This window comes from Yoonia sediminilitoris (assembly GCF_003058085.1).
GTDB lineage: Bacteria > Pseudomonadota > Alphaproteobacteria > Rhodobacterales > Rhodobacteraceae > Yoonia > Yoonia sediminilitoris.
This window is the reverse complement of record NZ_QBUD01000002.1, coordinates 401672-632357: the sequence shown is the minus strand read 5'-3', so window position 1 is coordinate 632357 and position 230686 is coordinate 401672. Positions and strand designations below refer to the sequence as shown.

208 protein-coding genes and 2 pseudogenes (2 of these 210 cut by a window edge) are annotated in these 230686 nt (G+C 57.9%); 106 read left to right on the top strand and 104 right to left on the bottom strand.

The window, feature by feature from the left end; translation table 11 throughout:
* From C8N45_RS07920 to C8N45_RS07900, 5 genes are all read right to left on the bottom strand, one after another.
* A protein-coding gene (locus tag C8N45_RS07920; protein ID WP_108385665.1) for a dynamin family protein crosses the window boundary here: on the bottom strand, positions 1-272 show its 5' end (the start). The gene continues 1813 nt to the left of window position 1, outside the view; 272 of the gene's 2085 nt are visible here — the first part of the coding sequence; the start codon lies at positions 270-272; its stop codon lies beyond the left edge, outside the window.
* Positions 273-432: 160 nt separating this feature from the next.
* The gene (locus tag C8N45_RS07915; protein WP_108385664.1) at positions 433-1722 is read right to left on the bottom strand and encodes a P-loop NTPase family protein; all 1290 of its coding nucleotides are present in this window, start codon (positions 1720-1722) and stop codon (positions 433-435) included.
* A complete protein-coding gene (locus C8N45_RS07910; RefSeq protein ID WP_108385779.1) occupies positions 1722-2846 on the bottom strand; it encodes a PP2C family protein-serine/threonine phosphatase in 1125 nt (374 codons plus the stop codon). The genes C8N45_RS07915 and C8N45_RS07910 overlap by 1 nt, the downstream gene beginning before the upstream one ends.
* Positions 2830-3609 (bottom strand): FHA domain-containing protein, encoded by a 780-nt coding sequence (locus tag C8N45_RS07905; RefSeq protein WP_108385663.1) that lies wholly within the window; start codon positions 3607-3609, stop codon positions 2830-2832. The genes C8N45_RS07910 and C8N45_RS07905 overlap by 17 nt, the downstream gene beginning before the upstream one ends.
* Before the next feature lie 56 nt (positions 3610-3665).
* A complete protein-coding gene (locus C8N45_RS07900; RefSeq protein ID WP_108385662.1) occupies positions 3666-6017 on the bottom strand; it encodes a serine/threonine protein kinase in 2352 nt (783 codons plus the stop codon).
* A 466-nt stretch (positions 6018-6483) separates the two neighbouring features.
* Between C8N45_RS07900 and C8N45_RS07895 the strand changes: the two genes are divergently transcribed.
* From C8N45_RS07895 to C8N45_RS07840, 13 genes are all read left to right on the top strand, one after another.
* Positions 6484-7455 (top strand): type I glyceraldehyde-3-phosphate dehydrogenase, encoded by a 972-nt coding sequence (locus C8N45_RS07895; RefSeq protein ID WP_108385661.1) that lies wholly within the window; start codon positions 6484-6486, stop codon positions 7453-7455.
* A 107-nt stretch (positions 7456-7562) separates the two neighbouring features.
* Complete coding sequence (locus tag C8N45_RS07890; RefSeq protein WP_108385660.1) at positions 7563-8489, top strand: ABC transporter ATP-binding protein; 927 nt, start codon at positions 7563-7565, stop codon at positions 8487-8489.
* Positions 8486-9247, top strand: coding sequence for an ABC transporter permease (locus C8N45_RS07885; RefSeq protein ID WP_108385659.1), 762 nt, complete (start codon positions 8486-8488; stop codon positions 9245-9247). The genes C8N45_RS07890 and C8N45_RS07885 overlap by 4 nt, the downstream gene beginning before the upstream one ends.
* 35 nt (positions 9248-9282) lie before the next feature.
* Entirely contained in the window at positions 9283-10074 is a 792-nt protein-coding gene (locus C8N45_RS07880) for a S49 family peptidase (RefSeq protein WP_108385658.1), read from the top strand.
* Complete coding sequence (locus C8N45_RS23185) at positions 10071-10238, top strand: hypothetical protein (protein ID WP_168769427.1); 168 nt, start codon at positions 10071-10073, stop codon at positions 10236-10238. The genes C8N45_RS07880 and C8N45_RS23185 overlap by 4 nt, the downstream gene beginning before the upstream one ends.
* Positions 10235-11011: an SDR family oxidoreductase gene (locus tag C8N45_RS07875; RefSeq protein WP_108385657.1), complete on the top strand. Its 777-nt coding sequence runs from the start codon at positions 10235-10237 to the stop codon at positions 11009-11011. Before C8N45_RS23185 ends, C8N45_RS07875 begins: the two co-directional genes overlap by 4 nt.
* 285 nt (positions 11012-11296) lie before the next feature.
* Positions 11297-13153, top strand: coding sequence for an excinuclease ABC subunit UvrC (uvrC, locus tag C8N45_RS07870; protein ID WP_108385656.1), 1857 nt, complete (start codon positions 11297-11299; stop codon positions 13151-13153).
* A 93-nt stretch (positions 13154-13246) separates the two neighbouring features.
* Entirely contained in the window at positions 13247-14164 is a 918-nt protein-coding gene (locus C8N45_RS07865) for a manganese-dependent inorganic pyrophosphatase (protein ID WP_108385655.1), read from the top strand.
* Positions 14165-14232: 68 nt separating this feature from the next.
* Positions 14233-15108, top strand: coding sequence for a TIGR01459 family HAD-type hydrolase (locus C8N45_RS07860; RefSeq protein ID WP_108385654.1), 876 nt, complete (start codon positions 14233-14235; stop codon positions 15106-15108).
* 90 nt (positions 15109-15198) lie between these two features.
* Positions 15199-15642, top strand: a complete 444-nt coding sequence (locus C8N45_RS07855; protein WP_108385778.1) for a MaoC family dehydratase — start codon at positions 15199-15201, stop codon at positions 15640-15642.
* Between the two features lie 35 nt (positions 15643-15677).
* Positions 15678-16616, top strand: coding sequence for a bifunctional riboflavin kinase/FAD synthetase (locus C8N45_RS07850; protein ID WP_108385653.1), 939 nt, complete (start codon positions 15678-15680; stop codon positions 16614-16616).
* Positions 16609-17073, top strand: a complete 465-nt coding sequence (locus C8N45_RS07845) for a YcgN family cysteine cluster protein (RefSeq protein WP_108385652.1) — start codon at positions 16609-16611, stop codon at positions 17071-17073. Before C8N45_RS07850 ends, C8N45_RS07845 begins: the two co-directional genes overlap by 8 nt.
* Positions 17074-18120, top strand: coding sequence for a threonine aldolase family protein (locus tag C8N45_RS07840; protein ID WP_108385651.1), 1047 nt, complete (start codon positions 17074-17076; stop codon positions 18118-18120).
* On the opposite strand, the gene C8N45_RS07835 is transcribed toward C8N45_RS07840, so the two are convergent.
* Positions 18089-18874 (bottom strand): alpha/beta fold hydrolase, encoded by a 786-nt coding sequence (locus C8N45_RS07835; protein WP_108385650.1) that lies wholly within the window; start codon positions 18872-18874, stop codon positions 18089-18091. The genes C8N45_RS07840 and C8N45_RS07835 overlap by 32 nt on opposite strands.
* Positions 18874-19473 carry a 2-hydroxychromene-2-carboxylate isomerase gene (locus C8N45_RS07830; protein ID WP_108385649.1) on the bottom strand — a complete coding sequence of 200 codons (600 nt, stop codon included), beginning with the start codon at positions 19471-19473 and terminating at the stop codon, positions 18874-18876. The genes C8N45_RS07835 and C8N45_RS07830 overlap by 1 nt, the downstream gene beginning before the upstream one ends.
* Positions 19474-19585: 112 nt before the next feature.
* On the opposite strand from C8N45_RS07830, the gene C8N45_RS07825 reads away from it, so the two are divergent.
* Positions 19586-20605 carry a ribose-phosphate pyrophosphokinase gene (locus tag C8N45_RS07825; RefSeq protein WP_108385648.1) on the top strand — a complete coding sequence of 340 codons (1020 nt, stop codon included), beginning with the start codon at positions 19586-19588 and terminating at the stop codon, positions 20603-20605.
* A 69-nt stretch (positions 20606-20674) separates the two neighbouring features.
* Here the strand turns inward: C8N45_RS07825 and C8N45_RS07820 are convergent, their stop codons facing one another.
* The 10 genes from C8N45_RS07820 to C8N45_RS07775 all read right to left on the bottom strand — a co-directional run bounded on the left by C8N45_RS07820 (position 20675) and on the right by C8N45_RS07775 (position 30079).
* Positions 20675-20968 carry a DUF1330 domain-containing protein gene (locus tag C8N45_RS07820; protein WP_168769426.1) on the bottom strand — a complete coding sequence of 98 codons (294 nt, stop codon included), beginning with the start codon at positions 20966-20968 and terminating at the stop codon, positions 20675-20677.
* Positions 20969-21132: 164 nt separating this feature from the next.
* Complete coding sequence (locus tag C8N45_RS07815) at positions 21133-21483, bottom strand: H-type lectin domain-containing protein (protein ID WP_108385646.1); 351 nt, start codon at positions 21481-21483, stop codon at positions 21133-21135.
* 120 nt (positions 21484-21603) lie between these two features.
* Complete coding sequence (locus C8N45_RS07810; protein ID WP_108385645.1) at positions 21604-22029, bottom strand: F0F1 ATP synthase subunit epsilon; 426 nt, start codon at positions 22027-22029, stop codon at positions 21604-21606.
* A gap of 24 nt (positions 22030-22053) precedes the next feature.
* Positions 22054-23478 (bottom strand): F0F1 ATP synthase subunit beta, encoded by a 1425-nt coding sequence (atpD, locus tag C8N45_RS07805; RefSeq protein WP_108385644.1) that lies wholly within the window; start codon positions 23476-23478, stop codon positions 22054-22056.
* An 18-nt stretch (positions 23479-23496) separates the two neighbouring features.
* The gene (locus C8N45_RS07800) at positions 23497-24369 is read right to left on the bottom strand and encodes a F0F1 ATP synthase subunit gamma (RefSeq protein ID WP_108385643.1); all 873 of its coding nucleotides are present in this window, start codon (positions 24367-24369) and stop codon (positions 23497-23499) included.
* Between the two features lie 21 nt (positions 24370-24390).
* Positions 24391-25929, bottom strand: coding sequence for a F0F1 ATP synthase subunit alpha (atpA, locus tag C8N45_RS07795; protein WP_108385642.1), 1539 nt, complete (start codon positions 25927-25929; stop codon positions 24391-24393).
* Positions 25929-26489, bottom strand: coding sequence for a F0F1 ATP synthase subunit delta (locus tag C8N45_RS07790; RefSeq protein WP_108385641.1), 561 nt, complete (start codon positions 26487-26489; stop codon positions 25929-25931). Before C8N45_RS07790 ends, atpA begins: the two co-directional genes overlap by 1 nt.
* Positions 26490-26799: 310 nt before the next feature.
* Positions 26800-27174: a hypothetical protein gene (locus C8N45_RS23180; RefSeq protein ID WP_168769425.1), complete on the bottom strand. Its 375-nt coding sequence runs from the start codon at positions 27172-27174 to the stop codon at positions 26800-26802.
* A gap of 465 nt (positions 27175-27639) precedes the next feature.
* Positions 27640-29772, bottom strand: a complete 2133-nt coding sequence (gene pnp, locus C8N45_RS07780; protein WP_108385777.1) for a polyribonucleotide nucleotidyltransferase — start codon at positions 29770-29772, stop codon at positions 27640-27642.
* Positions 29765-30079 (bottom strand): hypothetical protein, encoded by a 315-nt coding sequence (locus C8N45_RS07775; protein ID WP_108385639.1) that lies wholly within the window; start codon positions 30077-30079, stop codon positions 29765-29767. Before C8N45_RS07775 ends, pnp begins: the two co-directional genes overlap by 8 nt.
* A gap of 48 nt (positions 30080-30127) precedes the next feature.
* Between C8N45_RS07775 and C8N45_RS07770 the strand changes: the two genes are divergently transcribed.
* The gene (locus tag C8N45_RS07770; RefSeq protein ID WP_108385638.1) at positions 30128-30586 is read left to right on the top strand and encodes an NUDIX hydrolase; all 459 of its coding nucleotides are present in this window, start codon (positions 30128-30130) and stop codon (positions 30584-30586) included.
* 85 nt (positions 30587-30671) lie between these two features.
* Positions 30672-32156 (top strand): inorganic phosphate transporter, encoded by a 1485-nt coding sequence (locus tag C8N45_RS07765; protein WP_108385637.1) that lies wholly within the window; start codon positions 30672-30674, stop codon positions 32154-32156.
* Between the two features lie 182 nt (positions 32157-32338).
* On the opposite strand, the gene rpsO is transcribed toward C8N45_RS07765, so the two are convergent.
* Positions 32339-32608, bottom strand: a complete 270-nt coding sequence (rpsO, locus tag C8N45_RS07760) for a 30S ribosomal protein S15 (RefSeq protein WP_108385636.1) — start codon at positions 32606-32608, stop codon at positions 32339-32341.
* 517 nt (positions 32609-33125) lie between these two features.
* Here rpsO and C8N45_RS07755 point away from each other — a divergent pair.
* The 4 genes from C8N45_RS07755 (at position 33126) to C8N45_RS07740 (ending at position 37497) form a co-directional block, all read left to right on the top strand.
* Positions 33126-34268, top strand: a complete 1143-nt coding sequence (locus tag C8N45_RS07755) for an NAD(P)H-dependent glycerol-3-phosphate dehydrogenase (RefSeq protein WP_108385635.1) — start codon at positions 33126-33128, stop codon at positions 34266-34268.
* Entirely contained in the window at positions 34265-35038 is a 774-nt protein-coding gene (locus C8N45_RS07750) for an HAD-IIB family hydrolase (protein ID WP_108385634.1), read from the top strand. The genes C8N45_RS07755 and C8N45_RS07750 overlap by 4 nt, the downstream gene beginning before the upstream one ends.
* Positions 35039-35050: 12 nt before the next feature.
* Positions 35051-36544 (top strand): glucosylglycerol-phosphate synthase, encoded by a 1494-nt coding sequence (ggpS, locus tag C8N45_RS07745; RefSeq protein WP_108385633.1) that lies wholly within the window; start codon positions 35051-35053, stop codon positions 36542-36544.
* A 68-nt stretch (positions 36545-36612) separates the two neighbouring features.
* Complete coding sequence (locus tag C8N45_RS07740) at positions 36613-37497, top strand: UTP--glucose-1-phosphate uridylyltransferase (RefSeq protein WP_108385632.1); 885 nt, start codon at positions 36613-36615, stop codon at positions 37495-37497.
* Positions 37498-37539: 42 nt separating this feature from the next.
* Here the strand turns inward: C8N45_RS07740 and C8N45_RS07735 are convergent, their stop codons facing one another.
* Genes C8N45_RS07735 through C8N45_RS07720 form a run of 4 tightly spaced genes read right to left on the bottom strand, consistent with a single transcriptional unit; the run spans position 37540 to position 42566 of the window.
* The gene (locus C8N45_RS07735) at positions 37540-38103 is read right to left on the bottom strand and encodes a sarcosine oxidase subunit gamma (RefSeq protein ID WP_108385631.1); all 564 of its coding nucleotides are present in this window, start codon (positions 38101-38103) and stop codon (positions 37540-37542) included.
* Positions 38096-41032: a sarcosine oxidase subunit alpha family protein gene (locus C8N45_RS07730; protein ID WP_108385630.1), complete on the bottom strand. Its 2937-nt coding sequence runs from the start codon at positions 41030-41032 to the stop codon at positions 38096-38098. Before C8N45_RS07730 ends, C8N45_RS07735 begins: the two co-directional genes overlap by 8 nt.
* The gene (locus C8N45_RS07725) at positions 41029-41316 is read right to left on the bottom strand and encodes a sarcosine oxidase subunit delta (RefSeq protein WP_108385629.1); all 288 of its coding nucleotides are present in this window, start codon (positions 41314-41316) and stop codon (positions 41029-41031) included. The genes C8N45_RS07730 and C8N45_RS07725 overlap by 4 nt, the downstream gene beginning before the upstream one ends.
* On the bottom strand, positions 41316-42566 hold the full coding sequence (locus C8N45_RS07720) for a sarcosine oxidase subunit beta family protein (protein WP_108385628.1): 1251 nt from the start codon (positions 42564-42566) through the stop codon (positions 41316-41318). The genes C8N45_RS07725 and C8N45_RS07720 overlap by 1 nt, the downstream gene beginning before the upstream one ends.
* 375 nt (positions 42567-42941) lie before the next feature.
* Here C8N45_RS07720 and C8N45_RS07710 point away from each other — a divergent pair, with 375 nt between their 5' ends.
* From C8N45_RS07710 to C8N45_RS07700, 3 genes are read left to right on the top strand one after another with little or no spacing between them, the layout of a single operon-like run.
* Positions 42942-44768, top strand: a complete 1827-nt coding sequence (locus C8N45_RS07710) for a thiamine pyrophosphate-binding protein (protein WP_211095458.1) — start codon at positions 42942-42944, stop codon at positions 44766-44768.
* Position 44769: 1 nt separating this feature from the next.
* Positions 44770-46416, top strand: coding sequence for a flavin monoamine oxidase family protein (locus C8N45_RS07705; protein WP_108385625.1), 1647 nt, complete (start codon positions 44770-44772; stop codon positions 46414-46416).
* Positions 46413-47426, top strand: a complete 1014-nt coding sequence (locus tag C8N45_RS07700) for a 3-oxoacyl-ACP synthase III family protein (protein WP_108385624.1) — start codon at positions 46413-46415, stop codon at positions 47424-47426. Before C8N45_RS07705 ends, C8N45_RS07700 begins: the two co-directional genes overlap by 4 nt.
* Here C8N45_RS07700 and C8N45_RS07695 read toward each other — a convergent pair.
* A complete protein-coding gene (locus tag C8N45_RS07695; protein WP_168769424.1) occupies positions 47423-51340 on the bottom strand; it encodes an AAA and adenylate/guanylate cyclase domain-containing protein in 3918 nt (1305 codons plus the stop codon). The two genes, C8N45_RS07700 and C8N45_RS07695, sit on opposite strands and share 4 nt — an antisense overlap.
* Positions 51341-51530: 190 nt before the next feature.
* Here C8N45_RS07695 and C8N45_RS07690 point away from each other — a divergent pair, with 190 nt between their 5' ends.
* Positions 51531-53264, top strand: coding sequence for an AMP-binding protein (locus tag C8N45_RS07690; protein ID WP_108385622.1), 1734 nt, complete (start codon positions 51531-51533; stop codon positions 53262-53264).
* Here the strand turns inward: C8N45_RS07690 and C8N45_RS07685 are convergent.
* Entirely contained in the window at positions 53252-54457 is a 1206-nt protein-coding gene (locus tag C8N45_RS07685; protein WP_108385621.1) for a winged helix-turn-helix domain-containing protein, read from the bottom strand. The two genes, C8N45_RS07690 and C8N45_RS07685, sit on opposite strands and share 13 nt — an antisense overlap.
* Complete coding sequence (locus tag C8N45_RS07680) at positions 54454-54897, bottom strand: ion channel (protein WP_108385620.1); 444 nt, start codon at positions 54895-54897, stop codon at positions 54454-54456. Before C8N45_RS07680 ends, C8N45_RS07685 begins: the two co-directional genes overlap by 4 nt.
* A 73-nt stretch (positions 54898-54970) precedes the next feature.
* On the opposite strand from C8N45_RS07680, the gene smpB reads away from it, so the two are divergent.
* On the top strand, positions 54971-55444 hold the full coding sequence (gene smpB, locus C8N45_RS07675) for an SsrA-binding protein SmpB (protein ID WP_108385619.1): 474 nt from the start codon (positions 54971-54973) through the stop codon (positions 55442-55444).
* A gap of 238 nt (positions 55445-55682) precedes the next feature.
* The gene (locus C8N45_RS23420; protein WP_181868907.1) at positions 55683-56354 is read left to right on the top strand and encodes a hypothetical protein; all 672 of its coding nucleotides are present in this window, start codon (positions 55683-55685) and stop codon (positions 56352-56354) included.
* Between the two features lie 69 nt (positions 56355-56423).
* Here C8N45_RS23420 and C8N45_RS07665 read toward each other — a convergent pair whose 3' ends face one another.
* The 6 genes from C8N45_RS07665 to pobA form a co-directional block, all read right to left on the bottom strand.
* Entirely contained in the window at positions 56424-57422 is a 999-nt protein-coding gene (locus C8N45_RS07665; RefSeq protein ID WP_108385776.1) for a LacI family DNA-binding transcriptional regulator, read from the bottom strand.
* Positions 57423-57534: 112 nt separating this feature from the next.
* On the bottom strand, positions 57535-58371 hold the full coding sequence (locus C8N45_RS07660) for a 3-oxoadipate:acetyl-CoA acetyltransferase (protein ID WP_108385618.1): 837 nt from the start codon (positions 58369-58371) through the stop codon (positions 57535-57537).
* The gene (gene pcaG / locus C8N45_RS07655; protein WP_108385617.1) at positions 58364-58951 is read right to left on the bottom strand and encodes a protocatechuate 3,4-dioxygenase subunit alpha; all 588 of its coding nucleotides are present in this window, start codon (positions 58949-58951) and stop codon (positions 58364-58366) included. Before pcaG ends, C8N45_RS07660 begins: the two co-directional genes overlap by 8 nt.
* Entirely contained in the window at positions 58951-59679 is a 729-nt protein-coding gene (gene pcaH / locus C8N45_RS07650) for a protocatechuate 3,4-dioxygenase subunit beta (protein WP_108385616.1), read from the bottom strand. Before pcaH ends, pcaG begins: the two co-directional genes overlap by 1 nt.
* Positions 59672-60052: a 4-carboxymuconolactone decarboxylase gene (pcaC, locus tag C8N45_RS07645; protein WP_108385615.1), complete on the bottom strand. Its 381-nt coding sequence runs from the start codon at positions 60050-60052 to the stop codon at positions 59672-59674. Before pcaC ends, pcaH begins: the two co-directional genes overlap by 8 nt.
* Before the next feature lie 13 nt (positions 60053-60065).
* Positions 60066-61235, bottom strand: coding sequence for a 4-hydroxybenzoate 3-monooxygenase (gene pobA / locus C8N45_RS07640; RefSeq protein WP_108385614.1), 1170 nt, complete (start codon positions 61233-61235; stop codon positions 60066-60068).
* 91 nt (positions 61236-61326) lie between these two features.
* Between pobA and pcaQ the strand changes: the two genes are divergently transcribed.
* Positions 61327-62250 (top strand): pca operon transcription factor PcaQ, encoded by a 924-nt coding sequence (pcaQ, locus tag C8N45_RS07635; protein ID WP_245882596.1) that lies wholly within the window; start codon positions 61327-61329, stop codon positions 62248-62250.
* Positions 62251-62277: 27 nt separating this feature from the next.
* Here pcaQ and C8N45_RS07630 read toward each other — a convergent pair whose 3' ends face one another.
* From C8N45_RS07630 to C8N45_RS07620, 3 genes are all read right to left on the bottom strand, one after another.
* Positions 62278-62700 carry a globin domain-containing protein gene (locus C8N45_RS07630; RefSeq protein ID WP_108385612.1) on the bottom strand — a complete coding sequence of 141 codons (423 nt, stop codon included), beginning with the start codon at positions 62698-62700 and terminating at the stop codon, positions 62278-62280.
* A gap of 129 nt (positions 62701-62829) precedes the next feature.
* On the bottom strand, positions 62830-64281 hold the full coding sequence (gene xylB, locus C8N45_RS07625; RefSeq protein ID WP_108385611.1) for a xylulokinase: 1452 nt from the start codon (positions 64279-64281) through the stop codon (positions 62830-62832).
* A gap of 179 nt (positions 64282-64460) precedes the next feature.
* Positions 64461-65960, bottom strand: a complete 1500-nt coding sequence (locus tag C8N45_RS07620; protein WP_108385610.1) for a CoA-acylating methylmalonate-semialdehyde dehydrogenase — start codon at positions 65958-65960, stop codon at positions 64461-64463.
* A 100-nt stretch (positions 65961-66060) separates the two neighbouring features.
* Here C8N45_RS07620 and C8N45_RS07615 point away from each other — a divergent pair, with 100 nt between their 5' ends.
* The 4 genes from C8N45_RS07615 to preA all read left to right on the top strand — a co-directional run bounded on the left by C8N45_RS07615 (position 66061) and on the right by preA (position 70339).
* The gene (locus C8N45_RS07615) at positions 66061-66936 is read left to right on the top strand and encodes a LysR family transcriptional regulator (protein WP_108385609.1); all 876 of its coding nucleotides are present in this window, start codon (positions 66061-66063) and stop codon (positions 66934-66936) included.
* Positions 66937-67152: 216 nt separating this feature from the next.
* Complete coding sequence (locus tag C8N45_RS23175; RefSeq protein ID WP_168769423.1) at positions 67153-67314, top strand: hypothetical protein; 162 nt, start codon at positions 67153-67155, stop codon at positions 67312-67314.
* Positions 67315-67698: 384 nt separating this feature from the next.
* On the top strand, positions 67699-69033 hold the full coding sequence (locus C8N45_RS07610; protein WP_108385608.1) for an NAD(P)-dependent oxidoreductase: 1335 nt from the start codon (positions 67699-67701) through the stop codon (positions 69031-69033).
* A gap of 1 nt (position 69034) precedes the next feature.
* A complete protein-coding gene (preA, locus tag C8N45_RS07605; RefSeq protein WP_108385607.1) occupies positions 69035-70339 on the top strand; it encodes an NAD-dependent dihydropyrimidine dehydrogenase subunit PreA in 1305 nt (434 codons plus the stop codon).
* Positions 70340-70591: 252 nt separating this feature from the next.
* Here the strand turns inward: preA and C8N45_RS07600 are convergent, their stop codons facing one another.
* Positions 70592-71200, bottom strand: a complete 609-nt coding sequence (locus C8N45_RS07600) for a TetR family transcriptional regulator C-terminal domain-containing protein (RefSeq protein ID WP_108385606.1) — start codon at positions 71198-71200, stop codon at positions 70592-70594.
* A 169-nt stretch (positions 71201-71369) separates the two neighbouring features.
* Between C8N45_RS07600 and C8N45_RS07595 the strand changes: the two genes are divergently transcribed.
* The 6 genes from C8N45_RS07595 to C8N45_RS07570 all read left to right on the top strand — a co-directional run bounded on the left by C8N45_RS07595 (position 71370) and on the right by C8N45_RS07570 (position 77804).
* Positions 71370-72620, top strand: a complete 1251-nt coding sequence (locus C8N45_RS07595; protein ID WP_108385605.1) for a Zn-dependent hydrolase — start codon at positions 71370-71372, stop codon at positions 72618-72620.
* A 77-nt stretch (positions 72621-72697) separates the two neighbouring features.
* On the top strand, positions 72698-74152 hold the full coding sequence (hydA, locus tag C8N45_RS07590; RefSeq protein WP_108385604.1) for a dihydropyrimidinase: 1455 nt from the start codon (positions 72698-72700) through the stop codon (positions 74150-74152).
* 49 nt (positions 74153-74201) lie between these two features.
* Positions 74202-74981 carry an ABC transporter ATP-binding protein gene (locus C8N45_RS07585; RefSeq protein WP_108385775.1) on the top strand — a complete coding sequence of 260 codons (780 nt, stop codon included), beginning with the start codon at positions 74202-74204 and terminating at the stop codon, positions 74979-74981.
* 48 nt (positions 74982-75029) lie between these two features.
* A complete protein-coding gene (locus C8N45_RS07580) occupies positions 75030-75950 on the top strand; it encodes an ABC transporter permease (RefSeq protein ID WP_108385774.1) in 921 nt (306 codons plus the stop codon).
* Positions 75950-76789 carry an ABC transporter permease gene (locus tag C8N45_RS07575; protein WP_108385603.1) on the top strand — a complete coding sequence of 280 codons (840 nt, stop codon included), beginning with the start codon at positions 75950-75952 and terminating at the stop codon, positions 76787-76789. Before C8N45_RS07580 ends, C8N45_RS07575 begins: the two co-directional genes overlap by 1 nt.
* A gap of 22 nt (positions 76790-76811) precedes the next feature.
* Positions 76812-77804: an ABC transporter substrate-binding protein gene (locus tag C8N45_RS07570; protein WP_108385602.1), complete on the top strand. Its 993-nt coding sequence runs from the start codon at positions 76812-76814 to the stop codon at positions 77802-77804.
* Between the two features lie 30 nt (positions 77805-77834).
* Here C8N45_RS07570 and C8N45_RS07565 read toward each other — a convergent pair whose 3' ends face one another.
* Genes C8N45_RS07565 through C8N45_RS07535 form a run of 7 tightly spaced genes read right to left on the bottom strand, consistent with a single transcriptional unit; the run spans position 77835 to position 84520 of the window.
* Entirely contained in the window at positions 77835-78761 is a 927-nt protein-coding gene (locus C8N45_RS07565) for an RDD family protein (RefSeq protein WP_108385601.1), read from the bottom strand.
* Complete coding sequence (locus C8N45_RS07560; protein WP_108385600.1) at positions 78758-79771, bottom strand: stage II sporulation protein M; 1014 nt, start codon at positions 79769-79771, stop codon at positions 78758-78760. Before C8N45_RS07560 ends, C8N45_RS07565 begins: the two co-directional genes overlap by 4 nt.
* Positions 79768-81072: a DUF58 domain-containing protein gene (locus C8N45_RS07555; RefSeq protein ID WP_108385599.1), complete on the bottom strand. Its 1305-nt coding sequence runs from the start codon at positions 81070-81072 to the stop codon at positions 79768-79770. The genes C8N45_RS07560 and C8N45_RS07555 overlap by 4 nt, the downstream gene beginning before the upstream one ends.
* Positions 81073-81078: 6 nt before the next feature.
* Positions 81079-82035 (bottom strand): AAA family ATPase, encoded by a 957-nt coding sequence (locus tag C8N45_RS07550; protein ID WP_108385598.1) that lies wholly within the window; start codon positions 82033-82035, stop codon positions 81079-81081.
* Positions 82004-83290 carry a hypothetical protein gene (locus C8N45_RS07545; RefSeq protein WP_108385597.1) on the bottom strand — a complete coding sequence of 429 codons (1287 nt, stop codon included), beginning with the start codon at positions 83288-83290 and terminating at the stop codon, positions 82004-82006. The genes C8N45_RS07550 and C8N45_RS07545 overlap by 32 nt, the downstream gene beginning before the upstream one ends.
* A gap of 1 nt (position 83291) precedes the next feature.
* Positions 83292-84035: a hypothetical protein gene (locus C8N45_RS07540; RefSeq protein ID WP_108385596.1), complete on the bottom strand. Its 744-nt coding sequence runs from the start codon at positions 84033-84035 to the stop codon at positions 83292-83294.
* The gene (locus C8N45_RS07535; RefSeq protein ID WP_108385595.1) at positions 84035-84520 is read right to left on the bottom strand and encodes a DUF805 domain-containing protein; all 486 of its coding nucleotides are present in this window, start codon (positions 84518-84520) and stop codon (positions 84035-84037) included. The genes C8N45_RS07540 and C8N45_RS07535 overlap by 1 nt, the downstream gene beginning before the upstream one ends.
* A 237-nt stretch (positions 84521-84757) precedes the next feature.
* Here C8N45_RS07535 and C8N45_RS07530 point away from each other — a divergent pair, with 237 nt between their 5' ends.
* The 4 genes from C8N45_RS07530 to C8N45_RS07515 are packed head-to-tail and all read left to right on the top strand — an operon-like array spanning position 84758 to position 86135.
* Positions 84758-84961 carry a YgaP family membrane protein gene (locus tag C8N45_RS07530; protein WP_108385594.1) on the top strand — a complete coding sequence of 68 codons (204 nt, stop codon included), beginning with the start codon at positions 84758-84760 and terminating at the stop codon, positions 84959-84961.
* A gap of 34 nt (positions 84962-84995) precedes the next feature.
* The gene (locus tag C8N45_RS07525) at positions 84996-85343 is read left to right on the top strand and encodes a GerW family sporulation protein (protein WP_108385593.1); all 348 of its coding nucleotides are present in this window, start codon (positions 84996-84998) and stop codon (positions 85341-85343) included.
* A gap of 1 nt (position 85344) precedes the next feature.
* Positions 85345-85899, top strand: coding sequence for a DUF2953 domain-containing protein (locus C8N45_RS07520; RefSeq protein ID WP_108385592.1), 555 nt, complete (start codon positions 85345-85347; stop codon positions 85897-85899).
* Positions 85896-86135, top strand: a complete 240-nt coding sequence (locus tag C8N45_RS07515; protein WP_108385591.1) for a hypothetical protein — start codon at positions 85896-85898, stop codon at positions 86133-86135. The genes C8N45_RS07520 and C8N45_RS07515 overlap by 4 nt, the downstream gene beginning before the upstream one ends.
* On the opposite strand, the gene C8N45_RS07510 is transcribed toward C8N45_RS07515, so the two are convergent.
* The 7 genes from C8N45_RS07510 to C8N45_RS07480 form a co-directional block, all read right to left on the bottom strand.
* A complete protein-coding gene (locus tag C8N45_RS07510; protein ID WP_108385590.1) occupies positions 86132-87871 on the bottom strand; it encodes a SulP family inorganic anion transporter in 1740 nt (579 codons plus the stop codon). The genes C8N45_RS07515 and C8N45_RS07510 overlap by 4 nt on opposite strands.
* A 57-nt stretch (positions 87872-87928) precedes the next feature.
* Positions 87929-89602 carry a bifunctional protein tyrosine phosphatase family protein/NAD(P)/FAD-dependent oxidoreductase gene (locus C8N45_RS07505; RefSeq protein ID WP_108385589.1) on the bottom strand — a complete coding sequence of 558 codons (1674 nt, stop codon included), beginning with the start codon at positions 89600-89602 and terminating at the stop codon, positions 87929-87931.
* A gap of 77 nt (positions 89603-89679) precedes the next feature.
* Complete coding sequence (locus C8N45_RS07500) at positions 89680-90165, bottom strand: bacterioferritin (RefSeq protein ID WP_108385588.1); 486 nt, start codon at positions 90163-90165, stop codon at positions 89680-89682.
* A 30-nt stretch (positions 90166-90195) separates the two neighbouring features.
* Positions 90196-91077: an MBL fold metallo-hydrolase gene (locus tag C8N45_RS07495; RefSeq protein WP_108385587.1), complete on the bottom strand. Its 882-nt coding sequence runs from the start codon at positions 91075-91077 to the stop codon at positions 90196-90198.
* A 60-nt stretch (positions 91078-91137) separates the two neighbouring features.
* The gene (locus C8N45_RS07490) at positions 91138-91353 is read right to left on the bottom strand and encodes a YgaP family membrane protein (protein WP_108385586.1); all 216 of its coding nucleotides are present in this window, start codon (positions 91351-91353) and stop codon (positions 91138-91140) included.
* A 110-nt stretch (positions 91354-91463) separates the two neighbouring features.
* Positions 91464-92135, bottom strand: a complete 672-nt coding sequence (locus C8N45_RS07485; RefSeq protein ID WP_108385585.1) for a Crp/Fnr family transcriptional regulator — start codon at positions 92133-92135, stop codon at positions 91464-91466.
* Entirely contained in the window at positions 92132-92596 is a 465-nt protein-coding gene (locus tag C8N45_RS07480; RefSeq protein WP_108385584.1) for an RrF2 family transcriptional regulator, read from the bottom strand. The genes C8N45_RS07485 and C8N45_RS07480 overlap by 4 nt, the downstream gene beginning before the upstream one ends.
* Positions 92597-92767: 171 nt before the next feature.
* On the opposite strand from C8N45_RS07480, the gene C8N45_RS07475 reads away from it, so the two are divergent.
* Complete coding sequence (locus C8N45_RS07475) at positions 92768-93187, top strand: CBS domain-containing protein (RefSeq protein WP_108385583.1); 420 nt, start codon at positions 92768-92770, stop codon at positions 93185-93187.
* A 97-nt stretch (positions 93188-93284) separates the two neighbouring features.
* On the top strand, positions 93285-93560 hold the full coding sequence (locus C8N45_RS07470; protein ID WP_375342463.1) for a YMGG-like glycine zipper-containing protein: 276 nt from the start codon (positions 93285-93287) through the stop codon (positions 93558-93560).
* Positions 93561-93707: 147 nt separating this feature from the next.
* Here the strand turns inward: C8N45_RS07470 and katG are convergent, their stop codons facing one another.
* Entirely contained in the window at positions 93708-95885 is a 2178-nt protein-coding gene (katG, locus tag C8N45_RS07465) for a catalase/peroxidase HPI (protein WP_108385773.1), read from the bottom strand.
* Positions 95886-95998: 113 nt separating this feature from the next.
* Between katG and C8N45_RS07460 the strand changes: the two genes are divergently transcribed.
* Positions 95999-96922 (top strand): hydrogen peroxide-inducible genes activator, encoded by a 924-nt coding sequence (locus C8N45_RS07460; RefSeq protein WP_108385581.1) that lies wholly within the window; start codon positions 95999-96001, stop codon positions 96920-96922.
* A 453-nt stretch (positions 96923-97375) separates the two neighbouring features.
* Here C8N45_RS07460 and C8N45_RS07455 read toward each other — a convergent pair whose 3' ends face one another.
* On the bottom strand, positions 97376-97978 hold the full coding sequence (locus C8N45_RS07455; RefSeq protein WP_108385580.1) for a TetR/AcrR family transcriptional regulator: 603 nt from the start codon (positions 97976-97978) through the stop codon (positions 97376-97378).
* A gap of 126 nt (positions 97979-98104) precedes the next feature.
* On the opposite strand from C8N45_RS07455, the gene C8N45_RS07450 reads away from it, so the two are divergent.
* The 3 genes from C8N45_RS07450 to C8N45_RS07440 all read left to right on the top strand — a co-directional run bounded on the left by C8N45_RS07450 (position 98105) and on the right by C8N45_RS07440 (position 101743).
* Positions 98105-98569, top strand: coding sequence for a (2Fe-2S)-binding protein (locus C8N45_RS07450; RefSeq protein ID WP_108385579.1), 465 nt, complete (start codon positions 98105-98107; stop codon positions 98567-98569).
* Between the two features lie 3 nt (positions 98570-98572).
* On the top strand, positions 98573-100735 hold the full coding sequence (locus tag C8N45_RS07445) for a xanthine dehydrogenase family protein molybdopterin-binding subunit (RefSeq protein ID WP_108385578.1): 2163 nt from the start codon (positions 98573-98575) through the stop codon (positions 100733-100735).
* A 321-nt stretch (positions 100736-101056) separates the two neighbouring features.
* Positions 101057-101743, top strand: a complete 687-nt coding sequence (locus C8N45_RS07440) for a GntR family transcriptional regulator (protein ID WP_108385577.1) — start codon at positions 101057-101059, stop codon at positions 101741-101743.
* On the opposite strand, the gene C8N45_RS07435 is transcribed toward C8N45_RS07440, so the two are convergent.
* Positions 101735-103054, bottom strand: coding sequence for an amidohydrolase family protein (locus C8N45_RS07435; protein WP_245882595.1), 1320 nt, complete (start codon positions 103052-103054; stop codon positions 101735-101737). The genes C8N45_RS07440 and C8N45_RS07435 overlap by 9 nt on opposite strands.
* Positions 103055-103235: 181 nt before the next feature.
* Between C8N45_RS07435 and C8N45_RS07430 the strand changes: the two genes are divergently transcribed.
* From C8N45_RS07430 to C8N45_RS07325, 22 genes are all read left to right on the top strand, one after another.
* Complete coding sequence (locus C8N45_RS07430; protein WP_108385771.1) at positions 103236-104288, top strand: extracellular solute-binding protein; 1053 nt, start codon at positions 103236-103238, stop codon at positions 104286-104288.
* A 4-nt stretch (positions 104289-104292) separates the two neighbouring features.
* Complete coding sequence (locus C8N45_RS07425) at positions 104293-105387, top strand: ABC transporter ATP-binding protein (RefSeq protein WP_108385576.1); 1095 nt, start codon at positions 104293-104295, stop codon at positions 105385-105387.
* Positions 105384-106214 (top strand): ABC transporter permease, encoded by an 831-nt coding sequence (locus C8N45_RS07420; RefSeq protein ID WP_108385575.1) that lies wholly within the window; start codon positions 105384-105386, stop codon positions 106212-106214. The genes C8N45_RS07425 and C8N45_RS07420 overlap by 4 nt, the downstream gene beginning before the upstream one ends.
* A complete protein-coding gene (locus tag C8N45_RS07415) occupies positions 106211-107011 on the top strand; it encodes an ABC transporter permease (protein ID WP_108385574.1) in 801 nt (266 codons plus the stop codon). Before C8N45_RS07420 ends, C8N45_RS07415 begins: the two co-directional genes overlap by 4 nt.
* Entirely contained in the window at positions 107008-107889 is an 882-nt protein-coding gene (locus C8N45_RS07410) for a polysaccharide deacetylase family protein (protein WP_108385573.1), read from the top strand. The genes C8N45_RS07415 and C8N45_RS07410 overlap by 4 nt, the downstream gene beginning before the upstream one ends.
* Positions 107886-108086, top strand: coding sequence for a hypothetical protein (locus C8N45_RS07405; protein WP_108385572.1), 201 nt, complete (start codon positions 107886-107888; stop codon positions 108084-108086). Before C8N45_RS07410 ends, C8N45_RS07405 begins: the two co-directional genes overlap by 4 nt.
* On the top strand, positions 108083-108844 hold the full coding sequence (locus C8N45_RS07400; RefSeq protein WP_108385571.1) for an aspartate/glutamate racemase family protein: 762 nt from the start codon (positions 108083-108085) through the stop codon (positions 108842-108844). The genes C8N45_RS07405 and C8N45_RS07400 overlap by 4 nt, the downstream gene beginning before the upstream one ends.
* Positions 108834-110234, top strand: coding sequence for a dihydropyrimidinase (gene hydA / locus C8N45_RS07395; protein WP_108385570.1), 1401 nt, complete (start codon positions 108834-108836; stop codon positions 110232-110234). Before C8N45_RS07400 ends, hydA (C8N45_RS07395) begins: the two co-directional genes overlap by 11 nt.
* Positions 110231-111013, top strand: coding sequence for a maleate cis-trans isomerase family protein (locus C8N45_RS07390; RefSeq protein WP_108385569.1), 783 nt, complete (start codon positions 110231-110233; stop codon positions 111011-111013). Before hydA (C8N45_RS07395) ends, C8N45_RS07390 begins: the two co-directional genes overlap by 4 nt.
* Positions 111010-112041 (top strand): TRAP transporter substrate-binding protein, encoded by a 1032-nt coding sequence (locus C8N45_RS07385; protein WP_108385568.1) that lies wholly within the window; start codon positions 111010-111012, stop codon positions 112039-112041. The genes C8N45_RS07390 and C8N45_RS07385 overlap by 4 nt, the downstream gene beginning before the upstream one ends.
* A 57-nt stretch (positions 112042-112098) precedes the next feature.
* Complete coding sequence (locus C8N45_RS07380) at positions 112099-112668, top strand: TRAP transporter small permease subunit (RefSeq protein ID WP_108385567.1); 570 nt, start codon at positions 112099-112101, stop codon at positions 112666-112668.
* Positions 112665-113966 (top strand): TRAP transporter large permease, encoded by a 1302-nt coding sequence (locus tag C8N45_RS07375; protein ID WP_108385566.1) that lies wholly within the window; start codon positions 112665-112667, stop codon positions 113964-113966. The genes C8N45_RS07380 and C8N45_RS07375 overlap by 4 nt, the downstream gene beginning before the upstream one ends.
* The gene (locus C8N45_RS07370) at positions 113939-115321 is read left to right on the top strand and encodes an amidase (protein ID WP_245882594.1); all 1383 of its coding nucleotides are present in this window, start codon (positions 113939-113941) and stop codon (positions 115319-115321) included. The genes C8N45_RS07375 and C8N45_RS07370 overlap by 28 nt, the downstream gene beginning before the upstream one ends.
* The gene (locus C8N45_RS07365; RefSeq protein ID WP_108385564.1) at positions 115314-116252 is read left to right on the top strand and encodes an N-carbamoyl-D-amino-acid hydrolase; all 939 of its coding nucleotides are present in this window, start codon (positions 115314-115316) and stop codon (positions 116250-116252) included. Before C8N45_RS07370 ends, C8N45_RS07365 begins: the two co-directional genes overlap by 8 nt.
* 237 nt (positions 116253-116489) lie before the next feature.
* Complete coding sequence (locus C8N45_RS07360) at positions 116490-118088, top strand: ABC transporter substrate-binding protein (RefSeq protein WP_108385563.1); 1599 nt, start codon at positions 116490-116492, stop codon at positions 118086-118088.
* Positions 118089-118154: 66 nt separating this feature from the next.
* Positions 118155-119108, top strand: coding sequence for an ABC transporter permease (locus C8N45_RS07355; protein ID WP_108385562.1), 954 nt, complete (start codon positions 118155-118157; stop codon positions 119106-119108).
* A 4-nt stretch (positions 119109-119112) separates the two neighbouring features.
* Positions 119113-120000 (top strand): ABC transporter permease, encoded by an 888-nt coding sequence (locus C8N45_RS07350; RefSeq protein WP_108385561.1) that lies wholly within the window; start codon positions 119113-119115, stop codon positions 119998-120000.
* Positions 119987-121039, top strand: a complete 1053-nt coding sequence (locus C8N45_RS07345; RefSeq protein WP_108385560.1) for an ABC transporter ATP-binding protein — start codon at positions 119987-119989, stop codon at positions 121037-121039. Before C8N45_RS07350 ends, C8N45_RS07345 begins: the two co-directional genes overlap by 14 nt.
* Positions 121036-122016, top strand: a complete 981-nt coding sequence (locus C8N45_RS07340; RefSeq protein ID WP_108385559.1) for an ABC transporter ATP-binding protein — start codon at positions 121036-121038, stop codon at positions 122014-122016. Before C8N45_RS07345 ends, C8N45_RS07340 begins: the two co-directional genes overlap by 4 nt.
* Positions 122017-122019: 3 nt before the next feature.
* Positions 122020-122253 (top strand): RidA family protein, encoded by a 234-nt coding sequence (locus C8N45_RS23575; RefSeq protein ID WP_108385558.1) that lies wholly within the window; start codon positions 122020-122022, stop codon positions 122251-122253.
* Entirely contained in the window at positions 122250-122903 is a 654-nt protein-coding gene (locus C8N45_RS07330) for an aspartate/glutamate racemase family protein (RefSeq protein ID WP_245882592.1), read from the top strand. Before C8N45_RS23575 ends, C8N45_RS07330 begins: the two co-directional genes overlap by 4 nt.
* Positions 122900-123649 carry a hydratase gene (locus tag C8N45_RS07325; RefSeq protein ID WP_108385557.1) on the top strand — a complete coding sequence of 250 codons (750 nt, stop codon included), beginning with the start codon at positions 122900-122902 and terminating at the stop codon, positions 123647-123649. The genes C8N45_RS07330 and C8N45_RS07325 overlap by 4 nt, the downstream gene beginning before the upstream one ends.
* Positions 123650-123657: 8 nt before the next feature.
* On the opposite strand, the pseudogene C8N45_RS24215 reads toward C8N45_RS07325, so the two are convergent.
* The 3 genes and pseudogenes from C8N45_RS24215 to pncB form a co-directional block, all read right to left on the bottom strand.
* A pseudogene (locus tag C8N45_RS24215) lies at positions 123658-123825 on the bottom strand (transposase domain-containing protein); the annotation flags it as partial.
* Between the two features lie 320 nt (positions 123826-124145).
* The gene (gene nadE / locus C8N45_RS07320; protein WP_108385556.1) at positions 124146-125114 is read right to left on the bottom strand and encodes an NAD(+) synthase; all 969 of its coding nucleotides are present in this window, start codon (positions 125112-125114) and stop codon (positions 124146-124148) included.
* A 707-nt stretch (positions 125115-125821) separates the two neighbouring features.
* On the bottom strand, positions 125822-127114 hold the full coding sequence (gene pncB, locus C8N45_RS07310; RefSeq protein WP_108385554.1) for a nicotinate phosphoribosyltransferase: 1293 nt from the start codon (positions 127112-127114) through the stop codon (positions 125822-125824).
* Between the two features lie 142 nt (positions 127115-127256).
* On the opposite strand from pncB, the gene C8N45_RS07305 reads away from it, so the two are divergent.
* Both C8N45_RS07305 and pbpC read left to right on the top strand, forming a co-directional pair.
* Positions 127257-132602, top strand: coding sequence for an alpha-2-macroglobulin family protein (locus C8N45_RS07305; RefSeq protein WP_108385769.1), 5346 nt, complete (start codon positions 127257-127259; stop codon positions 132600-132602).
* Positions 132603-132625: 23 nt separating this feature from the next.
* Positions 132626-134590, top strand: a complete 1965-nt coding sequence (pbpC, locus tag C8N45_RS07300; protein ID WP_108385553.1) for a penicillin-binding protein 1C — start codon at positions 132626-132628, stop codon at positions 134588-134590.
* On the opposite strand, the gene C8N45_RS07295 is transcribed toward pbpC, so the two are convergent.
* From C8N45_RS07295 to C8N45_RS07280, 4 genes are all read right to left on the bottom strand, one after another.
* Positions 134591-135925 (bottom strand): polysaccharide biosynthesis/export family protein, encoded by a 1335-nt coding sequence (locus tag C8N45_RS07295; protein ID WP_245882590.1) that lies wholly within the window; start codon positions 135923-135925, stop codon positions 134591-134593. It abuts the gene before it with no gap.
* Positions 135926-136032: 107 nt separating this feature from the next.
* The gene (locus C8N45_RS07290) at positions 136033-137097 is read right to left on the bottom strand and encodes a 3-carboxy-cis,cis-muconate cycloisomerase (RefSeq protein WP_245882589.1); all 1065 of its coding nucleotides are present in this window, start codon (positions 137095-137097) and stop codon (positions 136033-136035) included.
* Positions 137098-137182: 85 nt separating this feature from the next.
* The gene (gene ppsR / locus C8N45_RS07285; protein WP_245882588.1) at positions 137183-138649 is read right to left on the bottom strand and encodes a transcriptional regulator PpsR; all 1467 of its coding nucleotides are present in this window, start codon (positions 138647-138649) and stop codon (positions 137183-137185) included.
* The gene (locus C8N45_RS07280; RefSeq protein WP_245882587.1) at positions 138646-139470 is read right to left on the bottom strand and encodes a cobalamin B12-binding domain-containing protein; all 825 of its coding nucleotides are present in this window, start codon (positions 139468-139470) and stop codon (positions 138646-138648) included. The genes ppsR and C8N45_RS07280 overlap by 4 nt, the downstream gene beginning before the upstream one ends.
* Positions 139471-139756: 286 nt before the next feature.
* On the opposite strand from C8N45_RS07280, the gene bchF reads away from it, so the two are divergent.
* The 15 genes from bchF to C8N45_RS07205 all read left to right on the top strand — a co-directional run bounded on the left by bchF (position 139757) and on the right by C8N45_RS07205 (position 155678).
* Positions 139757-140260, top strand: coding sequence for a 2-vinyl bacteriochlorophyllide hydratase (gene bchF / locus C8N45_RS07275; RefSeq protein ID WP_108385551.1), 504 nt, complete (start codon positions 139757-139759; stop codon positions 140258-140260).
* The gene (locus tag C8N45_RS07270; RefSeq protein WP_108385550.1) at positions 140257-141540 is read left to right on the top strand and encodes a ferredoxin:protochlorophyllide reductase (ATP-dependent) subunit N; all 1284 of its coding nucleotides are present in this window, start codon (positions 140257-140259) and stop codon (positions 141538-141540) included. Before bchF ends, C8N45_RS07270 begins: the two co-directional genes overlap by 4 nt.
* Complete coding sequence (gene bchB / locus C8N45_RS07265; RefSeq protein WP_108385549.1) at positions 141537-143084, top strand: ferredoxin:protochlorophyllide reductase (ATP-dependent) subunit B; 1548 nt, start codon at positions 141537-141539, stop codon at positions 143082-143084. Before C8N45_RS07270 ends, bchB begins: the two co-directional genes overlap by 4 nt.
* Positions 143074-146625 carry a magnesium chelatase subunit H gene (locus tag C8N45_RS07260; protein WP_108385548.1) on the top strand — a complete coding sequence of 1184 codons (3552 nt, stop codon included), beginning with the start codon at positions 143074-143076 and terminating at the stop codon, positions 146623-146625. Before bchB ends, C8N45_RS07260 begins: the two co-directional genes overlap by 11 nt.
* A 37-nt stretch (positions 146626-146662) precedes the next feature.
* Positions 146663-147559, top strand: coding sequence for a ferredoxin:protochlorophyllide reductase (ATP-dependent) iron-sulfur ATP-binding protein (gene bchL, locus C8N45_RS07255; protein ID WP_108385547.1), 897 nt, complete (start codon positions 146663-146665; stop codon positions 147557-147559).
* Entirely contained in the window at positions 147559-148248 is a 690-nt protein-coding gene (bchM, locus tag C8N45_RS07250) for a magnesium protoporphyrin IX methyltransferase (RefSeq protein WP_108385546.1), read from the top strand. Before bchL ends, bchM begins: the two co-directional genes overlap by 1 nt.
* 1 nt (position 148249) lies before the next feature.
* On the top strand, positions 148250-149680 hold the full coding sequence (locus C8N45_RS07245) for a PucC family protein (protein WP_108385545.1): 1431 nt from the start codon (positions 148250-148252) through the stop codon (positions 149678-149680).
* A 19-nt stretch (positions 149681-149699) separates the two neighbouring features.
* The gene (puhA, locus tag C8N45_RS07240; RefSeq protein WP_108385544.1) at positions 149700-150482 is read left to right on the top strand and encodes a photosynthetic reaction center subunit H; all 783 of its coding nucleotides are present in this window, start codon (positions 149700-149702) and stop codon (positions 150480-150482) included.
* Between the two features lie 64 nt (positions 150483-150546).
* Positions 150547-151185 carry a photosynthetic complex putative assembly protein PuhB gene (gene puhB, locus C8N45_RS07235; protein ID WP_108385543.1) on the top strand — a complete coding sequence of 213 codons (639 nt, stop codon included), beginning with the start codon at positions 150547-150549 and terminating at the stop codon, positions 151183-151185.
* Positions 151186-151190: 5 nt separating this feature from the next.
* Positions 151191-151646: a photosynthetic complex assembly protein PuhC gene (gene puhC / locus C8N45_RS07230; RefSeq protein WP_108385542.1), complete on the top strand. Its 456-nt coding sequence runs from the start codon at positions 151191-151193 to the stop codon at positions 151644-151646.
* A gap of 49 nt (positions 151647-151695) precedes the next feature.
* Positions 151696-151992, top strand: a complete 297-nt coding sequence (locus C8N45_RS07225) for an O2-dependent cyclase accessory protein (protein ID WP_181868906.1) — start codon at positions 151696-151698, stop codon at positions 151990-151992.
* Positions 151989-153107 (top strand): magnesium-protoporphyrin IX monomethyl ester (oxidative) cyclase, encoded by a 1119-nt coding sequence (gene acsF, locus C8N45_RS07220; protein WP_108385540.1) that lies wholly within the window; start codon positions 151989-151991, stop codon positions 153105-153107. The genes C8N45_RS07225 and acsF overlap by 4 nt, the downstream gene beginning before the upstream one ends.
* Positions 153107-153904 (top strand): putative photosynthetic complex assembly protein PuhE, encoded by a 798-nt coding sequence (gene puhE, locus C8N45_RS07215; RefSeq protein WP_108385539.1) that lies wholly within the window; start codon positions 153107-153109, stop codon positions 153902-153904. Before acsF ends, puhE begins: the two co-directional genes overlap by 1 nt.
* Positions 153905-153907: 3 nt before the next feature.
* On the top strand, positions 153908-155122 hold the full coding sequence (hemA, locus tag C8N45_RS07210; protein ID WP_108385538.1) for a 5-aminolevulinate synthase: 1215 nt from the start codon (positions 153908-153910) through the stop codon (positions 155120-155122).
* 112 nt (positions 155123-155234) lie between these two features.
* Positions 155235-155678 (top strand): c-type cytochrome, encoded by a 444-nt coding sequence (locus tag C8N45_RS07205; protein ID WP_108385537.1) that lies wholly within the window; start codon positions 155235-155237, stop codon positions 155676-155678.
* Positions 155679-155780: 102 nt separating this feature from the next.
* Here C8N45_RS07205 and C8N45_RS07200 read toward each other — a convergent pair whose 3' ends face one another.
* Positions 155781-156119, bottom strand: a complete 339-nt coding sequence (locus tag C8N45_RS07200; RefSeq protein WP_108385765.1) for an acyl-CoA thioesterase — start codon at positions 156117-156119, stop codon at positions 155781-155783.
* Between the two features lie 419 nt (positions 156120-156538).
* On the opposite strand from C8N45_RS07200, the gene C8N45_RS07195 reads away from it, so the two are divergent.
* On the top strand, positions 156539-157573 hold the full coding sequence (locus C8N45_RS07195) for an extracellular catalytic domain type 2 short-chain-length polyhydroxyalkanoate depolymerase (protein ID WP_108385536.1): 1035 nt from the start codon (positions 156539-156541) through the stop codon (positions 157571-157573).
* Here the strand turns inward: C8N45_RS07195 and hemN are convergent.
* Positions 157560-158909 (bottom strand): oxygen-independent coproporphyrinogen III oxidase, encoded by a 1350-nt coding sequence (gene hemN / locus C8N45_RS07190; protein WP_108385535.1) that lies wholly within the window; start codon positions 158907-158909, stop codon positions 157560-157562. The genes C8N45_RS07195 and hemN overlap by 14 nt on opposite strands.
* Positions 158910-159125: 216 nt before the next feature.
* Between hemN and bchE the strand changes: the two genes are divergently transcribed.
* Positions 159126-160778: a magnesium-protoporphyrin IX monomethyl ester anaerobic oxidative cyclase gene (gene bchE / locus C8N45_RS07185; RefSeq protein ID WP_108385534.1), complete on the top strand. Its 1653-nt coding sequence runs from the start codon at positions 159126-159128 to the stop codon at positions 160776-160778.
* A complete protein-coding gene (gene bchJ / locus C8N45_RS07180) occupies positions 160756-161361 on the top strand; it encodes a bacteriochlorophyll 4-vinyl reductase (protein ID WP_108385533.1) in 606 nt (201 codons plus the stop codon). The genes bchE and bchJ overlap by 23 nt, the downstream gene beginning before the upstream one ends.
* A 15-nt stretch (positions 161362-161376) precedes the next feature.
* On the opposite strand, the gene C8N45_RS07175 is transcribed toward bchJ, so the two are convergent.
* The 11 genes from C8N45_RS07175 to crtA all read right to left on the bottom strand — a co-directional run bounded on the left by C8N45_RS07175 (position 161377) and on the right by crtA (position 171496).
* Positions 161377-162105 (bottom strand): SGNH/GDSL hydrolase family protein, encoded by a 729-nt coding sequence (locus tag C8N45_RS07175; RefSeq protein ID WP_108385532.1) that lies wholly within the window; start codon positions 162103-162105, stop codon positions 161377-161379.
* A 155-nt stretch (positions 162106-162260) separates the two neighbouring features.
* A complete protein-coding gene (locus tag C8N45_RS07170) occupies positions 162261-163145 on the bottom strand; it encodes a polysaccharide deacetylase family protein (RefSeq protein WP_108385531.1) in 885 nt (294 codons plus the stop codon).
* Between the two features lie 3 nt (positions 163146-163148).
* Entirely contained in the window at positions 163149-163574 is a 426-nt protein-coding gene (locus C8N45_RS07165) for a nuclear transport factor 2-like protein (RefSeq protein WP_108385530.1), read from the bottom strand.
* 83 nt (positions 163575-163657) lie between these two features.
* The gene (locus C8N45_RS07160) at positions 163658-164683 is read right to left on the bottom strand and encodes an ABC transporter substrate-binding protein (RefSeq protein WP_108385529.1); all 1026 of its coding nucleotides are present in this window, start codon (positions 164681-164683) and stop codon (positions 163658-163660) included.
* Positions 164684-164721: 38 nt separating this feature from the next.
* Entirely contained in the window at positions 164722-165495 is a 774-nt protein-coding gene (locus C8N45_RS07155) for an ABC transporter permease (protein WP_108385528.1), read from the bottom strand.
* Between the two features lie 9 nt (positions 165496-165504).
* Entirely contained in the window at positions 165505-166356 is an 852-nt protein-coding gene (locus tag C8N45_RS07150) for an ABC transporter ATP-binding protein (RefSeq protein ID WP_108385527.1), read from the bottom strand.
* 136 nt (positions 166357-166492) lie between these two features.
* The gene (locus C8N45_RS07145) at positions 166493-167155 is read right to left on the bottom strand and encodes a TetR/AcrR family transcriptional regulator (RefSeq protein WP_108385526.1); all 663 of its coding nucleotides are present in this window, start codon (positions 167153-167155) and stop codon (positions 166493-166495) included.
* Between the two features lie 170 nt (positions 167156-167325).
* Positions 167326-168171, bottom strand: a complete 846-nt coding sequence (bchO, locus tag C8N45_RS07140) for an alpha/beta fold hydrolase BchO (protein WP_108385525.1) — start codon at positions 168169-168171, stop codon at positions 167326-167328.
* A gap of 4 nt (positions 168172-168175) precedes the next feature.
* Complete coding sequence (locus C8N45_RS07135) at positions 168176-169801, bottom strand: magnesium chelatase subunit D (RefSeq protein WP_108385524.1); 1626 nt, start codon at positions 169799-169801, stop codon at positions 168176-168178.
* Positions 169794-170795 (bottom strand): magnesium chelatase ATPase subunit I, encoded by a 1002-nt coding sequence (gene bchI, locus C8N45_RS07130; protein WP_108385523.1) that lies wholly within the window; start codon positions 170793-170795, stop codon positions 169794-169796. Before bchI ends, C8N45_RS07135 begins: the two co-directional genes overlap by 8 nt.
* Complete coding sequence (gene crtA, locus C8N45_RS07125; protein WP_108385764.1) at positions 170792-171496, bottom strand: spheroidene monooxygenase; 705 nt, start codon at positions 171494-171496, stop codon at positions 170792-170794. Before crtA ends, bchI begins: the two co-directional genes overlap by 4 nt.
* 140 nt (positions 171497-171636) lie before the next feature.
* Here crtA and C8N45_RS07120 point away from each other — a divergent pair, with 140 nt between their 5' ends.
* From C8N45_RS07120 to tspO, 3 genes are read left to right on the top strand one after another with little or no spacing between them, the layout of a single operon-like run.
* A complete protein-coding gene (locus C8N45_RS07120) occupies positions 171637-173166 on the top strand; it encodes a phytoene desaturase (RefSeq protein WP_108385522.1) in 1530 nt (509 codons plus the stop codon).
* Complete coding sequence (crtB, locus tag C8N45_RS07115) at positions 173163-174185, top strand: 15-cis-phytoene synthase (RefSeq protein WP_108385521.1); 1023 nt, start codon at positions 173163-173165, stop codon at positions 174183-174185. The genes C8N45_RS07120 and crtB overlap by 4 nt, the downstream gene beginning before the upstream one ends.
* 32 nt (positions 174186-174217) lie before the next feature.
* The gene (gene tspO / locus C8N45_RS07110; protein WP_108385520.1) at positions 174218-174697 is read left to right on the top strand and encodes a tryptophan-rich sensory protein TspO; all 480 of its coding nucleotides are present in this window, start codon (positions 174218-174220) and stop codon (positions 174695-174697) included.
* A 66-nt stretch (positions 174698-174763) separates the two neighbouring features.
* On the opposite strand, the gene C8N45_RS07105 is transcribed toward tspO, so the two are convergent.
* Complete coding sequence (locus tag C8N45_RS07105) at positions 174764-175624, bottom strand: GNAT family N-acetyltransferase (RefSeq protein WP_168769422.1); 861 nt, start codon at positions 175622-175624, stop codon at positions 174764-174766.
* Between the two features lie 93 nt (positions 175625-175717).
* On the opposite strand from C8N45_RS07105, the gene ade reads away from it, so the two are divergent.
* The 4 genes from ade to C8N45_RS07085 all read left to right on the top strand — a co-directional run bounded on the left by ade (position 175718) and on the right by C8N45_RS07085 (position 180377).
* Positions 175718-177511 carry an adenine deaminase gene (gene ade / locus C8N45_RS07100; RefSeq protein ID WP_108385518.1) on the top strand — a complete coding sequence of 598 codons (1794 nt, stop codon included), beginning with the start codon at positions 175718-175720 and terminating at the stop codon, positions 177509-177511.
* The gene (locus tag C8N45_RS07095) at positions 177511-178992 is read left to right on the top strand and encodes an AMP nucleosidase (RefSeq protein WP_108385517.1); all 1482 of its coding nucleotides are present in this window, start codon (positions 177511-177513) and stop codon (positions 178990-178992) included. Before ade ends, C8N45_RS07095 begins: the two co-directional genes overlap by 1 nt.
* 133 nt (positions 178993-179125) lie before the next feature.
* Positions 179126-179416 (top strand): HU family DNA-binding protein, encoded by a 291-nt coding sequence (locus C8N45_RS07090; protein WP_108385516.1) that lies wholly within the window; start codon positions 179126-179128, stop codon positions 179414-179416.
* 76 nt (positions 179417-179492) lie between these two features.
* Positions 179493-180377, top strand: a complete 885-nt coding sequence (locus C8N45_RS07085; protein WP_108385515.1) for a DMT family transporter — start codon at positions 179493-179495, stop codon at positions 180375-180377.
* Here the strand turns inward: C8N45_RS07085 and C8N45_RS07080 are convergent.
* The 18 genes from C8N45_RS07080 to C8N45_RS07000 form a co-directional block, all read right to left on the bottom strand.
* On the bottom strand, positions 180358-181482 hold the full coding sequence (locus C8N45_RS07080) for a hypothetical protein (RefSeq protein ID WP_108385514.1): 1125 nt from the start codon (positions 181480-181482) through the stop codon (positions 180358-180360). The two genes, C8N45_RS07085 and C8N45_RS07080, sit on opposite strands and share 20 nt — an antisense overlap.
* Before the next feature lie 12 nt (positions 181483-181494).
* Positions 181495-184707: a hypothetical protein gene (locus C8N45_RS07075; RefSeq protein ID WP_108385513.1), complete on the bottom strand. Its 3213-nt coding sequence runs from the start codon at positions 184705-184707 to the stop codon at positions 181495-181497.
* Positions 184704-186062, bottom strand: a complete 1359-nt coding sequence (locus tag C8N45_RS07070; protein WP_245882585.1) for an ATP-binding protein — start codon at positions 186060-186062, stop codon at positions 184704-184706. The genes C8N45_RS07075 and C8N45_RS07070 overlap by 4 nt, the downstream gene beginning before the upstream one ends.
* Positions 186055-189687 (bottom strand): contractile injection system tape measure protein, encoded by a 3633-nt coding sequence (locus C8N45_RS07065; RefSeq protein ID WP_108385511.1) that lies wholly within the window; start codon positions 189685-189687, stop codon positions 186055-186057. Before C8N45_RS07065 ends, C8N45_RS07070 begins: the two co-directional genes overlap by 8 nt.
* Positions 189684-191867 carry a hypothetical protein gene (locus C8N45_RS07060; protein ID WP_108385510.1) on the bottom strand — a complete coding sequence of 728 codons (2184 nt, stop codon included), beginning with the start codon at positions 191865-191867 and terminating at the stop codon, positions 189684-189686. The genes C8N45_RS07065 and C8N45_RS07060 overlap by 4 nt, the downstream gene beginning before the upstream one ends.
* Positions 191864-192673, bottom strand: a complete 810-nt coding sequence (locus C8N45_RS07055; RefSeq protein ID WP_108385509.1) for a contractile injection system tail -fiber like adhesin — start codon at positions 192671-192673, stop codon at positions 191864-191866. The genes C8N45_RS07060 and C8N45_RS07055 overlap by 4 nt, the downstream gene beginning before the upstream one ends.
* Entirely contained in the window at positions 192670-196569 is a 3900-nt protein-coding gene (locus C8N45_RS07050; protein WP_133175954.1) for a baseplate J/gp47 family protein, read from the bottom strand. Before C8N45_RS07050 ends, C8N45_RS07055 begins: the two co-directional genes overlap by 4 nt.
* 46 nt (positions 196570-196615) lie before the next feature.
* Positions 196616-197575, bottom strand: coding sequence for a hypothetical protein (locus C8N45_RS07045; RefSeq protein WP_108385507.1), 960 nt, complete (start codon positions 197573-197575; stop codon positions 196616-196618).
* Positions 197572-198030: a gp25 family contractile injection system sheath assembly initiator gene (locus C8N45_RS07040; RefSeq protein ID WP_108385506.1), complete on the bottom strand. Its 459-nt coding sequence runs from the start codon at positions 198028-198030 to the stop codon at positions 197572-197574. Before C8N45_RS07040 ends, C8N45_RS07045 begins: the two co-directional genes overlap by 4 nt.
* Before the next feature lie 3 nt (positions 198031-198033).
* The gene (locus C8N45_RS07035) at positions 198034-198324 is read right to left on the bottom strand and encodes a PAAR domain-containing contractile injection system baseplate protein (RefSeq protein WP_108385505.1); all 291 of its coding nucleotides are present in this window, start codon (positions 198322-198324) and stop codon (positions 198034-198036) included.
* Between the two features lie 109 nt (positions 198325-198433).
* On the bottom strand, positions 198434-200215 hold the full coding sequence (locus tag C8N45_RS07030) for a phage baseplate assembly protein V (RefSeq protein ID WP_108385504.1): 1782 nt from the start codon (positions 200213-200215) through the stop codon (positions 198434-198436).
* Between the two features lie 3 nt (positions 200216-200218).
* A complete protein-coding gene (locus C8N45_RS07025; RefSeq protein WP_108385503.1) occupies positions 200219-200905 on the bottom strand; it encodes a CIS tube protein in 687 nt (228 codons plus the stop codon).
* A gap of 3 nt (positions 200906-200908) precedes the next feature.
* On the bottom strand, positions 200909-201085 hold the full coding sequence (locus C8N45_RS23170) for a hypothetical protein (protein ID WP_168769421.1): 177 nt from the start codon (positions 201083-201085) through the stop codon (positions 200909-200911).
* Between the two features lies 1 nt (position 201086).
* A complete protein-coding gene (locus C8N45_RS07020; protein ID WP_108385502.1) occupies positions 201087-201542 on the bottom strand; it encodes a phage tail protein in 456 nt (151 codons plus the stop codon).
* 4 nt (positions 201543-201546) lie between these two features.
* Positions 201547-202005, bottom strand: coding sequence for a phage tail protein (locus C8N45_RS07015; RefSeq protein ID WP_108385501.1), 459 nt, complete (start codon positions 202003-202005; stop codon positions 201547-201549).
* Between the two features lie 15 nt (positions 202006-202020).
* The gene (locus tag C8N45_RS07010; RefSeq protein ID WP_108385500.1) at positions 202021-204243 is read right to left on the bottom strand and encodes a phage tail sheath C-terminal domain-containing protein; all 2223 of its coding nucleotides are present in this window, start codon (positions 204241-204243) and stop codon (positions 202021-202023) included.
* A 12-nt stretch (positions 204244-204255) separates the two neighbouring features.
* Complete coding sequence (locus C8N45_RS07005) at positions 204256-205002, bottom strand: hypothetical protein (protein WP_108385499.1); 747 nt, start codon at positions 205000-205002, stop codon at positions 204256-204258.
* On the bottom strand, positions 204999-205601 hold the full coding sequence (locus C8N45_RS07000) for a contractile injection system cap protein (RefSeq protein WP_258793129.1): 603 nt from the start codon (positions 205599-205601) through the stop codon (positions 204999-205001). Before C8N45_RS07000 ends, C8N45_RS07005 begins: the two co-directional genes overlap by 4 nt.
* Positions 205602-205774: 173 nt before the next feature.
* On the opposite strand from C8N45_RS07000, the gene C8N45_RS22985 reads away from it, so the two are divergent.
* The 6 genes from C8N45_RS22985 (at position 205775) to C8N45_RS06970 (ending at position 212239) form a co-directional block, all read left to right on the top strand.
* On the top strand, positions 205775-206293 hold the full coding sequence (locus tag C8N45_RS22985) for a hypothetical protein (RefSeq protein ID WP_133175953.1): 519 nt from the start codon (positions 205775-205777) through the stop codon (positions 206291-206293).
* A 410-nt stretch (positions 206294-206703) separates the two neighbouring features.
* Positions 206704-208338: a peptide ABC transporter substrate-binding protein gene (locus C8N45_RS06990; protein WP_108385496.1), complete on the top strand. Its 1635-nt coding sequence runs from the start codon at positions 206704-206706 to the stop codon at positions 208336-208338.
* A gap of 69 nt (positions 208339-208407) precedes the next feature.
* Positions 208408-209331: an oligopeptide ABC transporter permease OppB gene (oppB, locus tag C8N45_RS06985; RefSeq protein WP_108385495.1), complete on the top strand. Its 924-nt coding sequence runs from the start codon at positions 208408-208410 to the stop codon at positions 209329-209331.
* A gap of 9 nt (positions 209332-209340) precedes the next feature.
* Positions 209341-210267, top strand: coding sequence for an ABC transporter permease subunit (locus C8N45_RS06980; RefSeq protein ID WP_108385494.1), 927 nt, complete (start codon positions 209341-209343; stop codon positions 210265-210267).
* 2 nt (positions 210268-210269) lie between these two features.
* Positions 210270-211232 (top strand): oligopeptide/dipeptide ABC transporter ATP-binding protein, encoded by a 963-nt coding sequence (locus tag C8N45_RS06975; RefSeq protein ID WP_108385493.1) that lies wholly within the window; start codon positions 210270-210272, stop codon positions 211230-211232.
* Positions 211232-212239 carry an oligopeptide/dipeptide ABC transporter ATP-binding protein gene (locus C8N45_RS06970; protein ID WP_108385492.1) on the top strand — a complete coding sequence of 336 codons (1008 nt, stop codon included), beginning with the start codon at positions 211232-211234 and terminating at the stop codon, positions 212237-212239. Before C8N45_RS06975 ends, C8N45_RS06970 begins: the two co-directional genes overlap by 1 nt.
* Before the next feature lie 7 nt (positions 212240-212246).
* Here C8N45_RS06970 and C8N45_RS06965 read toward each other — a convergent pair whose 3' ends face one another.
* The 5 genes from C8N45_RS06965 to C8N45_RS06950 all read right to left on the bottom strand — a co-directional run bounded on the left by C8N45_RS06965 (position 212247) and on the right by C8N45_RS06950 (position 219631).
* Positions 212247-212474: a hypothetical protein gene (locus C8N45_RS06965; protein ID WP_108385491.1), complete on the bottom strand. Its 228-nt coding sequence runs from the start codon at positions 212472-212474 to the stop codon at positions 212247-212249.
* A complete protein-coding gene (locus tag C8N45_RS06960; protein WP_108385490.1) occupies positions 212447-212983 on the bottom strand; it encodes a hypothetical protein in 537 nt (178 codons plus the stop codon). Before C8N45_RS06960 ends, C8N45_RS06965 begins: the two co-directional genes overlap by 28 nt.
* 177 nt (positions 212984-213160) lie before the next feature.
* The gene (locus C8N45_RS23165) at positions 213161-213331 is read right to left on the bottom strand and encodes a hypothetical protein (protein WP_168769419.1); all 171 of its coding nucleotides are present in this window, start codon (positions 213329-213331) and stop codon (positions 213161-213163) included.
* Positions 213332-213605: 274 nt separating this feature from the next.
* Positions 213606-217865 carry a translocation/assembly module TamB domain-containing protein gene (locus tag C8N45_RS06955; RefSeq protein WP_108385489.1) on the bottom strand — a complete coding sequence of 1420 codons (4260 nt, stop codon included), beginning with the start codon at positions 217863-217865 and terminating at the stop codon, positions 213606-213608.
* Positions 217862-219631: an autotransporter assembly complex protein TamA gene (locus C8N45_RS06950; RefSeq protein WP_245882583.1), complete on the bottom strand. Its 1770-nt coding sequence runs from the start codon at positions 219629-219631 to the stop codon at positions 217862-217864. Before C8N45_RS06950 ends, C8N45_RS06955 begins: the two co-directional genes overlap by 4 nt.
* Positions 219632-219828: 197 nt before the next feature.
* Here C8N45_RS06950 and C8N45_RS06945 point away from each other — a divergent pair, with 197 nt between their 5' ends.
* The 3 genes and pseudogenes from C8N45_RS06945 to C8N45_RS06935 form a co-directional block, all read left to right on the top strand.
* Positions 219829-221424, top strand: coding sequence for a hypothetical protein (locus tag C8N45_RS06945; protein ID WP_245882581.1), 1596 nt, complete (start codon positions 219829-219831; stop codon positions 221422-221424).
* Positions 221421-221942 (top strand): DUF3726 domain-containing protein, encoded by a 522-nt coding sequence (locus C8N45_RS06940; RefSeq protein ID WP_133175952.1) that lies wholly within the window; start codon positions 221421-221423, stop codon positions 221940-221942. Before C8N45_RS06945 ends, C8N45_RS06940 begins: the two co-directional genes overlap by 4 nt.
* Before the next feature lie 320 nt (positions 221943-222262).
* A pseudogene (locus tag C8N45_RS06935) lies at positions 222263-222529 on the top strand (transposase); the annotation flags it as partial.
* 349 nt (positions 222530-222878) lie between these two features.
* On the opposite strand, the gene C8N45_RS06925 reads toward C8N45_RS06935, so the two are convergent.
* The 7 genes from C8N45_RS06925 to C8N45_RS06895 form a co-directional block, all read right to left on the bottom strand.
* Positions 222879-223217, bottom strand: a complete 339-nt coding sequence (locus C8N45_RS06925) for a RidA family protein (protein ID WP_108385486.1) — start codon at positions 223215-223217, stop codon at positions 222879-222881.
* A 10-nt stretch (positions 223218-223227) separates the two neighbouring features.
* Complete coding sequence (locus C8N45_RS06920; RefSeq protein WP_108385485.1) at positions 223228-224622, bottom strand: FAD/NAD(P)-dependent oxidoreductase; 1395 nt, start codon at positions 224620-224622, stop codon at positions 223228-223230.
* Positions 224619-224918, bottom strand: a complete 300-nt coding sequence (locus C8N45_RS06915) for a (2Fe-2S)-binding protein (protein WP_211095457.1) — start codon at positions 224916-224918, stop codon at positions 224619-224621. Before C8N45_RS06915 ends, C8N45_RS06920 begins: the two co-directional genes overlap by 4 nt.
* The gene (locus C8N45_RS06910) at positions 224893-225993 is read right to left on the bottom strand and encodes an NAD(P)/FAD-dependent oxidoreductase (RefSeq protein WP_108385483.1); all 1101 of its coding nucleotides are present in this window, start codon (positions 225991-225993) and stop codon (positions 224893-224895) included. Before C8N45_RS06910 ends, C8N45_RS06915 begins: the two co-directional genes overlap by 26 nt.
* A gap of 64 nt (positions 225994-226057) precedes the next feature.
* Positions 226058-227056 carry a TRAP transporter substrate-binding protein DctP gene (gene dctP, locus C8N45_RS06905; protein WP_108385482.1) on the bottom strand — a complete coding sequence of 333 codons (999 nt, stop codon included), beginning with the start codon at positions 227054-227056 and terminating at the stop codon, positions 226058-226060.
* Positions 227057-227092: 36 nt separating this feature from the next.
* The gene (locus tag C8N45_RS06900) at positions 227093-228403 is read right to left on the bottom strand and encodes a TRAP transporter large permease (protein ID WP_108385481.1); all 1311 of its coding nucleotides are present in this window, start codon (positions 228401-228403) and stop codon (positions 227093-227095) included.
* Positions 228400-228870 (bottom strand): TRAP transporter small permease, encoded by a 471-nt coding sequence (locus tag C8N45_RS06895; protein WP_108385480.1) that lies wholly within the window; start codon positions 228868-228870, stop codon positions 228400-228402. Before C8N45_RS06895 ends, C8N45_RS06900 begins: the two co-directional genes overlap by 4 nt.
* Positions 228871-228983: 113 nt before the next feature.
* Between C8N45_RS06895 and C8N45_RS06890 the strand changes: the two genes are divergently transcribed.
* Positions 228984-229913: a LysR family transcriptional regulator gene (locus tag C8N45_RS06890; RefSeq protein WP_108385762.1), complete on the top strand. Its 930-nt coding sequence runs from the start codon at positions 228984-228986 to the stop codon at positions 229911-229913.
* 655 nt (positions 229914-230568) lie between these two features.
* On the opposite strand, the gene C8N45_RS06885 is transcribed toward C8N45_RS06890, so the two are convergent.
* Positions 230569-230686, bottom strand: the 3' end of a protein-coding gene (locus tag C8N45_RS06885) for an ATP-binding cassette domain-containing protein (protein WP_211095456.1). The gene runs 650 nt beyond the window's last position; the window shows 118 of its 768 coding nt (coding positions 651-768); its start codon lies off the right edge, out of view — the gene reads right to left on this strand; it ends in the stop codon at positions 230569-230571.

Here is a 230686-nt window from a genome sequence, read left to right as displayed (position 1 = left end):
CCAATCATCGCATTGACCAGAGATGTCTTTCCCGACTTGATCTGGCCAATCATGGTTACGCTTGGTTCAAAAGTGCGTAACTGCTTGATAAGTTTTGTTGATTTCTTTTCTGCCTCTTGGCCGCCAAGCCTTACAACGTCTGCGAGCGTTGCTTCGAGATCAGCAATCTCGTCATGAAACTGGTCCAGTTTTTCCAGACCAAGTCGCATGAAAGGGTGGTGCGCTGCAGGGACTTTATAGCCATCCCCTTTTGTCAGCTCTTCCATCTTCATTGTTGTCCGTCCTCAATCGATACTATTGGCACCACCATTAACAGTTGATGGTCCTATCGCCAAATCACAGTGATTACACTGTCTTTATTGACATAATAGAAACAGAAGAGCGGGGCAAAACTGTGGCGCGACGGACAGAAAACCGCAGGCAGGTTACCGCTTATGCCGCCAGATCAGACTGTATTTCGCGCTTTAGCTGCAAAAGCAGGCTGAGCGCCTCGATCGTGGCGCTTGCGCGTTTCTCCATTTGCATCAGTTGGATCAGGTCAGCCGCGTCCATGGCAGTGTTGCGCATGTCCTGCAACAATGGATCATTTTCGTCGCCATTCTCGTTCAGGTGATCGCTGACCCACTGCACCTGATCAACGGCCTTGCCGATGATCTGCATCGGCGCATCGTCCTGCATTGTGTCAGCCAGATCGATCAGCTCAAAGCTGTTCTTGACGATGTAATCAACTGCGCCTTCATAGGCAGTACGCGTTGCAGGCTGCAACCCAGCGACCAGTGGCGCGGCCTCTTCAGCGGGCGGGGTCGCTTCAGCTTCGGGCGTTTCTTGTGCGGGGGCCTTTTGCGGTGGCCCTGCGGGGGCCGGTGCTGCTGGCGCGTTTGGCGCGTTCAACGGTGCCAGTGCATCGGCATGTTGAAGCAACAGGACATCGGCCAAATCGACGGCGCTTTGCCTGCCCGCTTCTACTTGTTTGAGTACGGCCGAGATCAGCGCAGTGCCGCCACTGTTGCGCATCAACGCCTTGTCGACGGTGCCGTCTTCTTTCCGCGCCGCAATCGCTTGTGTCCCGGAAATCGGCAGAATCTGTTTGAATTCATCGGCCACTTCATCGCGCAAAGTCGAAAGTGTTTTTTCCATCATGCCGTTGGTCCTGAGGAAGTCAGCTTTCGTCACCATCAGGAAGGAATGGTCTTTCATGATGTCGGGTATCTGTGCCCAAATAGCGCGTTCTGCCGGATTAAACCCCTGCGTGCACCATAACCCCACATCGGCCCGCCCGGCAGCCCATTGGCTGGCACGATGAACCGCGTTCGCATCATCGGGTGCGACGACCTCGAGTAACGAAATCTTTTTGAGCGCGGGCAGCGGCAATTCAAGATCAACGAACACGGGTGACAAGGCCGCAATTGCGTCCGCCTCCACTGTCGGAATCGTCATCTTTGAACCGTCTGAAAGGGTGCATGTCGCCCTTTCTTCGCTGCCATAGACCAGTTGCAATGTCGGCAGGTTAACCCCTGTCGGCAGGACCGTCTGACCGACCAGAAAATTCAGAAGCGTTGATTTGCCAGAGTTTGGCCACCCCAGCAGTGCAAGCCGGACAGGTTTCCGCAGACGTTCAAGGAGTTTTTCCGCCTTGCCCTGAACGCCAACGGGCAGCAGGTTTGACCCTACTGCCTGTTCAAGCTGTTCCTCGACGCGTGCGCCCGTGGATTGATTCGCCATTACTTGCCTCCGAAAGCGAGTTTAGCCGGTGGCGTGGACGCTTCAACCTCCCTTGACTGACCGTTGCCCTTGTCAGCTGCGGCTCTGGATGCCGCACCATGCCCATCGTGCTTTGCACCGACGGACTGGACAGGTTTCACTTCCTTGACACGCGGGGGAAACGACAGACCACTTGACAGCGTTTCCCTGGGCTTGCTGCGCGCCATCGCCTTGGCCGCAACAATGCGGTCTTCGGACGACTTGTTCCCGTCCATTTCGACAACGCGGGTGATATTTGACTGGTGCGCATCGATATGTCCGGCAGGCTTTGCACGGATCGCACGGATCACTGGCTTGTTGTGGTTCAGCTTGATGACCGAGAACGAACAGTTGTCCTGATCCGGATCGCCAAGTTGCTCAATCGCTTCAAGCAGGTAACCGCAGATTTCAGCGGATTTGCGGCGCCGGTACTTGTGCAGGATCTTCTGGATGCGTGGATCTTCAAGATACTGAAGCCCGTCGCTTGAGACCACTACAATATCGCCAACCTGCAATTCATAAGACGTGCGCGGGCAGTCAGACTTGGCCACACGGTCGCCCAGAATAACGGACGTCAGGCAGTTCCGGTCAGGGTGGTTCTTGCCTGCTTCGGGGTCCAGTAATCCCTGCTTGACCATAAAGTCAATTTGGGGAGCCATGGAGTGATCTTCGTTCAACTGCTGCAACCGACCGGCACGGTAGTGATAAAGCGGGCTGTCACCAATCGACATCCAATACATGCGGTTTTCAACCAAGACGAGCGACACAAGTGTGGCCCCCATCCCGCGCGTTTCGGGGTGTTCCGTAACGTGTTCACGCACACAATTGTTCGCGTTCACCGCCGCAGCCGTCAGATATTGCGGAATCTCATGTTCAAAGTCCGCGAAATTCGCGCTTTGGAACTTCAGTTCGCTATAGACTTCCGTGACGACAATCTTGCTGGCCACGTCACCGGCGGCATGTCCTCCCATGCCGTCAGCAAGGACCACGACACCACTGTCCATACCGAAAGGAAAATCGGTGACAATCGCGTCTTCTTGGTAGTCTCTACCGCCCTGACAAATCGCCGAAGCGACGTCAAAACGAGGTTCAGGCGATCGCCACATCTTCGTCATCCTCCCCATCTGCGCTGTCCCCGCTCCAGTTGAATTCACTGCTACAGAGGGCAACAAAACGCAGAACTGTCTCACCAATGCGCACCACATCCCCCGTTTTCAGCACCTCATTGCTGATCAAGGGTTTGTCATTCAAGCGCACAATGTTTGATTTACCGCCATGGCCCAGCATGAATTCCTGGGTTTCAGGGTCGTAAACAATCGCTGCATGGTTCGTGCGCGAAATTGAGTTGTCGCCGAAATCAAGCTGCACTGCCTGATCGTCGCCGCGTCCGATCTGGGACATGCCTGTGAACAGCGAAAAGCTTTCGCCGCGTCCCGGGCCATCGGCAACCACGATCCAGCCCACAGGAAACTTTGCTCGCTGCGCGGGTGCCGACTTGGGCGCGTCATTGAAAATATCCACGACGTCACCGTCAGACTTGTCAAAACCGATCAGGCGGGTCTTGGTCCGGCGGGCACGGGCCGGAGACCGCGCGGCACTTGCCTGCAAGTCAGCCGCAGAGGGCAGGCTGGACGAACCACTATCTTCCATGTCCCAGATATTCACGGCAGGTGCTTCAGGTGCATCAGCCTGGTTCACCTTGGAGTTCACGTTGGTCAGCATGTCAGACACATCCGGCTCCAGCGCGCTGTCGTCTTCAACGATCGACCCGATTGTATCACGGTATGATTGTTCAAGCGTTTCAGTCCGGCTTGCACGGCTAGGTGCTGCGCTTTCCTTGCCGCCGAATAGTCTACGAAGAAAATTCATGTTCACTACCTTCCGATTTTAGTTACAGACACGGCCCTTCGGGCACACCGCTTCATTCATTCTCCGCGGCCTGCATAATTAAGAAATCCGAGCCACAGATTTCCATCGCGTCCAACCTTGAATGGAAATTGTGTCGTTCCGTTCTCTAACTCACGTTCAATCAATGTGCCGATGCTACCGGGTCCGTTTATCGCCTCACCGGTGGGAATGTACTCTTCTAACACATCACCCACGAAAAGTTCGTCCCCCATTTCGGCAGGCACATCGACCAGTGTGGTCCGCCATTTATCGCCAACAGCGACGGTCTCGAAACGTGCGCCATTCAGCAGTGTCGTCTCTTGCACGACGGGCACGGCCCACTGATGTTCTTCAACCTGACTTGTTGCAGGGTCCAACGTGCCAAATGACACTTCGATCTGACTTAGTTCGCCCGGCGTAACGGTCTCGCGCAGAACCTCCGAAATCTCGGAAATCGAGGCGACGGGCGTGCCGTTGACAGCAGTGATCTCCAGCCCGGGCTTGACCCAGACCGGCGAAATCGCAGCGATGAAGCCGATCGTGTTAGAGTCGGCCCCGTTTGCGCCAAAAGGCAGGCGAACTGACCAGCTTGTCTGTACGGCGGATGGCAAGAGTTCATTGCCCGGCGTTACCGCAGAGATACCTTCAATGCCTTCCCCGGTACCCAAATCAGCGATCGCTTCCGGTGTACCCGGCAGCGCGACATTTGGCGTGGCATTATCCGTGGCGGGCCGGATAACTGTCTGGTTCGGCAGGGCCACACTTTGGGTGTCGTCAGCAGTGATGTTTCGGGGCGTCACGACCGGCTCTGGCAGAGGATTCGGGGCAACAACCTCTGGAACGGCTGACAGTTCAATTGCCTGCGGACGCGTGGCGGGGCGTAAGTCTGGCGGATCAACAATTGCGGGGCCTTCAATGATGCCCGGGCGATCATCGGGTTGCGCAGAAGCGGTTGCATCGCCATCCTCGATTATCTCTGGGCCGATGACGGGCACCTGGGCGGGCACCTGCGTCTCAGCGGCCTCAGGCTCAATCGTCTCAGCCGCCTCCGGCGCAATGATTTCCGGCGCGATAACCTCTGCTTCAGGGGTGACAGTTTCCGGCTCGACAGCTTCCGTTTGGTCAGCAGACGGCGTCGCCAACTCAGGTGCCGGCGTTGTTTCCTGAGGCGCAACAATCGCGACCTCCGCCTCCGGTGTCACCGGGGCCACAACGGTTGCGGCAGGTGTTTCAACAGGTGCAGGCGCTTGTGGTGCCTCTGTCGGGGTCGCGAACGGGGTTTGAAGTGGTACATCACCACCGTTTGTCATGAAAAATGCGCCTACGCCGATAAGCAGTGCGATTGCCGCGGCAGAGCCCAGAAAAAGTGGCGCCTTTGACTTCTTGGCGACCTGTCCACGGCTGTCTGTTGCAGCGGCGGCCGCCGTATTGACGACATTCAGGGCGGTTACATTGCCTTCGACGCCATCCATCATGTTGACCCAGTCCTGCGCGGACTTGAGCCGGTCCTTTGGCAGAACAGCGAGCGCCTTGTCGATGGCGGCCAGAAAGTCGTTTTCATACTCATCGAAACGACCCAGCAAAGGCACGTAGGGGTCGGGATCACCTGACGCGATCGCGGCAAGACGGGCCTGACTGTTTGGCGGAACATTTCTTGCGATCAGGTGGTGGAAAGACGCTGCCAGTGCATAAAGGTCACTGCTCGGGCTCTGCTCTGAGCCGGCAATGTAGAATTCCTGTGGCGAGTACCCGTCTTTCACGACACGCAGCGCAGACAAAACGCGGCTTTGCTTGGTGGCTTCCTCGCGGGCGGCGCCAAAGTCAATCAAAACCGGGTGAAAGCTTTTGTTGATCAGGATGTTATCGGGCGAGATATCGCGGTGCAGGATACCTTGATCGTGGATAAACCCAACCGCGCCCAGAACCTCTTTCAGGATTGATTTGATCTGTACCGGCGTCAGGCCGTGGTTCGGGTCCTCGATCGTGTCCAGCAGATCACGGCCTTCAACATAGTCGAGCGCCATATAGGCTGTTTCGTTATCTTCAAAAACCTGGTGAACGCCGACGATATTGGGGTGGTCAAGCTTGGCAAGGCTGCGCGCCTCTTGCACGAAGAGACGAACGATAGACTTCAGTTCGTTCTGGTGGGCTCGCGAACGGGCCTGCACAACGTACCGGCTCCGGCGGCAAAACGCGCCGGGAAAACATTCCTTGATAACGATCTTTCGATCGAGACTGTCTTTGGCGAGGTATGTGATGCCAAAGCCGCCAGCGTTGAGAAAGTTTTCGATCGTGTACTGTCCGTGCATCAATTTTGTGCCCGGCTTCAGTTCATCGACGAAGCTGTCCTTCTCGTCACCGCTGTTATCTTGTATCTGCGCCTTGCCCATCTCACATCCAGCTTTCAAAACTCGAGATCTACGGATTCTCCCGCCCATCCTCTTTAATTAGTGTCATTCAAATTGGGCCAAAAAGTGACGCCAACTTGTTGTTTAGTGGTCCTTAATCCGAGCTTTTCCGCTCTATTATGGCTCGAACTCGAAACAGTTGCAGGCAGAAAACTGCCGTTCTTCGCATCTAGCATGGCTTATTATGGTGAAACCACGTCAATACTCAGACATTGCCCGCATGATTCACCCGTACCTGTAAGAAAGATGCTTTGGTGCAAGTTCTTTGGGCGAGTTAACTATTTGTTAACCTGAATCAGGCGCGAGACTGCCGCAGCCTTTTTCGCACCTGCACTGATTCTCCAACCGAAATGCATCCTTAAATGATTTAGCCCGGCAGAAAAAGCCTGCTTGCCGCCGTGTCTGACAAAATGCATCCATCGTCCTGAAGACAACCGAGGGTGTGCAGATGAAGAAAATGTTCATCAACGGCTTTGGCCGGATCGGACGAACAATATTGCGGGCGTGGGCCGGGGGCTATGCGTCAGAATTGGATATCGTAGGAATAAATGATATCGCCGCACCCGATCTTTGCGCGCATCTGTTTGCCTATGACAGTGTCTTTGGTCCCTATCCCGGCGTTGTCACGCTGGATGGCGATGTCTTGATCGTGGATGGCAAGCGCATACCGATGCATCGCACGGCTGATGCAAGCACCCTTGATCTGACCGGGGTTGATCTGATGCTGGAATGCACTGGCAAGGCCAAGACCCGACCCTCCGCAGGAGCGGGCATGCGGGCCGGGGCGCACCGCGTTCTCATCTCTGGCCCCTGTGACGTGGCCGACCTGACCGTTGTGCTGGAAGCGAACGATCACCTGCTTGGGGATCAGGCGGTGGTGTCCAACGCATCCTGTACGACCAATGCGCTGGCTCCGGTGGTGAAGTTGCTGGATGATGCCTGGGGACTGGAAACCGGCTGGATGACGACAATCCATTGCTATACCGGCAGTCAGCCTACAATTGATGCACCACGCGACGACATGTTGCGCAGCCGGGCGGCGGGCCTGTCGATGGTGCCGACAACAACATCTGCACAAGCCCTGCTGAATCAGGTGCTGCCCGACATCGCCGGCCGGATCGAGGCTGCTGCGGTGCGCGTACCCACAGCGAGCGTGTCAGCCATCGACCTGACGGTGACTTTACGCGAAAGGGCGACGCTAAGGGATGTCCATGACCTGATCCGTGCGCAATCGGGCACGATTGGCTGGACCGACAAACCACTGGTCTCGTCCGATTTGCGGGCGCGGCCCGAAAGCCTGATTGTGTCACTGCCCGAAACGCGGGTGACGGCGGGTGGGCTGGTCCGCATTTTTGGCTGGTATGACAATGAATGGGGGTTCAGCTGCCGGATGCTTGATGTCGCACGGATGATGATCTGATTTTCGCAAAACGATCCTGCGGTCTTTCGCGGCAATTTCCAGTTAAATCCTTTTCCTTCCGGCGGCGCGGCACTAGGTTCCCGACAACTTAATGAAAGCCCCCTGCCATGCCACCAGTCGTGTCAATCAAGAACCTGAGTAAATCCTACGCTGGCGGGTTCGAAGCCCTCAAGGACGTCAACCTTGATATCGAAGAAGGCGAGATAATCGCCCTTCTTGGTCCGAATGGTGCAGGCAAGACCACGCTGATCTCGACCATTTGCGGCATCACGGTGCCGAGCTCTGGTACAATCACGGTTGGTGGCCATGATACGCAGACGGCGTTTCGGGCGGCACGCAGCCTGATTGGGCTGGTGCCTCAGGAAATCAATCTTGAGCCGTTCGAGACGGTTTTCAGTTCGGTCAGCTTTTCGCGGGGACTGTTCGGCAAACGCCGCGACGATGCGCGGATCGAAGAGGTTTTGCGCCAGCTGTCGCTACTGGACAAGAAAGATAACAAGATCATGACCCTGTCGGGGGGCATGAAGCGGCGGGTTCTTATTGCCAAGGCGCTTGCCCACGAACCACATGTACTTTTCCTTGATGAACCAACCGCAGGCGTCGACGTCGAGTTGCGCAAGGATATGTGGGAAGTCGTTGCGGGGCTGAAAGCCTCTGGCGTGACGATTATACTGACGACCCATTATATCGAAGAGGCAGAAGCCATCGCCGACCGGATTGGCGTCATCAACAAAGGTGAAATCCTGCTGGTGCAGAACAAGGCTGATCTGATGACCCAAATGGGACAGAAAAAGCTGCGGATCGAACTGGCGGACCGGCTCGATGCGATCCCCGCACCTCTTGCCGGATACGACCTTGAGCGCGCGGACGATGGGTTGCATCTGACCTACAGCTACGACACCTCGGGCGAACGCACCGGCATCACCACCCTGCTGACCGATCTGCAAAAGGCGGGTCTGCAAATGAAAGACATCCAGACAGAGCAAAGCAGTCTTGAGGACATCTTTGTCGGGCTGGTGAAGGAAACAACATGAACCTGAATGCTGTTCTGACGATCTATCTCTCTGAGATGCGGCGCTTTTTCCGCACGATTACCCAGTCGTTCGTGTCGCCGGTCTTGTCTACATCACTCTACTTTGTGGTGTTCGGGGCCGCCATCGGGTCGCGGATCGATCAGGTGGAAGGGGTCAGCTATGGCGCCTTTATCGTGCCGGGGCTAATCATGCTTTCGGTGATGACACAGGCCACGTCCAACGCCAGTTTTGGCATCTACTTTCCGAAATTTATCGGGACGATCTATGAATTGCTGTCGGCACCGATAAATTTTCTGGAAATCGTTGCAGGCTATGTGGGGGCTGCGGCCACCAAGGCATTGTTTATTGGCGTGATCATTCTGGTGACGGCCTATTTCTTTGTCGATTTAGAAATCCAGCATCCCTTTGCGATGATGGGCTTTCTGATACTGACCTGCATCAGCTTTTCCCTGCTTGGTTTCATCATTGGAATTTGGGCGGGCAACTTCGAGCAGTTGCAATTGATCCCCCTGCTGGTGATTACGCCGCTCGTCTTTCTGGGTGGGTCGTTCTATTCCATCACGATGCTGCCGCCCGCATGGCAAACGGTGACACTGTTCAACCCGGTCGTTTACCTTATCAGCGGCTTCCGCTGGTCGTTCTTTGGGACCGCAGATGTAGGGATCGGGGTTTCACTGTTGGCCATCGCGCTGTTCACGGCGGCCTGTCTGGGCTTTATCGGGTGGATATTCAAAACAGGCTGGCGCATTCGGCAATGACTTGTGCATCAATGGCCAAGGACTAGATAGGCATTATGAAATATATCCCATTCACCAAGTCATCCCCATTCGTGGCGGTCATCCGGCTACAAGGGGCGATCACCAACGGCGGGCGCGGGCTGGACAACCCCAACCTTGCCCCCGTTATCGAAAAGGCGTTCAGCAAGGGGAAACCCGCCGCTGTGGCACTTGAAATCAACTGCCCTGGCGGATCGCCCGTGCAATCGTCGCTGATTGCGGCCCGCATCCGCAGGCTGGCTGACGAAAAGAAGATCCCTGTTTTCGCCTTTGTCGAAGATGTGGCCGCATCGGGTGGGTACTGGCTGGCCTGCGCCGCGGACGAAATTTTTGTCGATGACTGTTCAATCACAGGGTCAATCGGGGTCATCAGCGCCGGATTCGGCGTGCCCGAGGGAATTGCCAAGCTGGGGATTGAACGGCGCGTGCATACGGCGGGCAAATCCAAATCCATGATGGACCCGTTCAAACCCGAAAAGCCCGCCGATGTGAAACGGCTGAAGGGCTGGCTAGAAGATATCCACGCGTCATTCATCGACTATGTGAAAGCGCGCCGTGGCACGAAACTGATCGACGATGAAAACCTGTTTTCCGGTGAAGTCTACATCGGTCAGAAGGGCATCGATGCAGGGCTTGCCGATGGTATTGGCCATCTGGGACCGATCATGAAAGAGCGGTTCGGCGACAAGGTGACATTCCGGCGGTATGGGCAGAAACGTTCCATCCTATCGCGCTTTGGGGCCCAGATTGTAGGCGACGCGATCGGCAGCATTGAAGAGCGTGCAGCCTACGCCCGGTTTGGCCTATGATTACCAAGATCATCCTGATCTTTCTGGCTTTCATGGCCGTGCTCAGCATATTCGGTAAGTTTCGCTTTCCGGGGCAGGACAGGCTGGCCGCAGCCAAATGCCCCAAATGCAACAGATACCGCATCGGCAAAGGCCCCTGCGTGTGCGAAAAGCGCCGAAAGTGAAGGCGCTTGTGACAGGTGCGGGCGCACGGCTTGGTCAGGCAATGGCGCTTTACCTCGGGGTGCGCGGCTATGACGTGGCCGTGCATTTCGCCGGGTCAAAGGCTGGTGCGGACGAAACCGTTGCCCGATTGCAGGCCATGGGGCGGCAGGCAACAGCCCTGCAAGCTGATCTGTTGAACGAAGAGGCGACAGAGGGTCTGGTGACACGGGCGGTTGACGCACTTGGCGGGCCGCTGACCTGCTTGATCAACAATGCGTCAATCTTTGAACACGACAACATCACCACGGGCACCCGCGAAAGCTGGGACAGACACATAGAATCCAACCTGCGTGCGCCCTTTGTGCTTACCCAGAGGTTCGCCGCCCAAGCGCCCGACCCGATGATTGGTGATTTCGGAGAACCTGTTGCGCAGGCGCTGGTCATTAATATGCTTGACCAGCGGGTACACAAGCTGACCCCCGAATTCATGAGCTACACAATTGCAAAGATGGGGCTTTGGGCGATGACCCGCACGACGGCGCAGGCGCTGGCACCCAAGATCAGGGTGAATGGCATCGGGCCGGGGCCGACATTGCAGGGACATGAACAATCTGACGTGCAGTTCGCAAAGCAGCGCGCCGCGACGATCCTGAAGCGTGGCGCAAACCCCGCCGATATCACGGCGGCCTTGGGATATTTTCTGGATGCGCCCGCTGTCACAGGACAAATGCTGGCCATCGACGGGGGCCAGCATCTGGCCTGGGAGACGCCAGATGTGGTTGGGGTTGAATGAATCAGGCCAAAGTTACGCACCGGGGCATGTCAAGTGTCACAAAAGCGTTGCAATTGACCTATTTTTCAAGGTGTTAACTGGATCGCAATAAAAAAACACTGCAATAACAGTGGCTTGAAAATACGCCTAAAGATTAAGCAGATCATCGAAGTGAGCCAAAAACAAAGGAAAATTCCATCTGCCAAAGATTAATCCACTGAGTTATCCACAGATTGCGTGGATGCCTTTTCTCTTGTCCCCGCGGCGCTACCATTGCAGCCAAAATAGAATCACGAAACATCCCCGATGACCCTACAGCCCAAGTCCGGTTACGACATCATCCATGATTATCTGCGCACGCTGGATAATTCTCCGGGCGTCTACCGGATGCTGGATGCGGATAGTCGGGTTTTGTATGTCGGCAAGGCCCGCAACCTCAAGGCGCGCGTCAGCAGCTACAGCCGCCCCGGACAGCACAGTCCGCGTATCACCCGGATGATCCGCGAAACCGCGTCGATGATGTTTCTGACAACGCGCACGGAAACAGAGGCGCTACTGCTGGAGCAGAACCTGATCAAGCAGTTGAAGCCGCGCTACAATGTGCTGCTGCGCGACGACAAATCCTTTCCCAATATCCTTGTGGCCAAAGATCATGCCTTTCCCCAGATCAAGAAACATCGCGGCGCCAAGAAGCAAAAGGGCAACTACTATGGGCCGTTCGCCGGTGCCGGTGCGGTCAACCGCACACTCAATCAGCTTCAGCGGGTGTTCTTGTTGCGCAATTGCTCTGACAGCGACTTTGAAACGCGCACGCGCCCCTGTCTGCAATATCAGATCAAGCGCTGTTCTGGTCCCTGTTGCGGGCTGATCTCGGCACAGGATTATGCCGCCACAGTGCGTGACGCGGAACAGTTCCTGCAAGGTCGCACCAAGGGCATTCAGGAAACACTGGCCGCGCAAATGCAGGCGGCGAGCGCGGAAATGGAGTTCGAACGCGCTGCCGCCCTGCGCGACAGGATCAAGGCGCTGACGCAAGTCCAATCGGCCCAAGGGATCAACCCGCAAAACACCGCCGAGGCGGATATCATCGCGCTTCATACCGATGGCGGGCAGGCCTGTGTGCAGGTGTTCTTTATCCGGGCCAACCAAAACTGGGGCAACCACGATTACTATCCGCGCATCAGCGGGGATGAGGACCTGTCAGAGGTGATGGAAGCTTTTGTCGGCCAGTTCTACAGCACGCGCGAACCGCCAAAGATGCTGATCCTGTCGCATGGGCTGGACAATGACGACCTGATGGCCGACGCAATGGCCGAAAAGGCAGGCCGCAAGGTCGAGATTGTAATCCCCCAACGCGGCGAAAAAGCGGAATTGGTACAAAACGCCCTGCGCAACGCCCGCGAAAGCCTTGCCCGCAAGATGTCAGAGACCGCGACGCAGGCCCGACTGCTGAAAGGCGTGGCAGAGGCGTTTGATCTGGAAAAGGTGCCGCAACGGATCGAGGTTTACGACAACTCCCACATTCAGGGTGCCCATGCGGTGGGGGCGATGGTCGTGGCTGGCCCGGACGGATTCGACAAGAATCAGTATCGCAAGTTCAACATCAAGGGCGATGATCTGACGCCCGGCGATGATTTCGGCATGATGAAAGAGGTCCTGACCCGCCGCTTCCAACGGCTGCTGAAGGAAGACCCCGAACGCAATCAAGGCACTTGGCCTGACCTGTTGCTGATTGACGGTGGTGCGGGGCAGGTCAGTGCAGTGCGCGAGATTATGGATGATCTTGGGGTCAGCGACATCCCCATGGTCGGCGTCGCCAAAGGCGAAGACCGCGATGCAGGCAAGGAAGAATTCTATCGTACCGGCAAGCCCGTCATGGCGCTACGCCATAATGACCCTGTGCTTTACTTCATTCAGCGGATGCGTGACGAGGTCCACCGCTTTGCCATTGGTACCCACAGGGCCAAACGCAGCAAGGCCATTGGTGCGACCCCACTGGATGATGTGCCCGGCGTAGGGGCTGCCCGCAAGCGCGCGCTGCTGGCGCATTTCGGCTCGGCCAAGGCCGTCGCGCGGGCCAATCTTGCGGACCTCAAGGCCGTGGACGGTGTGTCAGCCAATATGGCGCAGAAGATCTATGACTATTTTCACGAAAATGGCTGATGACTCTCCCAATGTAATCGCAGGTCATGCCGTGACATCGCGCAAACCCCTGCTATAACCCGCCCAAACCATAGCAGATGAAGGCGCTTCATTATGACGACACTCGTTTTTGGCCACAAAGCCCCCGACACAGACAGCACCGGATCGCCCCTGATTTGGGAATGGTACCTGAACCATACAGGCATTGACGCCAAGGCGGCTCTGCTGGGCACGCCCAATACCGAGGCGCTGTTTGTTCTGAAAAAATGGGACTTCAAGCAGCCGGACATCATCAAGGACGTCAAAGCCGATCAGCAATGTGTCATCGTTGATACAAACAACCCCGCTGAACTGCCCGACGGGATCAATGATGCCAAGGTGATCGCCATCATCGACCACCACAAGCTGACCGGCGGTCTGGTCACCAACGATCCGATTAATATTACGATCCGCCCCTTGGCCTGCACCGCGACGATCATGCACCAGATGATGGGCGCCAAAGCCGCCGACATGCCTGACGGGATCAAGGGCCTGATGCTATCGTGCATCCTGTCCGATACGCTGGCCTTCCGGTCGCCAACCACGACGCCAACCGACAAGGAACTGGCTGAAAAGCTGGCGATTGACCTGAAAGTCGATATTTCCGCCTATGCCGATGAAATGTTTGCCGCCAAGTCCGACATTTCAGCCTTTTCCGATGCCGAACTGCTGCGGATGGACAGCAAAGAGTATGAAGTCGGCGGTAAGAAATTCCGCGTCTCGGTGCTGGAAACCACCGCGCCAAAGATCGTGCTGGACCGCAAAGACAGCCTGATGAAGGAAATGCCGAAGGTTGCCGAAGCCGACAAGGTGGACGAGGTGCTGTTGTTCGTAGTCGATATCCTGAACGAAGAAGCAACCATGCTGGTCCCCAACGACCTGACCAAGACCGTGGCCGAGAAATCCTTTGACGCCAAGGTCACAGGCGACACGGTTGTACTGCCCGGCATCATGAGCCGCAAAAAGCAGATCATCCCGAACCTCAAGGTCTGATCTGTCCGCCCCGGAAACGATCCGGGGCGCGCACACACATCACCGCAATTCATCTGCAAGGGCGCACCATGACCCAGATTATCGAGACTTTCGCAGACATCTCGGGCCAGTATGACGCGGCCTTTGTCGATCTGTGGGGGTGCATGCATAACGGCGTCCATGCTTTGCCGGATGCGGTAGCGGCCATGCAGAAATATCGTGCCGGCGGCGGGCTTGTTGTGCTGGTCACGAATTCACCCCGTCCGTGGGACAGCGTTGCCCACCAGATCGAAGGGTTCGGCGTGCCGCAGGATGCATGGGATGCGATTGCCACCTCGGGCGATAGCGCGCGGGCGGCAATGTATCGGGGTATCGTCGGCGAAAAGATCTGGTTCATGGGGGAAAGCCCGCGTGACGATGATTTTTTCAAGCCGTTAAAGATCATCGACGACCCGGTGAATATCCAAAAGGTTCCGCTGGAACAGGCCGAAGGGATCGTCTGCTGCGGCCCGTTCGACCCGCTGGCTGATGTTGATGTGAACCGGCCCGAGTTTCTGTATGCCAAGCAAAAGGGGCTCAAATTACTTTGTGCAAACCCTGATATCGTCGTGGACCGTGGCAAGGTGCGGGAATGGTGTGCAGGTGCCTTGGCCGCGCTTTATACGGAAATGGGCGGCGAGAGCCTTTATTTCGGAAAACCGCATCCGCCGATCTATGATCTGGCCCGGCGCAGGTTGGCGGCCCTGCCGAACGCTCCTGCCGACCCGCGCATTATCGGGATAGGCGATGGCATCGGGACCGATATCCTCGGCGCTGTGCAGGAAGATATCGACGCATTGTTTATATCGGGTGGTCTGGCGGCATCTGAGACAAAAACCTTTACACGGCCCGATCCGGCGGCACTGGAGGCCTATCTTCAGTCCCATCAAATGAGCGCAACTTTCACGATAGGCCATCTGCGCTAACGGAATCACTTGATCTTTCCGCGCTCGCAAAGTAATAAAATTTCAATATCGATGTGATATTGGGATTTTTGTTACTTAATGGAGCGCGAAATGCTTGATAACGCCCCCCGCGGAACGATCTGTATCGAGGATCTTGAGATCGGCATGGTCCGGTCCGTGTCCAAGATCATCACTGATCGCGATATCGAGCTTTTTGCAGAAGTCTCTACCGACCGTAACCCCGTGCATCTTGATGATGACTATGCCCACGACACGATTTTTGGCGGCCGTATTGCCCACGGGATGCTGACGGCCGGTCTGGTGAGTGCTGTCATCGGTGAACAACTGCCCGGCCACGGCACCGTTTATCTTGGACAGAACCTGAAATTCCTTGCCCCCGTGCGCCCCGGTGATCTGGTTCTGGCAGAGGTCGAAGTGACGGAAATCGACTTTTCAAAGCGACGGGTCAAGATGGATACGCGCTGCATTGTGAACAACAAGAAGGTACTCGTGGGGGATGCAACCGTTCTGGCCCCATCCCGCAAGTTTGACTGACTTGCACCTGTCCGCAGGCCACGCTACGCAAGGCCATGCGCATAATCAGAGACACCTACTACCTTGATCCAACAGACCGCGGCGCTGCTGCGGCCATTGGCAATTTTGATGGTGTCCACATCGGCCATCAGGCGGTCATTGATATCACCCGCAAAGTGGCCCGTGATCTGGGCGTGCCCTTGGGGATCATGACGTTTGAACCCCATCCGCGCAGTTACTTTTCCAAAGATCCCAAGCCGTTCCGGTTGATGAATGCAGAGGCAAAGGCAAACCGGCTCGCCAAGCTGGGCGTCGAAAAGCTGTATGAACTGCCGTTCAACGCGGCCCTTGCTGCCCTGACGCCACGGGCGTTTGCGCAAACAATCATAGCAGACCAGCTTGGTCTTGCGCATGTGGTGGTTGGTGCGGATTTCTGTTTTGGGCAGGGCCGTGCGGGAACGACGGACGATCTGCAGGCATTTGGTACGGAAATGGGCTTTGGCGTTACCATTTCGCCGATTGTGACCAACGATGCCGGTGCAGTGTCGTCCACCGCCATTCGCCGTGCCCTGAGCGAAGGGCGCCCTCGCGATGCCGCCGCGATGCTGGACCACTGGCACCGGATCGAGGGCGAGGTTATTCGGGGCGAACAGCGCGGTCGCGACCTTGGATACCCTACTGCGAATATGTCAATTGCGGGCCTGCATCCGCCAAAATTTGGGGTCTATGCGGTCAAGGTTGATGTGCTCAATGGCCAGCACAAGGGCAGCTATGATGGTGCCGCGTCAATCGGGGTGCGTCCGATGTTCGGCGAAAACACAGCCAACTGTGAAACATTCATCTTTGATTTCAAGGGCGATCTTTACGGGGCCAACCTGTCGGTCGCTCTGGTGGACTACCTGCGCCCCGAGTTGAAGTTTGACGGGCTTGATGCGCTGATCACCCAAATGGACGCGGATTGCGCCCAAGCCCGGGAAATCCTTGCCCATGTCTGAGATTGACCGCGACGGACTGGCGGACCGCTATTGGGAAAAGAAACCGATGAGCGCGCTCAACCAGCGCGAATGGGAAGCCCTGTGCGATGGTTGCGGCAAATGCTGCCTGAACAAGCTTGAGGACGAAGATGGCGACGTGGCACTGACCCGTGTGGCCTGCCGTTTGCTGGACGATACCGTCTGCCTTTGCAGCAATTACGCGATGCGCCATGAATTTGTGCCGGAGTGCATCGTCATGACGCCGAAAACAATTCTGGATCACCTCTATTGGTTACCGCAAACCTGCGCCTACCGTTTGGTGCACGAACGCAAGCCGCTCTATGACTGGCATCCGTTGGTGTCAGGCGATCCGAATTCGGTCCATGATGCCGGGGTATCCGTGCAAGAGCGGACTGTATCCGAAATCAACGTCCACGAAGACGACTGGGATGATTACATAATCGAGGAGCCTACCTGAATGTTCTTTGCCTCTGACAACGCGGGCCCTGCCCATCCCAAAGTGATGGAAGCCTTGATTGATGCCAACAATGGCTATGCGTTGGGCTATGGCGCCGACCCCATCATGGACGAAGTGCGTGCGCAAATCCGTGACCTGTTCGAGGCCCCGAAAGCCGCGGTATATCTGGTCATCAACGGCACGTCGGCCAATTCGATTTTGTTGGGGACGATGGCGCAACCCTGGGAAACGATCTTCTGCGCCGATGTATCGCACATTGCAGAAGATGAATGTAACGCCCCTGAATTTTACAGTCAGGCCAAGCTGACACTGGTGCCGACCGAACATGCCAAAATGGCCCCCGACGCGCTGCATGCCAAGATCACGGCCGAGGAAACACGCGGCGTGCATGGGCCGCAGCGTGGCCCGGTTTCGCTGACACAGGTCACCGAAAGGGGCACGTTATATTCGCTGGACGAGATTGAAGAACTGACCGAAGTGGCGCGGGATTTCGGGCTGAAAACCCATCTGGATGGCGCCCGTTTCGCCAACGCGCTTGTGGCCCTTGATTGCACACCTGCTGAAATGTCGTGGAAAGCGGGGATTGATACGGTCAGCTTTGGCGGCACCAAGAATGGCGCGCTGGGGGTCGAGGCTTGCGTGATCTTTGACCCCGACCTTGCGTGGGAATTCGAGTTGCGGCGCAAGCGCGGCGGGCACCTGCTGTCCAAACACCGGTATCTGTCGGCGCAGATGCAGGCCTATCTGACCGACGGGCTATGGCTGGACATGGCCCGTTCTGCCAATGCGCGTTGTGATCAGCTGGCCGAGGGTTTGCGCGGCCACAACAGCGTTGAGTTGCTGTTTGAACCGCAGGCCAATATGATCTATTTCCAGATGCCCCGGTCAGAACATCAGCGGATGCTGGACAGCGGTGCGGTGTACTATGTGACAAGCGGTGATCCCGCATCAGGTGACCCGGACGAGATGCTGACAGGCCGTCTGGTGACGGATTGGGCGATGACCCCACAAGGGGTTACGCAGTTTCTGGATCTGCTGCGCGGATAATCGCGGCAACCTGATCGGTGTGGGTCATGGGCAGCATATGCCCTGCCCCTGCGACCACATGGTCAGTTGCCTGCGTGATCGACGCGCCCAGCGCATCATGTATCGCCTGAATAATCGCAGGTGATCGTGCGCCTCGGATCAGAGTGACAGGCATCTCCAGCGCGCTCAGCCGGTCAGGAGACGTAATGCCGTCTGCGTCTTGCTCTATCGCCGCAGCACCCGCCACGATCAGATGTATGCGATGGGATGATTCCGCCTGCCTGCGCGGTGACAGATCCTGCCACAGCCTGTCGCCCCAAAGATCGTTAAAAATAGCTGCCGCAGCGGTTTCGTCGGCTGACAACATCGCCGATAAAAACGGACGGAACGACAGCGTGTGGGCGCGGTGCGCAGCACACCCCTTCGCCGCCGCAAAATAGACGGGTTCAATCAGGGTCAGGCGACTGACAAGCTCTGGCCGCTCGACAGCAATCCGCAGCGCAGCAGTTGCCCCGAAGGAATGCCCGATCAGATGAACCGGACCGTTGCAAAGGGTCGCTGCAATGCGCGCGACGAGGGCTTGGTATTCACTGGTATTGTCCCAATCGCTACTACGCCCATGACCGGGAAGATCAAACAGCGTGGTCTGGTGGTCCAGCAAGTTGGCCAAAGGCAGAAACGCATCTTGCCGGACAAGCGCACCGTGCACCATGACCGCAGGTGCCCCTGCCCCCTTCCTTACAACATGGATATCATGCCCCGCGATCAGCGGCACTAAAGGGTCCCGGAAAGCGTTGCGTCCAGATCATCCAGCCTGTCTTCACCCCAGAACCGCTGATCGGTGTCCGTGATAAAGAAAGGCGCCCCGAAAACACCCGCGCTGACCGCATCCTCAAGATTGCGGGCGAAGGTATCGGCGCTGGTCATCATATCCTTGTCAGCAAGGTCGGGGTCAAATCCCGCCTGCGTCAGGCAATCGCGGATCGTGTCGTCTTGGCTGATGTCACGCTCATCAGCCCAGCAGGCTGCTCCAAACAGATGCACCAGCTTCGCAAGATCGCCACCACCTGCGTTTTGGGCGGCAATGATGGCATAGGCGGACGGGGCGGCATTCGTGGGCCAGAACATCGGCTTGGGGTTGAGCGGCAAGTTGCAGCGCTTGGCGCGCCGGACCATATCCTGCAGACGGTATTCCTGCCGGTTGGGGTGGCGGTCCTTCAGGGCTGTGCCGCCTGTGCGCGCAAACAGCGCCATAATATCAACTGGCTTATATTTGATCGTCGCGCCGTTTTTGGTTGCAATCTCTTGTGGCCTGATCCCGCATAGGTAGGTAAAAGGAGAGATTGTTGCAAAGTAGTAATCTATGTGTGGCATTTGTAGCCTCCTGAGGCGCACGAATTCTTTGCGCGACCGTAACCCTGTGCTAACCGGAGTCAACGCCACGATTCTGTTACCTTAACAGGCCTTCTGCCAAAGCATTCCTTTCATGCCCACAATGATCGAGCCAAAGCTGATTTCCGGCAACGCAAATCAGCCGCTTGCCACCGCAATTGCCCGCCGGATGTCGATGCATCGCGGGATGGAGGTGGGCCTGTGTGATGCCCGGGTCGAACGTTTCAACGATGGCGAGATTTTCGTTGAGGTGTTCGAAAATGTACGTGGTGAGGATATGTTCATCGTCCAACCCACATCAAACCCTGCCAATGACAACCTGATGGAGCTTTTGATCATCGCGGATGCGCTGCGCCGGTCGTCGGCAGCACGCATCACGGCGGTTATTCCCTATTTCGGCTATGCCCGACAGGATCGCCGCTCAAAGGCGCGCACACCGATCACAGCCAAGCTTGTGTCAAACATGATTGTCGAAGCAGGCATCGAACGCGTTCTCACCCTGGATTTGCACGCTACGCAAATTCAGGGTTTTTTCGATATTCCGGTGGACAACCTCTATGCATCGCCGATTTATGCGCTGGATGCGATGCACCACTTCCGGGGTAAACTGGATCAGGTAATGGTGGTGTCGCCTGACGTTGGTGGCGTGACGCGTGCCCGCGATCTGGCGCAACGTATCGGTGCCCCCCTGTCGATCGTGGACAAACGCCGGGGCAAGCCGGGCGAAGTGGCCGAGATGACTGTGATTGGCGACGTAAAAGACAAGGTCTGCATTATTGTCGATGACATCGTCGATACGGCTGGCACATTGTGCAAGGCGGCAGAGGTTCTGGTCGAAAATGGTGCCAAAGAAGTCCATTCCTACATCACCCACGGTGTGCTGTCGGGCCCTGCGGTCGACCGGATCAAGAAATCTGTCATGAAAAACCTTGTGATTACTGACACAATCGCCGCAACGCCGGCAGTCAAGGCGGCCAAGAACATCCGCATCGTGCCCACCGCACCCATGTTCGCCCAGGCGATCCTGAACACATGGAACGGCACCTCTGTATCCTCTCTGTTTGACCATAAAACGCTGGGCCCGATCTACGAGGGGCTCTACGCCGCAGAATAGTTTGCTTTGCGATCCGGACGTTTGTCGGACGGTGGGCTTGGGGCAGGTGAAATCTGTCTTTCGTTAAGTTCAGCCCAACTTGTCGACGAGTATGGCGTTGAGCCTGGACCCTGACCGCCGCAGGACCGCGAGCGTTTGAAAGTCGTCAGAATTCCAGAATTGCTGCGCGTGTTCTCTATCAGGGAATTGAATAACGAATGCCGCGTCCGGTAGCGGGTCTTCGCCCTCCAGGAGGGAGGGGTCGCCGCCGCGCACCAAAAACTTACCCTTGTGATCCGAAACGACTGTAGGAATTTTGGCAAAATACTCTTCCATCCAGTCCCGGCTATGAATTTGCATTTGGCCAATGACGAATGCGGTCATGCTGCAGCAGTCCTTTCTTGCGCGTTCGGGATGCGCGTTTCGATGGTCAGAGCCGATGATTGCCCATCCGGCCAAAAATATCTGGAAGCCCGGGTGCATTGTCAATGGCCGCCGTATGGCCTTCAGTTGGGGTGCAACCGTTGTTCCTGACCGCGCGATGTGCGCTAATACAGGTCCCAGCCGTCATCATTGGACAATTCACCGATGGAGGTCCACGCGACACGCACACGCGCGACTTGTGTGTCGGCCCATGTCCGGAACACAATCTCAAATCCCTGTACGGTTATGTTCTCGGCCTGAACGTCGGCCCTGATGTTGGTTTTGTTGGAAATATCCCACATGGAAATACACACCTGAACATGGGGCGGAGTCGCATAGGGTATTGAAAAGGTGACGTTTTCGCGCGACTGGCGCGGGCCCTCGCCCCGCCACATATCGCCATCATGCTCAAAGTCGGAAAACATGACCACGTCCCCGTGATCGATCCCGATTGTGCCACTGTTTAATCTGCGCATCGCCTTTGGCGGCCTCTTGAAAACAACCCCATAGGGTTTATCCCAGCTTTCTTTACAAATGACGACCCGAAACGAAAAAGGCCCCGCAAAGCGGAGCCTTTATTTAACATTTTTGCCTATTCAGTCGTCGGCTGTCAGTCCGATATGCCCACCGATGGCCACCATGTCCGACAACAGCTTGGCTGCATCATCAACAGGGCCGGGCTCGTTCTTGAAGGTTTCCTTGGCAAGACCGTGGGCAGCTTTTGCGTCCGCGACCATCTTGCTAAACACCTCTTGCGTGACCTCACCCTTTGGCAGTGCCTGTTCTGCAAGAACCGACACGCCCGTGGCGGTGATTTCGGCGAACCCGCCAGAGACGACATATTCGTCAGTCTCTGACCCATGGACCACGCGCAAGACGCCAGGGCGCAATGTTGTGATCGTGGGGGCGTGGTTTGCCATTGCAGTCATGTCGCCATCTGCACCGGGGATCTGGACTTCGGATGCCTCAACCGACGCCAGACGGCGTTCGGGTGAGACGAGATCGAATTGTAGGTTTGCCATATCGGCTTCTCCTTACGCCCAGACTTAAGCTGCGTCTGCGGCCATTTTTTCAGCTTTGGCTTTCACTTCTTCGATGCCACCGACCATATAGAAGGCACCTTCAGGGAAGTGATCATATTCGCCAGCAACAACAGCCTTGAACGATGCGATTGTGTCTTCCAGAGGGACCTGCACACCGGGGGAACCGGTAAACACTTCGGCCACGTCAAACGGCTGTGACAGGAAGCGTTCGATCTTACGCGCGCGCGAAACGGTCATTTTGTCTTCTTCTGACAGTTCGTCCATGCCCAAAATCGCGATGATATCCTGAAGCGATTTGTAACGCTGCAGCATCTGCTGCACGTCAGCAGCAACGGAATAGTGCTCTTCACCCACGATGGCGGGGTCCAGCAGACGCGATGTGGAATCGAGCGGGTCAACCGCAGGGTAAATACCCTTTTCCGAAATCGCGCGGTTCAGAACCGTAGTCGCATCCAAGTGCGCAAACGATGTCGCAGGCGCAGGGTCGGTCAAGTCATCCGCAGGTACGTAAATCGCCTGAACGGATGTAATCGAACCGTTCTTGGTCGACGTAATCCGTTCCTGCATCTGGCCCATGTCGGTAGCCAGTGTTGGCTGGTAACCCACAGCAGATGGAATACGACCCAACAGCGCGGACACCTCGGATCCCGCTTGCGTAAAGCGGAAGATGTTATCAACAAAGAACAGAACGTCAGTACCAGACTGGTCGCGGAACGCTTCGGCCATTGTCAGACCTGACAGGGCCACACGCATACGCGCACCCGGAGGCTCGTTCATCTGACCGTAGACCAGTGCCACTTTGGACTTGGTCAGGTCATCCATGTTGATAACGCCGGATTCGATGAATTCGTAGTAAAGGTCGTTCCCTTCGCGTGTCCGCTCACCAACACCAGCGAACACCGAGAAACCCGAGTGCACTTTGGCGATGTTGTTGATCAGTTCCTGAATAAGAACTGTCTTACCAACACCCGCACCGCCAAACAGACCAATTTTACCACCTTTGGCATAAGGGGCCAAAAGGTCGATAACCTTGATCCCTGTCACCAGCACTTCAGATGCGGTTGACTGGGCTTCAAATGGCGGGGCTTCGGCGTGGATGGAACGACGTTCCTGTTCACCAATGTCGCCACGCTCGTCAATTGGGGCACCAATGACGTTCATGATGCGGCCCAGTGTGGCGTCACCGACGGGCACCGTGATCGGGTTGTCTTGGTCGGTCACTTCCTGACCGCGCACCAGACCTTCGGTTGAGTCCATCGCGATGGTCCGGACAGTGTTTTCACCAAGGTGCTGGGCAACCTCAAGTGTCAACTCTTTGCCGTTGTTGTCGGTTGTCAGGGCGTTCAGAATCTCAGGCAGGTGGTCATCAAACTGCACGTCAACGACGGCGCCGATGATCTGCGTGATCTTGCCTTTTGCGTTTGCCATAGTGGTTTTCTCCGGGGTCTAGAGCGCTTCCGCGCCCGAAATAATTTCAATCAGCTCGTTGGTGATGACGGCCTGACGCGAGCGGTTGAACTCGATTGTCAGCTTGTCGATCATCTCACCGGCGTTGCGTGTCGCGTTGTCCATGGCGGACATCCGTGCGCCCTGTTCCGAGGCCGCATTTTCCAACAACGCGCTGAAAATCGCGGTGGCCACACCACGGGGGAGCAGATCAGCAAGGATTTCTTCCTCACCGGGCTCATAGTCGTAGAGCGTCGCGTCAGCATCTTCTGCCTGTTCGAATTTGGCAGGGATGATTTGCTGGGCGGTGGGGTGCTGGCTCACAACATTTTCAAAACGCGCGAAAAAGATCGTGGCGACGTCAAATTCAGTTGCATCAAAGCGGGCCAGAATATTCTTGGCAATCTCTTGCGCGTCAGCATAGCCGACACGTTTGACGTGGGTCAGATCCACATGGTCAACAAAGTAATCGCCCAGATCACGTTTGATCGCGTCACGGCCTTTCTTGCCCACAGTGACGATCTTCACCGTCTTGCCTTCAGCCAGCAAATTCTTGGCATGTGTACGGGCCAACTTGGCGATATTGCCGTTAAAGCCGCCACACAGCCCGCGTTCAGCGGTCATGACGATCAGAAGCTGCACCTGATCGCTGCCCGTACCGGACAGCAACTTTGGCGCAGAATCTGACCCGCCAACCGACGCGGCAAGCCCGGCCATCACGGCGTTGAACCGTTCTGTGTAGGGGCGCGATGCCTCGGCCGCATCTTGGGCGCGGCGCAGTTTTGCGGCCGCGACCATCTGCATGGCCTTGGTGATCTTGCGGGTCGATTTGACCGACTCGATCCTGTTTTTTAGGTCCTTAAGACTAGGCATAAGGTGCTCCTATGTCCGAGTTCAGGCGAAATCTTTGGCGAATGCGTCAATAGCGGCCTTGATCTTGTCTTCGGCCTCGCCTTTGATCTTCGGGTCTTCTTTTGTGATGAAGTCCAGAACATCAGATGCGTTTGTCCGCAGATGCTTGAGAAGACCAGCTTCGAAACGGCCAACCAGCTTGACGTCGATTTTGTCGAGGTAGCCTTTGGTGCCTGCATAGATGACGCAGACGATCTCGGCGTTGGTCAGCGGCGAATATTGTGGCTGCTTCATCAATTCGGTCAGACGCGCACCACGGTTCAGCAACTGCTGTGTCGCGGCATCAAGGTCAGAACCAAACTGCGCAAAGGCCGCCATTTCGCGGTACTGGGCCAGTTCCAGCTTAACAGGACCCGCAACGGACTTCATTGAATTCGTCTGCGCAGACGACCCAACGCGAGAAACCGACAGACCGGTGTTCACAGCGGGGCGGATGCCCTGGAAGAACAGGTCCGTTTCAAGGAAGATCTGACCATCAGTGATCGAAATCACGTTTGTCGGAATAAACGCCGAAACGTCCCCACCTTGCGTTTCAATGATTGGCAGCGCGGTCAAAGAACCGGAGCCGTTGTCTTCGTTCAGCTTACAAGAACGTTCCAGCAGGCGGGAGTGAAGATAGAAAACGTCACCAGGATAGGCTTCACGCCCTGGTGGGCGGCGCAGCAACAGTGACATCTGGCGATAAGACACGGCCTGCTTGGACAAGTCATCATAGATGATCAGCGCGTGGCGGCCATTGTCGCGGAAATGTTCAGCCATCGCAGTCGCCGCATAGGGGGCAAGGAACTGCATGGGTGCTGGGTCAGATGCGGTCGCCGCAACAACGATTGAATATTCAATCGCGCCGGACTCTTCGAGCTTTTTCACCAGCTGTGCCACGGTTGAACGCTTTTGACCAATCGCAACATAGACGCAGTAAAGCTTCTGGCTTTCATCGTCGCCGGCTGCGTCGTTGTAAGACTTCTGGTTCAGGATCGTATCCAGAGCGATGGCTGTCTTGCCTGTCTGGCGGTCGCCGATGATCAATTCGCGCTGACCACGGCCAACGGGAATCATCGAGTCGACGGACTTCAGACCGGTTGCCATTGGCTCGTGAACTGATTTGCGAGGGATAATGCCGGGCGCCTTGCTATCAGCAATCGCGCGCGTCTTGGTCTTGATCGGACCCTTGCCGTCCAGCGGGTTGCCAAGGCCGTCAACAACGCGACCAAGCAGTTCGTCACCCACAGGCACGTCAACGATCGATTTGGTGCGCTTGACGGTGTCGCCTTCTTTGATGTCCCGGTCAGAACCAAAGATAACAACACCGACGTTGTCGGCTTCAAGGTTCAGGGCCATCCCGCGAATGCCGCCAGGGAATTCGACCATTTCACCGGCCTGTACGTTATCAAGCCCATAAACGCGGGCGATCCCGTCGCCAACGCTCAGTACCCGGCCAACTTCGGCCACTTCGGCTTCTTGACCGAAGTTCTTGATCTGGTCCTTCAGGATCGCAGAGATTTCAGACGCTTGGATCGCCATTATCCGACCTCTTTCATAGTGTTCTGGAGTGCGTTGAGCTTGGAGGCGATCGACGTGTCGATCATCTTGGAGCCCACTTTGACAATAAGACCGCCGATGATGGATGCATCGACGGTTTCTTTGATGGTGATGGTTTTGCCCACTTGGGCCTTGAGTGCCTTGGACAGCTTTTCTGCCTGTGCCTTGGTCAGCGCCTTGGCAGTCGTGACTTCGGCGGTCACTTCACCACGCTCTTCCGCCAGCATGTCCTTGAGGACGGACAGAAGTTGCGGCATCACAAACAAGCGGCGCTTGGAGGCCAGAAGGGCCAGCACATTGCTTGTCGTGGCAGAAAGTCCCATTTTCCCCGCGATCGCAGTGATCGCAGCAGATTGTTCTTCCCGGCTGTAAAGTGGAGAGTTCAGCAAGGTGCGCAAGTCCGCACTTTCGGACATTGCGGTTTCCAAAGCGGCGACGTCTGATTCGAGCGCTTTGATCGACTCACCTTCTTTGGCGAGCTCAAACATAGCTGTCGCATAGCGCGACGCGATGCCTGTTGAAATACCAGCAGTTTCGGACACGTGTAGCCTTCCGATGTCTTGGGTCCAGACCCGTGACACCCCGAAAACGCGGCAACGGATGGACAAGTTGTTTGGCCCCCGTACTTTACGAGAGCGGCAAAATCCTGCGCGATGTAGCAGAGGTGCTATGGGGTCGCAAGGACTCAGCGTCAAGATTCATCCGCTTTGTCTTGGGTTCTGTGCTGCTTGGGACGGCTCTTGCGAATATGGTGCGCATTTGACGCAGTGAAAGCTGCGCATCAGGGCATTGCTGCCTGTATTTTGTGCGTGAGGTCGTTCCCGCCGCTTCATCCGTCGCAAACTGTGCGGATCAAAGGTCAATGAACTCCGCATACTCCACATCGATTGCACGGGGCTTCTTACCTGTGCGCCGCTCGAACGCCCATGCTTTCTGCGCCGCTTGATACTGAAGCTCCGCATCACGCAAGAAAGCCTCGTGCGCGATCTTTTGGGACGTCTTTAGCGGCGTGGCCTTTGCGTAAGCATCAACTGCCTGCGCGGGCGGTGTTTCTGCCACCGGCATTGTCAAACAGGCCATGACGACCGACTGAGCCGATGCATTTGTCTGCAACGGAGGACCGCGCCGCTCGCGCCCTGTGCTGTATGGTTCTGCGTGATCTTGCTTGCGGCGCCCTGATGACTGATCCGATGATCGTCTTGATCGTTGCAAACTTGCAGTTGTCATACCGACACCTTCATTTCAAAGACCCTCCCAAGTGACGCGTGTAGCGCATGATGCCCTCGAATTCCTGCGTTTTTTTAACAGTTGGTTAAGGCCGTCAGCCGACATTTTCCACAGATGTTTTGTGCGCGCAGTTGCGCCTGCGAAATGGCGACGGTTTCAGGCAGGTAACAACGGATATGGCCGCGCGGTCTGGCAAAGGCCTCTGAGTTCACGCGGGGCGATCTTTCTGCCTTTTTCGGCTGAGGTCAGGATTTGCAGCACGCGGACCGAAGCTGCCACTTGCTCAACGAAGAACATCGCCGACACGCTGCAGCCGGCGCACATGCGGCATGCCCGACTTCCCCCACGGGAGGGCATTTGTTGCGACTCCCGCCAGACGAGCGAAATCTCCTACAGAAAAAGACCCCGGCATTTCTGCCGGGGCCTTAGGTTTGTCAAAGCTCCCGGATAACTCCGGGAGGCGGCTTATTCAGCTGCTTCTTCTTTGGTGATTTCCTTGCCGGTTTCCTGATCGACCATCTTCATGGCCAGACGCACCTTGCCACGATCATCAAATCCCAGCAGCTTGACCCAGACTTCCTGACCTTCTTTGAGAACATCGGAAGGATGGTTCAAACGGCGGTTTTCGATCTGGGACACGTGGACCAGACCGTCGCGCTTGCCAAAGAAGTTCACAAAAGCGCCAAAGTCGACCAGCTTCACAACTTTGCCTTTGTAAATCACGCCCTCTTCGGGTTCGGCCACGATCGAGTGGATCATGTCATAGGCTTTCTTGATCGCCTCGGCATCGTTGGATGCCAGCTTGATCACACCGTCGTCGTTGATATCGACCTTGGCACCGGATGTTTCCACGATTTCACGGATGACCTTACCGCCTGATCCGATCACTTCACGGATCTTGTCGGTCGGGATCTGCATGGTCTCGATCTTGGGGGCGTGTACGCTGAATTCCTGCGCACCGGTCAGGGCTTTGCCCATCTCGTTCAGGATATGCAGACGGCCTGCCTTGGCCTGCTCCAGCGCCTTGGACATGATCTCTGGCGTGATGCCAGCGATCTTGATGTCCATCTGCAAGGACGTGATGCCGTTTTCGGTACCAGCCACCTTGAAGTCCATGTCGCCAAGGTGGTCTTCGTCACCCAAGATGTCAGACAGGATGGCATATTCGCCGTCGTCTTCCATCACCAGACCCATGGCCACACCGGCAACCGGCGCTTTCAAAGGCACACCAGCGTCCATCATCGACAAGGAGCCACCACAAACAGACGCCATCGAGGATGAGCCGTTTGATTCAGTGATCTCGGACACGACGCGGATGGTGTAGGGGAAGTCGGTTGCCGCAGGCAGAACCGCCTGAAGCGCGCGCCAAGCCAGTTTACCATGACCGATTTCGCGACGGCCGGGGCCGGATACGCGGCCCACTTCACCAACCGAGTAGGGTGGGAAGTTATAATGCAGCATGAAGTTCGACTTATACATGCCGGTCAGCGCGTCGATCATCTGCTCATCATCGCCGGTGCCCAATGTGGTCACAACCAGACCCTGGGTTTCGCCGCGCGTAAACAACGCCGACCCATGGGTCCGTGGCAGAATACCGGTTTCTGAAACGATGGGGCGAATGGTGTCAAGCGCACGACCATCGATCCGCTTGCCGTTCTTGACAACATCGCCGCGCAGCACGCTGGATTCCAGCTTCTTCAGCGCCGCGCCAAGGTTGCCGTCTTCCTGCTGCTCTTCGGTCAGTGATTCAATGATCTCTGCCTTGGCCGCAGCAACAGCGCTTGTGCGTTCCTGCTTGTCGGTGATCGCGTATGCGGCGCGCATCTTCTCTTCGCCAGCGGCCTTTACGGCTGCGGACAGATCGGAATAGTCGACAAGCTGGAAATCAAACGGCTCTTTGGCACATTCTTCTGCCAGATCGATGATCAGGTCGATCACCGGCTGGATGCTGTCGTGGGCAAATTTCACCGCACCCAGCATTTCATCCTCGGACAGTTCGTAGGCTTCTGATTCCACCATCATCACGGCGTCTTTGGTGCCCGCGACAACAAGGTCCAAACGCTGCTCGGGGTTCATGCGCAGGTTGTGCATGTCGTCGATTTCAGGATTCAGAATGTAGTCGCCATCGACAAAGCCCACACGGCAGGCCGCAATCGGGCCCATGAATGGCGCGCCCGAAATGGTCAGCGCGGCAGAGGCCGCAATCATCGCAACCATGTCAGGGTCATTGACCATGTCATGCGACAGGACCGTACACATCACCAGCACTTCGTTCTTGAAGCCCGGGACGAACAGGGGGCGAATGGGGCGGTCTATCAGGCGGGCTGTCAGCGTCTCTTTTTCAGTGGGACGTGCTTCGCGCTTGAAAAAGCCGCCAGGTACTTTACCGGCGGCGTAGTATTTCTCTTGGTAGTGGACGGTCAGCGGAAAGAAGTCCTGACCAGGCTTTTGGGCACGTGCGAAAGTCACGTTGGCCATGACGCTGGTTTCGCCCAGCGTTGCGATGACAGAGCCATCGGCTTGGCGGGCAACCTTGCCCGTTTCCAGTGTGAGCGTATCTTCGCCCCACTGCATTGATTTTTTCACTTCGTTAAACATCATGTTTTCCTAGTTGGGCCGCAGCCCCGTTTTTTGCGTAGGGGGCGTATTCCCCCTCATTCCGGTATCTTCTTTTGTTCAGGCGCTGGAATGCGGGCGCCGGTCTTTTCAAGATTTTCGGGCCATAGCGGGTTTTCAGCGCTTTGGGAAGGGGAAGCGGATGATCACGACGCAGCCGGGCCGTCAGCAGCTTGTTTTGGCGACGCGGCCAACCGCAGCCTCGTTTTGGCTTGCACCCGTGGCGTGCAATGCTGTTTTTCCCTGCAATCCAGCGGCGATAACCAAAAATTTGAATCTTTCCGTTCAATGACCTACATAGAGTTTCAAAAGAAGAAAAATATTGAGTGGTTTCAAAATGAACACCGTCATACGAACGGTCTGGGCCTCTGTCCTGGCCCCCTTGTTGCAGCGTCCCAAAAGGTTGCAGGTTGCCGCCCTTTGCCATCGGGGCGATGGCGACGACAAAGAATATCTGCTTGTCACAAGCCGTGACACAGGCCGCTGGATCATCCCCAAGGGTTGGCCGATCCGTGGACTCAAGTCGAACGAGGCCGCATTGCAGGAAGCCTGGGAAGAGGCGGGCGTGCGCAACAGCAAAGTGACCAAAAACCCCGTCGGCAGCTACAGTTATCAAAAACGTCAGGATACCGGTCTGGAAATTCCGGTTGAAACACTGGTCTATGCCGTCGCGGTCAAGGACCTTTCCGAGGATTTCCCCGAGGCGCATGAACGGACCCGCAAATGGGTCAAGGCAGATGCCGCCGCCGCGATGGTCAATGAGGACGAGTTGAAGTCGCTTTTCCTCAGTCAGTAGGAAATCATGCCCGGCACACATTGCCGGGTTGCTTTCGGACGGTGGTCAGGGCTAGTGGTTTTTCCCAATAGTGGGAGAGACCATCATGACAGAGCAACAGGGCGATCCACGCCACCTTGAAACCCTGGATCGGGATCTGGCGCGTTACTCGAACCTTGAACTGGCGACGAGCTATGTGTCGCGGCCGATGGTTGGTCCGGGCATTTCGCTTGTGTTTGTGGTGTTGGCTGGCATCGCTGCGATGTTGTTCTTTGGGCAAACCAGCAATTCGCTGATTGTCGTGATTGCCGCCTGTCTGGGGGCCTATATGGCGCTGAACATCGGCGCGAATGATGTTGCCAACAATATGGGGCCTGCGGTGGGGGCCAACGCGCTGACTATGGGCGGTGCGATTGCGATTGCGGTTGTGTTTGAAAGTGCAGGCGCGCTGATCGCCGGGGGTGATGTGGTGTCAACCATTGCCAAGGGCATCATCGCCCCCGAAAGCATGGGCACGGCGTCAGTCTTTATCTGGGCAATGATGGCCGCACTTCTGTCTGCGGCGCTGTGGGTCAATCTGGCCACATGGGTTGGTGCGCCGGTTTCGACTACCCATTCGGTCGTGGGGGGCGTGATGGGCGCAGGGATCGCGGCGGCTGGTTTTGCAGCCGTCGACTGGTCCACCATGGGGGCGATCGCGGCCAGCTGGGTGATTTCACCGGTTCTGGGCGGGGCAATTGCAGCCGCGTTCCTGTGGCTGATCAAGTCGCGGATCATCTATCAGGACGACAAGATCGCAGCGGCCCGCAAGTGGGTGCCTGTTCTGGTCGGGATCATGGCGGGCACATTTGCTGCCTATCTGGCGCTGAAAGGGCTTAAGAAGATCATCAAGATCGACATGCCGACAGCGCTATTGATTGGTGCAGCCATCGGCGCACTGGTCTGGGTCGCGATGATTCCGACGATCCGCAAGCAATCCGAGGGGCTTGAGAACCGCAATAGATCGCTCAAGGTGTTGTTTGGTATTCCGCTGGTCGTCTCTGCCGCACTGCTCAGCTTTGCGCATGGGGCCAATGACGTGGCCAACGCAGTGGGGCCACTGGCGGCCATCGTGCAGGCGTCGCAATCGGGCAATTTCACCGATTCCGTCAGCATCCCCTTTTGGGTCATGGTGATCGGGGCAATGGGGATTTCATTCGGGCTATTCCTGTTCGGGCCCAAGCTGATCCGCATGGTCGGTGGTCAGATCACAAAGCTGAACCCGATGCGGGCCTATTGCGTGGCACTGTCCGCCGCGATCACTGTCATTGTGGCCAGTTGGCTGGGGCTGCCTGTCAGTTCAACCCACATCGCCGTGGGCGGCGTCTTCGGCGTTGGCTTCTTTCGCGAATGGGATGCAGAGCGGCGGATCAAAAAGGCGCGGCTCGCTATGCCTGACCGGCCCAGCTACGCCCCCGAAGAACGGCGCAGGCGCAAACTGGTCCGCAGGTCACATTTCATGACCATCATCGCTGCGTGGATCATCACCGTACCCGCTGCGGCCATGCTGTCAGGGATTATCTTTTTCCTGATCAATACGGTGATGGGTTAGGGCCAGGGCCCGAGATCGGCCGTCATCGAAACATCACCAAGGGCCTGGTCTTTGTTTGGCTTGCTGCCGACAAAGTCAATCTTATGTGGGGCGTCCTTTGCGTGTTATGGCCCTTGCTGTTCTGAAAATAAAAAAAGGCCCATCCGACGATGGGCCTTTCTGATCAGAGAACAGCTTCGCTTTTAGCGACGCAGGCCCAGGCGCTTGATCAGGGCCTGATAGCGGGCCTCATCCTTGCCGCGAGTGTAGTCCAGAAGCTTGCGGCGCAGGGCCACCATCTTCAGCAGACCACGGCGGCCGTGGTTGTCTTTCTTGTGGGTCTTGAAATGCTCTGTCAGGGTCGCGATGCGCGAAGACAGGATTGCAACCTGTACTTCGGGGGAACCTGTGTCGCCTTCTTTGGTGGCGAATTCTTTCATGATCCGTGTTTTTTCTTCAGCAGTAATCGACATCGGGGGCTCCTTATAGCTAGAGGGTGATGGCGCAATCCGGGATGTCGTCCAGAAAGGCCCGTGGAGGGACTGCGCAAAGAGATTCCCGGCGCAGATGCGTGCCTCTAAGGCGAAACGCTCAAAAAGGAAAGGGGTTTATGCGCGGCGCCGCAAGGGTCAAACCTGCCCTTTGTTCATAATATGACAGGTTTGAATGAATAGCCCGTGATGTGTGGCGCCCACGCCGCGAAATCCGTTCAAATCAACGCGGCTGATTACTTTTTGGGCGAATGACTTAAATCTGTATATTTAACAGGGATTTACAAATTCGTCATGCGCCCATCTTTACGGCAGAACCCTTGAGAAAACGCAGAAACGTAAGATTTTCTGCATTGCAGCATTGACCCTCGACAAATTTCGCATACGTTTTTTGTCATGATAGTTCTGTAAGCGATAACAACGCCCCGAGTGAAGCTGCCTGCGCCTTTGGCAAGCGCAATGCAGTCATTCTCTGAACGTCCTTCCCAAAGAGGTCCATATGAAACACCGACATTTCGATGGCGGCCCTGTGCCGTCTCCTGTTCAACCATTCCAGCGACCCGCCGTCATTGGCATTGGCTCATGGGGTACTGCACTTGCGGCGACACTTGCTGATGACGGAACAAATGTGCGCATTTGGGGGCGCAACACGGCCGCAATCAGCGACATCAACCGCAATCACCGCAACGATTCTTATGTTCCCGATGCGCCTTTGCCGCCGTCGCTTTGCGCCGTGCGCAAGATGGAGGACGCGGTAAAGGGTGCGGACGTGGTTTTGATCGTCGTACCGTCGAGCGCGGTACGGTCCGTGTCCCGACAGGTTGGTGAATATCTGGAAAGCGGCGTCCCTGTGGCAGTTTGTGCCAAGGGGATCGAAGCCGAGACCGGCCTCCTGATGACCCAGATTGCCGAGGAAGAACTGCGCGGTCATCCGATCGGATGCGTCTCTGGACCGACTTTCGCCCGCGAAACAATATTGCGCCACCCCACAGCGGCGACAGTCGCTTTTCCCTTTTCGCCGCTGGACCGCCTTGCACCGAACGAAAGTTCGGCTGTACGTCTGGCCGTAACGCTGACGACCGAGCATTTCCGCGCCTATGTTTCTGACGACCTTGTCGGCGTAGAGATCGGCGGTGCTGTCAAGAACGTCATCGCGCTGGCCTGCGGTATGCTGACCGGCGCTGGTTTCGCTGACAACAGCCGCGCGGCATTGATTACCCGCGGGCTGGACGAGATGAAACTGCTGGGTAACGCGCTTGGGGGCCGCCGCGAAACGCTGACAGGTCTGTCCGGCATTGGTGATCTGACGTTGACGTGCAACAGCCCGACCTCGCGGAACATGTCCCTTGGGATGCAGTTGGGCGCCGGCACCCCGCGCGCCGAATGTTTCGATGGCCGCCCCGTCGTTGTTGAAGGCGAGGCCAATGCCGTTTCGATTACAGACCTTGCCCGCAAGATTGGTGTGAACATGCCAATCTGCGAAACCGTGCGCGCCATCCTTCATGATGGCGCCGATCTGGGGCAGTCATTTGCCGCGCTTTGGGCCCGCCCCATCGAAGCCGAACCCTTGTCGATGGACCTCGCCTTTGCGCACCCCGCAACAGACAAAGATATTGCAGCACTTGCAGAAAGGATATCATGACCCGTCACGAATCATTCGCCGTCACCGAAATCTCTGACAAGGAAATGGTTCTTGCGACCGACCTTGATGGCACCTTCCTTGGTGGCACCGAGCAGGACCGCAAGGATTTCTACGCCTGGATCGAAAACAATCGTCACCGCGTCGGATTGATTTTTGTCACCGGTCGGGACCCCGGATTCATCCGGGAAACCGTGCGCGCTGGCGTTCCAAAGCCCGACTATGTGATCGGAGACGTCGGCACCACGATCGCCGAATTCGATCACGACGGCTTTGTCGCCCCTATCGCAGAGCTGGAAGCAGAAATTGCGAAAGCCTGGGGCAACGCGAATGCAAAGGTCGAGAACGCCTTGATGAAAATCAAAGGGCTTGCGCGTCAGTCCTCTGCCTTCCGCTACCGTGTGAGCTATGACCTTGACGCAAAGGAGTTTGACCAAGAGGCCCTTGATATCGTCGCACAGCTTGGGTTGGATGCTTTGGTCTCTGACAACAGGTTTTTCGACGTTCTGCCCAAGGGGGTCAGCAAAGGACCATCGCTGCTAAGGCTTCTTGCGTCCCTTGGTATCGAAAACAGCCGGACGCTGGTTGCGGGCGATACGCTGAACGATCTTTCCATGCTTGAACTTGGCCTGCCATCCGTCGCCGTCGGAGGGTCAGAGCCGGGTCTGGTTGAGAAACTGCAGGGGCAGCAGCATGTGCATTGCGCCACTGGTGTCGGCGTCTCGGGCATTGCCGAGGCGATCTTGAAACACGGCCTGCTGACGCAGGCATAAGAAGGAGTCGATATGTCATCTGATCTTGTCATCGTTTATCACCGCCAGCCCTACGAAGAAGCGGTTGAAGACGGCAAAGTCGTGCGCCGGGAAAACAAAAGCCCGAACGGAATTGTGCCGACGCTGAAAAGCTTTTTCGGCAGTGTTGATCACAGCGCATGGATCGCCTGGAAACTGGCGGACGATCCTGCTGACCCTGATTTCGAGCAAAAGATCGAAATTGATGACGAGTACGGTCAATATACCGTGTCCCGCCTGCCCCTGACCGAAGAACAGGTGCGTGAGTTTTACCACATCACGTCGAAAGAGGCGTTCTGGCCCATCCTTCACGCCTTTCAGGAGCGGTACAACTACGACCCTGTTGACTGGAATAATTTCCGTGATGTGAACCGCCGCTTTGCAGAGGCGGCCGCCGAAGAGGCCGCTTACGGCGCCTTGGTCTGGGTGCATGATTATAATCTGTGGCTGGTGCCCGGTTATCTGCGCACCTTGCGCCCCGACGTGCGCATCGCCTTCTTTCACCACACGCCGTTCCCGTCTGCTGACATGTTCAACGCGCTGCCGTGGCGCCGCGAGATCGTCAACAGTCTTTTGGCCTGTGATGACGTGGGCTTTCACATCCCGCGCTACGCCGAGAACTTCGTATCCGTCGCGAATAGCCTGTTCGACGTTGATTTAGGTGAAACCGTTCCCGTCGACCCCACGCTGATAAGCGAAGGCACAGCCCTGACCGAACGCACAGTACGCAACAGTATTACCTTTGAAGGCCATCGCACTGCGGTCAGTGTTTGCCCGGTGGGGGTCAATACCGAATATCTCGACTCGGTCGCGCGATCAGAGGACACCGAACAGAAGGTCGCCCAAATCCGCGAGGAGTTGGGGGAATCGCCGCTGATTATCTCTGTCGGTCGGACGGATTACACCAAGGGTGGCGTTCAGCAGCTTGCATCCTTCGAGCGTGTGCTGGAAGCAAACCCTGATCTGCGGGATGCAAAGATACGCCTGATGCATATTTCGGTGTCCGCCAACCGGAACATGACGGCTTATGCTGAAATTCAGGCCGAAATCGAGCAGATTGCCGGACGTATCAACGGGCGCTTTGGCACATTGGATTGGCAACCGGTCGCCTTGATATCCCGCGCTTTGCCGCTTGAAGAGCTCGTCGCCTATTACCGCGCTGCCGATGTTGCATGGATCACACCGCTGGCCGATGGTATGAACCTTGTCTGCAAAGAGTATATTGCGTCGCGCTATGACGAAGACGGCGCGCTTGTCCTGTCGGAATTCGCGGGGTCTGCCGTTCAGTTGCACCATGCGGTGACAGCCAACCCATACTCGCACCGCGCCATGGACTCTGCAATTATTCAGGCTTTGACGATGCCGCCGCTGGAACGCAAAGGCCGGATGAAAAAGCTGCGTCAGGCTGTGAAAGCAGACGATATCAGCAATTGGCGGCCGGGCACGCTCGAGATCGGCGTGTCGAACGATCAACCGGCTGTTGCCTGATATTTCCCCCACCTCCCAGCATGCGCCACGATCATCGGGCAAAGCATGTATCTTGAAAGGACACTTTGATGACAAATACCGTACGCACCGCAATTTTCCCTGTCGCAGGCCTTGGCACGCGTTTCCTGCCCGCCACAAAAGCGACACCGAAAGAGCTGTTGCCGGTGCTTGACACGCCGCTGATCCAATACGCCATTGACGAGGCGCGCGCGGCGGGGATCGAACGGATGGTCTTTGTCTCACATTCGTCAAAGCCAGCAGTTGAACGCTACGTCATGGATGACCTGCGCTTGCGCCGCGAGCTTGTGTCGCGCGGCAAGCAAAAGCTGGCCCACGAACTGAAAGAGGCCGCACTTGATCCACAGGACGACGACGTGGTCTTCACCTTTCAAGAGGAACCAAAAGGGCTGGGTCACGCGGTTCTTTGCGCCCGCGACCATGTGCTTGATGGTCCTGTCGCTGTAATCTTGCCCGATGACCTTATCCTTGGGACACCCTGCCTTGCAGAAATGATCGCTGCCTATGAAGGGGGGCATATGGTTGCCAGCATGACAGTCGCGCCCGACCAGGTTTCGAAATACGGGGTCCTGTCTGTGACCGGACAGGACGGGCGCAAGACGCGTGCCAACGGTATGGTCGAAAAGCCCGCGCCCGAAAAAGCGCCTTCGCAAATGGCGGTGATTGGACGCTATGTGTTGGACGCCGACATCTTTGACGCTCTTGGCACGCAACCCCCCGGTGCGGGGAATGAAATCCAGCTGACCGATGCAATCGCCAAAGGCGCCGCGACCCGCCCGATTACGGGTTTCCGCTTTTCAGGGACGCGCTTTGACTGCGGATCGAAAGCAGGCATGCTCGAGGCCACCTTGCAGCTTGCATCAGAGGACCCGGAGCTTTCCCAGGTGCTGGAGACCTTCATGGTGGACCAGACGCGCCCACGCAGCGCGGCCTAGGACCCGACAGCGTTTCGCCTTTATCTCAAGAGGCGGAACGCTTCAGGCTATCGAATGGGCCGCTGTCGTCAGCGCGTGATGCAGTGAATTTGCGGATGCACGGGGGCCCAGGATACGGATGTGGTCGTCCGCTTTGCACCGGATCACGAAGCAGCCCATTTGATGGATCATTGTCCGCAGGGCGCCGCCTGCGTCCATCTTGCGGATCGGGACGGCGCAAAGTCTTTCGCACAGATCAGACATTGCCGCGCCCGTCACATCAAAGCAGACCCAGGCGCCCGATTGCTCGGTGATTGTGGCCGTTTGGCCGAACATCGGTGTCAGCGTGTCTGCCAGCAATTCATGGGTTTCGCGGGGCGCGCTGACCATCCACTGATCCGGACCTGTCCAGAAACCAGCCTGAGGGTCATGCAGTTGCGCTTTGCCCGGGCCTGGCACTGCGCCGATCAGCTTTTTCAGAATAGCGTGACAGGCTTCTTCATGCCCCATCCGTGCCGCGACCGAGGCAAGCGCCAATGTGTCGTTTTCCGCAATCGTTATGGTGCCGATGGTCTCTGCCACAGGGGCGGACTGGCCCAGCGCCGTCACTGGTTTTAGGTCATGCACGCAGCCGCTCCCCCTCTGGATCAATGAAATGTGGACTGACGATTTCAACCCGCGTTTCCACCCCAGTGAGGGGAGAGACAAGCCGAAGCTCCTCTCCTATGCGGTTGCCGCCGTTCTTGAGGAACCCAAGGGCGATGTGATGGCCCAAGTTTGGTGAGTAGCAGGCGCTGGTGACATAACCCTGATCGTGGACGGCATCGACAGGGCCTTGCGCATTCATCAGATGCGCACCGGCCGGAACCTTTTCGGCAGGGTCGACAGGCTTGATGCCCACCTGACGCAAATCATCGGCGCGGTTCAGCCCCTCGCGCCGGGACAGGACCGCGCCGATACTGTCCTTTTTGGTGGACACCATCCGGCCCATGCCAAGGTTCTGCGCGGTGGTCGTGCCGTTGATTTCATTGCCCGTCGCATGGCCCTTTTCAATCCGCATGACACCCAGCGCCTCTGTTCCGTAAGGCGTGACCCCAAATTCCGCCCCTTCTGCCATGATCCGGCGGATCAGCGCATCGCCATACATCGTTGGCACCGCAATTTCATAGGCAAGTTCGCCGCTGAAGGAAATCCGGAACAACCGCGCCCGCAGGCCGCCGCAGACCGTAATGTTGGCACAGGCCATGAAAGGGAACGCAGCGTTCGAGATGTCCTGATCGACGATCTTTTCCAGCAGTTTGCGGCTATTGGGCCCGGCCACCGCATATTGCGCCCATGCCTCTGTGGTGGAAATCAATTGCACGTCCAGATCCGGAAACAGACATTGGTGCACGAATTCCATGTGCCGGTAGACGGGCAGCGCATTCGCAGTTGTGGTCGTGACGACGAAATGATCCTCTGCCAACCGGGCGGCGGTGCCATCGTCCATCGCAATGCCGTCTTCGCGCAGCATCAGACCATAGCGGACCTTGCCCACGGCCAGTTTCGCAAAACCGTTGCAATAGATCGTGTTCAGGAAAGCCGCCGCATCGGTCCCCTGCACATCAATTTTGCCCAAGGTAGTCACATCGCAGACACCCACGGATTTGCGGGTTGCCAGCACCTCGCGGTCAACGCTTTGCCGCCAATGGGTTTCGCCCGGCTGCGGAAACCATTGTGCCCGCATCCAGTTGCCCACTTCGACGAAAACCGCCCCCTGTTCCTGCGCCCACTTGTGGCTAGGCGTCAGGCGCGTGGGATGAAAGCCCTGCCCCCGGTGCCGACCGGCAAACGCGCCAATGGCTGTGGGCGTATAAGGCGGGCGAAAGATGGTCGTGCCCACCTGCGGGATCGTCTTGCCCGCAAGTTCAGCCATGATCGCAAGGCCACCCATGTTCGATGTTTTGCCCTGATCGGTGGCCATCCCAAGGGTCGTGTAGCGTTTCAGGTGCTCGACCGAGCGAAACCCTTCCTGATGGCTCAGCTTCACATCCTTGACGGTCACGTCGTTTTGCTGGTCAAGCCACGCGCGTGCGCAACCCTTTACGTACCAGAACGGGGTGATGTTGACGGGGGCATCCTCGGTTTGGGGCAGATCAGGGGTTTGCCCAAGGTCAAGCGCTGCAACAGCGCCAGCCGCCCCGCTGCGCAAGGCACCTGCGGTCGTAAAGACCCCGTTTGCCGCACCGGCCACCGCCATGCCGACGGGCAGGTTCTCACCCGGCACAAAGGCGGCAATCGCGTCGTCCCAAACCGGCAACCCGCGCTGGTGACAGGTGAGATGCACATTGGGGTTCCAACCGCCCGACACCCCAAGCGCGCCGCATTCAACAACGCGCATCGTGCCATCAGCTTGCCTGACGTCGATGAAACTCAGTCCAAGCCGCCCGCGCGTATCGACGACCTGTGCACCACGCAGCACCTGATAGTCAGGGTGCAACGGCGCATCGGGGCGCACGTCAACAACGGCACTGATCCTGACCCCTTTGGCGTGCAGATCACGCGCGGTCCGGTGCCCGTCGTCATTATTGGTGAAAATCGCAACCCGTCGGTCAGCCGCGGCACCAAAGCGGTTGGCATAGGTCCGCAAGGCCGCCCCCAGCATGACGCCGGGCCTGTCGTTGTTGTCAAAGGCGATGGGGCGTTCCGTGGCACCCGCACACAACAGGGCGCGTTTGGCGTAAATGCGCCACAATATCTGGCGCGGCTTGCCGGCGTCCGGACTGTGCAGATGGTCACTGACCCGCTCTAACCCGCCATAAGTCCCGTGATCGAAGGCCCCGATGATCGTTGTGCGCGGCATCAGACGCACGTTGGACAGGCTCGCAAGCTCAGCAACTGTTTGGGCGGCCCAGTCGGCCCCGGACCGATCACCCACGGCGAAAGTTTCGCTGTTCAGACGGCCGCCCATGCTGAAATCCTCGTCGGCGAGGATCACATCGGCACCGGCGCGCCCGGCGGTCAGTGCGGCAGCAAGGCCCGCAGGTCCGGCCCCGATAATCAGCAGGTCACAATGCAGGAAACCCTTGTCATAGACATCCGGATCATCCTTGCCCGAAAGCGACCCAAGCCCTGCGGCCTTGCGAATGACGGGTTCATAAAGCTTTTCCCAAAAGGCGGCGGGCCACATGAAGGTCTTGTAATAAAACCCCGCCGTCAGAAAGTTCGAGAGCCGGTCGTTGATTGCCAGCAGGTCAAACCGCAAAGACCCCATTCGGTTCTGGCTCTTGGCCAGCAGCCCGTCAAACAACTCAACCGTTGTCGCACGCGTGTTTGGTTCCTGCCGCGCGCCGCCGCGCAGTTCAACCAATGCGTTCGGCTCCTCGGACCCTGCCGAAAGCGCGCCCCGTGGGCGGTGGTATTTGAACGACCGCCCCATCAGCCGCACCCCGTTGGCCAGCAAGGCAGAGGCAAGCGTATCGCCCGGATGACCAGCATAACTGCGGCCATCAAATGAGAATTTCAGCGTTTTGGCCCGGTCAATCTGCCCGCCTGCGATCCGGTTCTTCTGGCTCATTTATTGCGCCCTCGGCTGCGTGCCACATCACGGGCAAGCTCGACCTTTGAAATCTCGTGGGTCAGCGTGTTGCGGGTGACCACCAGCCAGCTACGGTCGCCTGCCTCGTGAAACCAAAGTTCTTGGTGCCAGCCAGCCGGGTTGTCGCGCAAATAGGCGTAGTCATGAAAGTCCTGTGCGGCGGTATCAGCGTCTGGATCGGGGCGGTCAATCAGCTTGGCATCGCCCATATAGGTGAATTCGGCAGCATCGCGGGGGCCAAGAAGCGGGTGGTCAATGATCATCAGTGCAAATTGGGCTGATTGCCCACCCCTTTTTCGTCAATCATCAGGCCCTTTTCAAAACGGTCAAAACGATAGGCCGTCGCGGTCTGGTGCGGCGTATCGGTGGCCAGCAGATGCGCAAAGCAATAGCCGCTGGCGGGGGTCGCCTTGAAACCGCCATAACACCAGCCTCCGTTGAAATAGAGCCCGTCAATATGGGTCTTGTCGATGATCGGCGAGCCATCCATGGACATATCCATGATCCCGCCCCACATCCGCAGCAGCCGCGCCCGGCCAAGCATCGGGAATATCGCCATGCCACCTTCGCAGACGTCCTCGACCACCGGCAGGTTGCCCCGTTGCGCATAGGAATTATAGCCGTCGATGTCGCCTCCGAACACCAGCCCGCCCTTGTCGGACTGGCTGACATAGAAATGCCCGGCCCCGAAGGTCACAACACCGGGCAGGACAGGCTTCAACCCTTCGGACACGAACGCTTGCAACACGTGGCTTTCCATCGGCAGACGCATGTCTGCCTTGGCCATCAACCGGCTTGAGGAACCGGCAACAGCACAGCCGACCTTGCCAGCGCCGATGAACCCTTTGGTGGTCTCAACACCCAGACATGTGCCATTCTCGATCCGAAAATCCGTCACTTCACAGTTCTGGATAATATCCACGCCGCGGCTGTCGGCCCCGCGCGCATAGCCCCAGGCCACCGCATCATGCCGCACCGTGCCGCCGCGATGCTGGGCCAGACCGCCCTTGATGGGAAAGCGCGCATCGTGCGTGTTCAGAAACGGATAGCGCGCCTTAATCTGGGCGGTGCTCAGCAATTCGGCATCCGCACCGTTCAGGATCATCGCATTGCCCCGCCGGATAAAGGCATCGCGCTGCCCGTCCGAATGGATCAGGTTCAGAATACCACGCTGGCTGACCATGGCGTTATAGTTGAAATCCTGCTCCAACCCCTCCCACAGTTTCAGTGAGAATTCATAGAACGGCTCATTCCCGTCCAGCAGATAGTTGGATCGGATAATCGTCGTGTTGCGACCCACATTGCCGCCCCCGATCCAACCCTTTTCCAGAACGGCGACACTTTTTTGGCTAAACTGTTTGGCCAGATAATAGGCGGTCGCCAACCCATGGCCACCGCCACCAATGATTACGATGTCATATTGCGGCTTGGGCGCTGGGTCACGCCACGCGGGCGTCCATCCTTTATGGCCGGTCAAAGCCTCTTTGATAACGCGCAAGCCTGAATAGCGCATGACTGTCACCCCTTTTGGCCACCTTCCAACACAGGTGCGTCCGTGTCACCCGCAAAACGGGACATTCGCCTCGACAAATACGACATCAGCCTTGGTCAATGGCTGGCTGCATGTGGCCAACGGCTGTTGCGCCCAAAAAGACACGTTCAAAACCACGGCGGCAGAACAAACTTGTGATGATCCTGCAAAACGTATCTAGTTTCGTGTGGGGGGCGATACAGAACTGAGACAGGTCGATAGGAACCAGCATATTTCAAGCGCTGATGAGTTCCAAGGTGTTGCCACGTATCTTTGACGTCACTCCGCCTGATGGCATGTGACCGAGGCAAAACCCGCAGCGCCCTGTCCCGGAATTTATTTGGGGTAGGACAAAGAGTGCAAAAAGAAATTCCAAACGTCGCACAGATGTTGATTGCTTACTTGAAACTCGAAGGGGTCAGCCATGTCTTTGGCGTCCCCGGCGGCGGACTGATCGAAATGCTGGATGAGTTTTATACCCAGCGCGACGACATCAAATATGTGATTTGCAGGCAGGAAACCGGCGCGGCCTATATGGCTGACGGTTATTATAGGGCCAGCGGCAAGCTGGGCGTGGTGATGGTGACAACCGGCCCTGGTGCAACAAACGCGCTGACCGGGGTCATGAACGCCGAAGCAGGCGGGTCGGCCATGCTCGCGCTGACAGGCGAGATTGCCGAAGCCTATGCAGGCATGGGTTATTTGCAGGAAGGGATCGACGGCAAGCTGGATGTGAACGCAATCTATCAGGCATCGTCGGCCTATTCCACCATTCTGACATCGGGCGTAAATGCGCAACGGCTGGCCGAAGCTGCCTTGCGCACGGCGCTGGATGTGCCGCGCCATGCGGCCCATATTTCGCTGCCTGTTGATGTAACCGGCCAGCAGGCTGTCAAACTGGGCAAGCCCGGTGACCCACCCGTGCCTGTGACCATGCCCGACAGCCCCGCCCGCTACCGCAGCCCGCCCCCTGTTGCCGCACCGCACAAGGTCGAACAAACGCTGGAGATTCTGGCAGCCGCACAGCGCCCGCTTATCATGCTGGGCAATGGCTGCCGCGAGGCGTTGCGCGATTCCGCCACGCTGGCCGCATTTACGCATTTTGTTGAAGCCCGCGGCATTCCGGTCATCACCACCGCCGACGGCAAAGGGGTTTTCCCCGAAGACCACCCATTGTCGCTGCGCATGTTCGGCATCGCCAATTGCATATGGCCCTACTACTGGATGACCCAGGAGGACCCGCATTACGACGCGCTGCTTGTCATCGGTTCCGGCCTTGGTGAATTGGCAACCAACAAATGGAACCCGATCCTGCGGCCCAAAGGGCCCATCGTGCAGCTTGATGCAAACCAACGCGTCATTGCACGGGATTTTCCCGTCGATCTGGGCGTTGTGGGTGAAGCGGGCGCATTCATCAACGCACTTGCGCGCCTGTCGGGTGAGGCACCGCCACCACCCGATCAGGTTGCCGCGCGCAAAGCCAAGGTCGCGCAGATCAAGGCCAATCATTCACCCTTTTCCTCTGACGCACAGTACAAGGCGACCACGACGCCAGTGCAGCCCGCCGCTCTGTGCCGCGTGATGCAGGATGTGCTGCCTGCCGACAAAACGATCATCATGCTCGACGCGGGCAACTGCGTTGGCTGGGGTGCGCATTATCTGGTGTCAAAACCGGGGTTTGAGGTCCATGCATCCCTTGATATGGGGCCAATGGGCTTTGCCTCCGGTGCAGTGGTTGGTGCCAAACTGGCCCGTCCAGATGCGACATGCGTGGCCTTTACGGGCGATGGCGCATTCATGATGCAGGGGACGGAAATCTCGACAGCCCAGCGCAATGGCGTGGGTGCGATCTGGGTCGTGCTGCATGATGATGATCTGTCGATGGTCAGTCAGGGAATGGAACATTTCAAAGGCGGCAACATCGACGACTGGAAGGAAATGTTCTCGCTCGGGTCACCTGATCTTGCGCAATTCGCAAGCGGGTTGGGCGCAGATGCCTATACGGTAAATTCACCTGATACGTTTGAAACGGCATTGAAAACAGCCGTGGCCAAGGCAGAAGCAGACAAGAAACCGCAGGTCATCGTGGCGCAAATCGACCGCACAGCAGAGCCGCCCTATTACGACGAAAAATACGCGCCATCCAAAGCCCAAGCGCGGCTGTTGACTATGAGGAAACATTGATATGACTGACTTGATCGATTTCGCCATCGTGGGCGGCGGCGCATCCGGCATTTATACCGCATGGCGTCTGGCGCAGGCGACCGATACCGAATTGGACTGCATCCGCAAGAAAATTGGCGGCGCAGGGCCGTTGAAAATCGCGGTTTACGAAAGCTCTGACCGAATCGGGGGCCGGCTGCTGTCGGCATCCCCCGCAAGTATGCCCGATGATCCGATGGAAATCGGCGGAATGCGGTTTTTGAACAACCAACCCATCGTCAGCGCGCTGGTGGAAAAACTCGATATCGCGCATCACCAACAAGTGGTTGCCGCCCCCAACAACTATGCATGGTTGCGGCGCAAGCATTTTGTACAGTCAGAACTGGTTAACCCCGACACCGACCTGCCCTACAACCTGACAGACGAAGAACTGGCATTCATCACCAATGGCACCACGCAGGACCCGTCAGAACTGCTATCCTGGGCGGTCACCAAGGAATTTCCAGAGATCAAGGGCCTGCAAGGCAAGGCGCTTAAAGAATTTCTGCACAAAGCGAAGGTCGACGGTCGCCCGCTTTATCAAGTGGGGTTCTGGAATCTGCTGTCACGGCACCTGAGCCACGAGGGCCGCAAACTGGCGATTACCGCCATCGGTTATGACGTGCTGGGTGCCAATTCAAACGCCGTGGATATCATAGCAGAGAATTTCGATTTCACCCCCGGCACGAAATACTACCTATTTGATGAGGGCTTCGAGGCGATGCTGTGGGAACTGGCCGGACAGTTCGAAGAAAGCGGCAGGATTCACATGGGCATGCGGCTTGACCACTTCGATGATTATGACATGGGCGATGGGCACAAGGGCATGTGTCTGCATTTTGAAAAGGCCGACGACGTCCATGCGCGCGCCATCGTGCTGGCCCTGCCGCAGGCCGCAATCAAGGCGCTGCGCCGGACCGGTCCCCTGCTGGACCCCGACCGTGCCCCCCAAGTACCCGCCTTGCTGGAATCCGTGGAAGGTATCCCGCTTTACAAGCTTTTCCTGATCTACGAATCCCCTTGGTGGAAAGAGCTTTGCAACCTGTCCGAAGGGCGGTCCGTCACCGACATTCCGCTGCGCCAATGCTACTATTGGTCGACAAACGATGGCAGCTATTCCGCAATCATGGCCTATAACGATCAGTCCAGCACCAGTTTCTGGGGCGGCTATCAAACGGGGCCAGAGGGGCCGCGCAACACCAGGCAACTCGGACATGGCCCGGCGTACTTTGAAAGCGAACATGCCGATTGGGCCGCGCCCAAGGATCACGTTGCAGCGCGGCGTCACAAGAACTGGACAGACCACAAGGTGCCCAAGGAAATGGTGCTTGAGATGCACCGCCAGCTGATGGAAATGCATCAGGTCACCGATGCCCCCGAACCCGTTGACGCCGCCTATATGGACTGGATGAATGCCCCATATGGCGGTGCTGTCCATTTCTGGAACCCCGGTTACAAATCGTGGGAATTGGTCGACAAGATCCCGCAACCTGTTGATGGTCTGAACGCCTTTATCGTGGGCGAGTCCTTTTCGACCGTCCAAACGTGGGTCGAAGGGGCGCTGCAAACATCAGACAAGGCTTTGGCTAAACTGGGCATGGGCAAGCCTGATTGGCAGGCCAAGGCATGACTGCCTTTGTCCCCCGTATCCTTGGCACCGGGCATACAGTGCCGGGGAAAATCCGGCTGAACGATGACCCGATCTTTGACTGGATCAAGAAGAACAACCCGGCGGGACTAGAACTGTTTGCGGGATACGACAAACGGCATGTCTTGTCAGAAGGCGAATGCATGATCGACATCATGCTGCCTGCCGCCCAACTGGCGCTGAAGAACGCTGGCATTCGCCCCGATCAGGTTGATCTGCTGATTGGCGACGGATCGATTGGCGCATATGTGACGCCCAACACGATCAGCGAGCTGCACCACCGGCTGGGGCTGCCTGCACGTGCATTGCCCCTGCCCGTAGGCAACAATTTTTCGCAGTTCAATGCCGGCATGATGATCGCTGACGCGCTGATCCGGGCTGGGAGGGCCACATATGTCTTGATTGTTCTGGGCGACAACTGGACGCGCTATGTGGACTATCATACGGCGCAAGCAGTCTCTGCCGCTGATGGGGCGGCGGCTTGCGTCATCGGGCCGTCGGACAATGCTGCATGCTGGCATTTCGTCGATGAAATCACGGTTGCAGATACCTCCTACTACGGGTCGATGTTCATGGCCCCCGACCTGTTGCCAGAAAAGGTGCAAGATGGGGGCGGGCTGCCCGACAGCGAATACACCCACCCCTATTTTCACATCACCGAAGAAGGGATCAAAGGCTTTACCGAATTTGGCGTCAACACATCAGCGGACGCGGTTGCACAACTGTTGGCACGAAACCGGGTCGATGCGAAAGATATTTGCCTGCTGACCCATCAGGCCAGCACCAAACTGATGGACCATTGGAAAGATGTGATCAAACCGGGCTGCTACGTCCAGACCATCGCGCAATATGCCAACATGGTGCAGTGCAGCGTGCTGTTCAATCTGTCGTGGGGGGCGCAGAATGCCAATGATTTCACCCAAGACTGGCTCGTCGTGTTGTGCCTTGGACCGGACATGCACGCCAATGCAATGTTGATGCGGCGGAACTAGAGCCACGCGTCCCGCAGGCGAGCGGCAACTGCTGTCGCCCCCCACGTTTCATAGGCGGCGATGGCTGCTTGCTTGCGCGCGGTGACCAGGTCCAGTCGTGCCGCGTATTCGAGGGCCAATGCGCGGTCCTGCAACCATTGATCCGGCCCCAGACTGTCAGCCAGGTCGCTCAAAGCAGCGGCTGCGCTCGTGTCCCCATTGAACCCTGCCCAGATCAGCTTTGACATCTGCGCTTTTGCGCCAAAATTGTCCGGCTGGATGACGTGCCACTCTTCCAACATCGCGATGGCCTTCTGGATGGGATCAGTATGCGCTGACAGGCTGCTGTTGTCGGACAGAACAGCCCCGAACCGCGCCAACAACCCGTGCAGAACAAGGTCACATTCAATCATCTGACCGGCGATCGCACCACCCATTTCGCAGGCGCGATCATACCACGCCAAGGCACCTTCCCAGTCACCCGCATAGCGATGCAGCCGTACTCGTGTCGCAAGATAGAACGCGCTTTGATTTGCAAACTCCGTCTCTGCGACCCAGCCGATATCCTTGTCCTCGTCAATCGCATGATCAGACAATGACAGCGGATTATCGGTCTTTGACTGCAACGCCCGCGCGAACTGCATTTCAAGGACCGTATGCATACGAGCATTGCGGTATAGCGCAGTGGTCAGGGCCCTCTGGGCCTGATCGACAACATCGGCCAACGGGTGACCCGTTGCGGCCCGCAGTATCACAGCGCCCGCGATATTATAGCTCGCGTATTGCTGATCTTGCGGGGCCACATCCATCTTTCGGGCGGCACGGTTGATGGCAATACTTTCTGCCATCGGCACCCGCCAGTGCCCATGAAACCAGGTATCGATAAAGGCCACAGCGGGTAACGCGGTGCCGCCCGTTACCGCATCAAGATCAAGGGCGGCGCGCGACCAGGCCGCACCCGCAACCTTGTCCTGCGTCAAGAGCGCACGCACGATGGAATAGATCGCAAAGGCATGCGGGGGACCCGACTGATTTTCCATGACAAGCCGCATCGCCGATGTCGCGGCCCATGCAAAGATTTCGAACTGGTTGGACTGGAACGCAAGCGGGGCGGTCGGCAGGATCGCCAGAAAACGCAGGGCGAGATCATCCGATGGTGGCTGCAATCCAGAAAGCAGTTCGGTCGGATGGCGCCCTGCGGTCAGGCGTTCAATTTCAGCGATGTTTTCCTCAATGCCTTGTCCTAGTGCGGCTGTGCCTTCAGGCACATCGACCCCGGCTGTACGCATCGCACGCAAGCCCACCTTTACGGCATCAATGGCAAAGCCCTGACCAAAGAGACGCTGGGCCTCTTCGATCATGTAGCCGACGGCACGGTCCTTTGCACCTGCCTGTTCCCAATGATGTGCAAGCTCCAGCATACGGCTGGCGCGGTCCTCGGCTGCGTTTTCTTCGATCCATTGGGCGGCCTTGGCATGAAGGCCCCTGCTCTGCTGAGCTGGCAACTGGCTGTGCGCCACCTCTCTGACGATGCTATGGGAAAAAGCATAACCCAGATTTTCGCCCTGATCCTGCGTACGCAGGAAACCGTTCGAAACCTGTTGCTTCAACTGCGCCGCAATCGCCACGTCGGGTTCAGCGACCGGATGAATATCGCAGACCAGCTGTGTCGGAAAAACCAGACCGGCGACCGAGGCAACCCGCAGCGAAAGCTGCTCGGCCGGGTCAAGCCGGTCCAGCCGCTGCAAGACCATTCCATGCATCGTGTCAGGCAAACTGGCGGCGTCAAGGGCTGCGGCATCGGCGAGTGTCGCCTTGCCCGCGTGCTGCGTGATTGCTTTCTTCTCCACAAGGCTGCGCAACAGTTCGACACAGTAGAATGCGTGCCTTTCTGTCAGTTTTTCAATCCGATCAAACAGCGCGGCGTCAACAGTCTCACAATCCAGACACCGCAAGACCAGTTCCTTGAGCCCGGCGCGCGTCAGGGGGCCCAATGGCAGATGCGCAAATCCGGCGTTCTGTGCGAAATCCTGCCACCTGTTGTCGGCGGTTGGCTGGGTCAGCACAACGATCATCAGGGACGGCAGGGCCTCTGCCAGTCGGGCGAGAACCTGACCCGATTCGTCATCCAGCCACTGGGCATCATCCACACAAAGGCATGATGGGGTGTCGGCCAATGCATGACACAGCACATCAACAACATAACTTTGAATGTGGGCCGCACGCGCACGCCCGATCGCGTCTTGCGTGACCGGGGTTTCATCCAATCCGGTCGGGAACAGCGCGTTCAGAAAGGGGGCACGTTCGCGCAGGTCATAAGGCAACCTGGACAAGATAGTGCCCTGCCGCTTTTGGGCCGTCATCAAAGGTAAAACGCCCAGCACATCCAGAAAAAGGCTGCGCAGCGCACTATAGGGCGACGCCTGTTCAATCGCCGATGCGGCCACAATCCTGAAGTTGCCACCGCTTGCCGTCACATGATCGCGCAGGTTCAGGGCAAGGCTTGTTTTTCCGACACCGGATTCGCCTTCAACAACAACGTTGGTGCCATAGATTCCGGATGTTGCGTGTGACCAACAGCGCAGCAACAGCTCTTTTTCACTGGCCCGGCCCTGGATATTATGGGTGGATTCCGCAGGCCTTTGTTCATCCTCAAGCGCCCAGACCGGTGCCGGTGTTTGCGCCCCTTTGAACAGCAACATCATCGGATCGGCGGCAATCGCCACACGGTCCTGCGTTGCGCGCATCGTGTTCTTGTCAATAAGGATGCCGTCTTCCGTTGCACCCGCAAGTCGCGTGGACCGGATCAGCGCATCACCCAAGACCAGATCACAGCGCCGGTCCTTGTTTCCGACGATACAGCACAGCATCCGACCTGTGGCAACGCCAATGCTGGACTGCACCCCCCGTTGCCTGAGGGCTGCCAGAATGTCGCGTGCAGACAGAACGCTGCGCAAGGGATCGTCAGAGTGGGCGTCCGGCGGGGTTCCGAAGGTCACGAGGATCGACACGCCTTTGTCATCAACAATGACCTCCGCCACGTAACCGTCACGACCATGCACGATCTCTTGAACGCTCTGCACGATTTGGTCCAGCCGCGCTGCGCCCTCGCCGGTGCTCTGGTCAAAACCATGCAGGACGACGCTGACCGAAGTCACGGGGCGCAGCTCTGCCAGATACTTGAGGCCAACCGTTTCGATCCACCCTTGGGCAAAACGCGGCATCCGCGCGACAGTCGCGTCCCATGCTGTTGCAGGCGGTACGGCAAGCACGGTTCTTTCAGCTGAAACAAAGGGGATGTCCCCCAACAGCCTGTGGGCGCTCTTGCCCCCAATCACCTCCGAAACTGTATCCGCAGGACACAGCGACGCCGCAGTGGCCGTCAGGAATATCTGGTTCGGCTGTTTGATCGTCGCGATCTGTTCCAGTTCCTTGAGCGCGGAGCCAACAGACGTTGTCAACCAACGACCATTTCGCCCGCCAAGCTCGACCGTTTGGATATCGCCGCAAGCAATATGGTGGTTAAGATCAAAATGGGAATCGCCGTTCTCGCGTTTTCGCACAAGTGCGTTGGCAGTGTTGGCAGCACGTGCAACCGCCTGCGCCATGCCACCGTTGTCCACCGGCCAAACCGACAACAGACCGTCACCGACAAACGTGACAGGTTCGCCCCCGTGCGACAGGATCGTCTCGATCAGCTGGTCATAATGCGCGTTGATCTCGCGGTGCAGCCTGTCGACGCCCTCGGACCCGGCGGACAGGAACATATGCGTGTGACGCGAAAATCCCGCAATGTCGGACCATAGCAAGGCCACCTTGCGCGGGGGGAGCGCCCCGCAAGTTGTTCCGTCCGGGGCCACGGCAAGGGCTGCGCGCAATTCGGCAGAGAGGAAGCTCAGTGCCTCAAAGACATTCTCCTGAGTCGATGCATACATTTCATTCGCTTTCGCTCGGGGTGACAGGCAGCTTTCGTGGCGCATGGCCGACGCAAAGATTATTTAACTATCGGGTTATTAAACGTTTTTCGCACAGGATCAAATAGCGCATGGAAGCGGATTTCGAAACGGGCGTTGACCAGTCTTGCCCACGGTGTTTATCAAGACGACTGAACAGGAAAGAGGGTGTATGCTCATTCCCCAAGATAATTATGCCGCGATGTATGACGGCTTTGCGTGGAATATTCCCACCCACTTCAACATCGGCGTCGACATTTGCGATTCTTGGGCTGCGCGCAGTCCCGACCGGACCGCGATCATTGATATAGACAAGGATGGGCGGGCCGAAGAAGTCAGTTTTCGGGACCTGAAAAATCTGTCCAATCAATTGGCGAATGCCCTCGCCCGGCGGGGGATTACTGCTGCAAGCAGCGGCTACGGCGACCGGGTCGGCGTGCTGCTGCCACAGCGGGTTGAAACGGCGGCGGCCCATATCGCGGTCACAAAGATGGGTTGCATTTCAATCCCGCTGTTCACGCTTTTCGGTGAAGACGCATTGCTTCACCGTTTACGCGATTCCGGTGCAAAAGCCGTCATCACCGACAGGTCCGGCCTTGCCAAACTGCGGGCCTTGCGCACGCAGCTACCTGATCTGACATGCATTCTGTCGGTCGATGGGGCCGATGATATGGCGGAATCTTTTGCCAGTGCTTGCGCCGCAGAGGCGCCTGATTTCACCCCGGTCAACACCAGGGCCGACGACCCCGCCTTGCTGATCTACACCAGTGGCACGACGGGCAACCCCAAAGGGGCGCTGCACGCGCATCGGGTTCTGCTTGGCCATCTGCCCGGCGTCGAAATGAGCCATAATTTCCTGCCCCACGACAATGACCGTTTCTGGACACCCGCCGACTGGGCGTGGATCGGCGGGCTGCTGGATGTGCTGATGCCAAGCCTGCACCATGGCATCACGGTCGTGGCGCGGCGGTTTGAAAAGTTTGATCCTGCGGCGGCGTTTGCGCTGATCAAGGACCATGCGGTACAGAATATCTTCCTGCCTCCAACCGCGATGAAAATCATGCGGCAACTGCCTGACGCGGAAAAACTTGGCATTCAGGTCCGCTCTGTCGGCAGCGGAGGTGAAGCGTTGGGGCCCGAGTTGACCGACTGGTGTCACCGCACGTTGGGCACCACTGTCAACGAGTTCTACGGCCAGACCGAATGCAACATGATCGTCTCGTCTTGTTCTGCGCAGGAATCACCAACCCCGGGTGCAATGGGCCGGCCGGTGCCGGGGCATCGGGTCGAGATTATTGACGAGACAAGCGGCGATGTCCTGCCAGAGGGGCAGGAAGGCGCTATCGCTGTTCTGGCACCTGATCCGGTCATGTTCCTGGAGTATTGGAACAATCCGCAAGCCACGGCAGAGAAGTTCGTCACCGGACCATCTGGCAAATGGCTTTTGACGGGTGACAGGGGTATCCGAAATCCGAACGGCACCTTGCGTTTTGTCGGGCGCGATGATGATGTGATCGGCTCTGCCGGTTATCGGATCGGGCCCGCCGAAATCGAAGATTGCCTGCTCAGGCATCCGGCGGTCGCGCTGGCAGGCGCTGTGGCCAAACCGGATGATCTGCGCGGCGCGGTCGTTGCTGTCTATCTCAAGCTGACACCGGGGTGTGCGCCGTCAGACGCGCTTGCCGCTGAAATCGCGCAGTTCGTCAAGACACGGCTGGCGGCCCACGAATACCCCCGCGCCGTCCGGTTCATAGAGGAAATGCCGATGACCACCACCGGCAAGATCATCCGGGGCGCGCTGCGCAAACTGGCGCAGGAGGAATATGCGGCAGAACAGGCAAAAGCGGGAACCAATGCAGCAAAGGTTGATCGCGGGGGCAAAGGTGAGACGCCTCAGCCGGGCTGATCTAGTCCCCGCTTCAGCCACCCTTCCCCATAACGCACGTCGATGCATCCGCTGAACCTTGCGGCCCGGTCCAGTTCTGCCTCCAGCGATTTCAACCGACCCGTTCCCATCTGCACCCCGCGCTCTGGCCAGAAGGCGCTGACATTCAGCACCTCGCCTTCGCGTTTCATGTCAATCCGGCCAATCATCCGGTCGCCCGCGATCACCGGAAAGACGTAGTATCCATATTTGCGTTTTGCAGCCGGAACGAAAATCTCGATCCTGTAGTGGAAACCAAACAGCCGCTCTGCCCTTTTGCGATCACGCAGGACGGGGTCGAATGGCGACAGGATGCGCAGGCGCTTGACCGGCGGGGCCACGGCTTGATCCATGACATCGGGCCACGCGAAGGATCGGCGCAGCTTGCCGTCGATACCTTCCAAATCCACCGCGATCAGGCGGCGATCAGCCAAGGCCGCCGCGCACCAGTCTTTGGCTTCCGCCGGAGTGACCGTGTCCCAGAATGCGGCCAACTCGCCGCTGGTGGCAAAGCCAAGCCGATCAAGGGCACCCGCGCACAGCGCATCAATCGTCTCGTCGACGTGGGGACGGGCATTCAGGGCCTCGGGCGGGATCACCCGCTCGGTCAGGTCATAGACCTTGCGAAAACCGACCCGCTTGGCGACAGACAACTGGCCCGACCGCCACAGATATTCCAGCGCGGTCTTGGATGGATGCCAATCCCACCAGCCGCCAGAGCCTTTCACCTCGTCCGTGCCCACATCACCGCTTGAGCAGGGGCCACCGTCAGTCACATGGCGCAGAACATCGTCGATCTTCTCCATGAAGCCGTCACGCCGCCATTCTTTCCACAGGGTTGCCATCCTGTCGGCGTCACGGCTGAAACGCAGCCGCCAATGGGGGAACAGCGCCATAGGGATCGCAGCAGCATCATGGGTCCAATGTTCAAAAACGGCACGGCCCTGCAAAAGACTTTGCAATGCAGGCGGGCGGTATTGTTGGCGGCGTGACCACAGGATCAGGTCATGCGCGCGGGCGAAAGTATTGACGCTATCAAGCTGCACAAAGCCTAAATGATCCAGCGCAGCCGACAAGTCCGCACCCTTGCCCGCGCCGGACGGGCGCTCACTCAGGCCATGTTTATGCAGGAACAAATGGCGGGCGGCAGTGTTTGTCAGAATGGGAACGGTCATGTGTTATCTTCAACCACAGTGATCTGCTGCAACCGCAACTGGCGCAGCATTTCGACCATACCCGCCGTGACCAGCCCGATATTCAACAACCCGTTGACCGCAGCCATGCCAGACAGCAAGCGCCATTCCATCGGCAACAGTACATCGCCGAACCCCAAGGTGGTAAAGGCAACGAGCGCGAAATAGACCGACAGCTCGAGCGTATCGAATATCCCGAGCGCAAGCATGGTCAGCGCCCAAAGCCACACCGCAGCCGTCATCTGCGCCAAAATCCACAAGGCCGCCAGACAAAGCACCAGAATAAGCTTGGGGCGGTGCGGCGCGCGGGTCAGCCATCCCCGCATCCGGCGCAGGCCGCATTCCAGCAGCCAAAAGCTGACACCTGCGATCAGAATTGACGTGATCAGCAGTGCCGAACCAAGGGCAATTTGTATCAACATTGGGCCTCTCCACCAATTAGGCTCTATGGCGCACCTTGTACGCACGCATCCTATCGCTTATCTCAACCCAACTATGGGCAAGAAACCACAAAAGACAAATTACAAGGTCGTCGCCGAAAATCGGCGCGCGCGGTATGATTATGCCATCGAGGATGACATCGAGGTGGGCATTATCCTGACCGGCTCCGAAGTCAAATCCCTGCGCACGGGCCAGTCGAATATTGCCGATAGCTATGCGTCGGTTGATGATGGCGAACTTTGGCTGACGAATGCCTACATCGCCCCTTATGACCGAGCCATGTTCAGCCACGAAGAACGGCGCAAGCGCAAGCTGCTGGTCAGCCGCAAGGAACTATCAAAGCTCTGGAATGCCACCAAGCGCGAGGGCATGACGCTTGTCCCGCTGGTCATGTATTTCAACGATCGCGGGCTGGTGAAGCTCAAGATTGCGACCGCGAAGGGCAAGAAAAACCACGACAAGCGCGCCACAGAGGCCAAACGCGACTGGGGTCGTCAGAAACAACGGCTATTGCGGCACGGCGACTAGGCGGGTGCACGCCAACCGTTCTTGCAGGATCGTTCACTTATCGTCCCCGCGCGCTCCGCATGTTCAAAAGCGGCTTTGAACGGGCATAAGGCATAACAAAACTGCAATAGGGTATGATCGGCGGCGGCGAAAGCCGCCAGATCGGGCCAGCGGTTGTAGATAGATCGAACGCAGCAAAGCGAACCTGTCACCAGATGCCGACCGCACCACCTGCACCACCATCGGTCACGCCAAAGGGATGCTGACGGCCTTTGCGAATATCTACTCTGACCTAGCCGAAGCGATCAACATGCGCAAAGAAGGGCGGATCATTGATCAGGCGGCAAATCTGCGCCCGTGGGCAGAGGATGGGTTGCGGCATTTGGACGTCGTGCGGCACACAAAGACAGACGGTGACGAAGCGGGCTGGAAGCTGGTCAGGATCATGGGCCCTGCGGTCGAGTTGCTTTCACCAACAGCAGAAAAGCACATCTTCCGGATTGATGACACTCAATACAGTCTGGCCCAAAATGCTGCCGCCGGGCGCGAAGACCCGGGCGTTGAACTTGAAGAGTACGACAATGTCAAACCCCGCTATACGCTTGAAGCGCATAAGAAAGGCATGGAATTTGCCATCAAGGAAATGAACAGCACAAGCCGTAGCCAGCCATTTACCGGCCGCGATTCACTCATTGTGTACGACCTGCCGCCTGAACGTGGCGGCAAACCGGTGCGCAGTTTTTCCAATAGCCCCGAAGAGGATGAAATCCTGTTCCCGCCCGGAATAACGTACAGCGTGGAAGAAATCATTGAGCGCACTGACGATAAGGGCGGCGGCCCCGCCTTCGCCGCAGAAATGCTGCGTCTTGGACTGACTGAAGCTGGGAAGTTGCAGCGGATACTCAAGGTCCGCGTACATCCAGTGAAATAGTGGTATCTGGCCCGCAACCTACACCGGTCTGCCCGGCGGACGGCGATGCCTGCATCCAGCTGATTGGCTCTAGGGCAACGGGCGTAGCGTGCCACGCTCAACAATATGACATACGAACTGCTGTGCCTGCGGGGTGTGGCTGCCATTCTCCAAGACAGACGCAATAAGAGCGACCGACGAGGTAATGATCTGCCCGATCGGATTGTGGATCGTTGTCAGGTTTATGTTGTCCCAGCCCGCCATTTCCATGTCGTTCAGGCCGATGATCCCGATATCGTCAGGCACCTGCAATCCTGCCGATTGAATGGCGGACAAGGCACCGATTGACAGCACATCATCTCCGCAAAAGTAAGCCTCTGCGGGGGTGGACTGTAGCAATCGCGCCATTTCCGCGCGGCCTGCATCAAAGGAATAGTTGGTCGCAAAACTGACCGTCATTTTGACCTGCGGATCGGCGTCCGCCACCTGTGCAAACCCTTTCAGGCGGTCCTGCGTTGACGTCGCACTTTCTGGCCCGCCCATAAAGGCGATCTTGCGGTACCCCCTGTCGATCAGCGTTTGTGCAGCCAGCCGTCCCGCCGCGATATTGTCGATCCCCAGCACATCGACCCGCGGGTTTGACGTTTGCCGCCCAAAGGAATGCACCACAGGCAGACCCACATCTGCAAAGGCTTGGGAAAAGCTCGCTGGCAGCGTGGAGGACGCCACGATCACCCCGTCAACCGAATAGGCGCGCAGCATCCGCAGCGAGTTTTCGGGATCTACTTCATCGGTCAGGTTCACCAGCAGCGGCCGCAGTCCGCGTTCTTGCAGGCTCTTTGTGAACAGATCAAAGACGTTCAGGAAAATCGGATTGTGAAAGTTATTGGACACAAGGCCGATCATCTTGGTCCGCCCTGTCGTCAGCGACGAGGCCAGCGCGTTGGGGCTGTAACCCAATTCTCTGGCGGCAGCCGTCACTTTGGCGCGGGTCTTGGCCGATACGGACGCCCCCTTGGTAAAGGTGCGCGACACCGCCGAGCGGGAAACCCCCGCAAGTTCTGCGACATCTTTCAAAGTGACCGCCACGGCATAGGCTTTCTGCTGGACTTTCAGAGTTCTATCCAATTCCGCAACGGCTGGCCAGAGGGCATCTCAATGCCATTCACGCGGGGTCCCAAGCTATTTCCCCACGGAAAGGCTACGTGCGGAGCGGTACATCCAACATGTCACGCGCCTGCTGCCATGTGGCGACGGGGCGATCGTATTTGGCGCAAAGATCAACAGCGCGTTGCACAAGAGCGGCATTCGAAGGTGCCAGCGTGGCGCGGTCCAGACGCATGTTGTCTTCCAATCCGGTACGGGTGTGGCCGCCTTCGGCGATGCACCATTCGTTCACGGTAATTTGGTACTGGCCAATGCCAGCCGCACACCAGTCGGCATCAGGAGCCAAGCGCTTGATGGTCTTGATGTAATAGTCGAACACGTCACGATCGACTGGCATTGCATTTTTCACCCCCATGACAAACTGCACATAAAGGCGGCCGGGAATGCGCCCGTCCTTGTTCATCGCCACGGCCTGGTGGATGTGGCTCAGGTCAAATGCCTCGACCTCTGGCTTAATGTTATAGGTCCGCATCTCGCTGGCCAGCCAATCCACCAGATCAGGCGGGTTTTCGTACACCCGCGTTGGGAAGTTGTTCGAACCCACAGACAAAGACGCCATGTCAGGCGCAAGGGACAGCATACCGCCACGGGTCTTGCCCGCGCCCGAGCGCCCGCCAGTGGACAGTTGCACGATCATGCCGGGGCAGTGTTTTTCAATGCCTTCCTTGAGCAGTGCAAATTTTTCCGGGTCAGACGACGGGCTTTCATCGTCATTGCGCACATGGCAATGGGCAATGGTCGCGCCCACTTCAAAGGCTTCGTGGGTGCTTTCGATCTGTTCCGTCACAGTGATCGGCACTGCGGGGTTATTTTCCTTTTTGGGAACAGACCCCGTGATTGCACAGCAGATAATGCAAGGTTTGTCAGACATCAAAGAACACCGTTTCATTGTCGCCTTGCAACGTAATATCAAAGCGATAGGTTGCGTCGTCACCACGCTGTGCAATCAAGGTCGCGCGGCGGTTTTCCCACTCGATCAGGTTCAGGACCGGATCGGCGCTATTGTCTTCATCCGAAAAATAAAGCCGGGTGTTCAGCCCGACATTGATGCCGCGTGCAACGACCCAAAGGTTCAGGTGCGGGGCACCATCAACCGCGCCGGGTTTGATTGTGTCAAAGGCCCAAATTCCGGTTTCAAAGGCAGGGATAACGCGACCAAAACCGCGAAAACCTTCTTCGACCTCGCCCGCACTTTCTGGATGGGCATAGATGCCGTCGGCATTGGCTTGCCAGATTTCAATCAGCACATCCTTGACCGGCGACCCCGTCCCGTCACGTACAATGCCTTCGACCCGGATCCGTTCGCCCTTGGCGTTGGGTCCGGCGATATCCTGTCCCAGTTCATTGTCAAAAATCTCGAACCCGGCCGCACCGGGGGCCAACCCGATGTGTACGTAAGGGCCTGCGGTCTGCGATGCCGTTTCGCGCAAATAATCCAGCTTCTGGGCCATCAGTTCCCCTCCATCCGGTTTTCAAACAATGTCGAACGGCGCCCCCGCAGCACGACATCAAACTTGTAGGCGATACTATCAAGCGGGATGGTCGCATTCAGATCCAGCGCGGCCGTCAACTGTTCAATCGCCTCCGGGTCGGGGATGGATTGCACAATCGGGCATTTGGGGATCAACGGGTCGCCTTCGAAATAGCATTGGGTAATCAGGCGCTGCGCCCAAGCTGTGCCAAAGATCGAAAAATGGATATGGGCGGGCCGCCAGTCGTTGACCCAGTTGCGCCAGGGATAGGCACCGGGCTTGACCGTGCGAAAGAAATAGTAGCCGTTTTCATCGGTGATCGTGCGCCCGCAACCGCCAAAATTAGGGTCCATCGGAGCCAGATAGGTATCTTTCTTGTGGCGATAGCGGCCACCCGCGTTGGCTTGCCAGATCTCGACTAGGGCGTTGGGAACCGGGCGCGCGTTTTCATCCAACACGCGACCGTGCATGATGATCCGCTCGCCAATCGGGCTTTCGCCGGGGGTGGCAAAATTGAACAGAAGATCATTGTCGTTTGCGCCGATATCATTATGGCCAAATCTGGGGCCAGTGATCTCGCTGATGGAATTTTCCAGACTGATCAATGCCTTTTGCGGCGACCGGGTCACAGAGGTCTTGTAATGCGGGGCATGGGCCGGTGGATGCAGCCTGCGGTCGCGTTGATAATATTCGGCGGGTTTACCCATTGTCTGCCTCCATTTCGGCGTAGGTCTGTTTGGCCAGCTTGATCGCATGGTTCGCCTTTGGCACGCCAGCATAAATGGCAACATGCTGAAATGCTTCCATGACATCGCTTTGGCTTGCCCCGGTGCGGGCGCACGCGCGGATGTGCATCGGAATTTCCTCAAAATTGCCGGTAGCCGCCAGCAGGGCAAGGGTCAGCATCGACCGTTCGCGTCGCGAAATCGCATCACTGGCCCAGACATTCCCCCATGCCGTTTCGGTAATGAGCGTTTGAAATGGCAGGTCAAATGCGGTCTTTGCAGCCTCTGCCCTGTCGACATGCACATCACCAAGCACCTGTCGGCGGACCTGCATCCCTTTTTCCATCCGGTTCATCGTGGATATTCCTTTAGTATGGCAGGCCAACATAATTTTGGGCCAACACAGCCTGCGCGGCCTTGTTGGTGCGCAAAAAGTTAATCTCTGCCTGCTGCATTTTCAGATCAAACGGCGTCTGGGTGGGGAATTGGTGCAGCAGGCTGGTCATCCACCAGCTGAACCGCTCGGCCTTCCAAACCCGGGCAAGCGCCTTTTCCGAATAGGTTTTGATGCCCGTATCATCGCCCTCGCCGTAATAGTCCGTCAGGGCATGGTATAGATAATGAACGTCAGAGGCGGCGGTGTTCAGCCCCTTGGCCCCCGTCGGCGGCACGATATGCGCCGCATCTCCGCACAGGAACAAACGGCCCCATTGCATCGGCTCGCAAACAAAACTGCGCAGCGGCGCAATCGATTTTTCAATGCTCGGCCCCGTCACAAGACGGTCTGCGGCCTCTTTCGGAATGCGGCGCTTGAGTTCATCCCAGAACGCGTCATCCGACCAGTTTTCAACCTGATCATCCAGACTGCACTGGATGTAATAGCGGCTGAGGTTTTCGTTGCGCATCGAACATAAGGCAAATCCGCGTGACGAACTTGCATAGATCAATTCCTCTGATACCGGTGGCGTTTCCGACAGGATACCAAGCCAGCCAAAGGGATATGTTTTTTCAAATTCCTGCCGTTGGTCCTGTGGGATTGTCTGGCGACTGACACCATGGAACCCATCGCAGCCGGCAATGAAATCACAGTCAATCCGCCGGGCTTCGCCATCTACGGTATAGGTCACATAGGGTGCATCGCTCTTGGCGTCATTGATCACAACATCCGCGACGTTGAATTCAATGGTCCCGCCCGTGGCTTCGCGGGCGGCATAGAGGTCAGCCGTAACTTCGGTCTGGCCATAGACAATCACCGTTTCATCGACATAGTCCGTGAATTTGATCCCGATCTGGGTATCCTCGAACGACAGGATCGTTCCGTCATGGGTGTAACCCTCACGGTCAAGCCGGTCGGCACATCCCGCCTCGCGCAGCAGACCCACCAATCCACGCTCCAGCACGCCCGCGCGAATCCGGCTCAGGACATAGTCCTTTGTTTTGCGCTCCAGCACGACGCTGTCGATGCCCTGCTTGTGCAACAACTGGGACAAGAGCAGGCCGGACGGACCACCGCCAATGATCGCTACTTGTGTTTTCATGTTTAACCCTCCGATGCTCTATAATGACTGATTGAAAAAGTAAACAAAAATGATAAATTGCGGAAATTACTTATCGTTTTGGGAAAGTAATTTGGATCGCCGCATCAAATTCCGCCATATTCAGTGCTTCGTCGAGATCGCCCGCGAGGGCAGCCTCAAACGCGCCGCCGAAAAACTCTTTCTGACCCAACCGGCGATTTCCAAAACGCTCAAGGAACTTGAAGCATTGCTGGGCGCAAAACTGATGCAGCGCAGCCGCGCTGGCATTGCATTGACCAAACAGGGTGAAGTTTTTCAACATTTTGCAGAACAGGCGATGGCAAATTTGCAGCAGGGGCTTGATGGAATCGAACAAGCCGGTCGCGATCAAAAAACCCGGCTAAGCGTGGGGGCGCTGCCCAGTGTCGCCGCGGCATTAATGCCGGATGTGGTGGCGGAATGTGCCCAGCTTGCGCCCAATCTCAGCCTTCAGATAATGGAAGGGCCCCATGACTATCTGATCGAACGGCTGCGCCTGAGCACCCTTGATCTGGTCATCGGGCGTCTGGGCGAACCGAAGTCGATGCAAGGTGTCAGCTTCACGCAGCTCTACACCGAAGAAGTCGCCTTTGTGGTACGCGCGGGCCATCCCCTGCAAAGCGCGCCCGACCTGCGGCGTCTGGGGGAATGGCAGGTGATCTGCCCGCCGCATACGGCCGCCATTCAACCGTTGGTCGCAAGGTTTCTGATTGCGCATGGGATTTCCGACATTCCCAACCGGATTTATTCCGTTTCTGGCGCGTTTGGGCGCAGTTATGTGCGCAAGACGGATGCGGTCTGGATTATCTCAAGCGGCGTCGTCGCAGAGGAAGTGGCAGACGGCAGTCTTGTCCGACTGCCATTTGACACGACCCTGACGCAAGGCCCTGTCGGGATGATGGCGCGGCCCGACAGCCCTGCAACGCCCGTCCAGCAGATATTTCGGATGGCCGTTCAGAAAGTATTGAAACACAATGGGCTTAGCTCTGCGGGCTGATGGGTAGGTAGAAAACCCGGTGTCCGCTCAGGAACTGACGACATCGGCAAACATGGCCTCAACCATCAGGTCAGTGATCGCGCCATAGGCGGATAGCCATGCGTCCTGTTCCACCTCGCTTAGCCCTCCATGCGAATGTGTATCCAAAGCGTGGATCAGGGCAGCACCGACAGGTGCAAAATGTTCAGGCTTGGTACCGTGGCCCAAATGCTGTCGCGCAAGGCCGATGATGGTGTCTTCCATAGGATGTAGTTGATGAAGCTGCTGCACAACAGCCGTCAGTGTTTCCGAAAGTTTGATCCGTTGTTCGATCATATCCTCGGGAAAAAACGGGCGGATGCTGGGCGCGATCCGAAACAGTTCGTCGTAGAAGGTCTGCGACAACGCATTGCGGACCGGAAAAACCCGATGAAAACTGTCCTTGACGGTTTCGATATGGTTTCGCGTCATCACATTTTCCCGCTGCTGTCAGGGAAAAGTGTCACAGGAACATTAAGGAAACGTTCCAAGGGGGATGGGTTAAAACCCATCTTACGACCTTGCAATGTCGTAAAATGGATCTTGATCCATCCCCCCTGATCAACGATCCGGGTTCACCGCATCATAGACGCCCCTGTAGCGCTGCCAGCGCGCATCATAGGCGTCTGTCAAATCTGGCCGAGGATCAATCGTTTCCCCGATATCTGGCAGCGTCATAATGTCAGTCAGGTGCGCCCCGGTTTGCGCTGCGATACCAAGACGGGCCGCGCCAAGCGCGGCACCAAACTCGCCGCCTGCCGGGATTTGCAGAGGCAGGTTCAGCGTTGTCGCCAGAGTTTGCAGCCAGAAGCGGGATCGTGCACCGCCACCCATGGCGATGACGCTTTCCAGTTTGGTCCCCGTACCTTCCAACGCCTTCAGACAATCGCGCAGTGCAAATGTCACGCCTTCAACGACGGCTTGCGTCAGGTCTGCGGGGCCGTGCGCCACATCCAGACCAATGAATGCTCCGCGTACGTCAGCATTGTTGTGCGGCGTCCGCTCGCCCGACAAATAGGGCAGGAACATCAGATCGGAAGGTCCGCTGATCTGCCCGGGCAGCCCCCCCGCCAGTTCAGCCGCCGACTGCCCAAGGTTACGGGACAGCCAGTTCAGGCAGTCGGTCGCCGCCAGAATGACGCCCATCTGGTACCAGCGGTCAGGCACCGCATGGCAAAAGGTGTGAACCGCAGAGGCCGCATCCGGCGCATAACGATCCTTGGCCGCCAGCAATACACCGGAAGTGCCAAGCGACACGAACCCCTGCCCTTCGCTGAAACAGCCCGCACCGCATGCAGCCGCGGCATTGTCACCAGCGCCACCAGCCACGATGACAGGGGCCTTGATCCCCCAGCGCTGGCGCAGGGCGTCCCGCATCTGGCCGCTGACAGCACTGCCTTCACACAGGTCCGGCATCTGGTCACGGCGCATATGGCCCGTGGCAAGCGCCTGATCAGACCACTCACGCGCGCCAACATCGAGCCATGATGTACCCGCGCTATCGGACATATCGCCCATATGTCCGCCGGTCAGCCACAGGCGCAGGTAATCCTTTGGCAAAAGAACCTTGGCAACCTTAGCGAAAACATCGGGTTCGTTTTCCTCGAGCCACAGCAATTTGGGCGCGGTAAATCCCGGGAAAACTATATTCCCGGTGATCCGATGCATGTCAGGCTGCTGATCAAGCCACGCTGCCTGCCGGGCAGACCGCGTATCGTTCCACAAAATACAAGGGCGCAGGACCTGATCAGCCGCATCAATCAGCGTCGCCCCATGCATATGGCCGCTGATCCCGATCCCGCGCAGATCGGCCAACTCAGCAGGCACGCGCGCGGCCAGAGTGTCAAACGCCGTCTCGCAGGCGGTAATCCAGTCTGCAGGGTCCTGTTCGGACCAACCTTGTCTGGGGTGCGGGTTGGGATAGTGCCCTTCAACCGTCTCGATCACCCGACCGGTTTCATCTGTCAGGATCGTTTTCAGGCCAGAGGTGCCAAGGTCCAATCCAAGATACATCGCGTTGCTCTCCACTTCCTGCACAGATGCGGCAGACTTAGTGGTGCATCCAACGCGCCGTCAAGCGCCAATGTTAGCGCTAAACAGCGGCAACTTACGCCCAAGATGGCAAACCTGGTCGTCGCAGCCCCCCACGATCATTCAGACAATCATGGAGGGCTTGGCGTTCCGGGTCTTTGTTATTCCATGACAGGAATTGAAAATTCGCCGCCCTCTTTGATACCGGATGGCCAGCGCGATGTGACCGTCTTGGTGCGGGTATAGAACTTGAAGCTGTCCGGCCCGTGCTGGTTCAGATCGCCGAACATGGATTTTTTCCAGCCACCAAATGTGTGATAGGCCAGCGGCACAGGAATTGGCACATTGATACCAACCATCCCAATATTGATCCGGGCCGCAAAATCGCGGGCGGCGTCGCCGTCGCGGGTAAAGATCGCGGTGCCGTTGCCATATTCATGGTCCATGGCAAGCCCGATAGCCTCTTCATAGGTTTTCGCGCGAACAGTGGACAGGACAGGGCCAAAGATCTCTTGGGTGTAGATGTCCATGTCGGGGGTCACATTGTCGAACAGATGCGGTCCGACGAAGAAACCATCCTCATACCCTTGCAGGCTGAACCCACGGCCATCGACGACAAGCTTGGCACCCTGATCAACGCCGGTTTGCACCAGACGTTCAATGTTGGCCTTGGCGGCGGCGGTCACAACGGGGCCGTAGTCCACGTCCTTGCCCGATGTATAGGGGCCGACCTTCAGCGCCTCGATCCGCGGTACCAGCTTTTCGATCAGACGGTCAGCGGTTTCCTCGCCAACGGGCACCGCGACAGAAATCGCCATGCAGCGTTCGCCCGCAGCACCGTAACCGGCACCGATCAGCGCATCAGCGGCCTGATCCATATCCGCGTCAGGCATGATGATCATATGGTTCTTGGCACCGCCAAAACACTGCACCCGCTTGCCGTTGGCACATCCCGTTGCGTAGATATATTGCGCAATCGGGGTCGAGCCCACAAAGCCGACCGACTGGATCACATCATGGTGCAGGATCGCATCAACAGCTTCCTTGTCGCCATTGACCACCTGCAGAACACCTTTGGGCAGGCCAGCTTCTTCCATCAGTTCGGCCAGCATAAGGGGGACCGATGGGTCACGTTCGGATGGTTTGAGGATGAAGGCGTTGCCGCAGACAATCGCAGGTGCAAACATCCACATCGGGATCATCGCGGGAAAGTTGAAGGGCGTGATGCCCGCTGTCACGCCCAGCGCCTGTTTCATCGAATACATATCAATGCCGGGGCCCGCACTGTCGGTGAATTCCCCCTTCAGGTGATGTGGCGCACCGATGCAGAATTCGACAACTTCCAGCCCGCGCTGAACGTCGCCTGCGGCATCGGGCAGGGTCTTGCCATGCTCTCGGGACAGGGCTTCGGCCAGCTTGTCCATATCGCGGTTAAGCAGGTCGACAAATTTCATCATCACGCGGGCGCGGCGTTGCGGGTTGACTGCACCCCACGCAGGCTGGGCGGCTTGGGCGGCGGCGACGGCTGCCTCCATTTCAGCAGCATTTGCCAGCGGCACCTTGGCCTGCACTTCGCCCGTTGCTGGATTATAGACATCGGCAAACCGGCCAGAAGTCCCTTTGACATGTGCGCCGTTGATGTAGTGGGTCAGTTCTTGCATGACGTCCTCCTCTTTTCATGTTGCGGGCATTACTAGACTTCAAAGCGCAGTTCGGCTACGGGAAAGATCACTGATCGACTTTGCAAATTTTCAGGTATAGATGCGAAACGCCGATGATCTGCTGATTTTTCTGTCCGTCGCCCGCGGCGGCAGCATCACTGCGGCATCGCGGGCGATGCAGGTGGACCCGGCCACGATCGGACGTAAAATCCAGCGACTGGAGGACCAGCTTGGTGCTGCACTTTTTGCCAAATCACCCAAAGGCTATGCGCTGACCGATGATGGCCAGCGGTTGCTTGTCTACGCGCAAAGCATTGAAACGGCCCTGCGCGATGCGGAGGGTGATTTTCTTGGCAGGCAGGACAAATTGACCGGCAAACTGCGGATTGGCGCACCCGATGGCTGTGCCACCTTTCTGCTACCCCATGCCTGCGCGCGGATCACCAAGGCACATCCGGATCTGGCCATTGATATCCTGACCGCATCGGAACGGTTTGATATCCACAAGCGCGATGTTGACGTGATGATTACCGTGACACCGCTGTCATCAAAGGCCCTGCACTGTCAGGAACTATCCTGCTATGAGCTTCATTTCGGGGTATCGCATGATCTGGCCGCGCGCATGGCTGGTGGATTGCCGCTGACTGATATTCCCCTGATATCATTCGTAACCGAGCATCAGCTTGACCCCGCGCTTGATATTCCGCCCGCCTTTCGGCACCGGGAGCCGTCGCTTTGTTCAAACTCTGCCGTGGTGCAGTGGGAATGGGTGAAAACAGGCGCAGGGATCGGGCTGCTTCATGATTTTTCACTGCGCCATGACTACGGGCTGACCCGCCTACACCCCGATTTTGCCATTGCGCGTCAATATTACGTAAGCATCCGCAGGGATGAGATGCAGTTCAGGCGGATGAAACGGTTTCTGCCATTGTTGCAGCAGGCAGTGAAAGAGGTCCAGACAACGCTTTCGGCATGACAGTTGCGCGGCCTACAGCGTTTCGCGAAACGCTGTAGGGTTGAAGCAGCTTTTGATCCGCCGCAAGAACGGCATCGAACCAACGCATAGCTCAGGTACAGTATGACAGGCCCACTTGAGACATTATTCCGCCTGTGTGCGGTATTTGCACTGGCTAAGGTTCTGACCGACCAACGGATGGCACGAGCCGACGATGCCTCCTTGCCGCAAAGGTAGATGTGGAACCGTACCGGGCTGCCTGCCGTCTTTCCGTTGCAGTTCAAGACACCGTTGGGCGGCAGTGACTATCTGACCGTGATTGACAGCGTAACCGGAGAGCCCATTTTGGGGCATTTGTGCATGGCGGGGCGTTTCTCAGGGTGCTGGTGCCCCGCGTAACCTGTTACCTGCGCTTTGCAACTGGCGACGATTGGCAAGGTTAGGATTCGCTTCTTGGCACGGTAACGCAGTTTACCGGTCATCCGGAGCCGCTGAATTTTGAAATGAGGTGATGCGGATCCTCAACCGGGCATATTGTCACGATTCTCCCACCGTCGTGCGGTGATAGGCTTTGAGGGCGGGACCTTTTGCTTCGCCTTGCGACGCAAACCGACCGGCCGGGGGCTTTGCCCCCGGACCCCAGGATATTTTTGGCCATAAGAAGTCATTGGTCTGATCGCAGGCGGCAAATGCCCCGTACATAAACCGCCCATTTTTTACCATTTGATAAAATAAAAATCTGTGCCAAGATGATTCGCAACAAACGAACCAACGGGAGCCATCATGAACAGCCAATATACACCCGGTGTCGTGCCAGCCCGCCTGAGCGGCGATGCGCTCGTCCAGAATTTTGCAGACCTTCATGCGCCACTGGCCCCGCATGAAGCCGCCGTCGCCGCCGACCGCTGCTATTTCTGTCACGATGCGCCCTGCATCACGGCCTGCCCCACCGACATCGACATTCCGTTGTTCATTCGCCAGATCAGCACCGGCACGCCGGAAGCTGCTGCAAAGACGATCTTTGACCAGAACATCCTTGGCGGGATGTGTGCCCGTGTCTGCCCGACCGAAGACCTGTGCGAACAGGCTTGCGTGCGTGAGATGGCCGAGGGCAAGCCGGTCGAAATTGGCCGTCTGCAGCGTTATGCAACTGATACATTGATGGCCAAGGGCATTCATCCTTATGAGCGCGCGCCCGGCACCGGCAAAAAGATCGCCGTTGTGGGTGCGGGCCCTGCGGGCCTGTCATGTGCGCACAGGCTTGCCATGTTGGGCAACGATGTGACTGTCTATGATGCCATGCCCAAACCGGGTGGGCTGAATGAGTATGGCATCGCCGCTTACAAATCGACCAACGATTTTGCCGCTGCCGAGGTGGAGTGGCTTGTCTCTATCGGCGGGATCGAGATCAAGAATGGAATGGCCTTGGGCGATCAGTTGAAGATGGATGATCTGGTTGGCTGTTTTGCGGCCGTCTTTCTGGCAGTCGGCCTTGGTGGCGTGAATGCAATGGGCGTCGACGGCAACGACAAGGACGGCGTCACTGATGCCGTGTCGTTCATTCAAGAATTGCGCCAAGCAAGCGACCTGACCATGCTGCCAATCGGCCGCAACGTGGTTGTGATCGGCGGTGGCATGACGGCCGTTGATGCAGCGGTCCAGTCCAAACTGCTGGGCGCCGAACAGGTGACAATCGCGTACCGCCGAGGCCGCGACGCGATGAGTGCCAGCCGCTACGAGCAGGATCTGGCCGCATCGCATGGGGTACAACTGCTGTTCAATGTCCAGCCCAAGGCGATCCATGGCAATGGCGCGGTGGCCGAGATTGAACTGGAATATACCAGCGCCATCGACGGCAAACTGTCCGGCACCGGTGAAACCGTCCGGCTGAAGGCTGATCAGGTCTTCCGCGCCATCGGCCAGACCCTGACAAGCGATGGCGGGCTGACGCTGGAGGGCCGCAAGATCGCTGTCGATGAACATGGCCGCACCAGCCGCGCGGGCGTCTGGGCCGGAGGTGATTGCGCCGCAGGTGGCGATGACCTGACCGTGACGGCGGTCGCCGAAGGGCGCGACGCCGCGATGGATATTCATGCAACTCTGAACGGGAGCGTTTAATATGGCTGACCTGACAACCAACTTTCTTGGCATCACTTCACCCAACCCGTTCTGGCTGGCCTCTGCCCCGCCAACCGACAAGGAATATAACGTGCGCCGCGCGTTCGAAGCAGGCTGGGGCGGCGTCGTCTGGAAAACGCTGGGATCCGAAGGTCCGCCTGTGGTCAACGTCAATGGCCCCCGTTACGGGGTGATCCACGGGGCCGACCGGCGCGTGCTGGGCCTCAACAACATCGAACTGATTACAGATCGTGACCTGCAGACCAACCTTGATGAGATTACCCGCGTCAAGAAAGACTATCCTGATCGTGCCCTGATCGTGTCGATCATGGTGCCTTGCGAAGAACAGGCTTGGAAGGACATCCTGCCGAAGGTCGAGGCGACAGGCGCCGACGGGATCGAGCTGAACTTTGGTTGCCCGCATGGCATGTCCGAGCGTGGGATGGGTGCCGCCGTTGGTCAGGTGCCCGAATATATCGAAATGGTCACGCGCTGGTGCAAACAGTATTACTCCAAGCCGGTCATCGTGAAGCTGACCCCCAATATCACTGACATCCGCAAGCCAGCGGCAGCGGCAAAACGCGGCGGCGCTGATGCGGTCTCGCTTATCAACACGATCAATTCGATCGTCTCGGTTGACCTCGATACCATGTCACCCGAGCCCAGCATCGGCGGTAAGGGTTCACATGGCGGCTATTGCGGGCCTGCGGTCAAACCGATTGCCATGTCGATGGTGTCAGAAATCGCGCGCGACCCCGAAACCCAAGGCCTGCCGATCAGCGGCATCGGCGGGGTCACAACATGGCGCGACGCGGCCGAATATATCACGCTGGGCTGCGGCAATGTGCAGGTCTGCACGGCGGCCATGACCTATGGCTTCAAGGTTGTTCAGGAAATGATCAGCGGCCTGTCGCAATGGATGGACGAAAAGGGCCACGTCAGTATTCAGGACTTTATGGGGGCCGCCGTGCCCAATGTGACCGATTGGCAGTATCTGAACCTGAATTACGTGGCCAAAGCATCCATTAACCAAGACGACTGTATCAGTTGCGGGCGCTGCTATGCGGCTTGCGAAGACACATCACATCAAGCTATCGCCATGTCGGACGACAGGACGTTCAGCGTGATCGATTCCGAATGCGTGGCCTGCAACCTGTGTGTCGAGGTCTGCCCCGTCGAAGGGTGTATCAGCATGGTCCCGATGGAACCGGGCACGGTCGATCCACGCACCGGCAAGACCGTCGAGGCCGACTACGCCAACTGGACAACCCACCCCAACAATCCCGGCGCAGTCGCGGCAGAGTAGCGGCTCCCAACCGTCCTGTATTGCGATGCTGTTTTTCGCAACATCAATGGACGTGCGTGCATCACGCACCGCGTCCATTACGCCGTTGACCCATACGTTATCATCCTGATCTGAAATTATGCGGGATGATAGCCTGATCCGTCTGGCCTGCAAAAATCACCCGCGTCAGCGCCGACCCAAATATCACCACCCGGGCGGTTACAGGCCCGCTGATGTGTCGCTTTCCTTTGCACGCATAACGCTTTGCGGGCCCTATGGTTCAGGCGTGAGCATCCGGCGCAGCATGTTTTCGATATGCATCTCGGCCCCGGCCATCGGGTCACGGTCGCCCAGAATGGCGCGGACCTGCACATCGAAATCAGCGTAATGTTGGGTCATTGACCAGATTGAGAACACCAGATGATAAGGGTCAACCGGCTGGATCCGGCCCGCAGAAACCCAGCCGTCAATCACATGGGCCAACTGGTCAATCACTGTGCGCAATTCGCCGCGCAAAACATCCCCGATCTGCGGCGCGCCTTGAATGATTTCATTGGCGAAAAGGCGACTTTCATTGGGGTAATGCTGGCTCATCGTGAGTTTCAGCTTGGCGTAATTGACCAATTCTTCCACTGGATCACCGGCGGGGTCGATATGTGTCACGGGCTCAAGCCAGCTTTCCAGAAGGCGCGCCAGCAGGGCCTTGTAAATCGCATCCTTGGAAGAGAAATAGTAAAGCATATTCGGCTTTGACAGCCCCGCCTCGTCTGCGATCTTGTCAAGAGTTGAGCCATGAAAACCATATTGTGAAAAGACCTTTAGCCCCGCCGCAAGGATCGCTGACTGGTTCTTTTTCTGGATGCGTGTTTCCGGTTTATTCATACGGCCTATGGGTCCCTATTCCTTGGCAGATGTCACGCCCAAAAATGAGGCAAATGTCAATGCAATAGGCCACGGGTGCCCGCAAAATCCTTGACACACCTCCGACCTCTGCTAGCCTCACTTTGACCAACTGGTCAAATATAAACCGGTACATAAGGAGAACCGTCTCATGGTCGCGATCGGAGAAAATCTACGGATTAACAGCGAACGGCTATGGGACAGCCTGATGGAGATGGCCAAGATCGGCCCCGGTGTCGCGGGTGGCAATAACCGCCAGACCCTAACGGACGCAGACAGTGAAGGCCGCCACTTGTTTCAGAAATGGTGCGAGGCGGCAGGTTGCACCATGGGCGTGGACGAAATTGGCAATATGTTCGCCCGGCGCGAAGGCACCGACCCTGACGCGCTGCCCGTCTATGTCGGCTCGCACCTTGATACGCAGCCGACAGGTGGCAAATATGACGGGGTGCTGGGCGTACTGGGCGGCCTCGAAATTCTGCGTACACTCAACGATCTGGATATCAAGACAAAGCACCCGATTGTGGTGACCAACTGGACCAATGAAGAGGGTACGCGCTATGCGCCTGCGATGCTCGCCTCGGGCGTATTTGCAGGCAAGCACACGCTGGAATGGGCCAATGACAGGGTTGATGCCGACGGCAAGCGCTTTGGCGATGAATTGGAGCGTATCGGCTGGAAAGGCACGGAAAAAGTCGGCGACCGCAAGATGCACGCGTTCTTTGAACTGCATATCGAACAGGGCCCGATCCTGGAAGCCGAAGGCAAGGATATCGGCGTTGTAACACATGGGCAGGGCCTGCGCTGGATCGAATGTACGGTCACAGGCAAGGAAAGCCACACAGGATCAACCCCGATGCAAATGCGCAAGAACGCAGGTCGCGGGCTGGCACTGGTCACCGAACTGGTGCACGAAATCGCGATGAAGAACCAGCCCAATGCTGTCGGCGCAATCGGCCACATTGACGTCTATCCCAACAGCCGCAACATCATCCCCGGCAAGGTTGTATTTACGATCGATATGCGCACACACCTGCTGGACAAGCTGAACGGCATGGTTACCGAACTCATGGCGCGCGCACCGCAACTGTGTGAAGATATAGGCGTCACGTTCGAGGCCGAAATCGTAGGCCAGTTCGACCCGCCCGCCTTTGACGAGGGCTGCGTCAAGGCCGTGCGCGACGCCGCCGAACGGTTAGGCTACGCGCACATGGATATCGTGTCCGGTGCGGGCCATGATGCCTGCTGGATCAATGACCTCTATCCTACTGCCATGGTCATGTGCCCTTGTGTCGACGGATTGAGCCACAATGAGGCGGAAGAGATTTCGCCGCAATGGGCTGCCGCGGGCACGGATGTGCTGATGCATGCGGTGATCGAGACGGCCGAGGTTGTAAACTAGGGGCGCTGCCCCCGGCCCATTCGGGCCTCCCCCGGGATATTTTTGGCCATAAGAAGGGCCACGAAAAGGAGACTTCCATGACAAAGGTCATCAAGAACGGCACGATCATCACCCATGATCTGACCTATAAGGCGGATGTGCTGATTGACGGCGGCAAGATCATCGAGATCGGGCCGGATTTGCAGGGTGATGAGCAGCTGGATGCAACCGGCTGCTATGTCATGCCTGGGGGGATTGATCCGCATACGCATTTGGAAATGCCCTTCATGGGCACCTACTCGACCGACAATTTCGAAAGCGGTACGCGGGCGGCCCTGTCAGGTGGCACTACGATGGTCGTCGATTTCGTCCTGCCCGGACAGGGGCAGGGCCTCGTTGATGCGATGAAAACGTGGCACAATAAATCCACCCTCGCCAGTTGCGATTATTCCTACCACATGGCCGTTACATGGTGGGGCGAAAAGGTGTTTGACGAGATGCCGACCGTGATCAACGACCATGGCATCAACACTTTCAAGCACTTCATGGCCTACAAGGGTGCGCTGATGGTAAATGATGACGAGATGTACGCATCCTTCAGCCGTTTGGGCGAATTGGGCGGCATCGCACTTGTCCACGCCGAAAACGGCGACGTCGTGGCGGAACTGTCGGCCAAACTTCTTGCCGCTGGCAATACCGGGCCAGAGGCGCACGCCTACTCCCGCCCCGCACAAGTCGAAGGCGAGGCCACAAACCGTGCGATCATGATCGCCGACATGGCCGGTGTGCCGCTTTATGTGGTGCATACATCCTGCGAAGAAAGTCATGAAGCGATCCGCCGCGCCCGCCAGCAAGGCAAGCGGGTCTGGGGTGAGCCGCTGATCCAGCATCTGACGCTCGACGAGTCCGAGTATTTCAACAAGGATTGGGATCATGCCGCCCGCCGTGTCATGTCACCCCCGTTCCGCAACAAGCAACATCAGGATAGCCTGTGGGCGGGCTTGCAAGCCGGGTCGCTGTCTGTCGTGGCGACGGATCACTGTGCCTTTACCACCGAACAAAAGCGTTACGGCGTGGGTGATTTCACGAAAATCCCCAATGGCACTGGTGGATTGGAGGACCGGATGCCGATGCTGTGGACTCACGGTGTCGCCACGGGCCGCCTGACCCCAAACGAATTTGTGGCGGTGACATCGACGAACATTGCGAAAATCCTCAACTGCTATCCCCGCAAGGGCGCTGTTCTGGTCGGTGCCGATGCTGATCTGGTGGTCTGGGACCCGGAAAAAGAAAAAACCATTCAGGCCAGCGCGCAACAGTCTGCCATCGACTACAACGTGTTCGAGGGGCAAACGGTCAAAGGCCTGCCGCGCTTTACCCTGACCCGTGGCCATGTGGCGGTGCATGACGGTGAAATGCGCACACAGGAAGGCCACGGTGAGTTCGTGAAGCGCGCAGGCAACGGGGCGACAAACAAAGCACTTTCATCATGGAAAGAACTGACTGCCCCACGGCCCGTTGAACGTACAGGGATTCCGGCAACCGGTGTTTGATCGTGAAGAAGAGGTGCAGGACGCCGCACGCCACGGAGACAGAAATTTGATGGCGCAACCGACGATACGTGCGACCGGCCTGAACCTGACGTTTCAGACCAACGATGGGCCTGTCCATGCGCTCAAGGATGTAAATCTTGACGTCAACAAGGGTGACTTCGTCAGCTTTATCGGCCCTTCCGGCTGTGGCAAGACGACATTCCTGCGCTGCATCGCCGGGTTGGAGACGCCCACGGGTGGTGAGATCAACGTCAACGGTATGACGCCGGACGAGGCGCGGCGTGCGCGTGCTTACGGCTATGTGTTTCAGGCCGCAGGCCTGTATCCCTGGCGCACGATTGGCGGCAATATCAGGCTGCCGCTGGAGATCATGGGATTTGACAAGGCTGAACAGGCTGACAGGGTCAAATGTGTGCTGGAACTGGTCGATCTGGCCGGGTTTGAAAAGAAATTTCCGTGGCAACTGTCTGGCGGCATGCAGCAGCGCGCCTCCATCGCGCGGGCGCTGGCGTTTGACGCGGATATTTTGCTGATGGACGAGCCCTTTGGCGCTCTGGACGAGATTGTGCGCGACCATCTGAATGAACAGCTTTTGCAGCTTTGGGCGCGCACTGAAAAGACGATTGCGTTTGTCACCCATTCGATCCCCGAGGCAGTCTATCTGTCGACCAAGATTGTGGTGATGTCGCCCCGTCCGGGCCGGATTTCGGATGTGATTGACAGCCCGCTGCCACGGGAGCGCCCTTTGGACATCCGTGATAGTCCCGAGTTTATCGAGATTGCCCACCGCGTGCGCGATGGGCTGCGGGCGGGGCATGTTGATGGGTAGGAGCCTCCGGCGGAAGTTTGATTGGACGAAGAAAGTCAGGGGCTGCGCATGAGGTCGATTGTGCCAATTCTGACGGTTGTCGCCGCGATCCTGTTATTCTGGGCGCTTTGCGTTATTCCGATGAATGCGCATCTGACCGCCGATCAGGCGCAGCGTGATGGCATGATCCTTAGCCCTGACACGCCCGCCGCCCGGCAGGATTATTCCGGGCTGGTGCTGGCTTTGAAAAACCCGGCGATCATTCCGCTGACCTACACGCTGGAAAGGCCACGCTTGCCTTCGCCGCATCAGGTGGCGGTTGAACTTTATGATACGGTCATCGACAAGAAGATCACCTCCAAACGGAGTCTTGTCTATCATGGGTGGGTGACGCTTTCGGCAACCCTGCTGGGGTTCGCGATGGGCACCGGGCTGGGCATCCTGCTCGCCGTGGGGATTGTCTACAACCGCACGATGGATAAATCCGTCATGCCGTGGGCGATCACATCGCAGACAATTCCCATACTGGCACTGGCCCCGATGATCATCGTGATTTTGGGATCAATTGGCGTGCAGGGGCTGCTGCCCAAAGCGATCATCTCGGCTTACTTAAGCTTTTTCCCCGTTGTTGTTGGCATGGTGAAGGGCCTGCGCAGTCCTGACGCGATGCAGCTTGATCTGATGCGCACCTACAATGCCAGCAACAGCGAAGGATTCTGGAAACTACGCCTGCCCGCATCGATGCCCTATCTCTTTGCCTCGCTCAAGATCGGGGTTTCGGCCTCGCTTGTTGGGGCAATCGTGGGCGAACTGCCAACCGGCGCGCGGGCAGGATTTGGGGCACGGATGCTTGTGGGCGACCAGTACGGGCAGCCGCTGGTGACATGGGCGGCGCTTTTTGCGGCAGCGATTACGGCGGCGGCACTTGTTGCAATCCTAAGCTTGGTCGAGCGTCAGACCCTGCGCCGCATGGGCATGGGGGCGGTCTGATGGCGTATCTCTTGGCAGGCATCATCTGGGCTGCTGGCTGGTGGGTGAACAGCCGGTTGGCCCACACAGACGGTGCCGACAGCCCGGCCATCAGCCTTGCCATCCCGGCGATATTCGGGATCACCCTGATTGCGATCTGGCAGGTGCTGGTGCAGATGCTGGAGATCAGCCCCATCATCCTGCCGGCCCCCACAGATATTGCGCTGCGCTTTGCAGGGTCCTTATCGCTGCTGTGGGCCGACTTTGTACAGACGATCCTGAAGGGCGCGCTGGTCGGTTATGTGCTGGGAACGCTTGCCGCCTTTGCCGTGGCCATTCTTGCGGACAGGTCCGCCTTTCTGACCCGTGGCATTCTGCCGGTTGGTGCTTTTATGGCGGCCCTGCCCATCGTGGGTACCGCGCCGATTTTCGTGAAATGGCTGGGTAGCGACTGGCAGTCAAAGGCGGCGGTTGTGGCGGTCATGGTGTTCTTTCCGATCCTCGTGAATACGCTGGCGGGGTTGCGCGACACATCGGCCATGCAGCGCGATCTGATGCGCACCTACGGGGCGGGCTACTGGCCGACGCTGATCAAGCTGCGCATCCCCGCAGCCCTGCCGTTTGTGTTCAACGGGCTCAAGATTGCGACCACTCTGGCCCTGATCGGGGCGATTGTGGCTGAATTTTTCGGCTCACCCACAGTGGGGATGGGTTTTCGCATCTCGACCTCAGTGGGACAGCTTGCCATGGATATGGTCTGGGCCGAGATTATCGTCGCAGCATTGGCGGGGTCCGCATTTTACGGGGCGATGGCATTTGCCGAAAAACGGGTGACCTTCTGGCACCCGTCACAAAGATAACAAACCGACTTGGAGGTCAAAGATGAAGAAATTACTGATGGCGGCGGCACTGGCAGCTGGCTTGGGCGGGACAGCCCAGGCGGACGGGCACGCCAATTCGGTCACACTGCAATTGCAGTGGGTCACGCAATCCCAGTTTGCGGGCTACTATGTGGCACTCGACAAAGGGTTTTATGAGGAAGAAGGGCTCGATGTTACGATCTTGCCCGGCGGTCCCGACATTGCCCCACCGCAGGTGCTTGCCGGGGGCGGCGCTGACGTGATGCTGAACTGGATGCCTTCCGCGCTGGCGGCCCGTGAAAAGGGCCTGCCCGTGGTCAACATCGCACAGCCATTCAAGACGTCCGGCCTGATGCTGACCTGCTGGAAAGACACCGGCATCACATCTGTCGAAGATTTCAAAGGCAAGACGATTGGGGTCTGGTTCTTTGGCAATGAATATCCGTTCCTGTCATGGATGAGCCAAGAGGGAATTTCCACCGATGGCGGCGAAGATGGGGTCACGGTCCTGAAACAGGGTTTCAACGTCGATCCGCTGTTGCAGCGGCAGGCAGATTGCATCTCGACCATGACCTATAACGAATATGGGCAGGTGCTGGATGCGGGCGTGAACCCCGACGAACTGGTCACGTTCAAATACGAGGATCAGGGCGTTGCAACGTTGGAAGACGGCATCTATGCGCTGGAAGAGAACCTCGAGGACCCCGTCTTTGTTGACAAGATGGTCCGCTTTGTCCGCGCCTCCATGAAAGGCTGGAAATACGCCGAGGAGAACGTCGAAGAGGCCGCAGGCATCGTGCTGGACAACGATGAAACCGGCGCGCAGTCAGAGGCCGCACAAGTGCGGATGATGAATGAGATCGCCAAACTGACAGCCGGATCGGACGGTTCACTGGACGAAGCCGACTACCAGCGCACCGTTGAAACTTTGCTGGCAGGCGGGTCTGACCCCGTGATCTCGGCCGAACCTGTGGGCGCGTGGACCAGCGCGATCACTGACGCCGCGTTGAAGTAACAAACAACAGGCCGTCCCTGTCGGGGCGGCCTACCATGACTTGCCGTTCTTGCCGTGCAGCTTGTCCTCACGCACATCCCCAAAAATCTGACCCGATTCCAGTGACGCACGCTGCGCTCCATAAAAGGATGACAGGAATTCGCTGGCTTCCATGTCAGCGATCCGGTCAGTGAAACCAATCTTTTTGGCGATGGTCCGGGCGACCTCTTTGTCCCGATCATAGGCCGCCTGTGACCGCGCCGGATCACGCAAGATGCGCTCAAGCGACTGCAATTCAAACCGCCCGTAATGTTCCAGATGATGCGGCTCAAATACGAACTTTTCAGTGGCCACGTGGGTCCGCTCTGTCAGTTCTTTCGCAAGGGCGATTTTCGGCTGCTCGACCACACATGTGCCCGCGATCATGTCGCCCAAACGCTGGTTTTGCCTTGAAAAGAGCGGCACCGCGAACACAAAAAGCAACCATACAGCCATCGCCAGTTTGACCCAGCCAGACGATGTCATCACGCCGATCACCAACATGATGGGCAGGAAAACCTCTGCCTCTTTCATCAGGTTGCGCACGACGACCTGATGGGGGTCCAGCCTGCGGCCGTTGACCGAAATCACCCTGATCTTGACGATCCGCTTGCCAATGGTGCGCCCGTTCCAGACCAGTTCGGTCAGGATGTAGTAGGGCGCACGCACCAGAAACGCCAAAATGGCAAAGAGCGCCTCTGTCGTTTCGGAAAACCACGACGCCCAGGACAAGTAAGTCACAAGAAATGCCAGCAACAAAAGGCTGCCATAGGTGATCAGCAGATCAAGCAATTGCGCCCCGAGACGCGCCCCGAGTGACGCGCGGCGAAACAATAGCGGGACACCCTCCGGCGGCGTGATCAGCAGCATCTTCTTCTGCTCGCGCTTCAGATGATCCCTGTTGAACTCTGCTGCGGATTTTTGCGGCTTCCTGCTCATCCCTTGGCGCCCCGTCCGCTGAATAACAGCCAGCACAGCCACAGCGCGCCCGCGCCCCAGCCGATAAGCAGCCGCAGTTCCGTCGATTGCACAAGCTGGCGCAAAAACCCCTCAAGGATGCCCGCCGCGAACAGCATGATCGCCGCAAGGATCAATAATTTCGTTGCGTCACGCCCCCTGACCCGCAGGGCGTCCTTGCGCGTCATCTCTCCGGGCAACAGCATGGCCAACCCCAGTTGCGCGCCACCCGCAGCGGCGACGCAAATCGCCGATATCTCTGTCACGCCGTGAATGGAGAGCCAGCCAAACACCTCGTAGCCCAGCCCCTTTTCGGCAAAAACGGCAACAAATGCGCCCAGAATTGTGCCGTTGTAGAATGTCAAAAAAGCAGTGGGCAGCGTCCAGAACACGCCCAGCGCAAAGCATAATATCGCCACTTGGGTGTTGTGCGAAATCAGATAGGCCGCGAAGGCCGCCAAGGCGTTTTGATGGAGAGTATCTTGACCAAAGAGTGAGGTTTCCAGCGCCGCGCGGGATGCACCCGGCCCGCGATCACCTGCCAGTTCACCGGGCACAAAGGTATAGAACCAGGTGCTGTCACCACTCACCAGCGCAAAGCCGATGAGTGCACCGATAATCATCAGCCCAAAACCGATGGTCAGCACAGGGACCGAACGGCGAAAAGCGTGGGGTATCCCCGACACCAACAGTTTGGTGATCAGACTGCCAATGCTGGCCTGTGGCGCGTAGATCACCAGATAGGCCCGCGCCGCCAGATTTTCGAGATAGGTCAAGAGCGCATGATCAAGCGAAATCTCACGCGCCACAGACAAGGAATTGATGGTCTGGCGATATGTCGATGTCAGCTCGCGCGCCTCGTCGAATGACAAGTGGCGCATCCCCTTGCGTTCCACCTGCGCGACCAGCGCCTCAAGCCGTTTCCAGCCTGCTTCGCGTTCGCGGCGAAACCTGACAGAGCGCAGGTCCGTGGTTGTGCCAACATTTGTCATATCAATTCCCGCGCCTTGATATCGAGATAGGCAGAGACAAGCTCCGGCGTCAGTTGGTCCGGGCTGATATCCAGACAGACCACGCCCAGCCTGCGCAACTTGTCCAGTACAAGCTGCCGTTCCTTTTCGATCTGGCCACCCGCCACCGCTTTGGCCACGTTGTTGAGCGTCAGCTCATCAGGGTTGGTGATCTGCTGCAAGGCCGGGTCATTCAGCGCCACAAAGATCAGCAGGTGATGGCGGTTTAGCACCGCCAGATTTTCGACCATCAGTTCGGCCGTGATGCTGTCCACAAAGTCTGAAAAGACAATGATAAGCGAACGCCGGTTCAGCAGTCCGTTCAGATGCGCCAAGGCCAGTGTGTGGTTGCTTTCCACGCTACTGTAATCCAGCGCCGCCGCTTCGGCCCTGATCCGGTTGAACGCCGCGCGCCCCGGCGCAGGCGGAATGAAAGACCGTGGCCGGCTGTCAAAACTGAAAAACGCGACCATATCGCCGCCGATGCCCGCCGCCCATGTTGTGGCAAGGGCCGCGTTGATGGCCCTGTCGATCTTGGGCAGGCCCGCGATCTCTTCGCGCATCAGATAGCCATTGTCGACGCACATGATGATCTGGTGGTTCTGTTCCACATGGGTTTCGCGCGCGACCAGACCGCCGTGGCGGGCAGAGCGTTTCCAGTCGATCAACCGCGGGTCCATCCCCGTGGTAAAGTCGCGCAACTGGTGGAACTCCGACCCTTCACCGCGAAAGGTGGTATCCTTCACGCCATAAAGTTCTGCCTGCACGATTGTGGTAATCTGCCCCGACAGCACCGGCTGGATATTGGGCACGCCTGCAATTTCGTGATCGACCTTCTTGCTTGAAATGATGTCAAACAGCCCAAAACGCGAAGGCCAGAACAGCCAGACCCGTTCAAACATGAACTTGCCCCGCGCCTTGCAGGTCAACGGCAGGTCAAATCTGGCCTCTGGGCCGATGTTATCCCACTGGAATGGCTCCACCGTTAGTTCCGGCGCCATCTGAAACCGCATGCCAAGGCCTTTGGGCAAGTCGCCCTTGGTCGAGGTCAGGGTCATATCCACAACGGCAGTGGTGCCCGCAAAGATCTGATCAGGTATCTTGGCCTGCAACTGCACAGACCGGCCCGTGCGCGAAAACGCCAGATCAAACAGTGCAACCGCCGCCAGTGCCCCCCAAATAATACGGATCGTCCAGCCTGCATCGGCTTGCGTCATCGCCACGACGCAAGTGATCAGCAACAGGCCAACCGAAAGGATGACCAAAAGGCGAGAGGGGCGCATCCTGTCTTACCGTGGCGCGTCGATACGATTGAGGATATTGCCCAGCACGTCCTCTGGCACACGGCCTTCGATTTCGGCGGTCGGACCAAGCACGATGCGATGGCGCATCGCCGGTATCAACAGCGCCTGCACATCGTCGGGGATCGCATAGTCGCGGCCCTCAATCGCGGCCTTGGCGCGCACGGCAGAGGCCAGCGCATCCGCCGCACGGGTCGATGCCCCATGGCGGATTTCAGCATCATTCCGTGTCGCGCGGATCAGATCCACGATATAGTTCAGGATGGTGTCATCCAGCCGGATACTATCAACCAGCGCACGGCCAGCAGCCAGCGTATCGCCGCTGATCGTCTTGGCGACATCATCCGTCGTGCGTTCTTCGCCAACGGGCTTGTTGCGGTTGCGGCTCAGGATTTCCACCTCTGCATCGCGGTCGGGGAAATCGACGATCAGCTTGAAAAGGAAACGGTCAAGTTGCGCCTCTGGCAGCGGATAGGTGCCCTGCTGTTCAATCGGGTTCTGGGTGGCAACAACAAAGAAGTCGGCGCCCAGCGGATAGGTCACCCCGTCAATCGTGACCTGCCGTTCGTTCATCGCCTGCAACAGGGATGACTGGGTCTTTGGCGGGGCGCGGTTGATTTCGTCAGCCAGTAAAATATCGGTAAACACCGGCCCTTTGGTCAGGGTGAACGAGCCGGTCTGGAAATTGAAGATGTTGGCCCCCAGCACATCTCCCGGCATCAGGTCCGGGGTGAACTGGATGCGGCCAAAATCAAGCGCCATCGTCTGTGACAATGTTTTGGCCAGCAGCGTTTTCGCCGTTCCCGGAGGACCCTCCAGCAGACAATGCCCACGGGCAAAGACGGCCACCAACAGACTGGTGACAATCTCGTCCTGACCGTGCACGGTCTTGCCGATTTCAGCGCGCGCCGTCTCAACGACGTCGCGAAACATGTCCAAGTTCATCACGTAATCTCCGGTAAATCTCTTCAAATCTTTCGGCCAATCGGGTCAGATCGGCGCGCGTGGTCTGGGCGTCCATCTGGTCAACAGCCTCCAGCGCGGCCTCCAGATCAGGCGCAATTTTCGGGGCAATGGCTTTCAGGCGTTTGATTAGCTTCGGGCGCTCAATCTGGACATGTCGGCCCATGATGTCATGCCCGACGGCAACCATCTTGTCAGTGACATAGGCACGCAGCAGCGCATGATCCTCGCCCGCGAGGCGCAGCAGATAGCCCTTGCTTTCGATGGATGCGGTTTTCGACGCCGCAATCCGCCCATCACCCACCCGGCCGGGGGGGCCAAAACGGATCAGGCCACGCCAAAGCAGCACAACAAAACAGATGCATGCGCCAATCCAGATCAGCGAAAACGGATAGGTCAGAAACCGCGAAATTTCCTCGGTCGTGCGGGGCCGGATTTCGCGTGGTGCATCAGGGGTCGGAGCCAGCAAGATGTCTGACGCAGTGTCAATATAGACGGTGCCGTCACGACCGTCGACAAGCCCGTTAATCACATCCAGTGCGATGGCGGCATTGTCGCCCAAGGCCAGCCCGTGATTATTCATAAAATCAGGATCGGACAGGATGTAATGCGGCATCGCATCGTAAATGGCACATTGCGCAATCAACACGCCTGCGTCCAGCGACAGGGTCGGTCGACAATCCCCCCGCACAGACTCGGTTTCAAAGAGTTGCGGAGCATAAAGCGTGACACCAGAACGATCGGCCAGAAACTTGTCTGTCGGGCGCACGATCCGCAGATTTGGCACGTTCATACTTGCGCGCAAGTTCTTCAGCCGGAATGTGGGGATCAGCAGTTGCTTATCGACCAGACCCAACTCGAGCACACCTGCCCGCCATTTGGGCAAGGCCACCAATGTGGGCACATATCTGACCTTCTCATAATAGATCGATCTGTCGATATCGCGCAGATTGTCACCACTGCGGCGTTCTTCGCGGTTGGCCGTAACAGGAGCATCGCGGTCCAACTCAACATCGTATAGCGGCAGGATACGCAAGGCGATGTCCTGCTCTGTCAATGTGGTCCGGCGATGCGACCGGTCGGTGCGAATGTCGTTTTCTTCCAGCCAGACCGACAGACCAGTGGTGCCGATAGGCGAACGATCAATGCCCGTGTTCCCGCCGCCGCCATACATGAACAGCAATAACAGCGCCGTGATACAACCAAAGATGATGAAGCCTGATTTATTGTCACCCATTTCAGCGCGCCTCTGTCAGGATTTGCGCGCCATTTTGTAGCAGGGCTTCAAATTCATCGTCGCCGATATCGCGGCCGCCGTAATGGACCAGTTCTGCCTTGGTCAGGATGGTTTTCAATTGCGTGTAGCGGCGCCACCCATCGGGCAACCGGCCCAATGCTTCGCGTTCTGTGTCAGCGCGGCGAAAGTTGGTGTTGGTTTCATCGGCAGCCTGCAAAAGGCAATGGCGCAACAGCAAAATCAACGCCTCGCGGCGCGACGGCATCGCCCGTATTTGCGCCAGAATGTCACCGGCCGAACCTTCTGCCGCTGTCAGACCCCACGCCTTGGCGCGCTTGCGCGGCTTCTTTTCCACATTCGGATCAGGCCGGAGCAACGCCCCCCCTGCCCCGAATTTCAGGAACAAAAACAAAAGGACAGCAAATAGCGCCACGATGATGAAAACACCGTTGGACCCAAGACTGAAAACGGGGCCGCTGGGCGGCGAAATCGTCGGACGGGCTGCGGCCCTCGGGCGGTCGCCGGTCAGCAGATCAAGGCTTGTTTCATCCACATAACGCAGGTCGGTTGATACCGTGCGGCGCCCGTCAACCGCCTGCAAATAAGGGCCATCAGGGTCGATATCCGGTGTCAGAAAAGTTGTCTCTTCCTGTGCGACAGCCACGCCGCCGATGAGCCCGGACAGGGCAACACACGTAAAAAACAGAAACCGGCGCAGATAGCCGCGCCGGTTTATCTTTGGCATCAGCTAAATATGTCCGCTTCGCCACCTTTTAGCGGGTCAGCACCGTATTTGTTGGGGCCATCCGTTCCCTTCAGACACATTATCACGAAAAAGACGATCCCGCCGACTAAACTGACAATCGGTCCAATAATTGGCACGATCCCGACAAGTATCAGACCCAGATACCACCACCCGGATAGATTCCGGTCGTGCAAGCGGCGCACGACAACTGCGATTGACGGCAACAGAACGGCCAACCAGAAAACACCGATCAAGATAATACTAATGATCATGCCCATACCAAGGCCATTTTCAAGATCACCGTTGCCCATGTTTGGGTTGATCGCGGCCGTTGCGCCGCCGAAGACACCCATCACGATGATCAAAGCAAAATATACCAGCATGATGAATAGAAAGTACCACCAATATTCAGATCGCGACGCACGGCCGGAAAAGGTGGCGTATTTTTCGCGCAAACATGTGCGCACTGATTCAGAAAAGGTCATAATTGTAATCCATTCGGTTTTTCCAACTATGCAATTTTCAAAGCATGATGGCGAAAATTTGGCAAGTTTATTTCAAAATAATCATTAACCCAGAAAGAGGCGCAATATCTGCTCAGGGTCCTGACCCTAAAAGCGCCGCTCCCTTGAGGTATGTCAATCTGCACAAGGACGCCTGGTCTACCTTGGGTGTCAGGTTGGCGGGCTTTGTCCGCTTCAGCAGAATGGTTGGGGGAAAAAATGACAACAAATGTTGGAAAATGGGATCGTCTTGTTCGACTACTGATTGGCGTCGCTTTGATTGTGGCTCCTTTGACAAATTTCATGGGATTGGGGGGCAACGCCATTGCTGTCTTTGTCATGATCGTCGTGGGCGGGATCTTGACGCTCACAGCGCTTTTGGGGGTCTGCCCGCTGTATAGCTTGTTGGGCATCAAGACCTGAATGTCCTGAAAAATTTCAGTAGTTGGAGCATCACATGAACAATGTAGAAGAACTACTCAAGAACACGGTTGAAGAACTCGACCGTTTGCTGAATGCCAAGAATGTCCTTGGCGACCCGATTGAAAAAGACGGGTCCACCGTCATCCCCATCGTCAGCTACGGATTTGGCTTTGGGGCAGGTGGCAGCGATGGCGGCAAGACCGGAAATACCGGCGGTACCGGCGGCGGCGGCGGTATCAAACCCATTGGCGCAATCATACTTGATGACAAGGGCGCGCGGGTCGAAGCCGTGAAAGGTGCGATTTCCGGTCTGACCGAAGTTCTGGGCGACGCGGCAGCACACGCCCTGGATCAGCGCAGCGGATCGTCAAAAGAGGCCTGAGATGGCCGTGCAAATCCTGCTTTGGTCGGGCGTGGCACTGGCACTTATGATCCTCCCACTCGTAAGTCTGCCTGTTTACGTCCAGATGTCATTGCAGTGGAACGTCATCAGGCGGGCGACTGTCTCTCTGCGTCCGCTTGGTGGCGTATTCCCCTCAATCATGGTCTATGACAGCAGCCGGAAACCCACGCCAAGCAAACAAAAACAGCCAACACGGAAACGAAAAAAGCGCATGCAGCGCAGAAGACGGAGAGGAGTACGCGGGGAAGTCCTTGCGGAATTGCCGCACGTGATCGGGCGGATGCTGCACGCCATTAAATTTGATTTTCTGCGGGTCGATGCTGATTTCGGACTGGATGACCCGGCAGACACCGGTCAGCTATTCGGGCATCTGACCCCGCTGATCTATGGCCCGTTGGGGCAGGTCAACCTGCGCCCTGATTTTGGTGGCGCTTGCCTGCGGGGGACCGCGACGGCGCAGTTTCATGTTACTCCGGTTGCCTTGGTGCGGCCCATGTTGGGATTTCTCTGGCGGCTTTTGGGACCATTCAAATGACCTATGTTCTGGGATCATCACAGACGGTTGGCAGATATGCGATTACGATCATCAGTGAACAGACCATCGCAGCGCAGATCGCCAAGCGGGGTGCCTTTTGCCGTTGTGGCAAGCACCCCGCGTTTGTGCTGGTTCAGGATGGCGCCACAACCAAGGCGCTGGATATGATGGGCGCGCGCGTCCCGCTTGATCGGGTCACGGCATTATGCCCCGCCGCAACGGAATTGTTGACCTAGCCTGCGGGTGCGGCCAGGTCGGTTTTCCTGTTTACGGTTTGCGCCGCGTCAAATTGAGATAAAAAGACCCGCCCGGTCAGGTCCGACAGGAAATGCGCCTTCTGCAAGCGGTCCATTACCGGCCCCTTGACCTCTGACAGGTGAAGTTTGACGTTCATTTCGCGCAAACGCTCATTGATCATTTCCAGCGATTCCAGTGCGCTGAAGTCAATCTCGTTGATCGCGGAGCATTGCAGGATGACGTGGCGGATATCCTTGTCTTTTGCGACCCGGCTTTGAATCTTTTCCTCAAGATAGCGGGCATTTGCAAAATACAGGCTTTCATCCACGCGCAGGGTGACAACAGCAGGGTCGGTCAGGACCTCGTGGCGCAGGACATTGCGGTAGTGTTCTGTGCCCGGAACCTGCCCCACCTCTGCGATATGCGGCTTCGAGGTCTTGTAGAGGTGCAAGAGCACGGACAACAGAACCCCGGCGGACACGCCAGCCTCCACACCCATGGCCAAGGTCAGCACAATTGTGGCCAGAACAGCGGCAAAATCAGCTTTTGAATAGGCCCAGCTGCGCTTGAGGATCGAAAAATCGACCAGACTGAGGACGGCGACAATGATCGTCGCGGCCAAAGTGGCCTTGGGCAGAAAAAAGATCAGCGGCGTCAACGCCAACGCTGCAATTGCCAGTCCCACGGCGGTGAACGCCCCGGCGGCTGGCGTCTCGGCGCCTGCGTCAAAATTCACGACCGACCGCGAGAACCCACCCGTAACCGGAAAGCCACCGGTGAGTGACGCGCCGATGTTCGCAGCCCCCAGACCGATCAGTTCCTGATCGGGATCAATGCGTTGCCGCTTCTTGGCGGCAAGTGTCTGGGCCACCGAAATGGACTCCACAAATCCGATGATCGAGATCAGGAATGCAGGCAGCAAGAGCTGGCCAAGAAGCGCAGGCGAGAATGAGGGGAGCGTCAGCGGTGGCAGGCTTTGTGGGACGCTGCCAACGATCTTGACGTCCATGTCGGCAAGCCCAAAAAGCCAGACAGCCGCTGTTGTCACGACAACGACCGCGACAGGCCCGGTTTTCACCAGAACACCCGTCAGACCGGTGCCAAGACCCATCCGCTGCAACAGCGGCTTGAGCCCCTTGCGCACCCAGAACAGAAAGCCGGTGGCGAGAACGCCGATGATGGTCGTGATCCAGTTGATTTCAGGCAGATGTTCAACCAGCGAAATCACCAGCTCCAGCAGATTATGACCAGAGGCGTCAATCCCGAGGATATGCTTGAGTTGGCTGGCGGCGATGATGATGCCCGATGCGGTGATGAAGCCCGCAATCACCGGATGCGACAGAAAATTCGCCACAAAACCCAGACGAAACAGACCCATCGCCAGCAGGATAGCCCCAGACAGGCCCGCAAGTGAGAGGGCTGCGACCGCATAGCCCATTGTCCCTTGTTCCACGATATTGGACAGGGCCGCCGCCGTCATCAATGACACAACCGCGACGGGGCCAACGGCCAGCGCACGGCTTGTGCCGAACACCGCATAAAGCACGATCGGCACAATTGATGCATAAAGCCCAGCTTCTGGCGGCAATCCGGCCAACAACGCATAGGCCAACGATTGCGGGATCAGCATGATCGTGACGATCAGTGCCGCGACAAGATCGTTGGACAGGGCTGTGCGATTATAGGTCCGCCCCCATGACAAAATGGGCAGGAACCGAATAAGGGCAGGTGACATTTTTCTCTCGACAAATTGGGAGCCGTTCCCGCTGGATGCAAGAACGGCGGTGTTGCGTTACTTGGCTGTGATCTTTTCTGGCTTGGCCATCCACTCGCGCCCTTTGAGCATGCCTTTCCAATAGACAGGGGGCAGCAGTTTCTCTTTCAGGAACCAGGCCGCGCGGGTTGGTTTTGTGCCATCAATGATCGCCTTGGGAAAGCTGGGAAGCAGGGTGCCGCCATAGCCAAACTCTGCCAGAACGATTTTGCCGCGTTCGACAGTCAGCGGGCAGGACCCGTAACCGTTATATTGCGCCACAGCTGATCCGCCCCGCATGTCCGCGATGATGTTTTCCGCGACAACGGGTGCCTGAACCCGCGCAGCAGCGGCTGTTTTTGCATTTGGTGCATTCATCACATCACCCAGGGACCAGACATTGTCATAGGTCTTGTGGCGCAGCGTGGCCTGATCCACGTCAATCCACCCTGCGGCATCGGCCAAGGGCGAGACACGGATAAAATCAGGCGCTGTCTGCGGCGGGCAGACGTGCATCATGTCGAATTCCATTTCGACCCGCTCAACCGGTGTGTCCGGCTTGGCCACATCGAACCACGCCTTTTTGGCGGGGCCATCCACAGCAACCAGATTGTGAAAGAAATTCAGATGCGCGTTGTATTTTTCGACGTATTTCATCAGGGCGGGGACGTAATCCTTGACCCCGAACAGTACCCCTCCGGCATTGTTGAAATGAATGTCGATATTCTTCAGCACACCGCGCCGGTGCCAGGCATCAGCTGACAGATACATCGCCTTTTGTGGGGCACCTGCGCATTTGATCGGCATTGGCGGCTGGGTAAAGATCGCGCGACCTTCCGTCATGCCATTGACCAGTTCCCACGTGTAGGGCGCCAGATCGTAGCGGTAGTTGGAGGTCACACCGTTCTTGCCCAATGTATCGACCAGACCCTCGACCTTGTGCCAGTCCAGCTTGAGTCCGGGGCACACGATCAGGCGTTCGTATTTGACGACGCGGCAACCATCCAGAATGACGGCGTTTTTCTGCGGTTCAAACGCGGCGACAGCCGATTTGATCCAATGCACGCCGCGCGGGATTAGCGACCCCATGGTGCGCACTGTGTCTTGCGCATCAAATATGCCGCCGCCAACCATGGTCCAACCGGGCTGGTAGTAATGCACATCGGCAGGGTCAATGATTGCAATCTCAAGTCCGGGCTTGCGGCTTTTCAGGCTGGCAGCGGCGGCGATTCCACCGGCCCCGGCCCCCACGATGACAATTTCATAGCTGGCGTCGCCCGTATCCGTGGGCGTCTTGCCACCGTTGACGATGCGCCGCACAACACCGGCCATGTCATATCCGGCCGCCTTGGTGGCGGCGAGGATATCGGCAAGGCTGCGCTTTTCCGCCTGACTGAGCGACCACAGCGTGGCCGAGCGTGTGCCCGTCCGGCAATAGGCCATCGTCGGGCCGGGCAATTCGGTCAGGGCCTTGTCAAAGGCTGCCGCATCTTCATCGCCGACCTTGCCTGCGACAATCGGTTGATAAACGGTTTCGATCCCGACCTTCTTTGCCGCCTTGGCGATTTCGTTAAATGTCGGTTGGTCCGCACCTTCGCCATCGGGGCGGTTGCAGATGATTGCGCGAAAGCCTGCGTCCTTGATGGCGGGTATATCGCCGGGCGTGATCTGTTCCGAAACAGCAAAGGCCTTATCGATGTGATGAATATTCATAGTCGGATCTATCCTTTATCTTGTGGAAATGGTGTTGGCCGCGTCCGTCGGGCCAACACCAATCCGCACAGTTACGCTTAAGCGTTCTCTTCGGCTGCAAAAGAGACCTGCTTGGCACCGTAGGCTTTTTCGCCAATGCGTTCCATCAGGTCGAGTTGCAGTTCCAGCCACGCTTTGTGCCCTTCTTCATCCATCGCGATCTGTTCGAAGAGCATCCGCGAACCAACGTCATTGGCATCATTGGCCTGCTTTGCCGATTTGATATAGAAATCGATGGCCTCTTTCTCATCGGCCAGATCGGCCTTGAACATGTCCTGTAGGGTTTCGGCGCGCTGCGGGGGTTTGGCAAACGCGATTTCCGGTGTGCCTTTCAGGAACATGATACGTTCCAGGAAAAGGTCGGAATGGCCGAGTTCCTCGGCCTGTTCCTCGCGCATTTTGCCTGCCAGAATGTTCAGCCCCCAATCATCGAGCACATGTGCATGCAGTTGATACTGGTGCGCTGCAGACATTTCCATCTGAAGCGCCTTGTTCAGGTTCTCTATGGTAGTGTTGTTAGACATGGTTTGTCCTCGATTTTTCTGTGGGCCTTGTTACAGGACGTTGACAGGCACCTTCAGCATCGGATTACCATCCTCGTCCTTGGGCACTTCGCCTGCGCGCATGTTCACCTGAAGTGACGGGATGATCAGCTTGGGCATATCCAGTTGCGCGTCACGCTCGGTGCGGAACTTGATGAAATCCTCGCGGGTTTTACCGGCACCGACATGGATATTATGCGCTTTTTCGTCGCCAACCGTGGTTTCCCACTGGATGTCGCGGCCGTTCGGCCCGTAGTCGTGGCACATGAACAGGCGCATATCGTCGGGCAGGGTCAGGACCTTTTGGATACTGTCATAAAGCGTGGCTGCGTCCCCACCGGGGAAATCGGCACGGGCCGACCCGCCATCGGGCATGAACAGCGTATCGCCGACAAATGCCGCATCGCCGATCACATGCACCATGCAGGCGGGCGTGTGGCCGGGCGTATAGATGGCAAAGGCCTCCATATTCCCGATCTTGTAGGTGTCGCCGTCTTCGAACAGTTTGTCGAATTGGGAGCCGTCGCGCTGGAATTCAGTGCCTTCGTTGAAGATCTTGCCGAACGTATCCTGCACCACCATGATTTTGGAGCCGACGCCAATTTTGCCACCCAGCTTTTGCTGGATGTAGGGCGCCGCGCTCAGGTGGTCGGCGTGGACGTGGGTTTCGATGATCCAGTCAAGGGTCAGACCGCGCTTTCCGACCTCGGCGATCAACGCATCAGCGTGGCCATAAGTGATCCGGCCAGCGGCATAATCGATATCCATCACGCTGTCGACAATGGCACAATGATCGCTTGTGGGATCCTTGACGATATAGCTGATGGTGTTTGTGGCCTCATCAAAATGGGCAGAAACCTCAGGTTTGAGGGACATATTTACAGGGTAGGTCATTTCGTTTCCTTCTTTTGGATTAGCCAGCAGGTGAAGTGCTGTTACGTAACCCGGTCTTGATCAGCGTGTTTTGCAGGTCTGGATTCCAAGGATGCGGTAAAGCGGACAGAACCGCATTGTAGAGGTGGCAAGCATCACAATACCCACTCCAACTGAAAGAACTGTTGCAGTTGTACTGTCAAAAACCGCGAGCCCACTGACAAATGGCAATGCAAGCAATACGATTCCTAGAATCAGGCGGAAAATGCGGTCGATTGTTCCAACATTTGCAGTCATAGCGACGTCTCCTTTTTTTAAAGCTGTATCTTGAATAGCCCTTTACGCGCGGCACGTCGGTGACATTGTCACCAAGGCGCGGGAGATGCGGCAAATTCTATTGAAGCGGGTTAGCTGTTGTGGTCGGCAAGCCGGGCAAGCTGTGTGCGATCCAGCAATGTCACACTGCCGCGGCTTTGTTCGATCCAGCCCCGGCGCTGAAATTCCTGAAGCTGGCGCGAGATGACTTCGCGCGCTGTGCCCAGTTCGACCGACAGCTTTTGATGCGTGGTGGCGATCGTGTCCTTGTCGGCGGCCAGTTCGATCAGCTTGTCGGCAAGCCGCACGTCAAGCCGCTGAAAGGCAACTTCGTCGATCATCAGGAAAAGATCGGTAATGCGTTTGGAAAAAGCTGCAAACACAAAATTGCGGAACGATTTGGACTTCGCCACCAGATCATCAAACACATCTCGGGGCACCGCGGCCGCTTGCACGGCTGTTTCGGTGATCCCTTCGGCCGAGTAGTTTTCATAGGCCAGCAGGCAAGCCGTGGTCAGCACACAGCTTTGCCCGGCATGGATACGGTAAAGCACAATTTCGTGGCCGGTGTCCGATACCTGCTGCACCCGCACCGTCCCATCCAGAAGAAACAACATATTCTCGGGCGAATTTCCGGGGCCGAAAATCGTGGTGCCGCCGGGGACGTTGATCACCGTGCTGCGCGTCAAAAGAAGCTGCTTGACCGGTTCTTCCAGTCGCGACAAGCCGGGAAAGCGGTCAACCCACTCAGTTTCCATGCTCATGATCCGGCCCTATCCTTGCGGGGCAATTCCAATGGCGCAATCCGTTCCATCAACTGGCCCCTGTTGGCTGCAATATCCGCAATCGTCAGATCATCAAGCACCGCCATGAAAGCCGCCATAGCTTCCTGCATTTTCCGCGAGAGTACACAGATACCCATCAATGGGCAGGTGTTCTTTTCGGGGTTGAAACATTCGACAACATCCAGTGGCCCTTCGGTCACGCGGATCACATCGCCCACGATGATGTCCTCTGCCGGCCGCGCAAGCCGAAAGCCGCCGCCGCGCCCGCGGACTGTTTCTAGATACCCCGCGCGCCCGAGCTCATACACGATCTTTGTGATGTGCGGGCGCGACAGGTTGTGAATACGCGCCACGTCATCGATCCGGACGAGGTCAGGAGATTTCAGCGCAGCAAGCTGCAAAGAGCGCATGGCGTAGTTGGAATAGCTGGTCAGCTTCAAGGTGCATCCTGTTCTTACCGTAAAGATAGTTTTGAAATAATGCTTTTGCAAACATAACCAGTTTAGGGTCAGGACCCATTTATCCTGCATCTATCGTATTGACGACGATCAATCCCGCGACTGCTGAGCCGTTTATGATGCGAAATCAGGAATCCAGAAAAGGAGGCATAGATGAAAATCTCGAAAGCAATGCATGAGCACGCCGATTGGGTCAGCGCCGACACGTCGGTGAGTGATATCGCAAACCTGATGGAGAAAGATGATATCGGCGCCGTCCCCGTCGGCAAGGACGATAAATTGATTGGCATGATTACGGATCGCGACATCGCTCTCAGGGTTGTCGCCGCTGGTCGTGACCCGAAAACAACCACCGCAAAGGACGTGATGACGGAGGGGATTGTCTATTGCCGGACCAACGAAACCGTCGAAGACGCCATTCACCTGATGGATCAGAAGAAAATTCGCCGGCTTCCGGTACTTGACGACAATAAACGTTTGGTTGGGATGCTCAGCCTTGGCGACGTTGCACATTCGGTCGGCCGCGATCTATCGGGCGAGTTGCTGCACGCGGTCGCTGATCATCACGCATAGCCAAAAAAGAAGGTGGGCCTGACGACGTGCAGTCAGTCGACCACTACCATCGTTTCCCTGTAACTGAACTTGCTCATCCAAGGAGGAATTCGAGATGATGCAACATTTTTTGAAATTAGTCGCCGTAAGTGGCGTTTTATTACTGCCCGGCTGTGAAAACCTCACGAGTGAACAGCGCACGGTTGTCGGTGTCACCGCCGGTGCGGCAGCGGGGCTGATAACCGCTGATATGCTCAAGGCGGATGATGACTGGAAATTGATAGCCGCGCTTGTCGGTGCGGCAGCAGGTACAATTGTCGCGCAGAACAACGCAACCCAAACCTGCGCCTACGCACGCGGAGACGGGACATACTACACCGCACCCTGTCCTTGATTTGGCAATCATCTGACGAACGACGCGGGCTTTTACCCTGGGGTGTTATGGGCTGTCGAAAACTCACCCCAAACCCTTAATTATAGGAATAATTCGAGTGGTTTATACAGTTCGGGCGGGCCAAGGCCCGCCCAAACCATGATCATCTTAGGCGACCAGATCGAAGCGATCCGCGTTCATCACCTTTGTCCAGGCTGCAACGAAATCTCGCACAAACTTTGCTTCGTTATCGTCTTGTGCATAGACCTCGGCAAAGGCCCGCAGGATCGAGTTTGACCCGAAAACAAGGTCGGCCCGTGTAGCGGTGTACTTGACCTCGCCGGTTGTGCGGTCCTGCAACTGGTAGGTGCCGTCATCTTCAACCGGAACCCACTTGTAGTCCATATCGGTGATCGTCTGGAAGAAGTCGGTCGTCAGTTGGCCTTCGCGCTGGGTAAAGACACCATGCTTGGAGCCACCATAGTTGACGCCAAGCATCCGCAGTCCGCCCACCAGCGCTGTCATTTCTGCACCAGTCAGGCCCAGCAGTTGTGCCCGGTCAAGCAACAGCTCTTCGGCTGGGGTATCGAAGTTTTGCTTTTCCCAGTTGCGGAAACCGTCCGCGACCGGTTCCAGCACAGAGAAGCTGTCAGCGTCGGTTTGCGCGTCAGTCGCATCACCACGGCCCGGTGCAAAGGGTACAGGTACGCTTTGGCCCGCAGCCTTGATTGCCTGCTCAACACCGACGTTACCCGCCAGAACGATGACGTCGGCAACAGATGCGCCCGCATCGGCAGCGATAGGCTCCAGGATACCAAGCACTTTGGCCAGACGCTCCGGCTCATTGCCTGCCCAGTCCTTTTGCGGTGCAAGACGAATACGGGCACCATTGGCCCCGCCCCGCATATCCGAGCCGCGATAGGTCCGCGCACTATCCCACGCAGTGGCGATCATCTCGGCAGCACTCAGGCCGCTGTCCGCGATTTTCGCTTTGACCGCGTCAACGTCGTAGTCGGTGGAACCTGCGGGCACCGGATCTTGCCAGATCAGATCTTCCTGAGGGACAAACGGACCGTAGTAGTTGGCTTTGGGGCCCATGTCGCGGTGCGTCAGCTTGAACCACGCCTTGGCAAAGGTTTCGGACAGGTAATCGGGGTCCTTGTGGAACTTTTCGCAGATTTCGCGATAGATCGGATCAACCTTCATCGCCATGTCAGCGTCGGTCATCAGCGGGTTATGCTTGATCGACGGATCGGTTGCATCAGGCACTTTGTCCTCTTCAGCGATGTCGATCGGCTCCCACTGCCACGCGCCAGCACGGGATTTGACTGCCTCCCATTCGTATTTGAACAGCAGGTTCAGATACCCGTTGTCCCACTTGGTCGGGTTCGTTGTCCATGCCCCTTCAAGGCCAGAGGTGTGAGCTGTGTTCGCCTTGCCGTTAAAGCCCGGATCGCTCCAGCCGAAGCCTGCGTTCACGATATCGGCGCCCGCAGGTGCAGGGCCCACTTCGTCAGGGGCAAGGCCGCCGTGGCATTTGCCAACAGTATGGCCACCCACGGTCAAGGCGGCGGTTTCCACATCGTCCATTGCCATCCGTGCAAAGGTCATGCGCACATATTTGGCTGTTTCTGCAGGGTCGGGATTGCCGTTCACGCCTTCGGGGTTCACATAGATCAGGCCCATGTGTGACGCCGCCAGCGGATTGTACATTGACGTCGCATCTTCAACGTCGGTGACCCGCTCGTTGGTGGGGGCAAGGATTTCACTGTCGTTGCCCCAGTTGATGTCAATCTCGGGACCCCAGATGTCCTTGCGGCCAAAGGCAAAGCCATAGGTTTTCAGACCCATGTTGGAATAGGCCACGGTGCCTGCAAGCACCAGAAGGTCAGCCCATGACAGGGCGTTGCCATATTTTTTCTTGACCGGCCACAGAATGCGCCGCGCCTTATCAAGGCTGGCATTATCGGGCCAGGAGTTGAGCGGCTCAAAGCGGATATTGCCGGTGCCAGCGCCGCCACGACCGTCACCCAGACGATAGGACCCGGCCGCGTGCCATGACAAACGAATAAACAGACCGCCGTAGTGCCCCCAGTCCGCAGGCCACCAAACCTGGCTATCGGTCAAAAGCTTGTCTACCTCATCCCAGACGCCCTGAAAATCGAGTGTTTTCACCGCGTCACGATGATTATAGTCAGGGTCCATCGGGTTTGCGCGGGCGTCATGCTGATGCAGAATGTCGACGTTGAGCGTTTTGGGCCACCACTTGGTCGGATGGTTGCCGATTTCCGTGTTGCCGCCATGCATGACCGGGCAACCGCCCTTCATTACGTTATTTCCGTCCATAATTTGCTCCATGTCTGATGACGCTGCGATGATTCAGCAGCTTAGAACCATTCTAACTCGCCGAAATCATTAATCCCAATTGATTCTTCTAACTGATGCGATAACTTATTCTTATGATTGGTCTTACTCTCAAACACCTGCGTTATTTCGATGCCCTGGCCCGCCATGCCCATTTCGGACATGCCGCTGAATCCTGTGGCATCTCCCAACCTGCCCTGTCGGTGCAGATCAAGGAGTTGGAGGCGATATTGGGCGCAGCACTTGTAGAGCGCAATGCGCGACGGGTACGTCTCACCAGTCTGGGCACCGCCTTTCTGGAGCGTTCGCGCAAGATCCTCGTGCAGGTTGGCGAATTGAAGGACCTTGCCCGCTCGGCGACGGGGCCGCTGGCGGGGCAGTTGCGGCTCGGCGTCATTCCGACGGTGGCACCGTATCTTTTGCCGCAGATCATGACCACACTGGCGACGCGGATGCCCGATCTTGAGCTCTATCCCCGCGAGTCAGTTACAAAATCGCTGATTGACGACCTGATCGATTCGCAACTGGATGCCGCAATTGTGGCGCTCCCGATCTCGGAGCCCGCACTACAGGAATTTGCCCTTTTCAACGAGGATTTTGTATTGGTACGCCCGATGAGTGAGGCAGACAAACCCGTACCAAGCCCGCAGATGCTACAACACATGCGCCTTTTGTTGCTGGAAGAAGGGCATTGCTTTCGTGATCAGGCCCTGAGCTTTTGCGAAGTTTCGACTGCCAAGCCACGCCATGTGATGGAGGGCAGTTCACTTTCAACACTGGTTCAGATGGTGGGGGCCGGGATGGGGCTGACGCTCATACCCGAAATGGCATTGCCACTTGAAATCCGGGTTGCACCCGTCTCTGTCGCGCGTTTTCCACCGCCAAGCCCCGCGCGCAGCATCGGTATGGTCTGGCGCAAGACGAACCCTTTGGCCGAAAAGTTGATGGAGGTCGGAGCCGTTGTGCGTCAAGTGGGCAGCAAGGGTAATCCCCCTAAAATTAGTGGTGTTCAAAAGTAGAATTTTCCCGGCGAGATATCCGGACAGATTTACGATGAAGAACGGACGAATGAGAGTCTCCGATTTCTAACCTGAGAGATATTCGGCAGCCTTAAGATCGTTCGAGCACTTTTCGGGGAGTAGCGTTTGCAGATTTCCGCGAGTACGCCAAAAAGCCAGTGAATGTACCTGCTCCAATGCGCCGCAGGTGAAAGCTTCAAGCGCAAAGCCGCCGCTAGGTTGAGACCCTTTCAGGAATATGAGCGATCATCCGATGGATAACCGAGCACCTTCATCAGTTCTTCTTCGACTTCAGGGGACAAAGGCAATGCGCCCAAAGTCGAGCGACCTGCACGACGATTGCTCCTATGGCTGACTTGACCCTCTGGAAAGCAAATAGGGCCGACATTCATCGACCTTGCAGCAACACTCAGATTTGTGCAGCGTGGGTCGTCCGCACACCAAGCCGTACCGTCATACACCGTATCGGCAGATGATCATCTCTACACTGCTTTCAACGATCTTTTCCATTTCCGCGGCTGTGACGATTGCCGCGCCAAAGACCACGGGCCAAAATGCCTTTCCTTTTATCAGTGCGATGAACTCCTCGGCTGCCACTTTCGGATCTTCAATTTCGAGCACGCCATCGGCATCTGCTTCGCGCAACATCGTTTCAAACGCAGCCTGAAAGTCGGTTTTTTCCTCATTTTCTCCAACAAGCTCCGGGCTGCGCAAAACCTCGCTCATCACCAGTCGGGTCATGGCCATGACGTCGGGATTTGTCAGCAGCGCGCCCTCTGCCCGTCCAAGTGCTGTCAACTGATCGCGAATATCCCGGTCTTTGTCGTACACAACGTCCAGGCTTGCCGCGAAGCGCCCCCAATGCCTGCATAGCAATTCCTGAAAGAGTTTCTCTTTGCTTTCATAGTATTTATAGACGGTGCGCTTTGACACTCCGGCGCGCGCGGAAATGCGGTCCATGCTTGCATCGCTGAACCCCTTTTCCTGAAACTCGACAACAGCTGCCTGATAAATCTGTTCGCGCTTTTGTGCGCTCGCCTGCGGTCGCAGCTCCATGTGTTTATCCCGTTAATTCAGCCCCGTATTTTGAGGTAAACGCTTGGGTTTACACTTGTCAAATCGCTGTTATGGTAAACTTATTAGTTTACATCAATCCAGAATAGCAAAATCAGGAGATCTGACATGAGTCTTGTACTGAAGTTGAATGGCACCGAGCACACCGTTGAGGCAGAGCCGGGGACGCCCCTTCTGTGGGTCATCCGTGACGAACTCAAGATGACTGGCACCAAATTTGGTTGTGGCGTCGCCTCTTGCGGGGCTTGCACCGTACATGTGGACGGACAACCGATGCGGTCCTGTCAGACCTATATCGAAGACGTCGAAGGTGCAGAAATTACCACGATTGAAGCGATTGCCGAGACCAAGGCAGGTGCCGCCATACAGCAGGCGTGGGAAGAGTTGGATGTCGTGCAATGCGGCTACTGCCAATCCGGGCAGATCATGTCAGCAGTGGGCCTGTTGACCCAGAACCCAAAGCCAAATGTGGAAGAAATTGAGGACTATATGGACGGCAATGCCTGCCGTTGTGCAACCTATCAACGGATTCGTGCCGGTATTCAGCGCGCTTCCGAAATCATGGAGGGCTGATTGATGACACTCAATACATCACGTCGTGGGTTTCTCAAAGGAGCGGCCGCCGCAGGTGCCGTGCTGGTCGTTGGCCTTCGTCCGGACGGCGCGCTTGCCGTCGGCAACGCAGCCGCGCAGATAAACCCATTTGTAAAAGTCGGTTCCGATGGCCGTGTGATTGCCATCATCAAACACTTCGAAAAGGGGCAAGGTCCGGCCACTGGTCTATCTACCCTGATCGCCGAGGAACTGGGCGTGGGCATGGACCAGATAGACTATGAGTTTGCGCCGTCCAACCCCGCGCTTTACGCGAACCTCGCCTTTGGGCAGGTGCAGGGCACGGGCGGGTCAACCGCAATGGCCAACTCGTTCATGCAGTACCGCACGGCAGGTGCGGCGGCGCGTGCCGTGATCCTGAATGCCGCAGCAGAGGCGCTTGGCGCCGATGTCGGATCATTGGATATCGTGGACGGTATGGTGACTGGCGCAGGGCAAGCGGTGCCCCTTGGGGAATTCGTTGAGGCCGCCACCGGGTTGGAGGCACCAGCAGAGCCGACTTTGAAATCGCCGGAACAGTGGCGCCTGATCGGCAACCCCGATGTTCGGCGTCTGGACAGCAAGGTCAAGGGCAACGGCACGGCGATGTTTGCTATGGACGTACATCTGCCCAATCAGATGATCGCGATGTTGGCAAGGTCGCCACGCACCGGCGGGCTGGTCACCAGCTTTGACGATACCGCCGCGAAAGAGATCAAGGGTTTCATCCGCGCAGCCACCCTGCCCAACAATGCGGCTGTCGCAGTCTATGCCGAAAACACATGGGCCGCGATGCAGGCACGCGATGCGCTGACCGTTGAATGGGATATGTCGGCGGCTGAATCGCGTGACAGTGCACAAATCAAGGATGAAATCCTTGCCGCACTGGAAGGCGATGCAGAATACAATGTGCTGAAGAATGAGCCGGGCCCGATGGATCAGGCCGCGCAGGTGGTGGAGAAGACCTTTTACTTCCCCCTGCTGGCCCACGCCCCGATGGAACCGCTGAATTGCACGATCGAGGCGGATGACGATGGCGGCATCACGCTGCACGACGGCGCACAGATGCCAACGGGGCCACATATGGCGCTGGCTCAGATTTTTGAGCTGCCAATGGAGAAGGTGCGCATCAAGACAATGCTAGCTGGCGGTTCATTTGGCCGTCGTGCGACGCCAACAGCAGATTATCAGGTCGAGGCGGCTCTGGCCTTTGTCATCACCGACCGAAGCCGCCCCGTCAAACTGGTGTGGAGCCGCGAAGATGATATGCGCGGCGGATACTACCGCCCAGCATTTGGTCACAAGGTCAGGGTAGGGCTTTCTGCGGATGGAGAAATCGTCGCATGGGATCACCGGATCGCAGGGCAATCCATCATGAAAGGGACCGCATACGAGGCGTTCGTCGTACATGACGGGGTTGACCATTCCTCGGTCGAAGGGGTCGCCGATACGCCCTATACGATTCCGGGCTTCCACGTGGGGCTCACCGACACCAGGAAGGCGACCAGCACACTCTGGTGGCGGTCTGTCGGCCACACCCACACGGCCTATGCGATGGAAGTGATGATGGACATGGCTGCGCAGGCGGCTGGCCGCGACGCGGTTGAATTCCGGCTCGCCCATCTTGGCGACAGTGCGGACGCCAAACGCAAAGCTGCCGTGCTCACTCTGGCGGCCGAAAAGGCGAACTGGGGGAGCGCACCCGCAGGACGGACCCAAGGTATCGCTGTGCATAAATCCTTTGGCAGTTTCGTGGCGGAAGTCGTGGAAATCTCCGGCGACGCAGACTCTGGCGTGCAGATCGAGAAGGTCACGTGTGCCGTCGACTGTGGCATTGCGGTGAACCCTGACGTGATAAAGGCCCAGATCGAAGGCGCTGTCGGCTACGGGATCGGCCATGTCATGCGCGACGAAATCACGCTCACGGGGGGTATCGTCGACCAATATAACTTCCCCGACTACGAGCCGTTGCGGATGCGGGACATTCGCGCGATCGAGACGCACATCGTGCCATCCGCAGAAGCCCCAAGCGGCATCGGCGAGCCGGGCACGCCTCCATCGGCACCCGCGTTGGCAAACGCCATTGCGCAAACTGGCACAGTCGTCAGTGATCTGCCGATGATAAATGCAGGTGTCGCCTTCGCGTAACAGACGATGCACGCTGCCTTGGGCCCGGCCCGGCAGCGTGCATATACCCTGGCCGCTTTCAGCCTTTCATACCCCAACCCTCCCCTCTTGCGGGCCAGACAACCGGTCACCGTGCTGATGTTGCGAGACCCATCTGGTCAACCTCGAAAGGCCAACGCCTAAATCCGATGAAAACTGCGGCCCTGTTAAGCCGCTTTTTTATCGCCATCCGAAGTGCTTTCACGGCTGACTTGCCGCCAATCTTACGCACCGTATTTTAAGTTGTGCCTTTTGATGTAGAGCCTGACCTTCTAGTGTGATCGTAAAGTTAGGAAAGCCGCTATGGATACAACATCGCCACCAACTGCACCGGATGGTGACATGACCGCGGTTGCGCAATGGGTGGCAGATGTCTTGCGTGACCGCATTATCAAAGGCGTCCTGCCTGCGGGTGCGCGGATCGTTGAACGTAAACTCTCGGCTGAACTGGATGTGTCGCGCACGCCAATCCGTGAAGCGTTGAAATTGCTGCACGCCGACAGCCTGATCGAGATTTCGCGGCACAAAGGCGCGCAGGTCAAAGCTTACTCCGCAGAACAAGCACTGGAATTGTTCGACGTGATCGCTTCGCTCGAAAGCCTCGCTGCGGAACGTCTGGCAGAGTCAATCACACCAGAACAGCTGGAAGCGATCGAATCCTTGCACGCAGAAATGCTAGCCTTTCACGGGGCTGGCAAATCCGATGACTACTTTGACGTGAATTCCCAAATTCACGACACGATCCTCGCTTATTGCGGAAACCCTATCCTGCAACAGGTACACACCAAGTTGATGGCACGGGCGCGACGCGGACGGTTCATGGCTATCATGGACCCGGATCGCCTTCGCACGGCCGTCGAAGAGCATGAAGCCTTGATGACTGCGCTACGTAATCGCGACCCAAAGGCCGCCTGTGAGGTCTGGCGCCAGCACCTGCTGAGTACAGGCCGCAGCGTGACCGATGTTTTGCGCAGTCAAGGATTAGGCTGAGGCCCGCTGCCAAAGGCCTTTGGCGACAGTCTGGGCCTCTTGAATGACGGTTTCCATATCGACGCGCGTTGGTCGGCGGTCCCGTACCAACCATTCACCAGCGACCATGACGTCGGTTACATTGGACGCTGATCCTGAATGCACAACGATGCCAAAGCCATCGATCACAGGTCTGAGGTTAGCCGCATTCGGGTCCAGCAAGATCAGGTCGGCGGACGATCCGACTGAGAGCGTCCCGGTCCCCTGATGGCCTTTTAGCGCGCGTGCTGCATCGACAGTGCCCCAGCCAAAAACTGTCTTTGCGTCCAGAACGAATGCCATATCCGCGCGCCAGCGTGCCGAAGAGATCGCAGTCCGCATGGCCTCGAACATGTCAGCGGATTTGGTATCGGTACAAAGTGTGATTGTGGCCCCGGCATCATGCAGCGCCAATATAGGGGCCGCCGCCCCGAAGGCCGCATTTCCGATAGGCGCGTGGTTGATGACCACACCGGCCTGTCCCACGCGGCGAATATCGTCGGGTTCCAGAAAGATGCAGTGGGCCGCCACAAGATCAGTAGAGAGCAGGCCAACGTCTTCCAGCAGTTCCGCTGGCGACAGACCGTCGCGTGCCATGACCTGCGCAACCTCCATCTTCGATTGCGCAAGATGTGTATGGACCTGTTTGCCGGTCTTGGCCGACAGCTCTGCAAAGCTTTGCAGCATCTGTCTGGAACAGGTGTCAGGCGCATGTGGCGCCAGAATCGTGCTGATGCGGTCGTTGCCCTTGGCATCCCATGTGTCAATCAGGTCCAGCGCCGCGCCCAAAGTTTCCTCGCCCAATTTTGGATCATGCACAAACTGACCGTTGGCCAAGGCGGCCGTATCCGCATCCATGACCCTCCCGCCAATCATGGCGCGTAGGCCAAATGCGTCGGCGGCACGGGCAAGCGCGTCCGGCATCCGGTAATAGTCCACAATTGTCGTCGCCCCGGCGCAAAGCATTTCCATCACGCCAAGCCGCGCGAGGATGTGTGTCTCTTCCGCCGAGAGCCAATGCCCCTGCGGGACACCGGGTGTGTAGGCAGGAGCAAACCCCAAGTCTTCGACCATCCCGCGCACGCTCATCAGTGGCGAGTGATTGTGCGTGTTGATCAGACCCGGCAGACACAAAGCCCCCTTGCAGTCGATCACAGTCTCACCCGGCAGCGGCGCGGCACCGCGCGCCGTGATCACACCATCCGAAATCGTCAGCGATCCATGCGGAACGAATCCCTCTTGCGGGCACAGCAAGGCTACGTTTCTCAAATGGCATGCCATTTTAGTTTTCATTCTGCCTACTCCTTGAGCGCCTTCGCTGAAAAACTGCGGTCAATCCGGTCTGATGTGAAGAAAAGCTTAAAAATAAGCCTTGCTCATCGCTATCCATCACAATTTTCGTCATCTGTGTCAAATGGCATGCCATTTAATCCGCCAGAAGAGCGGCCCTAACCTGACAGAGGATGACAAGATAATGACCTATAAGACTGCGCGGGCTCTGACCCGTAGGACACTTCTGAAAACGTCGGCGATGGCGACAGTGGGAACGCTCGCCGCGCCATCTATTTTGCGTGCGCAATCCAGCGAGCTGGTTATCGGCTGCGCCGGTTCGCACACCGCATGGATGGAAACCATCGTCGCGCCCCACATGAAAGAGACCATCGGCGCAGACATCCTTTTCGAAGGCACGAAATCATCCGTGAACCTCGAGAAGATGTCCTCGAACAAAGACGCACCCTACCTTTCTGTCGTGCAAATGGATGACCCGGTGATGATTCAGGCTGTTGAAGCCGATCTATTGACACCGATCACGCCGGACGCTGTGCCGAACATGACCGACCTGCGCACTGACGCCACCCATATGGACGGGATGTGGTGCAATTATGTGCAGCCGTGGGCAGGCATCGCCTATAACACCGACAAGACCGATGGCGTCGCCTCATGGTCCGCGCTCTGGGAGCCGGCCAACGCGGGCCAGATCATCATCCCGTCTTTGCAGAACACCGAAGGCATGTGGACATTGATGTCTGCGGCCATGCTGGGATCAGGCCTGCCCTTTTCCGAAGCGCAATACGAGATCGACGCGGCCTTTGCCAAGCTGGAAGAACTCAAACCCAATCTGCTGACCGTCTATTCCACCATGAGCCAAGCGTTCAACCTGTTGGAACAGGGCGAAATTTCCATGCTTTCCGGCAACTTCTCTTCCTACACACTGCCCCGCAAGGCCGAAGGTGTGCCTGTTGATCTGGCGGCACCAGCGGAAGGTATCTTTGCGATGCCATCGGGCATCTGTCTGGTCAAAGGCGGGCCAAACCCCGAATTGGCGCAGGCTTATGTCAACGAAATGCTGGGGCCTGTGATGCAAGCGGCAATCGCTGATTTCGCATCGTCAGTGCCTGCAAATACAACCGTCACTGCGGGTGCAGTCGTACCGGAGGGCGTGCAGATCTATGCGCCAGACTGGGCGTTCGTTGCGTCAAACAGGGCCGAATGGATCGATCGTTTCGACAAGCTGATGGCGCTCTAGACACATGCAAGGCCAAGCCAGTCACTTGCCCCCGAACGAACATCGGTATCTGGATGTCATCGGCGTCGCCAAATCCTTCAAAGGCGCGGCAATCATGGATCAGATGAACTTTCGGGTGGCCAAGGGCGAGCTGGTCTCGCTTCTTGGGCCTTCGGGCTGTGGCAAGACGACCTTGCTGCGGATTATCGCAGGGCTGTTACAGGCTGATACTGGCGATATCGTGTTGGGCGGCCGCAATCTGTCGTCTCTTCCGGCGCACAAGCGCAATATTTCCGTTGTTTTCCAGAACTACGCCCTGTTTCCACATCTGACTGTTGCCGAAAACGTGGCCTTTGGCCTGCGCGCGCGCGGCACCTCCAAGGCGGACGCTGCCAGACCCGTCGCAGACGCGCTGGCCCTTGTCCGCATGGATGCTTTTGCGGATCGTCCGGTCTCTGCACTTTCAGGTGGCCAACAACAGCGCGTTGCAGTGGCGCGGGCACTTGTTGTGTCACCGGACCTTTTGTTGCTGGATGAGCCCTTTTCAGCGCTGGACCGCAAATTGCGCGAGACCATGCAGATCGAATTGAAGGCTCTGTTGCGCAACCGGGGCATCACCGCAATTTTTGTGACCCACGATCAGGACGAGGCCATGGGTGTCTCGGACCGGATTGCTGTGATGAACAAAGGCAAGATCGAACAATTCGCTGAACCATCCACACTTTATGCACAGCCAGCATCGCCATTTGTGATGGATTTTGTGGGGCTCTCGACGCGTCTGTCCGGTCGCGTGACCGAACAGGCGGGCGGCATTGCAACTGTCACCACCAATGTCGGGCCCGTGCGGGCAAGGTCCGGCTTGGCGGCGGGCACCCCCGTGCTTCTGGGGGTCCGGCCCGAGTTGATCACGCCCGATCCAACGGCCGAGATGAACCAGATCAGCGTACAATTGGACGATGTGATGACGCTCGGTTCAAAGACCGTGTTACACGGGGCCACGACCGACGATGACAATTTCCTCTGCGAACTTTCCGGCATCCGGACAGATTACAAGCGCGGCCAGACAGTAACATGGGGCTGGGCGGTCGACGACACGCTCATCCATGCGGTGCCGGCATGATCATGCGGTTGGATCGCATCGGATTGCTGGCCGTACCGGGGCTTGCATTTCTGGCGGTGATCTATGCGCTTCCGCTGGTGTTACTGCTTTTCAAAAGCGTGCAGGGCGTCGATGGTCTGACACTTATTACCTACATTGATTTCTTTGGGGATGAATTCAATCAGGTCGTCTTGTGGCGGACTTTGCGTGTGGCGCTTTTGACCACGTTGCTTGCGCTGGCCATTGCCTATCCGACGGCCTTTGCCATGGCGCGGGCCAAAGGCATCTGGCTGAACGTATTTCTGGTGGCGCTGGTGCTGCCGATGTCGCTGGGTGTGATCGTCAAGGCCTTTGCATGGTCGATCCTGTTCCGGTCGAACGGCTTTCTCAATACCAGCCTGCAAAGCCTTGGCATAACGGACGAGCCCATTCGGATGCTGTTCACCGAAACCGCACTGATTATCGGGGCGGCAAATGTGTTCCTGCCCTTCATGGTGTTGCCGATCTATACCGTGGTCCGCCAGCTTAACCGCAACCTGCCGGAAGCCGCGTCATCGCTGGGCGCCACACCATGGTTTCGGTTCACGCGGGTGACACTGCCGTTGACATTGCCCGGTGTCGTGGCCGGGTCCGCCTTTACCTTTTCGCTTGCGATCTCGATGTATGTGATCCCTTCTTTGATCGTCGGGGAACGGCAGCAGACATTGTCGATGCTGATCGCCCGCTCGTTCCTCTACCTGAGGAACGAACCACTTGGGTCGACGATCTCGGCGGTTCTTTTGGCAATCGCGATCTTTGTAGTCCTGTTCTCGAGTTGGCTCGCCGGTCGATTGGGGGCACGCAAATGACCCAGACAGATCGCATAACCCTTGGCTTTGCCTGGGTCATTGGCATCGGCTGTATCATTTTCCTGATGTTGCCGATCGTCATTACTGTGGCCACGTCCTTCACTTCATCCTCTGTCTACACATTGCCACCGCCGGAATGGTCGCTGCGTTGGTACCGCTCGATTGAGCGGCGGAGCGGGCTGTGGGAGGCGGTGCAACTCTCGCTCAATCTTGCGCTGATTTCGACCATGATTTCGATGGTTCTGGGCACGATGGCGGCCATCGCCGTGTCGCGTGGGGACTTTCGCGGGAAAGACGCGATTGCGACGTTCACCGTTTCGCCCCTGATGATGCCCGGCCTTGTTGTTGGCGTGGCGATGCTGCAATTCTTTCGCGAGATTGGCCTGCGCGATGCCTATTGGTCGCTCCTTCTTGCGCATGTGGTGATCACACTGCCTTTCGTGATGCGAACCTTGCTGGCGGCGATGGAGGCGTTTGATTTTTCGTTGGTTGATGCGGCCCGGACATTGGGTCTCAGCTACCCGCGCGCGATCCTGAAGGTGCTCATCCCCGGCCTCGCGCCCGCATATCTGACCGGAGGGCTTTTTGCCTTTCTGGCGTCGATGGACAACTATCCAATTTCGATCTTTCTGACCGACGCCCGCAACAAGACCCTGCCGATCAAGATGCTGCAATATCTTGAGGAACAGCCGGACCCTTCGCTTGCGGCGATGTCGTCAGGTCTGATCCTGATGGCAATTGTCGTCCTTATGGTGGCCTCGCGCACCGTCGGGCTGAACAGGATGATCGACACATGACCGAGCGACGCGATTTCAAAGGGTACTTTGGCGCCGAGCCTGCACCCAATTGGCCAAATGATGCACGACTGGCCGTGTCCATTGTCGTGAATGTAGAGGAAGGCGCGGAGCTGTCCATCGCAGATGGCGACGAACGCAATGAAAGAACTTATGAAATCCGTGAAGAGGTGATTGGCCATCCAGATCCCTGCATGGAAACCCATTTCACCTATGGCACCCGTCAGGGCTATGGGCGCATCGCTGATACCTTCGACAGGTTCGGCGCCAAGGCCACCTTTTCCACTTGCGGGCGAGCAGCGGAAAGGTCGCCCTGGTTGTTGCAGGATGCCGTGGCGCGCGGGCACGAAGTGTCCTGCCATGGCTGGCGCTGGGAACGACAGGCCGAGATGGCCCGCACCGACGAAGCCGTAATGATCGCCCGCACACACAGCGCCATTGAAAGGGCCTGTGGCGCAGCTCCGGTTGGTTGGCACACACGCTCTGCCCCGTCGGTAAATACCCGTGAATTGCTGCTGGAACATGGTGGTTTCGCATATGACAGCGACGCCTATGACGACGACATACCCCGGATGCATAACGCCAACCACGTCATCCTGCCCTACGCGTTCGACACCAACGACATGCGGTTTTCGCCGGGCGGCGGCTTTGTCCAGCACCGGGATTTTTCAGACTATGTGATCGGCGCTTTCGATCGGCTCTATGCCGAGGGCGCACGGGCTGCGCGTATGATGTCGATCGGGTTGCATCTGCGCCTTATCGGCCGGGCGGGGCGGATCAAAGGGCTTGAGGATGTGCTTGCCCATATCACAGACAGGCCAAATGTCTGGATTGCCCAAAGGCGCGAAATCGCCGCCCATTGGAAGGGCCTTGCCACATGACCCTGTCCGCCGCCCGCAACATTGCTGCCGATGTGCAAATCCAAGCGAAACCAGCCATCGCCGCGGCACTGGTCGTGACGGCCCGTGTCGGCCGACAACGCATCGCCGACCACGCATTGCTGGCCACCGCCCGACCCTTTGAAACCACTCTTCACACTGCTGACCTGACAGGGAACAGAATAAAGGCAATGCAATGAAAATACTGCTCCTGAACCCCAACACAACGCAGGCCATGACCGACAACATGGCACAGATCGCCCGCGCCGCTGTGGGCGACCGCGCCGAGATCATCCCTGTCACGGCGACACGCGGTTTTCCCTACATCGCAAGCCGGGCCGAGGCCCAGATCGCAGGGGCACTGGTGCTGGAAATGATCGCGGAACATGCAGATACCGTCGATGCGGTCGTCATCGCGGCCTTTGGCGATCCGGGGCTTGCCGGGGCCAGAGACCTGTTCGATTTGCCCATCGTCGGCATGGCCGAAGCCTCTGTCATGACCGCCGCGATGCTGGGTGACAGCTTTGTGGTTGTCACATTCTCACCCCTTATGAAACGCTGGTACGACGAATGCGTGCACTCCACCGGCATGGGCAACCGATTCAAGGGCGTCCGTTCGCCCGAAAAAGCGCCCGAACAATTGTTGGATGTGCAAACCGATCTGCGCAGCGATCTGATCGCACTTGCAACTGCTGCGGCAACCCGCGGTCATGCGGATGTTGTCATTCTTGGTGGCGCACCGCTGGCGGGGTTGGCCACACAGGTTGCGGCGGAGGTGCCCGCCATCGTCGTTGATCCGATCACGTCAGCCGTCCTGCAAGCAGTCACACTCATCCAGATGACGGCCACTGCCACCGACGCGCCACGCTTCACGAAACCCGCGCCGAAGCGATCAGTCGGACTGAGCCCGCCGCTGGCGATCGCCATCAACCACGGAGGGACGCAAGGTGAGCCATGACCTGATCATCAAAGGGGGCCGGGTAGTCACTGGCGCCGAAGTTGTAAACTGCGATATCGGTATCCGCGCGGGGCGCATCGCCACGCTGGGGCACGACCTTGGCGACGCGACAGAGGTGATTGACGCCACCGGCCTGATCGCACTGCCCGGTGGCATCGACAGTCATGTGCATATCGCGCAGCCCTCTGGTCCCGGCATTGAGATGGCCGATGATTTTGCCAGCGCCACACGGTCGGCCGCCTGCGGGGGCAACACCACGGTGATGCCATTTTGCCTGCCAGAGGACGGCGCGACATTGCGGCAGGCGGTGAACGCCTACCACGCCAAGGCCAACGGCCAGTGCCATATCGACGTATCCTTTCATTTGATCATCAAAGACACCGACAGCCAGACACTCGGGCAGGACCTGCCCGCGCTGTTTGAAGCGGGCTACACCAGCTTCAAAGTCTTCATGACCTACGCCGGGCTCGCTCTCTCTGACCGGGAAATCCTCGACGTCATGGACGTGGCCAAAGCACACAACGCCATGGTCATGGTTCATGCGGAAAATGAAGACGCCATCGAGTTTCTGCGCGACAAGGCCGAAGAGGCAGGCAACACAGGCCCGGTAAACCATGCCCGCACGCGCCCTGTCCCCGCCGAACGCGAGGCAACGCACCGCGCGATTTCATTGGCAGAAATTGCAGGCGTTCCATTGACGATCGTGCATGTCTCGAACGGGCCGGCCCTTGAAGAAATCACACGCGCCCGCCGTCGTGGCGCAAAGGTTTTTGCCGAAACCTGCCCGCAATATATCACGCTGACCGCAGATGATCTGGACCGCGCGGGATTTGAGGGGGCAAAATATGTCTGCTCCCCGCCGCCCCGCGACACAGCCGAACAAACCGCAATCTGGGCGGGACTGGAGCAGGGCGATTTTGACCTCTTCTCGTCCGATCACTGCCCTTTTCGCTTTGCAGACACCGCCGGCAAAGACGCCCCCGGCGCGCGCGCGACCTTCCGCAACATTCCCAATGGCATCCCCGGTGTCGAAACACGGCTTCCGATCCTGTTCTCCGAAGGGGTCATGAAAGGTCGGATCACGCTCCCCCGCTTTGCCGCGATCACTGCGACAAACCACGCCCGGCTTTACGGGCTGGCCCCGCGCAAGGGCGCGATTGCTGTGGGTGCCGATGCGGATATCACGCTGTGGGACCCAACCCTGACCAAGCCGATCCGGCAAGCCGATTTGCATCACGGTTCCGACTATACGCCGTGGGAAGGTTTCAACGTCACAGGCTGGCCTGTGCGCACCCTGTTGCGCGGTAAAACCGTCGCCAAGGAAGGCGAAATCGTTGGTGCTGCCACAGGCGACTATCTGTCCCGATCAGCGCCGGAATTCCTGTTATGACCACTTTTGAACGCCTCACAGGCAAGCGCGTCGGCATGTTGACACCGTCATCCAACACGGTGCTTGAACCCTACACCTCTGCGATGTTCGCGCCCTTCGGAGACGCGGCCTCAGCGCACTTCGGGCGGTTCAGGGTCGTTGAAATCTCCATGTCGGACGCCAGCCAGGGCCAGTTTACAGACGCCCCCATTCTGGAGGCGGCCAAGTCTCTGGCCGAGGCAGAAGTTGACCTGATCGCATGGAACGGCACCTCGGCCAGTTGGCTGGGGCTCGAGAAAGATCGCGCCTTATGTGCCATGATCACGGCCGAGACCGGGATCAAGACGACCTCTACCAGCCTCGCTTATGACCGGCTGTTTGCAGGGATCGGGCTGAAAACGCTGGGGCTTGTGACCCCCTACCTGAGTGAAGTGCAAGAGCGGATTATCACCCAATACGCGACACAAGGGATCGCGGTGACAGCCGATGCCCGGCTTGAGGAAAAGGTCAACCACGCCTTTGGCACCTACTCAACCGCGCAGATCGCCAAGATGATCCGCGATGTCGCCCAAAGCAGACCCGACGCCATTTCGATTCTTTGCACCAATTTCCGGGGCGCGCCCCATGCCGCTGCCCTCGAGGCCGAAATCGGAATTCCGGTTTTTGATTCCGTATCGGTCACAGCAGCGCACTGCATGTGTGAATTGGGGCTTGATCCCACCCGCGTGACGGAATGGGGGTCCGTCTTTCAACGCTTCGCCCAGCTTCCCCAACCTTCCCAACAGAGAGAGAAACCATGAAAATTTCAAATCTACTCAGTACAATCGCCCTGCTGTCGCTTGCCATACCCGCCAGCGCCGAAACCACGATGCGGGTGATGGGCCAACCGGCTGCAACCGGGCTTATCCAAAACAACGTAGAAGGTCCGTTCTTTGCCGATTTCGCCAAAAGCACCGGACTGGATATCACGGCAGAGTTTCAGCCTGCCGACGTAACCGGCATCAAAGACACAGAGCAACTGCGCGTGCTGAAAAGTGGGCTGTTCGATATTATTTCGCTGCGCCTGAGCCAGGTTTCGCGTGATGAACCGACCATTCTGGGCCTTGATCTTGTTGGGCTGAACCCTGACTACGAAAGCGGCAAGGAAAGCGTTGCGGCCTTCGAATCCGTTGTCGATGCGCGGCTGCAAGACCAGTTCAACACAAAGCTGCTGGGTGTCTGGCCCTTTGGACCGCAGGTCTTGTTCTGCAAGCCCGAGATATCGTCGCTTGCCGATCTTAACGGGCTGAAGGTGCGCGTCTACGACCAAAACCTTGCCAATTTCATCTCGTTGGTCGGTGGCACCCCGGTACCGCTCTCCTTTGGCGACGTCCAACAATCCTTGGCACGTGGTGTGGTTGATTGCGCGATCACCGGGCCATCCTCGGCCAACTCCGCAGGCTGGCCCGAGGTCACGTCCTACATGATGCCGATCGCGTTTCAGATGGCGATGAACGGCTATGGCATGAACCTTGACAAATGGAATGCACTGTCAGCCGAAGATCAGGAAAAGATGCAGGCGGCGTTTGACACGCTGGTTGATGATATCTGGGAATATTCCGAAGAGCTGTTTCTGGATGCGGTGCAATGTAACGTGGGCCAGCAGCCATGCGAAACAGGTACGCTTTATGACCTGACACTGGTCGAAGTGACCGATGCCGACAAGGCCCTTATCAGCACAGCCGTGACAGATGTATCCTTCCCGGCATGGAAAGAAATCTGCGACGCGACAAACCCGGACTGTTCCACATCGTGGATGGAAACCGTTGGCGTCGCCAAAGACTTCTAAGTGCTTGACGGGGGCGGTTCGGACCGCCCCCTCTCTTCCTCAGTCATGGGATTGAACATGGAATTCGTTGCAACGTGGATCAGCAGGCTTTTTGGCTGGTCGCTGTTAGGGCTCTCTGCTTTTGTTGCGCTGGAAACGGTGATGCGGAAGCTATTCAATACATCATTGCAAGGTGCGGACGAACTGGGCGGCTATGTGCTCGCCTTTGGTTCATCGCTCGCCTTTGTGGTCACACTGGCCGAGCGTGCACACATCCGCATAGACGTATTACACCAGAAGTTTCCGCTTTTCATGCAATCCCTGATCGACTGGCTCGCCGCCGTTTCGATGGCCGTATTGGGTTGCTTTTTTCTTTATGTCGGCTGGTTCGTCCTCAAGGACACGCTGGCATATGGCAGCACCGCCGCGACACCATGGGCCACGCCACTGATCTGGCCGCAGACCGCTTGGTATGGCGCGCTGGCCGTCTTTTCGATTTCGGCGATCTTGCTGTCGTTCCGTGCCACATGGCTATTCTTCAGACGCGATTACAACACCTTGACTGCTGAATTCAATCCAAAGGGCGCGGCAGAGGAACTCGCCGATGAGCTGCAAGAACTCAACAAACGCAAGGGACATGATCAATGACCATCTTCGATATCGCTGTCGGCTTTGTGGTCATGATGGGCATGCTGCTGATTGGTTTTCCCGTGGCGATCGTCATGGTCGCGATGGGGGTTGCGGGCGGGATGCTGCTTTATGGTCCAGTCCTTCTGGAAAGCATGGGTCCGGTCCTGTGGGGTGTGCAAAACGAGAACGTGCTGACCGCCATCCCGCTTTTCATCCTTCTGGGAGAGTTGCTGCTGCGTTCGGGGATCGCAGACCGCATGTATGGCGCGCTGGCGCTGTGGCTGGGGCGACTGCCGGGGGGGTTGCTGCATACCAATATCGGTTGTTGCGCTCTCTTTGCCGCCACCTCCGGATCATCGGTTGCGACAGCTGCAACAGTCGGTACCGTCGCTCTGCCTTCGTTGAAAGAGCGGAACTATTCCGCTTCGCGCGCACTGGGATCGCTGGCAGCGGGCGGCACGCTGGGCATTCTGATCCCGCCTTCTGTCAATCTGTTGGTCTACGGGTCCCTCGCGAACGTGTCTGTCGGTCAGCTTTTCATTGCTGGCATCATCCCTGGTATTCTGCTGACCCTGTCGTTCATGGTGCTGATCGCCCTCCAGCATTATTGGAGGCGTGACGCGGTGACCGAACCCCTGCGCGTCAGCCGGGCTGAGCGGATCAGCGCATTGCGGCATCTTTTTCCGCCTGCCGTTGTCTTTGTTATCATTATGGGGTCGATCTACATGGGGATCGCCACCCCCACCGAAAGCGCTGCCCTTGCCGTGATCGTCGCCCTTTTCTTCGTCTGGCGTGAAGGACGCCTAACGCTGCCGTTTCTGGATGTCTGCTTTCGCCAAACGGCCAAGACAACGGGAATGATCCTGTTAATCATCGCCGCTGCCTTTACACTGAACGTCACCTTGGCCCTTGGCGGGATCACAAATGCGATGAACACTTGGGTTTCCGGGTTGGGCCTGACTCCGATTGCGCTGCTGTTTGTACTCATGCTGTTTTATCTGGTCCTTGGGATGTTCATGGATGTGCTGTCGATGCAGGTTCTGACTATCCCTATTGCCGTGCCGATTGTCGTGGCCGCCGGAATTGACCCGATCTGGTTTGGCATTTTCGTCGTCTTGATGAGCGAACTTGGCATGATCACACCACCCGTCGGCATGAACCTTTACGTTGTGCAGGGCGTGCGGAGCGACAAAGGCCCGTTTATGGACGTAATAATTGGCGCGATCCCCTATGCAATCATCATGCTGCTTTTCGCAACGCTGCTGATCCTCTACCCCGGGATCGTGATGTGGCTGCCCAACAGTCTGGCGGGATGAACATGTGGCAGGCTGACGTCACCGCCTTGCTGGCCGCCTTCGCTGATGGCAGCACGACACCCTTGCAGGCGATGGAAACCACATTGCACCGGATTGATACCATCAACCCGGCGCTGAACGCCTTCACTGCCCGCAACGACCATGCGCTGTCAGAAGCTGCCGCAGCAACCACGCGCTGGCAAGCAGGTACCCCTGCCGGACTGCTTGATGGTATTCCGCTGATTATCAAGGACAACCTTGTCACCAAAGGAATGCCCGCCGCATGGGGCAATGCATATCTGGCCAGCCAGATTGCCCAGCACGACGAAGCGCCGGTCGCGCGCTTGCGGGATGCAGGGGCGATTTTTCTGGGGAAAGGCAACACGCCGGAATTCGCTATCGAAGGATACACCGACAATCTGACCTTTGGCGTCACGCGCAATCCGTTTGATCCGGCGCTGACGCCAGGCGGGTCCTCTGGCGGGGTCGTTGCCGCCGTTGCAGCAGGTCTGGCTTTTGCGGGCATCGGGACGGACGGCGGCGGGTCGATCCGCCGACCGGCAGGATACACCGGATTATTCGGCCTAAAGCCCGGCATTGGTCGGGTGCGCCGTAGCGGGGGGCTGCCGCAAGTCCTGCTGGATTTCGAAGTGGTCGGCCCTATCGCCCGAAGCGCGCGCGACCTTGCACTGATTGACCGCGTCCTTTCAGGCAATGCAGACCCGCCCGCCACATGGGACCGTCTAAAAATTCTCGCCATTGAAACGCTTGCCGATGCGCCTTGCGACCCAACAATCCGCGCAGCCTTTGCAGCAACCTGCGACCGACTATCTGAATTGGGCCATCACGTCGCCCAAAAGCCAATGCCACTGGAGCTTGATCAGCTGAACGCCCTGTGGACAGATATCGGCGCAATTGGATTGGCCGCATATCTGAACGATCACCCGAATGTGCGGGAGAGTGCCAATCCCAAGTATCTGAAAATTGCAGAGACGGGCGCGGGCAAGTCTGCGGCAGATCTTTACCGCGTCCTCGACCTTGTCTTCAAACTGCGCAACGACAGCGCCAGTCTGTTCCAGCAATATGATGCAATCCTGATGCCAACAGCCGCCGCCAACCCTTGGCCTGCAGCAGAACCGTTTCCTGCTTCCATCGCGGGACAAAGTGTCGGGCCAAGAGGCCACGCGATCTATACCGGCTGGATCAATGCGGCAGGTCTGCCCGCCGTCGCCTTCCCCGCCCCGTCCGATGGTTTGCCAATCGGCATGCAACTGGTGGGACCGATGGGGTCGGAACCGGCCCTGATCGCGTGGTCAGAGAGTTGCGCAAAGGGTTTCACGTGGCCCAAAATTGCAGGGGGCATCACCGATGGATGACAAAAACCGCGTCGTGCGGACCGCCGCGGCGCAAATGGGTCCTATTGCACGCGATGAACCCCGCGCATCAGCCGTGGCCCGCATGATCAAGCTTCTGGAACAAGCCGCCCGCGACAAGGTCGACCTTGTTGTATTTCCAGAACTCACACTGACAAGTTTCTTTCCCCGCTGGTTCATGCCGGATCAAAGCGAGGTTGATGCCTATTTTGAAACAGAAATGCCAAACGCGGCGACTGCACCACTGTTTGCGCGGGCGCACGCGCTTGGGATCGCATTTTCATTCGGCTACGCAGAGATTTGCAGACACGACGGCAGGTTGCATCACTTCAACACATCCATCTTGGTGGATGGCGCGGGACAGATCATTGACCGTTATCGAAAAGTCCATTTGCCCGGCCATACAAACCACGAGCTATGGCGCCCCTTCCAACATCTGGAAAAACGCTATTTCGATCCAAGCCCGTTCGGGTTTCAGTCGGTCGATCTTTTGGGCGGGAAGATCGGTCAGGCCATCTGCAACGACAGGCGCTGGCCCGAAACCTACCGTGAACTGGCACTGAGCGGGGCCGAAATGGCCCTGATCGGATACAATACGCCGCGCCATTATCCACCCGCGCCGGAACATGATCACCTGCAGGATTTCCACAATCATCTCAGCCTTCAATCGGGGGCCTATGCAAACGGGATGTGGGTGATCGGTGTCGCCAAAGCCGGTCTGGAAGAGGGGTGCGACCTTATCGGCGGCTCTGCCATCGTGGCCCCGACCGGCGAAATCATCGCGCAAGCCCGAACCCTGGGTGACGAGATTATTGTGGCCGATTGCGATCTGGCCCGCTGCGCCGAAATTCGGACCAACATCTTTGACTTTGCCCAGCACCGCCGCCCCGATGCCTACAAACGGATCGCAGGAAGAACTGCGCACCCAGATTGATTCTGTCGCCCGGAAAAGCCGTCGATTTGCGCCCACAATGAACGGTCCCCACCAGACGGACCCTGCCTATTAACGCATCATGCCCGTGCAAGCCGCCCCAATAATGATCGCTTTGCGCCTGTCCCCCGTTTCAACATCATATCTCTGCTATCCAAAATGGCATCCCATTTTTTGATCGCGCACGCTAGCCGATAGGGGGCGGCTGAAAAATGCCCCGAACAGACATGGAGTTGTACGATGAAACATTTCAAGAAGGGGTTCGCGACACTTTTGGTCGCAGCGTCCCTATGTGCGCAAGGGGCCTTTGCGCAAGGCACGTTGCGCGTCGGCATGACCGCCGCAGATATCCCGTTGACCACCGGCCAGACCGATCAGGGCGGCGAAGGGATGCGGTTCATGGGCTATACGGTCTACGACTCACTGATCGAATGGGATCTGACAAGCGCGGATCAGCCATCGGTCCTCATCCCCGGGTTGGCAACCGAATGGTCCGTCGATGAGGCCGACAAGACCAAATGGACCTTCACCCTGCGCGAGGGCGTAACCTATCACGACGGCAGCACCTTTACCGCAGCAGATGTGGTCTGGAATTTTGACAAACTGCTGGACGAGACGTCAGAGCAATACGACTCGCGTCAGGCGGCCCAAGGCAAATCACGTATTCCAGCCGTCGCAAGCTATACGGCGATTGACGACTACACCCTCGAGATCGTCACAAAAACACCCGATGCGACCCTGCCTTATCAGCTGGCATGGATATTGATGTCCTCGCCTGCGCAGTTCGAAGCGGTGGGCAAAAACTGGGAGGCCTTTGCCGCGAGCCCGTCAGGCACTGGTCCTTGGAAACTCGATACATTCGTGCCGCGCGAACGGGCCGAACTGGTCCCGAACACAGATTATTGGGATGAGACCCGCATTCCGAAACTCGACAAAATGGTGTTAATCCCGCTGCCAGAGCCAAATGCGCGTGCAGCCGCACTACTGTCTGGTCAGGTCGACTGGATCGAGGCACCGGCACCCGACACCATTCCGGCAATGACGGCCAACGGTTTTGTCATTTCCTCCAACGCCTATCCACACAACTGGACATGGCACCTGTCGCGTCTGGAAGGGTCGCCGTGGAATGATATCCGGGTCCGTCAGGCCGCGAACCTGGCAATTGACCGCGACGGGATGAGCGCACTTCTGGGTGGGCTGATGGTTCCGGCAAAAGGTTTCCTGCCGCCATCATCACAATGGTTCGGCAACCCGACCTTTGATGTGCGCTATGATCCCGATGCAGCCAAGGAACTGCTGGCAGAGGCCGGCTACAGCGTGGAAAACCCGCTTCAGGTCAAGGCATTGATTTCGCCATCCGGGTCAGGGCAGATGTTGCCGCTGCCGATGAATGAATACATCCAGCAAAACCTTGCCGAAGTGGGCATCGAAGTCGAATTCATCGTCGTTGAATGGAACCAGATGATCAACTTGTGGCGTGCCGGAGCCGAAGATCCTTCGGTCGACGGTGCGATGTCGATCAACTTTACCTACTTCATTCAGGACCCGTTTACAGGGCTGATCCGCCACCTTTCATGTGACCTGATCGCGCCCAATGGCACCAACTGGGGACATTACTGCGACCCCGAGATGCAGGCCTTGTTTGACCAGATCAAAACCACGTTTGACGCCGAAGAACAGGATGCCGTCATGCGCCAAACGCACGAAAAATATGTGGATGAGGCGCTTTTCCTGATGGTCACACATGACGTGGCCCCACGTGCCCTTGCATCGACTGTGAAAGGTTTTGTGCAGGCACAAAACTGGTACCAGAACTTTTCGTCGATCACGATGGAATGACCTGAACCGCCCCGCGCCGTGCATCTGTCGGCGCGGGGTCCTCTTTGTGATAAAAGGACCTGCGTTTTGTTCCGCTATTTTATTCGCCGCGTCATCTTGATGTTGCCAGTGGCCTTTGGCGTATCCGTCATCTGCTTTCTGCTGGTGCAGATCGCCCCCGGCGATCCATTGACCGCGATCATGCCGGTGGATGCCACCGCCGACGAGCAGGCAGCGATGCGCGCGATCTACGGGCTCGATAAACCGCTGCCGGTGCAATACGCCATTTGGATCGGAAACCTGTTTCAGGGCGACATGGGCAACAGCATTGCCACCGGCCGGCCCGTGGCGGGCGAAGTGTTCGGCGCAGTTCAAAACTCATTGCTACTGGCGTTCAGTGCCGCGGTGATCGCCTTTCCCATCGGGATATTTCTGGGTTTTCTGGCGGGCTACTTCCGCGACACACTGCTGGACCGGACCGTCACCGCGATTTCAATCGCGGGGGTGTCTGTGCCCAACTATTGGCTGGGTATCGTGCTTGTCATCATCTTTTCAGTCAATCTTGGCTGGCTTCCGTCGATGGGCGCGGGCCCCGGCGGGTCGCAGGATTGGGCTTGGGACTGGTTGCATATGCGCCATCTGGTTTTGCCAGCCGTGACGCTCGCTGTGGTGCCGATTGGCATCGTCGCACGCACCGTGCGCGCGCTGGCCGGTGATCTCTTGACGCAAGACTTTGTCATGGCCCTTTACGCCAAAGGCATGAGCCGTGGCGACGTGCTGCGCCATGTGGCCCGCAATGCGGCGGCAACCGCACTCTCCGTCATGGGGCTGCAACTGGGCTATCTGTTGGGCGGGTCGATCCTGATCGAAACTGTGTTCAACTGGCCCGGTTCCGGCTTTCTGCTATCCAATGCGATTTTCCAGCGCGACCTGCCGTTGCTGCAAGGCACGATCCTTGTGCTTGCGCTGTTCTTTGTCGCGATGAACCTGATTGTTGACGTGGCCCAAGCCGCCATTGACCCGCGTATCAAAAGGAGCTGACATAATGGCTGCCCTCGATACCCAACTTGTCGAAGACCCCGTATCCGAAGCAGGCAAAGGCTACTGGTCCGGTGTTGGCGCGCGCCTGATCCGCGATCCTGTAACGATGATCTGCCTTGGCGTGGTTCTCCTGCTGATCCTGTCGGCTATCTTTGCCCCCTATCTGGGCCTTGCCGATCCTTACAAAGGCTCGATGGTCAAACGGCTCGCCCCGATCGGGACCGAAGGAAACATCCTCGGTACCGATGAACAGGGCCGCGACATGCTGGCCCGTCTGATCTATGGCGGCAGGCTGACGCTGTTCATCGGGCTGACTCCGGTCGTGCTGGCCTTTTTTATCGGTGGCACTTTGGGAATTGTCGCGGGATATGCAGGTGGCTGGGTCAATACGGTGATCATGCGCACAGTAGACGTATTCTTTGCGTTTCCTTCAGTGTTGCTTGCGATTGCCATCTCGGGTGCGCTTGGTGCAGGCATCGTCAACAGCCTTGTGTCGCTCACGATTGTCTTTATTCCGCCCATCACCCGTGTCGCCGAAGCGGTGACATCAGGGGTGCGCGCGCTGGAATATATCGACGCCGCGCGCGCGTCCGGTGCCAACACACTGACCGTGATCCGGGTGCATGTCATCGGCAACGTGCTCTCGCCGATCTTTGTCTATGCCACCTCGCTGACCAGCGTTTGCATGATTCTTGCGGCCGGGCTTAGCTTTCTGGGCATCGGCGTCCGCCCGCCGGAACCTGAATGGGGACTTATGCTGAACACGCTGCGCTCTGCCATCTACGTGAACCCGTGGCTGTCTGCCCTTCCCGGTGTGATGATCTTTATCACCTCGCTTTGTCTCAACCTGCTCAGCGACGGCGTCAGGAGTGCAATGAATGTCCGAGACTAAGACCCTGCCGGATACAACCCCCGATAAAGGTGGCCCCGCCCAGCCTTTGCTGATCGTGCGCGATCTAGTGAAGTATTTTCCCGTAAGAGGCGGGATATTGGGCGGAAAGAAGGCCGTGGTTCAGGCGGTCGATGGCGTATCGTTCGAGGTCAGGAAAGGCGAAACTCTTGGTATTGTGGGCGAGTCCGGCTGCGGCAAATCAACTACAGCGCGGCTGCTGATCGGCCTTTTGGAAAAGGACAAAGGCGAAATTATCTATGACGGGCAGGCCCTTGGCAGCCGTTTGTCCCTGCGTGACCTGCGGCGCGGCGTCCAGATGGTTTTTCAAGACAGCTACGCCTCGCTAAACCCGCGCCTGACGATCGAAGCATCCATCGCCTTTGGCGCGCGCGTGCAGGGGCTTTCTGATCCGGTCGGGCGCGCCCGCAAACTGATGGATCGCGTGGGACTTGCCCCGGAACGCTTTGCACAGCGCTATCCGCACGAGGTGTCGGGCGGACAGCGCCAGCGTATCAACATCGCGCGCGCCTTGGCCATGTCGCCCCGGCTGGTCGTTCTGGACGAAGCCGTCTCGGCACTCGACAAATCGGTCGAGGCGCAGGTGCTGAACCTTCTGTCCGATCTGCGCCGCGAGTTCGGCCTGACCTATATCTTCATTAGTCATGATCTGAACGTGGTGCGCTATATCTCGGACCGCATTCTGGTGATGTATCTGGGCGAAGTGGTCGAGATCGCACCCGTCGACCAGATCTGGACATCGCAGGCACACCCCTACACCCGGTCGCTGTTTTCGGCGATGCCATCAATGGACCCCGACAACCGCACCAAAGAACCACCCTTGGCCGGTGATCCGCCCAATCCGATCAATCCACCCTCGGGATGTCGCTTTCACACGCGCTGTCGCTTTGCCGAAAGCGTGTGCAAGGCCCGCGTGCCAGCACTCAAACCCCTGACTGCGGGGTCCGAACATCTGGCTGCCTGCCATTTACATGACCTTGGGTCGGGGCACAGCAAGGCCGGAAAGGAAATGTTGCCATGACCGACACTCTGGTGGATATCCGCAATCTCAACGTCCGCTTTAACGGGGCGCGAACGGTCCATGCGATCAACGACCTGACCTTAACCCTCAGGCAGGGCGAAACCATGGCTTTGCTGGGCGAAAGCGGGTCAGGCAAGTCTGTGACCTTGAAAACGCTCCTGCAACTGCTGCCCCCCAAGCGCAGCCAGATCGAGGGCGACATTGCTGTGAACGGCGTGGATGTGCTCTCTCTGTCTGGCAAAAAGCTTCAGGCCTACAGGGGCGAGGAAGTATCGATGGTGTTTCAGGAGCCGGGGCTGGCGCTGGACCCCGTGTATACGATCGGGGATCAGATTGCCGAGTCCGTGATGCGCCACAAGGGCATTCGGAAGGAAGATGCGCTTTCAACCGCGCTCGACATGCTGCGCCGCGTGCGGATCCCCTCGCCCGAACGGCGGCTGCGCAACTATCCCCACGAGCTTTCTGGCGGGATGCTGCAAAGGGTCATGATCGCATTGGCGTTGGCCTGTCGGCCCAAGTTGCTACTGGCGGACGAACCCACCACGGCATTGGACGCAACGGTACAAATCCAGATTCTGCTTTTGCTGCGCGATCTGCAAAGGGAATTCGGCATGGGGGTGATTTTCGTAACGCATGATATCGGCGTGGCGGTCGAAGTATCCGAGCGTATCGCCGTGATGTATGCGGGTCAGGTCGTCGAAGAAGGCACCACCCGCGAGATCATCAAAGACCCGCGCCATCCCTACACCCGTGGTCTGCTGGCGGCGAACCTTCATGATGCGGAGCGTGGCGCGCGCCTGAACGCCATCCCCGGCGCGCCGCCGCCGTTGGACACGCGCCCAGACGGGTGTTCCTTTGCACAGCGCTGTCCGTTGGCCGAACCGAAGTGCCGAGCCAGCCTGCCCCCTGTGCATCATCCGGACGACAGGCGCCGCGTGGCCTGCATCCACGAAAATGCACCCGTTTTGGCCCAATAACTCATGCTGACAATAGCCGATCCCTATCACCGCTTTATGCCATATGAACCTGTCACGGTCCCAAGTGCCGCCGCAGACCCCGGCTCTCCGGATGGCCCACTGATCGTAAATGGTGCCTTGCTGCATTTCATCGACCTCTGGCGGGATGCCGGACGCCGTGCCCGTACGGCCGTCAATGTCGCATCTCTGCCCGCCAATGCGTTGGTCGAAACAGAGACAGTGGTTGAACTGAAATGACCCAGACACCAAAACCACGGGTCCTGCTGATGAATCCCAACAGCAACGCAGCAACGACACAGGCGATGGTGACGATCGCCGCGCATGTCTTGCCAAGCCTCGCAAGCTGGACCGCTCCTGCCGGGCCATCTTTGATCTCGACAATGGATGACCTGAACGCTGCCGCCACGTTGGTCGCCACAGCCCGTATCCCCAACGACATCGACGGCGTGATCGTCTCTGCTTTCGGCGATCCGGGACGGAAGGCACTGGCTGAAAGACTGGAAATCCCTGTCGTCGGGATCGGGGAAGCCGCCGCAATTGCCGCTGCGAAAGGCGGGCGGCGCTATGCGGTTGTGACCCACACGCCCGGACTGGTGACAAGCATTGATGCGCTGATGCGCGCCTCGGCCCCGCAAAGCGCCTATCTGGGGACATTTCTGGCTGATGCCGATCCTCTAGCGGTGTCAGCGGATAAAGCCCGGCTTGATGCGGCACTTCTTGCGGCGACGCACAGGGCGTATGCAGCAGGTGCCCAGGCCGTGATCATTGGCGGTGGTCCCCTCGCAGAGGCCGCTGAACGCCTGCGCCTACAAGCGCCATGTGACCTCATCATGCCAATTCCTGAAGCAGCGCGGCGCATTCTGGCCCAACTCAAGGACCCGACATGAGACATCTTGATGCATTCGCAGACGGCCTCATCACCGCGCATCAAAACGGCCAGGGCTTTTTTCCGAAAGGTCTCGCTCCCAAGACCCCTGCGGAAGCATATTATGTTCAGGATCGGGTCGTCGCCGCGTTAGGGCCAGTCGCCGGTTTCAAAACCGCACGGAAACCGGGGCAGGCAACGATCATGGCACCAATTCTGGACAGGTTTGCCTTTGCAACCGGGGCAAGCGTCCCGATTGGCGACAGCATGGGACTGGAACTTGAAATCGGGTGGCAGATCATCGCGCCCTTGCCGGAGGCGTCGGCCGGTGATCTTGATGCCAAGCTGCGTCACTGTGTGCGTCCGGTCCCCGTGATCGAACTGGTCGACTGCCGGTTGCGTGGACCCGTTGCGCAAGATCCCGTTGCAAAGCTTGCTGACTTTCAAATCAACAAAGGTGTTATCATCGGCAGACCGCTTGATGATTGGGATGGACGTGACTTTGGTGCGGTAAAAGGTCGAATGGTTGCGGGGGATCAAACCCTTTTGGACGGCCCTGCCGAAGTGCCGGGTGGGTCCGCATTGACCACGCTTGGTGTCTTCCTTGCCGAAATCGGTGCGCGCGGCGGCGGGCTGGACGTCGGGCAGGTTGTTATCACCGGGTCATTGCACCCGTTGACCTATGTCGCGCTTCCCTGCGAAGTGCTTGGCCGGATCGATGGGCTGGGAACGGTCGCTGTCACGCTTTCCGGGCATCAGCGCGAATAGCGACCTCGGCCGCGTTTGATGATACGGATTGTCCCGATACCGGTCAGAGTTGCTATGGGTGATCGCAACGATCCAAAGCTTTGACGATATCCAGAAAGCCGTTACAAAGCGGCGTGACCGCTCTCGATCAGGTCGTTCCGCCAGTTTTTGTCATTATGCCTCACGCTGTCAAAATATTGGGCGATGCTGTCGAACCAGTTGGAAACCATACATCATAAAAGGCCATATCCCTCACATGCACGGTAGGCGAAACTGCTGACCAAAGTGATCCATCCGCTTGGGGTAGTGCTGTATTTTTGCCAGCAATGGGCACAACCGTTTGCCCGGGGCACAGGGGGCTGCAAAATTGGGGGTAATTTGTCGCCGACTTCCGCGAAATGAAATCGCTCGCTTTGAAGGTGTCGGGCGAAATTGCGCAGATTGAAGTGGCGCAGAGACCACGTTTGCAGACATTTTTGGTCTTTGCCAGTTACCTATACGGTGCCGACTTGGCACATCAAACCGCGCCCTTTCGCAAGGCGCTGCCGTACTTGCCGCTCACGGGCGGTTCGTGATGCCGCCGTTGACGTTTCCAGTCAGAAAGCTCCATCAAATCGCGGATATCATCAATTTCCTTTTGAGGAATGCCCAAAGCCGCAATCTCTTTGTCGGTGAGACCACTGACGAAGCCATCAATCACGATATCCACAATGCTGTAGTCATGTCCAATGCCGAACTCGTCAGTCACGCCCTTTGCCATATCAGGGGAGGGAAGCTGGGTGCATACCGGCTTCGGTAGTTCAAGCGCCTGTGCCAACTGGCGCACTTGTGTCTTAAAGAGGCCGCTCAAGGGTTGGTAATCCAGATCATCAATACCATCCTTCACAAACCACCCCACTGCGCATTCCGAGAAATTGGCAGCGCCGATCAGAGAGAGGCTTCTCTCTTGAGCCATCCGTTCCAGAATTTCGCGACGGAACGTGTGGCGTTGTGAAAATCCAAAATCGACATGGTGCATCGTCAGTCCAAATAGTAGCCTCTTGTACCATGGCCTCAAGACTTCCCCCCGACCCACACGAAGCGTGGACTTGAATGGTGTTTCGCCACAGATCAAAAGATAGCTGCCTGCGCTAAGCCTTGCCACGATAGTAGAAAGCCTCAGGAGTTTGATGAACAGTGGCTTGTAGACGCCCCGGTTCTGTATTTCCCGGGTTATATCTATCACCTCCAACTCGATTTTGAGATGTTTGGCCACGAGATGGGCGTTGGCGGCTATTGATTGATCGCTGTCATGATCGAAGAGATAGACCAATGTTACATGATCAGAACCCAAGGCCCTCACGGCCAGGGCTGCCAATACCGACGAGTCCAGCCCGCCGCTAAGGCCCAGAACGACCCCCTTCGTTCCCTCACGCTCAATATGGTGGGCAATATCACGACAGATGGCGTCTATTGCCTGCTCCGCATCGATTCCCAGATCTGGCACGTTTTTTCCTTTTGCGCTTTCAAAGGACTGCGTTTGGCAAGAATTTCATTGATGTTATTCCGGCATTCACGGTCATATTGTCCTGCTTATGCAGGCTGTATCAGAATGGCAGTCGCGACATTGATGCTGGTCAATCGTAGGTGCCGACAGACAATCATCTTCCTGCCGCAGACACACAGGATAGAACAGGCAACCTGACAATGCCGAACAGTGCGATGTTATCGCTTCATTGGCCAATCATAGGCTATGTCAGCGAGGACAAGACGGTCGAGCCTATCGCCTGCGCGTCAGCTCCCGATAATGCGCAGGAGGCGATACACCGATCCGGTCAGCCACGTTAATCCACTCACGCTTCGGCGGCGCGCCGTTCAGATCCAGTCATACATCGCGCACGAGACCGGCGTCTATAACGACACCTCCGGTGAACCTGTGAACAGACATGCGCACTGTCACATGCTCGCGTACCAGAAGTCCGACATGACGGGCTGGCTCAAGGTCGCGTGATAACGTTCTGGCTGTATTTCAGGTTTCGGCGCGTTTTAATTACTGACAAACTATGTACAGACGGCGCTGCAAAAGTTGAATTTTTTCCCGGCGTCGCTCTTCGATCCCTCTAGTGACTGAACAACCGACGCGGCAGCGAGAACGGGGGAGAAAGCGGTTAAAATCGGCGGGATATTTGCACCGATTTCTGTGTATTCACGCTCCTAAACCAAAACCTCGACCTTCTCCTGCTCTCCCACCCCGAACACCCGTTTGTACCGTGCGATTTCGTCGGCTGGACCCATTGCCTTGTTGGGGTTGTCGCTGAGTTTCACGGTGGGTTTGCCGTTTGCCGCGACTGCTTTACAGACCAGTGAAAACGGGGCAAGTCCGTCGTTTGTCACAAGCCCTTTGAAATCGTTTGTCAGCATGGTCCCCCAGCCGAACGAGACCCGGCAGCGGCCTGCGAATTGTTCTTGCAACTCGATGATCTTGTCCACGTCAAGCCCATCGGAAAATATGACCAGCTTCTCGCGGGGGTCCTCACCCAGTGATTTCCACCAGTTGATCGCCCGCTCGGCCCCTGTCGCAGGGTCGCCGCTGTCGACCCTGATGCCCGTCCAACCGGCCAGCCATTCCGGCGCGCCCGCCAGAAACTGCGGTGTGCCGTATGTGTCGGGCAGGATGATCCGCAGGTTGCCGTCATGTTCTTCGTGCCAGTCGGCCAATACGTCATAGGGGGCCTGCCGCAGGGCGTCGTCACTGTCGGCCAGCGCGGCATAGACCATGGGCAACTCGTGGGCATTGGTCCCAATCGCCTCGATCTCGCGCATCATGGCGATCCGGCAATTGGATGTGCCCGTGAAATTGTCGCCCAGCCCTTCCATCATCGCCTGCACGCACCAGTCCTGCCACAAATAGCTGTGCCGCCGCCGGGTGCCAAAATCGGCAAGACGCAAATCGGGAATGGGCCGCAGCTGTTCCACCTTTTCCCACAGTTTGGTCATGGCGCGGGCATAGAGCACCTGCAATTCGAACTTGCCCATATCCTTGAGTACAGCGCGGCTACGCAGCTCCATGATGACCGCGAGGGCGGGGATTTCCCACAACATGACCTCGGGCCATGTGCCTTCGAATGTCAGTTCATATTGCCCGTCTTTCTTTTCCAACTGATACGGGGGCAATTGCAGGTTCTCGAACCATTCCATGAAAGCGGGCGTGAACATCTGCCGTTTGCCATAGAAGGTATTGCCGCGCAGCCATGTGCTTTCGCCCCGCGTCAGGCGCAGGGTGCGGATATGGTCAAGCTGTTCGCGCAACTCGGCTTCGTCTACCAGTTCGGCCAGCCGGATGGATTTGGTCCGGTTGATCAGACTGAATGTCACTTGGGTGTCGCGTTTGTTGCGAAACACCGACTGGCACATCAGCAGTTTATAGAAATCCGTATCAATGAGCGACCGCACAATCGGGTCGATCTTCCATTTGTGATTCCAGACGCGGGTGGCGATATCGACCATGGTACAATGTCCTCAAACTTTATGCGGTTAGACCAAGGCAGGCGGGCCATGGCAAGGGCAGCCGTCATTATGGGAATGCATACCTTGTCTGGTGGTCTGCTGCGTGTCAGCCTGTTGGCATATGCATGAAAGGGCCTTTGCGATGCGCAATCTGATCCGACTGATTTTTGTTGTTTTAGCGTGTGTTACAGGGGGGCAGGTCTTTGCAGACGACCCGGTCGCGCCGAGTCGCACCGTCTATCTGCGCAACATTGATCTGGCAGGCACCGACCTTGCGCAAATATTTGATACAACGTTCGAGGCCTGTCAGGCCGCCTGTCTGAACAACAGCAGTTGCGAAGCTTTCACGTTCAACCAGCGTTCGAACGCCTGTTTCCCCAAGAAGGATATCACCGGAACATCCGAATTTGCGGGCGCTTTATCTGGCTATGTTGTCGCCACGGACCCGCGTGTTCTGGCAGGTGCAAAAGCGCGCGCGGACGAATTGGCATTTCTTGGAGCCTCGGACCTCGCATCGGCTGACAGTTTGTTTCGATTGTCCAACCAGCCGCCTCGCAATATCCGTCCGCGCCAGAATGCCGCATTGGTCCAAGCCCAGCGATCTGACCTGTCGGTGGACTGGCTTGCCTTTGCCCGGACAGCCGATGTTGCAGACACACCTATTCGTGGGCTTGTCATGCCGGCCCTTGTCCGCGCTTATCTGACGTCGCTTGATGGTGTGACACGGCGCAATGCGGTGCTGGCCATTGCAAACCGTCTGGAAGATCAGGGGCGCGGCCGCAGTACGATTGACGCACTTCGTCTGGCGCAGGCGCTGGATTTTACACCGCAAACCCAGGACGCGCTGGACAAAGCAATCGCAAAGTACGGGTTTCGGGTGGTCGATACCACTGTTGAAAGTGACAGCGCCAGCCCGCGGATCTGTGCGATCTTCAGCGAAGATCTGATTCAGGCGGGCACCGATTATGCGCCGTTTGTCCAGCTGCCCGACCCGCAATTGGTCGTCGAGACCCGCGATAACCGGCTTTGCGTCGTAGGCGTGGAGCATGGCAGCCGCTACCGTATCGTTGTGCGCGATGGCTTGCCCTCTGCCAGTGGCGAAAAGACTCTCAAACCTGCTGAACTGACCCTTTATGTGCGCGACCGGTCCCCTGCGGTGCGCTTTGTCAGCCGCGCTTACGTGCTGCCCCGTGTCGGTGATGTCGGCATTCCGGTCGAAACGGTGAATTTGACCGAACTTGCCCTGACCCTTGCCCGCGTCGATGACCGCAACCTGATGCGCACGATCCAGTCTGGCCTGATGGGCAGGTCCATCTCGCGCTACGGCAATGGCACCTTGTCCGATGAAATCGGGGTGCAGGTCTGGTCAGGCAACGCTGACGTGGCACAAGAGTTGAACCGCGATATGCTGACCCGCCTGCCTTTGGGTGACGTGTTGCGCGGTGAACCTGCGGGACTTTATGCCCTGACAGCGGCCAGCAGTGACGGCAATCGCGATATTCCGGCGACGACGCAATGGTTTGTGTTGTCCGACCTTGGGGTGGCCACATACCTTGGCAATGACGGGCTGACGGTTGCCGTGCGCTCGCTCGCCAGCGCTGATGCGACCCCGCAGGCTGAAGTGACATTGCTTTCGCGCAGCAATGGCATTCTTGGCACGACAACGACGGACGATGATGGTGTTGCCCGTTTTCCCGAGGGGCTGACGCGGGGCACAGGGGGCAATGCGCCAGCACTGGTGACTGTCGCCGATGGCCCGGACATGACCTATTTGTCACTGACAGACCCTGCCTTTGATCTGTCTGATCGCGGGGTTGAAGGGCGCGAACCAAGCCCGCCGATTGATGTGTTTCTGGCCACAGATCGCGGGGCCTACCGCGCCGGCGACACAATTCATGTGACAGGTTTGATGCGCGACCAGACGGCGCTGGGCCTGACGGGTATTCCGTTGACCGCCGTGCTGACCCGCCCTGACAGGGTGGAATACAGCCGCGTCACTTCGGCTGTAGACAGCGCGGGCGGCCATGTCTTTGCCCTGCCTGTCGCATCCACGGTCCCGCGCGGCACATGGAAAATCGCCGTTCATGTGGACGAAGATGCGGGACCGCTGGCTGATACAACCGTGCTGGTCGAGGATTTCCTGCCAGAGCGCATCGACTTTGACCTGTCCCTGCCCGATGAAATCCGGCTGGGGGATGTGCCCGATTTGCAGGTCGAAGCGCGCTATCTGTTTGGTGCCATCGGTGCCGGGCTGGATGTCGAGGGCGAGGCGCTGTTGCGTCCGTCTCGCGCGCTTGACGGCTATCCGGGCTTCCGTTTTGGACAATATGACGCCGGATTTGACCCGCAACTGACCTATCTTGAAAGCGCCACAACCGACGCTGCTGGTGTTGCCAGCCTGCCCATAGACCTGCCAGAGGTCAGTGCGGGCCAGCCGCTTGAACTGCGGGTGACGGCGCGGGTCAAAGAAGGCTCTGGTCGTCCGGTCGAGCGGCAGATCACGTCACCTGTGCTGCCGAACCAGCCGATGATCGGTATCAAGCCGTTGTTTGACGGGGTGATCGCCGAGGATAGCAGCGCACCGTTTGAATTAATCGGCCTGAATCCGGACTTGTCGCCCGCTGATATGCCCGTGCAATGGACCATCAGCAAGGTCAACACCCGCTATCAATGGTATTCACTGGACGGGCGTTGGGATTGGGAACCGATCACTACCCGCACTACGGTGGCGTCTGGTCAGGGCACGCTTGGTGATGTGCCGCTGCGTGTTGCGGGCAACGTGACATGGGGCCACCACGAAATCGTGGTCGAGTCTGTCGGGGCCGAATATCATGTTGCCTCGACCGATTTCTACGCGGGCTGGTATGCGCCCGCGACAGTCGATGAAACGCCAGATTTGCTGGAGGCTTCGCTTGACGCGGAAAGCTATGCTGTGGGCGATACGGCGACATTCCGCATTGTCCCGCGTTACGAAGGAAACGCAGTTGTGACAGTCATGTCGGACCGGCTGATTACGATGAAGACGGTTCCTGTGACGACGGGTGAAAACCTGATCACCCTGCCGGTGACCGAAGAATGGGGGGCCGGTGCCTATGTCAGCGCATCAGTGATCCGGCCCATGGATGTTGACGCCAAACGCAACCCCGCCCGTGCGTTGGGGCTGGGCTATGCGCAGGTCGATCCGGGCGACAAGGCACTGAACCTGTCCTTGACTGCGCCAGACGTGATGGAACCCCGCGCGCCCATCAATATCGGTGTGCAGGTCGACGGGGTGCAACCGGGTGAGGTCGCTTTTGTCACCCTTGCCGCCGTTGATCTGGGGATTCTGAACCTGACCGGATTTCAGTCCCCCGACCCGCAGGACCATTACTTCGGCCAGCGCAAGCTGGGCGTCGAACTGCGCGATGTTTACGGCCGCCTGATCGACGGGCTGAACGGGTCCATGGGCAATATCCGCTCTGGCGGGGATGCCGTGGCGCAATCCGGCATGCAAAGCCCGCCACCGACCGAGGAACTTGTGACCTTCTTCACGGGCCCGGTGCAGGTTGATGGCAATGGGCAGGCACAGATCAATTTTGATGTGCCAGCCTTTAACGGCACGTTGCGGCTGATGGCGATTGCATGGTCTGAAACGGGTGTCGGTCAGGCAGAACGGGACGTGATTGTGCGCGATCCTGTGGTGGTGACAGCCAGCGTGCCCCGTTTTCTTGCGCCAGGCGACCAAAGCCGGATGCTGCTTGAAATTGTCCATGCAGATGGGCCCGCAGGCGAAATGGCCATCGGTGTCACCGGCGAGGGCCTGCGGGTGGTGCCGCAAATCCCCGATACATTCACGCTGCCACAAGGCGGAAAGGCTGTGTTCGAGGTCCCAATCATCGCCCTCGACCCCGGCAATCACACGATAGAACTCGTGCTGATTACACCCGACGGACGGCGCATGACCAAGGAACTGACGGTGCCAGTGGTGGTCAATGACCCTCAGGTCAGCCGGATCAGCCGCTTTACTCTGGCCGCCGGAAGCACTTTCAGCTTTGACGACAATGTCTTTGACGGGCTGCAATTCGGCACTGGCCGGGCCACGCTATCTGCGGGGCCGTTGGCGCGGCTTGATGCGCCGGGGCTTTTGTCGGCGCTCGACCGCTATCCCTATGGCTGCACCGAACAGATGACATCGCGGGCGATGCCGCTGTTGTACCTGAGCGGTGTGGCCACCGCGATGGGTCTGACCAGTCCCAATGACATTGACGAAAGAATCGCGCAGTTCATCACGCAGATTACGGCAAACCAGTCTGCCAACGGGGCGTTTGGGCTGTGGCGGCCCGGCTCTGGCGATATGTGGCTTGATGCATATGTCACCGACTTCCTGAGCCGCGCGCGCGCCGAAGGGTACAGTGTGCCCGATGTGGCATATGACAATGCAGTCATTAATTTGCGCAACCGGGTGAATTACTATCCCGACTTTGACGATGGCGGGCGTGATCTGGCCTATGCCCTGTTCGTGCTGGCACGCGAAGGGGCGGCAGCGGTCAGTGATCTGCGGTACTATGCCGATGAAAAAGCGAGCGCCTTTGACTCGCCGCTGGCCTTGGCGCAAATCGGGGCGGCACTGGCGCAATATGGCGACCAGCAGCGTGCGGACGCGATGTTCGCCCGTGCAGGCCGCGCACTTCAGGCACGGTTTGACAGGGAAGAGGCCCTGCTGTGGCGCGGCGACTATGGCACCAACCGGCGCGACGCTGCCGGTATTCTGGCGCTTGCGGTTGAGGCAGGCAGCAATGCCGTCAACCGCAATGATCTGCTGGTCAAAGTCGGGAACAACGCCAGCCGTGCGTCCACGCAAGAGGCCGCATGGACACTGCTGGCCGCCAAAGCATTGATTGACGATTTGCGTGGCACGGGTTTGACCGTGGACGGCCAACGCCCTGATGGGCCAATTGTGCAATTGCGTGATGCGCAGACAGGGGCAGCACCGGTGGCGATTGCCAATGGCGGCACCACAGCGACCGAAATTACCGTAACCACCTTTGGTGTGCCCATCGTGCCCGAACCTGCGGGTGGGAATGGCTATGCGATCCGGCGGGCTTATTACACGTTCGATGGACGCGACGCCGATCTTACCAATGTGGCTGCGGGCACGCGCCTTGTCACCGTGCTGACAGTTGTGCCCTTTGGACGGCAAGAGGCCCGATTGATGGTCGATGATCCGCTGCCAGCAGGGTTCGAAATTGATAATCCCAATCTGATGTCAGGCGGCGATGTGCCATTGCTCGAAGGGCTCAATCTGGCGGGCACCCAAAATGCAGAGTTCCGCACTGATCGTTTTCTGGCAGCAGTCGATTGGCGCTCTGACAAGCCATTTCAACTGGCCTATGTGGTGCGGGCTGTGTCGCCGGGGCGGTTCCATCACCCGGCAGCCTCGGTCGAGGATATGTACCGGCCGCAGATGCGCGCAAATACGGATACAACCGCTGTGACGATCACCAAGTGACACGGTGGCTGATCACCCTTGCCATGTGCCTTTGGGTCGGGGCCATCGGGCGCGACAGGGTGGACGCTTGGGTGGATGCAACCGTGCTGCCTGACCTCGCGACCGAGGTCAGCACACAGGTACTTGATCGCAATGGCGACCTGTTGCGCGCCTATACCGTGGCTGACGGGCGCTGGCGGTTGCCGGTGACGCCTGATGCGGTTGATCCGGCCTATTTGCGGATGCTGATCCGGTTCGAGGACAAACGCTTCTTCCGCCATAACGGTGTCGATCCCGTTGCAATGCTGCGCGCTGCCGGGCAGGCGCTGTGGCAGGGTAAATTCATCTCTGGTGGGTCAACCCTGACCATGCAGGTGGCGCGCTTGCTTGAGGATGGCAGCACAGGGCGCTGGGCGGGCAAGTTGCGCCAGATCAGGGTTGCGCTGGCACTGGAACGGATCTTGACCAAGGACCAGATCCTGACGCTTTACCTGAACCATGCGCCCTTTGGCGGCAATATCGAAGGGGTGCGCGCGGCGTCATACGCCTATTTCGACCGCCCGCCGCGATTGCTGACACCGGGGCAGGCGGCATTGCTCGTGGCTTTGCCGCAATCACCAGAAGCACGCAGGCCCGACCGTTTCCCTGACACTGCGGCGGTGGCGCGCGACAGGGTGCTGGCCCGCCTTGGTAGCGACGCCCTTGCTGAACATATCGACCAGACGCGGCACCGGTTGCCGCAGATCGCGCCGCATCTGGCCGACCGCGCCCGTGTCGCTGACCCAGCAGCAAGCCAACTGACGCTGACAGTTGATCGGGACCTGCAACGCGCCCTTGAACAGCTTGCATCAGATGCGGTGGCGGGCCGTTCTGACAATGTGCAGACCGCGATGATTGTGGCAGACCACCAAAGCGGCGAAATCCTTGCCCATATCGGATCATCCGCCTACAGCGCGGACGGGCGCGGCGGGTTTATTGACCTGACACAAGCGGTGCGGTCACCGGGATCGACGCTAAAACCACTGGTCTACGGTCTGGGGTTTGATCGCGGGTTGATCCATCCTGAAACGCTCATTGCCGACAGGCCCACCGACTTTGACGGCTACGCACCGCAGAACTTTGACGGGCTGTACCGGGGTGAATTGCGGGTCCGGACGGCGTTACAGCAGTCGCTGAATATTCCGGCGGTATCCGTCACGCAGGCGCTGGGGCCTTATCATCTGATGGCGGCCCTACGCAGGGCAGGGACGGACCCGCAACTGCCCTCGGGCGCGCCCGGTCTTGCCGTGGCACTGGGCGGGGTCGGGATAAGCTTGCAAGACCTTGTGCAGCTTTACGCAGGGATCGCCAATGGCGGTCAGGCCGTTGATCTGCGCTGGCGTGCGCAGGCCCCGGCACATGACCACGCCCGGCGCATCATGAACCGGGCCGCGGCATGGCATCTTGCCGATATCTTGCAGAACACGCCGCGCCCGCTTGGGGTCAAGGGGACAGGGATCGCGTTCAAGACGGGGACGTCCTATGGGCACCGCGATGCCTGGGCAATCGGGTTTGACGGCAGGCATGTGGTAGGGGTCTGGATGGGTCAGCCCGACGGCACGCCGGTGCCCGGTGCCTTTGGTGGTGATCTGGCAGCACCCGTGATGTTTGCAGCATTTGCGCGCACGAAATCTGTGATTGACCCGATCATGCCGCCCCCGCCAGACACGCTGATCATCGGCACCGCGGAACTGCCAGCACATCTGCAATATTTCGGCAATACGCGTGCTCTGCAACCGAACCTGCCAGCGATAAGTTTTCCGCCCGAGGGTGCGATCCTTGAAGGGGAGCGGCTGACGCTGAAAGTGCGCGACGGAACAGGCCCCTATGTGTGGCTGGCGAACGGGCAACCGGTCGCCCGGACGCATCGCAATCAGGTTGATATCGCGTCCCCCGGTGTCGGGTTTTCGTCGCTGACGGTGATAGATGCCCACGGCAGGTCCGATACCGCGCACGTCCGGTTCCAATGACTACTTGTTCGCCTCTGTCACACCCGTTGTAATCAATGATGGGGAAATCTGCGAAATCACGCGGCCCCAGCGGGTAATCGGCTGTTCAGCCACGAAAATCAGGTCATTCGGGCGCAGTTCGAACATTGTCGCCAGAGTGAAATTGGTCACATCGCGGCCATCCAACTGCCATGCGGTGACGGGCGTACTGCCTGCGCGGCGCAATACGTAAATCTGCGACACATCACCGGTTTCAATTGGCACGCCGTTGCCTGCTTCAAACAGAGCGTCGGCCAATGTCACGCGCTGCTCAAACGGGAGCGGATAGCGGGCCTGCACGCCAACCTCGCCAAACAAATACACATGATCGCGGCGGACGGCCCCCATCGCGTCGCGGGCGACAAAGCTTTCGCGGGCTTCTGTCAGTTCATCCCTGCGCAATGCCACTTGGGTGGTTAGATTGCGCAAGGCCAGTTCGCGCGCCTGCTGTTGAACCTCAGCACGGCTGATCTGCTGTTCAAAATAGGCCTGTGCGCGCGTCAGGTCGGTGCCCGCATCGACGTGGATGCTGTCGCCATCCAGCAGGCGCAGTCGTTGCAGGTCCGGGCTGCCAAGGTACTGCGCGACAGGGATTTGATACAGTGTGCCATCGCGGTAAAGCCGCAGGGCACCGGTATCCTGATCCGTCAGGCGAAGCCCGCCTGCATGGGCAAGTGCTTCGCTCAGATACAGCGGGGTCAGCGTGATGGGCACCACAGCCGGTGTTGTGACCGCGCCGCCGACAGCCACCTTACGGGCATTGAAAGTTGCAATCTCAAGACTGAAGGTCGGATCAAGCTGGTTTTCGACAAGTCGCTGGAACAGAACGGCCTCGGCCTCTTGCAGGTTCTGGCCCGCCATGTCGATGCGGCCCACGTTGGGAATGTTGATCGCGCCATCATCTTGCACCACAAACCCCTGTTGGTTGCTTTCCGGCGACATCAGGCCGGAGAGTTGTTCTATCGCCCCGTCAGGACTTGGGGTGGCAAGTTGCAGGATGTCGCCAACACCGATCTTGTAGGGGCCGGGATCAGGCTTCGGCGGTAAATTGGCACGCAGCGGTCTTTGGGGGCTTGGGGCGGGCGGCAGATCGGGTAGCGCACCTGCCCCTTGCATGTTTCCCCCCGTCCCCGCGGTCTGCCGAAACGCAGCAGGAAGCGCGCGCGGCTGGTATCCGCTCTGGTTTGCTGCCGCAACGGATTGGGCGGTCATCGGAATGATCGCGACCTGCGGCCCACTCTTGACGTCAGGGCTTTGGTAAAACGTGCCGCAATTTGTCAGCAACCATGCAAAAAGAACAAGAACAATGGGGCGCAACCGGGATTCTCCTACCGCAGCGGACGCAAAGAGCGTGCGCGTCCAGAGCAATGCAGATTGGTGAATTATTGGTTAACAATCGCGAGAAAAGGTTAATTTTTCGCCTGTTATCGCGAAAGGCTGGCGTCCGCCCTGTCCCCGATATATGTCACCTGACCGACCAACTGGATCGCATTGCGCAAGGATGCCCCCGTTGCGCGCAGCATGTCGGGCAGGGTCATCCACTCCAGCGCCCATGCCGCACCGGACCGTTCCTGTTCATGGACAATGGCGTGATGCATCGCGGGAAGTTGGGTGGCGTTATAGCCGGCGAGTGTCACTAAAAGCTCTGCCACGATAGGGTTGTTCTTATGGGCCATGGCCGAAGATGACCCGCCGCCGGAAAGCTGAATGGATTCAATGCCCTGCTGGGCCATCAAGGCCACATCCTGCCCGAATTTTCCCAAGGTGCCGGTGACAAGCGACAGCGTGTTTGCCAGATCCGCCAAATCAGCGCGCATCGTATGCGGGGCCTTTGCGGGCAGTTGCAAACCCAGCATCTGTGCCATCCCTGCCGCGATATCGTCATTCATGCGGATACCAACGGGGCCGCCGATGCTAAGCACTATCACCGCCTGCGCGGAACGCCGGAGCCGGTCACGGTGGCTGGCCAATGGCATCTGCCATGTCGCGATGCGGTCAGCCACCGTAATCGGCAATGCCGCTTGCATCCGGGTGCGGCCCATCAAAGGGTTTGATCCGTGCCGCGCCGACAGTGCGCAAAGGTCATTGTCCAATGTGTCCAGGCGCGCAGCAAAATCATCAAGAACAGGTCGGAGACTCAGCACCAGCGCGGTATCAATCACATCCTGCGATGTCAGGCCGACATGCAGCGCATGGTGATGCTCTTGCGGCAGTTGTGCTTTGAGCAAGCGGATCATTGCAGGCACGACAAGCCCATCCTGCGTGACACCGGCAGTCAGCTCCTCGGGGGTGAGTTGGACATTGTCCAGCACGTCGCAAACTGCATCCGCATCAGCCTTTTCAATATCGCCAACTGCCAGTCGTGCCATCGTATAGGCCCGCTCTACCATCAACATCTGGGCAAGCTGTTTGTCCGCACCCAGCGCTGCGTTCGTGTCTGGATCACCAAACAGGCCGGACATCCATGGATGGGTAAACAGATCGGACACGCTGGCTGCTCCTACTTGGGGTGCAGCCATAATTGGCAGGGAAACAGCGAACATGCAATTGCAGGGGCCCGTGTGATCAGGCGCGCTATTCGTCGAGTTTGCCGTCGCGGTTCAGCAAATCAAACTTGCGCAACTTCACGTAAAGTGACTGCCGTGAGAGGCCAAGCATCTCGGCTGCGGCAACGCGATTGTTCATCGTCAACTCAACGGCTGTTTCGATGCACATTTTCTCAACCACATTGGTGGTTTCCGCCACAATATCCTTGAGACTGGCGCTGCCGACCAGTTCAACTGCGGATTTGAGGTTTTCGTCGCTTGTTGGGTTCATGCTGGGGCGCAACGGTTCGGACTGGCCAGCGGCCCTGATGACAAAGGCGAAGATCTGGTGGGTGCCTGCTGCCAGTTCGGTGGCTGATAGCTCGACCGCACGCGGGCTGCCATAGTCGCCCGCCATCTTGGTTGCATAACTGCGCATGCTTCCCGCCCGACCCGCATTTTCCGTCATAACCTTCAGGTCGATCCCGCCACGTTGCAGGTAGTCTGCCAGATTACGGCCGCGCAGGTCAGCATCATGTGCAGCATCAATCAGGTTCAGAAATGCTTCGTTTGCGGACAGTATTTCGCCGTTAGATAAAGCGAACACGATCGCGTCAGGGCCGTTATGGTACAGACCGCGAATATTGCGCGACAGATCATCAACCTGCTGGATTTCACTGTCGGCAGAGCTGATCAGGCAAAGCAATATCCGTTCGCCTGCCGCACGAAAGACCGTTGGCAGAATCTGAACGTCGGAGTTGGTGGCGGTGCATATTGTCTTGGTGACGCTACCGGGGTCGGTCATCGCGGTGCTGGCCAGAGTGTCAACCAGATCACCCCTCTTGGGTTTTGCAAAATGGGCGGAAAGCTGGGACCCGATTAACACTTCTCTCTTTGTGTTCATAAGATGTGCGGCAACCGGGTTTGCTTCGGTAATTTCGCCTGTGGATGCAGATACAAATGCGACCGCCTCGCGGGTGTTATCCATCAGGACCTTGAAACGGGTGTTGAATTCGCGCTGGGCTTCATAGTCGCGTTCAAGGGCAAGCTGTGCCTTGACCAACTGCTGCTGCATTTCCGCGATGGGGCGCAGGTCGCGACCGAGCAGCAAGACCGCACCGCCCGCACCAATGCGATGAAAGCTGTAGCGCACCGGAAATTCCGGTTTCGTGTCCGTCGCCTTGTGATTAAGCTCAATCGGTCGCACGGGTCCATCGTCCGACAAATATGCGGCAAGCCGCGCGTCAAACTTTCGGACGCTTTCGACGGTCAGTGCGGTTCGGATGTCCTGGCCGTCGACAATGTCAAGATCGCTGAAGTCGGTGTTGGTTGGATTGACAAGAACCGAAAGAACCTTGCCCGTTTCCGAAATCACAAGACCGATATCCGAGACTTCGGAAATGATGTCACCCAGTATCTCCGGGGCGATCAAAGGGATGGCGGCGCTATCCCAGTATTTGGCTCCCCGCGACGTCACGGGCGATGCGCCAGTGTGCTGCCCCGAGTCATCACTCAAGTCCCGCGCACTGGTCGAATTGCGCTGTTGCGTGTCTTTGCCCTCAGTCCGCACAGCTCAAGCGCCTCTTCTGGTGATTTCGTTGCATAGTCGGCGCCTGTCTTTACTGCCAGTTTTTGCCCTGTTTCCAGATCAATCAAAGAGCCGCCAATAACCACGGGTATCTCCTGGGCGGACGAGGACTTTATGAACCTAACGATTAATCGAAGAGATTCAAGGGTTTCACCGGGAGTCGCTGATATGAACACTGCATCATATATGCTGCGGCGGACACATTCCGCGATTTCATGACTGTTGGCATCAAGCAGAACGCGCACAGAAAAGCCTTTCCGACGCATCTGACCCGCCAAAACCATGGCCCCAAGCGTGTGATGGGCATTGCGCGGCACGATCAGCAAAATCGTTGGCGCGTCTGGGTCGGCGGCCTTGTCGCCCGACCAGTCCGGTCCCAGTTCCCGCAGCATGAATTGCAGACGTGCACCTGCAATGGTCACCGGCCCGAACCCCAGTTCATCATTGCACCAGTCATCCCCCAGCCTGCGCGAAATCTCTGGGATGTAATGATCCGCTATATCCTCGGCGGCGATACCTGCTGCCAGAGCGTCCTTTACCGCCTGACTGCACGCGACGCTATCAAGGCCAAGAGCCGCCTGTTGCATCATATTCAGAATGGGTTCGTCGAAGAGGGTGGGGCTTTGTGGAACCGCGTGCAAGTGAAGGGCCTGGCAACCTGTATGGGCCGCATCAATATCGCCGGGCATCTGCACTTGCACAGAGCGTTCGATTGATTGCTGGGCGTTTACGTTCCGATTAACGGCCATGCGTGCGTTCCTCTTGGCTGAACCTGCCCGCGATAGGCGTATTCATTACGAGATGCCTCATTGTCCTGTCCTCGGTGTGGAATGTCAAAGCAAATTGACAGTGTTTTCCATTAAGGTAGCAATACGGAACCTTAAATAATTGATATTAATTAAATAAGATGGATTTTCACCTATAGCTACCAGGAATTTGTGGTTGGTTTAGTGTGTAACTTTTAGTTGACACTTTGCCAAAATGACACCTAACCTAGGATCATAACGCCAAGAAGGAGGGGGCCTTATGACGTCAATGGAAATCCATACCGCAAAACCCCTCGGCCATACACGGCCCAGGCCTCATCAACTCTATACCGATGCGGAAAGGCTGCGTCGGGACACGACAAAATGGACGCTTGTGCAGGGCGTTCTGGCGCCGTTGCAGTTTGCCGTTTTTCTGGTCTCGCTCGTGCTTGTGGTCCGCTACCTGTGGACCGGTGCCGGATATGACGCCGCGACCGTTTCGATCGTTGTAAAAACCGCCTTGCTCATCCTGATTATGGTGACTGGTGCAATCTGGGAAAAGACGGTCTTTGGCCAGTATCTTTTTGCCCCCGCCTTCTTTTGGGAGGACGTGTTCAGTTTTATCGTTATCGCCTTGCATAGTTGGTATATGTGGGCGCTCCTGACGGCCTCGATGTCCCCCGAAAGCATGATGTATATAGCCCTCGCGGCCTATGCCGCCTACGTCATCAATGCCGGGCAATTCATCTGGAAATTGCGGATGGCCCGCCTTGACGCGGAGGTGCGCGCATGAACGTCCCCATGCCCCCCACAAATGGCGGTTGCCGGAGCGCGCCCGTGCTCAAGGAACGCGGCCAGCGCGAAGTGTTCTGCGGCCTGACAGGGATCATCTGGCTGCACCGCAAAATGCAGGACGCATTCTTTCTCGTGGTGGGTTCGCGGACATGCGCCCACCTGCTGCAATCGGCAGCAGGGGTCATGATCTTTGCAGAGCCGCGATTCGGCACGGCGATTCTTGAGGAATCGGATTTGGCCGGACTGGCGGACGCCCACGAAGAACTTGACCGCGAGGTTGCCCGCCTGCTGGAACGTCGCCCTGACATTCGTCAACTATTTCTTGTCGGGTCATGCCCGTCAGAAGTGATCAAGATTGATCTGTCCCGTGCAGCGGAACGGCTAAGTCAGGTCCATGCGCCCCATGTACGGGTGCTGAACTATTCTGGTTCAGGCATTGAAACGACATTTACCCAGGGCGAGGATGCCTGCCTTGCATCCATGGTCCCGGTGCTGAAAGACACCACCGCGCGCGAATTGCTGGTCGTTGGGGCACTTCCCGACGTTGTCGAGGATCAGATGATGGGCCTGTTGGCCGATCTGGGTATTGGTCCGGTCCGCCTGTTGCCCGCCCGCCGGATTGACGACACGACCGCCGTTGGTGAAAACACTGTCTTTGCCCTGACCCAGCCCTTTCTGGGCGATACCCATGCCGCCCTTGAACGGTGCGGTGCGCGCCATCTTGCGGCACCGTTCCCCTTTGGCGACGAAGGCACGACGGCTTGGTTGCGCGCCATTGCGGTCGAATTCGGGGTCAGCGAAGAAACCTTTGAGGCGGTAACAGCGGCCCCCCGCGCCCGCGCCCGCAAGGCCATCGCGCAAGCGTCCGAGGCGCTGCGCGGCAAGTCCGTATTTTTCTTTCCCGACAGCCAGTTAGAGATTCCGCTGGCCCGTTTCCTGACCCGCGAGTGCGGCATGACGGCGGTCGAGGTTGGCAGCCCCTACATCCACGACGCGTTGCATGGTCCCGATCTGGACTTGCTGCCCGCTGGCCCGCAAATTTCCGAAGGGCAGGACGTGGATAAACAGCTTGCCCGTGCGCGCGCTGCGCGCCCTGACCTGACGGTTTGCGGTCTTGGCCTTGCCAACCCGCTTGAGGCCGAAGGGCTTTCGACAAAATGGGCCATCGAACTGGTCTTTACGCCGGTGCATTTCTACGAGCAGGCAGGTGATCTTGCCGGTCTCTTCTCGCGTCCGCTGCGCCGCAAGTCCGTCCTCCGCATGGAGGCTGCCGAATGAAATTGACGGTCTGGACATATGAAGGCCCTCCCCACGTCGGTGCGATGCGTGTCGCTACAGCGATGAAGGGTCTGCATTACGTGCTGCATGCGCCGCAGGGCGACACCTACGCCGACCTGCTGTTCACGATGATCGAGCGGCGCAATCACCGTCCGCCGGTGACCTACACCACCTTTCAGGCGCGCGATTTGGGGTCGGACACGGCGACCTTGTTCAAAGAGTCCTGTCAGGATGCCGTGGATCGGTTCGATCCGCAGGCGATCATCGTGGGTGCGTCCTGCACGGCGGAACTGATTCAGGATGATCCCGCCGGTCTTGCCGAAACCATGGGCCTGTCGATACCGGTGATTCCGCTCGAACTGCCTAGCTATCAGCGCAAGGAAAACTTCGGCGCGGATGAAACATTCTATCAGATCGTCAAACATCTGGCGCAGCCGCAGGCCCGTACCCAGCGAGTGACCTGCAATATCCTTGGGCCAACGGCGCTTGGGTTCCGTCACCGTGACGATGTTGAGGAAATTACAGGCCTTTTGTCGGATCTTGGCATTGTCGTGAATGTGGTTGCTCCACTAGGTGCGACGCCTGCTGATATTGCCATGCTACCCGCTGCCCATTTCAACGTGTTGCTGTGCCCCGAAACTGGCGAAGCTGCCGCCCGTTGGCTGGAAAAGAACCACCAGCAACCCTATACGAAGATCGTGCCGATTGGTGTCGGCGCGACGCGCGATTTCATCGCAGAGATCGGCGATATCATTGGCAAACCAGTGTTGATCGACGAAAGCCGTTTGCGGATGCCGTGGTGGTCGCGGTCTGTGGACAGCACCTATCTGACGGGCAAACGCGTTTTCATCTTTGGCGACGGAACACATGTCGCCGCCCACGCCCGGATCGCCCGCGATGAGATGGGTTTCGAGGTCGTTGGGATCGGCTGTTATAATCGCGAAATGGCCCGGCCCATTCGCGCACTGGCCAAGGAATATGGCGTCACGGCGCTGATCACCGATGATTATCTGGAAGTCGAGCAGACGATCGAGACGCTGAGCCCCGAAATGATCCTTGGCACCCAGATGGAACGTCATATCGGCAAGCGGCTTGGCATTCCCTGTGCCGTGATTTCGGCCCCGGTCCATGTGCAGGACTTCCCGGCCCGCTATTCGCCGCAGGTCGGTTTCGAGGGAGCCAACGTCATTTTCGACACGCTGATCCATCCGCTTGTGATGGGGCTGGAAGAGCATCTGCTGACCATGTTCCGCGATGACTTCGAATTCCATGATGCCGCCGGCCCAAGCCACCATGGCGGGCACAGCCCGTTGCCGGGTGAGGATGCCTCCGGCGGGGATATTTCCGGCCATAAGAAGGATGAGGCTCCGCTTCATTCAGACAACATCATCTGGCTTCGCGATGCCGAGAAAGAGTTGAAGAAAATCCCGTTTTTTGTGCGCGGCAAGGCGCGCCGGAACACCGAAACCTATGCCGCAGAAAAGGGGCTGAACCAGATCAGTCTTGATACGCTGTATGAGGCGAAGGCCCATTATGCGCGATAATGCAGAGATCAACAGTTATCGTTTTGTGATTGTCACGCTGGACAGTCACAGTGCTGGTCCTGCGGCCCGTGTGCGTGACCGTCTGTTGGCCGATTTTCCGGGGCTTGAGATTTCGATCCATGCCGCTGCCGAATGGGGCGAAAATCCTGCTGCACTTGCGGATGCCAAACAGTCGATTGCCACAGCCGATATCATCGTTGCGAACCTGTTGTTTCTGGAAGAACATACCGCCGCCATCCTGCCTGACCTGATTGCCCGCCGCGACGGATGCGACGCCATGGTCAATGTGATTGCCGACAGCGATATCGTGAAGCTGACGAAGATGGGCGATCTGGACATGTCCAGACCCGCCAGCGGTGCGATGACCCTGATGAAGCGGTTACGTGGCTCCTCCAAGCCATCGACCGAATCCGGCGCAAAGAAGATGAAGATGTTGCGCCGCCTGCCCAAGATCTTGCGGCTTATCCCCGGTAAGGCGCAGGATTTGCGCAACTGGTTTTTGTCGATGCAATATTGGCTGGGTGGCTCTGACGACAATATTGAACAGATGATCCGCATGTTGCTATCGCGCTATGCGTTGGGTCAGGATTGGGCGCGGGTCAAGGCAAAGCCACCCATCGAATACCCTGAAGTCGGTGTCTATCACCCGGATCTGCCCGGCCATCACATCAGCACGAAGCTGGCTGACTTGCCGAAGCCTGCCAACCCTGTGGCGACGGTCGGCATTCTGATGCTGCGCTCTTACGTGCTGTCATCAGATTGTGCGCATTACGATGCGGTCATTCGCGGATTTGAAGCAAAGGGCATGCGCGTCATTCCTGCCTTTGCGGGCGGGCTGGATGGCACACCGGCGGTGCAGAACTATTTTCAGGGCCATGTCGATGCGATGGTGTCATTAACCGGCTTCTCGCTTGTTGGCGGTCCCGCCTACAACGATAGTGCCGCTGCGGTGGAGCTGCTGAAAAAGCTGGATGTGCCCTACATCTCGGCCCAGCCGCTGGAGTTTCAGACATTGGGTCAGTGGGCGAAAAGCCCGCAGGGTCTTGGCCCGATTGAAACGACGATGCTGGTGGCCTTGCCCGAAATTGATGGTGCGACGAACCCGACGGTTTTTGCTGGCCGCCATGGTGCAGAGGGCTGCCAAGGCTGTTCGCACATGTGCAGCGCTGATTCCACCTGCAAGGCGATGGCCCCATGTCATGAGCGTATCGCCAAACTGACGGAAAAGACGCGGCGTCTGGCGAAGTTGCGCCGCAAGCAGAACGCGGCCAAGAAGGTCGGCGTTGTCCTGTTCGGTTTCCCCCCGAATGCCGGGGCCGTAGGCACAGCCGCCTACCTGAGCGTTTTTGAAAGCCTTTTCAATACGCTGACACAGATGAAGGCAGATGGTTATACCGTTGATGTGCCCGCGTCGGTCGACCAGTTGCGCAGTATGATTCTGCAAGGCAACGCTGCGCAATATGGTCAGCCGGCCAATGTAGGGGCCCATGTGGATGCCGATACCATCGTCCGCACCACGCCGACCCTGAATGAGGTGGAGGCCGTCTGGGGGCCCGCCCCCGGCAAGGTCCAGTCTGACGGGCGCGGTGTGTTCATTCTGGGCCATCAGTTCGGCAATGTCTTTGTTGGCGTCCAGCCGACCTTTGGCTACGAAGGCGACCCGATGCGCCTGCTGTTTGAACGTGGCTTTGCCCCCACCCATGCCTTTGTGACCTTCTATCTGTGGCTGCGCAACACGTTCAACGCCGATGCGCTTTTGCATTTCGGCATGCACGGTGCGCTTGAATTCATGCCGGGCAAACAGGCCGGGCTGGGCGGCAATGACTGGCCGGACCGGCTGATTGGTGAGATGCCGAATATCTATCTGTATGCGGCCAACAACCCGTCAGAGGCATCGCTGGCCAAGCGGCGCAGCAATGCTGTTGTCGTCACCCACCTGACCCCGCCTTTGGCCACCTCAGGGCTTTACAAGGGATTGGCCGATGTGCGCGACAGCCTGAAGCGCTGGCGCGAATTGCCAGCAGGTGACGCAACCCGTGTGGAACTTGAAGCGTTGGTCCGTGATCAGGCCGCAGCGGTTGATATGGATGCCAGCGACCTTGACCAGCTTTGGCTGCGCCTGTTGGAAACCGAAGGGTCCTTGATCCCTGACGGGTTCCACATTGTCGGCAAAAAGATGTCTGACGATGACCGCGCCCGGATGCTTGATCTGATGGATCATGAAGATGCGGACGCCCGCGCACGCACCGATGCGCTTTTGCAGGCCGAGACAGAGTTGGGCGGCTTGATGCAGGCGCTGTCCGGCCATTTCATTCCGCCCGTACATGGCGGTGATCTGATCCGGTCGCCTTCGATCCTGCCCACGGGCCGCAATATCCATGCGTTTGACCCGTTTCGGATGCCCACCGCCTTTGCCATGGCAGACGGGGCCAAGCAGGCGGATTTGCTGATCGAAACCCACGCCAGCCTGCCGCGTACCGTGGCACTGGTCCTGTGGGGGTCGGATAATATCAAGTCAGACGGCGTGCCGATTGCGCAGGCGCTGGCCCTGATGGGTTGCACCCCCCGTTTTGACAATTTTGGCCGCTTGTCCGGCGCGGACCTGATCCCGTTGGACCAGCTTGGCCGCCCGCGCATTGACGTGATCATGACTCTTTCGGGTATTTTCCGTGACCTGCTGCCGTTGCAGACCCGCATGCTGGCAGAGGCCGCATTGCGCTGCGCACAGGCAGACGAACCGACCGGGATGAACTTTGTCCGCGCCCATGCGCTGGCCTACGCCGAACAGATGGGTTGCGATCTGGAAACCGCCGCCTTGCGCGTCTTTTCCAATGCGGAAGGCGCCTATGGATCCAATGTCAATGTGCTGGTGGATCAAAGCGCGTTTGGCGAAGAGGATGAGTTGGCCGACGCCTATGAAAGCCGCAAGAGCTTTGCCTACGGCGCTGATGGCAAAGCGGCCAAGAATGCGGGGCTGCTGCAAAAGGTCCTCAAAGACGTGGACCTTGCCTATCAGAACCTTGAGTCGGTTGAATTGGGCGTCACCACAGTTGACCATTATTTCGATACGCTGGGCGGGATATCCCGCGCGGTCAAGCGGGCCAAGGGCGGGGAAAGTGCGCCGGTTTACATTGGCGACCAGACGCGCGGTGCCGCCAAGGTGCGCACCTTGCAAGATCAGGTCGCACTGGAAACGCGCAGCCGGTCGCTGAACCCCAAGTTCTACGAAGGTCTGCTGAAGCATGGTCATGAAGGTGTGCGCCAGATCGAGGCGCATGTGACCAATACCCTGGGCTGGTCGGCCACCACCGGTGATGTTGAACCATGGGTTTACCAGCGCCTGTCAGAAACATTCGTGCTGGATGACGAGATGCGCGAACGTCTGGCCGCGCTGAACCCGCAAGCTTCTATGCGGATGGCGAACCGACTGCTGGAAGCATCCGATCGCGCCTATTGGGCACCGGATGAGGCCACATTGGCGGCGCTGCAAGATGCAGCCGACGCACTCGAAGATCGTATGGAAGGGATCGCAGCGGAATGACCCTTTTCACAATGAATTTAAACGGAAGGATGCTCTCATGAGCCCCAGAGACGACATACCAAACCTGCGTGGTCAGGACGGCGAAGGCTCTGTTCAGGTACACCAGCCCGACGATGCCAAGATCGAAGGCGCAAAGGTTTTTGCGGTCTACGGCAAGGGCGGGATCGGCAAATCGACAACGTCATCCAACCTGTCGGCTGGCTTTTCGATGCTTGGCAAGCGCGTGTTGCAGATCGGCTGTGACCCCAAGCATGACAGCACGTTCACCCTGACAGGCAGCCTTGTGCCAACGGTGATTGATATCCTCAAGGATGTGGATTTCCATTCCGAAGAGCTGCGCCCGGAGGATTTCATTTTCGATGGTTTCAACGGCGTCAAATGCGTTGAGGCTGGCGGCCCGCCCGCAGGCACCGGTTGCGGCGGTTATGTTGTGGGCCAGACGGTGAAACTGCTCAAGCAGCATCACCTGCTGGAAGATACCGACGTTGTGATCTTTGACGTTTTGGGCGACGTGGTCTGCGGCGGTTTTGCCGCGCCTTTGCAGCATGCGGATCGCGCGCTAATCGTCACCGCCAATGATTTTGACAGTATCTATGCGATGAACAGGATTATCGCGGCGGTGCAGGCCAAATCGGCCAACTACAAGGTCCGTCTGGCCGGATGTGTCGCCAACCGCAGCAAAGAAACCGATGAAGTCGACCGCTATTGTGACACGGTTGGCTTCAATCGCATCGCCCATATGCCTGACCTTGATGCCATCCGCCGCAGCCGTCTGAAGAAAAAGACCCTGTTCGAGATGCCCGACGACGAAGATGTCGTGCAGGTCCGTAAAGAATATGTGCGCTTGGCCGAGACACTCTGGAACGGGACCGAACCACTCGCCCCCGCCCCGCTGCCTGACCGTGAAATCTTTGAATTGCTTGGATTTGATTAATGGCTGACTACGCCGCCACACGCGACCGGGTAGAGCATTACTTTGACCGCTCTGCCACCAAGGTCTGGGAACGTCTGACGTCAGACGCGCCCGTTTCCGGCATCCGCGCGACTGTGCGTGCCGGACGTGAGCAGATGCGCGAGATGATGCTGCGCCAATTGCCCGACGATCTGCGCGGTGCGCGTATTCTGGATGCGGGATGCGGCACCGGTGCCATGTCGGTTGAACTGGCCAAGCGTGGCGCAGAGGTTGTCGGCGTCGATATTTCCCCAGCGCTGATCGAGATTGCACAAAAGCGGATGCCTGCAAATCTGGACCAGCACATCACCTTTGTGTCTGGCGATATGCTTGAGGCGACCAAGGGTGGCTTTGATCATGCTTTGGCGATGGATTCCCTGATCTATTACAATGCGCCAGACATTGCAGAGCTTTTGGGCCGTGCGGCGCGCCGGGTGAATGGCAAGTTCATCTTTACCCTACCCCCGCGCACTCCTGCCCTGATGGCAATGTTCCGGGTGGGCAAGCTGTTTCCGCGGGCTGATCGCAGCCCGGTGATGATCCCGCAATCGGCTGCCACTGTTGCAAATGAATTGCGCAAGGCCGGTGTTGCCGGGCGGTTGCGTGAAATCGACCGGGTCAAATCAGGCTTCTACTTTTCAAGCGCTCTGGTTTTCGAGGGAGGACGCTAAGATGATCTTTCGCGCGTCATCATTAAAGCGGGTCTCGCTGAACCTTTTGCCCTTCAGCGATGCGGTCAGTGATGAATTGCCGCTGGGTCAGTTGTTGCGCCTGTCGCTGTTTCAGATTTCGGTTGGCATGGCGGCTGTCATGCTTCTGGGCACACTGAACCGGGTGATGATTGTGGAATTGGGTATCGGGGCCATGCTGGTCGCGGCGATGATCGCGATTCCGGTGCTGGTCGCCCCGTTCCGCGCGCTGGTGGGCCATAAATCCGACAATTACAAATCTGCGATTGGCTGGAAGCGCATCCCGTACCTGTGGTTCGGGACCATGTGGCAGTTTGGCGGCTTGGCAATCATGCCAATGGCGCTGCTGGTTCTGTCTGGCGACCGCACTTTGGATATGCCTTGGGCGGGCTATGTGGGGGCAGCGCTGGCGTTTCTGCTGACAGGCCTTGGCATGCATATGACCCAGACGGCGGGTCTTGCGCTCGCCGCGGACCGTGCATCGGATGAGACGCGCCCGCGTGTGGTTGCCTTGCTCTACGTGATGAACCTTGTGGGGATGGCCTTTGCGGCCATCATCATCGGTGCACTCTTGCGGGATTATTCGGCCCTGCGGCTGGTACAGGTCATTCAGGGAACCGCTGTGGTCACGCTGCTCTTGAACCTGACAGCCCTTTGGAAGCAGGAAAAGGTGCAACCGATGACCAAAGCGCAGCGCGCCGAAGCATCGCCCACTTTCCGCGACGCCTGGACCGATCTGGCCAAGGGTGGTGACGCGGGCCGCTTGCTCGTCGTGGCCTTTCTTGGGACCATGGCGTTCAACATGCAGGATGTGCTGTTGGAGCCTTACGGCGGCGAAATTCTGGGCCTGTCGGTGTCGGCAACAACGTTGCTGACGGCGATGTGGGCCTTTGGTGCCTTGCTGGGGTTTGGTCTGGCGGCCCGTTGGCTGGCGGCTGGCATGGACCCGTACCGCATGGCGGCGCGCGGTATTCTGGCTGGGGTTCTGGCCTTTTGCGCAGTGATCTTTTCACATCCGGTTGGATCGCCTGTCCTGTTCTATCTGGGCGCCGGGCTGATCGGATTTGGCGGCGGGCTGTTCGGGATTTCCACCCTGACAGCCGCCATGACAATGCCCGCAATCGGCAACGCCGGACGCGGTCTGGCCCTTGGCGCATGGGGGGCCGCACAGGCCACCGGCGCGGGGCTTTCCATCTTTATCGGGGGCACGATCCGTGACCTTGTGAACCATGCCGCTGGGAACGGCACATTGGGAGAGGCGCTCGCCACGCCTGCCACTGGCTATTCGGTCGTTTATCATACCGAAATTGGCCTTCTTTTCATCACTCTGATTGTGTTGGGGCCGCTTGTGCGGCTGCGGCCCATGACATCTGGGACATCGGCAAAGCTGGGTTTAGCCGACTTCCCAACCTAACCACCGAAAGGAACATATTATGGTTGGTGTAGAATTCTTTGGTAATGTCGATCTGGCGAGCGTGGCAATCTGGCTTTTCTGGATCTTCTTCGCAGGGCTTGTGATCTACCTGCAAACCGAAAATATGCGCGAAGGCTATCCGCTGCGTGGCGACGACGATGAGACGCCCGCAAATGAAAGCCTTTGGCCTGTCCCAAAGCCCAAGACGTTTCAACTACGCGATGGGCGCGGCGAACTGACGGTGCCGTCAAATGACTATGAAGAAAGCAAGATGCGCCGTGATCTGGCCCTCGCGCCCTCTTCTGCGGCCAGTGGTTCGCCTTGGATTCCGACCGGTGATCCGATGGTTGACGGTGTTGGACCTGCGGCTTGGGCACCGCGCCGCGATGCGCCGGAACTGGATGCACATGGCCATGTGAAAATTCAGCCAATGTCCAAGCTGGAAGACTTCAAAGTGTCAGCCGGGCGCGACCCGCGCGGCAAGGCGGTCGTCGGTGGCGATGGCGAAGTCGTGGGTCGGGTCATAGATATGTGGGTTGATGTGCCAGAACAGATGGTGCGTTTCCTTACGGTTGATCTGAATCCCGAAGGCAGCGGCAAAACCCGCCTGATCCCCATGAACATGGCCAAGATCGGCACGGATCGTGTCACGGTCCGCTCGCTTTATGCCCACAACTGGGACGGCGTGCCCGCCACGAAAAAGGCGGACGAGGTCACGCTTCTCGAAGAAGACAAGATCATGGCCTACTACGCGGGCGGCACGCTTTATGCGACCCCTGCGCGGTCTGGCACTGTTCTTTAACACCCCAAAACATGTCCCCGGTTCGCCACCGGGGACATGACAACCAAGCAGAGGGAACCTGCAGATGAGCCATGATGATTTCAAGTTCGAACCTGTCAGAGGGTTGCCCGAAGCCTTGCCAAAGGACGAGCATATCCTGTGGCAAGGGTCGCCTGACCCGCGCCGTCTGGCGCGCGATGCCTGGGGGCTACGTTGGGTGGCGGGTTATTTTGCCCTGCTTGCTCTTTGGCGGGTGACGGTGTCATCGGCAGATGTTTCGTTGGGCATTGCAATCATGCATGGTCTTCCCTTTGTTGTGGCGGGTCTTGTGGCCTGCGGGATCTTGTATGTGATCGCCTATGTGCAGGCCAAATCGACGGTCTACACGCTGACCAACAAGCGCGTTGCCATGCGCATCGGGGCTGCCCTGACCATGACCCTGAACCTGCCCTACACCAGCATCGGCACTGCCAAGCTGGAACTGAAACCATCCCGCCACGGCACGTTGGCGTTCGAGCTGATCGGGGACACGCGGCTTTCCTATCTTATGACATGGCCGCATGTGCGCCCGTGGCACATGGCGCGCACCCAGCCCGCCTTGCGCTGCATTCCAAACGCGGACGACGTCGCCAGAATCTTTGCCGACGCGGCGGAAACACGGATATCCCAGCCCCGTGTCACCCGCATGGCCCAACATGACGGCAACGCCGTCGCAGCGGAGTAGCGCCCATGTCACTAGCCAAACAAATGCGTCACCGCGACAAGGAAATGGTCCCCAAAATTCTGGTGCAGGGCATGTTTGCCCTGATGTTTTCCAGCCTTGCGCTTGTGGCTTTTGCCCAATGGTCGGGCGCGCCACAGCAAGGTGTGCTGGTCGAAGCGCCCGTCGTGCAGTCACTGGATATTGTCATGACCGGGGACCGTCAGGGCACCTATCAGGTCTATGATACCAACGGCGCGCTGCTTGCCACCTCGACCGAGGACAAGGCTGGATTTATCGGTGTGCTTGGCCGCTCGATCGAGCGGGAGCGCAGCGTGCGCAGCCTGCCGCTGGACGCGCCGATGCAAGTGGTGCGCCGCGACAATGGTCATATTGCCGTTCTCGATGGCAGCACCGACAGTGTTTATGAATTGATTGGATACGGGGCAGACAACGTGGCAGCCTTTGCCAATCTGCTGAACTGAAACCGTGGGGGTTAGCCACCCGCACTTGATGATGTGAAAGGGAACTCACATGGGACTACTATTCAGAGAGAAAGAAACCGCACCTTGCACGGTGACGATTTCGCACCGGTTCGAGGAACTGTCTGCACATGTTCGTCTGGACAATGGGGCGGTCATCTACCCCGGCGACACGGTACAGGTACAGGGGCCTGAAATCATGGCCGCCTTTGGCGAAATGGTCGAAGAAAAGCGCACCGCCATCATCACCCGCGCCTCAAAGCTGGAACAGCTCTGGACCCGCGCCACAGGTGATTTCGAATTCATGGAACTGTGCGAATTCTCATTCAGTGAAGAGGTGATGTCATGAATATGCATTCATCCGAGGCGGCCACCGCCGAAGAAGCCATCGCCGCCCAAGAGGCCCTGCCGCCGCTGACCAACGAAGAAGCAACCAAAGTCGCCATGTCGAACACGTTGCTGACGCCGCGTTTCTATACCACCGACTTTGACGAAATGGATGCGATTGATGTCACCCCGGTGCGCAGCGACTGGGACAAGTTGATCGCGGCGATGAAAGCCGACCCCAACAAGGGCCACTTCAAAAAGAACGAAGACTGGGACAAGGTCGATTGGGACGGGATGGAACCGGCGCTGAAGGCGGAATTCATCGATTTCCTTATCTCGTCCTGCACGGCCGAGTTTTCCGGTTGTGTGCTTTACAAGGAAATGAAACGTCGCGGCTCGAACGAGGATATCACCACCCTGTTCCAGCTGATGGCCCGTGACGAGGCGCGCCATGCGGGCTTTATCAACGATGCCCTGCGCGAGGCCGGGATCGCGGTGAACCTCGGGTTCCTGACGCAAGCCAAGAAATACACCTATTTCCGTCCAAAGTTCATCTATTACGCGACGTATCTGTCCGAAAAAATCGGCTATGCCCGCTATATCACGATCTACCGTCACCTTGAGCAGCACCCCGAACATCGCTTTCATCCGATTTTCAAGTGGTTCCGTGAATGGTGCAATGATGAGTTTTCGCACGGCGAAGCCTTTGCGCTGCTGCTCAAGACAGACCCGCAACTGACCGAAAGCCGCGTCAACAAGCTGTGGATCAAGTTTTTCCTGACGGCTGTCTTCTCGACCATGTGGGTGCGTGACCACCAGCGGCCCGAATTCCACAAGGCGTTGGGCGTTGACCCGGCGTGGTACGGGCAGGAAGTGTTCCGGAAGACCTCTGACATTTCGCGTCAGGTGTTCCCCATGGTGCTGGATATTGAGCATCCACGTTGGATTCCAACCCTGAACCGGATGCAGGCCGCCAATGTGCAAATCGCCGATGGGCGCAAGCAAGGCGGTGTTGGCGGTTGGGTCAAGCGCATGGCCGGCTCAGCCAAGGCGGGCTTTGCTTTTGTGTCACTGCTGACCATTCCGGTTGAAAAAAGCGCTGTACCTGAAAGCCCACGGATGGAGCCTGCTTACTGATGACCTCCCCCTGGATCGCATCGCTTCTGGCAATTTTCGTCTGGTGGTTCTCCACCGGGGCGATTTTGCTGGCGGTGCGGCGGGCCGACCGCAGTGGCAAGCACCTCCAAACTGTCATAACAGCGCTGCCGCTGCTGGTCTTTGGTGGGTGGGCGGTCTGGATGTCGTTGGCGGATACGTCCGTCATCGGTATTTATCTTGGTTTTCTTGGCGCGCTTGCCATCTGGGGCTGGATTGAACTGGCGTTTCTGGCAGGTGTTGTCACTGGGCCGATGCGCGACGTCTGCCCGCCCGGACTCCAAGGCAAAGACCGCTTTTTCCGGGCCTTTGGTACGGTGGCATATCATGAACTACTGCTGACCGTTGGGCTTCTGGCCTTGGTCACCTTTTCCGGCGGCAGCCCCAATCAAATGGGCATGGCCGCCTATCTGGTGCTGTTTCTGGCGCGTATTCTGGCCAAACTGAACCTGTTTTACGGGGTTCCGAGGATCAACACAGAATTCGTACCCGCGAGGCTGGCGCACCTGAAATCCTATTTCCACAGGGGGCCCGTGACCTATGCGTTCCCTATCGCGATTACGATCCTGACTGCGCTGCTGGTCGTCTGCGCAGAGCGTCTGTGGACCGCCTCATCTGATACGACCGTCATGGGCTATGCCCTTTTGACTGCATTGGCCGCACTGGCCCTGCTTGAACATTGGCTGATGGTGGTGCCCCTGCCTGACGCGAAACTTTGGCGCTGGATGTTGCCCGACACGGACCCGGCGCCCAATACAACACTGCCCAACGAGGACTGAACGATGGATTTTGACGCGCTTTTCAACGCACAACTGGACCAACTCAAAAGCGATGGCAACTACCGCTATTTCGCAGAGCTTGAGCGCAAGTGCGGCAAATTTCCCCGCGCTGCCAACCATGACGAAAACGGCGTGCGCGATGTCACCGTCTGGTGTTCAAATGACTATCTGGGCATGGGCCAACACCCAAAGGTGATCGCGGCGATGTGCGAGGCAGTTGAGCGCACGGGCACAGGGGCGGGTGGTACGCGCAATATCTCGGGCACCAACCACGACCATCTGTTGCTGGAACAGGAACTGGCCGATCTGCACGGCAAGGAAGCGGCGTTGCTGTTTACGTCCGGCTATGTGTCGAACTGGGCGGCGCTGTCGACATTGGGGTCGCGGCTCAAGGATTGCGTGATCCTGTCGGATGCGGGCAATCATGCGTCGATGATCGAAGGTATCCGCCATTCCAAAGCCACCAAGGTGATCTGGAAACACAATGACGCGCATGATCTTGAGATGAAGCTGCGTGCATTGCCGCGCGACGTACCCAAGATCGTGGCCTTTGAAAGCGTCTATTCCATGGACGGCGACATCGCGCCCATCCGCGAGATCGTCGACGTGGCTGAAAAATACGGTGCCATGACCTATCTGGACGAGGTGCATGCAGTAGGCATGTACGGCCCGCGCGGTGGCGGTGTTGCCGAACGCGAAGGGCTTTCCGACCGTATCACCCTGATCGAAGGCACACTGGGCAAGGCTTATGGCGTTGTCGGTGGCTACATTACCGGCTCTCCCGCGCTTTGCGACTTCATTCGCAGCTTTGCATCGGGCTTCATCTTTACGACCGCACTGCCGCCCGCGATTGCTGCTGCGGCACGGACGTCGATTGCGTACCTCAAGACATCGCAGATCGAACGCGCCGCGCAAAAGCGGCAGGTCGCGCGCCTGCGTGCAGCACTTGACCGCGAGGGAATCCCGCACATGGTCAACGAAAGCCACATTATTCCGGTGATGATTGGGGACCCGGTCAAGACTCGGATGTTGGCCGATTATCTGATGCAGGAATGGGACATATACGTGCAGCCGATCAACTATCCGACCGTTCCCAAAGGGACCGAGAGGTTGCGATTTACCCCGTCGCCGCTGCATTCAGACGCGGATATTGATCATCTTGTCAATGCGTTAAGTGTTTTGTGGCGTCAATGCGCACTCGCACGGGCGGTTGCCTGACAGACCACTTACAATCTTTTGCATACAGGGGTGGACCGCCCCGATCTATGCATTACATTACTCCCGACTGGGGCATACGGTCACCAAAGCAAGATCGAAAAGGAAGACGATCATGAAAAAGTTTACTATTGCAGCGGCCTTCGCCGTACTCGCAGCACCCGCATTCGCCGATGGCCATGCATCCACCCAAGGCGATGCCGCGGCTGGTGAAGAGCAGTTCAACCGTCAGTGCGTGGCATGCCACGTTGTCGCTGACGCGTCTGGCGAAGTTCTGGCCGGTCGCAATGCCAAAACGGGTCCAAACCTTTATGGTCTGCCCGGTAGCCAGATTGGTGGCGTCGAAGGATTCCGCTATGGCGACAGCATTGTCGAAGTCGGCGAAGCTGGTGGTGTTTGGACTGAAGAAACATTTGTAGGTTACGTGCAGGACCCAACTGGCTGGCTGCGTGAAACGCTTGATAACCGTCGCGCGCGCGGCAAGATGGCCTACAAGGTTCGCGAAGAATCGGAAGCTTATGACCTTTATGCGTTCCTCTCGACGTTTTCAGCCGAGTAAGAACTTACCCTGATGAAAAATAGGCCGTACCGTAACCCGGTGCGGCCTATTTTGTTTCTGGCGGGCTCTCGCTTGCTTGATGTCCGCAGCGTCCCAAAGACATTACGGGTTCTCAAACACGGCCCGGGGTGCGCCGTTTTCATCCAGAGCGACAAAAACAAAATCAGCATCCGTCACTTTCTCGGCCATCTCCGCGTATCTGCGCCGCGCCCATGCATCGACATGAATGCGCATGGACGTACGGCCCACACTGCGCAGGGTTGCATAAAGCGTCACCTCATCGCCAACCTTCACCGGGCGCAGGAATTGCATGGCCTCAACTGAAACCGTTGCGCCGCGACCCTGCGAAACGCGACCAGCCATGTTGCCGGCGGCAAGGTCCATCTGGGACATCAACCAGCCGCCGAAAATGTCCCCGGACGGGTTGGTGTCGGCAGGCATCGCAATGGTGCGGATGACCAGCACACCTTCTTCCTGTTGCCGACCGTGCGATCCGCGCAGTTGCCCACGGGCCAATATGTCTTCTGGCTGATTGCTCACTGTCAGTTCTCTCAATTGTGTGCAGGATGCGCCACCGGTTGCCTGTGATCTTACAGTCTTTGGCAAAAGTTCGAAAGAATGTTATTGGCCGGACCGAGCGACGGTCCTGTGGGTCAGACGGCTGCCAAGCGCGGCTTTCGTTGGGTGCCTACATTTGCATCATCGCGCCTGTTTCACCGCATCCGGGCCCTGCGCCCTGCCCTATGGTCACGGGCAAAATGGCTTTGTGCGCATTGTTCGGGTAGCATCGCGATGCGGAATGGTGCCGGTGCCAAATCCAGAAAACGCAGTATCCTTAAACCTATCAAGAGCCTTCAGCGATGATGAATACACTGTACTCAGCCTTTGCGATTATATCTCTTTCCGGTGCGGCGGCGGCAGCCCCATTGCCCGCACTGAACCTTGACCCTGACGCGACAACCGTATCGGGATTGTCGAGCGGTGCCTTTATGGCCGTGCAGTTGCAGGTCGCTTATTCAGGAGCCATCGCCGGTGCGGGCATTGTCGCGGGCGGCCCCTATGACTGTGCGGATCAGTCGATCTGGCGCGCGTTGAATGTCTGCATGGACCCGTTCTTTTTCGGGGCCGACCCGGACCGGTCCCTTGCGTCCATGCAAGCCCTCGCGGAAGAGGAGCGTATTGACCCGCTGGAGGATATCGCCGCTGACCGGCTGTATCTGTTTCACGGCCTGTCGGACGACACAGTGGACCGCTCAACCATGGACGCTTTGTTGCAGACCTATCAGTCGCTTGGCGTGACCGCAGAAAACCTGACTTACGTGACATCGGTCGATGCCGGGCACGGGTTCGTCACCGAGCAGGGGCAGGTGTCATGCGACGCGACGCGCCCTGATTTTCTGATCGATTGTGATTTTGATCAGGCGGGCGACATACTGAATCGGCTTTACGATGATCTTTCGCAGCCGGTCTCAACTACCCAACAGGGCCTCGTGACCTTTGATCAGGCCACATATACCGGTGGCGCATTGGGCATGGATGACACAGGCTTTGTCTACGTGCCCGCCGACTGCGCGACGGGCCAAACCTGCCGCCTGCACATCGCTCTGCATGGCTGCAAGCAAGGGCGGGAATATATTGGTGAGGGTTATGCGCGGCTGACAGGGTTCAACCCATGGGCTGAAGCGAACAGGATTGTCGTGCTTTACCCGCAAGCGTCAAGAATTCCCTCGCCTTGGTACAACTGGTTTGCGGGAAATCCCAACGGGTGTTGGGATTGGTGGGGCTATGCGGGGGCGGACTATCTCAGCCGCGACGCCCCTCAGCTATCCGCCATCGCGCGCATGGCAGCAGCACTTGGCGCGCCGCTTGCGCAATCATCGGCTACACCGCGATAGCGTGTTTCTGCGGCTGACCAGTCAGATAGCTGTCAAATACCGATGCAATGACGCGGATCACCGGCGCACCTTTGTCAGTCACGGATATCCGGCTGCCATCACGGACAATCAAGCCGTCGGCCTGCATCTGATCGAGTTCGGGGATATGGGGGTGATACCAGTTTGCAGCCGCGCCGATGTTTGCGCCTGCCTGGTCAAGATCTACATGCCCGGCGCACATTATCATTTCGATCACGCGCCCGCGCAGCTTATCATCCATGGAAAACGCGACGCCTTTGCCAACCGGCAAGGCAGCTGACTCAACCGCGCGCGCCCATGCGCCTGTTTCTGACAGGTTCTGAACATAGCCAGAAGGCGTGCGCCCGATGGACGTCGCGCCAAGCCCAAGCATCGTATCCGCCAAATCGGTGGTGTAGCCCTGAAAATTCCGGCGCAGCGTTCCTGTCTTGGCGGCAAGCGCCATGGAGTCGGATGGCCGGGCAAAGTGATCAAGCCCAATCGCCATATAGCCCGCGTCAGTCAGTGCCTTGGCCGCGGCTTTGGATTGCAACAGCCTTTCAGCCGGGCCGGGAAGCGCTGCTTCGTCAATCAACCGTTGTTTTCTAGCCATCCACGGAACATGCGCGTAGCCAAAAAGTGCGATGCGGTCGGGTTCCATCTCAAGGCACAGGTCAATCGTTTCCAGCAGGGTCCCGACGGTTTGATGGGGCAATCCGTAGATCAGATCAAAATTGATTCCGGACACGCCAGCCTCACGCAAACCATCAACAGACCGGCGCACCATATCGGGAGGCTGGATGCGGTTGATTGCCTTTTGCACCTTTGGGTCGAATTCCTGCACCCCAAAACTGGCCCGCGTAAATCCCAGCTTGCCAATGCGCGCAATCATCTCTGCGCTCAGGGTGCGTGGGTCGCTTTCAATTGCCAGTTCTGCATCGGGCGTGACGGTGAAATGCTGATGCACCGCTTGCATGGCCCGCTCCAGATCGTCGGGCACCAACGCTGTTGGCGTACCGCCACCCCAGTGCAAATGCGAGACCTTCATGCGGTCTGGCAGGTGCCCGGCAACCAGCCCAACCTCTTGCACAAGCGTTCTGGCGTATTGGGCGATAGGTTCATCGCGCTTGGCCAGCTTCATATTGCACCCGCAATACCAGCAAAGCTGGCGGCAAAACGGCACATGCAAATAAAGAGATATGGCATCCTTGGGCGGCAGGTCATGCAGCCAGCTTGCGTAGGCGGTCGCGTCGAAGTCTTTTGAGAAGTGCGGCGCCGTCGGATAGCTGGTGTAGCGGGGCACGTTGCGGTTCATATAGGTCTTGAGTATGTCGGACATGGTGCCTCGCCTCGTTTCTTGCGGCAGTTTTCTGCATCGTCATGCTGCGCCGGCGCCATGTTGTCCTTGATTCAGATCATAAGCCCATGCGGCCAGTGCAATTACGGTGCGCAGGTTCAGGAATACCGCCCTGCACGGCCCGTAAACCTTGATCTGTGTCAACAAAAAAGTACAGATTATATGTAACGCTAAGTTGACACATTATGAGAGGTCGACATGCGTATTCTCTTCGTACATCCCAATTACAGATCCGGCGGCGCAGAGATTGCCGGCACGTGGCCCCCTGCATGGGTGGCCTATCTTACCGGTCATCTGCGACAATCCGGATTTGACGAGATCCATTTCATCGACGCAATGACAGATGAACTGACAGATGCCGATCTGGCCGAAAAGATGGAAGCCATTGCCCCCGATGTGGTGGGCGTTACCGCGATCACCCCGTCGATCTACCGCGCTGAAGATGTCTTGAAAATCGCCCGCGATGTTGCACCGCAGGCCGTGCGCGTATTGGGCGGTGTTCATGCGACTTTCATGTACAAACAAGTCCTGACAGAGGCCCCTTGGATCGATGTCATCGTCCGCGGCGAAGGCGAGGAGATTTGCACCGAATTGATGCTGGCGATTGAGGACGGGCGCTTTCCCGCAGATCGGCACAAGATCAAGGGGCTTGCCTTTATCGAAGGGGACCAGATTGTCGCGACGCAAGCGGCCTCTACCGTGAAAGACCTGTCCAAAATCAAGCCGGATTGGTCGGTACTGGAATGGTCGAAATACATCTACATCCCGCTTGGCAAGCGCGTTGCGATCCCGAACCTTGCGCGCGGTTGCCCCTTTACCTGCTCGTTCTGTAGCCAGTGGAAATTCTGGCGAGACTACCGGGTACGTGACCCCAAGGATGTGGTGGATGAAATCGAGGATCTGGTCGAGAACCACGATGTCGGATTTTTCATACTGGCCGATGAGGAACCCACGATCAACAAGAAGAAATTTGTGGCTTTCTGTCAGGAACTCATCGACCGGGGCCTGCCCAAACGTGTCAAATGGGGGATCAACACGCGGGTCACTGACATCTACCGTGACAAGGATTTGCTGAAGTTCTACCGCAAGGCGGGGCTTGTCCACGTCAGCCTTGGCACCGAAGCGGCAGCACAGATGAAACTGGACGTTTTCAACAAGGAAACCAAAGTCGCGGAAAACAAAGAAGCCATCCGCCTGCTGCGTGAAGCCGACATTCTGGTCGAGGCACAATTTATCGTTGGTCTGGACAACGAAACGCCCGAGACACTTGAGGAAACTTACAAGATGGCTTGGGACTGGCAGCCCGATCTTGCCAACTGGTCAATGTACACCCCGTGGCCATTCACGCCTTTGTTTCAGGAATTGAAAGATCAGGTCGAAATCTTTGATTTCTCGAAATACAATTTCGTCACCCCCATCATGAAGCCCGCGCAGATGGAACGGGGCGAGCTGCTTGACGGTGTTATGAACAACTATCGCCGGTTCTATATGAAAAAGGCGCTGTTCAATTATCCATGGCGCGGCACCGGATTTCGGCGGCGCTATCTGCTGGGCTGCCTTTTTGCCTTTCTGAAGGCTGGCGTCGGGCGCACGTTTTATGACCTTGGCAAGGCGGGCTATTGGGGACCACAGACCAAGAACACTGTTGATTTCCACTTTGACGAAACCCGCCAACTCGCCGAGGCACAGTTGGATGACTGGGAAGCCAGCGCTGACAAGGCCGCCCGCGCCAAGGAACGGCGCGAAGCAGTCAAGGCGCAGACCATCGCACGCAAACGGGATTTCAAAATGCCGAACGGGACCGAAGTAAAAGCCTGCGGCGGCGGCAATCAGCAAATGGAGGACGTCTAGGGATGTTCGGTCTGCCACAGGTCTGATCGGTCCCAACGCGATCCTGCAACTTTTACCGATAATTGAACGATTGGGTGGCCCTGAACGACGCGTGCGGATACTTGCCGCAGCGGGCATCTTTGACGTGCCCGACGGGACCCGCATGATCCCAGAAGCGGACGCGGCACGCCTGCACCGGCAATTACGGCACGAAGAACCCGAAATGGCGCCGGTGCTGGCAGCCTACGCCGGATTTGAAACGGCCAATTATATCCTCGCCCACAGAATTCCAAAGCCCGCGCAATGGGTGCTGAAAGCATTGCCAAAGGCCGCGGCGGCGTCACTACTGTCGCAGGCAATTGCCCGCCACGCCTGGACCTTTGTCGGTTCGGGTCGGCTGCATGTAACAGACCCCTGGACATTTGAAATCGAGGATAATCCATTGATCAGGGGTGAAACCAGCAGCCAGTGCCTGTGTGACTGGCATGTGGGTGTGTTTCGGCAACTCTATCAGACGTTGGTATCATCCGATTGCATCTGTGCCGAAACCCGCTGCGGTGCGCAAGAGAAAGGCAACCGTTGCCGCTTTGAGCTCAGTCTTTAGGTCTCTGACCCCAAGTCACATATGGCTTAGACTTCGCAGTCTTCGGACGTCGCGGCGGATTGTGCGATAGACCTTGCTGCCCCATTCGGCATAAATCTTGGGTCCGGGGTGAAATCCGTCGGGGCTCATCTTGGAAATATCGGGTTGAAAATCCATTTCGACAAAACGACATCCAGACCGATCAGCCACCAGCCTGTGCAGCGCACGATCAAACCGGGCTGCCTGCGCACCAAGTACCCAGCGCAGGGGCTGCGGAAACAATGGGAAATATTGCATCGGCGGGATACCCGAAACACAAATGACGTCGGCCTGATATTTGTGCTCAATCAGATCAAGCAACGAAGCAAAGCGCCGCAGCCAGACCGCGCGCGGCACCAGCCCGGTGATATCGTTGACGCCCAGCGAAACGGAAACAACATCATATTTCTGCGGCGGGCTGTCTTTCAGCCGCGCGAGGGTATCTGCAGTTTTCGCACCCGTCTTCGCATCGACTGTCCAATGGACCGTGTTTGTCTGCGACAGTCTTTTGCGCATGTGCCCCAGCAGCGCCTCTTCTTGATGAGACGTGCCAACGCCGACGGCAGAACTGTCGCCGATGATCAACAAACGCAGATCGGGTCCATGCCCGCTGGTGCCATTGCGGCGGCCAACGGGATCGTTCAGGCGAAGTGCCGAACGCCGCGCCTTGACGGCTTGGAAAACAAGCACCGGGAACAGAACAATACGTGCCGCAAGATCAATCATCTCAACCTCTGTCCGTGCATTCAGGCCCCTCACTTTGTCTTTAAGGGCGTGATAAAACACTCAACAGGTTCAGCTTAGATATGGTTCCACCACAGGCAATTGATAATGATCAAGCACCAGTGCCACTTTTCGATGAATGGCATGCTGACGTTCGTTCATACGATGAATGTGGAAATCTCGTTCCTGCAATAGTCATGAATATCGCCGCTGTGGGTCAGCCATATCTGATCCCGATGCGCGCAGATATGCTGCAAGGCGCGGCGCAGATGCCGCAGGCGGTAGGGCTGGCCGACAAGATAGGGGTGCAGTGCGATGCCCATGACAAGGGGCTGGCCGATTGATTGCTCCCGCATTTCATCGAAATTGTCGATGATCATATCGGCGAACTGTGCCGCGCTGTCTTTGCGCGCGACAATCGATGGGATGTCGTTGACTTCCTGCGGGTAGGGGATCGACAAGAGCCGCCCGGCAGAGGTGTTCATCCAGACCGGCTGGTCATCCATGCACCAGTTCAGCGTGTAACCATATCCTGCCGCCGCCAGCAGGTCAGGGGTGTCGTGGCTTTCTGCGATCCACGGCGACAGCCAACCTTTGGGGGGCGTTCCTTCGGCGTCTGTCAGAATCGTCGTTGCCTCGGTAATCAAGGCAGCCTCTTCATCGCGGTCCAGCGTGCTTTGCCGTTCGGAGTTGGTGCGCCCATGGCCGACAACCTCGTCCCCGCGGGCACGGAATGCCGCCATAAGGTCGGGCGCGTAGCCATACATCGCGCTATTTGCGATCACGCTGGCGGGCATCTGTAGCGCGTTGAGCATGTCTATCATCCGCCACGCACCAACCCGGTTGCCATAGTCGCGCCAAGCGTAATTGAGTACGTCAGGTTGCGGGCCGCCGGGTGCCAGTTCGGCCCCCAGCCCTTCGCCAAAAGCGAAATGTTCAAGATTCACACCCAGATAGACGGCCAGCCGTTTGCCGCCGGGCCAATTGTAGTCGGGGCGGTTGGTGATGGCAGAGTAGGCATAGCGCCCGTGATCGGTCAGCATGGGTTAGAGCTCCGCCTCGGCCAGTCCTGCCTTGTGCAAGAGTATCTCGGCGCTGTCATTCCAGACGTCGGTGCTCACGATTTTGCCGTCGCGGACGACGAATTTATCCATGTAGCGATTGGTTTCAAACGCGGTGCCGTCTTTCCATTCGCCATATAGATAGCCGGTATTGTAAACATGAACGTCGCCCGTTTCGACATCCAACGCAGCATCCGTACGCAGAAATCGCTTTTTGACCCATGCATAGCGCTTGGCATTAAAGGCAGTACTGTCAGCTGGCCCTGCAAATTTGCGCCCACCTGTGAACACCAGCTTGAAATCATCGCTGACGTAGGCTGCGGCACCTTCGGGATCAGGGACCATCGAGCGTTCAAGATATGCTTCGACAATGGCTTTTGCCGCTGCGGCCGGATCGGTTTTGAGGTCCATGCTGCACCTTTCGTGGAACGTATAGTCAAAATAGCAAAGCACCCCGGATCACACCGGGATGCATATTGAGTTGAGCGGTTCAATCAGTTGATGCTAACCGAAAATGTGCGCTCTTCCACGGGGGGCAAGAACGAACGATCAAAGATTTCGCCGGCGTCCGGCAAGGTCTCAAGCCCGTAGCCTTCCGCGATGATGGCGATGGATCGTGTCAGGCGTTCGTCAACCAGATCACCGATGCCGGTGTCAGCTGTTTCAGGGGCATTCATCAGCTTTGTCAGCGCAAATTCAAGGCGCGCGCGTTCCAGCTCGGGGTCAACCAGATTGTCGAATGCCATGATTGCCTCGACGGCGATATCCTGATCCTTGGTGATTTCCATGGTGGCACGGGTGACGGCCCGGACCAGTCCGGCGACGGCTTCGGGGTTTTCCGCCAGCAGTTCGCGCGACACCATCATGCCGTTGGAATAAAGGTCCATGCCGTAGTCTTCGTAGTTGAACCAGTCGAAGTCAGCCGCCGGGTCCTTGCGGTTGGCAATCAGGTTGAACCAGCTGCTGACGGTAAAGGTGTAAGCGCCGTCAATATCGCCACGGATCAGCATCGGCTCTTGCAGGTTCGGGGCAAGGCTTTCGTATTTGATCGTATCCATGTCGATGTCGTTCAGCCGGGCGAAAACCGGGAACAGGCGGGTTGTCGGGGTGCCTTGGGCACCACCCAACGTCTTGCCTTCCAGATCCTTGGGTGATTTCAGGGCAAGCTCTTTTGGGACTGCGATTGCAAAGGGCGGGCGGTTCCACATCTGGAACACCATCATCGGCGCTTCGCCGGGGCGTGCGGCTGCGTTCTGGATGATTGCGTTGATGTCACCAAATCCCGCGTCATACGCACCACTCATGATGCGGGTGATTGTTGCGGCAGAGCCCTCGCCTTGGTCGATGGTGACGTTCAGGCCCTCTTCTTCGAAGTATCCTTCGTTCAGCGCCACCAGAAACGGTGCATCACTGCCTTGGGTTTTCCACCCCAGCGTGAACTTTATGTCGGTCATCTGGGCGAGTGCGGGACTGTAGCCAGCCATCAGCGCAAGGGCTGCACCAAAAAGAATATGCTTCATTATTGTCATCCTTGGGGTTGAAGTGAACAAAGAGATTTTCAGGTGATCGCGATGTCGGTGTCGCGGGTGGCCCATCCGGTGACCCGGCGTTCGAGCATGGAAAAGAAGGTGTAAAGCACGACCCCCAGCACGGCGAGAATGATCAGGCCCGCAAAGACCAGCGACACCTGAAAATTAGATGACGCTGTCATCATGACATTGCCGATTCCACGATTGGACGCGACCGTTTCGGACAGGACCGCGCCCACAAAGGACAAGGTGATGGCCACCTTTAGCGACGCAAAGAAGTAGGGCATCGTGCGCGGCAATCCGACATTCCACAAAATTTCGCGTTTGGACGCACCCAGCGTTTTCAACACGTCTTCAAGGTCGGGTTCGGTGGTGGCAAGCCCGGTGGCGATGTTCACCACGATCGGGAACACGCAGATGACCATGGCTGTCAGGATTGCCGGCGTTGTGCCCGACCCAAACCACAACACAAAGATCGGGACCACAGCGACCTTGGGGATCGAAGAGAAACCAACCAGCAGCGGGTAGGCCACGGCGTAGGCGACCTTTGATGTGCCGACCAGCACACCCAGTGTCACCCCGATGCAGACGCCAAGTGAAAACCCGATCAGCGTCGAATAGAGTGTTTGCAGGATATGCGGCCACAATATTGGAAACTTGACCCAAAGTGTCACCACAATCTCGGACGGGCGCGGCAGCACCAGATCGGAGACGTTCAACAGGATGCAAAGCACCTCCCACGTCAGGAAAAAGCCTGCGATCAGCGAAAACGACATCAATTTAATGCGTGCGGTCTCGGTCATGGCAAAGTCCTAACTACGCACCTGTGCGATCAACTCGCGCAGGCCTTGGGTCATTTCAACGAATTCAGCGCTGTAGATCATGCCGATGTCGCGTGGCTGCGGGATATTGACCGGCTCATCCGAGATGATGCGGCCCGGTCGGGCGCTCATGACGCAAATACGGTTGGCAAGGTAGCCCGCTTCGCGCAGGTCATGCGTGACCAGAAGAACGGTTGGCTTGCGGTCAAGATACAGGTCCTGAAGGGTTTGCCACAGCTCTTCGCGGGTGAACTGGTCAAGCGCGCCAAAAGGTTCATCCAGCAACAGAAGGTCAGGCTCGTGAATCAGGGCGCGGCACAGGTTTGACCGCTGCAACATCCCGCCCGACAGCTGCCAAGGGTAGTGGTTCGCGAAATCCTGCAAACCAACCTGGCTGAGCAGCGCATGAACGCGGTCCCGAAACGCGCCTTTCTTATCCTTGTGGTAGGTCGCTTTGAATGGCGAAACGATCTTGAGCGGCATCATGACGTTCTGTTCGATTGTCAGCCACGGCAACATTGTCGGGTTTTGGAACGCCATACCGATGCGCAACTGCTTGGCCGCTGCGTCTTTGCCACCCACCAGAACCAGACCTGCCGACGGTTTGATCAGGCTGCTGACCAGCCGCAGGATCGTGGATTTGCCGCAGCCTGACGGACCGACCAGCGCAACAAAATCCCCATCATCAAGTTTCAGGGACGTCGGAGACAGTGCCATGACCGCCTTTGCATCGCTGCCAAAAACAACGGATGCCGCATCCAACTCGATTGCGGGGCGGGGGTGGACCGGATTGACTGCTTTTGTCGCAGGGTCGGTCGACAGATCATGCGTTTTTACGTTCATTCCGCGAGTAGGGCGCAAACGGCACTGGGCGGAAATGACTCTAAGTAAATAGATTTAGAATTAGTTCGGGGCGCACAAAAAAATGGCTGATTTGATCAGGTTTGCCTGAAAATACAGCAGTCGGCCGTCGGGCTTTTTAAGTCTCAGAGATACCAAGATAGCTTTGGACAACTGCAACTGCATGGGCCCGCCGGTCTGACTGCCACATCGGATCATGCAAATCCTGCCCCACAACGGCCCCTAACGTCGCCGCATTGTTCAGGTGATGCGCGGACAGGGCAACAATCGTCAGGTAAAGCTGCACGGCATCCGGTTTTGATTGAAACACGCCCGCATCGCAGCCGCGCGCAATCAGGCCATCAATCGCGGCAATAAGCGGCTGTGACATATCCCGGATTGCATGTGAACGTGCGATGTATTTGCCGTTCAACAGGTTCTCGTTCCGGGTCAATTTGCGAAAATTGCCGTTGTTGGCAAAGTAGTCAAAGGTGAATGTCACCAGTTCTTTCATCTTTTCCGCAGGGTCCCCGACGTCAAAGTCAAGCTGCGCTTCCTGCGTGCGGATCTGTTCAAAGACATGTTCAAGGACCGCCACATAGAGCCCCTCTTTGCTGCCAAAATAATGGTAAATCATACGGGAATTGCAGTTTGCATGTTTCGTGATGCGCTCAACGCGGGCCCCGTGGAATCCATGCTCGGCAAACTCACCTACGGCGACCTCTAAAATCGTGGCTTGCGTGCGTATAGCATCGCGGCTTCGGGTGGTCGTGGCGCTTTCGGCGCCAGTTGTTTCAGACATGTTTTGCTCCGCCGGGTTCTGGCCGTCATTGGACCAAATGCGGCAAGATCTTTCAATTCATTCCGCTGTCCGCATCCGGTTTGGCTGTGCTCAATCCAATGTGGGTTTCTGCTTCTGACAGCGTTTAAGCCCGACCCTGCCCAAGGCCATGGGCGCTCAACGGCTGGGCCTCAGCTCCCAAGGATGATGTTGGCAACCGTTGCGGCGTCTTCTTCATGGGCCAGATGGCCAAGGTTTGGCAGTTCCGTCAGGCGTGCATTGGGCAGCGCGTTAGCTGCATCCCGGCTGGTCTGTGGCGGTACTGCGGTATCATTCAGCCCTGTAATCAGATGGACGGGTGCCGCAATTTGGGGCAGCCGCCGCAATAGTCCTTCAAGGTGCCATTGGGCCATCATCGACAGGGTCGCATCGACATGCCCCCGGTCAGTGGCCAGCCTGTAGTATAGATCAAGCCCACGTTCATCCAGCGTTGATCCGGTGCCCTTGATCAGGTTGCGGACGCTGCTGCGCGTGGTCGTGTTGGCAAATACAGCAGCACTGAACGGTGTAACGGCCAGTGCCTTGGCCATCATCGGAAAGAGCCAGCCAGCGACGCCCTTAAAGGTGCCAAGCGCCGCGTTGATGCCGACAATCCCCTGATCGGGCCGCATTCCCATGTCCCACATGCGCAGTGCAATCGCCGCCCCAGCCGAATGGCCGACCACCAGCGCAGGCGCCCAACCCTGATTGCGACAAAGGGCCAGCAAATCCTCGGCCATATGGTCCAGCCCGCATCTTTGCTGGGCGCCCATCTGGGTAAAGCCCTGACCCGGCAGATCAACCGCGATCACATGATGCGTTTTGACCAGAATCGGAAAGAGATTGCGAAAACTCTGGGTGGCGCCGCCTGCCCCGTGAATCAAAAGGATCGTCGCACCTGTTCCTGCTTCCTGCACGTGCCAACGGTGCGGCTTGTGCAACACACGGCGCGAATATTCGGCCATCGGCCAATCTGTCAAATCCTCTGGCCAGCGCATTGAACTAGTCGCCAAGGGCCGTTGCCACCGAGGCGGACAAGCGTTGCGCATCCGCGCGTGGCATCGGCAGGTAGACCGCATCAAGCGTCTGGGCAAGGTTGCGCAATGCGGGTTCGGGCCGGTTCCCGGTGTCGATCACCAGTGCATCAGTGCCATTTGCCCGCACGACCTGTGCAATTTGTTGTGCATCAATGGCCGCCTGTTTTCGGTTGCCCGTGCCATCCAATGCCACATTTGCCCGCCCGTCTGTCAGGATTGCAATCGTCGGTGTCAGCCCGCGCCGCCTGGCTTGTGTGGCTTCCTCAAATGCCATCAACAGGCCAGAAGCAAGCGGGGTGCCGCCACCGCCCGGCAGCGCCGCAAGTCGGCGTTTGGTTTGCACCAGTGACCGGGTCGGCGGCAACAGTAATTCCGCCCCGGTTCCCCGAAACGCGACAAGCGCCACATGATCCCTGCGGGCGTAGGCTTGCGCCAGCAACAATTCTACCGCGCCTTTCGCCTCGGCCAATCGGGTCAGAGCAGAGGAGCCCGACGCATCCACCGCAAAGATCAGCAATCGATCAGAGCGTTCCTCGAACCGTTTGATCTTGATATCTGCGGTGCGGATGTGCAGGCCGTCACGCCCGGTCGCATTGCGCCGGATCGTTTGCCATGGGGCCGCTGCACGCAGTGTGCTGATCAGGTCGATCCGCGCGCCGTCAGTAATTTTGCCAGCGCGTGATGGCAATGGCCGACCGCGCCGGTTGCCTTTGTGCGCCGCCCCGCTGCCGCTGCCACGTCCTTGTTTGGCTTTTTGTGCTGTCAGTTGATCAAGCAGATTGTCGGGCAGCAATGCCCGTACCGCGTCCAGCAACAATTCGTCCGGCAGATCGAACGTCTCGTTCTCACTTTCAGACTCTGGCTGGTCTGGCGATTGCTCGGGTTCTTCCTGTTCAGGCGTGGACTCTGGCATCTGCGTCGCCCGATGCGCCAAAGTCAGGGCGCATGCGACCTCCAGATCTTCTGCCGTAACACGTGTGCGATGGAATAGTGCCGCATGTGCGCGGGCGGCCCGCAGCGTGAACAGGGGCGCGCGCAGGCTGTCGATACCAAGCTGTGCGGCAATACCGGTGATCTGGTCAATCAGGTCTGGGTCGTGCGTGACGTCCTGCAAGGCACCTGTTTTCCCGCGCTGGGCGGTGTCGGTATCGCGGATGCTGACATCAGACAGGTCCACATGAAACGCCAGCCGTTCGGCCAGCTTGGGGTTCAGGGCTTCGTCAGGTTCGGCGCCTTCATCAAGGGCGATCAGGCAATGTGCCTGCCCCTGATCTAAAGCAAGAGCCAGTCGGGCGGCAAGTTGCGTGGTGCAACGTTCGGCCATCGTCAGGATCAGGGTCGCAGGTGCGTCCAGCAAGCCTGCCCTTTGTACCAGTTGCCCGCTGGACAAGGTGGCAGACAGGTCGAGACCGCCAAACAGGGCTTCGTCTGAAATGGCGGGATGAATTCGCCGGGCGGCCGGGTCAGTACGGGCCATCAGGCGGTCGCGGATAGCGCCCGCGCGTGCCCTAACCGCAAGACCGCCTAGTCCGGGGTCAATGGCCAGCAGCTCCAGCGCCAGCGTCGCGCGGTGCCACGCATCGCTATCCAAGGACTTCTTCCACCGTGCGCACGACCCGCGTGCCGCTGCCTGCCTCGTCCAATGGGTCGCGGCGCAGGCGGTGGCGCAGGGCCATCGGTGCGATGTCGCGCAAATGGCTGCGGGTCAGGGCCGTGTCGCCGCGCCACGCGGCATAGGCGCGGGCGGCTTTCAACAAGGTGAGTTCACCGCGCAGCCCGTCAGAGCCCAGCGCAAGGCAAAGTTCGGCCACGTCCAGCAATGTCTTGTCAGGAGTTTTCAGTTTGGACAGTGTCTTGCGCGCCTTCAATATCCGGTCGCGGGTGGATGCATCTTCGGCCTGCCAGCGCAGCATGAATGCCGCATTGTCATTCTCGAACGCATCGCGCCGCTTGATGACCTCAACGCGGGTTTTCACATCCTTTGGCGATGCCACCTCGACAGACAGGCCAAAGCGATCCAGCAGTTGCGGGCGTAATTCGCCCTCTTCGGGGTTGCCGGATCCGACCAGCACAAAGCGGGCGGGATGCCGGATTGACAGCCCCTCGCGTTCCACCACGTTTTCACCCGATTGAGCCACATCAAGCAGCAGATCGACGATGTGATCTTCCAGCAGGTTGACCTCATCAATATAGAGGTATCCCCGGTTTGCCCTGGCCAGCAGGCCGGGCTGAAACGCCTTTTCGCCCTTGGTCAGCGCCTTTTCGATATCCAGTGCGCCTGTCACCCGGTCCTCTGTCGCGCCAAGGGGCAGATCGACCACGGGTGTCGGCGTATCGCGGGCGCGCTTTGTTTTCAGCGCGGCCCAGTCGGGGACATCCCTGGCCTTGGCGCTGTTGACCGGGCAGCCTTTGATTGCCTTGATCGGTGGCAAGAGTGCGGCCAAAGCCCGCACGGCGGTCGATTTGCCTGTGCCTCGATCCCCGAAAACCAGAACGCCGCCGATGCTGGCGTCAATGGCTGTCAGGATCATCGCCTGTTTCATTTCGTCCTGTCCGACGATGGCGGAAAAGGGGAAGGGGCTCATGCGGCCTCCTGTAATTTGGCAAGGGGTGAGGTGCCGTTCCACGTGCCGCGGTCGGAATGCACCGCGAAACGGGCATAGAGTTCTTCGCGAAACCAGCCTTCGTCGCGGACGGCGCGGATCGCGTCGGCATGCGGGCCAGTGCGCGCAAATTGGGCCATTGCCTGTTCTGACGGCCAGATCGAGAATGTGACCTGATGCAGCATCGGCACTTCGCCAATGCCAATCTTGAAGGCAACATTGGGGTCTTGGCCGATCATCTTGGAAATATTCGGCACCCGACCCCAGAACCGGGTCAGAATACCGGGTTTGATGGTTGCGCGCGTCAGTGCGGCAAGCGGGCCGCTGGCTGCGGTCTGTGCTGGCTCAAACGGTGACTGGCCGGACCATGCACCACGCGATGTTTGCGGTTGCAGGAAAACAGTCCAGTTTTCGGTTGCACGGTTTATATATCGCGCAAAGATTCCTGTCTGTGTCTGGCGCTGGGCCGTAGGAGCATCCGGCCATGTGGCAAGGATTGCATAAACAGCCGTGTTGGGCACCGGAGTAAACCCTTCGCCGGTACCAGACCCGCAAAGCTTCCAGAACCCGATATGTTTTGTGCGCGCCAGCGGCAACCGTGCCCCACCCATCATCACAAACGCCCAGATACGGGCCAATGGCCCGGCGAAGCGAAAGAATGAAAGCGTGACGATCTGAGTCACTTTGTTCCCCGGCATAACTGTCAACTTATCCTTACACACGGAATGGCGTTTGGGAAGTAGATCAAGTGCCTATTGTGATAATCAGTCGCACCATTTCGAAAATAATTGTCAACCTGAGTTTACACAACTAGTGTTAAGGCATGATTGAACAGGATCAAAACGCAGCCATCGTGATTGGCGCGGGCCTTGGCGGCCTTTCTGCCGCGATGCGCCTTGGCGCCAAGGGCTATGCCGTCACCGTGCTAGATCGCTTGGAACAGCCCGGTGGGCGCGGGTCGTCGATCACACAGGACGGGCACCGATTCGATCTGGGGCCGACAATCATCACGGTTCCGCAGGTGTATGAACAACTTTGGGCGGCTTGCGGGCGCGACTTTCACAAGGATGTGGACCTGCGCCCGATGGACCCGTTCTACGAAGTTCGCTGGCAGGACGGGTCAACCTTTACCGCCCGTCAGGACACTGATGCCATGCTGGCAGAGGTCGCGCGGCTGAGCCCGCGTGACGTGAAGGGTTACAAGAAATTCCTGCGCGACAGCGAGCGTTGCTACAAGGTCGGGTTCGAAGGAATGGTCGCCAAGCCGATGCACAAGCTGTGGGAGACGATCAAGGTCTTGCCCACCTTTGCACTGCTGCGCGCGGATCGGTCCATTCTGGGGTTGGCCAAGGCGCGGGTGAAGGATGCCAGACTGCGCATGGCCCTGTCATTTCACCCGCTCTTTATCGGTGGCGATCCGATGCATGTCACATCCATGTATGCGCTGGTGGCCTATCTGGAAAAGGAATTTGGCGTGCATTACGCCATGGGTGGCGTGCAGGCGATTGCCGATGCGATGGTCAAGGTGATCCGGTCGCAAGGCGGGCAAGTGCGTCTGGGCGTCGATGTGGACGAGATTCTGGTCGACAGGAACGCCGCCAAAGGCGTCCGTCTGGCAAATGATGAGGTGCTGAATGCACCGTTGGTCGTCAGCAATGCCGATGCGGGCCATACCTATCGCCACCTTCTACGGAACAAATCGCGCAAACGTTGGACCGACAGGAAGCTGACATCACGCCGTTGGTCGATGGGTTTGTTCGTCTGGTATTTTGGCACCAAAGGCACCGCGCTGAAGTGGCCTGATGTCGGGCATCACACCATCACCAACGCGCCCCGCTACGAAGGGTTGCTGCATGACATTTTCATCAAGGGCAAGCTGGCTGATGACATGAGCCTTTATATCCATCGCCCGTCCAGGACCGACCCCAGCGTGGCCCCTGCTGGTGATGATACTTTCTATGTGTTGTCACCCGTGCCGCATCTGGGATTTGACGATCCGGTTGATTGGGGCAGGCAAGCCGCTGCATACAAGGCCAAGGTGCAGGCCGAAGTTGAAAAATACCTGCCCGGTTTTGCCGACCATATCAGCACCGAGATGATCCTGACCCCGGAGGATTTCCGCGACCGCTACCTGTCGCCCAACGGGTCTGGCTTTTCGATTGAACCGCGTATCCTGCAATCCGCATGGTTTCGACCCCATAACATCAGTGAAGAGGCTGACGGCCTATATCTGGTGGGCGCGGGGACCCATCCGGGCGCGGGCGTGCCGGGTGTGATTTCCAGTGCAGAGGTGCTGGGCAAACTCGTGCCCGACGCCCCTGTGCGCCCCGAAATGAAGGTTGCTGCCGAATGATCAGACCCGATGATCTTGAACATTGCCGAGAAGCGATCCGCCATGGGTCCCTGTCGTTTCACGCGGCATCGAAACTACTGCCGGGCAAGGTGCGCGACCCCGCACTGGCGCTTTATGCCTTTTGCCGCTTGGCCGATGACGAAGTAGATGAAGGCGATTACCAGACGGGCGCGGTGTTGCGCCTGCAAGACAGGCTTGATCTGGCCTATGCGGGCAAACCGCGCAACGCGCCGGAAGACCGGGCCTTTGCCGCGATCATTGAAGAATTTGACATGCCCCGCGCCCTGCCAGAGGCTTTGTTGGAGGGGCTTGCATGGGATGCCGCCGAATATCGCTATGACACGCTGAGCGGTGTACGCGATTATTCCGCCCGCGTTGCGGCCGCCGTGGGTGCCATGATGTGCGTGTTGATGCGCGTACGCGATCCCGATGCGCTTGCCCGCGCCTGTGATCTTGGCGTTGCGATGCAACTGACCAACATCGCGCGCGACGTGGGCGAGGACGCGCGGATGGGGCGGATCTATCTGCCGCTTGACTGGCTGGCAGACGCGGGTATGGACCCTGCAAATTTTGTGCGTGAACCACTGCCAACGAATGAGGTGCGCCGGATGGTCCGGCGCCTGCTGGCGGAAGCGCAAAGGCTTTATCTCAGGTCAGAAGCGGGGATCAACGTGCTGCCGCTACAGGCCCGCACGGGCATCTGGGCGGCGCGGCTGATCTATGCGGGCATCGGTACGCAAATCCGGCGCAACGGGCATGACAGTATTTCGATGCGCGCCCACACTTCGACAGCGCAAAAGCTGGGGTGGGTTGCCCAATCGGGCGCACGGGCGGTGGGGTCGGTGATCATGCCCAAATCGCCCATTGTCTATGCCAAACCTCTGGATGAAGTTGCGTTTCTGGTTGATGCAGCCGGTCGCAAGACAGCAGCGCGGGGGCGGTCGTTGGCGGTGCTTGAAGTGCTGGCTGACCTCAAGGCCCGTGACGCAGGCCTTGGCAGCGACCGTCCACTGGCCTAGTTACAAACGGGTCACCTTGAAAGGGCCCCACGATGGATATCATGCTTTTCCTTCTTTTTCTCGCCGCAACCTTTGCGGCAGGGGCAACTGGCGCGCTGTTTCCGACTGGCGAATGGTACAAGGGCTTGAACAAACCGTCCTGGGTGCCGCCCAACTGGTTGTTTCCGGTGGCGTGGACGTCGATTTACCTGCTGATCGCATTTGCAGGGGCGCGGGTCGCCGGTTTGGAAGGCAGCGCCTATGCAATGGCGTTCTGGGCCATTCAGATTGCGTTGAATGCGCTTTGGACCCCTGTGTTCTTCGGGTTGCGTCACCTGCGCGCGTCGATCCCTGTGATGATATGCCTGTGGTGCGCGGTGCTTGGCGCAACAATCACCCATTGGCAGTTAGACACATGGGCCGGTCTGGCCTTTGTTCCCTATCTGGCGTGGGTCACAGTGGCGGCCGCATTGAACCTGTCGATGCTAAAGCTGAACCCCGATGAAAAACCGCTGGATCTGGCGAATATGTAAGCGCCCAACAGCTGGTTTAAGCCTAAAGCGCCGAACGTTTTCTTTCTGTGGAATGCTTGAGGGCAGTTATTTCGTTAGACGGTCATCAGAAAAGGAATCCGGGTCTAGGGCAGCCACGATCACGTAGTCGCTGTCTCGCACCCCGAGCGACGTGCATAGGCGGGCAGAGGCGGTGTTGCTGGGATTGATACCGGTCCGAAAACGCCGCGCACCGAGTCGGCTGGCGGCCTCCAGGATAGCGAGCGCCCCCAGCGCTCGGGCAACACCCTGACCCTGACGGTCCGGCACCGTTGCGAGTTGTCCCCATTGCACCATATCCGCCATCGGATGATCGGGATGTCGGCTTTTTACGGCGCCAGCCGTAGCGACGGGGCGGCCGTTGCTGTCCATCGCAACCATACCGAAGCCGGGCCGGCTGATTCCTCGCATTACCGGCCCGATTGGGGGCAAGACCCCGTGGGGCATGGATACTTCAGCGAATGCCTGCACCAGTTCACCCGAGGATTGCGAGTCGATGATACTGACTGACAGATCCTCGGGAAGCGGTCTGGTTGCCAGCGCCGTTCGCGCCATGTCGATCGCATTGAGGTCGCCTATGAAGTGCCCGACCACATCCGTCCGGAGGCCACGATCCTCCAACTCTCTCCGGAAATCTTCGGAGATATCTTTCGGAACCATCTCGCATCCGCTTGCACCAATCAATCGCACAAGGGACTCGACAAGATCGGCAGTTTGGGGGCCGTAGTCGATGACCTGAACTCCTCGGCCATGTGAACAATATCGCGGATCGTTGGAAAGCAACCGGGCCAGGTGCTCCCCTTTTATCTGCATCCGTTTTTGATCCGGCGATCCGAATACTTCGTTCATATTGAGCCTGTCCCGATTGTGATTTGTTGAGAAGTCTAGCACTGGAATGCGCGTGGTCATAGGCAGCTTCGTCCGCATCACAGTCACCCAAGCAAGAATTGCAGTTTGTGCCTTCCCCCTTGAACCTGCCAAAAATCAGTGAAACCATTGGGGATGGAAAATCTCATTAAATCATGGGCCGAGTCGGCCCCCCGTCTGGTTGCCGTTGCGGCAGGTCGCGAACATGCTGATCTGGTCATTCGTGGCGGCAGGCTGGTGAATGTGCAGTCGCGCGAAGTGCTTGAGTGGGATGTGGCTATCGCTGACGGGCGTTTCGCTTTCATCGGGCCGGATGCGTCGCATTGCATTGGCCCTGATACGCAGGTGATTGATACGGATGGCCGCTATCTGATCCCTGGCCTGTGCGACGGTCATATGCATATTGAATCCGGCATGCTGACACCGGCTGAATTTGCCGCTGCGGTCATTCCGCATGGCACGACGACCATGTTCACCGATCCGCATGAAATTGCCAATGTGCTCGGCCTGCGCGGGGTGCGCATGATGCACGACGAGGCACTGATGCAGCCCATCAACATCTATACGCAAATGCCCTCCTGCGCGCCCTCTGCCCCCGGACTGGAAACGACTGGGTTCGAGATTTCCGCCGAAGATGTGGCCGAAGCGATGGCATGGCCCGGGATTATTGGCCTCGGCGAGATGATGAACTTTCCCGGTGTCATCAATGGCGACCCCCAGATGCTGGCTGAAATGGCGGCGACGATGAACGCGGGCAAGACGGTCGGCGGGCATTATGCATCCCCCGACAAGGGGCTGCCGTTCAGCGCCTATGTTGCGGGTGGTGCTGCGGACGATCACGAAGGCACGGCTGAGGCGGATGCGCTTGCCCGCGTGCGCAACGGGATGAAGTCGATGATGCGGCTCGGGTCTGCGTGGTATGATGTGGAAAGCCAGATTACCGCCGTGACGAAAAAGGGGCTTGATCCGCGCAACTTTATCCTTTGCACCGATGATTGCCATTCCGGCACGCTGGTCAACGACGGCCATATGAACCGTGTTGTGCGTCATGCGATTGACTGCGGCTGTGAACCATTGATTGCTTTGCAAATGGCCACGATCAACACCGCCACGCATTTCGGGCTGGAGCGCGAATTGGGGTCAATCGCGCCGGGGCGGCGGGCTGATGTAATCCTGACGTCGGACCTGCGGACCTTGCCGATTGAGCAAGTGATTGCGCGCGGACAGACTGTCGCCGAGAATGGCAAGATAACTGTGGATTGCCCGCATTACGACTGGCCTGCCGATGCGCGCCAGACCGTGCGCATGGGCAAAACCCTCGCCGAAGCCGATTTTGGGATCACCGCCCCTGAGGGCGCAAATTCAGTCACAGCCAAGGTGATTGGCGTGGTTGAAAATCAGGCCCCGACGCAAGCGTTGCTGGCTGAATTGCCTGTTGTTGACGGATTGGTCGAGGGGCAGGACGACACCTATCAGATCGCGCTAGTCGAACGACACAGGGCGACGGGGCATGTGACGAACGGTTTTGTATCCGGCTTTGGCTACACGGGGCAGATGGCGATTGCATCGACTGTTGCGCACGACAGCCATCATATGATCGTCGTAGGCACCGACCGGGCATTGATGGCCAAGGCAGCGAACAGATTGGGCGAGGTCGGCGGTGGCGTCACCGTCTGGAAAGACGGGGCCGAACTGGCGCTGGTGGAATTGCCCATCGCCGGACTGATGTCGGACAGACCTGCGGCCGAGGTTGCGGCAAAAGCTGACCAGATGGTTGCGGCGATGGCGGCTTGCGGCTGCACGCTCAACAACGCCTACATGCAGCATTCGCTGCTTGCGCTGGTTGTCATACCAGCGTTGCGCATCTCTGATCTTGGCTTGGTCGATGTGACGAAATTTGAAATTACCGACCTGTTTGGAGAAGAATAATGAACATGGCGCAGACAGTTGAAATCCGTACACCTGACATTCCCCGCCCCGAGGCCTTTGACGACCCGGCGAAAGCCGTCGCGCGTCTGAGAGAAATTTACGACGCAGGGGTCCGGTTTCTGTCGTCCAATTTCACCGATGCTTTGGCCAACGGCCAGCCGGAAACACGGGTACGCGCTTTCTATCCTGAAATCCGGCTGACCACGACGACCTATGCCAAGACTGACACGCGCCTGTCGTTTGGCCATGTGGCAGAGCCGGGGGTCTATGCCACGACCGTCACCCGCCCTGATCTGTTTGCATCTTACCTTGAACAGCAGATTGGCCTGCTGATCAAAAGCCATGGCGTGCCCGTGGTCATCGGGGCGTCGGGTACGGCAATTCCAGTGCATTTTGCGGCTTCCAACGATCCGGACCTGACGATCCCGCATGACGGGGCCATGGATTTCAACCTGCGCGACAATTTTGACGTGCCCGACCTGAGCACGACACATGATGACATTGTGAACGGCACCGGCTTTACCTTCCCCGATGGTGCCCGACCACTGGCACCTTTTACGGCCCAACGGGTCGATTATTCACTGGCGCGCTTGCAGCACTATACCGCGACTGCAGCCGAGCATTTCCAGAACCATGTGCTGTTCACCAACTACCAGTTCTATGTGGAAGAGTTCGAAGCCTACGCGCGCAAGATGCTGGCTGATCCTGACAGCGGCTACACCAGCTTTGTCAGTACCGGCAATGTCGAGATTACCGATGCGGACACAGTCATTGAAGCGCCTGCCAAACTGCCGCAGATGCCGACCTATCACCTCAAGCGCGCAGGCGGCGGCGGAGTCACGCTGGTCAATATCGGTGTCGGTCCGTCCAATGCGAAAACAGCAACCGATCATATCGCCGTGCTGCGCCCCCATGCATGGCTGATGGTGGGGCACTGTGCCGGCCTGCGCAATTCGCAACGGCTGGGTGATTTCGTGCTGGCGCACGCTTACCTGCGCGAAGATCACGTGCTGGATGATGACTTGCCCGTCTGGATACCGATCCCGGCGCTTGCTGAAATCCAGATCGCGCTGGAGAATGCGCTGGCCGATGTGACCAAGCTGGAAGGCTACGAGCTGAAGCGGATCATGCGCACAGGCACCGTGGCCACAATCGATAACCGCAACTGGGAACTGCGCGAACATGAAGGGCCGGTGCAACGGCTGTCGCAATCTCGGGCCATCGCCTTGGATATGGAAAGTGCTACGATCGCAGCCAACGGTTATCGGTTCCGCGTGCCCTATGGGACCCTACTTTGCGTCAGCGACAAGCCCCTGCACGGGGAGCTGAAATTGCCCGGAATGGCAACTGAATTCTATAAAACACAGGTGGCGGCGCACCTGATGATCGGTATAAGAGCGATGGAAGGATTGCGTGATATGCCGCTTGAACGCATCCACAGCCGTAAATTGCGTAGCTTTGAAGAGACAGCTTTCCTGTAAAACGGCAAAAAACACCCAAAACAGCGTTATTTTCACTTGAAATGACATACTAATCGTTGTGGTGTGCCACAACATCCCGTTATATGTGCGGGCAATAGGCCCAACTGCTGGGCGAACGAGGGAGACCAGTAAAATGGCGACAAAACCAATGACAAAGGCGCAGCTGGTAGCTGCACTTGCCGACGAAACAGGCATGGACAAGAAAGCAGCAGGTTCTGCACTGGATGCTGTAACAGCTATCATCACCCGTGAGGTCTCCGGCGGCGGTGCCGTTACGCTGCCCGGTATCGGCAAGATCTACTGCCGCGAACGCCCAGAGCGCATGGTGCGCAACCCTGCCACCAACGAGCAGATCAAGAAAGAAGCTGACAAGGCCGTCAAAATGACAATCGCCAAGGCTTTGAAAGACAGCGTGAACAGCTAAGTCTGTCGGGTCTTGCGCCCCAGTAAAGTTTCAGAAAGGGTCGCCATTGTGCGGCCCTTTTTATTTGCGAGGTGACATGGATATCAAAGCAATCGCCATGGGCCTTGCCTTTGCGTTGATGTGGTCGTCAGCCTTTACGTCGGCGCGGGTTATCGTGGAATTTGCACCGCCGCTGACCGCCCTTGCTTTCCGGTTTCTGATTTCCGGCCTCATCGGTGTGGGCATCGCCGCAGCGATTGGGCAATCGGCGCGCTTGTCACGGCGGCAATGGACAGGTGTCGCGATCTTCGGCATTTGCCAGAACGCGCTTTATCTGGGTTTGAATTTCGTTGCGATGCAGACGCTGCCCGCGTCACTGGCCGCAATCATCGCGTCGACCATGCCGTTGCTGGTGGCGCTTGCAGGCTGGATGTTGCTTGGCAACCGGGTCAAGCCACTGGGCTTTGCAGGGCTTGTGGCGGGCCTGATTGGGGTGATCCTGATTATGGGCGCACGCATACAGGGCGGGGTTGATCTGTTCGGGCTGGTGCTGTGTGTCATTGGCGTACTGTCGCTGACCGTGGCGACAATGGCCGTGTCAGGGGCTGCATCAGGTGGCAATTTGTTGATGATCGTAGGCTTGCAGATGCTGGTGGGCAGTGCGGTGCTGTCGGTCCCTGCCCTTGCACTGGAAGAATTCAGCGTCACGTGGAACTGGCAGTTGATCGTGGCCTTTACCTACACCACCCTTGTTCCGGGGCTTGCGGCCACATGGGTCTGGTTCATGCTGGTTAACCAGATCGGGGCCGTGCGGGCCTCGACCTTTCACTTCCTTAACCCGTTTTTCGGGGTTGTCATCGCGGCTGTCTTGCTTAGCGAACGCATCACAGCCCTTGATGTGCTGGGCGTGGCCATCATCGCGGGCGGGATTCTGGCGGTGCAGTTGTCAAAGCAACCCGCCCCTATAGCATCGCCCACGTGATCAGCAGCATCGCCCACAACAGGACCGGCCAAAAACTGACCTTTGCGATGAAATTATCCTCGTAATGCAGGAAAGCCAACGCTCTGCGGCGGTGCAGTGAAAAGAGATAGCCATTAAGCGCTGTCAGCAGGATCATCCCATACATGACCAGATAGAAATATTCGATATAGACAAGCCCGGAGCCTGCAAACTGCGCCCGCACCTGAATATGGCTTAACATGACCACAAAGAAGAGCGCAGAACACGTGCCGATCAGCCCTGATGTGCTGAACCCAAAGCGGCTGGATTGCTCTTTATCGTCAGAAATTGTCATGATGCCTGCAAAAAGCAGAAGCGCCACAACAAACAGCGGCACCAGATTTATGACGAATGCGTTGATGAATTTCCGCTCTGCGCCAAGGTTGAAGTAAAGCTCGTGATAAAGGTCATCGTCTGCGGTGGGAGGATAGCCAAAACTGGTGTCATAGGCGACATCGCGGTAGCTGAAAAAGCTTTGGTCAATATTCCATTCACCCTGCACGAGATCGGCATCCAGCCCGAATTTCCGGGCGGTTGGGTCGTCGTAGCTGCCGAAGTCAGGGACCAGTCGAATGTTAGCGTCATTTTCGAAATCCGCGGGCCAGATCCGCAGCCAGATTGTTAGGAAGTCGAGAGGATAGCGGTAGTAGTTGAACGACTGCCGCACCGTCACGTCGAAGTACCAGCCGATCAGTTCATGTTGCGCGCCCTCATGCGCGACCATTTCGGTATATTCCTGTTTCATCACGGTATCGCCGGATGCGATTTGTTCAGGAAAGATGATGCCTTTTTCATAGGGATAGCCGACAGGGTATTTCTGCCAGATATAGCCCGTCAGGTTCACGTTGCTGCTGCTTGAGAACACAAGAGATTGGATAAAAACCCCTGTTGGCACCTCGACCCGTGCCGCGTTTTCGCTGCCTAGCCCGTCCAGATATTCCGTAACTTCGGCCTGTGTGCTGACCACTTTGGTATTGGCAGCCAGTACGCGCGCCTGTTCAAACCAATGGGCACCCATTTGCCAAACAGCGGCAAAGGACAGGATGAACGCGGCCAGAACGAGGCTGTTTTTCTTGATGCCAAGCATGGGCATGTCTCCTTAAGGTTTCGGGCCGTTCTTGATGGCCTGATAGGAATGGTAGCCAAAGGCGGTGGCTCCCCCCAAAAGTATCAGTATCATTATGATCTTGGGGAATACGCCGAAGGGATCGCACAGGTTCATTGCAAACAGGATCAGCAACAGCAGGCCGCCCGTGATCCATGCGGCCTTGTAATCATAGGCAAACTCATGCGCAGCACCGCTATAAAGGGCGCGCCAGACAATAACCCCGGTTATCATGAAAAGCAGCGCCGCTGCGGTGGCCACAAGTCCCCTGTTTGTGCAGATAAACCCACAGGGAAAGATTGAAATGGATCCCGGCAAGGGCGATTGCAGCAGATGTTCTTCGAACGTGTCATCAATGCGTATCACCATTTCGGGGGTGTCGTCGTTGGTCGGGTCTGGGATAGGCCAAAAGCCAACGCCGCCGAAATTCTGATGAAAATAGACAAGATCATCCGCGAACTGGCTGAATTCAACGCCCGGAACCGTAGAAGGTGGCGTGGGGCTTGTTCTGATCTCGCGGTGGCCGCCGCCCGGCAAAACCGGCAGGATGTTGTCCAAAATCTCTGCGCGTTGCGCTCCTCTGGCACCGCCAAGGTCCATCCGCAGGCGGAGCTGTTTCTTGCTGTCGGTCGTCGGTTGTTGAAGGGACACCAGCACGTGCTCGACATCTCTGTTTCTGCCGCCGACAAGCAATTCCCTGATTTCGCCAAACAGGGGCACATTTTGAAACTTGGGATCCAAATTCAAATCAAATGCCAGATTTACATCGATGCGTTCGCCGATCCGGCTTGACTTGATCTGTGTGACAAGGGTGACAATGTTGCCAATATTGGGTGTGACCGCAGAACTGCCGTCATATCCTGGCACTTCAAGGGTCAGCCCGTCCACCTGCCAACCGCCCCACAACCCGTCAATCAAGGACTCGTAAGGGCGCGGGGTCTGTGACCACGCATAGTCACTGATGCCGCGAAATGGCTGCAACAAGGCCGTGATCTGCTGGGATGCAGCGCTGATGTCCTTTTCTTCCCACGTCTGCCATCCGTTCAGCCGGATCGCCAGATCAGCCTTGGCCCGATGCTGGTGGGCTGCGTTGATGAAATCCCAGCCACGTTCCTGCCAGAAGCCATCATTGCGCAGGGAAACCCGGGTGGAATCTGCGCTGGCCTCCTCGTCAGTCACAATTTCGACCCCGTAAAAGGCAGCGCGCCCAACCAAGCCGAAGTCGATCAGATAGGTCTGCTCGGCCTGCACTTCATCGCTATCGACGGTCGTTGTGGCGCTGGCAAGTGGCGCCTTCCAGAACGGATAGAAGCCATAGATAAGTTTATTGCCCTCGCGCAGACGCACGCACCCACAATCCGGCAACGCCACGTGGCTGATGCGCGGAGCGTTCAGCGCCGGGGCTGTCCGTTCGGCAAGGATGCGGATGTCGGTGACAGGTGTTTCGGTTTTGTCCAGCCCCAGGTTGTCGACGGCGGCATTCACGGCGGTTTCGAACAATCTGGTATTCGGATATTCCAAATCAGCAAGATTTTCCATCACGGCAACAAGGTCGGGATTGACGTTGATGCTGGTGACTGCAGGTGCTGCCTGAATGGCTGATCGCAGGTCCGCGGTCAGCGCCCAAGGGTTTTCTACCGCCGACAACAGGCGCGCCATATCGCGGTTCACTGATGTCACAACCTTTTGGGCCGCGATGGGCGAGAGAACATCGCGCACGTTTCCTTTCAGGACCTCGGCATTTGGTGCGGGCTGATAGGTAGTGGCAAGCAGCGCCTTCTGGAATTCAGGGTCTGCGACGGTCGCCAGAATTGCGCTGTCTGTGGCTTCGGTCACACCGATCGTCGGGTTCAGGTCCAACGGCTCGATCTGGTCTTCCAGTCCGACGGGCAGGTTGTCAAAGACAGGTTCAACTGGTTCTGCCGCCGCCGCCAGCGTTTCGGCGGCCAGTTCAACCTCGGCCATGATGCGTTCTTGCGTCGCGATCTGGATCATGCTGCGCACCCCCGACAGCAGCGCGTCCTGGCTCGGGGCGGTTTTCCCGATGAGCATCGGCAAAACCGGCGCGGCATCTGCAAAGTCCTCGACCAACGCCAGATTTTCGGCCAGTTCAGGGTTGAGTGTGTAGAATTCCCCAAAATTCTGGTCGTCGTCGAGCGCAGCACTGATCTGTTCGTGCAAGCAGGCGTTGATTTGCCCGTCAAGCGTGCGCAGGACCGCGTTGCGCAAGGCGGGCCGACTGGAAAAAGTCTGCTCGCCCAGTGGCTCAAGCAGGGTAAGCACATCAACAGGTGCGGTCAGACTGTCAAAGAGGCGCTGATCAAACGCCGTGAAGGCGATGATCCCTGTCTCGCCTGAATTGCCACAGGCCGGAAAGGGCCGATCATAGATCGGGGAAAAATCGCGCTGCATCCCTGCCCGGTTTTCGGCGCGATACTCGGTGACGAGCGCACGAACGATGTCTGCATTTCCCGCCAGCCGCGGTCCGCGCGTTTCAATCGCCTCACCCAGCCAAAGTGTGAAGTCGGGTGACATCACCTGTCTGAGGCTGCTGGACAGTGCCTGTTCGAGTTTGCCAAACCGCGTCAGGGCGGCAATTGTCCCGTCCTTGCCTTGCGGCGCGGCAAGGCTGCTGCAAATTGCGGGCACATCGGGCCAGCGTACAGGATCAATCATGGAAAACGTCTGCACAGCCGTTTGCGCATCAGAGGGCAGGTCTTGCGGGCGCAGATCGGCGCAATGCTGCGTGGACGGGCTATCGCCGTTCAGGATCGCGGCAGTCATCCGGCGCGGACCCGCAAGGCTGAGTGTCGTCAGATTCAGACCGTCCGGCGCAATTTCCAGCAGTTTGTCCGCAAAGGCGGGCACACTGGTTTGATCATACCAATCGCGCCGCAACCGCGTCAAAACATCGTAATCGCGCGCAGCCGTCAGCGTGCCCGTCAGGGTATCCACATCGTCAGGCAGGGGATATGCCATGCAGAACTGCACCAGCGTCACACGGGTATATGCGCCGAACTTGCCGTCTTGCAGCAATGCGTTGTCATCCTGCATGGCGGTCCGAAGGCCGCTTTGAATGGGACGGACTTGTGCGAGTTGGTCGGCAGGGATTTCGGCTGTGCGCAACAGATCGCAGTTGGCCATGACAAGACCGGGCACAAGGACGAAAAGCAAAACGGCCATCGCCTGTCTGAGCAAGTAGGTCATACTGTGCGTCCTTCTTTTCGGAGTTCGTCGGCAATCGCTTTGCGCAGGTCCTGCCCGCTGACCTGTGCAGACCCGCGCCGCAGGGCGGTAATTGCGGCGTGCCGCACGACATTCGTGATCGCGCCGCCGGTCAGGTCGAATTCGGTGGCAATGGCTGCGGTATCTGCGTCGCCCGCAAGCGGCACATCGGACAGCATATTATCCCAAAGCTGTTTGCGAAGCGTTGCATCGGGCTTGGTAAAGCCGATGGCCATCTGGAAACGGCGAAAGAACGCCTCGTCGATATTACTGCGAAGGTTGGTGGCCAGAATGACAAGGCTGGTGCAATCTTCGATCCGCTGCAACAGATAGGATACTTCCTGATTGGCATGCCTGTCGTTGGAACTGGAGGTCGCGGTACGCGCCCCGAACAGCGCGTCGGCTTCGTCAAAGAACAGGATCCAGTCCCTTTCCTGCGCCAGATCAAACACATGAGACAGGTTTTTCTCCGTCTCCCCGATGTATTTCGACACAATCATGGCAAGGTCGATCCGGTAGACCTGCAAGCCCGTCCGCTTGCCCAACAACGTCGCGGTCAGTGTCTTGCCTGTCCCCGGCGGCCCATAGAACAGGGATTTGAAACCGGATGATAGCCTGCCGGACAATCCCCAATCGTCCAGAATTGTCTTTTGGTTCTCCAGCCAGCCAATCATATGGTTGATGTTATGCTTGATCTCGCGGGGGAGGATCAGATCATCCCATTCCAGACGGGTGCTCAGGCGTTTGGCCGGGAACTGTGGCGAAAAGTCAGGCGCTGGCGGCGTGCCCGCACAAAGCGCGATGACCCGGTGCGGCGGCAGTGAAAGCGGCCCGGACAAAAGATTGCCGGTTTGCGCCTGAGTCTGGTCGATGATCTGCCCCACGGTCAGCCCGATCTTTTGGCGCAATGGGTGATCGGGCGCAAACATCTGCATCGCACTGATCCGCTTGTCAGTATCGCCGCCGCCCAGCAAAAATAGCGCGGTAACCGCCGTAGGGACAAAGCTGGCCGTGTCCACCCGTACGGCCCCGAACTCTGAAAACACCCTGTCAATCGCGGTATTGCGCACGAAAAACGGGTCCAGCGTGGCAGGATTGATCTGCGGCGCAAGGGCAAGCGCCAGAACAAGCCGCCCGGCCGTATCAAGTCCAGCCTCGGCGATCAAATTGGTCAGGGCGGCCCCTTTGGGCAGTGACGGGGCGCTGGGAAAGGCAAACGCATCCTGAGAGTCGGCAAAGAAATGTTGCAGCCGGGCGGTGATCACTTCGCCCAGCCAATGGGTTTCCATCATCAGGGCTTGGGCGTGAATGTCTGTCTTGGGGGTCAGGTCAGTCATCATGCCCCCGCCATTTCACTATCAGAGGCTTCGGCATCCAAGGCAGGGCGACGGGGCTGATCGACCATGGCAAACCGTCCAGCAGCATATCGAATGGACCTTTGCTGACCGTCAGCACATCGGATTGCGCATCACTGTCATCAATCAGCCCGCTTCGTGCGACGAACGTCTCGCGCAACCCGCCCGGAGAGGTACTGCCCAACCGACCCCAGCGTTCAATAACCGACAGAACCAGACTGTCGATCAGTTGCAGGTCACTGGCCATCAGGGGCGCCCGCTCTGGCAGTGGCGTATCGGCTGTATGGCCAAGCAGGCAGCGTTCCAGTGGATCAAGCGGGTGATCGACGGGCGCCTCTGCCCTGACCAGTCCCCCCAGCACACCGGCCGCGCGCCCCAGATGTTCCGGCAAGATGCCGCGCTTGTCTTTTTCGATTTCCAGACGGTCAAACAGCAAAGTTATGAACGGGTGAAAGAGCACAAGGCCCGCGCAGTCAGTGGGGTGCCGTGAGGCTGGCTTTGGGGTCACTTCCGCCGCTTGAGGAGCCTCTTGCGCAGGATCCTGCAACAATTGTTCGAGTGCTGCGCGGGTCCGGTGCCGCAACGCCGCGTCCTGCTCTGTCCCATAGCCAAGGCGTGCAATCATGCCGCGCAGGATGAACGGATCGGGCTCCGCGCTCGTCAAGGCCCTGACAAACTGATGGATAGTATCTTCGAATTTCGGAGCGGCCTGGTCCAGTGCGACACCAAAGGCTGTGATCCAGAAATCCGCTTCGGATTGGGCTGGCTTGTCACTGCGCAAGAGCGCCCACAGTAACTCAAACCCCTGCCGTGCATGTGGGCCGATATCGGGCAATGATGCGTCCAATATGTCAGCAAGTTGTTTCTGCTGCGCGGCATTCTCTAGCACATGATCGTCTAAGGTCTGAGCATTCAGATCATCTTGCGCTACCTTTTGCGGGGTCCTGTCCCCAGCGGAAGCGCTGGGCGTCTGGCTTCCTTCTGCGGCGGTGTGCCCTGCATCTTTCCCGTTGGTATCGTCGGGTTGGGAATGTGTGTGTCCCGCTTCATCCTGACTGGTGTGCAGCGGGCTCTTGGATGTTGCCGGGGCGTCTTGACCGGTCTGCCCATCAAGGTTGCCCGCGGCACCGGTTTCTTGATTGTGATCTTGGTCAGTCGGGGCCTGTGCGCGATCATGATCCGCGTCCAGCGCGTCGGCGATTGCGCCCAGCGCGGAATCTGTTGATGCCGGGTTTGTTGATGCGGGGTTTGGCCCGCTGCGACTGGGCGTATGTTGCGGGCTGGTCCCCGATTGCCTGCTCAAGGCGGGACCGCGCAGCTTGGTTTGGGTAAAGTCCGGACCTTCGGCGATCGCGCCTTCACCCAATGAAACGGCTGGAGCAGGCAAGCCATCGGGTCCCAAGATCGTATCGGCGCCCCAAGCGTCAGAGCCAGACTGATCTGTGGGGGCGGGATTTGATCGGGCCGCCGCATCGTCGCCGTTATGACGGGCAACGTCGTCCTGCCCCCTGCCAGTTTCCTTTGGTTGGCTTTCATTATCCGATTTGCGGTCTGTTCCGGCAACTGGCTGCAAGGGCGCTGTGGCTGACTCTGGATCTGTGCGGCTTTGACTGTCCGCTATCGCCTCAGGAGTAGGTGCTGCTTGGGTGTCAGCTCGCTGGGCAAATGTCTCTGGAGTCTGTGGCGCATGACTGGCGCGTGCTGCATCTGCCCCATCCGGCGTGGGTCGTGCGCCCGCGGCGGATGTCACATCATCCGGGCTGCCGCCTGTCTGCGCGGGTTCGCTTGTGGGGTCGGCAGATGCGTCTGTGGCTTCGTTTTCAGCAACGTGATCTGAAAACTTCGCGTGGTCCGGGTCAGGGGTTGCACGCTTTGCTCTTGGGGTTTCCGCAGCTTTGGGCGCCTTGGACGATGTGTCGTTTTCAGTGACATGACCCCGCGCGCCTTGCTCTGGGCCGTCAGGTGACGGAGCGTCAAGCGATTGCGTGGCATCATGCGGCCTGCTGGGATCTGAAAATTGGCCAGAGGCAAGGCGGTCAAGAGACTCAGATTGCGCGCGATCCGAAAAATCACCCGGTTGTGTAGTTGGTGCCGAGGCAGATGTCCCGCTGTCCACTGCCGTCGCGGCTGCATCACCGGGGTTGGATTGCTCAGATGTTTCACCATCAGAACTGACCCGGTCAAGGGCGGGATCGCCCGGGCCTTGAGTGTCAGGCGCGGTTTGCCGCAACTTGCCCGGGGCTGATTTCCGGACCTGATCCGCCCGGGCTGTAGCTTCGCGGCGCGCAGATTGTGTCGTCGCTGAAACCAGCTGTTGGAGCGTGCGGGCCAGTTGGTTAGTCTTAAGCGTCCTGTCGGGACTAGCCGCACTTGCGCCCGCCTTACGCGCGGCGTCGATATCAATTGTTTCGCCAAGCAAGAGCGCGCGGGCAATGTGCCTATAGGCGGCATCAGGGCTGGTCACGGTGCGCAGACGGGCCAGTGCGTCATGCAACGGGCCGTCCGATTGGCCCAGAAGCGCGGTGATCAGGTCCAGAACCAAAGGCGCGGGCATCATGTCCAGCGCTGCTTCTGCCTGTGCCTTGTCGGTCCGCATTAAGGCGCGCAGGTCGGCTGCCGTGGGCTGCGGTGCATCGGTGCGCTGAGGCGTGCCGGACCGTGCAAGCTCGCGCAATATGGCTGCGATCCGCGCGACAGTTATGGTGCCAATTCCGGCCAATTGGCCGATATCGTCAAAGAGCGGTTTCAGCGTCGCCGCTTTGTTGGCATGATCCTGAGGCGCATCGTCATTACCGCTGGGCGAGCCCAGTTTGCTGGCAAGTTCATGGACCCAAGCCGTCTGCCCGCCCATGTTGCGGGGCCACGTGCGTATCTGCTTGGCATCGGCGATCTGCTGTCTTGTCCCAAGCGGCAGCGCCTTTGCGAGGGTCAGCAGCACGTCCCTCTCTGCCCTGTCGATTTTGCGGGCCAGTTGTTTGTACCATGCCCCAAGGTCGTCGCGATCACGCGGACGCGGGCCAAGCCCAGAACGCTTTGCCATTGACCCGATAGCCCTGTTCGCCAAAAGCGGGAGCAAGGCCGCGATTGCTGCCGCGCGATGTTGCGGGCCTTGCGCTTGGACAATGGCGCGCAGATGCCGCAAGACCGTCGCCACGTCAGGCACGGCGGTTGTCGCTATGTGGTCCGGGACCTTGTCTTGCGAGGGCTCGATGGCTGGAATGCGATCACTCAGGTCCTGCGGTGTTGGCTGCAGGCCTGCGTTGAAGGGGCGGTAATGCGCCACCGGGCTGACCTGATCAAATGGCCGCAGATAGGGGGCCAGAGCCGAGGTAAGTTCCTGTGAAAAACGCGCGCTGACAGTGTCCCAGTCCACGGGCACCTCAAACGCACCCAGATCAAGGGTCAGTTGGTCAATATGGATATCGCGCGATTGAAGGGCCGCTTTTTCAAGCAGCCTGTCCAGTTCGGGCAACAATGTCTGGCGGATCGCCAGCAACTGCCGGTCCGGGGTCAGCTCGGGCCGATCCGTGACAACATCAAATGCAAAGTTGAGCACCCCAACCTGATTGGGTGCAGCCATGGGGATATGTGGTTTTGGTTGCCTCATGGGCAGTCCCCAAGCCTGCGCAAAGTCGCCCTGAGCTTTCTCGTGTTGGCCTTGTCAGGCTGCTTTTTCCAACGGGCATGGCGTGTTTTGACAAGCTCCATTTTCCACGGACTGAGCCATGACAGACGCACATGCACATGCGCAGGTGCAAGTTCACGCACCAGATTGCTGATAAATTGTTGAAAGGCGGGGTCTTGGGTGCGTAGCGTCCAGTTGGGCAGCAGGGCATAGGCAGTGGCCGGGCTGAAATCTACGGCGTCCTGTCGCAAGCGAATATCTTCGATCAGCCAGATTTCCTCTGCCTGCTGGTTGAGCATCTGGAAGGTCAGGCGAATCTGGTTGCCACGTTCTTCCAGCGCGTTTCGGTCCGTCCCTGTGTCGCAAATGTGATGTGCGTAGCCAGCGCCGGGATCAAAGCGCAGTTCCAGCCTTTTGTCATCGATTTCAAAGATCTTGTAAGATGTCTGCTGGGCCGAAAGCCGGAACAGGTCCGGCGTTGTCTGCCCGTCCAGCAGCCACGGGCAATAGCGCGCAAGCCCCTCTTGGTCGAGCGGTGCAACATCGTCGCGGCGGTTTACGAAAACATCAAACGGTGCCTCGGGTGGGGCGGCCTGTGCATCAGGACTGGCACGCAGGGCAGGCTGCGGCTGACGGATCAGCTTGACCAAGCTTGCGTCGATCAGGGATTGGCCAGGCTGTTGAAGATCGGCCAGATGTGTCACCCGCCCGACAAAGCCATGCACCGGGTCTGCGCTGCCCTTGAGGCTGTTGTACGCGGCAAGGTTGGCCAGATAGTCGGCACGCCATGAGACTTTCCACCGCTCTTGCTGGGAAAGGCCACGGTACGTATGCAGCGTGACCGGGTCGATCTTTGGCATCGCTTCGCCTTGCAGGGCGATCAGATAATCAAGCACAGCAACGCGTTCCCTGACCTGCGCGGGGTCGGTGTCATCGATGGTTTGAGAAATGCAGAACCTGTCTGATAATCCCGCAATCGGGGCGATCAGGCCACGCAGATGCGCATTGGTAAGCCTGCGGTATGCCGATAGTTGGTTGCTGGCCTGCGTGCGGGCTTTTGCCGCGGCGTTATTTGCGTGCGGCGCCGGCCGGTAGATCGCAGGCAGCATTGCATCAACACCATCCATGCCGATATTGCGATGCTGCCCTTGCGTCAGCACATCCCAGTCGTTGGCATCCTTGCGGTTGCCTTTGGCGGCAATTTCAGCCGCTTCCCATCTGACAAGTTCGTCGTTGATGGCATGGATGTTGAGCGCAATGGCTGCATTATCGCGCCGCAGGAACAGGTTGCCCAGCATCTTTTCGGTTGGTCTGCCGGTTTCGAAATAGGCGTTGGGCGCCAGTTCAGAACCGCTTTCCTTGATCGAAAGCCCGGTTGCTTCCGAGATCACATCGAAATGGGTGACTTCCTGCACAAAAGGAATGCTCTTGATCGCAGTTAGGATCACATCAAGCTGTTTCGCGCCCGACGCCTCGGGCAGGAGTGCGGGCAACAGGGCCGAGGGGTCCCTGAACGCATCGTTGCGCGTGGCGCCTTGCAACTGGTTCAGGTGGCTTGGCTTGATGCCTCGCAGCACGTGTTTGGTGCGAAAGATAACCTCGGCGGCAATGGCGTCAGGGTCGCCCAGCGGATCAATCTGGAGCGTGCCACGCAACTGCACAGGCTGCGGGGTCGCAATTTCAACGGCGTGTACATCGCTGCAAAGCAGTCGGTGTTTATCGAATGTGGCGCGGACTTGCTCGACGAGCGTGTTTCTCTCTGCGTCGCTTGTGGTCAACTCGGCGGGAACGATCAAAAGGCTGACAAGACCAAGGGCCGGGCCGTTGCGTGTAAAGACCCTTTCAACACCTGTAATGTCAGACAGGATGCCCGCAATGTCACGCAAGGTGACTGGCAGGCTGGTCAGCACTTCTGCCGGTGCAAACAAAGCGAGTTGGCCGTAATCGGTCTCTTGCGCCTGACGGGTCAGAAGGTCACGCACATTATGGTCGCTTTGGTAGGCGATTTCCGTCAGGGCAAAGGCCGTCTGTTCCAGCAATGTGACACCCGGATCATGCAGGTTATAGTCGGTCCAGATGTTTCCCGACAGTTTTTGCGCCGCAGCAATTCCTAGCGTGCGCAGCGTGCCAAAGGGCAGTTCCGGGGCCGGGTCGCTTTTCATAATGTCCCGTCCGGCTGTGTCTTGTTGCTGCGCGATCCTTCCATTGTCGGGTCAAACCAAAGCTGGGTCAGATAGTAACGGATCACATATTCACCACCGTAGTTGGCGTTGGTTTTCATCTCCAAATAAAACGTATGCCTGTCTTCGCCTGCCTTCCAGCGTAGTCGGATACGGTCCGCGTAGCTTCCGTAAACGGCGGTTTGCGCCTTGATCTGGCGGCGTTTGAAGTACCAGTTATAAATCCAGTTGCGTGGATGATAGGCATTCATCGCGATTGCATGGGTCATCGCATATCGGCCTTGGTTGGGTTCGCCACCGACCCCTGCGATCACTTCAAAGGCCTGACAACCCGTCAGGTCTTCGGTGATGCGCGCCCACTCGCCGTCAGCTTTGACGGACGCAAAATCCTTGCGGGGGTGGCCGATGCGCCCGTGGCTGCGCACTGCGCCATTTACATCAAGGCGCCAGTCAGGTTCTTCTTTGTCGACCCCAAGCCGGCCATCTGTCGTAACTGTAATGCCCGGCGCAGATGCGCCTGCGGCCCCTGCACGTACATGCAGACTGGGTCTGCTTTCACCATGGTCGATGACCCACGTCGGGCCCGGAGAGTCGCTTTTTTCATAAAAGCTCATCATCCGGCGGAAGTTGCTGGTCCCGGTCAGGATCAGTCCTTCGTCGGGCGATTTGCCAAACCCGTCGTCAATCTGGTTCACGCCGCTGTCGATCAGGTGGCTGAAGTCTTCGGCAGTAGGAAGCGCGCCATCGCTAAAGAAGGCCTTGAGCGTGGTTCTGTCTTTTTTGGTCATTGACGCGCCTCCTCGCTGACGATCAGCATGTCACCCACTCTCAATCGGCCAATCCCGCTTGGGGTGGCCGGAATGTTCTGGGGGGTTTCCAATGTGGAAATGGCATGGTCCGACGCGGAGAGCGCCAGTGCCCATGGTCGCGATGGACGGATCACATGGTCGGGGCCACCAGCCCAATGCGCGGTATCGGCGAGCCGGTAATGCGGCGTGTCGTCGACCATGAAATGCAGGACAGAAAAATCGGTCACGTCCTCGACGTAATCCAGTGCCGCTATTTGTGCGCGCAGGACCGGTTCCTGCAACTGCCATCCGAACTGACCAAGGCTGTCTTTCGCTGTCCAGACAGACAGGACCTGCGCCAGATACAGGCGCAGTTTATGGGCCATCGCGCCATCATCCAGAAACGGTGAAAACCGGACAGCGGCACGCACATGGATGCGGTCAAAGGCCGGGTTCACCACTTCGTATTGTACCCCTTCGGCGCCGTGGCTTTGAAGGTATTTTTGCACCTTGTTGAGTGTGCCCGGGTCAAAAAGCCTCCCCTCGGGGCTGCTGGTCATCACTTCGGGAGGATGCCGGGTGATCACAACGGTCGTGGTGCCCGGACAGGGTTCGGGGGTTGCGCGGGTCAGATGGGGCAAGCATTTTGCGATCCAGACCTCCGGGAATTTTTCCAGCACCAAACGTTCCACGTCAAAGGGCGTGACGGCACGTTTGCGGTGGCGCAGTCGTTCCGACACCCGCGCAAGATAGTGCGGCGCACTTTCGGCGGCACGGGGCGGGGCACGTCGGCTTGCTTCCACGGGGGCGGCAAGGCCGGAAATGGGCGTTTCAAACTTCCAGCTGCGTGGCCCGTCAGCGTGATCGTCGTTCCCGACAGCGCGCTGCGCCCAGACGCCATTGGTGCGCACCTGTGACAAGACCGGGTGGGTGGCAAAATGCGGCGAATCTGTCGATGCCGCGACCCAGACACCGCCGTCCGGAAATTCACCCTTTGGTGTGTCGGCATCATCGGGCAGATCAAGGATGACCACGCCGGATTTGGTCAGCCCGTCGGTCGTATCCGAAAAGATCACCGTTTCGGGCAGGGTTTTCCACCCCTGTGCCGTAAGATAATGCCAGTGAATACCCACGACATCCGGTGCGATCCGCTGGTGTCCGCTGTCGGCGATATCAAACAGCAACCCCAGCCGCTTTTTGGACCCCGCGCCGGTCAGTTGCACATAAAGGCTGGCCAGCCCAAGCCTTTTGGGAAATAGCCCGAAATCCCTGTGAATCTTTCTGGGAAAGGCGACACGATGTCCAAAGGGGGTAATCTGCGTGACCTGATCGCCAGGCCGGGCGGTTTCCGTTGCCGCCAGGTCCATCGTCGCGCTTGCTGTGTAGTCCAGACGCAACTTGCTGATCTTGGGAATATAGGGCGCGGGTGGTATCTTGCGCGGCCGAAGTCCGGGTACCCACCTTGGCCGCATGGCGTTGACAAGGGCAAGCGGATAAGCCGCCTGTCCAAAATCGCCCGCATCCTGTAACTTCAACCGGATGGCACCCGGTTTGACATTGTTGCGCGACTTGAGCGGTTTGGCATCCTGCCGCGGTAAAGGTGGAAAGGTGATGCCGGGGATGTTGATCCTGACCTGCCACCTGTCATGCAACAGGCCATCATGGGCGCGGCTTTCAAACAAAGGCAGCGGTTCCTCGCGGTCCGGTTTCCAGCCATCCGGTGCCAGATATGCGGTTTGCACCTTGGGTTCGGGAATGACGACAGTGTCGGGGTAGGTTTCGTAATGCCCGGCAAACCCGCCGGGCGTTGTTGGCAAATCAGCCCATTCAATGGCCATTGCGATGGATGTCACCGGTTTTGATACGATCTCTGGCGCAGAGACTGTGAAAGTTGCAGCATCCTTCGGGCGGGCGCCAAAGGGCAGAAAGCTTTGGGCCGTGGCCAACAGCCCGTCATCGCTAAAGGCAGAGACCTGACTGACTCCTTTCACGTTGATCGTGATGCCAATGGCGTCCAGCATATAGCGCTCGAAAAAGGTAATCGGGCAGGCGCGGCCGGACTGGTTCCACCTGATGTTCATTACCGGGGCTGCGGCGCTGCCATCCGGCGGCGGGGTCAGGGCCGGTTTTTCAGGGGCGAAAATCAGCTGCACGCCGATGCCGGCGGCGGTGGATTTCTTGCGTTTGGCCACGGTCTGGGATGTCAGCGCGTCGAGCGGCTTGATTATTGTCGTGGTCGCGGTTACCGGGCCAGTCTCGGTGGACAGTGTGATCGTAAATGCATCCCCCAGCAGCTTTTGAAAAATCTCGGCCGGTTCATAGGCGAATTTGCCCTTTACCACGGTAAATGCTTCGATGATTTCGCCAATTTGTTTTTGGTCGTCTGACTTTGGCTTGCGCTGCCCCATCAGCGCGGCCTTGTGTTTGGTGATCCCGGCCTCGAGTGCTGTCCAGTATGCCCCGGTAGGCCAAGCCCTGTTTTCAATCAGGGCAAGGGTCAGAACGCGGCCCAGCAAGGTGCGCAGGCTTTGTGCTGATTTGTTGCCGCGTTGCACAAGTTCGCGGCTGATAACTTCGTATATCAGGTCCATTGACGGGATGCAGTTGCGCTCTTTGGCAAGCTGGTTGACCCTTCGTGCGATGAATTCAATCGCCTTGATCCGGGACGGGAAATCCAGCGTGGCAACCAGCGCCGGGTCAGCGCGCAGTTCCAGCGCTATTCTGGGGTCGGGGATGGCGTCTGGCGCAATGTCCTGCGGGTAGGAGGCTGCGGGCAGATCGGTCGCGCGGTCCATGTAAAGCGCCAGATTGATTGTGCGGTGCCCTTCGGCGACAGCGAACATTTCAGAGGCGATATCAATCCCGACGTCGAACGGAGCTTCCGGCGGGGCGTTGAACACCCGTCTGCCCGGCGACAACGGCCCCGCAGGGTCGATGATCGCATGCATCCCCGTGATTGCACCCAGCGAGGATGCAAGCGAGTTCTTCATATTCGTGGTGTATGTCAGCGCCGCCGTCGCGCCCACCTTTGCGGGTGTTACTGCGACCTCGGTTTCGGTCTGGAACCTGACTTTGCGCCCGTCATCCAGTTGCGCCACGATGCCCGTGCCCTTTGGCACCTTTTGCAGCACCGCACCGGAGGGCAGATGCAACAGCGCGCGTTCAGGTGCGGCGCCACGAAGGTCCTGACCGATCAGATCACCATAGTAAAAGGCCCGATGCCGTGCGCCGAAATAATTGACGTGCTTTTCCACCTCTAGCGACATGGTCAGTTCTGCAATGATCAGACCGATTGCCGGATCAAGCTCGTGCGAGGCGAGTCTGTTTTCAAAGGCAATTTTGGCGAGGGGTTGCAGCGATGCAATTGTGTGCAGCAACTGCCTGTGCGCCGCATTCAGCCCGATCCGGTAAGCTGTGGACGCAGCCTCTCCCTGCGCGGGCAGAAACCCTTGCGCCTTGACGACCTCGGGCATGCGGGAAATGGAGGCATCTGCCAGTTTGCCGACCTTGGTCGTCAATGACATCTGGGTGTCCAGTGCTGCGATTGGCTCTGCCAGACTGGCCTTATGTTGGCTGGTCATGCGGGAGAGCCAGTCATCAAGCTTTGCCGCCAGAAACCGGACAAGATTAGCCGCCGCTTCTTGCCCCTGCTCCATTGCGCACCGAAAGCGCGTGACCTCATCATCCTGCCGGAAACTGATAACCTGTGCCGCCACAAGCGCGGGTTCCTGCCTGAGCAGCTTGTGCCACGGTTCAGGCGCTGTCCTTGCCAATGCGACAAAGCTGCGCGCCAGATCTTCCGAACATAGTTTTGGCGGCACGGCCAACGGCGCAGGCAATCGTGCGTCGGCGCAAGAACCGGGGGTAACGGGTATGTCGGACCATTTGATGGGCAAGGTTAGCTTTCTGTGCGCTGAAAATGGATTGCGATGAAGGGGCAGATCAACTTGCGCCCCCCGGATTGATGACGTTCTGGGACAGGAACACGCCGGTCAGCGCGGAGGCATCGCTTTCGAGTGTAAAGATGCCGCCAACCCCACCGGGAGGGCCGGGCCGCGTGTCTCCGGCAAACATGCTTGACTGGAATTGCAAGGCACCTGCGGCGGGGTCGGCATCCGGCCCGAACAGCGGCAGCAACTTGCCATCTCTGTCCGTCTTGCGCACAAGGCCCTGCCCACTGCTGACAAGGCGGGCACCGCAAAGGGCCAGCCGGTTCCACGTCAGCTTTGCAAAGGACAGCGGCGCGCCTTGGGTGCTGGCGATATTTTCAAGGGTGAATGTCGCACGGCCCGACCGATAACCGATCCGCAACTCAAAACGCCCTGTGGCCTTGCTGATGGATGGTGCACCGGTTTCCGAGAAAGTCGTTTGGCTTAACTCCACCAGACCCGACATGATTGACGTGCCGGTCTTTGGGATTTCCTCTTGCCGCGGCGGGATGCCCACAACCATAGGGCCGGTGTAATCGACCGCGTTTGCGCGGTAGGACAATGTGTACGCCAGCGGCAGGTCTGTCCCGTCCTTCAAGCTGCGGATCGGTGATGCCGTTGACCCCCAAAAAGTGGACAATGCCCCATCTGCGCCCTCCGAAATTGGCCAAACGCTGCTGTCGTCAAGGATGATACTGCGCGGTGAGGAGCGCGTGAAAAGGTCCAGTCTGCCGGTAACAAACAGAACTTCGCCGCCCACTGAGCCGTCGGCAACGCGGTAGTAGGTGCCGGACAGCCTGCGCGCATCGTATCGGTCAACGTCGCAAGGCAATTCGGGGCCAAGGCCGATCAATTCCAGTGCGGGGGTGGCCTGCGCGGCCTCAATCGTGCTGTCGACGACCGACTGCACCGTGTCGCAACTGCCAAGCGATATGGCCATTGCTGCAACGATAAAGGCGCGCGCAATCCTCATTCCAGAACCTCGATGGGTTTGTCGGTAATCAGGGTGCCTTGGGTAATGTAGAAAGGGAACACCGCGTTATGGCGCGTGTTGGTCTGGGTGATTGTATAAAGAACAGCGATATCAAGCTGACCGGAGCCAGCATCAATCTGATCTTGTCGGGTCTTGATTTGCGCCCTGACAGAGTGGGTCTGGATGCGTGCCTCGTAAAACAGAATGGCGCGGGCAATGGCGGCCTCTATTGCGCGCATGGTGGCATTGTTCATCGGGTCGAACAGGTAATCATGGATGCGGCAGCCGAATTCGGGGTGCATGACACGCTCACCGGGTCGGGTTTCGAACAGGATGCGCAGGCTTTGGTTGATGTCCTCGGCGGCCGAAACCAACGTCGCTTCGCCCGTGTGGGGATCAAAGCTGGGCGGAAAGGCCCAGCCGCGTCCTAAAAATCCGGGATCTTCGAAAGCCATTGCCTAGTCCCCGATAATCACGGTTGGCGCGCCGGTGACAATGCTGCCACCATGGGCGGTCGTGTCCCCCATGCGGGCGGCAGGGGATCCCCCGATCATGACGCTGCTGGACCCCTTGCTAATGGTGGCCGTCGGGCCGACGCATACGCAATTGTCGCCTTGGACCGCAGCGGGCAATCCGGCGATCAGAACGGTGGCTTCTCCGGGGCCCACGATCGGACCGCCGACGTGCGGGACGGTCCCGTTGAACGCTGGGCATGTGTGCATATCGGTTAGGCGTGCTGCTGGTGGCATCTTTGTTTCCCCCCAATTTCCCCAAAGCGTTTCTCGAAACGCCGTGGAAACTTCATATGTTGTGGGCGTTTCGCCTTTATCTGGTTCCTCAGGTTAAAGGCGAAACGCTTTAGTTAATCATGACCATGGCACCCTCGACCACGGCTTGTCCTCCCCCGCTGAGGGTTGCTGTGGCACCGCCAGATCCGGTGAATTCCACACTCGCATCGGCAGCTATATTCAGCCCCGTCAAATTTACATCGCCGCCACTGCTTTCGATGTTGATGTCCTGAACGGCGGTGATGTCGATCGTGCCCTGACTGTCCATAACGATGCCGCTGTCGCTCATCGTGATGGTGTTGCCTGTAACGTCGGTCACGGTGATTGTGCTGCCGTCATCGTCAATCACGATAGATTGCCCGGCGGGCGTTTCGGCGGTCAGGATTTCCTTGTCGTCGTCAAATGTCAGATGGATACCCGATTTGGTGGTGATGGTCTTAAGCTCGTTTTTCTCGGTCGCCTCATTGGTGCGGGTCAGGCTGCCGCCGTGCAGTGACCCCAGGATCACCGGCGCGCCGGGGTCCGCAGACAGAAAGCCAACGATCACCTCGTCGCCGATTTCCGGCAAAAACTGGATGCCGGCGCCGTCACTTGCATAGGGCTGGGCATAGCGCGCCCAAAGCTCTGCCGGTTCTGCGCCGATCAAGGGCAGGCTGATCTGGATCATCGCATCATCTTGCATCGGATTGGTGCCGCTTGAATCCACGATGGCCAGTACGGTGGCCACATGCAGCCCATGGACCGGCGATGCCATGGCACCGGCACCGGGTGTCGCAAGCCCAAAGCTGTCAGCCCGCCAGCCCGCAGGCAGGCCAAAGCGTGCGGTTGTTGTCCATTTCCCCGCGCTGAGGTCGTGGTTGATACCGCTGACAAATGCGGTCCCGCCCATACGGTTGCCAACCCCGGTCAATTCGATCGTGTCGCCGGGGTTGGCAAGTGTAGACCCGATATAACGACAGGTGCCTGACATGGCTGCGAGTGGTGGTCTTGCGGCGCGCGCCTTGGCTATGTCCGGCATGCTGACCTGACCTGCGGCATAGGGGGTTGTTGCACTGTGGGTGCGGTCACTCGTGACGCCTGTCAGGTCCGAGAAACTCGAATTCCCCCAACTTCCCTTATCTACGCCCTGAGCCGTTTCACTGACTGTGGCCTGCGCGGCAGGGTCCCAACCGGTGACACTGCTTTCCTTGAACAGCGATGCTGTGTTCACCTGGGTATCAATTTCAAGAATATCCATACCCAGCGTGAGCGTCATCGCCGCCCCAACCGAAGGGTCGGGTTCTTTTGAGGTCACTTTCCCGTCGTCAACCAGCAAGGCATGGCCGTTGCGATCTGCCAGCAGGCGCAGAAAGTCCCAGTCACTCACGTCATATTGCACCAGATCGGCAGGGTCGGCCATTGTGGCGGCCACATCAGCCGACAGCCCCGCGTCCCCGATAATCTTCGACATTGCATCGCTGTCCTTGGACTGAACAAAACTGGTTGTCTTACGAATCTCGGTCAGTGTAATCGCCTTGTCGCGGCATGTCAGTTCAAGCTGCCCGCCACCGCCAGTCACCCGAAGCCGGGTCGCGGTGATGATCCCTTTGAACAGAGTTTGCGAGGCGCCGTCGCCGAAATGGGCCTGCACCTCGATCTCTGTGCCCGGTTTGTAGTCGGCTCCGTCCGTGAGCGGAAATTCGTTGGTGGCAACAGACCCATCGGCCAATGTGACGATGGCCTGCGGTACCCGGTTCAGGTCATGTGTCGTGCGCGCTGACAACACAGCAATTTCGTCCGCAATCGCGGTTCCAGCCACCTTGACAATGATACCCAGAGGGCCGGTGCTATCATCAAGAGGAGACGCTGCCATAATTTACCTCATGGGCGGGAAGCGCAGAAGCGTTCCCGGTGTCAGGTTGCGGAAATTGTCGAGGTTATTGAAGCGCGCGATCTCCAGATACTTCGAGACATCCTTGTAAATGCGCTGGCACAACAGCGGCAGCGTATCGCCTTCGACCACCTGGATTATGTGGGTCAGATCAGGGGATTTGTTGTTGGCCTCGCGGGCGACTTGCGCCTCTGTCAGGGCTTCGATGAAATCCAGCTTGATCGTGGCGCGCAGCGGCGCGCCGTCGGGGTCGAACAGTGTATAGTCGATATCAAGGCCGGTCAGGCGCCCCTGCCATGCATTCAGTTGCGTGCCCCAGTCAAGCTGGACCGCGTCGGGTTCATGGTCATCGCCAGAATAAATATAGGCGATATCGCGCAGCTTCTCGATCTGGTCGGAAACGGTGACGTCTGCGGCATCGGGAATAACCCCGGTGCCATCCAATGTCAGGCTGAACGACACTTTTTCGGGGTCGGACGCGGAAAATTTCGGCACAGGCGCAGGTTTGCCCACGGCGGCGTCTTGATCCTTCCCGGTGCCAGAAAAATTCGTGCTGTATTTATGTGTATAAGACGCCGGGTTGATCGTGACCTCAAACACATTCGCCGCACCTGATTTGGGGCTGATCTGCGTTTTGGACGTGTCGCAACGGGTGATGGTCAGTTTTGTCACGGGCTAGCCTTCCCTGATCCGCTGTTCGACCGCGGCGATCTGGTTTGAAATCACCTCGCGCATATCGCGGCGCAAACGGTCCACCATTTCCTGCACCTGTTCTTCGGTCAGGCCGTCACCCGATTTTGCGGGCTGGCCAAATGTGCCCCGCACCACAAGGCTGCCTATTTCAATCGCCATGTCATTTTGTCCTTTTCAGGCTCAGATACGAGAGTTCAACAGTTTCAACGGCGAGTTCGTTTTTCATCGCATCAAGGTTTCCGACCGTCCATTTGACCGGATAAGCGTTTGTAACCGACCAACTGGCAATCGGGGCCGCATCTTCGTCAAGCAGCGTGATGATCACGTCCTGTGGCTTGATCGGTTTTGCAAATCCGCCTTCCAATGTGTTCTGGCACCATGTGACCAACCCGCTAGAGGCCTCGGTCAGCCCGCGTTTGAGTTTCAGGTTGGGGTGTTTGACCTGCTTGGGCAGCTTGTGCACAAACTGGTTCTCGCCCCCCTCGACAAGCTCTTCGGTGCTGATTTCGGTCTCTATCCCGCTGACTTCCTGAAATGCGGTGTCCGGAATATCCGGATCACCGCCCTGGAACGACACTTCGAAATGAAATGCCGTAGGGATCGTAAAGTCGCTCATGGGTTTACTTCGTCTCGATCTCGAAACCTTCGTGGGCGATCTCTACCGTTTCAATCGCAACTTCGTTGCCTTCGGCTTTCAGGTCCGTACCCGATACTTTGACCGGAAAGGCGTTCTTGACCTTCCAGATGATGCGCGGGGCCTGCAATTCATCCAGCAAGGAAATCGTCAGCGCCTTGCGCGTGATGACGTTCATCTTGATGTCCTTGAACCAAAGGAAAATCGCGTTGTCGTTGACGAAAACCCCCTTTTTCATGGTGATATTGCTGTATTTGATCATGCCAGGCATCTTCAACTTGGAAAAGACGGGGTTGTTGCCCGCCCTATATTCCAAGGCTTCGGATTCGGTATCGAGGCCGGACACTTCCTGAAACGCCATTTCCGCATCGTCCCACATGACCTGAAAGTGGAACTTGGGAAGGGGCCAAATGGTATTGTGCTGGGCGGAGCCATCATCTGCCATGGTTTTCGTCCTTTCTTATGACTTTTGCATCTGCTGCTGGAATGTGATTTCGATGAATTCTGCGGGGCGTACGACAGCCACCAGAACGGTGATCCGCAGAATGCCTTCGAGAATATCGACAGCGGTCATGGTATCGCCCAATCCCACATGCACACTGAACGCATCCTCTGGCACGGCACCGGCAAGACCGCCTTGCTTCCAGATGGATGTCAGGAAGTTTTCGATCATCGACTTCATCGTGACCCATGTGTTCGCCGTGTTAGGCTCGAACACATAAGCTTTGGATGCCAGCCTGATGGATTCCTCCATCATGATCATGGTGCGGCGGACGTTGATGTAGCGCCAGTCAAGGCTGTTGCCGTCCAGCGTGCGCGCACCCCAGACAAGCGTGCCTTCACCGACAAAGGGCCGGATCGCGTTGATGGATTTGCCGGTTGTCGAGACGTTCAGGTTCTCTTGTTCGGCGTGGTCGATATTGACCGTTGGCCCAACCACCGAATTCACGCTGATGTTTGCAGGAGCTTTCCAAACGCCACGACTGTTATCCACCATCGTATAAAGCCCGGCCATACCGGCCGCCGGTGGCATGCAGTTTTCGCGTTTGGTAATTGTATCCATCATGACGCCGTACAGCGGCACAAGCGAGCGTAGCGTCTTGTCGATGGTTGCCGGGGATGGACCTTGGGAAACAATAGGTGTCATGCCGTCGACCAAGACGCGGAGAGTCTCGGATTTGGTCGTTGTCACTTCACCTTCTGTCACATCGATCTGATACTTGATCTTTGCCTCTGGTCCTTCGAAGTCAGGCGAAGGCGTGAAGGTGATTGTTCCTTTTGGGTCTGCTTTCCAGTTGCCGACCCCATCAATCACACGTTCCATGACCGGATCATCACCGTCAAGCAGCGACAAGGTTTTTACATCTGCCCCTTCCATATGGATCGTGCATAAGACAGGATCAGTGGGGATGACGGCTTTCTCGCCTGCTTCTGCGGCTGGCTGTGTCTTGATGATTTGGCCAATCAGTTCCACTTTGATTTTGATCAAATCAGTCTGATATCCGGCTTCATCCTTTACGATCAGTTCGACCCTGCCATCAGGACTTTCTCCATCATGCGTAAAGCTGACCTTACTTTCAGTGTCTTCGTCGCCCAAGTCTTCACCTGTGAAGGTCATGGGTGAAATTGTCCCGCCAGTGACATTTTTAACCTCAAAAGTGAGCCCTGCTTTTTTGCTCACATCGTCTTCAGCTGTGATGTCATGTGACGTTACTAAGACGGCTTCTTTGAAGGGCACTGAAATCGTGAAATCGCCTGTCACTTTTGCGACGCTGATACGGTTGATTTCAGGTGCAAGTGCTTTGTCGCGTTTCACCGATTCCAAGAGTTTCGCAATCATCAGTTTATGGCTTTCGCCATCGACATTCTCGTAACTGAAATCGCGGGTCTGAAATATTGAGGTGTGCATCCACGGATAATAGGCTGCACCGAAATCAAGGTTATTGATCCCGACGTCATTACGAAAAGTCGCGACCGGATCCCCCATGGGATCTTTCTGGTCCAGATGGCCCGCGAAAATGTCCAGAATTGCAAAACGATTCTTCATGTCGTTTCCGCAATGCTTGAGCATGGCCTGCTGTACCTTGACGGCGTTTTGGCGCGCCAGGCGTGTGGTCTCGGGGATGACCACCATGGTAGGTTCAGGCTCTTTCTGAAGCCGGGTCAGTGCTGCCAGCATCTTTTCGGCGTCCATGGCATTGTCGATTTTTTTGGGTTTGCCCTTTTCGATTTCAGCCGGATCATTGTCGATTTTGTAGGGCCCAATGGACGTGACGTAGCATGCGCCGCCGCCGTTTTGAAAAAACAACCGCATGGCGCCAAACAGACAGAACGCCGGATTTGTCTGGACCAGTTCGTATTTCTTGTCCCCCGCGTTGAATATCGCGCGTGGCAGCCTGTCCTTTGCGGCGGCGCCATCTTCGGACAATGGTTTGGTTGGCTTTGCAACCTTGTCCTCAACGAATTCGACCAGCTTGTAGATAGGTTTGGGAGCACCCCCGAAATAATTTATATATTCGGAAAAAGAGGTGATCCGAAATGGCGTGTCAAACAGGGATACATCACCATTTTCAGCTTTTTCTGTATAGCCGATAAAGGCGGGAACCGCCGTCGCGACCTGCACGACCGAATTCGGGAATGCGCTTTTTTCGACGATGTAGACGCCGGGGGTCTTCATGACCATGAGGGTTCTCCTTTACCAGAGGCTGACGAAAATATCGGATTGCATTGTCGTATCGGGCGACCCACCGGGAATGGGCCGTAGATTGGTCCCGGCTGCGGGCAACACGGGCACAAGGGTAATGGGGTCGAATGGAGGTTCCTGCGTCTGCTCCAGCGCAAAGCGCGTATCTGCGCGGCGTTGCAGGGCAATCGGCTGGGTCGAGCGCAAGACACGCGCTGGCGTTCCATTGGGCAAGGCGGTCTGGCCAGCGTCCTCAAAATTGACCTGCGCCTTCTGGTCGGTAATCTGAAGTGGTGCATCCACAGATTTTCCGATGATGTGATAGGCCCAGATCGCCGCCACCGACGGGCAATGCAGGTCAACGTCGCGCTGGCCGGTCGCCGGAAGACTGACATCGATCAGGAAAAGCGGATCGCCCGGGGCGCGTGGCACTTCCCCATTGGTGACGATATCGGACAAGACTGCCGTGGTGCTGGCTGTGTCGGATGTCAGGTCGGCACGTGGGCAGGTTGTCCAGTCCGCGCCGCTGGTAAGCTGGGCCACTTCGCCCTCATCGGCGATTACAGCCAGCGTGACGGTCACGGGCTCTTCAAGGTATTTGGTTTCGGCAACCACATCCAGACGCGCGGTTGCCGGTTTGGCAAGCAGGCCGATGCTGGCAAAAGCGGTAGGGCTATGGGGAACAATCCGCAGCGGCGGGGCTTCGTCGCTCCAGTAGTCGTGTGTGATCCGAAGAGAGAGAGCAATATGAAAACTCATGACGCAGGCTCCTCTTTTGGTGTGGCAGACGCGACAGGCTCGTGAATTGTTGGGTCGATCTTGATAACGGCATCGGACGTCAGGCTGACGGTGCGGATCTTGAACATGACCGACGGCACATAGCTGCCGCCAAGGTTGCCCCACATCTGGCTGACTTCTTCCATGCGCAGGTTGCTGATCTCGATCGTCAGTTGCTTGACCTGGCGGGGCAGGTTGGGTGTGTTTTGCGGGGTCATGACCGGAAAAGTCTGGAAGTAGGTCAGTGCGGCCGACAGCACCTTGAGCCCTTCAGTATAAGTCTTGGGATCATAAACTGCGGCCAGCATGACGAAGACATCAAGATGCAGTGGCGCGGCCACGACAACCTGACCCAGCGCAGACACTCCCCTGGAGCTCCCTTTGCGCGGCATTGCGTCTTCGCTGATATTGGTCACGAACAGCGCAAGCCGGTTGCGGGCATTGTCCGCAATCTTACCGTCACCGTCAGTGATGGGCGTCACGACAGCGATGTCATCTGTTGCGCCGTACCGACTGGACAAATGTCCGTTCAATTTCGCCGCCACGAGTGTAAGCACCTGATCAATCAAAACAAAAACCATCAGACAATAGGTTAGAGTGCCCCTGAAGGGCTGGCGCATAAGTGGGCAAAACAACCCCCCGAAAACAGTTTGGACCGCAAAAGCGGAATCCTCAGAATCTTGGATGGGGTGGAGTGAAAATCCATGAGTGAAAAGTTAGCCCCCACGACAAGACAACCATAAGTCGCAGCAACTTGGCAAGCTTCGCGTTACGCTGGGTCAATTTTTTGTATTGGCAAAGCTTGGCCGGACCCGTCAGAGCCGAACTTCAAGATGACGGTTGCGACAAGTTCGTCCTCGTCCACCAAATGCAGGTTCAGAAGGCCTTTGAGCCACTCAAGGTGGATGAGGAACGCGCCTGTTTCATCGTGCAATCTTGCCCGATTTCCAGCGGCAGACAGCACAGCGTTTGCGCCTGCGATAAAGGCATTGGTATGGCCGTCTATCGCGTGATGGTCGGCCTCAAGAGTGTCAAAACCACGTGTGATGCGCGAATCATTTTGGCCAACATTGGGGAAAAATTAAGCGTCTTCAACGGTGTGATGTTTGTATCGTCCATTGACAGGAGTATAGCCAAAATCCGAAACGACAGATTGATATTTGTCCGGTGCGATCGTGTGATCAATGAACGCTTCGGCCCCTTTTTGACAGGTCGTCAAGGATGCGACGTAACATCGGTTGCCGGACCAGCCAGAAGCGGATCAGACCATTGAAACCAGAGGCGCGTTTCCAACATGCGCCGATCTTCCGCCAGCAGCAGGCGTAGCGCTTCCGACAGTCCATCGCCTGTTGCCATCGCAAGGTCCGTCTTGGCGTTGATCTTTCAATCTTACGCAGCGTCATCCCAAGATGAGTCCCGCGTCGTGCATGGATCTCCAAGTCCTTGACCCGTTGATCAGCTGCATCACATTCGTAAAATACCTTTAGCAGACGAACGTATGTACATATCTTGCGTCACACCCTGTCTAACCACACCAGATAGTATGGGACCACCGTCAAGCATTAAATCACCTTGCCATTTCGTTGATCCCGTCAAAAGATAATCCCATCTGCGCGCCGCGTTTGCGCGCGCAATATTCAACAAGGCGCCGAATAACGGCGCAATCCGAACAGGGAGATATCAATGACAATCAAAACAAACCTCATGGCGACCACCGCGGCCATGCTCATCACCGCAGGCGGTGCCGTTTATGCAGACGGTCATGCCACGCACCCCGAAACGGGTGAAACGCTCGCCTCTGAACAGGTGTTCACCTATCGTGATCTTGACGAAAGTCCGTCGATTGACCCCGGCAAGGCAGAAGATACCGCCGGCGGCGATATCATCCGTGATCTGTTTGAAGGTCTGATGGGCCAGGATGCCGAGGGCAATCTGATCCCGGCAGTAGCGACTGGCTATACCGTCAGCGATGATAACCTCGTTTATACGTTCACGCTGCGCGACAACGCCAAATGGTCGAACGGTGAACCCGTCACCGCTGGTGACTTTGAATATGGCTGGAAGCGTGCCGCCGACCCGGCCACAGCGTCGCCCTATAGCTGGTACATCGAACTGACAACGGTCGCGAATGCGTCCGAAGTGATTGCAGGCGATATGGACCCGTCAGAGTTGGGCATCAAAGCGATTGACGACACGACACTTGAAATCACATTGACCCAGCCGTTGCCATATTTTCCGGACATGACAACACACTACACCCTGTTCCCCGTGCCACAAGCCACGATCGAGGAATTTGGTGATGAGTGGACCAAGCCCGGCAATATGGTATCGAATGGGGCCTATGTGCTGACCGAACATGTCCCGCAGGAGCGTCTGGTTCGCGAACGCAACGAGATGTACTGGGACAATGAAAACACCATCATCGACAAAACCGTTTCGCTGATTATTCCCGATGAAAACGTGGCTCTGACACGTTTCCTTGCGGGCGAGTTGGACCGGACAGAAGTTCCCGCTGGTCAGTTCCCGCGCCTCGCGCAGGAATACCCGGATGATATCATGTCGGTTCCGCAGGCTTGTTCCTACTACTATACGATCAACCTGACCGACACGACGAACCCTGCCTTGCTTGACCCCAAAGTGCGTCAGGCGCTTTCGCTGGCGGTGAACCGTGATGTGATCGTGGATAACGTGCTGGCCGGTGGCCAGAAGGCCGCATACACTTTCACCCACTGGGCAACTGCGGGTTTTGAAACGCCTGAAACACCCATTGCCGCGATGGATCAGGCTGCGCGTGATGCTGCCGCCAAAGAGCTGATTGCAGAGGCGGGGTATGGGTCCGACAACCCGCTGTCGCTGAAACTGATTTACAACACCTCGGATTCGCACAAATCCGTAGCCATCGCGATCAGCCAGATGTGGAAACAGACGCTGGGTGTCGAAACCGAACTGGCCAATCAGGAATGGCAGACGTTTCTGGAAACACGCGGCAATCAGGACTATGAAATCGCCCGCGCGGGCTGGTGTGCCGATTATAACGAGGCATCGACATTCCTTGACCTGATGGATTCAGGATCAGGCTACAACGATGCGAAGTACAACAACCCAGAGGTTGATGCGCTGCTGGCCGAGGCAAAGACTGCCGCCGACCCGCAGGCCGCCTATACCCAGGTTGAACAGATCATCAGCGAGGATGTTCCAATCATCCCGATCTACCACTACGCGGCTGCGAAAATGTTGTCTGACGCGGTCGAAGGCTGGCCCTACAACAACTTCCAGCAAAAATGGTACTCCAAAGACCTTTATATCGTCGCCGAGTAACCGCTTGCGCAGCACGCCCTGACACCGGGGCGTGCTGCAATCTGCTATCCCCCAGTGGAATCCTGACACATGCTAAGCTTTGTCGTTCGCCGCCTTGCCGTGGCTATCCCGACCCTGTTGATACTGGTCATTCTTTCGTTCGTGCTGATGTATGCGGCCCCCGGAGGGCCGTTCAATTCAGAGCGCCCGCTTCCGCCCGAAGTGCTGGCGAACATCGAGGCGAAGTACGGGTTGGATCAGCCCTTTTGGCAACAGATCGTCAATTATGTCTGGCGGGTCGTGACGGCCTTCGATTTCGGGCCGTCCTTTCAGTATAAAGACCGCAGCGTGAACGACATCATCGCGCAGGGCTTTCCGGTCACGCTGACCTATGGGTTCTGGTCCTTCGCCGTCGCGGTTGTTGTCGGAGTGTCGCTGGGCATTGCCGCCGCGGTTCGCCAGAACAGCTGGCTGGATTATCTGGCGGTCGGCATCACGGTTGGTGCGCAGGTCTTGCCCAATTTCGTCATGGCCCCAATCCTGCTGCTGTTGTTCACCTTATGGCTTGGCTGGCTGCCGGGCGGCGGCTGGAACGGCGGGCAATGGGAATATCTGGTGATGCCGGTCATCGCACTTTCCACGTCCTACATGGCCTCGATTGCCCGGATCACCCGATCATCCATGCTTGAGGTGCTGAACACCAACTTCATCCGCACCGCCCGTGCCAAAGGGCTGCCGATGCGCCGCATTATCTGGCGGCACGCGATGAAGCCTGCGATCCTGCCGGTGCTGTCCTATCTGGGGCCGACATTCGTGGCCATGATCACCGGATCGGTGGTGATCGACATCTTCTTTTCCACCGGTGGTATCGGGCAGTTCTTTGTGAACTCTGCCTTCAACCGGGACTATTCCGTCATCATGGGGATCACCATTCTGGTGGGTGCGCTGACGATCCTTTTCAACCTGCTGGTCGACGTGCTCTACGCATGGATCGACCCGAAAATCCGCTATTAGGAGGCCACGATGTTACCCAACGCAGCACGCGTCAAATCCGTGGGCGAGGCGGCAGAAATCGCTGCCGTACAAGGGCGGTCGCTTTGGTCGGATGCGCGTACCCGGTTTTTCAAGAACAAGGCGGCGGTGGTGTCACTGATTGTGCTGATCCTGATTGGCGCCTTTGCCCTGTTTGGCCAGTTCATCGCCCAATATGAACGCGATACGGTTGATTTTACGCTGATGGGGGCGAATGCCTATCAGGGGGTGCCGTCGATTGAAACGGGGCACTATTTTGGCACGGACTCGTCGGGGCGCGATCTATTCGCACGGGTGGTACAGGGGACGGGCATTTCGTTGATGGTTGGCATGGTCGGCGCGTTCGTGGCTGTTATGGTGGGCACGCTTTACGGGGCCATTGCGGGCTATCACGGTGGCCGCGTTGATGGAATTATGATGCGGATCGTCGATGTGCTGATGTCTATTCCCTTCATGTTCGTGCTGATCCTGATGCTGGTCATCTTCGGGCGGTCGATTTTCATGCTGTTTCTGGGCATTGGACTGATTTCCTGGCTCGATATGGCGCGGATCGCGCGTGGGCAGACCCTGACCATCAAGAACAAGGAATTCGTCGAGGTTGCCCATGCTATCGGGGTGTCGCCTTTTCGGATAATCCTGCGCCACATCATCCCCAATCTGCTGGGCATTGTGGTTGTTTATGCGACCCTGCTGGTACCCTCGCTGATCATCTATGAAAGCTTCATCAGCTTTCTGGGGTTGGGCGTGCAGGAACCCAACACATCTCTTGGTGCGCTGATCTCGGAAGGGGCATCAAACATGGCCTACGGTGTGATGTGGCAACTTTACTTTCCGCTTTTGTTTTTCGTGCTGACAATCTTTGCCTTCTTCTTTGTGGGCGACGGATTGCGTGACGCTCTTGACCCCAAGGACCGCTGAATATGCTTTTGGAAATTGACGACCTGCGGGTGATCTTCAGCACGGTCGACGGCGACGTGAATGCGGTGAACGGGGTCAGCTTTGGCATCGACAAGGGCGAAACTCTTGCCATCGTGGGTGAATCCGGGTCGGGCAAAAGCCAGACTGCCTTTGCCGCGATGGGCCTGCTGGCCCGCAACGGACGGGCGACAGGGATTGCGAAATTCGACGGGCAGGATCTGCTGGCGATGAACCAGAAGGCCCTGAACAAGGTCCGCAGTCAGGACATCGCGATGATCTTTCAGGACCCGATGACGTCGTTGAACCCCTATATGCGGATCAGTGACCAGATGGCCGAAGTCCTGACGCTGCATAAGGGCCTAAGCAAATCAGACGCGGTGACAGAGGCGGCGCGGATGCTGGATGCGGTCCGTATTCCCGACGCGCGGGCGCGGATCACCATGTACCCGCATGAATTTTCCGGCGGCATGCGCCAACGGATCATGATTGCCATGTCGCTGCTCTGTCAACCGCGACTGCTGATCGCCGATGAACCCACGACTGCGCTGGATGTGACGGTGCAAGCGCAGATCATGCAGGTGCTGTCGGACATCCGGCAGGATTTCGGGACCGCCATTATCCTGATTACCCATGACCTTGGCGTTGTCGCGGGCTTCTGCGATCGCACGTTGGTGATGTATGGTGGCCAGATCATGGAAGAGGGACAAACGGACGATGTTTTTGCCACCCCGTCGCACCCTTATACCACCGGATTGCTGAAAGCGGTGCCGCGCCTTGACCGGGATGAAGGCGAATTGGCCACCATCGCGGGCGAACCGCCAGACATGTCGCGTTTGCCTGAGGGCTGTCCGTTTTCGCCCCGCTGCGCGCAAGTGCTTGAAAATTGCCGCAGTGAACGCCCGCCGCTTCAGGTCGCCGGTGACCGGCGCCGTGCCTGCCATTTGCCAGTGTCAGAGGTCGCCTGATGTCTTCCATTCTGTCTGTTCGTAACCTGTCGGTCACATTTGATGTCCGCCGTCCCGGTGCGTGGCCGTGGACCCCGCCGCGCAAGCTGCATGCGGTCTCCGAAGTATCGTTCGAGCTCTCGCCGGGCGAATGTCTTGGTGTCGTCGGGGAATCCGGCTCTGGCAAATCGACGCTTGCGCGTGCGATTGTCGGCACGATCCCGTCGTCGGGCGGGAACATCATGTTCGACGGGGCGGATCTTGCAAATATGGAGCCCCGCGAACGCAGGGTTCACCGGCGCGATGTGCAGATGATTTTTCAGGACCCATTGGCCGCGCTGAATCCGCGCATGACCGTGGGCGAAATTATCGCAGAGCCGCTGATCACCCATGAACCCGGCACGCCGCGCAAAGACGTGAAAGCCCGCGTGGGGGCACTTATGGAAAGGGTCGGGTTGCTGCCCAATCTGATGAATCGCTATCCGCATGAATTTTCGGGGGGCCAATGCCAGCGCATCGGCATCGCGCGGGCACTGATCCTGCAACCCAAGCTGATCATTTGTGATGAACCCGTATCGGCGCTGGATGTGTCCGTGCAAGCGCAAGTCATCAACCTGCTGATGGAATTGCGGCGCGACATGGGGCTTTCGATGATTTTTATCGCCCATGATCTGAGCGTGGTCAAACATATCAGTGACCGGACCTTGGTAATGTATCTGGGCCGGGTGATGGAAATGGCGGACAGCAAGACCCTGACCACCATCCCTGAACATCCCTATGCACAGGCGCTGATTGCGTCGGTCCCCATTCCCGACCCGGTGTTGGAACGGGCCCGCCTGCGACCCATTCTCGAAGGCGAATTGCCCTCACCTCTGGCACCGCCCTCGGGCTGTGTATTTCGTACCCGTTGCCCAAAGGCGCAAGCGACCTGTGCGCAGGCCAAGCCTGTGCTGGAAGATCTGGGCGACGGTCATCAGGTCGCCTGCCCCTTCCATGCGCCGGAAAAGCTGCTGGCTGTCACGGGCTGATGCAGTCTCAGATGTTGGAATAAAGCGCCTTTGCATTCTTGACGTGGCGGTTGACCAGATGTCTGGCTTTCTTGCCTTTGGGCGTCAGGCGGGCCAAAGGGCGATCCGGATAGGGGACCGCGCCAAAGACTGCTTCGATTTCCTGCTTGGCTTGCGCCCTTAGCGCCTTTGACGCCTCGACCGGGCGCAACCCATCGCGGATCTTGATCAGTGTGCCATCCGCAAAACAGACCACAGAGAAGTCGATATTCTCGAAATTCTCAAAGCTGATACCGCCGACCTGACCGGTTTCGCCCCCGCCATCAATCTGGAAAAACCTTTTTGACCGACTCCGGGAATCCCACTTGTGCCATTCAGCAATGTGCTGAATGTCGGTTTGCCGACCCCACCAAATGCAAACGGGGCGCCGCCGGATGGGGTGAAAGTGCCAGTTGCGGTGTCATCAATGCCGGAGATGTCGACAGCCTGATGCCCGGCTTCGGTCAGCGAAATGCTGTCTGCTTCGGCGCTCGCTTCATCGGCAATAAAGGTTTCGATACTGTCGACGCTATCGGTATTTCCGTCGCCCGTTTTGGCGGTGCTGCCGTCACCGACCGCATCAACGGTAACGGTAATCGTTTCATCTTCCAGTGAATCGTTGTCCGAAAAAGCATCAAACGTATCGGCCCCATCCCCGCCCGAGATGGTATCAAGGCCCGCGCTGATCCGGATCGTGTCGGAATCATCACCGGTATTTGCCTGCACATTGGCAAGCTCAAGCGGGATAGCCCATCGTAGTTGACGACCGGGACCCGATCTACATAGATGATCGACCCGTCGTCGGAGTTGAGGTTGAATGTGTTAGGTCCCAGCGCAATCAAAAGTGAGTGTCGTTGAAATCCGCACGGCGAAGTCATCGCTGCTGTTCCCCAATGCCCCCGATCAGGCCGCAATATTCAGTGAACCGCTGGAACCCGCATTGTAAATGACCTGATTGGGGTCGCTGAAGCTGCCGTCTGCGGTATCAAAGCCAGCCTCAGTCAAATTCGACGTGCTGGTGCCGGACAGTTCGATCCATTCGTACCAGAAGATGGCGCCGGTGAATTCATTCATGGCGTCCTGATTGACACCACCCGTTCAATCACTGCCGTTTACGTCTGCCATCTCGTCTTTCCTTCATACTCACAAGGTCGCGCAAGCATCCTCAACATGCGGGTCGGGTTACACCAAACCCCCTAAACACCGGATAAAAGCCAGATGAAGAGGGCGAAAGATAGGTATTTCTTTGGGGCACTCTGATGAAATGCCCCCAGACGGCCCTGAAACCAAAAAAGTACACCTTCGGCGCTGAAAAATCTCACAAACCGGCGATTAATGGGTCCTGACCCTAATAGTCTCTTTCAAAGAAAATACCGACGCTGGTTTCGCCCTCCTGATCGACGCTGCCCTTGGCCGTGACCTCGTTTGTGATGTCCAGATTAAGGTTGATTTCGGTTTCGCCCTCGCTGGTAACTGTCACATCGGTATAGACGTTTTCGGACAGGTATTTGCCAGCGCGCACGGCAGCGGTGCCGTCCTCGGCTGTGGTGACGTCAAAATCATCCAGTCCGATTCCCTGTCGCAACCTGTCAACTGCGCCGCCGCCATTGCCCGCAAGCGTGCTGATCGCCGAGGCAAGCTGCACCGCCTGCAAAGGGCTGATGCTTTGGATGTCGCGTCCGAAGATCAGCTGCGACAGGACCTCGTCCTGTGGCAGCTCGGGCACTGATTCAAACCGCACCTCTGGCTGACCGGCGGGTCCTTCCACGATAATATTGATGGTGGTCCCGTTGTCGGTCTGGGTTGTGGCGACCAGCCGGATAAAGGGGATGAAATCCCCCTGCAAAGTGGCCGACCCTTCCGTCAGATCAAACCGTTGTTGCAGGATATCGATCCGTCCTCGCAGCAGGTTGAACCTGCCCACGGGCCGGACATCATTGCTTGTACCACCAATTGTCAGCCGCCCGCCCAGTTCGGCATCCAGACCGCGACCGCGAATGAATATACGCGAAGGGGCATCAATCACGATATCAAGCGGAAAACCGGGCCGTTGGGGTCCTGCATCTGCATCAGAGGGAGGGGTCGCGCCACTGACGGTCGCACCCGCGCGGGTCAAAGTCTGCACGACCGCCCCACTGGGGTTGATATGACGTACATCCGGCAGTTCGCCCAGCGTACTGATACTGGATGATGGCACACGGACGTCCGTTTGCCCCAGTTCAAGGCGACCAACGACGCGTGCGCCACCTGTTACCGGCCCCGTAACGCGGACAGTGCCATCCACGGATGTTGTATAGAGTTCAGGGTCTTGAAGCACCACATTCCGCAAGGTTACCGTGATATCGGCAGTGTTTGGTCCTTCCAGATCAACTGGGCCGGTGACGGTCACCCGCCCGCCTGCTTCGACATTTGCGCCGATATTGATCAATGCCCGACTGCCGCTGAACCCGATCTGCCCGCCAATGTCGGTGAAAGCCTGCGCCAGCGTCGGCGCTGCCAATCGACCGCCTTCGATCGTGATCTGCCCCCCCAGAGCGTCCAGCCCCGGCGATCCATTGACCGACAGATCAATGTTGGCGGTGCCGCTGAGTCGTTGTGGTTCCAGCGCCTTGTTTGCCAGTGCCAGCGGCGCCGCACCTGTCACCCGCAGATTAAGCTGCCCGCCCGGTTGCACCTGACCGTCAACCCGCGCGGCCAACCCGCCAGAGCCTGACCCGTTGACGTCGATATCCCACGCTCCATTCGCACCCAGTGCAGCGGTGCCCTCTACAGTTACCGGGCCGCTGATTTGATCTGTCAGAATGCTGGCATCCCGCAGCTGGGCGTAAAACCGACCGCGGCCGGTTCCATTTTCGCTGCCATCCAGATTGGCTGACAGGGTGACTTCGCCGGTTGAGGCCTGAAGGCTCTCGACCGACAGCCTGCCGTTCGCAAAGTCAAGCGTCGCGTCGACCCGGCCCGACCCGCGCAACAGCGTATCGACGGTCGGATTGCCGATTTGCAGGTTTTGTGTGCGCAGTGCGATGTCGCTGTCAAAGCGCGACAGGTCTGGCAAAAATGACCCGCTGGCGTCCAGACTGACGGCACCGGCCACAGGTTGCCCGATCAGCAACTGATATGCCCCGAGATTCTCGACCCCGGCCTGCACTGACCCGGTGATTTCATTGCTGGGCCTGTCAATTGTCGCATCCACGTTCAGATCAATGCCGGGGCCGTTGGCTGCGACATCTACTTTCAGATCGTCGCTGCCAGTGGGGTTCGCCTTGATCGTCGCAATGACAGGGCCGCGCAGGCTTGGGTCGATCATTTGCGCATCGTTGATCCGCAGGCTGATATCAGCAGATTGCGGGTCTGTTCCGGCAACTCTTGCATCGCCGCGCAAGCTGAATGCGGGGGTCACAAGGTCCAGTCCGGACAAGGTGATATCGGTGGCGTTCGGGCGGCTGACTTCGGCTGTCAGCGTGCCTGCGCCCGCAAGGAAGGGATCAAGCCGCGCGATGCCGGTGACGATGTCTTGTGTATCGGCGCGCACATCGAGATCAAAACGCAGGCCATTGGTCAGCAGGACGCCGCTGACATCCAGTTTGGCTGCACCGGCAAGCGGTTGGCCGATCAGCGCGGCATAGGCCCTCAGGTCGCTCACATCCGCAACGACTGCCGCGTTCACCGTTTGCCCGTTTTCGGCCGGGTTTACGGTGCCTTTCGCGGACAGGCTGGCCCTTGGGCCAATGCCAGACAGATCAAAATCAATGACCCCTTTGGCGGACCTGTCAACCGTGCCGCGTAGGCTGGCCGGACCGCTGAGTTCTGGCACGACCAATTGCAGGTCGTTCAGGCGGGTTGTGAATTCGGCCGAACTGCCATCGCTTGTCAGGTCAGCCCGTCCTGTGATCTCGGCGGCTGACGTGCGCACGCGCAAATCCTCAAGCCGCGTGCCTGCGGTGTCACGTACCGCATTTGCCGCAACGGTGCCGCGACCAGCCAGGATCGCATCAGCCTGTGGAATACCGACCGTCAGGTCATTGGTGCTGGCGTTGAGCGTTACATCAAACAGCCCGTCCAATGGCGCTGCCGTGGCCTGCACGGCCAGATCGGCGCTCCCCCCGATTTCTCGCCCGACGAGTGTGGAAAAACGGCTCAGAGCCTCGACAGCCAGCGTGCCCCGCAATGCGGTTTGAAACCCATCTGCGGGACCTGCGATTGATCCTTGAATATTCACGTCAATGCCTGCCCCCGTCAGGGTGAAGCTAGTAATGTCGGTGGGCCCGTCTTCGATGCGATTGGCGGCAAATGTGCCGGTCATCGCATCGCCCAGCGCGGCCGCAGCGCCCGCATCATCCAGCCGAAGCCCTTGTGCGCCATAATTCAGTTCCGCCGTGACCAGCCCATCATTTGCGCCAGTGCCGTCACGCAGTAGGCCGCCGCCTTCGAGGTTGAGACTGTCGATAAACAGACCGGGCCTGTCAAATGCATCAATGCTGATGTCAGCCGTCCAGTCATCGGACTTTCTGCGGTCATATTTGACCGCCAGATCAAGCCCCGCGATGCGTGTTTCCGGCCCGCTGAGAGGCAGCAAGAGCGGCACATCGCTGCGTGCGATGCCGCCGGTCAGATCAATCGTTTCGGGCCAGCCTTCGGGGCCGACCCGGACCGCGCCGGTCACGTTCAGGCGTTGTGACTGCACGCGCAGATCGGATACATCAACACTTCCGTCCGGTGCTTGCCTTGCGGACACGAACAGCCGGGCCTCGTTGCCAAAGAAAGGCCGGTATGCGGGGGCAAATAGCGGGGACACGTCGCCACCCACATCAAAGGTGATCAGGCTGCCCGTCTGGTCATCGGATTTTAGCGCAAAATCGCCGCTCAGCCGGTCCTCACCCTGGGTCGCAACCGCGATGGTCGCACTGAAATCACTGATCGGCGCATTGCCTTCGACCCGCAGCCCGACAGCCGGTTTGCCCGGAAGATCCAGCAGGCGCGCGGCGATACCGTCAGCGCCCTCTTCGATATTCAGCAGCAAACCCAGAACCCGTGTGGCATTGTCATAACTGCCGTCTATTTCAAACACGCCCTGCTTGCTGCCCAAACGGGTCGCGATGACATTTGCGGTCCCCTGTCCGTCGCTCAGTTCGGCCGTGCCTTGCAGGTTGATTGACACAGGTTCGCCGAGGAAACTTTCGCCCAGTTCAATCCGTGCAATATCCAACTGGCCAAGCGAGATGCTGACAGGCAGTTCGGGCAGGGAAAACGGCGTCGCCTCGGGGGTGGGGGCGGTGCTTTCCGAGATTGGGGCACGCGATACGACGATCCTTTGTGCGCTGAGTTCCTTCACGCTGACGGCACCACGCAGCAAGGCGGCTCTGCTCCAGATCAGGGTGATGTCTTCGAGGGTGAGCCAGATGCCTTCGGCATCCGCAATCGACAAAACGTCAATCGTCGCTTCGGAACTCAGCGCGCCTTTGAAACCGATGATGTTGACCTCGCGGCCCGCACCCGAAAGATTATCCTCGATCAGGGTCGTGATGTAGCCTTTGTCTTCTTCCTGACTTTGAGCCAAGGCCGCAAAGGGCGTCAGCAGCAAGGCTAGCAGGCATAAAAGATGTTTCAAAACGCTTGTCCAATTCCGATATAGACTTGTACTTCTTCGCCGGCATTATCGCCGCTGGCGGGGGTCGCTACGTCAAACCGAATGGGGCCGATTCCAGTGTTGTAGCGCAGCCCGAAACCCGCGCCCGCGTGCCAGTCGCCGTCTTCTAGCGGCGTTTGGGTTTCACCCACAAAACCCGCATCATAAAAGCCCACCACGGACAGTGCATCATTGATCCCGTATCGCGCCTCCAGCTGGGTACCGACAAAGGAATCGCCCCCTGTCGATATGGTTTGCCCGTTGATCACACGATCAACGCCCAACGACTGGTAAGGCTGGCCGCGGACAGTCCCGCCGCCGCCGGAGTAGAACAGAAAGTCAGCCGGTGCTTCATCCAGATCAGCACCGATCACGCTGCCAATCTGGGCACGCGCGCCAAAGGTCAGGCTTTCGGTGATTTCCACATAGCCACGCGTGTCACTGAACAGCCGCGCGCCAGCCACTTCGCCGTCAGCGCTGACAAACGGGGTGGCAGTCAGGTCAATAAAGTACCCTTGGCTGGCATTGGTCGGATCGTTCCTGCGGTCCAACGTGGCCTCGAGCGGCAGTGTCAGCAACGTATAGTCGCGACTGCCAATTTCGCTTTCTTCGCTGGCGCGCAGCAGACCCACGCCAGCCTGCACCGTCAGATCATCATTGATGATGCGCGATAATCCCGTTTCAAGCGAAATTTTGTCCAGCAGATAGTTCGGTTCATCCTCGCGCGCGATTTCGCCCTTGAAGTAATATTCCGTGTCAGGCCCGAAGGACGCGGGCCGGGTGAACTGGCCCTGAATGGCGTAGTCGGTTCCACCTGTCTGGCCATCAATCCCGGCAACTTCGACGTTCAGTCGTGCGCGTTCGGCCCCGCCCAACAGATTGCGGTGCAGCCAAAAAGCCGACACCGTGACCCCGTCGATCGAGGACAGTTCAAGCCCAAACCCGATGCGGCGCAACTTTGCCTCTGCCACCTGTGCCGTGATGGGCAGCGTGTCGCCGGGACCGATTTCATCCGCTTCCTGCAATGCCACGCTGTCAAAGGCGCCTGTGCGGCGCAGGCGACGTTCTGCCATTTCCAACGCCTGAGGAGAGTAGACTTCGCCCGTCGGCAGCCCTGCAATCTGAACGATCCGTTCGTCCCGCACGTTCCGGTTGCCGTTTGGCGTCAGCGCCCCAAAGGTCAGTCGCGGGCCGGTATCAAGCGCGACGTCAACGTCCAGCCTGCGCTTGGGATGGCGAGCCACGATGCGTTGTTCCGCGACAGTCACCTTTGGATAACCAAGATCGCGCCAACTATCCAAACTCAGAGAGACGGCCTCTTTGATCCTGCGGGTTTCGGCAGTGCGACCGCGTCGAAATTCCTCGGGGAATTCCAATGTTTGGGGGACGGGGGAAATCGCAAGTCGACCAAATTTAAAGCGCGGTCCTGCGTCAACCTCGATCACTACTTTTCTGATGACAGATGGCGCCCCAAGCGGAGAGATGCTGGAAGCCTCTACCCCGTCGATGGTGATCGAGATCGTGCTGCCATAGAACCCTTCGCCATACAAAGCTGTCAGGAGCCTGCGATAATCCGCACGTGCAGCGGCGACATAGTCTTGCGGCACCGCGCCTTCTTCCAACTGGCGCAGCAGGGATGCTGCATTGAGCTCGCTCCATGCCTCATCGGTCTTGATAGAGACATCCTGCGCCTGAAGCGCGCCCGCGCACGAAAAGGCAAACACTGAAACCAAGACCTTAATTCGCACGCATCACCCCTTTGATACCGTCATTCATTCATGAACCCGCAGTGTTAGCGTTCAACACCCAAGTAGGGTTCTACCCTCTGTCGTCATTGAGATAGAACATTTTTAGTTTGGTGCCCATACACGGTACAGTTACTCTGGTGAGGATGAAAGACGAGATACAGAATCAACCCGCTCCGCTGCGACCACCGGGAACGGTGATGCGTTTGCGCAGAATGGGGGCCGCATTCCCGACCCGATTGTCTTTCCTGCGCACACTTTTGCGTAAATTGAGCGCTGAAAACGCGATGGTGACGCGTCCGGTCTGGCAGATTGATTCAGATGGTTTCGGGCATGCCGTCTATACCATCCGTCTGGGTGGCTATGACTATTCACTGATCGCGGTTTCAACCGATTTGCCCGATGATATGCGAACAGACAGGGTGATCGCGACCGCTTGGGATACGGCGTATGTGCTGTACGATGGGGTGCCGGATGCAGCGGCTTTGGCCAGGATCATCAGGGATGCACCGCAACAGGAAGCCGCCCGTTTCACCCATCGCGAACTTGTGCTTAGCAGGGCCAACAAATCCGTCCGCCTGTTCGACCATGTCGTGACCGCGCTGAAGGCTGGCAGGCAACCCGACCGTGCGCGTCTGAACGACACCGGATATTTGATGCGCACCACAGCAGTTTACGGCAACGGCAAGTTCGGGATCGCGGATCGCGGCCATTTTTCTGACCGGCCGGGCCTGAGTGGGCCATTTATTGCCGAGATGCTGACGGTCTGGCTGATCCGTGGATTCACCCATGATCTTGTCGAACATATGGGCGGCGCAAAACTGGACAGGGACATCAAGCGCCACCTTGGGATCGGAAACTCAACAGGGTTGGGGATGGCCCCCTTTCTGGTCAATCATCCTCTCCTGCTGGATGCGTGGATGTTCGCCCGCGAAACGGCTTTGTCGCGTGTGCGCGCGGTAAAACAGCTGGAAATTGCGCAGATTGAACGCATTTACGAACTCGTCGCGCGGGCGGCAGAGCATCTGGCCAAGTGGGAGGTCGCGGATCCGATCGCTGCCAGACGGATCGACAGGCTGCGCCGAGACTGGGTTGATTTCACCGCCTCGCTGACCCCCTACTATATGCTTTCGCCGATGCCGGTTGAACTTATCCTTGGCGACAGCATGCAGTATTCGGTCGATGCGCAGGAATTAATTGCGGCACTGGTGCTGGAACCGTTTGGCGATATTGTCGATCCGCTTGCCGATTTGATGGCGTCTCCTTTTGTGCCCACGCTTGATCCGCGCATGACCTGCGACGCTCTGATGTTCTTGATCAGACGCGATTGGCATTGGGCTTGCGACATCGATTTCACAGACAAACGTAATATCGCGCAGTTCTGGTACGTCTCGGAAGAGAAGATGGAACCGCGCCTTGGCCGTCGATTTGAAGAACCGGGGGCAGAATGTGAAACACCGCTTGATATCGCACGGCAGGTCAAGGCGCTGTCGCTTGATCTGAAAGATGCGTCAGGGTCCGTGGCGCAGTTTTTGGGACAGTTTCCGCAGCATCGCGCTGCGGCGCGCAGGGTCCAGACCTTGGACACACACCCTTATGCTGAAATCCGCGAGAACCTGATTGGAGAGGATTGTCTACCGATTGATCTGCTGCGCTGCAAGCTGGCCTTTTTCGGGGCGGCCAGATTTGACCCCAAATCCGACCGCTGGACCCGTGTCACGCTTGCGCAGGGCGCGCCCTTATTTGATGAATTGGACAACGCCGATGATTGGTGGCTGCCGGTGGCGCCGTCATGATGCGCGCACTGAACGAAGTGGGTGCCATCGTCCAGAAGGCGGCGCTGGGGGTTGGGCTGCCCGTCGGCCAGGCCGAGGATCTTGCCCGCACAGCCGTCTATATGGCGGGCAACCATCTGCCATTGTCTCCGGTCGTTGAAGCGCTGACTGAACCTGACGCGCCGATTGATATCGCGTGGGGGGCCGACAAACTTGTCGTAAAGACGGGCAACGCCGCGATGACCGCCCCGATTGTGAAAGACGGGTTTGGCACAGGTGTGGTGAAAGCAAGGCTTGCGCATGTTGAACATGCACCCCTGGTCATTGCGATGCTGGCCGAAGCCGGGCTTGAAGTCTCTGCCGACGGGCCAAAGATCGCGTTTCGCCGCTGTCAAAAGCCCGACGTGATCGTGGGCCCGGTCGATGTGCCAGATACTATCTGGCACGCGCTAAGCCATATGGCCGCCAAAACGTATGTCCCTGAAAGTGAAGCATCGCGCGCGGGTGGTGCGGGTGCCGGATTGACGGACAATGACTAGCAACTTTTTCCGCAGGAACCTTGAACAGCCCACTTTTGGCGTGATTTGACAAGAGCGTTTGCGGACGACCGCAGTGATGGAATGGCTACTACCGTCGGAGCAAAGCGTAGATGGACATGGAGACACACACAACGCAGCTGAAGCTGCAAGAAGGCGCTAAAAATCCCTGTCAAAATACAACGCGAATGCTGTTGTTTTACAGAGACCATCGCAATCCAGAAATGCATTCCAAACGAGAGCAAAAAAACTACCCCTAGGGTCAGGAGCCATTGGTTGCCGATTATGAAATATGGTTCACGGGTCGAAAATCGAGTGCTGATATGAGCGACCATTTCTGGCTGAATGACGCGCAAATGGCAGGTCTGGGGTCCTACTTTCCCAAGTCCCACGACAGACCTCGCGTAGATGATCGACGCGTACTGCTTGGCATTATCTTCATTAATCGCAATGGCTTACGCTGGCGAGATGCGCCTCGGGAATAAGGGCCACAAAAGACCCTATACAATCGCTGAAAGCGGTGGAGTGAGAACGGTGTCTTTGCCCAGAGCATGGTCGGTCTGGCCGCCGAACACGGCGAGAAAAAGACATATGGAAGATACCATTGGGTTAGATATTTCCAAAGACAAATTGGATGCGTACTGGCTTTCCAAAGGGGAGCGCAAGGAGTTCGGCAACGACAATGCGGGGGTTTACCTGCAGCACTTATGCTGCATGCGCATACTGAACAGGCAATTCTTCAGTGCTCCGTCTTCTGTCGTTTTTATGCGGCGACACGTCAGCCCTATGTAAAACCGGGGAGTTATAATGTCGCGACGTCGTTGGCTCAAGTTGGTGAACAGGTCCATCGCCCGGATGAGGCAGAAGTAATTGTCCTCTTTGATGCCAGGGAAGTGGTTATAGAGCTAAGGTCGTTGATCGCGTTGTCACCGAGGCATTTCAACATGCGGCGGTTACAATAATTTCGACTTTCAGCTCGCCACGGGCGAGCCTGGCCTCGCCGCATGCGCGGGCGGGAGCGTGGCCACTAGGAACCCACGCATCCCAGACGGCGTTCATCTGCGCAAAATCCGCCATGTCTGCTAGCCAGATGACCACCTGCAACATCTGCTCGCGCGAGGATCCTGCCTTTTCCAGCAGTGCATCCACACGCAAGAGGCAATCGCGGGTCTGATCCGCCACGCTGGCGCCATCGCCAACCTGACCACACAGATAGGCCACGCCGTTGTGCTTGACGATCTTGCTCATACGGGTTGCGGTATCGATACGTTCAATCATGTGTTTTTTCCTATTCCGCCGCGTCGGGCGCAGAGATGTCCATGCCTGCCAGCTCGCCCAAGGTCACGGGTTTCAGGGGTGGGCGAATGCGATAATAACCGGTTTCATCGGGCGTTTGACCCGTTGCATCGACCAAAATCGCCGTGACGCCAAGCCCGCAATAGCGGCCCTGACAGGGGCCCATGCCCGCGCGGCCGAAGGCCTTGGTCTGGTTCGGGCCAATGCATCCCAACCCGGCATAGCTGCGAATGTCGCCCGCGGTGATCTCTTCGCAGCGGCATATTATCGTCGCGTCATGGGGCAACAAGGCCTGCGCGTAGGGCGGATAAGCCGCATCAAGGAATGGTCTCACTGCCAGTTCATGCGCGAGCTTTGCGCGCGGTGCGGCAGCGCGGCGGTCGCGGTCCTCGCGCGTGAGGCGCTGTGCCTCGAACGCAATCTGAAGCGCGGCGATGGTTCCGGCAAATTCCGCCGCTCTCGCCCCGCCGATACCTGCGCCATCGCCCGCAATAAAGACGCCTGACTTGTCACTTTGGCCCCAGCTATCAAGCTGTGGGATAAAGCATCGCTGCGCCGCGTCCCAAGTGTGCGCGATATTGAGCGACCGCGCGGCTTGGGTGTTGGGGACAACGCCATGGTGCAAAAAGACCGTATCACAAGCGATCCGGTGGGAGCGGCCATTTCTTTTGAACGTCACAGCCTGCGCTTTGTCCGTGCCCTCAATAGCAATGTCTGTCGCGCCGGTATGGCGTGGCACGCCGACGCGGGTGATACTGGCGAGCATCTTCAGGCCCTTGACCAAATAGCGCCAGCCTCGCAAAGCGCCGCCCAAGTGCCGCGCCGTGCCGGCGATATCGCTGCGGGATTGCGTCTCGATCATGGCCTTGGGCGGGGTTCCTGCCCGCACCATCTGCGCCGCAATCAGATAGAGAAGCGGGCCGGAGCCGACCAGAACAGCGTTGCGTGCCAGAACACCTGATTGTTTGAGAAGGATTTGCCCCGCCCCTGCGGTCATGACCCCCGGCAGGGTCCAGCCGGGCAGAGGCATCGGGCGTTCGAGTGCGCCGGTTGCAAGCAAAAGGCGGTCAGCGTCGATCTGCGCACCGCGCCCGTTAACAGTGTAAGAGATGCGGAACTGGTCCTCTATGGCCCAGACGACCGCGCCATTGACATGGGTGATCGCACCATGCTGCAAGCCGGCCGTCAGCGTGGCACCATGCGTGTAGTCCGCGCCCAGCATATCGCCGCGCAGAGGCGCGACGCGGTCCACATCGCGGTAAATCTGTCCGCCTGCGCGGGGCTGTTCATCCAGCACTATGACGCTAAGGCCCAGTTCGGCGGCCTGCGCTGCGGCTGCCATGCCTGCGGGGCCGGCCCCGATGACGACAAGATCAGAACGGGTCATGCCAATGCCTCGTCGCGGTGGGGGCGCTTGATCTCAAGGCCATCGGTGACCTCAATCATACAGGCCTGCCGTGTGGTGCCATCAATCTCTATCAGACAGTCGAAACAAGCGCCCATCATGCAAAACGGACCGCGTGGGGCGTTCGACACGGGCGTACGGCGAAACACACCGACGCCAGCCGCCAAAAGCGCAGCTGCAAGGTTTGCTCCTCGCGGCAAACTCAGCGCCATACCATCCAAGGTCACGTTCACGCGCGGCCCATTTTCGAGCTCAAGAAACGGCGAAGCGGTTTTCACTGAAGACCTCCAGATCTGGCGCTGCGTCGGTATCCTCCAGCCAATCGGGCAGAATACGCGCATGCGCGGCGGCAAGGGTGATGCCGCTGTGACAGGTGACAAGGTAGGCACCAGGCATCTCGGCGCTTTGTTGATAAATCGGCAGCCCGTCGGGAGAGAGCACGCGCAACGCGCCCCAGCTGCGTACCAGCTGCGCACGGGCCAGCGCGGGATAGGCAGCAATTGCTTCGGCGGCGAGGCCGGACAGGCCCGGCTGTGTGACCTTGTCATCAAGGCCAACCTCTTCATTCGTTGCGCCTATCTGGATGCCGCCTTCATCCACCTGCCTTGCTATCAGCGAGGGACGGTTGATCAGCTTTGGCAGTTTCTCGGTGATCAAGACCTGACCGCGCTGTGGGCGGACTGGCGCTTTGAAACCCATCTTCGGGCCCAGCTGTGCCGCACCCAGCCCCGCAGACAGGACAACCTTGCCCGATGTGACGACTGTACCGTCTGCGCATGTGATGCGGAAGGCATCCGGCTTTGCCACATCTGTGACGGTCTTGCCGACCAGTACATGCCCGCCCATGCCGCGCACATCTGCGGCCAGTGCAGTCAGCAATTTCAGCGGGTTCGCATGGCCGTCTTGATGATGCAGGATAGCGCCAACGACCTTTGGGCCGATATGCGGCTCTTCTTTGCGCAATGCATTGTGTCCAAGGACTTCGTAAGGGTAATTACCGCCCAGCTGCGCCTTTAGCTTTTCATATTTCGCGACCGTGGCTTCCAACGTCTCGTCAGAGAAATGAAGATCGTAACCGCCTTTTTGCTCCAGCGGGATGGACTTGCCGGTGTTGCCCGAGACCTCACTGGCGAAGTCGGCCCAGATCGCAGCAGATTGTTGGGACCAGCTGGCATAGCGCGGTTGGTTCATGCCTTTGGATTGGACCCAGACCAGCCCGAAATTTCCGCGACTTGCACGGAAAGATCCGTCGTCGCCGTCCATAACAGTCACCGTGCGCCCGCGCCGGAGCAAACCCCAGGCGACTGAGAGGCCAACAATACCCCCTCCGATAATGGCGTAATCGGTTTCCATGTGTGCCGTTCCGATGTTGAGAGGTGGTGTCAGGGCGGCGGTGACCGCCCCGACTAGATTTGGCTTAGTTGCCTGCGGCGGCAACTTTGTCGAGGATCGCCTGCCCCCACTCGACGCCAACATCTTCAAGGACCTGCGGCCAGACATCGGCACGCACCTTGGCGGCCATACCAGCCAGATCGTCGGCGCTCAGTTTGGCAACGGTTGCACCCAGTTCGTCAACAAGACGCTGTTCGTTCTTTTGCTGATCGCTTTCGGCCACTTCCCAGCGAGTTGCTTCAAACGCGGCCGCCTGTTCGCGCAGCGCGGCCTGATCTTCGTCGGACAGTTCAGCAAGGCTTTCGTTCGATATGATCATGTACCAGACTTCAAAGTGGGTGTTGGCCGGGATGTAAGTTTTGGTCACGTCGCGGAACGAGGCATAATAACCTTCCGCCCCGGAACCGATCACACCGTCAACCACGCCAGTCTGAACGGCTGTGAAAGCTTCGGAGAATGGGATCGGTGCAGGGATGTAGCCAAGAGCTTCGCCTGTCAGCTGGAAGCTTTTGATGCCTGGAACGCGCACCTTGACGCCGTTTGGCTCAACTGAACCTGGGTTGTCATTCGCTACGTTCAACGAAATGCCACCGAAATAGACCGGATAGGCCGCCAGCATGGTGATGTCTTGCTCGGCGTAAAGCCCAGCCATCACGTCGCGCACAACGCCGCCGGGGCCATAGACTGCACGGGCCTGATCCCAGTCGCCTGCAAGATAGGGAAACGAGCTGATCTGCATACGGCGGTCAGCAGCAGCAGCGGCAGGCTGGGTTGCCATATCGATCGCGCCCACGCTGATGCGTTCCTGAACGGTGGTGTAATCGCCAAGCGCCGAGGCTGGGAACAGATTGATCTTCACGTCGCCGCCAGTGGCCTCATCGACAGCTGCGGAAAATGCCCGCAACTCGACGTCGATGGTTGCATCTTGCGGGCGCACGTGGCTCATCTTGAGGTTCTGTGCTTCAGCGTAGCTGCCGAGCGCCATAAGGGCGGCAGCGGCTGTGGTCAGGAATGCATGTTTCATTTTGGTTTTCCTCTGTGTTGATTTTCGTTTTTGTAATTAGGGCGCCACGTCATATCCGAAAAAGCGCGGCAGGAAGAGCGACAGGTCGGGCCAAAGCGAGGTCAGGAAGACCACAGGCACATAGCCAAACAGGATCAGTTTCATCGCAGGCGGGATAACCTTGGTCACCTTCACGTTGCCAATCCGTGCGCCCAGATAAAGGATCGAGGCATAAGGCGGGGTCACGCCGCCCATCGCGGTGTTTACACCCATGATCGCAGCAAACTGCACAGGGCTGACACCGATTGCGTTCATCAGCGGCAAGAGCAGCGGCGCAATCAGGATGATCGCAGTCACGTCATTGACGACCATACCAACGAGGAACAACATGATGTTGATCATGATCAGCAGGAGCAACTTGTTTTCGGTGATCGAAAAGATGCCCTCGACCAGCTGTTGCGGGATGCTTTCATAGACGAACATCTGGCTAAGGATCATCGAGAAGAGGATCATCATCATAATCGCGCCCACGGCTGTGGCAGCTTCTTTGCCCGCCGACAGGAAGTTGCGCCATTTCAGGCCCTTGTAGATCAGAAAGCCCACAGGCACGGCATAGATAACGGCGACAGCGGCGGCCTCGGTCGGGGTCATAACGCCGCCATAGATGCCGCCAAGAATGATCACCGGCATCAGCAACGCAGGGAAGGCGTGAAACCCGCGGCGAGCGACCTCTCCAGACAACTCCGAGAAAGAGGGCTTGTCGTCGAGAACCAGATTGAACTTGCGCACCATGAAAAGGTTGATCACGGAAAACGACGTCATGATCAGGAGCCCCGGTCCAAGCGTGGCCAGGAAACAGGCGAGGATCGAGGTGTCCGTGACCCAGCCATAGACGATCATTGTAACAGACGGCGGGATCAGTAGGCCAAGGATCGATGAATTGGCAATCAAAGCGGTGGCGTATTCACGGGGATAACCGCGCTTCTCCATCTCGGGGATCAAGAGCGGGCCAATGGCCGCTATGCCCGTCAGACCGGAGCCCGAGATCGCGCCGATCACGGCGCAAGACACCGCAGCCACAACGCCCAAACCGCCACGTACATGGCCGATAAAGGCGTTCACAAAGCGCAACAGTGACGCGGCAATCCCACTCTCCGACATGACCGTGCCCGCAAGGACAAACAGCGGAATGGCAAGAAGGACAGGATTGCCCAATTGCTGAACCCCCCACAGCATCATGCCCTTCATTGTCACATCGCCCAGGAAATACATGACCATCAGGGCCGATCCAAAGCAGTAGGGCAGCGGTACGCCCAAAGTGAGCGTGATCACCAGCAAAGCAATGGCAAGTAGGGCTATCTCAATCATGCGATTTCTCCGGCCCGCAAGTCGCGGATATGGCGCACCAAATGTGATGCAGTGTAGATCATCATCAGCGACAGGCCGACGACCAGCGCGACATCGGAATAGAATGTCGGGATATAAAGCGTCGGGCTTTCGCGCCAGACACGCCAGGCATACTGCGTGTAATCCCACGCCCACGACAGCAACCAAAGGCCAACGATCAGACTAATGATCTCTCCGATGATCGCCAGAATGGTGTGGCCACGATTCGTCTTGATGAAGATCTCTAGAACATTGGCGCGTATGTGGGTGTTTTCGCGCGAAGCGTTGACGGATCCGAGTATATAAAGCCACACCGTCGGGTAGGCCATCGTCTCCTCCAGCCCCATGACGGGGACTTGCAGGACGTAGCGGGTGATGACCTGGACAAACTGGCCCATGGCTACAGATATGATCAGAGCCGTTAACAGGTATTTAGCGAATTTGTCCATGTGTCCCCCAATCCCCCGAGCGTCTGCACGTGGGTTGCGAGATCATCACACTGGACATTTGGCATTAAATCAATTTCATAATATCTTTAACCTCATTAATTTGGTTTATGGCTATGCACCTATCCCTCCGACAACTCTCGACTTTTCGCGAAGTCATGCGGTCTGGCTCTATCAGTCAGGCCGCCCGTTCCGTGGGCCGAACGCAACCTGCGGTATCGACGATGGTGCGAACCCTTGAAGATCAGCTTGGCTTTGCTCTCTTCCTGCGGTCGCATGGCAAACTAACCCCTACGCCGGAGGCGCAGTTTTTCCTTGAGGAATGTGAGGATATTCTCGGTCGGGTCGAGCGTACCGAACGCACGATGGAACGGATCAGCTCTCTACAGTCGGGCAAGCTCAAGATCGCCTGCCACCCGGCGGCCTCCAGCGTTTTTCTTCCAAGGCTCCTGACTGGATTTCTCAAGAATCGGGGTGATCTTGATGTGTCCCTCATGATGCGATCCTCTGGCGTAATCGAAGACCTGATCGCATCGCAGCAATATGACCTCGGGTTTGCCGAGACACCGCAGCCGCGCACATCAATCCGGCAAACGGATTATGACCTCGAATGCGTCTGCATTCTGCCCAAAGATGACCCATTGAGCAGAGCGGATGTTGTTACGCCGAACGATCTTGATGGCCGCCCGATGGCTGTTCTGTTCGATGAACACGGGACAGCCGTGCAAACCGAAGCCGCCTTTCGCGCTGCCAGATGCCATTTCAACAAGCGGCTTGAGCTGCGCACTTTCCTGCCCGGAATGCAATTCGTAGCGGCGGGCCTCTGTGTGATGGTCTGCGACATGATCACGGCCTACAGCCATCTGACCCAGACCCCCGAAAACGAACGCCTGTCAATCCGGCGATTTGGGCCAAAGATTTCAAACAGTGTCTCTATCCTGACACCAGGCTACGCTACGCAATCCATGGTAGCTCAAGCCTTTATTGCCGAACTCCAAGTCGTCGTTGAAAATATGCAGGCCGAGATTTCCGATACGTTGAAATAGCGGCAAAGCATTTGTGAGCTACTCCCCATCTGTTGGACAGGATCTGGCGTCAGTTAGGCTACTCTTTGCACCTGCTGATCAGGGTGAGTTTGTCTTTTCCCGGCCAAGAGACAACGGTTGGTGGCCTGCCGCCAAGGGCTGAATGGGGGGTTATTGTAGTAGGCCACCTACTTGCGGATGCCAGCCTTCGTGTCCGATCCGGTCCCAAGGGCGTGCAGCTATAGGCACTCGTCTTTCAGGGTTCGCCGCAGCCGCGCGATAAAGATGTTGTCGAGGAAGCGACCCTTTCCATCCATCGAGATTTGCACACCGGTCCGGCGCGATCATGCCGCGCCTCGCTTCCCGCCCCGGGGATTCAGCTTTCGCCCCAGAAAACAGTTGGTCACCGCCAGGTCACCGATCTTGGCATAGCGGTCCTTTACCTGCTCCTTGGCGATCCCGGACTTTTTCCGTTGCCGCGCGCAAACACACCGCCTCTCATGAAGACAAGAAGAATCATGAGAAAAGCGTTTCGCCTTTAACCCGAGGCATCAGGTAAAGGCGGAACACTTTAGGATAAGATGACAGTTCCGGTCCGGTTACGGGGCACCTTATCAACGCAGAGCGTACTGCCATGGAGGGGCGGCTCATACCTCTCACTCATGGCAGGGTTCGCCTACTGAACAGGCGCTTCCTTTGCGCCGGTCATAAATGCCACCGCGTCAGACATGGTGTAGTCCTTGGGGTCAATCACACACAGCCGCTTGCCAAGCCTGTGAACGTGAATACGATCA

Coding starts and splice junctions, on each gene's coding strand:
- C8N45_RS07915 (WP_108385664.1), bottom strand. CDS start 1,722: ATGGCGAATCAATCCACGGGCGCACGCGTCGAGGAACAGCTTGAACAG.
- C8N45_RS07910 (WP_108385779.1), bottom strand. CDS start 2,846: ATGTGGCGATCGCCTGAACCTCGTTTTGACGTCGCTTCGGCGATTTGT.
- C8N45_RS07905 (WP_108385663.1), bottom strand. CDS start 3,609: ATGAATTTTCTTCGTAGACTATTCGGCGGCAAGGAAAGCGCAGCACCT.
- C8N45_RS07900 (WP_108385662.1), bottom strand. CDS start 6,017: ATGGGCAAGGCGCAGATACAAGATAACAGCGGTGACGAGAAGGACAGC.
- C8N45_RS07895 (WP_108385661.1), top strand. CDS start 6,484: ATGAAGAAAATGTTCATCAACGGCTTTGGCCGGATCGGACGAACAATA.
- C8N45_RS07890 (WP_108385660.1), top strand. CDS start 7,563: ATGCCACCAGTCGTGTCAATCAAGAACCTGAGTAAATCCTACGCTGGC.
- C8N45_RS07885 (WP_108385659.1), top strand. CDS start 8,486: ATGAACCTGAATGCTGTTCTGACGATCTATCTCTCTGAGATGCGGCGC.
- C8N45_RS07880 (WP_108385658.1), top strand. CDS start 9,283: ATGAAATATATCCCATTCACCAAGTCATCCCCATTCGTGGCGGTCATC.
- C8N45_RS23185 (WP_168769427.1), top strand. CDS start 10,071: ATGATTACCAAGATCATCCTGATCTTTCTGGCTTTCATGGCCGTGCTC.
- uvrC (WP_108385656.1), top strand. CDS start 11,297: ATGACCCTACAGCCCAAGTCCGGTTACGACATCATCCATGATTATCTG.
- C8N45_RS07865 (WP_108385655.1), top strand. CDS start 13,247: ATGACGACACTCGTTTTTGGCCACAAAGCCCCCGACACAGACAGCACC.
- C8N45_RS07860 (WP_108385654.1), top strand. CDS start 14,233: ATGACCCAGATTATCGAGACTTTCGCAGACATCTCGGGCCAGTATGAC.
- C8N45_RS07855 (WP_108385778.1), top strand. CDS start 15,199: ATGCTTGATAACGCCCCCCGCGGAACGATCTGTATCGAGGATCTTGAG.
- C8N45_RS07850 (WP_108385653.1), top strand. CDS start 15,678: ATGCGCATAATCAGAGACACCTACTACCTTGATCCAACAGACCGCGGC.
- C8N45_RS07845 (WP_108385652.1), top strand. CDS start 16,609: ATGTCTGAGATTGACCGCGACGGACTGGCGGACCGCTATTGGGAAAAG.
- C8N45_RS07840 (WP_108385651.1), top strand. CDS start 17,074: ATGTTCTTTGCCTCTGACAACGCGGGCCCTGCCCATCCCAAAGTGATG.
- C8N45_RS07830 (WP_108385649.1), bottom strand. CDS start 19,473: ATGCCACACATAGATTACTACTTTGCAACAATCTCTCCTTTTACCTAC.
- C8N45_RS07825 (WP_108385648.1), top strand. CDS start 19,586: ATGCCCACAATGATCGAGCCAAAGCTGATTTCCGGCAACGCAAATCAG.
- C8N45_RS07820 (WP_168769426.1), bottom strand. CDS start 20,968: ATGACCGCATTCGTCATTGGCCAAATGCAAATTCATAGCCGGGACTGG.
- C8N45_RS07815 (WP_108385646.1), bottom strand. CDS start 21,483: ATGCGCAGATTAAACAGTGGCACAATCGGGATCGATCACGGGGACGTG.
- C8N45_RS07810 (WP_108385645.1), bottom strand. CDS start 22,029: ATGGCAAACCTACAATTCGATCTCGTCTCACCCGAACGCCGTCTGGCG.
- atpD (WP_108385644.1), bottom strand. CDS start 23,478: ATGGCAAACGCAAAAGGCAAGATCACGCAGATCATCGGCGCCGTCGTT.
- C8N45_RS07800 (WP_108385643.1), bottom strand. CDS start 24,369: ATGCCTAGTCTTAAGGACCTAAAAAACAGGATCGAGTCGGTCAAATCG.
- atpA (WP_108385642.1), bottom strand. CDS start 25,929: ATGGCGATCCAAGCGTCTGAAATCTCTGCGATCCTGAAGGACCAGATC.
- C8N45_RS23180 (WP_168769425.1), bottom strand. CDS start 27,174: ATGACAACTGCAAGTTTGCAACGATCAAGACGATCATCGGATCAGTCA.
- pnp (WP_108385777.1), bottom strand. CDS start 29,772: ATGTTTAACGAAGTGAAAAAATCAATGCAGTGGGGCGAAGATACGCTC.
- C8N45_RS07770 (WP_108385638.1), top strand. CDS start 30,128: ATGAACACCGTCATACGAACGGTCTGGGCCTCTGTCCTGGCCCCCTTG.
- C8N45_RS07765 (WP_108385637.1), top strand. CDS start 30,672: ATGACAGAGCAACAGGGCGATCCACGCCACCTTGAAACCCTGGATCGG.
- rpsO (WP_108385636.1), bottom strand. CDS start 32,608: ATGTCGATTACTGCTGAAGAAAAAACACGGATCATGAAAGAATTCGCC.
- C8N45_RS07755 (WP_108385635.1), top strand. CDS start 33,126: ATGAAACACCGACATTTCGATGGCGGCCCTGTGCCGTCTCCTGTTCAA.
- C8N45_RS07750 (WP_108385634.1), top strand. CDS start 34,265: ATGACCCGTCACGAATCATTCGCCGTCACCGAAATCTCTGACAAGGAA.
- ggpS (WP_108385633.1), top strand. CDS start 35,051: ATGTCATCTGATCTTGTCATCGTTTATCACCGCCAGCCCTACGAAGAA.
- C8N45_RS07740 (WP_108385632.1), top strand. CDS start 36,613: ATGACAAATACCGTACGCACCGCAATTTTCCCTGTCGCAGGCCTTGGC.
- C8N45_RS07730 (WP_108385630.1), bottom strand. CDS start 41,032: ATGAGCCAGAAGAACCGGATCGCAGGCGGGCAGATTGACCGGGCCAAA.
- C8N45_RS07725 (WP_108385629.1), bottom strand. CDS start 41,316: ATGATCATTGACCACCCGCTTCTTGGCCCCCGCGATGCTGCCGAATTC.
- C8N45_RS07720 (WP_108385628.1), bottom strand. CDS start 42,566: ATGCGCTATTCAGGCTTGCGCGTTATCAAAGAGGCTTTGACCGGCCAT.
- C8N45_RS07705 (WP_108385625.1), top strand. CDS start 44,770: ATGACTGACTTGATCGATTTCGCCATCGTGGGCGGCGGCGCATCCGGC.
- C8N45_RS07700 (WP_108385624.1), top strand. CDS start 46,413: ATGACTGCCTTTGTCCCCCGTATCCTTGGCACCGGGCATACAGTGCCG.
- C8N45_RS07695 (WP_168769424.1), bottom strand. CDS start 51,340: ATGTATGCATCGACTCAGGAGAATGTCTTTGAGGCACTGAGCTTCCTC.
- C8N45_RS07690 (WP_108385622.1), top strand. CDS start 51,531: ATGCTCATTCCCCAAGATAATTATGCCGCGATGTATGACGGCTTTGCG.
- C8N45_RS07685 (WP_108385621.1), bottom strand. CDS start 54,457: ATGACCGTTCCCATTCTGACAAACACTGCCGCCCGCCATTTGTTCCTG.
- C8N45_RS07680 (WP_108385620.1), bottom strand. CDS start 54,897: ATGTTGATACAAATTGCCCTTGGTTCGGCACTGCTGATCACGTCAATT.
- smpB (WP_108385619.1), top strand. CDS start 54,971: ATGGGCAAGAAACCACAAAAGACAAATTACAAGGTCGTCGCCGAAAAT.
- C8N45_RS23420 (WP_181868907.1), top strand. CDS start 55,683: ATGCTGACGGCCTTTGCGAATATCTACTCTGACCTAGCCGAAGCGATC.
- C8N45_RS07660 (WP_108385618.1), bottom strand. CDS start 58,371: ATGTCTGACAAACCTTGCATTATCTGCTGTGCAATCACGGGGTCTGTT.
- pcaG (WP_108385617.1), bottom strand. CDS start 58,951: ATGGCCCAGAAGCTGGATTATTTGCGCGAAACGGCATCGCAGACCGCA.
- pcaH (WP_108385616.1), bottom strand. CDS start 59,679: ATGGGTAAACCCGCCGAATATTATCAACGCGACCGCAGGCTGCATCCA.
- pcaC (WP_108385615.1), bottom strand. CDS start 60,052: ATGAACCGGATGGAAAAAGGGATGCAGGTCCGCCGACAGGTGCTTGGT.
- pobA (WP_108385614.1), bottom strand. CDS start 61,235: ATGAAAACACAAGTAGCGATCATTGGCGGTGGTCCGTCCGGCCTGCTC.
- C8N45_RS07630 (WP_108385612.1), bottom strand. CDS start 62,700: ATGACGCGAAACCATATCGAAACCGTCAAGGACAGTTTTCATCGGGTT.
- xylB (WP_108385611.1), bottom strand. CDS start 64,281: ATGTATCTTGGATTGGACCTTGGCACCTCTGGCCTGAAAACGATCCTG.
- C8N45_RS07620 (WP_108385610.1), bottom strand. CDS start 65,960: ATGCAAGAACTGACCCACTACATCAACGGCGCACATGTCAAAGGGACT.
- C8N45_RS07615 (WP_108385609.1), top strand. CDS start 66,061: ATGCGAAACGCCGATGATCTGCTGATTTTTCTGTCCGTCGCCCGCGGC.
- C8N45_RS23175 (WP_168769423.1), top strand. CDS start 67,153: ATGTGGAACCGTACCGGGCTGCCTGCCGTCTTTCCGTTGCAGTTCAAG.
- C8N45_RS07610 (WP_108385608.1), top strand. CDS start 67,699: ATGAACAGCCAATATACACCCGGTGTCGTGCCAGCCCGCCTGAGCGGC.
- preA (WP_108385607.1), top strand. CDS start 69,035: ATGGCTGACCTGACAACCAACTTTCTTGGCATCACTTCACCCAACCCG.
- C8N45_RS07600 (WP_108385606.1), bottom strand. CDS start 71,200: ATGAATAAACCGGAAACACGCATCCAGAAAAAGAACCAGTCAGCGATC.
- C8N45_RS07595 (WP_108385605.1), top strand. CDS start 71,370: ATGGTCGCGATCGGAGAAAATCTACGGATTAACAGCGAACGGCTATGG.
- hydA (WP_108385604.1), top strand. CDS start 72,698: ATGACAAAGGTCATCAAGAACGGCACGATCATCACCCATGATCTGACC.
- C8N45_RS07585 (WP_108385775.1), top strand. CDS start 74,202: ATGGCGCAACCGACGATACGTGCGACCGGCCTGAACCTGACGTTTCAG.
- C8N45_RS07580 (WP_108385774.1), top strand. CDS start 75,030: ATGAGGTCGATTGTGCCAATTCTGACGGTTGTCGCCGCGATCCTGTTA.
- C8N45_RS07575 (WP_108385603.1), top strand. CDS start 75,950: ATGGCGTATCTCTTGGCAGGCATCATCTGGGCTGCTGGCTGGTGGGTG.
- C8N45_RS07570 (WP_108385602.1), top strand. CDS start 76,812: ATGAAGAAATTACTGATGGCGGCGGCACTGGCAGCTGGCTTGGGCGGG.
- C8N45_RS07565 (WP_108385601.1), bottom strand. CDS start 78,761: ATGAGCAGGAAGCCGCAAAAATCCGCAGCAGAGTTCAACAGGGATCAT.
- C8N45_RS07560 (WP_108385600.1), bottom strand. CDS start 79,771: ATGACAAATGTTGGCACAACCACGGACCTGCGCTCTGTCAGGTTTCGC.
- C8N45_RS07555 (WP_108385599.1), bottom strand. CDS start 81,072: ATGCGCCCCTCTCGCCTTTTGGTCATCCTTTCGGTTGGCCTGTTGCTG.
- C8N45_RS07550 (WP_108385598.1), bottom strand. CDS start 82,035: ATGAACTTGGACATGTTTCGCGACGTCGTTGAGACGGCGCGCGCTGAA.
- C8N45_RS07545 (WP_108385597.1), bottom strand. CDS start 83,290: ATGGGTGACAATAAATCAGGCTTCATCATCTTTGGTTGTATCACGGCG.
- C8N45_RS07540 (WP_108385596.1), bottom strand. CDS start 84,035: ATGCCAAAGATAAACCGGCGCGGCTATCTGCGCCGGTTTCTGTTTTTT.
- C8N45_RS07535 (WP_108385595.1), bottom strand. CDS start 84,520: ATGACCTTTTCTGAATCAGTGCGCACATGTTTGCGCGAAAAATACGCC.
- C8N45_RS07530 (WP_108385594.1), top strand. CDS start 84,758: ATGACAACAAATGTTGGAAAATGGGATCGTCTTGTTCGACTACTGATT.
- C8N45_RS07525 (WP_108385593.1), top strand. CDS start 84,996: ATGAACAATGTAGAAGAACTACTCAAGAACACGGTTGAAGAACTCGAC.
- C8N45_RS07520 (WP_108385592.1), top strand. CDS start 85,345: ATGGCCGTGCAAATCCTGCTTTGGTCGGGCGTGGCACTGGCACTTATG.
- C8N45_RS07515 (WP_108385591.1), top strand. CDS start 85,896: ATGACCTATGTTCTGGGATCATCACAGACGGTTGGCAGATATGCGATT.
- C8N45_RS07510 (WP_108385590.1), bottom strand. CDS start 87,871: ATGTCACCTGCCCTTATTCGGTTCCTGCCCATTTTGTCATGGGGGCGG.
- C8N45_RS07505 (WP_108385589.1), bottom strand. CDS start 89,602: ATGAATATTCATCACATCGATAAGGCCTTTGCTGTTTCGGAACAGATC.
- C8N45_RS07500 (WP_108385588.1), bottom strand. CDS start 90,165: ATGTCTAACAACACTACCATAGAGAACCTGAACAAGGCGCTTCAGATG.
- C8N45_RS07495 (WP_108385587.1), bottom strand. CDS start 91,077: ATGACCTACCCTGTAAATATGTCCCTCAAACCTGAGGTTTCTGCCCAT.
- C8N45_RS07490 (WP_108385586.1), bottom strand. CDS start 91,353: ATGACTGCAAATGTTGGAACAATCGACCGCATTTTCCGCCTGATTCTA.
- C8N45_RS07485 (WP_108385585.1), bottom strand. CDS start 92,135: ATGAGCATGGAAACTGAGTGGGTTGACCGCTTTCCCGGCTTGTCGCGA.
- C8N45_RS07475 (WP_108385583.1), top strand. CDS start 92,768: ATGAAAATCTCGAAAGCAATGCATGAGCACGCCGATTGGGTCAGCGCC.
- C8N45_RS07470 (WP_375342463.1), top strand. CDS start 93,285: ATGCAACATTTTTTGAAATTAGTCGCCGTAAGTGGCGTTTTATTACTG.
- katG (WP_108385773.1), bottom strand. CDS start 95,885: ATGGACGGAAATAACGTAATGAAGGGCGGTTGCCCGGTCATGCATGGC.
- C8N45_RS07460 (WP_108385581.1), top strand. CDS start 95,999: ATGATTGGTCTTACTCTCAAACACCTGCGTTATTTCGATGCCCTGGCC.
- C8N45_RS07455 (WP_108385580.1), bottom strand. CDS start 97,978: ATGGAGCTGCGACCGCAGGCGAGCGCACAAAAGCGCGAACAGATTTAT.
- C8N45_RS07450 (WP_108385579.1), top strand. CDS start 98,105: ATGAGTCTTGTACTGAAGTTGAATGGCACCGAGCACACCGTTGAGGCA.
- C8N45_RS07445 (WP_108385578.1), top strand. CDS start 98,573: ATGACACTCAATACATCACGTCGTGGGTTTCTCAAAGGAGCGGCCGCC.
- C8N45_RS07440 (WP_108385577.1), top strand. CDS start 101,057: ATGGATACAACATCGCCACCAACTGCACCGGATGGTGACATGACCGCG.
- C8N45_RS07435 (WP_245882595.1), bottom strand. CDS start 103,054: ATGAAAACTAAAATGGCATGCCATTTGAGAAACGTAGCCTTGCTGTGC.
- C8N45_RS07430 (WP_108385771.1), top strand. CDS start 103,236: ATGACCTATAAGACTGCGCGGGCTCTGACCCGTAGGACACTTCTGAAA.
- C8N45_RS07425 (WP_108385576.1), top strand. CDS start 104,293: ATGCAAGGCCAAGCCAGTCACTTGCCCCCGAACGAACATCGGTATCTG.
- C8N45_RS07420 (WP_108385575.1), top strand. CDS start 105,384: ATGATCATGCGGTTGGATCGCATCGGATTGCTGGCCGTACCGGGGCTT.
- C8N45_RS07415 (WP_108385574.1), top strand. CDS start 106,211: ATGACCCAGACAGATCGCATAACCCTTGGCTTTGCCTGGGTCATTGGC.
- C8N45_RS07410 (WP_108385573.1), top strand. CDS start 107,008: ATGACCGAGCGACGCGATTTCAAAGGGTACTTTGGCGCCGAGCCTGCA.
- C8N45_RS07405 (WP_108385572.1), top strand. CDS start 107,886: ATGACCCTGTCCGCCGCCCGCAACATTGCTGCCGATGTGCAAATCCAA.
- C8N45_RS07400 (WP_108385571.1), top strand. CDS start 108,083: ATGAAAATACTGCTCCTGAACCCCAACACAACGCAGGCCATGACCGAC.
- C8N45_RS07390 (WP_108385569.1), top strand. CDS start 110,231: ATGACCACTTTTGAACGCCTCACAGGCAAGCGCGTCGGCATGTTGACA.
- C8N45_RS07385 (WP_108385568.1), top strand. CDS start 111,010: ATGAAAATTTCAAATCTACTCAGTACAATCGCCCTGCTGTCGCTTGCC.
- C8N45_RS07380 (WP_108385567.1), top strand. CDS start 112,099: ATGGAATTCGTTGCAACGTGGATCAGCAGGCTTTTTGGCTGGTCGCTG.
- C8N45_RS07375 (WP_108385566.1), top strand. CDS start 112,665: ATGACCATCTTCGATATCGCTGTCGGCTTTGTGGTCATGATGGGCATG.
- C8N45_RS07365 (WP_108385564.1), top strand. CDS start 115,314: ATGGATGACAAAAACCGCGTCGTGCGGACCGCCGCGGCGCAAATGGGT.
- C8N45_RS07360 (WP_108385563.1), top strand. CDS start 116,490: ATGAAACATTTCAAGAAGGGGTTCGCGACACTTTTGGTCGCAGCGTCC.
- C8N45_RS07350 (WP_108385561.1), top strand. CDS start 119,113: ATGGCTGCCCTCGATACCCAACTTGTCGAAGACCCCGTATCCGAAGCA.
- C8N45_RS07345 (WP_108385560.1), top strand. CDS start 119,987: ATGTCCGAGACTAAGACCCTGCCGGATACAACCCCCGATAAAGGTGGC.
- C8N45_RS07340 (WP_108385559.1), top strand. CDS start 121,036: ATGACCGACACTCTGGTGGATATCCGCAATCTCAACGTCCGCTTTAAC.
- C8N45_RS23575 (WP_108385558.1), top strand. CDS start 122,020: ATGCTGACAATAGCCGATCCCTATCACCGCTTTATGCCATATGAACCT.
- C8N45_RS07330 (WP_245882592.1), top strand. CDS start 122,250: ATGACCCAGACACCAAAACCACGGGTCCTGCTGATGAATCCCAACAGC.
- C8N45_RS07325 (WP_108385557.1), top strand. CDS start 122,900: ATGAGACATCTTGATGCATTCGCAGACGGCCTCATCACCGCGCATCAA.
- pncB (WP_108385554.1), bottom strand. CDS start 127,114: ATGGTCGATATCGCCACCCGCGTCTGGAATCACAAATGGAAGATCGAC.
- C8N45_RS07305 (WP_108385769.1), top strand. CDS start 127,257: ATGCGCAATCTGATCCGACTGATTTTTGTTGTTTTAGCGTGTGTTACA.
- pbpC (WP_108385553.1), top strand. CDS start 132,626: ATGTGCCTTTGGGTCGGGGCCATCGGGCGCGACAGGGTGGACGCTTGG.
- C8N45_RS07280 (WP_245882587.1), bottom strand. CDS start 139,470: ATGGCCGTTAATCGGAACGTAAACGCCCAGCAATCAATCGAACGCTCT.
- bchF (WP_108385551.1), top strand. CDS start 139,757: ATGGAAATCCATACCGCAAAACCCCTCGGCCATACACGGCCCAGGCCT.
- C8N45_RS07270 (WP_108385550.1), top strand. CDS start 140,257: ATGAACGTCCCCATGCCCCCCACAAATGGCGGTTGCCGGAGCGCGCCC.
- bchB (WP_108385549.1), top strand. CDS start 141,537: ATGAAATTGACGGTCTGGACATATGAAGGCCCTCCCCACGTCGGTGCG.
- C8N45_RS07260 (WP_108385548.1), top strand. CDS start 143,074: ATGCGCGATAATGCAGAGATCAACAGTTATCGTTTTGTGATTGTCACG.
- bchL (WP_108385547.1), top strand. CDS start 146,663: ATGAGCCCCAGAGACGACATACCAAACCTGCGTGGTCAGGACGGCGAA.
- bchM (WP_108385546.1), top strand. CDS start 147,559: ATGGCTGACTACGCCGCCACACGCGACCGGGTAGAGCATTACTTTGAC.
- C8N45_RS07245 (WP_108385545.1), top strand. CDS start 148,250: ATGATCTTTCGCGCGTCATCATTAAAGCGGGTCTCGCTGAACCTTTTG.
- puhA (WP_108385544.1), top strand. CDS start 149,700: ATGGTTGGTGTAGAATTCTTTGGTAATGTCGATCTGGCGAGCGTGGCA.
- puhB (WP_108385543.1), top strand. CDS start 150,547: ATGAGCCATGATGATTTCAAGTTCGAACCTGTCAGAGGGTTGCCCGAA.
- puhC (WP_108385542.1), top strand. CDS start 151,191: ATGTCACTAGCCAAACAAATGCGTCACCGCGACAAGGAAATGGTCCCC.
- C8N45_RS07225 (WP_181868906.1), top strand. CDS start 151,696: ATGGGACTACTATTCAGAGAGAAAGAAACCGCACCTTGCACGGTGACG.
- acsF (WP_108385540.1), top strand. CDS start 151,989: ATGAATATGCATTCATCCGAGGCGGCCACCGCCGAAGAAGCCATCGCC.
- puhE (WP_108385539.1), top strand. CDS start 153,107: ATGACCTCCCCCTGGATCGCATCGCTTCTGGCAATTTTCGTCTGGTGG.
- hemA (WP_108385538.1), top strand. CDS start 153,908: ATGGATTTTGACGCGCTTTTCAACGCACAACTGGACCAACTCAAAAGC.
- C8N45_RS07205 (WP_108385537.1), top strand. CDS start 155,235: ATGAAAAAGTTTACTATTGCAGCGGCCTTCGCCGTACTCGCAGCACCC.
- C8N45_RS07200 (WP_108385765.1), bottom strand. CDS start 156,119: ATGCCTGCCGACACCAACCCGTCCGGGGACATTTTCGGCGGCTGGTTG.
- C8N45_RS07195 (WP_108385536.1), top strand. CDS start 156,539: ATGATGAATACACTGTACTCAGCCTTTGCGATTATATCTCTTTCCGGT.
- hemN (WP_108385535.1), bottom strand. CDS start 158,909: ATGTCCGACATACTCAAGACCTATATGAACCGCAACGTGCCCCGCTAC.
- bchE (WP_108385534.1), top strand. CDS start 159,126: ATGCGTATTCTCTTCGTACATCCCAATTACAGATCCGGCGGCGCAGAG.
- C8N45_RS07175 (WP_108385532.1), bottom strand. CDS start 162,105: ATGATTGATCTTGCGGCACGTATTGTTCTGTTCCCGGTGCTTGTTTTC.
- C8N45_RS07170 (WP_108385531.1), bottom strand. CDS start 163,145: ATGCTGACCGATCACGGGCGCTATGCCTACTCTGCCATCACCAACCGC.
- C8N45_RS07165 (WP_108385530.1), bottom strand. CDS start 163,574: ATGGACCTCAAAACCGATCCGGCCGCAGCGGCAAAAGCCATTGTCGAA.
- C8N45_RS07160 (WP_108385529.1), bottom strand. CDS start 164,683: ATGAAGCATATTCTTTTTGGTGCAGCCCTTGCGCTGATGGCTGGCTAC.
- C8N45_RS07155 (WP_108385528.1), bottom strand. CDS start 165,495: ATGACCGAGACCGCACGCATTAAATTGATGTCGTTTTCGCTGATCGCA.
- C8N45_RS07150 (WP_108385527.1), bottom strand. CDS start 166,356: ATGAACGTAAAAACGCATGATCTGTCGACCGACCCTGCGACAAAAGCA.
- C8N45_RS07145 (WP_108385526.1), bottom strand. CDS start 167,155: ATGTCTGAAACAACTGGCGCCGAAAGCGCCACGACCACCCGAAGCCGC.
- bchO (WP_108385525.1), bottom strand. CDS start 168,171: ATGCGCTGGCCAGAGGATTTGACAGATTGGCCGATGGCCGAATATTCG.
- bchI (WP_108385523.1), bottom strand. CDS start 170,795: ATGAGCCCCTTCCCCTTTTCCGCCATCGTCGGACAGGACGAAATGAAA.
- C8N45_RS07120 (WP_108385522.1), top strand. CDS start 171,637: ATGATTGAACAGGATCAAAACGCAGCCATCGTGATTGGCGCGGGCCTT.
- crtB (WP_108385521.1), top strand. CDS start 173,163: ATGATCAGACCCGATGATCTTGAACATTGCCGAGAAGCGATCCGCCAT.
- tspO (WP_108385520.1), top strand. CDS start 174,218: ATGGATATCATGCTTTTCCTTCTTTTTCTCGCCGCAACCTTTGCGGCA.
- C8N45_RS07105 (WP_168769422.1), bottom strand. CDS start 175,624: ATGACCACGCGCATTCCAGTGCTAGACTTCTCAACAAATCACAATCGG.
- ade (WP_108385518.1), top strand. CDS start 175,718: ATGGAAAATCTCATTAAATCATGGGCCGAGTCGGCCCCCCGTCTGGTT.
- C8N45_RS07095 (WP_108385517.1), top strand. CDS start 177,511: ATGAACATGGCGCAGACAGTTGAAATCCGTACACCTGACATTCCCCGC.
- C8N45_RS07090 (WP_108385516.1), top strand. CDS start 179,126: ATGGCGACAAAACCAATGACAAAGGCGCAGCTGGTAGCTGCACTTGCC.
- C8N45_RS07085 (WP_108385515.1), top strand. CDS start 179,493: ATGGATATCAAAGCAATCGCCATGGGCCTTGCCTTTGCGTTGATGTGG.
- C8N45_RS07080 (WP_108385514.1), bottom strand. CDS start 181,482: ATGCTTGGCATCAAGAAAAACAGCCTCGTTCTGGCCGCGTTCATCCTG.
- C8N45_RS07075 (WP_108385513.1), bottom strand. CDS start 184,707: ATGACCTACTTGCTCAGACAGGCGATGGCCGTTTTGCTTTTCGTCCTT.
- C8N45_RS07070 (WP_245882585.1), bottom strand. CDS start 186,062: ATGACTGACCTGACCCCCAAGACAGACATTCACGCCCAAGCCCTGATG.
- C8N45_RS07065 (WP_108385511.1), bottom strand. CDS start 189,687: ATGAGGCAACCAAAACCACATATCCCCATGGCTGCACCCAATCAGGTT.
- C8N45_RS07060 (WP_108385510.1), bottom strand. CDS start 191,867: ATGAAAAGCGACCCGGCCCCGGAACTGCCCTTTGGCACGCTGCGCACG.
- C8N45_RS07055 (WP_108385509.1), bottom strand. CDS start 192,673: ATGACCAAAAAAGACAGAACCACGCTCAAGGCCTTCTTTAGCGATGGC.
- C8N45_RS07045 (WP_108385507.1), bottom strand. CDS start 197,575: ATGAGGATTGCGCGCGCCTTTATCGTTGCAGCAATGGCCATATCGCTT.
- C8N45_RS07040 (WP_108385506.1), bottom strand. CDS start 198,030: ATGGCTTTCGAAGATCCCGGATTTTTAGGACGCGGCTGGGCCTTTCCG.
- C8N45_RS07035 (WP_108385505.1), bottom strand. CDS start 198,324: ATGCCACCAGCAGCACGCCTAACCGATATGCACACATGCCCAGCGTTC.
- C8N45_RS07030 (WP_108385504.1), bottom strand. CDS start 200,215: ATGGCAGCGTCTCCTCTTGATGATAGCACCGGCCCTCTGGGTATCATT.
- C8N45_RS23170 (WP_168769421.1), bottom strand. CDS start 201,085: ATGGCGATTGAAATAGGCAGCCTTGTGGTGCGGGGCACATTTGGCCAG.
- C8N45_RS07020 (WP_108385502.1), bottom strand. CDS start 201,542: ATGAGCGACTTTACGATCCCTACGGCATTTCATTTCGAAGTGTCGTTC.
- C8N45_RS07015 (WP_108385501.1), bottom strand. CDS start 202,005: ATGGCAGATGATGGCTCCGCCCAGCACAATACCATTTGGCCCCTTCCC.
- C8N45_RS07010 (WP_108385500.1), bottom strand. CDS start 204,243: ATGGTCATGAAGACCCCCGGCGTCTACATCGTCGAAAAAAGCGCATTC.
- C8N45_RS07005 (WP_108385499.1), bottom strand. CDS start 205,002: ATGAGTTTTCATATTGCTCTCTCTCTTCGGATCACACACGACTACTGG.
- C8N45_RS07000 (WP_258793129.1), bottom strand. CDS start 205,601: ATGGTTTTTGTTTTGATTGATCAGGTGCTTACACTCGTGGCGGCGAAA.
- C8N45_RS06990 (WP_108385496.1), top strand. CDS start 206,704: ATGACAATCAAAACAAACCTCATGGCGACCACCGCGGCCATGCTCATC.
- oppB (WP_108385495.1), top strand. CDS start 208,408: ATGCTAAGCTTTGTCGTTCGCCGCCTTGCCGTGGCTATCCCGACCCTG.
- C8N45_RS06980 (WP_108385494.1), top strand. CDS start 209,341: ATGTTACCCAACGCAGCACGCGTCAAATCCGTGGGCGAGGCGGCAGAA.
- C8N45_RS06975 (WP_108385493.1), top strand. CDS start 210,270: ATGCTTTTGGAAATTGACGACCTGCGGGTGATCTTCAGCACGGTCGAC.
- C8N45_RS06970 (WP_108385492.1), top strand. CDS start 211,232: ATGTCTTCCATTCTGTCTGTTCGTAACCTGTCGGTCACATTTGATGTC.
- C8N45_RS23165 (WP_168769419.1), bottom strand. CDS start 213,331: ATGAATGAATTCACCGGCGCCATCTTCTGGTACGAATGGATCGAACTG.
- C8N45_RS06945 (WP_245882581.1), top strand. CDS start 219,829: ATGCGTTTGCGCAGAATGGGGGCCGCATTCCCGACCCGATTGTCTTTC.
- C8N45_RS06940 (WP_133175952.1), top strand. CDS start 221,421: ATGATGCGCGCACTGAACGAAGTGGGTGCCATCGTCCAGAAGGCGGCG.
- C8N45_RS06925 (WP_108385486.1), bottom strand. CDS start 223,217: ATGATTGAACGTATCGATACCGCAACCCGTATGAGCAAGATCGTCAAG.
- C8N45_RS06920 (WP_108385485.1), bottom strand. CDS start 224,622: ATGACCCGTTCTGATCTTGTCGTCATCGGGGCCGGCCCCGCAGGCATG.
- C8N45_RS06910 (WP_108385483.1), bottom strand. CDS start 225,993: ATGGAAACCGATTACGCCATTATCGGAGGGGGTATTGTTGGCCTCTCA.
- dctP (WP_108385482.1), bottom strand. CDS start 227,056: ATGAAACATGCATTCCTGACCACAGCCGCTGCCGCCCTTATGGCGCTC.
- C8N45_RS06900 (WP_108385481.1), bottom strand. CDS start 228,403: ATGATTGAGATAGCCCTACTTGCCATTGCTTTGCTGGTGATCACGCTC.
- C8N45_RS06895 (WP_108385480.1), bottom strand. CDS start 228,870: ATGGACAAATTCGCTAAATACCTGTTAACGGCTCTGATCATATCTGTA.
- C8N45_RS06890 (WP_108385762.1), top strand. CDS start 228,984: ATGCACCTATCCCTCCGACAACTCTCGACTTTTCGCGAAGTCATGCGG.